Origin of the sequence: Streptomyces sp. NPDC085946 (assembly GCF_044540485.1) — a bacterium.
Classification (GTDB): Bacteria; Actinomycetota; Actinomycetes; order Streptomycetales; family Streptomycetaceae; genus Streptomyces.
This window is the reverse complement of sequence record NZ_JBITSF010000009.1, coordinates 1-223,702: the sequence shown is the minus strand read 5'-3', so window position 1 is coordinate 223,702 and position 223,702 is coordinate 1. Positions and strand designations below refer to the sequence as shown.

211 protein-coding genes and 1 pseudogene are annotated in these 223,702 nt (G+C 73.3%); 90 read left to right on the top strand and 122 right to left on the bottom strand.

What is annotated here, in order from left to right; all coding sequences use genetic code 11:
* Positions 1-38 precede the first annotated feature (38 nt).
* Positions 39-1,586 carry an alpha/beta hydrolase gene (locus ACIF8T_RS20115; protein WP_400036810.1) on the top strand — a complete coding sequence of 516 codons (1,548 nt, stop codon included), beginning with the start codon at positions 39-41 and terminating at the stop codon, positions 1,584-1,586.
* Positions 1,587-1,726: 140 nt separating this feature from the next.
* The gene (locus ACIF8T_RS20110; protein ID WP_400036808.1) at positions 1,727-3,223 is read left to right on the top strand and encodes an alpha/beta hydrolase; all 1,497 of its coding nucleotides are present in this window, start codon (positions 1,727-1,729) and stop codon (positions 3,221-3,223) included.
* A 116-nt stretch (positions 3,224-3,339) separates the two neighbouring features.
* On the opposite strand, the gene moeZ is transcribed toward ACIF8T_RS20110, so the two are convergent.
* The 7 genes from moeZ to ACIF8T_RS20075 form a co-directional block, all read right to left on the bottom strand.
* Positions 3,340-4,518, bottom strand: a complete 1,179-nt coding sequence (gene moeZ, locus ACIF8T_RS20105; RefSeq protein WP_400036806.1) for an adenylyltransferase/sulfurtransferase MoeZ — start codon at positions 4,516-4,518, stop codon at positions 3,340-3,342.
* A 63-nt stretch (positions 4,519-4,581) separates the two neighbouring features.
* On the bottom strand, positions 4,582-5,313 hold the full coding sequence (locus ACIF8T_RS20100) for a spherulation-specific family 4 protein (RefSeq protein ID WP_400036974.1): 732 nt from the start codon (positions 5,311-5,313) through the stop codon (positions 4,582-4,584).
* 56 nt (positions 5,314-5,369) lie between these two features.
* The gene (locus ACIF8T_RS20095) at positions 5,370-6,329 is read right to left on the bottom strand and encodes an NAD-dependent epimerase/dehydratase family protein (protein ID WP_400036804.1); all 960 of its coding nucleotides are present in this window, start codon (positions 6,327-6,329) and stop codon (positions 5,370-5,372) included.
* A 106-nt stretch (positions 6,330-6,435) separates the two neighbouring features.
* Positions 6,436-7,761, bottom strand: coding sequence for a hypothetical protein (locus ACIF8T_RS20090; protein WP_400036802.1), 1,326 nt, complete (start codon positions 7,759-7,761; stop codon positions 6,436-6,438).
* Entirely contained in the window at positions 7,758-9,578 is a 1,821-nt protein-coding gene (locus ACIF8T_RS20085; protein ID WP_400036800.1) for a DUF3492 domain-containing protein, read from the bottom strand. Before ACIF8T_RS20085 ends, ACIF8T_RS20090 begins: the two co-directional genes overlap by 4 nt.
* 221 nt (positions 9,579-9,799) lie before the next feature.
* Positions 9,800-11,083, bottom strand: coding sequence for a DUF3152 domain-containing protein (locus ACIF8T_RS20080; RefSeq protein WP_400036799.1), 1,284 nt, complete (start codon positions 11,081-11,083; stop codon positions 9,800-9,802).
* A gap of 554 nt (positions 11,084-11,637) precedes the next feature.
* The gene (locus ACIF8T_RS20075) at positions 11,638-12,777 is read right to left on the bottom strand and encodes an alpha/beta fold hydrolase (protein ID WP_400036797.1); all 1,140 of its coding nucleotides are present in this window, start codon (positions 12,775-12,777) and stop codon (positions 11,638-11,640) included.
* A 274-nt stretch (positions 12,778-13,051) separates the two neighbouring features.
* On the opposite strand from ACIF8T_RS20075, the gene ACIF8T_RS20070 reads away from it, so the two are divergent.
* The 4 genes from ACIF8T_RS20070 (at position 13,052) to ACIF8T_RS20055 (ending at position 14,973) form a co-directional block, all read left to right on the top strand.
* Positions 13,052-13,276, top strand: a complete 225-nt coding sequence (locus tag ACIF8T_RS20070; protein ID WP_400036795.1) for a hypothetical protein — start codon at positions 13,052-13,054, stop codon at positions 13,274-13,276.
* Between the two features lie 207 nt (positions 13,277-13,483).
* Positions 13,484-14,131, top strand: a complete 648-nt coding sequence (locus ACIF8T_RS20065; protein WP_400036794.1) for a TetR/AcrR family transcriptional regulator — start codon at positions 13,484-13,486, stop codon at positions 14,129-14,131.
* Between the two features lie 135 nt (positions 14,132-14,266).
* Positions 14,267-14,494 carry a DUF3107 domain-containing protein gene (locus tag ACIF8T_RS20060; RefSeq protein WP_030220063.1) on the top strand — a complete coding sequence of 76 codons (228 nt, stop codon included), beginning with the start codon at positions 14,267-14,269 and terminating at the stop codon, positions 14,492-14,494.
* Between the two features lie 206 nt (positions 14,495-14,700).
* Positions 14,701-14,973, top strand: coding sequence for a hypothetical protein (locus ACIF8T_RS20055; RefSeq protein WP_400036792.1), 273 nt, complete (start codon positions 14,701-14,703; stop codon positions 14,971-14,973).
* A gap of 208 nt (positions 14,974-15,181) precedes the next feature.
* On the opposite strand, the gene ACIF8T_RS20050 is transcribed toward ACIF8T_RS20055, so the two are convergent.
* The gene (locus tag ACIF8T_RS20050; protein ID WP_400036791.1) at positions 15,182-15,937 is read right to left on the bottom strand and encodes a ferritin-like fold-containing protein; all 756 of its coding nucleotides are present in this window, start codon (positions 15,935-15,937) and stop codon (positions 15,182-15,184) included.
* A gap of 487 nt (positions 15,938-16,424) precedes the next feature.
* On the opposite strand from ACIF8T_RS20050, the gene ACIF8T_RS20045 reads away from it, so the two are divergent.
* Both ACIF8T_RS20045 and ACIF8T_RS20040 read left to right on the top strand, forming a co-directional pair.
* On the top strand, positions 16,425-19,172 hold the full coding sequence (locus ACIF8T_RS20045; protein WP_400036789.1) for a DEAD/DEAH box helicase: 2,748 nt from the start codon (positions 16,425-16,427) through the stop codon (positions 19,170-19,172).
* 287 nt (positions 19,173-19,459) lie between these two features.
* Positions 19,460-20,329, top strand: a complete 870-nt coding sequence (locus ACIF8T_RS20040) for an alpha/beta fold hydrolase (protein ID WP_400036787.1) — start codon at positions 19,460-19,462, stop codon at positions 20,327-20,329.
* Between the two features lie 75 nt (positions 20,330-20,404).
* Here the strand turns inward: ACIF8T_RS20040 and ACIF8T_RS20035 are convergent, their stop codons facing one another.
* Positions 20,405-21,298, bottom strand: coding sequence for an NYN domain-containing protein (locus tag ACIF8T_RS20035; protein ID WP_400036785.1), 894 nt, complete (start codon positions 21,296-21,298; stop codon positions 20,405-20,407).
* A 236-nt stretch (positions 21,299-21,534) separates the two neighbouring features.
* Between ACIF8T_RS20035 and ACIF8T_RS20030 the strand changes: the two genes are divergently transcribed.
* A complete protein-coding gene (locus ACIF8T_RS20030; protein WP_189696394.1) occupies positions 21,535-21,687 on the top strand; it encodes a hypothetical protein in 153 nt (50 codons plus the stop codon).
* An 87-nt stretch (positions 21,688-21,774) separates the two neighbouring features.
* On the opposite strand, the gene ACIF8T_RS20025 is transcribed toward ACIF8T_RS20030, so the two are convergent.
* The 3 genes from ACIF8T_RS20025 to ACIF8T_RS20015 all read right to left on the bottom strand — a co-directional run bounded on the left by ACIF8T_RS20025 (position 21,775) and on the right by ACIF8T_RS20015 (position 24,156).
* Positions 21,775-22,383, bottom strand: a complete 609-nt coding sequence (locus ACIF8T_RS20025; RefSeq protein WP_400036972.1) for a MarC family protein — start codon at positions 22,381-22,383, stop codon at positions 21,775-21,777.
* Between the two features lie 147 nt (positions 22,384-22,530).
* A complete protein-coding gene (locus tag ACIF8T_RS20020) occupies positions 22,531-23,397 on the bottom strand; it encodes a PHP domain-containing protein (protein WP_400036783.1) in 867 nt (288 codons plus the stop codon).
* A gap of 117 nt (positions 23,398-23,514) precedes the next feature.
* Positions 23,515-24,156, bottom strand: coding sequence for a DUF6758 family protein (locus ACIF8T_RS20015; RefSeq protein WP_400036781.1), 642 nt, complete (start codon positions 24,154-24,156; stop codon positions 23,515-23,517).
* 191 nt (positions 24,157-24,347) lie between these two features.
* Between ACIF8T_RS20015 and ACIF8T_RS20010 the strand changes: the two genes are divergently transcribed.
* Entirely contained in the window at positions 24,348-25,571 is a 1,224-nt protein-coding gene (locus tag ACIF8T_RS20010) for an MFS transporter (protein WP_400036779.1), read from the top strand.
* Between the two features lie 41 nt (positions 25,572-25,612).
* On the opposite strand, the gene ACIF8T_RS20005 is transcribed toward ACIF8T_RS20010, so the two are convergent.
* Complete coding sequence (locus ACIF8T_RS20005; RefSeq protein ID WP_400036777.1) at positions 25,613-26,197, bottom strand: suppressor of fused domain protein; 585 nt, start codon at positions 26,195-26,197, stop codon at positions 25,613-25,615.
* A gap of 589 nt (positions 26,198-26,786) precedes the next feature.
* Between ACIF8T_RS20005 and ACIF8T_RS20000 the strand changes: the two genes are divergently transcribed.
* Positions 26,787-27,902, top strand: coding sequence for a magnesium and cobalt transport protein CorA (locus ACIF8T_RS20000; RefSeq protein ID WP_400036775.1), 1,116 nt, complete (start codon positions 26,787-26,789; stop codon positions 27,900-27,902).
* A gap of 34 nt (positions 27,903-27,936) precedes the next feature.
* A complete protein-coding gene (locus ACIF8T_RS19995) occupies positions 27,937-28,446 on the top strand; it encodes a hypothetical protein (RefSeq protein WP_400036773.1) in 510 nt (169 codons plus the stop codon).
* A gap of 17 nt (positions 28,447-28,463) precedes the next feature.
* Here the strand turns inward: ACIF8T_RS19995 and ACIF8T_RS19990 are convergent, their stop codons facing one another.
* Positions 28,464-29,171, bottom strand: a complete 708-nt coding sequence (locus ACIF8T_RS19990; protein ID WP_400036970.1) for a hypothetical protein — start codon at positions 29,169-29,171, stop codon at positions 28,464-28,466.
* Positions 29,172-29,432: 261 nt separating this feature from the next.
* Between ACIF8T_RS19990 and ACIF8T_RS19985 the strand changes: the two genes are divergently transcribed.
* From ACIF8T_RS19985 to ACIF8T_RS19975, 3 genes are read left to right on the top strand one after another with little or no spacing between them, the layout of a single operon-like run.
* Entirely contained in the window at positions 29,433-30,722 is a 1,290-nt protein-coding gene (locus tag ACIF8T_RS19985; RefSeq protein WP_400036771.1) for a magnesium transporter MgtE N-terminal domain-containing protein, read from the top strand.
* Positions 30,712-31,308 carry a DUF1003 domain-containing protein gene (locus ACIF8T_RS19980; protein ID WP_400036769.1) on the top strand — a complete coding sequence of 199 codons (597 nt, stop codon included), beginning with the start codon at positions 30,712-30,714 and terminating at the stop codon, positions 31,306-31,308. The genes ACIF8T_RS19985 and ACIF8T_RS19980 overlap by 11 nt, the downstream gene beginning before the upstream one ends.
* Positions 31,309-31,351: 43 nt before the next feature.
* Positions 31,352-32,485, top strand: coding sequence for an Mrp/NBP35 family ATP-binding protein (locus tag ACIF8T_RS19975; RefSeq protein WP_400036767.1), 1,134 nt, complete (start codon positions 31,352-31,354; stop codon positions 32,483-32,485).
* A gap of 127 nt (positions 32,486-32,612) precedes the next feature.
* Here the strand turns inward: ACIF8T_RS19975 and ACIF8T_RS19970 are convergent, their stop codons facing one another.
* From ACIF8T_RS19970 to sigE, 5 genes are all read right to left on the bottom strand, one after another.
* On the bottom strand, positions 32,613-33,284 hold the full coding sequence (locus tag ACIF8T_RS19970; protein WP_400036765.1) for a hypothetical protein: 672 nt from the start codon (positions 33,282-33,284) through the stop codon (positions 32,613-32,615).
* A gap of 258 nt (positions 33,285-33,542) precedes the next feature.
* Positions 33,543-33,971, bottom strand: a complete 429-nt coding sequence (locus tag ACIF8T_RS19965; RefSeq protein ID WP_400036763.1) for a sec-independent translocase — start codon at positions 33,969-33,971, stop codon at positions 33,543-33,545.
* 227 nt (positions 33,972-34,198) lie between these two features.
* The gene (locus ACIF8T_RS19960; protein ID WP_400036761.1) at positions 34,199-36,295 is read right to left on the bottom strand and encodes a trypsin-like peptidase domain-containing protein; all 2,097 of its coding nucleotides are present in this window, start codon (positions 36,293-36,295) and stop codon (positions 34,199-34,201) included.
* 197 nt (positions 36,296-36,492) lie between these two features.
* Positions 36,493-37,485, bottom strand: coding sequence for a zf-HC2 domain-containing protein (locus ACIF8T_RS19955; protein ID WP_400036759.1), 993 nt, complete (start codon positions 37,483-37,485; stop codon positions 36,493-36,495).
* Positions 37,482-38,255 (bottom strand): RNA polymerase sigma factor SigE, encoded by a 774-nt coding sequence (sigE, locus tag ACIF8T_RS19950; RefSeq protein WP_400036757.1) that lies wholly within the window; start codon positions 38,253-38,255, stop codon positions 37,482-37,484. The genes ACIF8T_RS19955 and sigE overlap by 4 nt, the downstream gene beginning before the upstream one ends.
* A gap of 165 nt (positions 38,256-38,420) precedes the next feature.
* Between sigE and ACIF8T_RS19945 the strand changes: the two genes are divergently transcribed.
* The gene (locus ACIF8T_RS19945) at positions 38,421-39,116 is read left to right on the top strand and encodes an O-methyltransferase (RefSeq protein ID WP_400036968.1); all 696 of its coding nucleotides are present in this window, start codon (positions 38,421-38,423) and stop codon (positions 39,114-39,116) included.
* A gap of 98 nt (positions 39,117-39,214) precedes the next feature.
* Here ACIF8T_RS19945 and ACIF8T_RS19940 read toward each other — a convergent pair whose 3' ends face one another.
* Positions 39,215-39,382, bottom strand: a complete 168-nt coding sequence (locus tag ACIF8T_RS19940; protein WP_003966491.1) for a DUF3117 domain-containing protein — start codon at positions 39,380-39,382, stop codon at positions 39,215-39,217.
* A 382-nt stretch (positions 39,383-39,764) separates the two neighbouring features.
* On the opposite strand from ACIF8T_RS19940, the gene ACIF8T_RS19935 reads away from it, so the two are divergent.
* Positions 39,765-40,568 (top strand): enoyl-CoA hydratase/isomerase family protein, encoded by an 804-nt coding sequence (locus ACIF8T_RS19935; RefSeq protein ID WP_400036755.1) that lies wholly within the window; start codon positions 39,765-39,767, stop codon positions 40,566-40,568.
* Positions 40,569-40,582: 14 nt separating this feature from the next.
* Here ACIF8T_RS19935 and ACIF8T_RS19930 read toward each other — a convergent pair whose 3' ends face one another.
* Both ACIF8T_RS19930 and ACIF8T_RS19925 read right to left on the bottom strand, forming a co-directional pair.
* Complete coding sequence (locus ACIF8T_RS19930) at positions 40,583-41,167, bottom strand: DNA-3-methyladenine glycosylase I (RefSeq protein WP_400036753.1); 585 nt, start codon at positions 41,165-41,167, stop codon at positions 40,583-40,585.
* Positions 41,164-41,520, bottom strand: coding sequence for a DivIVA domain-containing protein (locus ACIF8T_RS19925; RefSeq protein ID WP_400036751.1), 357 nt, complete (start codon positions 41,518-41,520; stop codon positions 41,164-41,166). Before ACIF8T_RS19925 ends, ACIF8T_RS19930 begins: the two co-directional genes overlap by 4 nt.
* Positions 41,521-41,655: 135 nt before the next feature.
* Here ACIF8T_RS19925 and folP point away from each other — a divergent pair, with 135 nt between their 5' ends.
* The gene (folP, locus tag ACIF8T_RS19920; RefSeq protein ID WP_400036966.1) at positions 41,656-42,516 is read left to right on the top strand and encodes a dihydropteroate synthase; all 861 of its coding nucleotides are present in this window, start codon (positions 41,656-41,658) and stop codon (positions 42,514-42,516) included.
* Between the two features lie 96 nt (positions 42,517-42,612).
* Here the strand turns inward: folP and ACIF8T_RS19915 are convergent, their stop codons facing one another.
* Both ACIF8T_RS19915 and dapE read right to left on the bottom strand, forming a co-directional pair.
* Positions 42,613-43,371 carry a TIGR00730 family Rossman fold protein gene (locus ACIF8T_RS19915; RefSeq protein ID WP_400036749.1) on the bottom strand — a complete coding sequence of 253 codons (759 nt, stop codon included), beginning with the start codon at positions 43,369-43,371 and terminating at the stop codon, positions 42,613-42,615.
* 142 nt (positions 43,372-43,513) lie between these two features.
* A complete protein-coding gene (gene dapE / locus ACIF8T_RS19910) occupies positions 43,514-44,617 on the bottom strand; it encodes a succinyl-diaminopimelate desuccinylase (protein WP_400036747.1) in 1,104 nt (367 codons plus the stop codon).
* An 83-nt stretch (positions 44,618-44,700) separates the two neighbouring features.
* Between dapE and ACIF8T_RS19905 the strand changes: the two genes are divergently transcribed.
* Both ACIF8T_RS19905 and ACIF8T_RS19900 read left to right on the top strand, forming a co-directional pair.
* Positions 44,701-45,663 (top strand): heavy metal transporter, encoded by a 963-nt coding sequence (locus ACIF8T_RS19905; RefSeq protein ID WP_400036745.1) that lies wholly within the window; start codon positions 44,701-44,703, stop codon positions 45,661-45,663.
* A gap of 351 nt (positions 45,664-46,014) precedes the next feature.
* Positions 46,015-46,431 (top strand): ATP-binding protein, encoded by a 417-nt coding sequence (locus ACIF8T_RS19900; protein ID WP_400036743.1) that lies wholly within the window; start codon positions 46,015-46,017, stop codon positions 46,429-46,431.
* An 89-nt stretch (positions 46,432-46,520) separates the two neighbouring features.
* Here ACIF8T_RS19900 and ACIF8T_RS19895 read toward each other — a convergent pair whose 3' ends face one another.
* Together ACIF8T_RS19895 and fdxA are read right to left on the bottom strand one after the other, a co-directional pair.
* Positions 46,521-47,618, bottom strand: coding sequence for a bifunctional succinyldiaminopimelate transaminase/glutamate-prephenate aminotransferase (locus tag ACIF8T_RS19895; RefSeq protein ID WP_400036741.1), 1,098 nt, complete (start codon positions 47,616-47,618; stop codon positions 46,521-46,523).
* 159 nt (positions 47,619-47,777) lie between these two features.
* The gene (gene fdxA / locus ACIF8T_RS19890) at positions 47,778-48,098 is read right to left on the bottom strand and encodes a ferredoxin (protein ID WP_014674796.1); all 321 of its coding nucleotides are present in this window, start codon (positions 48,096-48,098) and stop codon (positions 47,778-47,780) included.
* A 140-nt stretch (positions 48,099-48,238) separates the two neighbouring features.
* Between fdxA and ACIF8T_RS19885 the strand changes: the two genes are divergently transcribed.
* Together ACIF8T_RS19885 and ACIF8T_RS19880 are read left to right on the top strand one after the other, a co-directional pair.
* Complete coding sequence (locus ACIF8T_RS19885; protein ID WP_400036739.1) at positions 48,239-49,315, top strand: GNAT family N-acetyltransferase; 1,077 nt, start codon at positions 48,239-48,241, stop codon at positions 49,313-49,315.
* Between the two features lie 17 nt (positions 49,316-49,332).
* Positions 49,333-50,184, top strand: coding sequence for a tetratricopeptide repeat protein (locus ACIF8T_RS19880; protein ID WP_400036737.1), 852 nt, complete (start codon positions 49,333-49,335; stop codon positions 50,182-50,184).
* Between the two features lie 105 nt (positions 50,185-50,289).
* On the opposite strand, the gene ACIF8T_RS19875 is transcribed toward ACIF8T_RS19880, so the two are convergent.
* The 5 genes from ACIF8T_RS19875 to ACIF8T_RS19855 all read right to left on the bottom strand — a co-directional run bounded on the left by ACIF8T_RS19875 (position 50,290) and on the right by ACIF8T_RS19855 (position 55,657).
* The gene (locus ACIF8T_RS19875) at positions 50,290-52,566 is read right to left on the bottom strand and encodes a hypothetical protein (protein WP_400036735.1); all 2,277 of its coding nucleotides are present in this window, start codon (positions 52,564-52,566) and stop codon (positions 50,290-50,292) included.
* 185 nt (positions 52,567-52,751) lie between these two features.
* Positions 52,752-53,162, bottom strand: coding sequence for a DUF6113 family protein (locus ACIF8T_RS19870; protein WP_400036733.1), 411 nt, complete (start codon positions 53,160-53,162; stop codon positions 52,752-52,754).
* Positions 53,159-54,031 carry an N-acetyl-1-D-myo-inositol-2-amino-2-deoxy-alpha-D-glucopyranoside deacetylase gene (mshB, locus tag ACIF8T_RS19865; RefSeq protein ID WP_400036731.1) on the bottom strand — a complete coding sequence of 291 codons (873 nt, stop codon included), beginning with the start codon at positions 54,029-54,031 and terminating at the stop codon, positions 53,159-53,161. Before mshB ends, ACIF8T_RS19870 begins: the two co-directional genes overlap by 4 nt.
* A 50-nt stretch (positions 54,032-54,081) precedes the next feature.
* Complete coding sequence (locus tag ACIF8T_RS19860; RefSeq protein WP_400036730.1) at positions 54,082-54,684, bottom strand: Uma2 family endonuclease; 603 nt, start codon at positions 54,682-54,684, stop codon at positions 54,082-54,084.
* A gap of 52 nt (positions 54,685-54,736) precedes the next feature.
* The gene (locus ACIF8T_RS19855) at positions 54,737-55,657 is read right to left on the bottom strand and encodes a helix-turn-helix domain-containing protein (protein WP_400036728.1); all 921 of its coding nucleotides are present in this window, start codon (positions 55,655-55,657) and stop codon (positions 54,737-54,739) included.
* Between the two features lie 404 nt (positions 55,658-56,061).
* On the opposite strand from ACIF8T_RS19855, the gene ACIF8T_RS19850 reads away from it, so the two are divergent.
* The 4 genes from ACIF8T_RS19850 to ACIF8T_RS19835 are packed head-to-tail and all read left to right on the top strand — an operon-like array spanning position 56,062 to position 57,629.
* Complete coding sequence (locus ACIF8T_RS19850; protein ID WP_400036726.1) at positions 56,062-56,946, top strand: helix-turn-helix domain-containing protein; 885 nt, start codon at positions 56,062-56,064, stop codon at positions 56,944-56,946.
* Positions 56,943-57,152, top strand: coding sequence for a DUF397 domain-containing protein (locus ACIF8T_RS19845; RefSeq protein ID WP_400036724.1), 210 nt, complete (start codon positions 56,943-56,945; stop codon positions 57,150-57,152). Before ACIF8T_RS19850 ends, ACIF8T_RS19845 begins: the two co-directional genes overlap by 4 nt.
* A gap of 29 nt (positions 57,153-57,181) precedes the next feature.
* Positions 57,182-57,391 carry a DUF397 domain-containing protein gene (locus ACIF8T_RS19840; RefSeq protein WP_400036723.1) on the top strand — a complete coding sequence of 70 codons (210 nt, stop codon included), beginning with the start codon at positions 57,182-57,184 and terminating at the stop codon, positions 57,389-57,391.
* 28 nt (positions 57,392-57,419) lie between these two features.
* Positions 57,420-57,629, top strand: a complete 210-nt coding sequence (locus tag ACIF8T_RS19835) for a DUF397 domain-containing protein (protein WP_400036721.1) — start codon at positions 57,420-57,422, stop codon at positions 57,627-57,629.
* 129 nt (positions 57,630-57,758) lie between these two features.
* On the opposite strand, the gene ACIF8T_RS19830 is transcribed toward ACIF8T_RS19835, so the two are convergent.
* Positions 57,759-57,953, bottom strand: a complete 195-nt coding sequence (locus ACIF8T_RS19830) for a hypothetical protein (protein ID WP_400036719.1) — start codon at positions 57,951-57,953, stop codon at positions 57,759-57,761.
* A gap of 180 nt (positions 57,954-58,133) precedes the next feature.
* Between ACIF8T_RS19830 and ACIF8T_RS19825 the strand changes: the two genes are divergently transcribed.
* A complete protein-coding gene (locus ACIF8T_RS19825; RefSeq protein WP_400036717.1) occupies positions 58,134-60,263 on the top strand; it encodes a prolyl oligopeptidase family serine peptidase in 2,130 nt (709 codons plus the stop codon).
* 155 nt (positions 60,264-60,418) lie between these two features.
* Here the strand turns inward: ACIF8T_RS19825 and ACIF8T_RS19820 are convergent, their stop codons facing one another.
* The 13 genes from ACIF8T_RS19820 to ACIF8T_RS19760 all read right to left on the bottom strand — a co-directional run bounded on the left by ACIF8T_RS19820 (position 60,419) and on the right by ACIF8T_RS19760 (position 77,932).
* A complete protein-coding gene (locus ACIF8T_RS19820) occupies positions 60,419-61,462 on the bottom strand; it encodes an ABC transporter ATP-binding protein (RefSeq protein ID WP_400036715.1) in 1,044 nt (347 codons plus the stop codon).
* Positions 61,455-62,438, bottom strand: a complete 984-nt coding sequence (locus ACIF8T_RS19815; protein ID WP_400036713.1) for an ABC transporter ATP-binding protein — start codon at positions 62,436-62,438, stop codon at positions 61,455-61,457. The genes ACIF8T_RS19820 and ACIF8T_RS19815 overlap by 8 nt, the downstream gene beginning before the upstream one ends.
* A gap of 9 nt (positions 62,439-62,447) precedes the next feature.
* Positions 62,448-63,434 (bottom strand): ABC transporter permease, encoded by a 987-nt coding sequence (locus tag ACIF8T_RS19810; RefSeq protein WP_400036711.1) that lies wholly within the window; start codon positions 63,432-63,434, stop codon positions 62,448-62,450.
* Positions 63,427-64,350, bottom strand: a complete 924-nt coding sequence (locus ACIF8T_RS19805) for an ABC transporter permease (RefSeq protein ID WP_400036709.1) — start codon at positions 64,348-64,350, stop codon at positions 63,427-63,429. The genes ACIF8T_RS19810 and ACIF8T_RS19805 overlap by 8 nt, the downstream gene beginning before the upstream one ends.
* 10 nt (positions 64,351-64,360) lie before the next feature.
* Positions 64,361-65,989, bottom strand: a complete 1,629-nt coding sequence (locus tag ACIF8T_RS19800) for an ABC transporter substrate-binding protein (protein ID WP_400036707.1) — start codon at positions 65,987-65,989, stop codon at positions 64,361-64,363.
* 289 nt (positions 65,990-66,278) lie between these two features.
* Positions 66,279-67,427, bottom strand: a complete 1,149-nt coding sequence (locus ACIF8T_RS19795; protein ID WP_400036705.1) for an ABC transporter ATP-binding protein — start codon at positions 67,425-67,427, stop codon at positions 66,279-66,281.
* Positions 67,420-68,478, bottom strand: coding sequence for an ABC transporter ATP-binding protein (locus ACIF8T_RS19790; protein WP_400036703.1), 1,059 nt, complete (start codon positions 68,476-68,478; stop codon positions 67,420-67,422). Before ACIF8T_RS19790 ends, ACIF8T_RS19795 begins: the two co-directional genes overlap by 8 nt.
* Before the next feature lie 11 nt (positions 68,479-68,489).
* Positions 68,490-69,452 (bottom strand): ABC transporter permease, encoded by a 963-nt coding sequence (locus ACIF8T_RS19785; protein WP_400036701.1) that lies wholly within the window; start codon positions 69,450-69,452, stop codon positions 68,490-68,492.
* On the bottom strand, positions 69,445-70,374 hold the full coding sequence (locus tag ACIF8T_RS19780; RefSeq protein WP_400036699.1) for an ABC transporter permease: 930 nt from the start codon (positions 70,372-70,374) through the stop codon (positions 69,445-69,447). Before ACIF8T_RS19780 ends, ACIF8T_RS19785 begins: the two co-directional genes overlap by 8 nt.
* A 132-nt stretch (positions 70,375-70,506) precedes the next feature.
* The gene (locus tag ACIF8T_RS19775) at positions 70,507-72,123 is read right to left on the bottom strand and encodes an ABC transporter substrate-binding protein (RefSeq protein ID WP_400036697.1); all 1,617 of its coding nucleotides are present in this window, start codon (positions 72,121-72,123) and stop codon (positions 70,507-70,509) included.
* A gap of 628 nt (positions 72,124-72,751) precedes the next feature.
* Positions 72,752-74,659 carry a translational GTPase TypA gene (gene typA, locus ACIF8T_RS19770; RefSeq protein WP_400036695.1) on the bottom strand — a complete coding sequence of 636 codons (1,908 nt, stop codon included), beginning with the start codon at positions 74,657-74,659 and terminating at the stop codon, positions 72,752-72,754.
* Between the two features lie 143 nt (positions 74,660-74,802).
* Entirely contained in the window at positions 74,803-75,414 is a 612-nt protein-coding gene (locus ACIF8T_RS19765) for a hypothetical protein (RefSeq protein ID WP_400036693.1), read from the bottom strand.
* Positions 75,415-75,742: 328 nt separating this feature from the next.
* Positions 75,743-77,932 (bottom strand): ABC transporter family substrate-binding protein, encoded by a 2,190-nt coding sequence (locus ACIF8T_RS19760; protein ID WP_400036691.1) that lies wholly within the window; start codon positions 77,930-77,932, stop codon positions 75,743-75,745.
* A 288-nt stretch (positions 77,933-78,220) separates the two neighbouring features.
* On the opposite strand from ACIF8T_RS19760, the gene ACIF8T_RS19755 reads away from it, so the two are divergent.
* From ACIF8T_RS19755 to ACIF8T_RS19740, 4 genes are read left to right on the top strand one after another with little or no spacing between them, the layout of a single operon-like run.
* Complete coding sequence (locus ACIF8T_RS19755; RefSeq protein WP_400036689.1) at positions 78,221-78,511, top strand: hypothetical protein; 291 nt, start codon at positions 78,221-78,223, stop codon at positions 78,509-78,511.
* A gap of 53 nt (positions 78,512-78,564) precedes the next feature.
* Positions 78,565-79,401 (top strand): hypothetical protein, encoded by an 837-nt coding sequence (locus ACIF8T_RS19750; RefSeq protein WP_400036687.1) that lies wholly within the window; start codon positions 78,565-78,567, stop codon positions 79,399-79,401.
* A gap of 17 nt (positions 79,402-79,418) precedes the next feature.
* Positions 79,419-81,359: a fumarate reductase/succinate dehydrogenase flavoprotein subunit gene (locus tag ACIF8T_RS19745; RefSeq protein ID WP_400036685.1), complete on the top strand. Its 1,941-nt coding sequence runs from the start codon at positions 79,419-79,421 to the stop codon at positions 81,357-81,359.
* A complete protein-coding gene (locus ACIF8T_RS19740) occupies positions 81,356-82,132 on the top strand; it encodes a succinate dehydrogenase/fumarate reductase iron-sulfur subunit (protein WP_400036683.1) in 777 nt (258 codons plus the stop codon). The genes ACIF8T_RS19745 and ACIF8T_RS19740 overlap by 4 nt, the downstream gene beginning before the upstream one ends.
* A 12-nt stretch (positions 82,133-82,144) precedes the next feature.
* Here ACIF8T_RS19740 and ACIF8T_RS19735 read toward each other — a convergent pair whose 3' ends face one another.
* Positions 82,145-83,497, bottom strand: a complete 1,353-nt coding sequence (locus tag ACIF8T_RS19735; RefSeq protein ID WP_400036681.1) for a hypothetical protein — start codon at positions 83,495-83,497, stop codon at positions 82,145-82,147.
* A 606-nt stretch (positions 83,498-84,103) separates the two neighbouring features.
* Between ACIF8T_RS19735 and ACIF8T_RS19730 the strand changes: the two genes are divergently transcribed.
* Entirely contained in the window at positions 84,104-85,621 is a 1,518-nt protein-coding gene (locus ACIF8T_RS19730; protein ID WP_400036964.1) for a hypothetical protein, read from the top strand.
* 327 nt (positions 85,622-85,948) lie between these two features.
* On the opposite strand, the gene ACIF8T_RS19725 is transcribed toward ACIF8T_RS19730, so the two are convergent.
* The 6 genes from ACIF8T_RS19725 to ACIF8T_RS19700 form a co-directional block, all read right to left on the bottom strand.
* Positions 85,949-88,612: a SpoIIE family protein phosphatase gene (locus ACIF8T_RS19725; RefSeq protein ID WP_400036679.1), complete on the bottom strand. Its 2,664-nt coding sequence runs from the start codon at positions 88,610-88,612 to the stop codon at positions 85,949-85,951.
* A gap of 299 nt (positions 88,613-88,911) precedes the next feature.
* Positions 88,912-89,337: an ATP-binding protein gene (locus ACIF8T_RS19720; protein ID WP_400036677.1), complete on the bottom strand. Its 426-nt coding sequence runs from the start codon at positions 89,335-89,337 to the stop codon at positions 88,912-88,914.
* A 259-nt stretch (positions 89,338-89,596) separates the two neighbouring features.
* Positions 89,597-90,022 (bottom strand): (deoxy)nucleoside triphosphate pyrophosphohydrolase, encoded by a 426-nt coding sequence (locus ACIF8T_RS19715; protein ID WP_400036675.1) that lies wholly within the window; start codon positions 90,020-90,022, stop codon positions 89,597-89,599.
* A gap of 99 nt (positions 90,023-90,121) precedes the next feature.
* A complete protein-coding gene (locus tag ACIF8T_RS19710) occupies positions 90,122-90,313 on the bottom strand; it encodes an SPOR domain-containing protein (protein WP_400036673.1) in 192 nt (63 codons plus the stop codon).
* Positions 90,314-90,686: 373 nt separating this feature from the next.
* A complete protein-coding gene (locus ACIF8T_RS19705; protein WP_400036671.1) occupies positions 90,687-91,439 on the bottom strand; it encodes a GntR family transcriptional regulator in 753 nt (250 codons plus the stop codon).
* A 147-nt stretch (positions 91,440-91,586) separates the two neighbouring features.
* Positions 91,587-92,744: a DUF4190 domain-containing protein gene (locus ACIF8T_RS19700; protein WP_400036670.1), complete on the bottom strand. Its 1,158-nt coding sequence runs from the start codon at positions 92,742-92,744 to the stop codon at positions 91,587-91,589.
* Between the two features lie 87 nt (positions 92,745-92,831).
* Here ACIF8T_RS19700 and ACIF8T_RS19695 point away from each other — a divergent pair, with 87 nt between their 5' ends.
* Positions 92,832-94,025: a serpin family protein gene (locus ACIF8T_RS19695; protein WP_400036668.1), complete on the top strand. Its 1,194-nt coding sequence runs from the start codon at positions 92,832-92,834 to the stop codon at positions 94,023-94,025.
* Between the two features lie 35 nt (positions 94,026-94,060).
* On the opposite strand, the gene ACIF8T_RS19690 is transcribed toward ACIF8T_RS19695, so the two are convergent.
* Positions 94,061-95,650, bottom strand: coding sequence for a S8 family peptidase (locus ACIF8T_RS19690; protein WP_400036666.1), 1,590 nt, complete (start codon positions 95,648-95,650; stop codon positions 94,061-94,063).
* A 617-nt stretch (positions 95,651-96,267) separates the two neighbouring features.
* Complete coding sequence (gene ychF / locus ACIF8T_RS19685; protein WP_400036664.1) at positions 96,268-97,356, bottom strand: redox-regulated ATPase YchF; 1,089 nt, start codon at positions 97,354-97,356, stop codon at positions 96,268-96,270.
* Between the two features lie 724 nt (positions 97,357-98,080).
* Between ychF and ACIF8T_RS19680 the strand changes: the two genes are divergently transcribed.
* Positions 98,081-98,473 (top strand): DUF6542 domain-containing protein, encoded by a 393-nt coding sequence (locus tag ACIF8T_RS19680; RefSeq protein ID WP_400036662.1) that lies wholly within the window; start codon positions 98,081-98,083, stop codon positions 98,471-98,473.
* Positions 98,474-98,550: 77 nt separating this feature from the next.
* Here ACIF8T_RS19680 and ppgK read toward each other — a convergent pair whose 3' ends face one another.
* Complete coding sequence (ppgK, locus tag ACIF8T_RS19675; RefSeq protein ID WP_400036660.1) at positions 98,551-99,315, bottom strand: polyphosphate--glucose phosphotransferase; 765 nt, start codon at positions 99,313-99,315, stop codon at positions 98,551-98,553.
* A gap of 47 nt (positions 99,316-99,362) precedes the next feature.
* Positions 99,363-100,388 carry a 4-hydroxy-3-methylbut-2-enyl diphosphate reductase gene (locus ACIF8T_RS19670; RefSeq protein ID WP_400036658.1) on the bottom strand — a complete coding sequence of 342 codons (1,026 nt, stop codon included), beginning with the start codon at positions 100,386-100,388 and terminating at the stop codon, positions 99,363-99,365.
* A gap of 70 nt (positions 100,389-100,458) precedes the next feature.
* On the opposite strand from ACIF8T_RS19670, the gene xseA reads away from it, so the two are divergent.
* From xseA to ACIF8T_RS19655, 3 genes are all read left to right on the top strand, one after another.
* A complete protein-coding gene (xseA, locus tag ACIF8T_RS19665) occupies positions 100,459-101,667 on the top strand; it encodes an exodeoxyribonuclease VII large subunit (RefSeq protein ID WP_400036656.1) in 1,209 nt (402 codons plus the stop codon).
* Between the two features lie 9 nt (positions 101,668-101,676).
* Entirely contained in the window at positions 101,677-101,943 is a 267-nt protein-coding gene (locus ACIF8T_RS19660; protein WP_400036654.1) for an exodeoxyribonuclease VII small subunit, read from the top strand.
* A 172-nt stretch (positions 101,944-102,115) separates the two neighbouring features.
* Positions 102,116-102,706 (top strand): malonic semialdehyde reductase, encoded by a 591-nt coding sequence (locus ACIF8T_RS19655; RefSeq protein ID WP_400036652.1) that lies wholly within the window; start codon positions 102,116-102,118, stop codon positions 102,704-102,706.
* Between the two features lie 111 nt (positions 102,707-102,817).
* Here the strand turns inward: ACIF8T_RS19655 and ACIF8T_RS19650 are convergent, their stop codons facing one another.
* Positions 102,818-103,342, bottom strand: a complete 525-nt coding sequence (locus ACIF8T_RS19650; RefSeq protein WP_400036650.1) for a DUF4245 domain-containing protein — start codon at positions 103,340-103,342, stop codon at positions 102,818-102,820.
* 128 nt (positions 103,343-103,470) lie between these two features.
* Here ACIF8T_RS19650 and glpX point away from each other — a divergent pair, with 128 nt between their 5' ends.
* Positions 103,471-104,505, top strand: a complete 1,035-nt coding sequence (glpX, locus tag ACIF8T_RS19645; protein ID WP_400036648.1) for a class II fructose-bisphosphatase — start codon at positions 103,471-103,473, stop codon at positions 104,503-104,505.
* Between the two features lie 209 nt (positions 104,506-104,714).
* Here glpX and ACIF8T_RS19640 read toward each other — a convergent pair whose 3' ends face one another.
* A complete protein-coding gene (locus ACIF8T_RS19640; protein ID WP_400036646.1) occupies positions 104,715-105,092 on the bottom strand; it encodes a WhiB family transcriptional regulator in 378 nt (125 codons plus the stop codon).
* Positions 105,093-105,209: 117 nt separating this feature from the next.
* Positions 105,210-105,875, bottom strand: a complete 666-nt coding sequence (locus tag ACIF8T_RS19635; protein ID WP_400036644.1) for a DUF1707 domain-containing protein — start codon at positions 105,873-105,875, stop codon at positions 105,210-105,212.
* Positions 105,876-106,029: 154 nt separating this feature from the next.
* Here ACIF8T_RS19635 and ACIF8T_RS19630 point away from each other — a divergent pair, with 154 nt between their 5' ends.
* The 4 genes from ACIF8T_RS19630 (at position 106,030) to ACIF8T_RS19615 (ending at position 112,898) form a co-directional block, all read left to right on the top strand.
* Entirely contained in the window at positions 106,030-107,700 is a 1,671-nt protein-coding gene (locus ACIF8T_RS19630) for a fumarate hydratase (RefSeq protein WP_400036642.1), read from the top strand.
* A 497-nt stretch (positions 107,701-108,197) separates the two neighbouring features.
* Complete coding sequence (locus tag ACIF8T_RS19625) at positions 108,198-109,604, top strand: class II fumarate hydratase (RefSeq protein WP_400036640.1); 1,407 nt, start codon at positions 108,198-108,200, stop codon at positions 109,602-109,604.
* Between the two features lie 83 nt (positions 109,605-109,687).
* Positions 109,688-110,380 carry a DUF402 domain-containing protein gene (locus ACIF8T_RS19620; protein WP_400036638.1) on the top strand — a complete coding sequence of 231 codons (693 nt, stop codon included), beginning with the start codon at positions 109,688-109,690 and terminating at the stop codon, positions 110,378-110,380.
* A 343-nt stretch (positions 110,381-110,723) separates the two neighbouring features.
* Positions 110,724-112,898 (top strand): SpoIIE family protein phosphatase, encoded by a 2,175-nt coding sequence (locus ACIF8T_RS19615; RefSeq protein WP_400036636.1) that lies wholly within the window; start codon positions 110,724-110,726, stop codon positions 112,896-112,898.
* Positions 112,899-112,956: 58 nt separating this feature from the next.
* On the opposite strand, the gene ACIF8T_RS19610 is transcribed toward ACIF8T_RS19615, so the two are convergent.
* Positions 112,957-115,284, bottom strand: a complete 2,328-nt coding sequence (locus ACIF8T_RS19610; RefSeq protein WP_400036634.1) for a transglycosylase domain-containing protein — start codon at positions 115,282-115,284, stop codon at positions 112,957-112,959.
* Between the two features lie 271 nt (positions 115,285-115,555).
* Here ACIF8T_RS19610 and ACIF8T_RS19605 point away from each other — a divergent pair, with 271 nt between their 5' ends.
* From ACIF8T_RS19605 to ACIF8T_RS19585, 5 genes are all read left to right on the top strand, one after another.
* Positions 115,556-116,494, top strand: coding sequence for an SPFH domain-containing protein (locus ACIF8T_RS19605; RefSeq protein WP_400036632.1), 939 nt, complete (start codon positions 115,556-115,558; stop codon positions 116,492-116,494).
* Entirely contained in the window at positions 116,491-116,739 is a 249-nt protein-coding gene (locus tag ACIF8T_RS19600; RefSeq protein WP_400036630.1) for a hypothetical protein, read from the top strand. The genes ACIF8T_RS19605 and ACIF8T_RS19600 overlap by 4 nt, the downstream gene beginning before the upstream one ends.
* A gap of 137 nt (positions 116,740-116,876) precedes the next feature.
* Entirely contained in the window at positions 116,877-117,401 is a 525-nt protein-coding gene (locus ACIF8T_RS19595; RefSeq protein WP_400036628.1) for a PadR family transcriptional regulator, read from the top strand.
* Positions 117,398-118,084 carry an ABC transporter ATP-binding protein gene (locus ACIF8T_RS19590; protein ID WP_400036626.1) on the top strand — a complete coding sequence of 229 codons (687 nt, stop codon included), beginning with the start codon at positions 117,398-117,400 and terminating at the stop codon, positions 118,082-118,084. Before ACIF8T_RS19595 ends, ACIF8T_RS19590 begins: the two co-directional genes overlap by 4 nt.
* Positions 118,081-120,417, top strand: a complete 2,337-nt coding sequence (locus ACIF8T_RS19585; protein WP_400036624.1) for an FtsX-like permease family protein — start codon at positions 118,081-118,083, stop codon at positions 120,415-120,417. The genes ACIF8T_RS19590 and ACIF8T_RS19585 overlap by 4 nt, the downstream gene beginning before the upstream one ends.
* 55 nt (positions 120,418-120,472) lie before the next feature.
* Here ACIF8T_RS19585 and ACIF8T_RS19580 read toward each other — a convergent pair whose 3' ends face one another.
* On the bottom strand, positions 120,473-121,438 hold the full coding sequence (locus tag ACIF8T_RS19580) for a LysR substrate-binding domain-containing protein (RefSeq protein WP_400036622.1): 966 nt from the start codon (positions 121,436-121,438) through the stop codon (positions 120,473-120,475).
* A 140-nt stretch (positions 121,439-121,578) separates the two neighbouring features.
* Here ACIF8T_RS19580 and ACIF8T_RS19575 point away from each other — a divergent pair, with 140 nt between their 5' ends.
* Positions 121,579-122,133: a peroxiredoxin gene (locus tag ACIF8T_RS19575; protein ID WP_400036620.1), complete on the top strand. Its 555-nt coding sequence runs from the start codon at positions 121,579-121,581 to the stop codon at positions 122,131-122,133.
* Positions 122,134-122,136: 3 nt separating this feature from the next.
* On the top strand, positions 122,137-122,670 hold the full coding sequence (locus tag ACIF8T_RS19570) for an alkyl hydroperoxide reductase (protein ID WP_400036618.1): 534 nt from the start codon (positions 122,137-122,139) through the stop codon (positions 122,668-122,670).
* Between the two features lie 96 nt (positions 122,671-122,766).
* Here ACIF8T_RS19570 and ACIF8T_RS19565 read toward each other — a convergent pair whose 3' ends face one another.
* From ACIF8T_RS19565 to ACIF8T_RS19535, 7 genes are all read right to left on the bottom strand, one after another.
* Positions 122,767-124,107 carry an AI-2E family transporter gene (locus ACIF8T_RS19565; protein ID WP_400036616.1) on the bottom strand — a complete coding sequence of 447 codons (1,341 nt, stop codon included), beginning with the start codon at positions 124,105-124,107 and terminating at the stop codon, positions 122,767-122,769.
* Between the two features lie 154 nt (positions 124,108-124,261).
* Positions 124,262-124,984 (bottom strand): transglycosylase SLT domain-containing protein, encoded by a 723-nt coding sequence (locus ACIF8T_RS19560; protein ID WP_400036614.1) that lies wholly within the window; start codon positions 124,982-124,984, stop codon positions 124,262-124,264.
* Positions 124,985-125,384: 400 nt separating this feature from the next.
* On the bottom strand, positions 125,385-126,710 hold the full coding sequence (locus ACIF8T_RS19555; protein WP_400036612.1) for a PhoH family protein: 1,326 nt from the start codon (positions 126,708-126,710) through the stop codon (positions 125,385-125,387).
* Positions 126,711-127,092: 382 nt separating this feature from the next.
* Positions 127,093-127,866 carry an isoprenyl transferase gene (locus tag ACIF8T_RS19550; RefSeq protein WP_400036611.1) on the bottom strand — a complete coding sequence of 258 codons (774 nt, stop codon included), beginning with the start codon at positions 127,864-127,866 and terminating at the stop codon, positions 127,093-127,095.
* A 759-nt stretch (positions 127,867-128,625) separates the two neighbouring features.
* Entirely contained in the window at positions 128,626-129,423 is a 798-nt protein-coding gene (locus ACIF8T_RS19545; protein ID WP_400036609.1) for a class I SAM-dependent methyltransferase, read from the bottom strand.
* Between the two features lie 108 nt (positions 129,424-129,531).
* Positions 129,532-130,404, bottom strand: coding sequence for an LLM class flavin-dependent oxidoreductase (locus ACIF8T_RS19540; protein WP_400036607.1), 873 nt, complete (start codon positions 130,402-130,404; stop codon positions 129,532-129,534).
* A 68-nt stretch (positions 130,405-130,472) separates the two neighbouring features.
* Positions 130,473-131,210 carry a prepilin peptidase gene (locus ACIF8T_RS19535; protein ID WP_400036605.1) on the bottom strand — a complete coding sequence of 246 codons (738 nt, stop codon included), beginning with the start codon at positions 131,208-131,210 and terminating at the stop codon, positions 130,473-130,475.
* A 119-nt stretch (positions 131,211-131,329) separates the two neighbouring features.
* On the opposite strand from ACIF8T_RS19535, the gene ACIF8T_RS19530 reads away from it, so the two are divergent.
* Positions 131,330-131,719 carry a DUF192 domain-containing protein gene (locus ACIF8T_RS19530; RefSeq protein WP_400036603.1) on the top strand — a complete coding sequence of 130 codons (390 nt, stop codon included), beginning with the start codon at positions 131,330-131,332 and terminating at the stop codon, positions 131,717-131,719.
* On the opposite strand, the gene ACIF8T_RS19525 is transcribed toward ACIF8T_RS19530, so the two are convergent.
* From ACIF8T_RS19525 to ACIF8T_RS19475, 11 genes are all read right to left on the bottom strand, one after another.
* Positions 131,716-132,138, bottom strand: a complete 423-nt coding sequence (locus ACIF8T_RS19525) for a hypothetical protein (protein WP_400036601.1) — start codon at positions 132,136-132,138, stop codon at positions 131,716-131,718. The two genes, ACIF8T_RS19530 and ACIF8T_RS19525, sit on opposite strands and share 4 nt — an antisense overlap.
* A 44-nt stretch (positions 132,139-132,182) precedes the next feature.
* Complete coding sequence (locus tag ACIF8T_RS19520) at positions 132,183-132,914, bottom strand: hypothetical protein (protein WP_400036599.1); 732 nt, start codon at positions 132,912-132,914, stop codon at positions 132,183-132,185.
* Positions 132,915-132,931: 17 nt separating this feature from the next.
* On the bottom strand, positions 132,932-135,313 hold the full coding sequence (locus ACIF8T_RS19515) for a Tox-REase-5 domain-containing protein (protein WP_400036597.1): 2,382 nt from the start codon (positions 135,311-135,313) through the stop codon (positions 132,932-132,934).
* A 350-nt stretch (positions 135,314-135,663) separates the two neighbouring features.
* Positions 135,664-136,980: a hypothetical protein gene (locus ACIF8T_RS19510; protein ID WP_400036595.1), complete on the bottom strand. Its 1,317-nt coding sequence runs from the start codon at positions 136,978-136,980 to the stop codon at positions 135,664-135,666.
* Entirely contained in the window at positions 136,970-139,588 is a 2,619-nt protein-coding gene (locus tag ACIF8T_RS19505) for a hypothetical protein (protein WP_400036593.1), read from the bottom strand. The genes ACIF8T_RS19510 and ACIF8T_RS19505 overlap by 11 nt, the downstream gene beginning before the upstream one ends.
* Positions 139,589-139,716: 128 nt before the next feature.
* Entirely contained in the window at positions 139,717-140,364 is a 648-nt protein-coding gene (locus ACIF8T_RS19500; protein WP_400036962.1) for an OmpA family protein, read from the bottom strand.
* An 8-nt stretch (positions 140,365-140,372) separates the two neighbouring features.
* Positions 140,373-140,954, bottom strand: a complete 582-nt coding sequence (locus ACIF8T_RS19495; protein ID WP_400036591.1) for a hypothetical protein — start codon at positions 140,952-140,954, stop codon at positions 140,373-140,375.
* 31 nt (positions 140,955-140,985) lie between these two features.
* Entirely contained in the window at positions 140,986-141,585 is a 600-nt protein-coding gene (locus ACIF8T_RS19490; protein ID WP_400036589.1) for a pilus assembly protein TadG-related protein, read from the bottom strand.
* A complete protein-coding gene (locus ACIF8T_RS19485; RefSeq protein WP_400036587.1) occupies positions 141,585-141,818 on the bottom strand; it encodes a hypothetical protein in 234 nt (77 codons plus the stop codon). The genes ACIF8T_RS19490 and ACIF8T_RS19485 overlap by 1 nt, the downstream gene beginning before the upstream one ends.
* A gap of 135 nt (positions 141,819-141,953) precedes the next feature.
* Complete coding sequence (locus tag ACIF8T_RS19480; protein ID WP_400036585.1) at positions 141,954-142,853, bottom strand: response regulator; 900 nt, start codon at positions 142,851-142,853, stop codon at positions 141,954-141,956.
* Positions 142,854-142,956: 103 nt separating this feature from the next.
* On the bottom strand, positions 142,957-144,150 hold the full coding sequence (locus tag ACIF8T_RS19475; protein WP_400036583.1) for a sensor histidine kinase: 1,194 nt from the start codon (positions 144,148-144,150) through the stop codon (positions 142,957-142,959).
* 28 nt (positions 144,151-144,178) lie between these two features.
* Here ACIF8T_RS19475 and ACIF8T_RS19470 point away from each other — a divergent pair, with 28 nt between their 5' ends.
* Positions 144,179-144,688, top strand: a complete 510-nt coding sequence (locus ACIF8T_RS19470) for a hypothetical protein (protein WP_400036581.1) — start codon at positions 144,179-144,181, stop codon at positions 144,686-144,688.
* Positions 144,689-144,830: 142 nt separating this feature from the next.
* Here the strand turns inward: ACIF8T_RS19470 and ACIF8T_RS19465 are convergent, their stop codons facing one another.
* The 8 genes from ACIF8T_RS19465 to ACIF8T_RS19430 form a co-directional block, all read right to left on the bottom strand.
* Positions 144,831-145,718 carry a DUF5936 domain-containing protein gene (locus ACIF8T_RS19465; protein ID WP_400036579.1) on the bottom strand — a complete coding sequence of 296 codons (888 nt, stop codon included), beginning with the start codon at positions 145,716-145,718 and terminating at the stop codon, positions 144,831-144,833.
* A gap of 17 nt (positions 145,719-145,735) precedes the next feature.
* On the bottom strand, positions 145,736-146,680 hold the full coding sequence (locus ACIF8T_RS19460; protein ID WP_400036577.1) for a type II secretion system F family protein: 945 nt from the start codon (positions 146,678-146,680) through the stop codon (positions 145,736-145,738).
* Positions 146,681-146,698: 18 nt separating this feature from the next.
* On the bottom strand, positions 146,699-148,036 hold the full coding sequence (locus tag ACIF8T_RS19455) for a CpaF family protein (protein WP_400036575.1): 1,338 nt from the start codon (positions 148,034-148,036) through the stop codon (positions 146,699-146,701).
* Between the two features lie 88 nt (positions 148,037-148,124).
* A complete protein-coding gene (locus ACIF8T_RS19450; RefSeq protein WP_400036573.1) occupies positions 148,125-148,484 on the bottom strand; it encodes a TadE/TadG family type IV pilus assembly protein in 360 nt (119 codons plus the stop codon).
* A gap of 1 nt (position 148,485) precedes the next feature.
* On the bottom strand, positions 148,486-148,872 hold the full coding sequence (locus ACIF8T_RS19445) for a TadE/TadG family type IV pilus assembly protein (protein WP_400036571.1): 387 nt from the start codon (positions 148,870-148,872) through the stop codon (positions 148,486-148,488).
* A complete protein-coding gene (locus ACIF8T_RS19440) occupies positions 148,869-150,122 on the bottom strand; it encodes a CpaE family protein (RefSeq protein ID WP_400036569.1) in 1,254 nt (417 codons plus the stop codon). Before ACIF8T_RS19440 ends, ACIF8T_RS19445 begins: the two co-directional genes overlap by 4 nt.
* Before the next feature lie 9 nt (positions 150,123-150,131).
* A complete protein-coding gene (gene cpaB / locus ACIF8T_RS19435) occupies positions 150,132-150,839 on the bottom strand; it encodes a Flp pilus assembly protein CpaB (RefSeq protein ID WP_400036567.1) in 708 nt (235 codons plus the stop codon).
* 138 nt (positions 150,840-150,977) lie between these two features.
* The gene (locus ACIF8T_RS19430) at positions 150,978-151,853 is read right to left on the bottom strand and encodes a hypothetical protein (protein ID WP_400036565.1); all 876 of its coding nucleotides are present in this window, start codon (positions 151,851-151,853) and stop codon (positions 150,978-150,980) included.
* 355 nt (positions 151,854-152,208) lie between these two features.
* Between ACIF8T_RS19430 and ACIF8T_RS19425 the strand changes: the two genes are divergently transcribed.
* The 7 genes from ACIF8T_RS19425 (at position 152,209) to ACIF8T_RS19395 (ending at position 158,909) form a co-directional block, all read left to right on the top strand.
* Entirely contained in the window at positions 152,209-153,768 is a 1,560-nt protein-coding gene (locus tag ACIF8T_RS19425) for a hypothetical protein (RefSeq protein WP_400036563.1), read from the top strand.
* A 31-nt stretch (positions 153,769-153,799) separates the two neighbouring features.
* Positions 153,800-154,363 (top strand): hypothetical protein, encoded by a 564-nt coding sequence (locus ACIF8T_RS19420; protein ID WP_400036561.1) that lies wholly within the window; start codon positions 153,800-153,802, stop codon positions 154,361-154,363.
* Between the two features lie 2 nt (positions 154,364-154,365).
* The gene (locus ACIF8T_RS19415; RefSeq protein ID WP_400036559.1) at positions 154,366-154,800 is read left to right on the top strand and encodes a DUF3592 domain-containing protein; all 435 of its coding nucleotides are present in this window, start codon (positions 154,366-154,368) and stop codon (positions 154,798-154,800) included.
* Positions 154,797-155,186 carry a hypothetical protein gene (locus ACIF8T_RS19410; RefSeq protein ID WP_400036557.1) on the top strand — a complete coding sequence of 130 codons (390 nt, stop codon included), beginning with the start codon at positions 154,797-154,799 and terminating at the stop codon, positions 155,184-155,186. The genes ACIF8T_RS19415 and ACIF8T_RS19410 overlap by 4 nt, the downstream gene beginning before the upstream one ends.
* Before the next feature lie 79 nt (positions 155,187-155,265).
* Positions 155,266-156,957: a chitinase gene (locus tag ACIF8T_RS19405; RefSeq protein WP_400036556.1), complete on the top strand. Its 1,692-nt coding sequence runs from the start codon at positions 155,266-155,268 to the stop codon at positions 156,955-156,957.
* Between the two features lie 92 nt (positions 156,958-157,049).
* Positions 157,050-157,559: a SigE family RNA polymerase sigma factor gene (locus ACIF8T_RS19400; protein ID WP_400036554.1), complete on the top strand. Its 510-nt coding sequence runs from the start codon at positions 157,050-157,052 to the stop codon at positions 157,557-157,559.
* Positions 157,560-157,631: 72 nt separating this feature from the next.
* A complete protein-coding gene (locus ACIF8T_RS19395; RefSeq protein ID WP_400036552.1) occupies positions 157,632-158,909 on the top strand; it encodes a hypothetical protein in 1,278 nt (425 codons plus the stop codon).
* 3 nt (positions 158,910-158,912) lie between these two features.
* Here the strand turns inward: ACIF8T_RS19395 and ACIF8T_RS19390 are convergent, their stop codons facing one another.
* From ACIF8T_RS19390 to ACIF8T_RS19375, 4 genes are all read right to left on the bottom strand, one after another.
* Positions 158,913-160,229 (bottom strand): Nramp family divalent metal transporter, encoded by a 1,317-nt coding sequence (locus ACIF8T_RS19390; protein WP_400036551.1) that lies wholly within the window; start codon positions 160,227-160,229, stop codon positions 158,913-158,915.
* A gap of 103 nt (positions 160,230-160,332) precedes the next feature.
* Entirely contained in the window at positions 160,333-160,815 is a 483-nt protein-coding gene (locus ACIF8T_RS19385; protein WP_400036550.1) for an ATP-binding protein, read from the bottom strand.
* Between the two features lie 91 nt (positions 160,816-160,906).
* Complete coding sequence (locus ACIF8T_RS19380) at positions 160,907-161,818, bottom strand: anti-sigma factor RsbA family regulatory protein (RefSeq protein ID WP_400036548.1); 912 nt, start codon at positions 161,816-161,818, stop codon at positions 160,907-160,909.
* A 43-nt stretch (positions 161,819-161,861) separates the two neighbouring features.
* The gene (locus tag ACIF8T_RS19375; RefSeq protein WP_400036546.1) at positions 161,862-164,375 is read right to left on the bottom strand and encodes an ATP-binding protein; all 2,514 of its coding nucleotides are present in this window, start codon (positions 164,373-164,375) and stop codon (positions 161,862-161,864) included.
* A gap of 297 nt (positions 164,376-164,672) precedes the next feature.
* Between ACIF8T_RS19375 and ACIF8T_RS19370 the strand changes: the two genes are divergently transcribed.
* Positions 164,673-166,028 carry a M14 family metallopeptidase gene (locus ACIF8T_RS19370; RefSeq protein ID WP_400036544.1) on the top strand — a complete coding sequence of 452 codons (1,356 nt, stop codon included), beginning with the start codon at positions 164,673-164,675 and terminating at the stop codon, positions 166,026-166,028.
* Here ACIF8T_RS19370 and ACIF8T_RS19365 read toward each other — a convergent pair whose 3' ends face one another.
* The 5 genes from ACIF8T_RS19365 to ACIF8T_RS19345 form a co-directional block, all read right to left on the bottom strand.
* The gene (locus ACIF8T_RS19365) at positions 166,029-166,643 is read right to left on the bottom strand and encodes a hypothetical protein (protein ID WP_400036542.1); all 615 of its coding nucleotides are present in this window, start codon (positions 166,641-166,643) and stop codon (positions 166,029-166,031) included. It lies immediately after the preceding gene.
* Positions 166,644-166,697: 54 nt separating this feature from the next.
* Entirely contained in the window at positions 166,698-168,212 is a 1,515-nt protein-coding gene (locus tag ACIF8T_RS19360) for a GntP family permease (RefSeq protein ID WP_400036540.1), read from the bottom strand.
* A 115-nt stretch (positions 168,213-168,327) separates the two neighbouring features.
* The gene (locus ACIF8T_RS19355; protein ID WP_400036538.1) at positions 168,328-168,738 is read right to left on the bottom strand and encodes a RidA family protein; all 411 of its coding nucleotides are present in this window, start codon (positions 168,736-168,738) and stop codon (positions 168,328-168,330) included.
* Entirely contained in the window at positions 168,735-169,508 is a 774-nt protein-coding gene (locus ACIF8T_RS19350; protein WP_400036536.1) for an IclR family transcriptional regulator, read from the bottom strand. The genes ACIF8T_RS19355 and ACIF8T_RS19350 overlap by 4 nt, the downstream gene beginning before the upstream one ends.
* The gene (locus tag ACIF8T_RS19345) at positions 169,505-170,650 is read right to left on the bottom strand and encodes a sugar kinase (protein WP_400036534.1); all 1,146 of its coding nucleotides are present in this window, start codon (positions 170,648-170,650) and stop codon (positions 169,505-169,507) included. Before ACIF8T_RS19345 ends, ACIF8T_RS19350 begins: the two co-directional genes overlap by 4 nt.
* A 133-nt stretch (positions 170,651-170,783) precedes the next feature.
* Between ACIF8T_RS19345 and ACIF8T_RS19340 the strand changes: the two genes are divergently transcribed.
* On the top strand, positions 170,784-172,061 hold the full coding sequence (locus ACIF8T_RS19340) for an amino acid deaminase (RefSeq protein WP_400036532.1): 1,278 nt from the start codon (positions 170,784-170,786) through the stop codon (positions 172,059-172,061).
* 19 nt (positions 172,062-172,080) lie between these two features.
* The gene (locus ACIF8T_RS19335; protein WP_400036530.1) at positions 172,081-173,700 is read left to right on the top strand and encodes an amidohydrolase family protein; all 1,620 of its coding nucleotides are present in this window, start codon (positions 172,081-172,083) and stop codon (positions 173,698-173,700) included.
* A gap of 40 nt (positions 173,701-173,740) precedes the next feature.
* On the opposite strand, the gene ACIF8T_RS19330 is transcribed toward ACIF8T_RS19335, so the two are convergent.
* Positions 173,741-174,667, bottom strand: coding sequence for a trypsin-like serine peptidase (locus ACIF8T_RS19330; protein ID WP_400036528.1), 927 nt, complete (start codon positions 174,665-174,667; stop codon positions 173,741-173,743).
* Between the two features lie 167 nt (positions 174,668-174,834).
* On the bottom strand, positions 174,835-175,671 hold the full coding sequence (locus ACIF8T_RS19325) for a hypothetical protein (RefSeq protein WP_400036526.1): 837 nt from the start codon (positions 175,669-175,671) through the stop codon (positions 174,835-174,837).
* A gap of 126 nt (positions 175,672-175,797) precedes the next feature.
* On the opposite strand from ACIF8T_RS19325, the gene ACIF8T_RS19320 reads away from it, so the two are divergent.
* Entirely contained in the window at positions 175,798-177,009 is a 1,212-nt protein-coding gene (locus tag ACIF8T_RS19320) for a pyridoxal phosphate-dependent aminotransferase (protein WP_400036524.1), read from the top strand.
* A 108-nt stretch (positions 177,010-177,117) separates the two neighbouring features.
* Entirely contained in the window at positions 177,118-177,537 is a 420-nt protein-coding gene (locus ACIF8T_RS19315; RefSeq protein WP_400036522.1) for a hypothetical protein, read from the top strand.
* 178 nt (positions 177,538-177,715) lie between these two features.
* Here ACIF8T_RS19315 and ACIF8T_RS19310 read toward each other — a convergent pair whose 3' ends face one another.
* Positions 177,716-177,895: a hypothetical protein gene (locus tag ACIF8T_RS19310; protein WP_400036520.1), complete on the bottom strand. Its 180-nt coding sequence runs from the start codon at positions 177,893-177,895 to the stop codon at positions 177,716-177,718.
* Here ACIF8T_RS19310 and ACIF8T_RS19305 point away from each other — a divergent pair.
* From ACIF8T_RS19305 to ACIF8T_RS19295, 3 genes are read left to right on the top strand one after another with little or no spacing between them, the layout of a single operon-like run.
* Positions 177,878-178,291: a hypothetical protein gene (locus tag ACIF8T_RS19305; protein WP_400036518.1), complete on the top strand. Its 414-nt coding sequence runs from the start codon at positions 177,878-177,880 to the stop codon at positions 178,289-178,291. The two genes, ACIF8T_RS19310 and ACIF8T_RS19305, sit on opposite strands and share 18 nt — an antisense overlap.
* Positions 178,292-178,330: 39 nt before the next feature.
* Complete coding sequence (locus ACIF8T_RS19300; protein ID WP_400036516.1) at positions 178,331-178,954, top strand: amidase domain-containing protein; 624 nt, start codon at positions 178,331-178,333, stop codon at positions 178,952-178,954.
* Positions 178,954-179,439 (top strand): hypothetical protein, encoded by a 486-nt coding sequence (locus ACIF8T_RS19295; protein ID WP_400036514.1) that lies wholly within the window; start codon positions 178,954-178,956, stop codon positions 179,437-179,439. Before ACIF8T_RS19300 ends, ACIF8T_RS19295 begins: the two co-directional genes overlap by 1 nt.
* Positions 179,440-179,684: 245 nt before the next feature.
* Here ACIF8T_RS19295 and ACIF8T_RS19290 read toward each other — a convergent pair whose 3' ends face one another.
* On the bottom strand, positions 179,685-179,975 hold the full coding sequence (locus ACIF8T_RS19290) for a DUF397 domain-containing protein (protein WP_400036512.1): 291 nt from the start codon (positions 179,973-179,975) through the stop codon (positions 179,685-179,687).
* A complete protein-coding gene (locus tag ACIF8T_RS19285) occupies positions 179,956-180,810 on the bottom strand; it encodes a helix-turn-helix transcriptional regulator (RefSeq protein ID WP_400036510.1) in 855 nt (284 codons plus the stop codon). Before ACIF8T_RS19285 ends, ACIF8T_RS19290 begins: the two co-directional genes overlap by 20 nt.
* A gap of 158 nt (positions 180,811-180,968) precedes the next feature.
* Between ACIF8T_RS19285 and ACIF8T_RS19280 the strand changes: the two genes are divergently transcribed.
* Together ACIF8T_RS19280 and ACIF8T_RS19275 are read left to right on the top strand one after the other, a co-directional pair.
* Positions 180,969-181,172 carry a hypothetical protein gene (locus tag ACIF8T_RS19280; RefSeq protein WP_400036508.1) on the top strand — a complete coding sequence of 68 codons (204 nt, stop codon included), beginning with the start codon at positions 180,969-180,971 and terminating at the stop codon, positions 181,170-181,172.
* Positions 181,172-181,609 (top strand): ATP-binding protein, encoded by a 438-nt coding sequence (locus tag ACIF8T_RS19275; RefSeq protein ID WP_400036506.1) that lies wholly within the window; start codon positions 181,172-181,174, stop codon positions 181,607-181,609. Before ACIF8T_RS19280 ends, ACIF8T_RS19275 begins: the two co-directional genes overlap by 1 nt.
* 206 nt (positions 181,610-181,815) lie before the next feature.
* On the opposite strand, the gene ACIF8T_RS19270 is transcribed toward ACIF8T_RS19275, so the two are convergent.
* Positions 181,816-183,645: a phosphoenolpyruvate carboxykinase (GTP) gene (locus ACIF8T_RS19270; RefSeq protein ID WP_400036504.1), complete on the bottom strand. Its 1,830-nt coding sequence runs from the start codon at positions 183,643-183,645 to the stop codon at positions 181,816-181,818.
* Positions 183,646-183,970: 325 nt separating this feature from the next.
* Between ACIF8T_RS19270 and ACIF8T_RS19265 the strand changes: the two genes are divergently transcribed.
* The 4 genes and pseudogenes from ACIF8T_RS19265 to ACIF8T_RS19250 all read left to right on the top strand — a co-directional run bounded on the left by ACIF8T_RS19265 (position 183,971) and on the right by ACIF8T_RS19250 (position 186,130).
* Positions 183,971-184,675, top strand: coding sequence for a hemolysin III family protein (locus ACIF8T_RS19265; protein ID WP_400036502.1), 705 nt, complete (start codon positions 183,971-183,973; stop codon positions 184,673-184,675).
* Positions 184,676-184,780: 105 nt separating this feature from the next.
* A pseudogene (locus ACIF8T_RS19260) lies at positions 184,781-184,891 on the top strand (TetR family transcriptional regulator); the annotation flags it as partial.
* A 132-nt stretch (positions 184,892-185,023) separates the two neighbouring features.
* The gene (locus ACIF8T_RS19255) at positions 185,024-185,362 is read left to right on the top strand and encodes a hypothetical protein (RefSeq protein WP_400036500.1); all 339 of its coding nucleotides are present in this window, start codon (positions 185,024-185,026) and stop codon (positions 185,360-185,362) included.
* A gap of 33 nt (positions 185,363-185,395) precedes the next feature.
* Positions 185,396-186,130 carry a Mut7-C RNAse domain-containing protein gene (locus tag ACIF8T_RS19250; protein WP_400036498.1) on the top strand — a complete coding sequence of 245 codons (735 nt, stop codon included), beginning with the start codon at positions 185,396-185,398 and terminating at the stop codon, positions 186,128-186,130.
* Between the two features lie 201 nt (positions 186,131-186,331).
* Here ACIF8T_RS19250 and ACIF8T_RS19245 read toward each other — a convergent pair whose 3' ends face one another.
* The 3 genes from ACIF8T_RS19245 to mca all read right to left on the bottom strand — a co-directional run bounded on the left by ACIF8T_RS19245 (position 186,332) and on the right by mca (position 190,064).
* Entirely contained in the window at positions 186,332-188,365 is a 2,034-nt protein-coding gene (locus ACIF8T_RS19245) for a thioredoxin domain-containing protein (RefSeq protein WP_400036496.1), read from the bottom strand.
* 600 nt (positions 188,366-188,965) lie between these two features.
* The gene (locus ACIF8T_RS19240; protein WP_400036494.1) at positions 188,966-189,211 is read right to left on the bottom strand and encodes a hypothetical protein; all 246 of its coding nucleotides are present in this window, start codon (positions 189,209-189,211) and stop codon (positions 188,966-188,968) included.
* Positions 189,204-190,064, bottom strand: coding sequence for a mycothiol conjugate amidase Mca (gene mca, locus ACIF8T_RS19235; protein ID WP_400036960.1), 861 nt, complete (start codon positions 190,062-190,064; stop codon positions 189,204-189,206). The genes ACIF8T_RS19240 and mca overlap by 8 nt, the downstream gene beginning before the upstream one ends.
* A gap of 223 nt (positions 190,065-190,287) precedes the next feature.
* On the opposite strand from mca, the gene ACIF8T_RS19230 reads away from it, so the two are divergent.
* Both ACIF8T_RS19230 and greA read left to right on the top strand, forming a co-directional pair.
* Entirely contained in the window at positions 190,288-190,686 is a 399-nt protein-coding gene (locus ACIF8T_RS19230; RefSeq protein WP_400036492.1) for a DUF4307 domain-containing protein, read from the top strand.
* A 187-nt stretch (positions 190,687-190,873) separates the two neighbouring features.
* Positions 190,874-191,371, top strand: coding sequence for a transcription elongation factor GreA (gene greA / locus ACIF8T_RS19225; protein WP_400036490.1), 498 nt, complete (start codon positions 190,874-190,876; stop codon positions 191,369-191,371).
* Positions 191,372-191,522: 151 nt separating this feature from the next.
* Here greA and ilvA read toward each other — a convergent pair whose 3' ends face one another.
* Positions 191,523-192,752, bottom strand: coding sequence for a threonine ammonia-lyase (gene ilvA, locus ACIF8T_RS19220; protein ID WP_400036489.1), 1,230 nt, complete (start codon positions 192,750-192,752; stop codon positions 191,523-191,525).
* A 163-nt stretch (positions 192,753-192,915) separates the two neighbouring features.
* Between ilvA and ACIF8T_RS19215 the strand changes: the two genes are divergently transcribed.
* The 3 genes from ACIF8T_RS19215 to ACIF8T_RS19205 all read left to right on the top strand — a co-directional run bounded on the left by ACIF8T_RS19215 (position 192,916) and on the right by ACIF8T_RS19205 (position 194,392).
* The gene (locus tag ACIF8T_RS19215; protein WP_400036958.1) at positions 192,916-193,422 is read left to right on the top strand and encodes a MarR family winged helix-turn-helix transcriptional regulator; all 507 of its coding nucleotides are present in this window, start codon (positions 192,916-192,918) and stop codon (positions 193,420-193,422) included.
* Between the two features lie 147 nt (positions 193,423-193,569).
* A complete protein-coding gene (locus ACIF8T_RS19210) occupies positions 193,570-194,073 on the top strand; it encodes a sigma factor-like helix-turn-helix DNA-binding protein (protein ID WP_400036487.1) in 504 nt (167 codons plus the stop codon).
* 106 nt (positions 194,074-194,179) lie between these two features.
* A complete protein-coding gene (locus ACIF8T_RS19205) occupies positions 194,180-194,392 on the top strand; it encodes a hypothetical protein (RefSeq protein ID WP_400036485.1) in 213 nt (70 codons plus the stop codon).
* Between the two features lie 100 nt (positions 194,393-194,492).
* Here ACIF8T_RS19205 and ACIF8T_RS19200 read toward each other — a convergent pair whose 3' ends face one another.
* Positions 194,493-195,647, bottom strand: a complete 1,155-nt coding sequence (locus ACIF8T_RS19200; protein WP_400036483.1) for a cystathionine gamma-synthase — start codon at positions 195,645-195,647, stop codon at positions 194,493-194,495.
* A gap of 153 nt (positions 195,648-195,800) precedes the next feature.
* On the opposite strand from ACIF8T_RS19200, the gene ACIF8T_RS19195 reads away from it, so the two are divergent.
* Both ACIF8T_RS19195 and msrA read left to right on the top strand, forming a co-directional pair.
* Complete coding sequence (locus ACIF8T_RS19195) at positions 195,801-196,919, top strand: hypothetical protein (RefSeq protein ID WP_400036481.1); 1,119 nt, start codon at positions 195,801-195,803, stop codon at positions 196,917-196,919.
* 91 nt (positions 196,920-197,010) lie between these two features.
* Positions 197,011-197,691, top strand: coding sequence for a peptide-methionine (S)-S-oxide reductase MsrA (msrA, locus tag ACIF8T_RS19190; RefSeq protein WP_400036479.1), 681 nt, complete (start codon positions 197,011-197,013; stop codon positions 197,689-197,691).
* Positions 197,692-197,754: 63 nt separating this feature from the next.
* On the opposite strand, the gene ACIF8T_RS19185 is transcribed toward msrA, so the two are convergent.
* Positions 197,755-198,417, bottom strand: a complete 663-nt coding sequence (locus ACIF8T_RS19185) for a hypothetical protein (protein ID WP_400036477.1) — start codon at positions 198,415-198,417, stop codon at positions 197,755-197,757.
* Positions 198,418-198,503: 86 nt separating this feature from the next.
* Between ACIF8T_RS19185 and ACIF8T_RS19180 the strand changes: the two genes are divergently transcribed.
* Complete coding sequence (locus ACIF8T_RS19180) at positions 198,504-199,097, top strand: DUF4291 domain-containing protein (RefSeq protein WP_400036475.1); 594 nt, start codon at positions 198,504-198,506, stop codon at positions 199,095-199,097.
* 439 nt (positions 199,098-199,536) lie between these two features.
* Positions 199,537-199,803: a hypothetical protein gene (locus ACIF8T_RS19175; protein WP_400036473.1), complete on the top strand. Its 267-nt coding sequence runs from the start codon at positions 199,537-199,539 to the stop codon at positions 199,801-199,803.
* A gap of 100 nt (positions 199,804-199,903) precedes the next feature.
* Here the strand turns inward: ACIF8T_RS19175 and ACIF8T_RS19170 are convergent, their stop codons facing one another.
* Positions 199,904-200,287 (bottom strand): VOC family protein, encoded by a 384-nt coding sequence (locus tag ACIF8T_RS19170; protein ID WP_400036471.1) that lies wholly within the window; start codon positions 200,285-200,287, stop codon positions 199,904-199,906.
* A gap of 117 nt (positions 200,288-200,404) precedes the next feature.
* Positions 200,405-201,448, bottom strand: a complete 1,044-nt coding sequence (locus ACIF8T_RS19165) for an NAD(P)-dependent alcohol dehydrogenase (RefSeq protein ID WP_400036469.1) — start codon at positions 201,446-201,448, stop codon at positions 200,405-200,407.
* 166 nt (positions 201,449-201,614) lie between these two features.
* Here ACIF8T_RS19165 and ACIF8T_RS19160 point away from each other — a divergent pair, with 166 nt between their 5' ends.
* Complete coding sequence (locus ACIF8T_RS19160; RefSeq protein WP_400036467.1) at positions 201,615-202,547, top strand: helix-turn-helix domain-containing protein; 933 nt, start codon at positions 201,615-201,617, stop codon at positions 202,545-202,547.
* 87 nt (positions 202,548-202,634) lie between these two features.
* Here the strand turns inward: ACIF8T_RS19160 and ACIF8T_RS19155 are convergent, their stop codons facing one another.
* From ACIF8T_RS19155 to ACIF8T_RS19135, 5 genes are all read right to left on the bottom strand, one after another.
* Entirely contained in the window at positions 202,635-205,892 is a 3,258-nt protein-coding gene (locus ACIF8T_RS19155) for a S8 family peptidase (RefSeq protein WP_400036956.1), read from the bottom strand.
* Between the two features lie 268 nt (positions 205,893-206,160).
* The gene (locus tag ACIF8T_RS19150) at positions 206,161-206,844 is read right to left on the bottom strand and encodes an ABC transporter ATP-binding protein (protein ID WP_400036465.1); all 684 of its coding nucleotides are present in this window, start codon (positions 206,842-206,844) and stop codon (positions 206,161-206,163) included.
* 48 nt (positions 206,845-206,892) lie between these two features.
* Positions 206,893-208,359, bottom strand: a complete 1,467-nt coding sequence (locus tag ACIF8T_RS19145; protein WP_400036463.1) for an ABC transporter permease — start codon at positions 208,357-208,359, stop codon at positions 206,893-206,895.
* Between the two features lie 171 nt (positions 208,360-208,530).
* Positions 208,531-209,787, bottom strand: a complete 1,257-nt coding sequence (locus tag ACIF8T_RS19140) for an Ig-like domain-containing protein (protein WP_400036461.1) — start codon at positions 209,785-209,787, stop codon at positions 208,531-208,533.
* Between the two features lie 238 nt (positions 209,788-210,025).
* Positions 210,026-210,403: a hypothetical protein gene (locus ACIF8T_RS19135; RefSeq protein ID WP_400036460.1), complete on the bottom strand. Its 378-nt coding sequence runs from the start codon at positions 210,401-210,403 to the stop codon at positions 210,026-210,028.
* Between the two features lie 109 nt (positions 210,404-210,512).
* On the opposite strand from ACIF8T_RS19135, the gene ACIF8T_RS19130 reads away from it, so the two are divergent.
* Together ACIF8T_RS19130 and ACIF8T_RS19125 are read left to right on the top strand one after the other, a co-directional pair.
* On the top strand, positions 210,513-210,863 hold the full coding sequence (locus tag ACIF8T_RS19130; protein ID WP_400036458.1) for a hypothetical protein: 351 nt from the start codon (positions 210,513-210,515) through the stop codon (positions 210,861-210,863).
* A gap of 42 nt (positions 210,864-210,905) precedes the next feature.
* Positions 210,906-211,682, top strand: a complete 777-nt coding sequence (locus ACIF8T_RS19125; RefSeq protein ID WP_400036456.1) for a hypothetical protein — start codon at positions 210,906-210,908, stop codon at positions 211,680-211,682.
* Positions 211,683-211,739: 57 nt separating this feature from the next.
* Here ACIF8T_RS19125 and hutH read toward each other — a convergent pair whose 3' ends face one another.
* The 3 genes from hutH to ACIF8T_RS19110 all read right to left on the bottom strand — a co-directional run bounded on the left by hutH (position 211,740) and on the right by ACIF8T_RS19110 (position 215,435).
* Complete coding sequence (hutH, locus tag ACIF8T_RS19120; RefSeq protein WP_400036954.1) at positions 211,740-213,278, bottom strand: histidine ammonia-lyase; 1,539 nt, start codon at positions 213,276-213,278, stop codon at positions 211,740-211,742.
* Between the two features lie 79 nt (positions 213,279-213,357).
* Positions 213,358-214,509 (bottom strand): diguanylate cyclase domain-containing protein, encoded by a 1,152-nt coding sequence (locus ACIF8T_RS19115; protein ID WP_400036454.1) that lies wholly within the window; start codon positions 214,507-214,509, stop codon positions 213,358-213,360.
* Between the two features lie 125 nt (positions 214,510-214,634).
* Positions 214,635-215,435: an enoyl-CoA hydratase/isomerase family protein gene (locus ACIF8T_RS19110; protein WP_400036452.1), complete on the bottom strand. Its 801-nt coding sequence runs from the start codon at positions 215,433-215,435 to the stop codon at positions 214,635-214,637.
* Positions 215,436-215,753: 318 nt separating this feature from the next.
* On the opposite strand from ACIF8T_RS19110, the gene ACIF8T_RS19105 reads away from it, so the two are divergent.
* Positions 215,754-216,395: a hypothetical protein gene (locus ACIF8T_RS19105; protein ID WP_400036450.1), complete on the top strand. Its 642-nt coding sequence runs from the start codon at positions 215,754-215,756 to the stop codon at positions 216,393-216,395.
* A gap of 28 nt (positions 216,396-216,423) precedes the next feature.
* Here the strand turns inward: ACIF8T_RS19105 and ACIF8T_RS19100 are convergent, their stop codons facing one another.
* Positions 216,424-217,584, bottom strand: a complete 1,161-nt coding sequence (locus ACIF8T_RS19100) for an adenylate/guanylate cyclase domain-containing protein (protein ID WP_400036448.1) — start codon at positions 217,582-217,584, stop codon at positions 216,424-216,426.
* A 117-nt stretch (positions 217,585-217,701) separates the two neighbouring features.
* Positions 217,702-218,577 (bottom strand): biotin--[acetyl-CoA-carboxylase] ligase, encoded by an 876-nt coding sequence (locus ACIF8T_RS19095; protein ID WP_400036446.1) that lies wholly within the window; start codon positions 218,575-218,577, stop codon positions 217,702-217,704.
* A gap of 110 nt (positions 218,578-218,687) precedes the next feature.
* Between ACIF8T_RS19095 and ACIF8T_RS19090 the strand changes: the two genes are divergently transcribed.
* Together ACIF8T_RS19090 and ACIF8T_RS19085 are read left to right on the top strand one after the other, a co-directional pair.
* Positions 218,688-220,277 (top strand): acyl-CoA carboxylase subunit beta, encoded by a 1,590-nt coding sequence (locus ACIF8T_RS19090; protein ID WP_400036444.1) that lies wholly within the window; start codon positions 218,688-218,690, stop codon positions 220,275-220,277.
* A 15-nt stretch (positions 220,278-220,292) separates the two neighbouring features.
* Positions 220,293-220,505: an acyl-CoA carboxylase epsilon subunit gene (locus tag ACIF8T_RS19085; RefSeq protein WP_400036442.1), complete on the top strand. Its 213-nt coding sequence runs from the start codon at positions 220,293-220,295 to the stop codon at positions 220,503-220,505.
* Positions 220,506-220,512: 7 nt separating this feature from the next.
* On the opposite strand, the gene ACIF8T_RS19080 is transcribed toward ACIF8T_RS19085, so the two are convergent.
* On the bottom strand, positions 220,513-221,643 hold the full coding sequence (locus tag ACIF8T_RS19080) for an SGNH/GDSL hydrolase family protein (RefSeq protein ID WP_400036440.1): 1,131 nt from the start codon (positions 221,641-221,643) through the stop codon (positions 220,513-220,515).
* A 138-nt stretch (positions 221,644-221,781) separates the two neighbouring features.
* On the opposite strand from ACIF8T_RS19080, the gene mmpB reads away from it, so the two are divergent.
* Together mmpB and ACIF8T_RS19070 are read left to right on the top strand one after the other, a co-directional pair.
* Entirely contained in the window at positions 221,782-221,910 is a 129-nt protein-coding gene (mmpB, locus tag ACIF8T_RS19075) for a morphogenic membrane protein MmpB (protein ID WP_391790103.1), read from the top strand.
* Positions 221,911-221,942: 32 nt separating this feature from the next.
* Positions 221,943-222,563, top strand: coding sequence for a Maf family protein (locus ACIF8T_RS19070; RefSeq protein ID WP_400036438.1), 621 nt, complete (start codon positions 221,943-221,945; stop codon positions 222,561-222,563).
* Here the strand turns inward: ACIF8T_RS19070 and ACIF8T_RS19065 are convergent.
* Complete coding sequence (locus tag ACIF8T_RS19065; protein ID WP_400036436.1) at positions 222,532-223,011, bottom strand: hypothetical protein; 480 nt, start codon at positions 223,009-223,011, stop codon at positions 222,532-222,534. The genes ACIF8T_RS19070 and ACIF8T_RS19065 overlap by 32 nt on opposite strands.
* A 374-nt stretch (positions 223,012-223,385) precedes the next feature.
* Between ACIF8T_RS19065 and ACIF8T_RS19060 the strand changes: the two genes are divergently transcribed.
* On the top strand, positions 223,386-223,702 hold a 317-nt coding region (locus tag ACIF8T_RS19060; protein WP_400036434.1), incomplete at its 3' end, for a biotin carboxylase N-terminal domain-containing protein.

The following is a 223,702-nucleotide window of genomic DNA, read 5'->3' as shown; positions in this document are numbered from 1 at the left end:
CCCGCGCGCTCCGCCCCGCGGGGACGCAGGATGGGAACATGCCCGCCCCCTTCCGGCCGCGCGCCGCCGCCCTCGCCCTCACCGCCGTGCTGCTGTCCGCCCCGCTGGCCGGCTGCGGCGGGGACGAGGACAAGGACGAGGACCTGACGCAGCAGGAGCTGAGCTGGGAGGAGTGCCCGGACCCGTCCGAGGCGCAGGGCGGCGGCAACGCGCCCTCGCCGCTGCCGGACGACGGCGAGTGGCAGTGCGCGACCATGAAGGTTCCCCTGGACTGGGACGAACCCCGGGGAGACACGATCGAGCTGGCCCTGATCCGGGTGCGTACCACCGGCGAGCCGAACCGGCGGATCGGTTCGCTCGTCTTCAACTTCGGCGGCCCCGGCGGCTCGGGCGTCACGACCCTGCCCGCCTTCGGCGAGGACTACGCGAAACTGCGCACCCGCTACGACCTGGTCAGCTTCGACCCGCGCGGGGTCGGCCGCAGCGCCCCCGTGATCTGCGAGAACGACCAGCAGCTCGACGCGTACTTCCAGCAGGACGCGACCCCCGACGACGCCGCCGAGCGCACCGAGTACGTGGCGGGCACCGAGGAGTTCAACGAGGCCTGCGAGGAGCGCTCCCGGAAGATGCTGCCGCACGTGCGCACCACCGACGCGGCCCGCGACCTGGACCTGATGCGCCGGGTCCTCGGCGACGACAAGCTGCACTACTTCGGCGTCTCCTACGGCACCGAACTCGGCGGCGTCTACGCCCACCTGTTCCCCCGGAACGTGGGCCGGGCCGTCTTCGACGCGGTCGTCGACCCGACCCAGACCCCCGAACAGGGCTCGCTCGCCCAGGCGAAGGGCTTCCAGCTCGCGCTGGACAACTTCGCCGAGGACTGCGTCTCGCAGGCCGAGGACTGCCCCATCGGCGACAGCGCCCAGGACGTGAAGGACCGGATCGCGAGGCTGCTGGAGGAGCTCGAGGACAGGCCGCTCCCGGGCGTCTTCCCCCGCGAGCTCACCCAGACCGCGGCGACCGGCGGCATCGCGCAGGCCCTGTACTCGAAGGAGTTCTGGGCGTACCTCACCGACGGGCTCCAGCAGGCGTACGCCGGTGACGGCAGGACCCTGATGCTGCTGGCCGACTCGCTCAACGGGCGCAGCGAGAACGGCGAGTACAGCAACCTCGTCGCGGCCAACGTCGCCATCAACTGCGCCGACGACAGGCCGCGGTACGACGTCGCGTACGTCCAGCGCAGGCTGCCTGAGTTCCGGGCCGCCTCCGAGCTGTTCGGCGAGTTCCTCGCCTGGTCCATGCTCAGCTGCACCGGCTGGCCGGTGGCGGGCGCCGCCGACCATCCCGACGTGAGCGCCCCGGGCGCGCCGCCCATCCTGGTCATCGGCAACACCGGCGACCCGGCGACCCCGTACGAGGGCGCGCGGAAGATGGCGCGGGAGCTGGGCGAGGGGGTCGGTGTGGAGCTGACGTACCGGGGCCAGGGGCACGGTGCGTACGACAGCGGGAACACGTGCGTGCGGGACGCGGTGGACGGCTACCTGCTGGACGGGAAGGTGCCCGCGCCCGGAACCGTGTGCGAGTGACACGGCAGCCGACTCGGAACGACAAAAGGGCAGGTCAAAGCGTTATCCACAGGCTGTGACGGCCTAGGCGCGATCCGCCTACCATGGCGTGGACGGCTTCCGCGGCACGGTGCGGAGGACTCGCGAGGGGGGAAGGCCGCATGACGCGTTTCGTACGGTGGACGGCCCTGGCCGTCGCCGCCGCACTGCTGGCGGGGTGCAGCGGCGGTCCGGACACGGGAGACAGCGGCAAGGGCGGCGGGCCGCCGAGCGCGCAGAAACCGGACTGGGGGCGCTGCAAGGCCACCGAGGACGCCCCCGCGCCGGGCAGTGACTGGCAGTGCGCGACGCTGAGGGTGCCGCTGGACTGGTCGAAGCCGGACGGCGAGACGATCGGGCTCGCGCTGATCCGCGCCCGGGCCCGCGGCGACGACCGCATCGGCTCGCTGCTGTTCAACTTCGGCGGCCCCGGCGGCTCGGGGGTCGCCACGCTGCCCTCCTACGCCCCGGCGGTCTCCGCCCTGCGGGAGCGCTACGACCTGGTGAGCTGGGACCCGCGCGGAGTGGGCGCCAGCGAGGGCATCCGCTGCCGCGGCGACAAGGAGATCCAGGCCGCCGAGTCGACGGTGGACGCCACCCCCGACACCCCGGCCGAGGAGCGGGCCTTCCTCCAGGACGCGGCCGACTTCGGCACGGGCTGCCGGAAGTCCGCCGGGAAGCTGCTGGCCCACGTCTCGACCACCGACACCGCCCGCGACCTGGACCTGATGCGCCAGGTCCTCGGCGACGACGAGCTGCACTACTTCGGCATCTCCTACGGCACCGAACTGGGCGGCGTCTACGCCCACTTGTTCCCCCGGCGGGTGGGACGGATGATCCTCGACGCGGTCGTCGACCCCACCGCCGACACCCTGGGCCACGCCGAGAACCAGACCCGGGGGTTCCAGCGCGCGCTGGACGACTACCTGAAGTCGACCGGGCAGGACCCGCGGGAGGGTTCCCGGAGGATCGCCGACCTGCTGGAGCGCATCGACGCCCGGCCGTTGCCGACGTCCTCGCCCGGCCGGAAGCTGACCCAGACGCTCGCGCTCACCGGCATCGTCCTGCCGCTGTACAGCAAGGCCGGCTGGCCGGCGCTGACCGGCGCCCTGGAGGCCGCGGAGCGGGGGGACGGCTCGGAGCTGCTGGTGCTCGCCGACCGCTACAACGAACGCGACCCGTCGGGGCGTTACGGCACCGGGTCCCACGCGCAGCGGGTCATATCGTGCCTGGACGACAGGCAGCGGCCGTCGGTGGCGGAGGCGAGGAAGCTGCTGCCGAGGTTCGAGAGGATCTCGCCCGTGTTCGGCGCGTTCCTCGGCTGGGACACGGCCGGCTGGTGCCACGACTGGCCGGTGGCGGGGCAGTTCGAGAACCCCGAGGTGAGCGCTCCGGGAGCGGCTCCGATCCTGGTCGTCGGCAACACCGGCGACCCGGCCACGCCGTACGAGGGTGCCCGGAGGATGGCGGACGAACTGGGCCCGGGTGTCGGAGTGGTGCTCACCTGGCGGGGCGAGGGACACGGGGCGTACGGCAGCGGGAGCGACTGTGTCGACTCCACGGTCGACGGCTATCTGCTGAAGGGCACGCTGCCGAAGGACGGCGAGGTCTGCGCCTGACCGCCGGCCGGGCCCCGGCGAGCGCGGCCGCCGACGCGCCACGGCGAAGGCCCACGGCGTCCGGACGGATCGGAGCCGTGGGCCTCGGCGGCCGCCCGAGGCGGGCGGCCGATGGCTCAGTAGACCGGCTTGGCCGGCTCGATCTGGTTGACCCAGCCGATCACGCCGCCGCCGACGTGCACCGCGTCCGAGAAGCCCGCGGACTTCAGCACCGCGAGGACTTCAGCACTGCGGACACCCGTCTTGCAATGCAAGACGATCTTCTTGTCCTGCGGGAGGCCCTCCAGGGCGGTGCCCATGAGGAACTCGTTCTTCGGGATCAGGCGGGCGCCCGGGATGGAGACGATCTCGTACTCGTTCGGCTCGCGGACGTCGATGATGTCGATGTTCTCGCCGTCGTCGATCCACTCCTTGAGCTGCTTGGGAGTGATCGTGGAGTCGGCGGCCGCCGCCTGGGCCTCCTCGGAGACGACGCCGCAGAAGGCCTCGTAGTCGATGAGCTCGGTGACGGTCGGGTTCTCGCCGCAGACCGCGCAGTTCGGGTCCTTGCGGACCTTGACCTGGCGGTACTGCATCTCCAGGGCGTCGTAGATCATCAGGCGGCCGACCAGCGGGTCGCCCACGCCGGCCAGGACCTTGATCGCCTCGGTGACCTGGATCGACCCGATGGACGCGCACAGCACGCCGAGCACGCCGCCCTCGGCGCAGGAGGGGACCATGCCGGGGGGCGGGGGCTCCGGGTAGAGGCAGCGGTAGCAGGGACCGTACTCCGACCAGAAGACGGAGGCCTGACCGTCGAAGCGGTAGATCGAACCCCACACGTACGGCTTGTTCAGCAGCACGCAGGCGTCGTTGACCAGGTAGCGGGTCGCGAAGTTGTCCGTGCCGTCGACGATCAGGTCGTACTGGCTGAAGATGTCCATCACGTTGTCGGCCTCGAGCCGCTCCTCGTGAAGGATCACGTTCACGTACGGGTTGATGCCCTTGACGCTGTCACGGGCGGACTCGGCCTTGGAACGGCCGATGTCGGACTGGCTGTGGATGATCTGACGCTGCAGGTTCGACTCGTCGACCTCGTCGAACTCCACGATGCCGAGCGTGCCCACGCCCGCGGCGGCCAGGTACATCAGCGCCGGCGAGCCCAGGCCGCCGGCGCCCACACACAGCACCTTGGCGTTCTTCAGCCGCTTCTGCCCGTCCATCCCCACGTCGGGAATGATCAGGTGGCGGGAGTACCTGCGGACCTCGTCTACGGTGAGCTCGGGGGCCGGCTCGACCAGGGGTGGCAGCGACACGGGGACTCCGTTGGTCGGTCAATCACTACAGTTGTTCTCCCCGTAACACTGCCACGGCCTTTTTCATTCCGAGACACCCGTTCCGACACGCGAGACGATGTCGTCCCAGTAGCCGGGCAGGCTCGCCCAGGGGTCGACGCGGCCGCCGCGGTCCGTGCGGTCGGTGAAGTAGACCGTCGCGGCGCCCTGCCAGCGGGCGACGCGCAGCGCCTCCTCCAGGTGGGAGCGCGGCACGCCGTGGACGAAATGGCAGAACCGCTCGGGCGGATGGTCGGCGGTCCACTGCGCGGCCTGCGACCAGCGGTAGGCGCTCCAGGGACCGGAGAAGGTGACCAGCTGGTCGGCGACCTCCGCGTAGCCGGGGTCCGGGTGGACGCCGTGCCCGAGGACGATGTGGGCATCGTCACGCAGCGTGCGGAGCGCGGCGAGCGTGCGGCGGACCTCGGGCAGGGCGGCGCCTTCGGCGGGACAGCGGTCCAGGAGGAAGCCGTCGACCCGGTACCACTCCAGGTACCGGTGCGCGTCGGTGACCACTTCCGCCACGGTGCGGGAGCCGGGGGCGGCGAGGCGGCCGAGGACCCGGACCCCCGCGTTGCGCACGTGGCCGGCCGCCTCCAGGCAGTGCGGATCGGGCAGGACCCCGGGCCCGTCGGCGACGTCGAGGGTGACCCAGTGCAGGGGCGTGCCCGGGCGGGTGAGACCGGCCCATTCGGCGCGGGCGAGGAGGGGGTGCGCGTAGCCGGGGATGCCGAGCGCGGTGCGGGTCCTGGCGGTCCCGGTACCGCGGTGGTGCACGGCGGGCCGGGCGGGACGGTGCGGACGGACGGCCGTACGGCGGGAGGGCGTTCTCGTCAGATGCGACACGCCGCCTCCATCCAGATGTCGGCGAGGGACTCCTCGAGGTTGATGCGGGGGCGCCAGCCGAGCCGGTCGCGCGCGGTGCGCACGTCGGCCTGCTGCCAGCTGCCGCACCCGTCCGGGTACGGGTACGCGACCGGGGCGGCGTGGTCGGGGTCCGGACGGGGGTGGCCGATGGCGGGGCGCAGGGGACCGGGAGGGGCGTCGAGTTCGTGGAGGGCCCCGCCGTATCCGGCCACGCGGGCGAGGATCGCGGCGGCGTCGCGCAGGCGCACGGCGCGGCCCGAGCCGATGTTGATCACGCCCTGCGCGGCGGAGAGCGAGGCCGCGTGGACGGCGCGGGCCACGTCGCGGACGTCGATGAAGTCGCGCTGCGCCCCGAGGCCGCCGAGCTTGAGTTCGGCGTCGCCGGACTGCATGGCGCGGCGCAGGGCCTCGGCGAGACGGCCGAGCGGGGAGCCGGCGGGGGTCCCGGGCCCGACGGGCGAGAACACCCGCAGGACGACGGCGTCGAGGCCGGAGCCGAGGACGAGTTCGGTGGCGGCGAGCTTGCTGACGCCGTACGGGCCTCCGGGACGCGGGACGGCGTCCTCGGCCGTGGAGGAGCCCGGCTGGCTGGGGCCGTACTCCGAGCTGCACCCGATCTGCACGAGGCGGGCGCCGCAGCCGCTGCGGCGCAGGGCCTCGCAGACGGTGGCGACGGCGACGGTGTTGTGGCGGGTGAGTTCGCGGGCGCCGCCCCGCGTGGCGCCCGCGCAGTTGACGACGACGCCGGGGTGGACCGCGTCGAGGAAGCGGGTCAGGGCGCCCGGGCTGCCCGTCGCGAGGTCGAAGCGGACGTCGGCGTCGTCGCCGCGGCCGAGGGCGGTGAGCTGGACCGCGGGGTCGGCGAGCAGGCGGTCGGCGACGAAGCGCCCGAGGTAGCCGTTGGCTCCGATCAGCAGGACTCTCATCGGGCCGCTCCCGGAGTGGGGGTGCCTGGGCGGGTGGTCATGCGGAGTTCTCCTTCACGCGGGGAGGGGTGGGGGTGTGGGGGGTGGAGCTGGGGTGACCCGGTCGTCAGCGCGGCGGCTCCGCCGGGGCGTGGGCCGAGGCCCGGGTCAGCTTGCGGGTGGCGTGGACCAGCAGGCCGAGGGCCGCTGCGCCGCAGGTGAGCGCCGGGACACCGCCGGGTCCGCAGAGGGCGACGAGGGTGTCCACGGGGACGGCCAGGGCGGCGCAGCCGGGGAGGCGGGCCGCGAAGACGGACGCCAGTGCCGCCGCCTGGGCCGCGACCGTGGCGGCGAGCAGCACGGCCGGGGCGTGGGCGAAACGGTGGGCGGTCAGGAGCCGGGCCAGGAACAGGAGGGCGCCGAGGGCCAGGGTCCCGGGGTGGACGGCGGGCTCGTCGAGGACCGCGCCGCAGAGGGCGAGCAGGGCCGTCAGGGCGGTGAGGAACAGGGCGAACACACCGAGCAGCAGCGGTCGGACGGTGCCGGCGAACTCCTCCAGGCCCCGGCTCGCGGCGAGCCTGCGGCGGGCGCGCACGGCGAAGAGGCGGGCCGTCCAGGCCGCCGGCGCACAGGCCAGGGTGAGGGCCAGCACCGGGGCGACGGTGACGGGCCAGGGGCTGTCCGCACCGCCCCCGGGCGGGCCGTCGGGGCCGCCCGCGAGGGCCGTCGAGAGCAGGCCGTCGCCCAGGAGCGCGTAACCGACGAGCCAGTACGTCCAGGCGGGGGACGCGCCGGGTGCCGTGCGGTCGGCGGTGCCGAGGGGTCCTCGGCGCAGGGCCGCCCGGAGGGCCAGGGCCACCGCGAGGATGCCGACGGCGACGGCGGTGAGGCGGGTCCGGCCGTCGGTGAGGTGCACGGCGGCCACCGTCGCGGCGCACAGCGCGCCGGGCAGCAGGGTGAGGAGGACCCAGTCCGCACGGGCCCGCGCGGCCGGGACGGGCGCGGGGCGCGGGGGCACGTCCGCGTCCCGGGGGACACGCGCGTACATCTCCTCCGCGAGGGAGAAGACGTCCCGGTGACGGAAGCGGGCGGCGGTGCGGTCCGTGACGCCGTGGGCCTCCAGGCCGGCCGCGATGTCGAGGGGGTCGACGGCGCGCTCGCACAGCTCCCGGTGCCGGTGCATCAGCGCCTTCACGGGGTCGGCGGCGCCTCGGCGGACGGCGGGGGCCTTGTGGCCGCTTGTGGTCCGGTGGCCGGTTCCGCTCTGATGGCCGGTTCCGGTCCGTCGATCGGTGGCGGTCCGTTGATCGGTGGTGGTCGGGGCGAAGCCGGTCCCGTCGCCGCGCGCGGCGCCCGCCGCGGGTTCGTCGGCCGGCCCCCGCTCCGGCCGCGCGTCCCACGCCCCGGGGCTGCCCGGGGTCACGGGGCGGTCCGGTCCGCCCGGGCCGCTCATCGCGCTCCCTCCGCGGCGGCCAGCGGAGCGGAGCCCCGAGCGCCGGACTGGGCATCGGCCTGGGCAGGTGTCCGCGCCGGCACGGGCGCCGGCACGGGCGTGTCCGCCGCCACGGGCACAGGTGCAGGCATGTCGACCGACACCGGCGGCGCGGACACGGGCGTGTGCGCGGGCCCGCGCGCCGCCCACTGCGGAACCCCGCGGGGGGTGGGGCCGGCCCACGGGCCCGCGACGTGGGACTCGGCCGGAGCGGCGAACGGCAGGGGCTCCCCGGCCTCGCCGAGGACGACGCGGTGCACGGGATGACCGGAGACGATCTCCAGGTAAATGCCGCGAAATGCCTCGACGTTCTGCTCGACGGTGAACAGTTCGAGGGCGCGGGCGCGCGCGGCGGCCCCCAGGCGCTCACAGCGCTTCGGGTCGCGCAGCAGCGACACGCACGCCTCGGCGAGCGCCCGCGGATTGCGGGGCGGGACGACGAGTCCCGTGCCCCCGACGACCTCCACGACCGCGCCCACGTCGGTGGAGACGGTGGCGCGGGCGCAGAGCATCGCCTCGACGAGCTGGGCCGGGAAGCCCTCGACGACGCTCGACAGGACGGTCACGGGGCCGGAGGCGTACGCGTCGGCGGCCGTCGGGAGGTCGGGGCCGCCGATCTCGTCGAAGGACACCGGGTTGTCGCCGACGGCGTGCGGCCCCTCGGCCTCGTCGGGGAAGAGCTGGGCGGCCAGCGCCTTGCAGTGGCCGAGGTAGGCCGCCCCCTCGGGACCGGCGGGCGCCCCCACGATCCGCAGGCGGGTCCCGGGTTCCTCTTTGCGGATCTCCGCGAAGGCGTGCAGCAGGGAGACCAGGTCCTTCGCGGGTTCGACGCGGCCGGCCCAGACGAGGGTGGCCGGGTCCGCGCACCGCGCCGACTCGCCGACCTCCGCGAAGGGCGCGGCGTTCATGCCCGGGTAGACCGTGCGCAGCTTGGCCCGGTCGGCGCCGCAGCGCTCCTGCCAGCGGCGGGCGTGCGTGTTGCCGGGCGTGACGAGCGCGGCCCGCCGGTAGGTCTCGGCGGCCAGCCTGCCGTGGAAGGCGGCGAGCAGGGACCGGACCGCCGGGGAGGAGTCCGCGCTGGCCAGGTACTGCGTCCGGAGCTGCACCCCGTACTCGGTCACCAGCAGGGGGACGCCGCAGAAGTGCCGGGCGAGCAGGCCCGGCAGGGCGGCCAGGCCGTTGGACGCGGCGTGGCACAGGTCGACCGCGCCGAGCCCGGCGTCCTCGTACCAGTCGAGCGAGAGGGGGCGCAGGGCGCGTTCCAGGTGCGCGGCGACGGTGAGCAGCTCCGGCACGCGCGCCTCGCGGGCGGTACGCAGGGCGCCGGGCGCGCGGCAGGTGCGCTCCAGGAGGCGTACGGCGGTCTCGGAGCGGAGCGCTCCCGCCAGGCCGCCGGCGTCGCGGGCGAGGTCGGCGAGGCCGTACAGCGCGTTGGCGAAACGGTCCGCCTCCAGGGCCGGGTCGCCCCGCGAGGTGTCCGCCGGGCTCCCGGCGCACAGGGCGGCCGCCAGTTCGCCGTAGCACTCCTCGAAGCGCCGGCGCGCGCGGCGCCCGTACGCGGCCCCGTCCTCCTCGGTCGCCCACAGCGCGGCGGTGCGCACCCGGCCGACCTGGGGCGGCAGCGGGACCCAGCCCTCGTCCTCCTGGCGCTCACTGCGGCTGAGCGCGTAGACGTCGAACTCGTGCTGCTCCAGCCCGCGCACGAGCCGGTCGCACCAGAGTGTGGCGTCACCGCCGACGTACGGATAGCCACCCTCCGTAAGCAGTCCGATGCGCACGTGTGCACCCCCGATCTCCCGTATGGGGAGCCGCCGTTGCCCCGGCGGCTCGCAGCGGGACGAACGTACGCGGGCGGGGCGGTGGCGCGACGGACGGTTGTCCGTCGCGCCACCGGAAGGGGTGAACGGTCGTAACTTTCCCGCGCGGGTCGCGTTCGGTGGCGCTAGGAGATCACGCGGGCACGCGCCGTCACGCTACGCTCCTCCTGCCGGACGGTCCCTCAACTCCCGGGATACGGCCAGGGGTTGGGACGGCAGCGGATGCCGTCGTGGTCGAGGAACTTGGTCTGCTGCTGCATGACCGGGGCGAGGTCGCCGTTCTTGTCGCAGGTCACGTGGCTGTAGCCCAGACGGTGGCCGATCTCGTGGTTGATCAGCATCTGCCGGTAGGCGTGGATCCGGGCGCCGTACGTCCGGGAGCCCTGCGCCCACCGGTAGGCGTTGATCATCACGCGTTCGGTGGCCGCGGAGTCGCAGGAGACGTTGTCCACGGTGGTGTCCAGGCCCGACTTGGCGCACCACTCCGCGGTGGTACCGGGACTGGCCAGGGTGATGACGAAGTCGGGCTTGCCGGAGTGGACGCGCTCGAAGGTGCGCGCGCCGTTGTGCGCCCAGCTGCGGTCGTCGTTCAGCGTCCTGTGCACGGCCTCGGCGAACAGCTCGCCGTCCAGCCCGAGCCCCTGCTCCACGTCGACGCGGTAGGTGAACTTCTGCCCCGAGCCGGGCGCCTTGGCGATGCCGGGGATCGCGTCGAACCGTCCCGACCCCGCGAGTTCGGCGCCGAGCGGGTACTTCTTGTCCATCTTCTGCTCGTACGTGAGGGTCTCGACGCCGGCCGCCGCGGACGGCGCCGCCCGCCCGTCGCTCCGCGAGGCGGGGTCCCGGACGTCGCGGGCCTGATCGGCGGAGTGCGCCTGCACGGCGGCCCCGTCGTGGTCCTCGGTCACCTGCCCGGCGACGATGACCGCCAGCACGGTGGTGACGGCGGCGGCCGCGATCCCGGTGAACGTCCGGCCCTTGCCCCCCTTGGCGGGCGCGGACGCCGGACCGGCACCGCTGCCGCCCCCGTCGGCGCCGGAGTTCCGGTCGGCGACGTGTGCGTAGGGGCCGGCGGGCTGCGCCTCCCCCGTCATGCGGGCCGGGTGACCGGTCGCACGGCGGGGCACGAAGAGGTCGCCGTCCTCGGAGAAGGCGTCGAGGTACTCCGGCCGCGGCCCGCCCGGCGGGGCCTGCCGCTGCCGCGGTATGGGAGCGGCGGGTCCCGGAGCGGCGCCCGGCCCGTTGCCGGCCCGGCCGTGCAACGGGCCCCAGCCGCCCCCGGGTTCCCGCTGCTCGGGGTGTTCCCCGCGGACCTGCGGGCCTCCGCGTGCGCCGTGCCCGGGGGCACCGCCGGTCACCCGCGGCACCCCGTGCGCGGGGGTGCCGTCGGGAAGCCTCGGCACACCACGAGCCGGCGTGCCGTCCGCCAGCCTCGGCACACCGTGCGCGGGCGTGCCGTCGGGCATCCTCGGAACGCCGTGCGCCGGCGTGCCGTCAGGGAATCCCCGCCCGCCCTGCGGGGCGCCACCGGACACCGACGGCACACCGTGCGCCGGTGTGCCGTCGGAAAGACTGGGCACCCCCCGCGCGGGCGTGCCGTCGGGAAATCTCGGCACACCACGAGCCGGCGTGCCGTCCGCCAGCCTCGGCACACCGTGCGCGGGCGTGCCGTCGGGCATCCTCGGAACGCCGTGCGCGGGCGTGCCGTCGGGCAGGCGAGGTACTCCCCGGGCGGGCGTCCCGTCCGGCACCCAGCCGTCCGGCAGACGCGGCGCCCCGTAGCCGGGCGCGGGACCGCCCTGGGGCGCGGGCCGCTGTCCCTGCCACGCGCCGGGGGCCCCGGCGGGACCGGGCCCCGGCGGTGGCCCGCCCTCCTGACGGCTTCCCGGGACCGCGGCCGGGGCCGTCCGGCCGTCGTGCGCCGCGTCCCGTCCCGAACGGCCGTCCCGTACTGCGGTCGTGTCCGCGGCATCGCCCTTGGGGGCGGGCCCGCGGCGGCTGTGGCGTCCCACTTCGCGCCTCAGCCTCCCACGTTCTCGGTGGCGGCGGCGCCGCCGGCGTCCTCACCGGCGAGCGTCCGGGCATCACGCACCCCGGAAGCCCGCGCACCGCTCGTGCCCCTCGGCTGCACCGTGTCCCTCGCCCCCGTCGACTCCACCGGACCTGCCCCCGAACCCGGCTCCGGGCCGGACGGTCCCCTCGCTTCCGCACCCGCCTCCGCGAGGAGCTCGCGGAAGGCCATGGCCACCGTCTCGGGGTACTCCATCATCGCCACGTGGCCCGCGTCCGGCAGGGTCACCAGGCGGGAGCGGCGGAAGGCGCGGGCCGCCTTCTGGGCCATGCGGAAGCCGACGAGCTGGTCCCGGCCGCCGTAGACGAGCAGGGTCGGCGCGAGGACGCGCTCGGCCTGGCGCCACAGCCCCTGCTGGCCGCCGAGCGTGTACGCGTTGACCAGGCCGCGCGCGGAGCGGGCCATCGCGTCCCAGAAGTACGGCAGCCGCAGCCGCCGCTCCATCTCCTGCACCGCGTGCCGGAAGCCTTCCGGCGACACCCGCGCGGGATCTCCGTAACACAGGCTCATCACGCCCTTGACGCGCTGCTCCGCCGTCCACTCCCGGGTCATCCGGGTGAAGAGGAGGGCGACCCCGGGCACCGCCAGCAGCCCCGTCGGCATGGCGGAGCGCTGCACGCGGATCTCGGGGAGGGCGGGCGACACGAGCGTGAGCGTACGCACGAGGTCGGGACGGACCGCGGCGACGCGCGTGGCGACCGCACCGCCCAGCGAGTTCCCGAACAGGTGCACGGGGCCGCGTCCGGCGGCGTCGAGGTGACGGATCACCGCGCGCGCGTGCCCCGTGATCGAGTAGTCGCCGTCGTCCGGCGGCGGGGAGTCGCCGAAGCCCGGCAGGTCGACGGCCTCGCTGTCGACGACGTCGTCCAGCAGCGGCATCAGCGCCGACCAGTTCTGCGAGGAACCGCCGAGTCCGTGGACGTACAGGGCGGGGGGCAGGCCCTCGCGCGCGGGGGGCCGCGACCGCACCGTCAGCGTGACGCCGGGCAGCTGCACCGACCTGAGCCGCTCGCCCTCCGCGACCCTGACAGCCGCCACCTTGGGGAGCACGTTTGCGGGCGGCACGGATGGCAGCTCGGTCGAAGACATGCGGCAATGTTACGAGACGATCACGTACCGGTTCACGTGTTCGCCGTCACAGGTACCTGTCAACTCGCAGGGCAACACGTGGAGAAGCACGGCGTCCCCCGCGGCCGGGGCGCTCCCGCACGCGGCGGGAGGCCGACGGCGGGGCGGGCCGCCGGCGGGATCCGCGGGAACGGAACGCATAGCGTCCCGATCGGGTGTCTCCTAGGCTCGTACAGAGGGCACCCGCGTGTGGCCCCTGCATGTTTCAGGGACGTTCGTAGGAAGGGAGCCCAGCATGGCCTTTGACCCCACCGATCCCGAGACGTTCGAGGACGAGGAGGCGCAGGAGGTCCTGGAGTTCGACGTGGAGGCCCCCGAGGTCGACGCGGCCGAGCAGCACGCGGCCATCACGCCGGACCGCGACATCCCGCTGACCGAACTGAGCCCGGACCGGGCCAGCGAGGCCGACCTGGCGGAGCAGGCCCGCATCGTCGAGCTCGACGAGGACGACTACCGGTGACGGACCGCGGAGGGAGGCGGCGGAGGGCGCCGCTGAGCAGGAGAGAGGCCGCATGGTGCCCACTGTGATCTCGCTTGAAACCTTCTGTGCCGCTTTGTCCACCGTCCGGTCCGTGAAATTGTGCCCGCGCACCGCGCACACCACGGTTACCGAAAAGTACGATGGCGACGCGGCCCGGACCGCACGTGGACGACTATGGGAGGCGGCGTGACAGCCATCGAGCAGACAGAGGCGGTACGCCCGCGGGGCACACGCCTGCCACGCCGAGCCCGACGGAACCAGCTGCTGGGCGCCGCCCAGCAGGTCTTCGTGGCCCAGGGCTACCACGCGGCCGCGATGGACGACATCGCCGAGCGCGCCGGCGTCAGCAAGCCGGTGCTCTACCAGCACTTCCCGGGCAAGCTCGACCTCTACCTCGCGCTGCTGGACCAGCACTGCGAGTCCCTGATCCAGTCCGTACGGCACGCGCTCGCGTCGACGACCGACAACAAGCAGCGCGTACGGGCGACGATGGACGCCTACTTCGCGTACGTCGAGGACGACGGCGGCGCCTTCCGCCTGGTCTTCGAGTCGGACCTGACCAACGAGCCCGCCGTGCGCGAGCGCGTGGACAAGGTCACCACCGAGTGCGCCGAGGCGATCTGCGACGTCATCGCCGAGGACACCGGCCTGTCGCGGGCGGAGTCGATGCTGCTCGCCTCCGGCCTGGGCGGCCTCGCCCAGGTGGTGGCGCGGTCCTGGCTGCACAGCGACCGCAGCGTGCCGCGCGACCAGGCGGTGCAGCTGCTGGCGTCCCTGGCGTGGCGGGGCATCGCGGGCTTCCCGCTGCACGGGAACGAGCAGCAGCACCACTGACGATCGGTTTGTTCCCGGTCGTTGTTCGCTCGTGGCGTTCTCGGGCGCGCGGTACAGGTCCCCTCACCGGGCTAATGTGTGCTGGGTACGGCGCGGAAGGCCGCGCACATCACTGACCGTCGGAGGGACATAGCCGTGGAGGTCAAGATCGGCGTGCAGCACGCGCCCCGCGAGATCGTTCTGGAGAGCGGTCAGAGTGCCGAGGAGGTCGAGCGCGTGGTCGCCGAGGCCCTGGCCGGAAAGTCGCAGCTGCTGAGCCTCGTGGACGAGCACGGCCGCAAGATCCTGGTCCCGGCCGACCGCCTCGCGTACATCGAGATCGGCGAGCCCGCCCCCCGCAAGGTGGGCTTCGGCGCGCTGTAGGCACGCGCAGCGGCAAGCACGGCGAAGGGGCCCGGCGGTCATGTCGACCGCCGGGCCCCTTCGCCGTGCCGTGCCCGCGCACATCCTTTCGACGTCCACGGACGGAGCACAGGTCCTCCACAGGGGAGGATTGGATTTCGCAGGTCAGGGGTAGGACCGGCTACGACCGTTTGTGGGCAGGCCGGCCATGTGGGAGGGACCCCGACATGCTCCTGGAAGCGCTGAGTTCCGCGATCCTCGGCCTCACCCTGGCGTGGGCGGCCGCGCACCGCCTGCCGCACCGCCTGCCGGCCCGCCCGCTGGTGCTGTCGACGGGTGTCGCCGGATCCCTCTTCGGCGCTTTCGTCATGCACAGCGCGCTGGACGCCGGAAGCCTGCCGGTGATCCTGCTCGGCGCGGTGATCGTCTCCGTGGCCTCGCTGTCGCTGCTGCTGCGCCCGTCGGGAAGACTCCGCCGCCACTCGGCCACGACCGCCTGAGCCGCCGCCGGCGCGGGGCCCGGCACAGTCGCTGAGCCGGGGGCGGCCGGAGCACCGGAGCCCTGGACCGCACGCCGGTGGACGACCGGGACGCCGGAACACGCGACAGCGGAACGACCGGACCGGCGGCGTGCGCGGCAGCGGAACCGCCGGGCCGGCCGGAGGACACAGCCGCGGAACCCGCCGGCCCGGCCGGCTCACCGGCCGGTCAGGCCGCCAGCCCCAGCGCCGCCATCCGCTTGGTGTGCGCCTCGGTGATCCGGGAGAACATCCGCCCCACCTCGGCCAGGTCGAAGCCGTCCGCGACCCCGCCCACCAGCATCGTCGACAGCGCGTCCCGCTCGGCGACCACCCGCTGGGACTGCGACAGTGCCTCGCCCATCAGGCGCCGCGCCCACAGCGCGAGCCGCCCGCCCACCCGCGGGTCCGCATCGATGGCCGAGCGCACCCGGTCGACGGCGAAGCCGGCGTGCCCGGTGTCGTCGAGCACGGACAGCACCAGATCGCGGCTGTCGGAGTCCAGGCGCGCCGCGACCTCGCGGTAGAAGTCGCTGGCGATCGAGTCGCCGACGTAGGCCTTGACGAGCCCTTCCAGCCAGTCGGAGGGGGCCGTCTGCTTGTGGAAACCGTCGTACGCGGCGACGAACGGCTCCATCGCCCGTGTCGGCTCCTCGCCGATCTCGGCGAGCCGGTCGCGCAGCCGCTCGAAGTGGTGGAACTCGGCCGAGGCCATCTTGGCCAGCTCCGCCTTGTCCTCCAGCGTCGGCGCCAGCTTGGCGTCCTCCGCCAGCCGCTCGAACGCCGCCAGCTCCCCGTACGCGAGCGCGCCGAGCAGGTCCACGACCGCGGCGCGGTACTGCGGGTCGGCGGAGGCCGTCGCCCAGTCCCGGGCGGCGACTCCGGTGTGCTCGGCGGGGGCGGCGGGACCGTCTGCGACGTGGTCAGGCTTGTCAGAGCTCGTCATGAAGCGCACAATAGCCCGCTCCCCGCCGCACGGAAGTCCCTGGTCATCCAGTGTGATGACGACTACGTGACCAAATCGGCCATCACATGTGCGCGAATCCGGGGTATGGTGGTAATGCGCCTGCTGGTACTTCGACGTACCTCGACAGGCCGCATGCATGAGGATGCCCGGTCGGTGGCCCGATCGGCTCCGACCCGACAGCCCTCCTCGCCCGTGCGGACAGTGCGTACGGAACCCGAGAGGGACACCCTCAGCGGTACGAGCGCTAGAGCGTCGGCAGTGGTCCCGTGCCACACGGCCCGCCCCGCGTGGGCGTGGCCGACGTCCCCCGGCACGGTCACGCGACACGACCCCCGCGCTCGCCTCGCGCCGCGCACACAGAAGAGGCAGCACCCTGACTACGACGTTTCGAGACCTTGGGATCCTCCCCGAGACGGCCGAGGCCCTGGAGGCCGTCGGCATCACCACTCCCTTCCCCATCCAGGAGATGACCCTTCCCGTGGCCCTGTCGGGCACGGACGTCATCGGCCAGGCCAAGACCGGCACCGGCAAGACGCTGGGCTTCGGCCTGCCGCTCCTGGAGCGCGTGACTGTTCCCGCCGACGTGGAGGCCGGACGCGCCCGGCCCGAGGACCTCACCGAAGCGCCGCAGGCGCTCGTCGTCGTCCCCACCCGCGAGCTGTGCACCCAGGTCACCAACGACCTGCTCACCGCCGGCAAGGTACGCAACGTGCGCGTCCTCGCCATCTACGGCGGCCGGGCCTACGAGCCGCAGGTCGAGGCCCTGAAGAAGGGCGTCGACGTGGTCGTCGGCACCCCGGGCCGCCTGCTGGACCTCGCGGGCCAGAAGAAGCTGAACCTGAAGCACATCAAGTCGCTCGTCCTCGACGAGGCCGACGAGATGCTCGACCTGGGCTTCCTGCCCGACGTCGAGAAGATCATCAACATGCTTCCGGCGCGCCGCCAGACCATGCTGTTCTCGGCCACCATGCCGGGCGCGGTCATCGGTCTCGCCCGCCGCTACATGTCGCAGCCCACGCACATCCGCGCCACCGCGCCGGACGACGAGGGCGCGACGGTCGCGAACATCAAGCAGTTCGTGTACCGGGCGCACAACATGGACAAGCCGGAGATGGTCGCCCGGATCCTGCAGGCCGAGGGCCGCGGGCTGGCGATGATCTTCTGCCGCACCAAGCGCACGGCCGCCGACATCGCCGAGCAGCTCCAGCGCCGCGGCTTCGCCTCCGGCGCGGTCCACGGCGACCTCGGCCAGGGCGCCCGCGAGCAGGCGCTGCGCGCCTTCCGCAACGGCAAGGTGGACGTCCTGGTCTGCACCGACGTCGCCGCGCGCGGCATCGACGTCGAGGGCGTGACCCACGTCATCAACTACCAGACGCCCGAGGACGAGAAGACGTACTTGCACCGCGTCGGCCGCACCGGCCGCGCGGGCGCCAAGGGCACGGCGATCACGCTGGTCGACTGGGACGACATCCCGCGCTGGCAGCTGATCAACAAGGCGCTGGTGCTGGACTTCGCCGACCCGCCGGAGACGTATTCCACCTCCCCGCACCTCTTCTCCGACCTCGGTATCCCCGAGGGCACGAAGGGCGTGCTGCCCCGCTCGGAGCGCACGCGCGCCGGGCTGGACGCGGAGGAGCTGGAGGACCTGGGCGAGCCGGGCGGCCGGGGGCCGCGCGGACGCGGTGGCCGGGGCGGCCGCGACGACCGGGACGAGTCCCGGTCCGCCGGCCGCGAGCGCTCCGACCGCACGCCGCGCCGTCGCCGCCGGATGCGCGGCGGTGCGCCGGTGGACGGTGCGCCGGAGACCTCCGGGACCGCCGCCGCTCGGACCGTGGACACCGAGGCCGCAGGGGCGGAGGCCGCCACGGCCACCCGCACCCCGCGCCGCCGTCGCCGCATGCGCGGTGGCGTGCCGGCGGAGACCGCGCCGGCCACGGCGGTCGGTTCCCCCGCACCCGAGGCGGCCGCCGCCGTCGCGACGGCGGAGGGCACGGCCCCGGACGCCGACGCTCCGGCCACGCCGCGCCGCCGCCGCACCCGCCGGTCGGCGGAGACGGCCGTGGAGACCCCCGCGGTCACCCGGCCGGCCGAGGACACCTCGGTGAGCACGGAGGCCGCGCGGGTCGCCGACGCCACTCCGGTCGCCGACGCCGCTCCGATCGCGCGGACCGCGCCGGTGGCGGAGGCCCCGGCGGTCGCGGAGACCGCAGAGGTCGCGGAAGCCGAGGCTCCGGCCGCCAAGCCGCGCCGCCGCACCCGCAAGGCCGCGTCCGCCGCCGAGACGGCGGTCGACACGGCCGAGGGGACCGCCGGGTCCGCCCAGGAGCAGCCGGAGTCCAAGCCGCGCCGCACCCGCAAGGCCGCGGTGAAGGCGGAGGCTCCCGCCGAGCAGGCCGAGCAGCCCCAGCAGACGGAGCAGGCCGAGGTCGCGGAGGCCGCGCCGCGTCGTACGCGGAAGGCCGCGGCGAAGGCCGAGGAGTCCGTGGACACGGCCGAGGCCGCCCAGGCCACGCCGCGCCGCCGCACCCGCAAGGCCGCCGAGCCCTCCGTCACCGCGGAGACGCCGGAGGCCGCGCAGGCCGAGGCCGCCGAGGTCAAGCCGCGCCGCACCCGCAAGGCCGCGGCGAAGGCGGAAGAAGCCGTCGACACGGCCGAGGCCGCCCAGGCCACGCCGCGCCGCCGCACCCGCAAGGCCGCCGAGCCGACCGGTGCCGCCGAGTCCGCTCAGCTCGCCGCGGGCGTCGCCGGGATCCCCGCGCAGGCCGCGCAGGAGCCGGAGACCGCCGAGGCCAAGCCGCGCCGGACCCGCAAGGCCACGGCCGCGGCGACGGCCGATGCGGCCGGTGACACGGCGGAGGCGACCGAGGCGAAGCCGCGGCGTACGCGCAAGGCGACCGCCGCCGTCGCGGAGCCGGAGAGCGCCGAGGCCAAGCCCCGGCGGACCCGGAAGACCGCCGCCCCGGCGGAGACCGCCGTCGACACGGCCGAGGCCGCCGAGGCCACGCCGCGCCGCCGTACCCGCAAGGTCACCGAGCCGGCCGCCATCCCGGCGCAGGCCGCGCAGGAGCCGGAGACCGCCGAGGCCAAGCCGCGCCGCACCCGCAAGGCCACGGCCGCGGCGACGGCCGATGCGGCCGGTGACGCCGTCGAGGCGAAGCCCCGGGCCCGCCGCACCCGCAAGGCCACGGCCGCCGCGGAGTCGACGGAGGGCTGAGACCCGCCCGACGGCCCGGTCCCACCACGGTGGGGCCGGGCCGTCGCCGTGTCCTCACGCACTCGCCTCCGCCGGCCCCGGCACCCCACGCGACCGGCTCCACCACACGGGCGCCCGGTCCCGAGCAGCCGCACACCGGCGCTTCGGCGAGCCCGCTCCGCCGAGCCCCTCCCCCGACCGGGCCCGACGACCGGCCCCCTCGCCCCTCGCCCCTCACCCCTCGTCCCGACCGGCCGCACCCCCCTCCCCCGCCGTCGGCCGGTATCCCCGCCCGCTACCCTCCCCCCGTGACCCTGCACCCCGCTCCCGCCCCGTCCCCGGACGCCCGCGCCTACTTCCTCTCCACCTCCCGCGGGGACTTCGCCGTCGTCGACGCGCCCCCGGCCGCGGGGACGGAGCCGCGGGGGACCGCGCTGCTGCTGCCCGGGTTCACCGGCAGCAAGGAGGACTTCACGCTGCTGCACGGGCCGCTCGCGGCGCGCGGGTACCGCAGCGTCGCCGTGGATGGGCGGGGGCAGCACGAGTCGGACGGACCCGAGCACGACGAGACCGCCTACGCGCAGCGGGAACTGGCACGGGACGTGCTCGCGCAGGCCGGGGCCCTCGGCACCCCCGTGCACCTGGTCGGGCATTCCCTCGGCGGGCAGATCGCCCGGGCCGCGGTCCTGCTGGACCACACCCCGTTCCGTTCGCTCACCCTCATGGCGTCGGGCCCGGCGGAGATCTCCGTCTCCCAGCGGCAGCGCGTGAAACTGCTGCGGGACGCGCTCGCCGTGATGTCCATGGCGGACGTCTGGGAGGCCATCGAGGCGATGGGGCCGCCCGAGGAGGTCGGCGGCCCGGCGCGCGGCATCGGCGGTCCGGAGCTGCTGCGCCGCCGCTGGATGGGCACCAAGCCCGCCCAGCTCCTGGCCACGGGGCTCCAGCTGTGCACGGAACCGGACCGCGTCGCCGAGCTCGCCGCCGTCCCGCTGCCGTTCCACGTGCTGTCCGGCGCCCGCGACGACACCTGGCCGCTGCCGGTCCTGGACGACATGGCCCTGCGTCTGGGCGCGCACCGCACGGTGGTCGAGGGGGCCGAGCACTCCCCCAACAGGGACCGGCCGGAGCCGACCGCCCGGGCCCTCGCGGACTTCTGGGACGGATCCGGCGGCTGATCAGGACGACAGGGCCGGCGGCTGATCAGGACGACAGGGCCGGCGGCTGATCGGTACGACGGGTCCGGCGGCTGATCAGTACTGGGTCTGCAGGTGCTCCCAGAAGCCGTCCCGCAGCGCCCGCCGCAGGTCGGCCTGCCCGCGCAGCGAGTACTGCAGCAGGCCCTCCGCCTCCACCAGGAGGTCCTGGTCGACCGAGCCGGGCAGGTAGGGGTGGCCGGGGAGCAGTTCCACGAGCGAGTCGCGGCCCCGGGCCGCCAGCCACTTCGCCGCGATCTGGGCGCCGACGAAGCGGACGTCGTCGCGGGTGGGCCGGCCCGCCGCCGGCTCGAAGGCGGCGGCGGTGCGCCGGGAGACGTAGGGCTTGAAGAAGTCGAGGTCGAGGGTGCGCTGGCTGTCGACCTCCCAGAGCAGCGGTTCGGCCTGGTTGCGGCCCTCGGGCGCCTCGATGCCCCACAGGTGCACCCGCGCGCCGTACCCCTGGGCCGCCTCCACCGCCGACACCAGGTCCTCGTCCCCGCCGAGCAGGGCGGCGTCGCTGATGGCGCGGTGCCGGGCCAGCGACTCCAGGTCGCTGCGGATCAGGGAGTCGACGCCCTTCTGCTGGTTGTTGGCGTTGAGGTTGCCGAGCCGGACCTTGACGTCCGGGAGCTCGGCGATGCACTGCTGTTCGGCCGTGTGGATGCGGCGCCGGGCGCCGTCGTACCAGTAGACCCGCAGCAGGCGGCTGTCGGCGAAGATCGTGCGGGCCCGGTCGATGAGCGCGTCGATCAGCCCCTCGGCGTCGAGGTCGAAGGCCCGCCGGTCCTCCGTCCCGGCCACCAGCCGCCCGGCCGCCGCGTACAGGTAGCCCGCGTCGACGAAGATCGCGTGGGTGGAGGGCGTCTTCGCCACCTCGGCGAGCATGCGCTGCAGCAGCTCGTTGGTGCGGTCGATGCGGGCACTGAGAGCCGCGAGGTCGTCGTTCATCACCATCATTGTCCCGGCGGTCACACTGCGATCACAACCGGTCCCGATCGGTCCCGGTCGATCCACGACCAGACACTTACCGGTCAGTAATTAGACGTTCGAAAAATTTCTTTAGCGTAGGGAATGTTTGTAACACGCAGCCCGTTGAATACGAACGGAACCCGGGGCACAGCCGCCCCGCGGGCCACCCACCAGTAGTTCTCCTCCAGGAGGATGACCAGACGAAGGGAGAAGCCATGCGCTTCGAAATCATGCGACTCGACGACGTCGACGGCACGCCCGTGGACACCACCGTCGTGGACGCCGCCTCCGTCAACCGTATCGTTCAGCAGGCCGCCGCGATCGGGCAGCGGCTGTGGATCCGTCCCGCCGAAACCCCGGCGTCGTAACCCGCGGATTCCTCTACATACGCTTGAGAGCCCCTGTACGGACGATCCGTACAGGGGCTCTGTGGTACCCGGAGGGCGGTCGCCCGGTCAGCCGTGGCCCTGGATCACCTGGGTGACCCCGTTGATGATCTGCTGCACGGCGATCGCGGAGAGCATCATGCCCGCGAGCCGCGTCACCAGCACCACGCCGCCGTCCTTGATGACCCGGATGATCAGCAGCGAGTACCGCATCACCAGCCACAGCACGACGTGGATGGCGAGGATCGCCGACCACACCGACACCTGCGTCACGGCGCTGTCCGCCTTCTGCACGGCGAGGATGACCGACACGATCGCGCCGGGCCCGGCCAGCAGCGGCATGCCCAGCGGCACCAGGGCGACGTTCACGTCCTTGGTCTGCTTCGGTTCGTCCGTCTTGCCGGTGAGCAGGTCGAGCGCGATGAGCAGGAGCAGCAGTCCGCCCGCGATCATCAGCGCGGGCACGGAGACGTGCAGGTAGTTCAGGATCTGGTGCCCGAGCAGCCCGAACACGGTGATCACACCGCCGGCCACGCAGACCGCCTGGAAGGCCATCCGCTTCTGCACCTTGCCGGGGCGGCCGGCGGTCAGGGCGAGGAAGATCGGGGTGATCCCGGGGGGATCCATGATGACGAAGAGGGTGAGGAACAGGGAGCCGAAGACGGCGAGGTCGAACATGGTCACGGGCCTTGCGAGGTGAGGGAGGAACACGCGGCGGGCAGCGTCGTGCCACGGCCGCTGCGGGCAGGCGTCCGGCAGGGCGAGGGGGCACCACCGTGCGCGGACGAAGTGAAGAACGCGGGCACGGCCGGGTGCCCGGAAGACCTACCGCCGGCGGTCCCCGCCGGCGCCCGGCACCGGGAACGCCCCGAAGGCCCGCCGCGTGATCTCGCCGTAGACCTCGGGGTCCGTCGTGTACTCGCCGAGCACGCAGGTCTTCCGGCTGCCGTGGTAGTCGCTGGACCCGGTCACCAGCAGTCCCAGTTCCTTGGCGAGCCCGCGCAGCCGCGCCCGGGTGTCGGGGTCGTGGTCCATATGGTCGACCTCGATGCCGTCGAGCCCCGCGGCCGCCATCTCGGCGATCACGGACTCCGGGGCCGTACGGCCCCGCTTGCTCGCGGCCGGGTGCGCGAACACCGCGACCCCGCCGGCCGCCTTGATCAGGCGGATCGCCTCGAAGGGGTCGGTCTCGTGCTTCTCCACGAAGGCCCGGCCGCCGTCGGCCAGCCAGTCCTGGGTGAACGCGTCGCCCACGGTCGGGACGACGCCCAGCTCGACGAGCGCGGTCGCCACGTGCGGACGCCCCACGGACCCGTCACCGGCGATCCGCGCCACCTGCTCCCAGGTGACGGGCACGCCCAGGTCCTGCAGCTTGGCGACCATGCCCCGGGCGCGCGGCACCCGGTCGTCGCGGACCAGCTCGCGCTCGGCGAGCAGCGCGGGCTCCTCGGGGTCGAAGAGGTAGGCCAGCATGTGCATGCTGACGCCGTCGACGCGGCAGGAGAGCTCGGCGCCGGTCACCAGCGTCAGCCCCTCGGGCAGCGCGGCGATCGCCTCGGCGTGCCCGCGGGTGGTGTCGTGGTCGGTCAGCGCGATGACGTCCAGGCCCGCCGCGGCGGCGTTGCGCACCAGCTCGGCGGGGGTGTCCGTGCCGTCGGACGCGGTGGAGTGGGTGTGCAGGTCGATGCGCACGACGCGGACTCCAGGCGGTGACGGGCGGACGGGGACGCTCAAGGATAACCGGATTTTCGGCCACCGCTGTCACACCCGCAGCCGCCTTGCGCCCCCTACGCGCGTCCTGTGCTCCGGCTATGGCCGCAGCAGTCGCGGCGACAGCGCCCCGCACGGCACCAGTTCGATCTCGGCCCCGGCCTCCCTCAGGTCGGTGAGGACCAGCTCGTCGTACAGCAGCAGGCCGGACTGCTCGGGCCACACCACCGCCCACAGCCACATGCCGAGCGCCTCGCCCGCGAAGACGGCGCGATCGCCGGGGGTGCCGGAGACCAGCCACAGCGGGGTGGGGCGGCCGGCGGCCAGCACCTTGGTCTGGGCCGGTTTGTCGACGTCGAGGTAGGGCCCGGGGTCCGGGCCGGCCATGCCCGCGTACCGCGCGCCGAGGCCCACGCCGAGTTCCTCCGCGACCAGGATCAGTTCCCCCACGCCGCCGAGCGGGCCGGGGCCCGAGCAGGCCACGGCCGTGGCACGGCCGCCGCTGCGGTCGTCCCCCGCGCAGGCCACGCCCGTGAACAGCCAGCCGACCGGCAGCGGCCACGGCATCCACACCGGCACCCGGGTGCGGTGCACGACGACGTTCAGGGCGTCGACACTCGGCGGGATCACGGGCTGCACCGGGTGCACGGTGCCGTGCACATCGCACTGCCACGCATCGGAGAAGAGGCCGGGAGCCCTGACCCGGCCACCACACTTCGGGCAACTGGGTTCGCCCCTCATAGGGCCCCACGGTCCTACCCCCGCTCCGCCACGTCAAGGACGATCACCCGTCCGGACGGAACCGCCATGGTCCGCCACGGCGGGACGGCCCCTGACGGACCGTCCGGAACTAGATGCATGTTGCATTAATTAGCAAAGCTAACTAAGTATGTGTACACGCCCATCATCATCTCGTCCGGAACGGAGCACCCGTGGAGCCCTTCGACACGGGGGCGGGCGGCCTTCTGAAGCAGCCGAGGGCCGTGTGGGCGACGGCCGGCGCGTCCGTCGTCGCCTTCATGGGCATCGGACTCGTCGACCCGATCCTGCCCTCCATCGCGCAGGGCCTGCACGCCACGGCCGGCCAGGTCTCCCTGCTGTTCACCTCGTACTTCCTCATCACCGCCGTCGCGATGCCGGTGACCGGCTTCGTCTCCAGCCGGATCGGCGGGCGCAGGACCCTGCTGCTCGGCCTCGCCCTCGTCGTGGTCTTCGCGGGGCTCGCCGGCACCTCCGGCTCGGTCGGCGAGCTGGTCGGCTTCCGGGCCGGCTGGGGGCTCGGCAACGCGCTGTCCGTCTCCACCGCCCTCGCGGTGATCGTCGGCGCGGCGGCGGGCGGCAGCGCGGCGGCCGTCCTGCTGTACGAGTCCGCCCTCGGCCTCGGCATGGCGTGCGGCCCGCTGCTGGGCGCGCTGCTCGGCGACGCCGACTGGCGCTATCCGTTCTTCGGCACCGCGTTCCTGATGGCCGTCGGCTTCCTGTGCATCGCGGCGTTCCTGAAGGAGCAGCCGAAGCCCGCCCGCAGGACCTCGCCGCTCGACCCGCTCAGGGCGCTCGGCCACGGCGGCCTGGCCTCCGCCGCCGCCTCGGCGTTCTTCTACAACTACACGTTCTTCACCGTGCTGGCCTTCACGCCGTTCGTGCTCGACATGACCCCGTACAGGTCGGGGGCGGTGTTCTTCGCCTGGGGCGCGCTGCTCGCCGTCTTCTCGGTGCTCGTGGCGCCGCGGCTGCAGAGGCGGTTCGGCTCGCCGGCGGTCCTCGTCGGCTCACTGGTGCTGCTGGCGGCCGACGTCCTCGCGCTCGGGTACGGCGACCGCACCACGGCGATCGTCTGCACGGTCCTGTCCGGCGCCTTCATCGGGGTGAACAACACCGTCTGCACGGAGCTGGCGCTCGGCGTGTCGGACGCCCCGCGGCCGGTGGCGAGCGCGGGCTACAACTTCGTGCGCTGGTTCGCGGCGGCCGCCGCGCCCTGCCTCGCCCCGAAGATCGAGGAGTGGAGCGACGTCCACCTCCCCTTCGCGGTGGCCGCGGCCACCGCGGTCCTGGGCGCGCTCGTGGTCGTCGTACGGCGCGCGGCCCTCACGCGCGGGGCGGCGGAGTCCGCGGCCGGGCACGCCGCCGAGGACGGGGTCGCGGTCTTCGCCAACTGACGCCCTCGAAACAGGTGTTGGTGAGATCGGTCACCCCGGTCTCAGTCCAGCGGGACGGACCTGCGGGCGGGATCGCGCAGGTCCGTCCCGTGCGTCAGCCAGCGTTCCTGCAGCGCCTGGGCGCCGTGCACGCGCTTCCACGCGGCCTCGTTGGCGGTCATGGGCAGCAGCGGCAGGAACCGCACGGGCTCCAGGGGCCCGTCGAGCTCCAGGTCCTCCACCAGACCGCCCGGCTCGGCGACCAGGACCGAGCCGAACGGGGCGCCGGGCCACAGCGGCTCACCCACGTCGAGGGAGGCGCCGGGCGCCACGACCACACCCTCGACCTGCGGGGACGCGGCGAGCACGGCCAGCGGACGGAGCACCTTGTCGGTGTCGGCGATCCCGGCGCGGACGGAGAGGACCAGCTCGGCGCGCGGGCCCCGGACCGGGTCGGCGATCATCGCCGTGGGGTCCGCCATGGGGTGCGCGGACATGCCGAGGGTGGCGTAGCGGACGACGTCCCCCTCCCTGAAGCGCAGCACCTCGATGCGGTCCGTGCCGAGGAAGGTGACCGCGGCGCGCGCGTCCGGTTCGCCCAGCGCGGTACGCAACCGGGCCTCGACCAGAGGAAGAACATCAGCCATGCGGCGAGCATAGAACTCGTCAGTACGAGGCAAAGCAACGCACTTGACAGTGCGGGCGGCTGCTACTCTTGCCCGGTGGTTCGGGGCAGCACGCAGTTGGGTTTCCCGCCCGGCCGTTGAGCACCGGGACGTCGCGATCCGGCCCCGCCGCTGATGAGAACTCTCCCTACGGGGAACCCCTGCAAGGGGTATGGAACGTCCCTCACGAGGGACCGGCCGGAGGAGGTGAGGCTGTCATGGATCGAAGTCGACCGTGCAGTACCACCCGCTCTTCCGACCGCTGATGTAGCTGCTTTCGCTCCTGTCGGCTGCCACCTCTCGCATTCGCGCCTTCATACGGAAGAGCACTTCGTTTCGCTTTGCCTGATCCGGCCGGCCTGCACCGGCCCGTCGGATCTGCCTGATCTGCCCCAGTAGCTGAATCAGTGACGAAGCTCGCCACCGCGACGGTGCGGTGCTCCCCGCTTTGTGGACGCGCCAAACATCCTTCCTCTGTTCCCCGGGCGGAAGCCTTCGAAGGACGTCCCCATTCCGGGCAGTTCCACCCGTCGTCGGCGCCTTTCGTTGCCCGTTGCGAAGGAGCCCGCTCATGTCGATGATCCGCGACCTGCGCGCCGTGGTCCGTCCGTCCCGCGTGTCGCTGCGCAAGGACAGCGGCCCGTACGACACCACCCGCGACCCCGCGACGACCTCCGCCGTCGTCGACTGCGCCGTCTACCGCGACGGCCGGCGCCTGGCCACCGACACCCCGCTGAACCCGCAGGAGGCGATGCGGCTGGTGCGCCGCGACGGCGGCTTCGTGTGGATCGGGCTGCACGAGCCGACCGAGGGCGAGTTCGCGGGCATCGCACGGGAGTTCGGGCTGCACCCGCTGGCCGTCGAGGACGCCGTGCAGGCCCACCAGCGCCCCAAGCTGGAGCGCTACGACGACTCCCTGTTCACCGTCTTCAAGACCATCCACTACCTCGACCACGACCGGCTCACCTCCACCAGCGAGGTCGTCGAGACCGGCGAGGTGATGTGCTTCACCGGCCGGGACTTCTTCATCACCGTCCGGCACGGCGGGCAGGGCTCGCTGCGGGGCCTCAGGCACCGGCTGCAGGACGACCCGGAGCTGCTGGCCAAGGGCCCGTCGGCCGTGCTGCACGCCATCGCCGACCACGTCGTCGACGGGTACATCGCGGTCGCCGACGCGGTGCAGGACGACATCGACGAGGTCGAGACCGAGGTGTTCTCGCCGGGCCGCAAGGGCACCCCGCGCGGCACCGACGCCGGCCGGATCTACCAACTCAAGCGCGAGGTACTGGAGTTCAAGCGGGCGGTCTCCCCGCTGCTGCGCCCCATGCAGCTGCTCAGCGAGCGGCCGATGCGGCTGATCGACCCGGACATCCAGAAGTACTTCCGGGACGTCGCCGACCACCTGGCCCGGGTGCAGGAGCAGGTCGTCGGCTTCGACGAACTGCTGAACTCCATCCTCCAGGCCAACCTCGCCCAGGCCTCCGTCGCGCAGAACGAGGACATGCGCAAGATCACCTCCTGGGCCGCGATCATCGCCGTGCCGACGATGGTGTGCGGGGTCTACGGCATGAACTTCGACCACATGCCCGAGCTGCACTGGCGCTACGGCTACCCCGTGATCATGGGCATCACGGTGACCATCTGCATCGGCATCCACCGCACCCTCAAGCGCAACGGCTGGCTGTGAGGGCGCCCGGAGCCCGCCTGACTAGGCTGGGCGCATGACAAGCGAGCTGCTCGACCGGGCCCTCATCGAGGAGGCCACGAAGAAGTCCGGTCTGATCTGGGTCAAGGGGCCGAGGGCCTCGGCGCGTGCGCTGTGGCACGTCTGGCACGACGGCGCGGCGTGCGTGGTCGGCGACGGTCCGGGCGAGCAGCCGCTGTCCGGGCTGGCCGACGGGGCCGAGGCCGAGGTGACGGTCCGCAGCAAGGACAAGGGCGGCCGGCTGGTCTCCTGGACCGCGCGCGTCACGGCCCTGGAGCCGGGCTCCGAGGCGTGGGACGCGGCGGTCGCCGAGCTGAAGGGCAAGCGGCTCAACGCCCCGGACGGCGAGGCCGTGCCCGCGCGGTGGGCGCGCGAGTGCCGGGTGCTCCGCCTGGAGCCGACGGGGGCGACGGCGCCGCTGCCGGACGGCTCCCTGGCCGAGGCGCCGCTGCCGACCCCGGCGACGACCCGCGAGCCGGTCCCGGCCGGGCTGCCGCGCCTGCTGAGGAGACGCCGGCGCGGGTAGCGCCCGCGGCACCGGGCCTACGACGTCGGCAGCTCCCGGCCGTAGTCCACCGTCTCGTCCTTCGCCGGCTCCTTCAGCGCGAAGTCGGTGCCCCACGCGGAGAAGCGCAGGGTGCCCGCCTTGCCGCCGCGCACCAGGCGCAGCGGGTACGGCGTGCCCTCCAGGGAGACGTCCAGGGTGCCGCCGGAGCCCTTGTCGCCGGAGATGCGGATGGTGCGGACGCCCGCCTGCTCGTGGTGGCCGTCCTTCGCCAGCGTGCCGTGCAGCGTCAGCAGACCGTCGAGGAGGACGTCCTTGTCCGTGAAACCGCTGAACTTCTGGTACGAGGGGTCGCCCTGCGGCACCTTGACGTACTTGCCGTCGAGCTTGCCGGCCGCCGCCGCGTCCGCCTCGCCGTCCTCGCCCTGGTCGTCGCCGTGACTCCAGAACTCCGCACCGGCCTTCAGGTACAGCTGCTCGCCGATCCGCAGCAGCTGGAAGGTGGCGTCCTTGGCCGTGACCGACCCGGTGGCGCCGTCGTCCTTCAGCCGCATGTCGAGCGTGTAGGCGCGCCCGCCGCTGACCACCGTGCCGTGCAGCCGGACCGCGTCGGCGGCCTCGGCGGCGGTACGGGCCCGGTTCTGGATCTTCCCGGCGGACAGCCTGCCGACGCCGTTGGTGCCCTCGTCGGGGTCCTCGCCGGCGCACCCGGCCAGCCCGGTCCCCGCCACGACCAGCGCGCACATCGCGCGCACCAGCGCGGCCCTGCGGTGACGGCCCTGGGCAAACGCAGACACAGGTGGGGCTGCCTCTCTGACGACGGTCCTCAACGGCGTACCGCAGAGTACCGGGGCCGCGGGGGCCGGACGGAGCCAGACCGTCCGGACCCCTCGCAGGCGCACGCCCGATCGGGACGGGCTAGCCTGAAGCCCTCCCGAGCGGGCAATTCGGAACAGAGACACAGCAAGCCCCACCGCACGAACCCCGCACGTAAAGGAAGCAGAGCCATGGCAGCGGGCGCCCCCCGGATCTTCGTCTCGCACCTCTCCGGCGTCGCCGTCTTCGACCCGGCCGGCGACCAGGTGGGGCGGGTACGCGATCTGGTCGTCATGCTGCGGGTCGGCCGCAAACCCCCGCGACTGCTCGGCCTGGTCGTCGAACTCGCCACCCGGCGCCGCATCTTCCTGCCCATGACCCGGGTGACCGCCATCCAGTCCGGCCAGGTCATCACGACCGGTGTGCTCAACGTCCGGCGCTTCGAGCAGCGGCCCACCGAGCGGCTCGTGTTCGGGGAGCTCCTGGACCGGCGCGTGACGCTGGTGGAGACCGGCGAGGAGGTCACCGTCCTGGACCTGTCGGTGCATCAGCTGCCGGCCCGCCGGGAGTGGGAGATCGACCGGGTCTTCGTGCGCAAGGGCAAGAAGGGGGGCGCGTTCCGCCGCAGCAAGGGCGAGGCGCTGACCGTCGAGTGGTCCGCGGTCACCGGGTTCTCCCTGGAGGAGCACGGGCAGGGCGCGGAGAACCTGCTCGCCACCTTCGAGCAGCTGCGCCCCGCCGACCTGGCCAACGTCCTGCACCACCTGTCCCCCAAGCGCCGCGCCGAGGTCGCCGCCGCCCTGGACGACGAGCGGCTCGCCGACGTGCTGGAGGAGCTGCCCGAGGACGACCAGATCGAGATCCTCGGCAAGCTGAAGGAGGAGCGCGCCGCCGACGTCCTGGAGGCCATGGACCCCGACGACGCGGCCGACCTGCTGGGCGAGCTCCCCGAGGCGGACAAGGAGCGGCTGCTGAGCCTGATGGAGCCCGCCGACGCGGCCGACATGCGGCGCCTGATGTCGTACGAGGACCGCACGGCCGGCGGGCTGATGACGACCGAGCCGATCGTGCTGCGGCCCGACTCCACGGTCGCCGAGGCCCTCGCCCGCGTCCGCAACCCCGACCTCTCCCCGGCCCTGGCCGCCCAGATCTACGTCTGCCGGCCGCCCGACGAGACACCGACCGGCAAGTACCTGGGCACGGTCCACTTCCAGCGCCTGCTGCGCGAGCCGCCGTACGCCCTGGTCAGCTCGATCGTCGACACCGACCTGCAGCCCCTGGACCCCGAAGCGGCGCTGCCCGCCGTCGCCGGGTTCTTCGCCACGTACGACATGGTGGCGGCGCCCGTGGTGGACGAGGCCGGCTCGCTGCTGGGCGCGGTGACCGTGGACGACGTCCTGGACCACATGCTGCCGGAGGACTGGCGGGAGACGGAGTTCAGCGCGGTGGAGGACGAGGAGGTGGCGGCCGATGGTGCCTGAGCGCGAGACCTCCCGCGAGCGCGTCCCGGCCGGGGCCACGGCCGCGACCCGCCACCGCCCCCGGCTCGACCAGCCGCGCCCGCGGCGGCTGAGGCTGCTGCCCGAGTACGACCCGGAGGCCTTCGGGCGGCTGTCGGAGCGGGTCGCCCGCTTCATCGGCACCGGGCGGTTCCTGGTCTGGATGACGGTGATCGTCATCACCTGGATCGGCTGGAACATCCTCGCCCCCCGGCACCTGCGGTTCGACGAGTACCCGTTCATCTTCCTGACGCTGGCCCTGTCCCTGCAGGCCTCCTACGCGGCCCCGCTGATCCTGCTCGCGCAGAACCGGCAGGACGACCGGGACCGGGTCAACCTGGAGCAGGACCGCAAGCAGAACGAGCGGTCGATCGCGGACACCGAGTACCTGACCCGCGAGATCGCCGCGCTGCGCATCGGCCTCGGCGAGGTCGCCACCCGCGACTGGATCCGCTCCGAGCTCCAGGACGTGGTCAAGGAACTGGAGGAGCGGCAGAACGGCCACCACGACCGGCCCGTCGTATTCCCGGCGGACCGGTCACGGGGACGTGACGCAGACGACCGCTGACGGGCTTTCCCAGGCCGCTGTGCGGCGCCGTACCATCGTCACCATGGCTACGGAAGACGCGGTGCGCGAGGCACTGGCGACGGTGAACGACCCCGAGATCAACCGGCCCATCACGGAACTCGGGATGGTCAAGTCGGTGGAGATCGGCGCGGACGGGGCGGTCGCGGTCACCGTGTACCTGACGGTCTCCGGCTGCCCCATGCGCGACACCATCACGCAGCGCGTGACCGACGCCGTCTCGCGGGTCGAGGGCGTCACCCGCGTCGACGTGACGCTCGACGTCATGAGCGACGAGCAGCGCAAGGAGCTGGCGACCGCGCTGCGCGGCGGCCAGACCGAGCGCGAGGTCCCCTTCGCCAAGCCCGGCAGCCTCACCCGGGTCTACGCGGTCGCCTCCGGCAAGGGCGGCGTCGGCAAGTCCTCGGTGACGGTCAACCTGGCCGCGGCGATGGCCGCCGACGGCCTGAAGGTCGGTGTCGTCGACGCCGACATCTACGGCCACTCCGTGCCCCGCATGCTGGGCGCCGACGGCCGTCCCACCCAGGTCGAGAACATGATCATGCCGCCGTCCGCGAACGGCGTGAAGGTCATCTCCATCGGCATGTTCACCCCGGGCAACGCGCCGGTCGTGTGGCGCGGCCCGATGCTGCACCGCGCGCTCCAGCAGTTCCTGGCCGACGTGTACTGGGGCGACCTGGACGTCCTGCTCCTGGACCTGCCGCCCGGCACCGGCGACATCGCCATCTCGGTGGCCCAGCTGGTGCCCAACGCCGAGATCCTGGTCGTGACGACCCCGCAGCAGGCCGCCGCCGAGGTGGCCGAGCGGGCCGGCTCCATCGCCGTCCAGACCCACCAGAAGATCGTCGGCGTGGTCGAGAACATGTCCGGCCTGCCCTGCCCGCACTGCGGCGAGATGGTCGACGTCTTCGGCACGGGCGGCGGCCAGACCGTCGCGGACGGCCTGACCCGGACGACGGGCACCTCCGTCCCCGTCCTCGGCAGCATCCCCATCGACGTCCGCCTGCGCGAGGGCGGCGACGAGGGCAGGCCGGTCGTCCTGACCGACCCCGGTTCCCCGGCGGGCTCGGCGCTGCGCGCGATCGCGGGCAAGCTGGGCGGCCGGCAGCGGGGCCTGTCGGGCATGTCGCTGGGCATCACGCCGCGCAACAAGTTCTGAGACGCCTTCCAGGGGCCCGGGGAGCCGCGCGGCCGGCCGCGGACGCGCCGCGGCCGCCCGGGCACGCCCACCGTACGGCGAGAGGGCGCCGCTCACCGGCGGCGCCCCTTCCGTCCGGCCCCGTCGGCTAGGCGTACGCGGCGATGTCCTTGACCACGGAGAAGCCGAGCCCGTACGCGCTCATGCCCCGGCCGTACGCCCCCAGGTGCACCCCCGCCGGCGTGGACCCGGCGAGCACCCACCCGAACTCGGACTCCCGGTAGTGGAACGCCGTGGGCACCCCGTCCACCGGCAGCGACAGCGTCGACCAGTCGTCACCGGCGAGGTCGTCCGCCAGCACCCACGCCGTCTCCGTCTGCTGCTCCAGCCAGTCGTCGCGCAGGGAGTGGTCCATCTGGCCGGGCCAGGTGAAGGACAGCAGCCCCACGCCGGCCAGCCAGGCCGCGGAGGAGACCGAGGTGGCCTCCAGCACGCCCGTGCCGTCCGGGCTGCGGCGCACCGGGTTGGCCGCCACCGTCACGACGACGGCGAACTTCTCCTTGGCGTCCTGGTCGCCTCCGGCCGCGTACTCGTTGCGCACCGACGGCTCGTCGCCGTGACCGATCGACCCGTGTTCCACGGTCCCGTCGGCCGCCGCCCCGACCTGCATCAGCCAGCGCGGCCCCGTGAAGGCCTCGTCGAGGCCGTACCACGGGAAGGGCGCACGCAGGTAGCCGTCGACCGTACGCCGGGCGGAGGGAGCCTGCTGCTCGCCCTCCGCGGCCGGCGCTTGCGCGACTGCCCGACTCGTCGTCTCCATGTGCCCGGACGCCTCCTCGCTCTGTCGAACCGGAGCGGCCCGCCCCCCTTCGGGCGGCGTTGCTCGTTCAAGTACGGTCCGCACAACAACTTGGCAGCATAGCCACCCAGCTCCGGGCGGCAGGGAAAGCGCCCGGCGCGCGGGGCGCCCGGACGTCGTCTTCAGGCCGTGCGCACCCCGGGCGGAGTATGAGACGCGTCACGCGCAGCCGGGCCGCACGCCCGCGGACCTGCGGGCGAGGGGCCTTCGCCGGTCGCGTCAGGTGGCGTCCGCGTCGTAGGGCGGACGCTCGTCGCGGCCCGGTGTGTCGGGCTTCTTGGACATGTCGACGCGGCCGGTGGAGGACCCCGTCGACGGCTCCGGGTCGCGGCCGTGGACGGCGTCGGTGACCTCGGCCATCTCCTTCTTCAGATCGAAGCCGTTGCGGATCTCCTTCAGCCCCAGGTCCTCGTTGTCCAGCTGCTTGCGGATGAACGTCTTGGGGTTGAGGTCCTCGAACTCGAAGTCCTTGAACTCCGGGCCGAGTTCCTGCCGGATGTCCTGCTTGGCGTTCTCCGAGAACTCACGGATCTTCCGGATCGTGCGCGTCACGTCCTGGATGACCTTCGGGAGCTTGTCCGGACCGAAGACGAGCACGGCGAGGACGATGAGCGTCACCAGCTCGAGCGGTCCTATGTCATTGAACACCTGAAGCTCCTTGCGATGTCCTCGGTCCTCGGCCCTCGGTGGTCGTGCGGGTCTTGCCGTGGTCCGGGCCGGCTCCACGGTACCCGGCGATCCTGTACGACCGGTACTGTCCGGTGACCTCCGCGTGTGCGGAGGGCGGCGCCTTCCCCGCCGTCCGCCGTCCCGGCCCCTGGTCAGCGGGGGTGCCAGGCGGCGGCCCGGAGCCGGCTGTGAGATCCCCGTGCGTCTCAGCCGCCATCGGAGGAACCGAGCCGCAACGAGACCTTCCGCTCCGCGCCGCCGCGCCGCAGGGTCAGCTCCAGGCGGTCGCCGGGGCGGTGGGCGCGGGTCTTGACGATGAGTTCCTCCCCGGAGTGCACCCGCCGGCCGTCGACCTCGGTGATGACGTCACCCGCCCGGATCCCGGCCTCGGCGCCGGGCCCGCCCGGGGTGACCGGGGGTCCGCCGTCGCTGCCCTCGGTGCCGACGCGGGCGCCGTCGCCGGTGTAGTCCATGTCGAGGGTGATGCCGATCACGGGATGCGTCGCCCGGCCCGTGTTGATGAGCTCCTCGGCGACGCGCTTGCCCTGGTTGATCGGTATGGCGAACCCGAGCCCTATCGAACCGGACCGGCCGTCGTCCGGCTCGGCGCCGCTGGCGGCGGAGCGGATGGCGGAGTTGATGCCGACGACCCGGGCCCGGGAGTCCAGCAGGGGGCCGCCGGAGTTGCCGGGGTTGATGGGCGCGTCGGTCTGCAGCGCGTCGACGTAGGACACCTCGCCGCCGTCGCCCTTCCCGCCGCCGGCCGTGATGGGGCGCTGCTTGGCGCTGATGATGCCGGAGGTGACGGTGCCCGCCAGGTCGAAGGGCGCGCCGATGGCGACGACGGGGTCGCCGACCCGCACGTTGTCGGAGTTGCCGAGCGGCAGGGGCGTGAGCCCGCGCACGCCCTTGACCTCGACCACGGCGAGGTCGTACCCGCTGTCCCGGCCGACGACGGTGGCCTCGGCGGTGTCCCCGCTGTGGAACGTCACCGTAATCTCGCCGTCGGCGCCGGCGGGCTCCACGACGTGGTCGTTGGTGAGGATGTGGCCCCGGGTGTCGAGCACGAAGCCGGTCCCGGTGCCCTGCTCCCCGGCGCCGCTCACGTGCAGCGTGACCACACTGGGCAGGGCCCGGGCGGCGATGCCCGCCACGCTGTCCGCGGCGCGCCCCGTGGGCTCTTTCCCGGCCTGCGGGAGCTCGATGGTCCCCACACCGCCGTTGCGCTCCATGTACGCCCCTACGAGGCCGCCCACGCCCCCGGAGACCAGCGCGAGCAGCACGGCGCAGCCGGCGAGCGTCTTCCTGGCCCGCCTGCGCCGCTGTTCCGCGGTGGTCACGGCCGCCCCGCTCTGCTGCAACGCCCCCGCCCCGCCGGCGGAGGCCGCCCAGGGGTCGTAACGCCGCCAGGGGTCGGCCGAAGGTGTTTCGGGGGCGGTCGCGGGGGCCGGGGCGTCGGCGACGGGAGGTGCGGGGGCGGCCGGGGGGACGGGGGGTGCCTGCGCGGGAACGGCGGCCGGGAACGGGGCATCGGGGTACGGGGGTGTGACCGGCGGGGCTGCCGGGGCCGCCTGCCCGGGGACGGTCGTCGACAGGGGCGGGACCGGCGCTCCGTGTCCCGGCGCGGGGGTCGGCACGCCCGTGTCCGGTGCCGGCGTCCCGGCTGCCGGGTGCTGGACGGGCGGCGCGGGCGCCCAGGGGCCCGGCTGCCCGTACGGCGGGGTGCTGTAGGGGTCGGGGTCGTGCAGGGGCGTCACCGGCCCGGCGGGGAGACCGACGGCCGCCACGGGCTCGTCGGCCGAGGAAGGAGCGACGGGAACGGCGGGAGCAGTGGGAGCGGCGGAACCGGCGGGTTCCACGGGTGCGGATGCGGCGGGTCCCACAGGTGCGGCGGGTCCCACAGGCGCGGCAGGTCCCACGGGTGCAGCGGGTGCAGCGGGTGCAGCGGGTTCGGCGGGCGCGCCAGGGCCCGCCGACACGTCGGCACCCGCGGTCCCGCCCCAAAGGTCTCCCGGGCCGCCCCCGGCCGCCCCGGCGGCCCTGGGCGCCGGCAACTCGTAGTCACCGTCACGGTCGCCCTCACCGGCGGTTTCCCGCACCGCGGGCCGGGCCAGCTCGAAGTCGCCCCCGTCGTCGCCGCGGTCGGGGACCGCTCCGGGCCGCTCCCGTGCGGGGTCCCCGCCGGCACCTGCCGGGCGGGCCGCCTCGACGGACGCCGGAGGCGTCGCCTGCGGCCCGTCCGGGGAGCCCTGCGCCCGGGGGCGGCTCCACCACTTCGCCTTCGGGGGCTTCCCCTCGTCCATGTTCTCCCCACACCTGGCCGCGGCACGGCTCGCCGGCGGTGGCCGCGGTCGTCGACTCCCTGATGTCCGGTCGCCCGGGGCGCCCGGCCCGACGCGAGGACCGGCGCACCCCTGCGGCTCCGCGCCCGCACCGCCTGCCCGGCCGTGGGCGCGTTCCCGGATTCAATCAGGTATCCGGGCCGGTGCGCAGGGGCCGGTCAGGGAGCGGGCCGGGTGGAGGCGGAGGGAGCGGGGGACGCGGCCGGGTCGGGGACGGGCGCGCCGAGCAGGTCGGGGCCCGTGATCCCGGCGGCCGTGGACCACGCGGACAGCGTGAGGGGCTGCGGCGCGGTCAGCGGACGTATCAGCGGGGACACGGCGGCGGCGCCCGCCATCACCGGGGCCGTCAGGGCGTGGAGGGTGCCCTGGTGCCCGGCGGCCGGGGACGGTGCCCCGGACAGCAGCGGCGCGGAGACCTCGGTGGGGGCGACCGGGGTGTCGCCCAGGCCGCCCTGGCCCTGCGCCTGCCCGAGCAGCGGCCCGGCCGCGCGGCGCCGCTGCGACTCGGGTGCCGTCGCGGCGCCCGTGCCCTGCGTGCGCGCCGGCGTGACGTTGGTCCCGCTGCCGGAACCGCCGCGGGCCTCCGTGTCGGCCGGCGTCCCGACGGTGACCCCGCCGAGCGCGATCGCGGCCAGGGAGACCGCCCCCGCGGCCACGAACGCGAAGCGCAGGCGCGAGGACGACCGGTCGGTCTCGTGACGGCCGACGTCGTGGATGCGGAAGCCGCGGCCGGCCGGCGGGGCGGCCGGCAGCACGGGGGCGTGCCGGCGCACGGGGGCGTAGTCGAACTCGAACCGCTCGCCGCGCCGCACGCCGAAGGCCCCGGACTGCCCGAACCGTCCGGACAGTCCGCCCGGCAGCCCTCCCCCGCCCGGCGCCGTACCGCCGCCGTCCGGGTCACCCCCCGCGGGAAGGCCCTGGAGGCGGGCCAGGAAGCTCTCGGAGGGGGGCGGCGGGGCCGCCTCCGCGAAAACGTTCTTCAGGCGGCGCTGGGCGTCCACCTCCGCCTTGCACTTGGCGCAGGTGGCGACGTGCGCCAGCACGCGCTCCCGCGCGTCATGACCGAGCTCCCCGTCCACCAGGGCGGAGAGTCGGTCTCCCAGGTGCTGCTCCGCGAGGTGCCCCTCGGAGTCGGGCCGTGATCCGCTCACGCGCTCGCGCCCCCTCCTCCCAGGGCGGGGACACGGGACACGAAGGAGCGGCGCTCGGCGCGCGCCTTGGGCGAGCGGTGCGCGAGGGCCTTGCGGAGCTGGGAGCGGCCCCGGTGGATCCGCGAGCGGACCGTGCCGAGCTTCACGCCGAGGGTCGCGGCGATCTCCTCGTAGGACAGTCCCTCGATGTCGCACAGCACGACGGCGGCGCGGAACTCGGGGGCCAGGGTGTCGAGGGCCTGCTGGACGTCCGCGTCGAAGTGGGCGTCGTTGAAGACCTGCTGCGGGGTGGGCTCCTTGCTGGCCAGCCGCTCGGCCGCGTCCTCGCCGAGCGCGTCGAAGCGGATGCGCTGCTTGCGGCGGACCATGTCCAGGAACAGGTTGGTGGTGATGCGGTGCAGCCAGCCCTCGAAGGTCCCCGGCGTGTACGTCGACAGGGAGCGGAAGACGCGCACGAAAACCTCCTGGGTGAGGTCCTCGGCGTCGTGCTGGTTGCCGGTGAGGCGGTAGGCGAGCCGGTAGACCCGGCCGCTGTGCATGCTGACGATCTCCTCCCAGGTGGGCGGAGTCCACGCCTGCCCGTCCGCGTCGGTGGAGAAGGTCGCGGTCTGGGCCGGGCCGGCGGCGGGGCCGTGGTCAGCAGCGGTGTCGTTCACGGATGTCGGCCTGCCCGCCGATCCGAGGAAGCGCCGTAGCACTCCACCCCGGTCCCCGGGCGCGGCCGCACCTCCCCTGTCAGCTCTGGTGGTGTCCAGTGGAGCCCCTACCATAGCCACCTCGCCCGTTAGCACCGGATAAGCGGTTTTACGAGAATTTGATCTGGGCTGGCACGGCTCGTACGGCTGCGTCAGCACTTGCTCGGCGCCCTCGTCCATCCCCTGCCCCCCGTCACGGCCCGCGCCTGTTGCTCTTCCCCTTTAAACGACCGGTCCCATCTGCGGGTTCCCGGCGCCAACGGATACAGTCACGCCCAGGCAACCAGGGGACAGGAGAGGGTCATTACCGGCAACCGGCAGACGAGCTGGGCGTTCGCCGACGCCTATGTCGCCGAGGACGAAGCGCTGCAGTGGGCACGCGACCGGGCCCTCGAGGCAGGGCTGCGTTCGGTGTCGCCCGGCACGGGCGCCGCGCTGCGTCTGCTGGCCGCCTCCGTGGACGCCAAGGCGGTCGCCGAGATCGGCACCGGCTGCGGGGTCTCCGGGATCCACCTGCTGCACGGCATGCGCCCGGACGGGGTGCTCACCACCGTCGACACGGAGCCGGAGCACCAGCAGTTCGCCCGCCAGGCGTTCCGCGCCGGCGGCTTCGCCAGCAACCGGGCCCGTTTCATCCCGGGCCGCGCCCTGGAGGTCCTGCCCCGGCTCGCGGACGCCGGGTACGACCTCGTCTTCTGCGACGGCGACCGCCAGGAGTACATCGACTACCTCGCCGAATCGCTGCGGCTCCTGCGCCCCGGCGGGCTGGTCGTCTTCGAGGGCGTCTTCGCGCACGGCCGCACGGTGGACTCCGGACCGCAGCCCACGGAGGTGCTCCGGCTGCGGGAGCTGCTGCGCGCGGTGCGCGAGAGCCAGGAGCTGGTGCCGTCGCTGCTGCCGGTGGGCGACGGCCTGCTGTGCGCGGTGAAGCGGTGAGCCGCCCCGGCGGCGCGTGCCCCGAGGCCCCGTAAAACAGCCGCCCCGGCATCGTGCGTGGATGCCGGGGCAGCTGTGAGGATGTAGTCGCTTGCGCGTCAGCCGACGACCTTCTTGAGAGCGTCGCCCAGGGCGTCGGCCTCGTCCGGGGTCAGCTCTACGACGAGCCGACCGCCGCCTTCGAGCGGAACGCGCATGACGATGCCCCGCCCCTCCTTGGTCACCTCGAGCGGGCCGTCGCCCGTCCGCGGCTTCATGGCCGCCATGCTCGTTCCCCTTCCTGAAACCCAGCTCACCGTCACAGCCGACGGCCCACTGAAGGGCGCGCGCGGTCCCGTGAGCAGGACACGCGTCACCGGCGTCGAACACATTGCTTCCAGGCCATTATCCCGCATCGCACGACCCGATGACCAACATCGGTCGGCATCGCTTGGGCAACGCGCGCGAGCAAAACCACTCAATTCGGCGATGGGACTGCGATACTGCACCGCCGCACACCGGTCCGCCGGACGCGGGCGGACCGGAATTCTTTGACGCAGGTCACACGTCCCCTCCGGTCCGCCGCCGGTGATCTCCGTCATGCTGTCCTGCAGACCCGGGACGTACCCACCGGTACGTCCCCGAGCCGCTACACGGAGGGGATACGCCATGGCCGACACCGTGCTCTACGAGGTGAGCGACGGACTGGCGACGATCACGCTGAACCGCCCGGAGGCGATGAACGCGCTGGACGTCGCCACCAAGGTCGCCCTGCGGGACGCGGCCAGGGCCGCCGCGGACGACACCGCCGTCCGGGCCGTCCTGCTCACCGCCGCCGGTGACCGGGCGTTCTGCGTGGGGCAGGACCTCAAGGAGCACATCGGGCTGCTGATCTCGGACCGGGAGACCGGTTCGGCGCACACCATGAGCACCGTGCGGGAGCACTACAACCCGATCGTGCGGGCGCTGACCGAGGCGGCGAAGCCGGTCGTCGCCGCGGTGAACGGGGTCGCGGCCGGGGCGGGCTTCGGCTTCGCGCTGGCGGCGGACTACCGGATCGTGGCGGACACGGCGTCCTTCAACACCTCGTTCGCCGGGGTGGCGCTGACCGCCGACTCGGGCATCTCCTGGACGCTGCCGCGGGTGGTCGGCCCCGGCCGGGCCGCCGACCTGCTGCTCTTCCCGCGCAGCATCGGCGCGCAGGAGGCGTACGAGCTGGGCATCGCCAACCGGGTGGTGCCGGGCGCGGAGCTGCGCGCGGAGGCCGGGAAGGTGGCGCGGGCGCTGGCCGAGGGGCCGACGGTGGCGTACGCGGCGCTGAAGGAGGCCATGGCGTACGGCCTGACGCACTCGCTGGAGGAGACCCTGGAGAAGGAGGACGAGCTGCAGACGCGGGCCGGCTCCTCCGAGGACCACGCGATCGCGGTGCGGGCCTTCGTCGACAAGGAGAAGCCGAAGTACCTGGGGCGCTGACGGGGCCGCCGGCCTCAGGCGCGGCGGGCGACGCAGGCCTGGAGGTGGTCGTCGACCAGGCCGCAGGCCTGCATCAGCGCGTAGGCCGTCGTGGGGCCGACGAAGCGCAGGCCGCGCTTCTTGAGCGCCTTGGCCAGGGCCGTGGACTCCGGGGTGACCGCGGGCACGTCGGCGAGGGTCCGCGGGGCCGGGCGCGCGGCCGGGTCGGGCGCGTGGGACCAGATCAGCCCGTCCAGCTCGCCCGGCTCCCACTCCGTGAGCACGCGCGCGTTGGCGAGGGTCGCGTCGATCTTGGCGCGATTGCGGATGATGCCGGCGTCGGCGAGCAGGCGCTCGCGGTCCTCGTCGGTGAAGGCGGCCACGGCGGCGATCTCGAAGCCGGCGAAGGCGGCGCGGAAGCCCGCGCGGCGGCGCAGGATGGTGATCCAGGACAGGCCCGACTGGAAGGCCTCCAGGCTGAGGCGTTCGAAGAGGGCGTCGTCGCCGCGGACGGGCCGCCCCCACTCCTCGTCGTGGTAGGCGACGTACTCGGCGGCGGACAGGGCCCAGGGGCAGCGCGGGGCGCCGTCCGGGCCGGCCACGGGGGCTCCGTCGCTCACGGCCGGTCCCCCCGCGGGTCCGTCTTCTCCACGGCGACGCGGGCCGCGGCGGCGCGGGCGCCGGCCAGGGCGGACTCCAGGTCGGCGATGCGCGCGTCCCGCTCGGCGAGCTCGGCGCCCAGCCGGCCGAGGGCGTCGTCGACGTCCGCCATGCGGTAGCCGCGGGCGACGAGGGGGAAGCGCAGCCCCTCCACGTCCGCGCGGTCCACCGGACGGTCCGGCGGCAGGGGGTCGCTCAGCCGCTCGGGGGCGGCCTCGGTGAGCGGGCCGTTCTCGCCGCCGCCCACCACGGCGAGGGTCACCGCGGCGACCACGACGGCGAGCGCGACGACCAGGAACAAGAACATAACCATCGCTGAGGTCCCCACGGTCGGATCGGTTGATCGGATGTGCCAGGCTCCGATCGTGCCATGCGAGTCTGGCAGTTAGGGTCGCAGGCGGTCGAGGACCGGGACGTTCCCGGCACGCACGAGGAGAGGTCACAGGGGATGCTCAGGCTGGGCAGGCGGGAATTCGGACCGCACGAGCCGGTGATCATGGCGATCGTGAACCGGACCCCTGACTCCTTCTACGACCGGGGCGCCACCTTCCGCGACGAGCCCGCGCTCGCCCGCGTGGAGCAGGCCGTGGCCGAAGGGGCCGCGATCGTCGACATCGGCGGGGTCAAGGCCGGGCCGGGCGACGAGGTGACGGCCGAGGAGGAGGCGCGGCGCACGGTCGGTTTCGTCGCGGAGGTGCGGCGGCGGTTCCCGGACGTCGTGATCAGCGTGGACACCTGGCGTGCGGAGGTCGGCGAGGCGGTCTGCGAGGCGGGGGCGGACCTGCTGAACGACGCGTGGGGCGGGGTCGACCCGCGGCTGGCGGAGGTCGCCGCGCGGTACGGCGCGGGACTGGTGTGCACGCACGCGGGCGGCGCCGAGCCGCGGACCCGGCCGCACCGGGTGGAGTACGGCGACGTCATGGCCGACATCCTGGAGGTGACGGTCGGGCTGGCCGAGCGGGCGGAGGCGCTGGGCGTGCCGAGGGAGTCGATCCTCATCGACCCCGGGCACGACTTCGGCAAGAACACCCGGCACAGCCTGGAGGCGACGCGGCGGCTGGACGAGATGGTCGCCACGGGGTGGCCGGTGCTGGTGTCGCTGTCCAACAAGGACTTCGTCGGGGAGACCCTGGACCGGCCCGTGAAGGAGCGGCTGGTGGGCACGCTGGCGACGACCGCGGTGTCGGCGTGGCTCGGGGCGCAGGTCTACCGGGTGCACGAGGTCGCCGAGACGCGTCAGGTGCTGGACATGGTGGCGTCGATCGCGGGGCACCGGCCGCCGGCGGTGGCGCGGCGGGGGCTGGCGTAGCGCCGCCCCCGCCGTGCGCCGGACCGGGAGGCCGGAAGGCCGGCGAACCGGGAGGCCGGGAGACGGAGGGCCGGGAGACGGGGAGCCGGGCGGGTCCTAGCGGCCCGCCTCCTTCGACACCAGGGCCACCGCCTCGTCCACGTCGTCCGTGACGTGGAACAGCAGCAGGTCCTGTTCGGCGGCCTTGCCCTGGGCGATCACCGTGTGGCGCAGCCAGTCCACCAGGCCGCCCCAGTAGGCGGTGCCGAACAGGACGATGGGGAAGCGGGTGACCTTCTGGGTCTGGACCAGGGTCAGGGCCTCGAAGAGCTCGTCGAGGGTGCCGAGGCCGCCGGGCAGGACGACGAAGCCCTGCGCGTACTTGACGAACATCATCTTCCGCACGAAGAAGTAGCGGAAGTTGAGGCCGATGTCGACGTGCGGGTTGAGCCCCTGCTCGAAGGGCAGCTCGATGCCGAGGCCCACCGAGATGCCGTTCGCCTCCCGGGCCCCCTTGTTCGCGGCCTCCATGGCCCCGGGGCCGCCGCCCGTGATCACCGCGAAGCCGGCCTCGACCAGCGCCCTGCCGATCCTGACGCCGGCGTCGTACTCCGGGGAGTCCACGGGCGTCCGGGCCGAGCCGAAGACGCTGATGGCCGAGGGCAGTTCGGCCAGGGTGCCGAAGCCCTCGATGAACTCCGACTGGATGCGCAGCACCCGCCAGGGGTCGGTGTGCACCCAGTCGGACGGCGCCCGCTCGTCCAGCAGCCGCTGGTCGGTGGTGCTGGCCTGGACCTGTCCCCGCCGCCGGAGGACCGGCCCCAGGCGCTGCTCCTCCGGCGGCTGCTTCTTCCCCTCGGGGTTGCCGGTAGCCATGTGCGCTCCCTCCGTGTCGGGGTCTCCCCTGCTCACGCGGACCCGGGAGCTCGGGGAGGGGTTGTTCCGCCTCAGCGTAGATCTACGCGGGTTACGTGCGGGGGACCTCAGCATGTCCGCCACGAAGCGCCGTAAACACGGGTCACGCCGTCAGCCAGGACCTCAGGCGCTCCTCCCCCGCCAGGATCTTCGCGACCTCCACGCGCTCGTCCCGCTTGTGCGCCAGGTGCGGGTTGCCGGGTCCGTAGTTGACCGCCGGGACGCCGAGCGCCGAGAAGCGCGAGACGTCCGTCCAGCCGTACTTGGGCTGCGGGGTGCCGCCCACGGCCTCGATGAAGGCGGCGGCCGCCGGGTGGGACAGGCCCGGCAGGGCGGCGCCGCTGTGGTCGTCCACCACGAACTCCGCCACCCCGCAGTCCGCGAAGACCTCGCGGACGTGGGCCACGGCCTCCTCCGGGGTGCGGTCCGGGGCGTAGCGGAAGTTCACGGTGACCACGCACTCGTCGGGGATGACGTTGCCCGCCACCCCGCCCGTGATGCCGACCGCGTTCAGGCCCTCCCGGTACTCCAGGCCGTCGATCACCGGGTTGCGCGGCTCGTAGGCGGCCAGGCGGGCGAGGATCGGGGCCGCCGCGTGGATCGCGTTGGAGCCCATCCAGCCGCGTGCCGAGTGGGCCCGCTCGCCCGTGGTCTTCAGCAGGACCCGCAGGGTGCCCTGGCAGCCGCCCTCCACCTGGCCGTCCGACGGCTCCAGCAGCACCGCGAAGTCGCCCCGGAGCCACTCCGGGTGCGCCTCGGCGATGTGCTTGAGGCCGTTGAGGTCGGCGGCGACCTCCTCGTTGTCGTAGAAGACGAAGGTCAGGTCCCGGTTGGGCGCGGGGACGGTGGCCGCGATGCGCAGCTGCACCGCCACGCCCGCCTTCATGTCGCAGGTGCCGCACCCCCACAGCACGCCGTCCTCGTCCAGCCGCGAGGGGACGTTGCCGGCGATCGGGACCGTGTCGATGTGGCCGGCCAGGATCACGCGCTCCGCCCGGCCCAGGTCGGTGCGGGCCACGACGTTGTTGCCGTACCGGTCCACCGTCAGGTGCGGCAGCGCGCGCAGCGCGGTCTCGATCGCGTCCGCGAGCGGCTTCTCGGTGCCGCTGACGGAGGGCAGGTCCACGAGCTGCGCGGTCAGGCGCGCGGCGTCCAGCGTGAGGTCGAGCGGGGTGTCCGGCGTGAGGTCAAGCGGGGTGTCGGCCATGCCGCCGACCCTAGCGCGCCGGGCCTCGCGCACGGCCCCCACCCGGCTCCGGGACCCTCGTACTCTCCAGTACCTTGTAGGGCGTGCCAGAGCCGTCCCCCACTCCCCAGCGTCGCGGCCGCCTCTTCCGTCTCGGAGCGGCCCTCGTGGTCCTGCTCGCGGTCGCCGGCTACCTCGCCGTGCAGTACGTCACCGGAGGCACGGGCGCACCCGGGTGCAAGGTCGTCTCCGGCAAGGGCGACGGAGCGACGTACGCATTCACGCCCGAGCAGGCGGTCAACGCGGCGACGATCACCGCCGTGGGCACCGCGCGCGGGCTGCCCGAGCGCGCCGTGACGATCGCGCTGGCGACCGCCCTGCAGGAGTCGGGCCTGCGCAACATCGACTACGGCGACCGGGACTCGCTGGGCCTGTTCCAGCAGCGGCCCTCGCAGGGCTGGGGCACCCCGAAGCAGATCATGGACCCGGCCTACGCGGCGGAGAAGTTCTACGAGCACCTGGCCGAGGTGCCCGGCTACACCCGGCTGCCCCTCACCGTGGCCGCGCAGCGCGTGCAGCGCAGCGGCTACCCGCAGGCCTACGCCAAGCACGAGCCGGACGCGACGCTGCTCGCCGCCGCCCTCACCGGGCGTTCGGCGGCCACGCTGACCTGCGAGGGCCGTCCGGCCGCGACCCGGGCGTCGGGGCCGGACGCGGTGCGCGCCGCGTTCGTGCGGGACTTCGGGCGCGACGCGGTGGAGCCGGCCGGCGCGGAGGTGAGCGGCGCGGCGGCCACGCCGTCGCCCTCCCCGGAGGCGGACGGCCGGACCGTGACGCTGCCGGTCACCTCCGACGGCGGACCGGTCACCGCGGCCGGGCCGCGGCAGCGCGGCTGGCAGCTGGCGCACTGGGCCGTGGCCAACGCCTCCGAGTTGCACATCGCGCGGGTCTCGTACGGGGGCCGGGTGTGGACCGCCGGGAACACCGACAGCCGGTGGCGTCCGGGCGACGGCGCCGCGGGGGCGGAGCGGGACGCGGGCGCGGTCCGTATCGTCACCGCGCAGTAGTGCGGGGACTCACCCGCGCGAGGTAGCCGGGCCGCCTTCCGGCGACGGCGTGCGCAGGTTTTCGCGTCGTCACCCCCGGCGCGGGCGAGACCCTTGGGAACACGGGGCTGTAAGGATTCCGCGGGCTTCCCCGCCCGGCCCGGTCTGCCCGCTTTCGTCCGCAGCCGATAATGCGACGCATTGCCAACTCTTTACGTCGGCCCGCCGCAACCTTCGAGGGCTTCGAGCGGTAGTCACTGCGTCCGAGCCCGGACGACCAACCGCCCCGGGCCGGCCGCCGGCCGACCGTCCGGCGGACCAACTACCGGGCCCGGTCGGACACTTCACCGTTCTCTCCGTCGAAGGAGCACCATGTCCCTCCCCCTGACCCGCCGGATCGCCCGTGCCGCGCTGCTCGTCGCTGCGGGAGCGGCCGCCGGGGTCGGTGCGGCCGGCTCGGCCGGCGCGGCTCCCGAGCTGCCGGCCGCCCCGAACCTCGGCGGGCTGACCGCCCTGGACGGGGCGAACGCGGCCGACACGGTCGACGGCGCGGCGCGGAACGTCACCGAGGCCGCGGGTGACACCGGTGGCAAGGCCGTCAAGAAGGCGGTGCCCGCCGCGGGCAAGACCGGCGGCAAGGCGGTCAAGAAGGCCGCCCCGGTCGCGCAGAAGGCGGCCGGCGACGCGGCCGGTTCCGCCGGCGAGATCCTCGGCGACACCGCCGGTACCGCGACCAAGGGCGGGCTGCCGACGCAGCAGCTGCCGGTCAAGGGCCTGCCGCTCGGCTGACACCGGCCTCCAGCGACCCGCACGGCGACGGGGTCCGGGGATTTCCCCGGACCCCGTCGGCGTGTGCGCGGCCGGAGCGGCGGCGGGTGTCAGCCGGCCAGCCGGGCCACCGCCGCCCGGACCCGTTCGTCCGTCGCCGTCAGCGCCACGCGGACGAAGCGCTCGCCCGCCGGGCCGTAGAAGTCGCCGGGGGCGACGAGGATGCCGCGTTCGGCGAGGTGGGCGACGGTCGACCAGCAGGACTCGTCGCGGGTGGCCCACAGGTAGAGGCTGGCCTCGCTGTGCTCGATGCGGAAACCGTGGGACAGCAGCGCCTCGCGCAGCAGCGCGCGGCGGGCCGCGTACCGCTCGCGCTGCTCGCGCACGTGGGCGTCGTCGCCGAGGGCCGCCGCGACCGCCGCTTGGGTCGGCGCCGGGGTCATCATGCCGCCGTGCTTGCGGATCTCCAGCAGGGGGCCGAGGACCGCCGGGTCGCCGGCCAGGAAGGCCGCCCGGTAGCCCGCCAGGTTGGAGCGCTTGGACAGCGAGTGGACGGCCACCAGGCCGTCGTACGAGCCGCCGTTGACGTCCGGGTGCAGGACGGAGACCGGGTCGGCCTCCCAGCCCAGCTCGATGTAGCACTCGTCGGAGAAGACCAGCACGCCGTGCTCCCGGGCCCACGCGACGATCCGGGTCAGCTCCTGCTTCGACAGGACCCGGCCGGTCGGGTTCGACGGGGAGTTCAGCCACAGGAGCCTGAGGTTGGCCGGGTCCAGCTCGGTCGGGTCGTCGTAGACCTCGTGCTCCGCGCGGGCCAGGCGGGCGCCGACCTCGTACGTCGGGTAGGCGAGCCGCGGGTGGGCGACCTTGTCGCCGGGGCCGAGGCCGAGCTGGGTGGGGAGCCAGGCCACCAGTTCCTTGGAGCCGACGACCGGCAGGACGTGGCGGTGGGTGACGTCCCGGGCGCCGAGGCGGCGCCGGACCCAGCCGGTGAGCGCGTCGCGCAGCTCCGGGGTGCCCCAGACCGTCGGATAGCCCGGGGAGTCGGCCGCGGCGACCAGGGCTTTCTGGATCAGCTCGGGGACCGGGTCGACGGGCGTGCCGACGGACAGGTCGACGATGCCGTCCGGGTGCGCGGCGGCCGTCTTCTTGTAGGGCTCCAGCCTGTCCCAGGGGAAGGTGGGCAGCCGGTCGGAGACTGCGGACACGGGTACTCGCTCACTTTCTGATACGGCAAACGCCTCGGCCCCGCACGGCGATCAGGGCGATCGTGACGATCCGACCGTGATCAGGCCGTACGGGACCGAGGCGGCGGCGGTACCGCCCGGTCCGTACCGCGACCGGGGCGGTGCGGGCCGCTTACGGCATTACTCGCCCTGCGGCGGGAGCGCGGCGACGAACGGGTGGTCGCGCTCGATCAGCCCCAGCTTGCTGGCGCCGCCGGGCGAGCCCAGCTCGTCGAAGAACTCGACGTTGGCCTTGTAGTAGTCCTTCCACTCCTCCGGGACGTCGTCCTCGTAGAAGATGGCCTCGACCGGGCAGACCGGCTCGCAGGCCCCGCAGTCGACGCATTCGTCCGGGTGGATGTACAAGGACCGCTGGCCCTCGTAGATGCAGTCGACCGGGCACTCCTCGATGCACGCCTTGTCCTTGACGTCGACACAAGGCTGCGCGATGACGTAGGTCACGCTGTCGTTCCTCCTCGATAGGGCGCTGGCGGGCCTCCTCAGGCTCCGCCGCCTGGCGCGCGGGAGCGCGGCGTCGTCGATGCCCGCCCCTAGTATCTCCGTTCTTGGGCATGATCCGAACAGGAGGGGTGAACTGACCTGTGGAAATCTCTGCCGCCGGGCGCCTCGAGGTCCGTATCACCACTGCTGACGTGGGCAAACGGGTCTCGGTACGGAGCTTGATCGAACATGGTCCCCCGGGTGAGAAGTTCACCGATACGGTCGGAGTTCTCACATCATGGGACAACGGTGTGCTGCTGATCACACGCAGGGGCGGCGAGTCCGTCCGCATCGCTGAATCGGCACTGGTCGCGGGCAAGGTGGTGCCGTCCGCGCCGGCGCGCCGGCGGGGTCCCGCCGCCTCGTACCGGGAGCTGGCCCGGGTCGCCGCGCGGGCGTGGCCGCCGGTGGAGAGCGAGCGGCTGGGGGAATGGGAGCTGCGGGCCGCGGTCGAGGCGGTGCCGCGCGCGGCGCGTCCGCCGGGGGCGGTGACCGGGCGGCGGGCGGGCTTCACGCGGCGCGCCAACTCCGTCCTGCCGCTGGGGGATCCCGGGCGGCCGCTCGACGAGGCGCTGGACGCCGTGCGGCGCTGGTACGGCGAGCGCGGGCTGCCCGCCTACGTGCAGACCGCGACCGGCGCCGAGGGCACGCAGGAACTGCTCTGCGCGGAGCTGGAGCGGCGCGGCTGGGTGCGCGAGGTGACCGCCGAGCTGTGGGTGGGGGCGCTGGCGCCGCTCGCCGACCGGGGCGATCCGGACGCGGTCGTGCTGTCCCGGACGGCGGACGAGGCGTGGCTGGCGCGGTACCGGCGCAAGGGCGTGAGCGAGGTGGCGCTGCGGGTGCTGGGCGGCGGGCCGTCGGTCTGGTTCGCGACCGTGCCCGGCGAGGGCGTGCCGGCCGCGATCGGGCGGTGCGTCGTGGACGGGCGGTGGGCCGGGTTCGCCGCCGTCGAGGTGGATCCGGCGCTGCGGCGGCGGGGGCTGGGCACGGCCGTGATGGCGGCGCTGGCCCGGCAGGCCCTCGACGAGGGCGCCTCGGCCGCGTGGCTCCAGGTCGAGTCGGACAACGCGGCGGCGCGCGGGCTGTACGCGGGGATGGGCTTCGCGGCGCACCACGCGTACCACCACTACCGGGCGCCGGCGGACGGCGGGACCGGCCCGTCGCACGGGCCGGCGTGAGAGGGGGCGGGTCTGCCGTGCGTCCCCCCTTCCCCCCGCCGTCCGGGCGCTCCGCCGAGCTGCGGCGGCGGTTCGCCGAGGAGGCCCGGGCCGAACGGCCCGACCTGTCGACGCTGTGCCTGCTGGTGGGCGCCCAGGCGGACGGGACGCTGGACGACGACGGCCTGGACGGCGCGCAGGCCGAGCTGGACCGGCTGGCCGGGCTGCTGCCGTACCGGCCGGGCGGGCCGCGCGCCTGGGCGGTGGCGCTGCGCGAGCTGCTGGGCGAGCGGTACGGCTTCCACGGCACCCCGGGCGACTACCGGCGCCTGGAGTCGTCGCTGCTGCACCACGTCCTGCGGCGGCGGCGCGGTCTGCCGATCCTGCTGTCGGTGGTGTGGATGGAGGTGGCGCGCCGGGCCGGGGCGCCGGTGTACGGCGTGGCGCTGCCGGGGCACTTCGTGGTCGGGTTCGGGACGGCCGGGGAGCAGGTCCTGGCCGATCCGTTCGACGGCGGACGGGTGCTGACCGGGGCCGACGCGGAGCTGCTGGTCGTCGGGGCCACCGGCGCGCCCCTGGACCCCGCCCTGCTGACCCCGGCCGATCCGCTGGACGTGGTGCTGCGGATCCTGAACAACGTCCGGGCGTGGGCGGCGGCGCGCCCGGAGCGGTCCGACGTGTCGCTGTGGGCGGTCGAGCTGTCGCTGCTGCTGCCCTCGCACCCGGCGCGGCTGCGCTACGAGCGGGCGCAGCTGCTGGTGCAGCGCGGCGACTTCACGGCCGGGGCGGCGGAGCTGGAGGCGTACGCCGAGATCGTCGCCGTGGTGGACGAGCCGGCGGCCGAGCGGATGCGGGGGCAGGCCCGGGCGGCCCGGGCGATGCTGAACTGAGGACGGGCCCGGCCGAGCCGGACGCGTGCCGCCCGGGAAGGCCGGGAAGGCCGGGAAGGCCCGTCCCCTCGGGGACGGGCCTTCCGGTGCGCGTGGGGCCGGGGGTCAGTTCGGGCTGGTGTCGATGACTCCGACGCGCTCCGCCGCGGTCTTGCCGCGCAGCGCCGTGCGCAGCGCGGCCACGACGTCCTGCGGCAGCACGCCGCGCTTGCCGGTGGCGGTCTCGACCCGCACGTCGTCGAAGGTGCTGCCGTACGCCTCCTTGAGCGCCTCCAGGTCGTACGTCTCCACCAGCTTGCCGTCCACGGCCTTGACGCCGAGGATCTTCGGCAGGGACACCGGGCCGAACGGGATGCTGTGCGCCGCGTCGGTCCGGATGGTGACGAGACCGGACATCGCGGGCTGGGCGAACTCCTTCATCATCCGGTCGACCTCGGAGTTCGGCACCGTCGGCTGCCGGGTGGTCGTCGGGACCGCCACGGGCGTGGACGCGCCCGTCTCGACCTGGTTGCGGTAGGCCTCCTCGACCGCCTCGGTGGAGGAGTCGACGTCGATGCCCTTGCCCGCCTTGCCGTAGACGGCGACGGCCTTGCCCTGCTGGAACTTGATGGTGCCCTCGACGACGGAGCCGGAGCCGCCGGCCGCGTCCTGCAGGGCGGCGTGCAGCTTCTCCTCGTCGACGGGGATGACCGGCTCGACCACGCGGTGGTTGCCGAACAGCGAACCGATCACGGAGACCGGGTTGTAGTCGCTCTTGGCGGCGGCGCCGACCGTGGACTGCATGTCGAACTGGAGGCCCGCCTGGTCCGGCTCCAGCGTGACCGTCCGGCCGCCCACCGACAGCTTCAGCGGCTTGTTCACCCGCTCGTCGAAGGCGTCGTTGAGCTTCTTCACGGCCTCGTCGCGGGTGCCGCCGCCGATCTCGACGCCGAGCACGGTGGTGCCCTTGGGCACGTCGGAGTGGTTCATCAGCAGGCCGGCGCCGTAGGCGACACCGGCGAGGACGACCAGTCCGCCGCCGAGCAGGACGAGCTTGTTGCGCCCCTTCTTCTTCGGCGGCTTGGCGGAGCCGGCCGCCGGCCGCGGGGCCGGGTCGGGCAGCTTGGGGGGCGTGTGCGTCAGCGGGCCGTCGGCGGGCGCGCCCGGGCCGAACGGCGCGTCCAGGCCGGGCGGCACGACGGGGATGCCGCTGGTGACGGTGTCCCCGGAGACGTTGTCGTGGCGGACGCCGTAGCCGGGGCCGTCCGGTTCGGGAGCGGGCTTCTGCGGGGTGAGGATCGCGGTGTCGTCGCTCATCCCGCCGCCCGGGCCGTGACCGGCGGCACCGGGGCCCGCACCGGGCGCGCCGGGGCCGTCGAAGCCACCGGGAGCGCCGGGGCCGGCGGGCCCGCGGTAGCCGTCAGGGGCGCCCTGGCCGGTGTAACCGCCGGGGGTGCCCTGCCCGGTGCGGTTGCCGGGGCCGCCGTTCACCGGAGGCAGTGCCGGGCCGTCCCCGGTGACCGGTCCGGTCGTCGGGCCGGCCGGACCCTGCGGGCCGCCGCCCTGCCCGTCCTCCGGGAAGTACGCCAGGTCGTCGGGGCGCGGCTCGGCGCCGCCCCGGTCCGGACGCGGGCCGTTGCCCAGCGGGCCGGCCGTCAGCGCCTCGGTCACGTCGAAGGAGCCGGTGCCGCCGCCGTGCCCGGGGGCCACGGGACCGCCGGTCGCGCCGGAGAGCCCGGCGCCGTTCGCGCCGCCGGGGCGCGGGCCGCCGACGGGCCCCGTTCCGTTCGCCCCACCGGGCCGGGAGCCGCCCGGCGCGCCCATGGAGCCGACCACGCCTCCGGGGCGCCCGGCGCCCGGCCGGGGGCCACCGGCCGCACCGGCGCCGGTGCCTGACGCACCCGCACCGGGGCCGGCAGCGGCGGCACCGGATCCGGCCGCGCCCGAACCGCCGGGGCGGCCCGTGCCGTTGGCGGGGCCGGTGGCCGGTCCGCCCTTGGCCGGCGCGGACTTGCGGGGCGCGAACCAGTCGCTGGTCCCCTTCTCCTCGCCGGTCGGGGCGGAGGGGGCGGGCTCGGCGGCCGCGGGAGCCTCGGCGGTGCCCGCGGACGCGGCGGGGCCGGGCGCCGGCGTCTCCGCCGTGGTGTCGGCGGCGCTCTCGGCCTCCGCGACGGGCTTGCGCACGACGACCGGCGGAATCGGCCGCGATCCGGGGATGTTGATGCGGATCCGCGTCGTCAGCGTGGTCTCGGTCTTGCGGTCCTCCGGCCGCGCGCCCGCACGGCCCGCGTCCGTACCGTCGCCGGGAGCCGTCGGCGTCCCGTAGGGCGGGGTGCCCGACGGGTAGGCGGCTCCGCCGCGCCCGTCGGGCCCGGAGGACGGGGTGTCAGTTTCACGACTCAAGGCAGGTTCTCCCGGTTGGCTCCGCCGCCCGTCACGACCTCTCGCTGGGGGTCCCCCCTGCTCGGAGAGCTCGGGGGAAGCTCGGCGGCGCGCACCACCATACTGGCCACTTCTCGCCCGTATCCCACGACCGCCGTGGAAACCCACACCGGACCCGCACGCGCGCCTCGTGGCGAAGTGGTACGTCATTTGCCAAGTCGGCCCGCCCCGTCGTCCGGTTGCCGCCCCGGCGCGAGCGTGGCGCAGATCACAGCGACGGCCATGCCGCCGAGCAGGAAGAGGTACGATCCGCCGCCCGCGGCGAAGACGAAGTCCCCTTCGGGACGGGTGGTGGTGAGCAGGATGACGGCGAGCATCCAGCCGGCGGCGGAGGCGACGGCCCCGATCCGGCCGCGCAGGGCGCGGGCCGCCCCGAGGCAGAGTCCGGCCTCGCCGGCGAGGGCGAGCAGCAGTCCGCCCGGGAACCAGGCGGGCTGCACCAGCGCGCCGGCCGCCCCGGTCACCGCGCCGAGCACGAACAGTCCGAGGCAGGCGGCGGCCCGCCCGGCGGAGGGCGGTCGCAGCGGCTGGGCCAGCGCCGGCGTCCGGTCGCTCACGACTCCTCCCCGAGGGGGAGGCCGAGACCGGCGAAGAGGTCGGTCTCGCGCACGCCCGAGCCGCGTTCGCCGCGCACCAACTCGTAGTACTCGGTGGCGAAGAGCGGCTGCGCCAGTTCGTTGGAGAGGACGAAGTAGGGCTCCGCGACAGTGATTTGGGTGGCGTGGGCGCGCATCGCGGCGGCCTTGGCGGCGACGTGGGCGGTGCCGTCGATCTCGGCGGTGATCCGCTCGTCGCCGACGACGCCCGGTACGTCGTCGAGGGCCGCCGCCTCGGTGAAGGGGAGGCCGGGCAGGTCGTCCCGGAGCCGGGCGAAGGACTCCTCGGCGACGGAGCGCGGGACGCGGTTCCAGTAGATCTTGGCGATGCCGCAGCCCGCCTCGTCGGCGAGCTCGGCGGCGCGCATGGCGACGCGGTGGGCCTGGATGTGGTCGGGGTGGCCGTAGCCGCCCCGCTCGTCGTAGGTGACCAGGACCTGGGGGCGCACCTCGCGGACGACCTCCAGGAGGCGGGCGGCGGCCTCGTCGACGTCGGCCTGCCAGAAGCAGGCGGGGTCGTCGTTGTCGGGCAGGCCCATCATCCCGGAGTCCGCGTAGCGGCCGGCGCCGCCGAGCAGCCGGTGGTCGGTGACGCCGAGCGCGCGCATGGCGGCGGTGAGCTCGCCCAGGCGGTGCTGTCCGAGGGCGGCGCCGGTCAGGTGGGCGAGTTCGGGCGGGATGACCTCGCCGCGTTCGCCGAGGGTGCAGGTGACCAGTGTCACATGGGCACCCTCGGCCGCGTACCGGGCCATGGTCGCGCCGTTGTTGATCGACTCGTCGTCCGGGTGCGCGTGCACCAGCAGCAGACGCCGGGCGGGCAGTTCCGTCATGGGGACCACCCTATGAGGCGCCGGGCCGCTGTTCGCCGTGCCCCGGCCCGTCAGCCCTCGTCGTCCCCGTAACGCGGCAGGCCGCTCGTCGCGATGGTCCACTCCCCGATGGTGACGTCCTCGCCGTAGACGAAGTCCTTGCGGGTGGCGTACCGGGGGCCGTCCGGGGTGGGGTGGATGTCCGTGAACACGGCGCCGGTGCCGGTACGGGGGTCGAAGACCGCGTAGACGGGGATGCCGAGCAGCGGGTAGTCGCGCATCTTGCCGACCCAGTCGTTGTCCGGGTTGGAGCGGGAGACGACCTCGATGGCGGCGATGACGGCACGGGGGTCGACGGAGCCCTCGACGTCCAGGTCGGCCCAGGCGATCACCAGCACGTCCGGGTGCCGCATGACGCCCTCGGGCACGTCCTCCACGTCAGGTGTGCCGTTGTGGGCCAGCAGCCCGTCCCGCATGACCCTCTCCAGACGGCGGCTGACGCGTGCGGCCGTGACCTCGTGGGGTCCACCGGCCGACACCATGTCGTGGACGATCCCTTCCTTCGTGATCTCGAACTTGCCGGGCAGCGTGTCGTCCACGGACCGCACGAAGTCGCGCATGGCCCGGTACAGGTGGGAGGCGCCCTGCCGCGCGTCGTCGGGTGCGACGGTCATGGCGCTCGCTCCTCGTCGTCTGTGCCCAGGGGCAAGGATCGTCGCTTTCACGCTAGGCGGCCCCCTGGTGGCCGGTCCGGCAGTCGCGGCAGCGGGTGCCGGGTTCGGGTGAGCGGAAGGCCCGGTCGCAGCCGTCGCAGTTCCGCATCGGGTACCGGGAGGGCCGGGGAGCGGCCGGTGCCCGGAACGGGGGCGGGGGCGGGAGCCGGTCGGCCAGGCGGTGGGCCAGGAGGGCGGCGGGACGGCGTACGCCCTCGGGGGGCAGGTCGGCGGTCAGGGCACGGCGTACGGCGTCGGGGGTGACGTCCCGCTCCAGCCAGGCGGCGACGCCGGGGGCCAGGTGGGCCGTGTCGCGGGCGGAGAGGAGCAGGCGGGGGTCGTGGCGGTGGAGGTCCGCGAGGAGATCGGTGGCGGCCTGGAGGAGCGCGGGGGCGGGGTACGCGGGGCCCGGCACGGCCGGGAGCGGCCTGCGGGGCGCTCGCTGCCCGCGCGCCGCGCGCGCCGCGCCGTCCTCGCACGTCTCGTGACGCCGCGGTTCCGCCTCCGGGCGGCCGGGGGTGCCGGTGCGGTGGCGGGCCGCCGCCGGCTGGTTGCAGGAGACCGTGCGGGTGACGATGCGGCCGGTGGGCGTGCGCACGCGTTCGCGGCGCAGGTAGCCGTGGGCTTCCAGTTCGCGCAGGGCGGCGGCGATGCGGGTGGCTCCCTCGGGGAACCGGGCGGCGAGGGTCTTGATGTCGGCCGGGGCGCCCTGGGGCAGCGACTGGAGGTGCACGCCGAGCCCGATGGCGAGGAGCGAGAGCTCCCGATGCTGGGCCAGGTGGTTGCCGACCACCGTGAAGCGGGTGGTGTGGCGGGTGTTGTCGTGCAGGAGCCCGCCGGTGCGGCGGGCCGCGCCGGGCCGCCGGTTCGGGTGCTTGTCGCCCGCAAGGCGGGCCTGGGCGTGCGGGGGCACGCTAGGGTTCTGAGTACCCATCGGGAAGCTTCCTCTTCCTCGGTGGTCAGGCCCTCGCACTGGGATGCCCGTCCCGGCGGGGGCCGTCTCATGTCTGCGGTTGTGGTGGTGCGTTGCGCCGAGCGTCGGGCCTCGCGGGCCGCGAAAGCCAGCCGGTCCGGCGATGTTCACCCGCCCGAGTGAGCGCGGGCCGCGGGCGGGAGGGGTGGGGCTCGGCAGGGTGCTTTCCCCCGTCGTTCTTTGTCTTCTGGCCGCCGACGGCACCGGAGCCCGCGGGGTCGGGTGCCGGTGGTGTGCGGCCCGGTGAGTTCCTCGTTCATGTGACTCGGGACGGCCGACCGGACGTACCGTGACGGTGATCGAGTCGTCGCGCAGAGTGACTTCTGGCGCGGGACGGTACGGAGCGGCACGACGGAGGGGCGCGCATGTCGGTGGACGGCGAGGCGGTGCGGGTCAGGACCGAGGCGGAGCGGGCGGACGAGCCGGGCTGGGAGGTGGACCCGGACGACGACTGGGCGCTGGCCGTGGTGGCCACCGTGGGACGGCAGTTGAGGCTCCGCCGGGAAGCGGCGGGCCTGCGGGCCGGCGAGTTCGCGGTGGCGGTCGGGTACGGCGAGGACCTCGTCTACAAGATCGAGGGCGGCAAGCGCATCCCGCGTCCCGAGTACCTGGACACGGCGGACCGGGTACTGGGCGCCGGGGGCCTCGTCGCGGCGATGAAGGAGGACGTGAGGAGGGTCCGGTACCCGAAGAAGGTGCGGGACCTGGCCCAGATGGAGGCACGGGCGGTGGAGCTCCAGCTCTACGATCCGCTGAACATCCACGGCCTGTTGCAGACGCCCGACTATGCGCGCGGCCTGCTCCTCATGAGGCGCCCCGCTTACTCTCCCGAGGAGGTGGAGCGGTTCATCGCTGCTCGCGTGGCCCGTAAGGCCGTCTTCGAGCGGGATCCGGCACCTGAACTGAGCTTCGTCCTGGAGGAATGGACGCTCCGGCGCCCGCTGGGCGGGCGGAGCAGGCTGCGCCACCAGTTGGAGCATCTGCTCGAAGTGGGGCGACTGCGTAACGTCGAGCTCCAGGTCATGCCCATGGACCGCGAGGAGCACGCCGGCCTGGCCGGCGGCATCGAGGTGCTGAAGTTCGAGGACGGCTCGATGGTGGGGCGCTCGCAGGCAGTCGCCAACGGCCGACCGGTTTCCGAACCCAGGCAGCTCCGTATCCTGGAACTCCGGTATGGCATCATCCGGGCGCAGGCCCTCACGCCGCGTGAGTCGGCCTCATTCATCGAGCAACTGCTGGGGGAGACATGAGCCGCAAGCCCCTGTCCGGAGACGCCTCCGAACTGGCGTGGTTCAAGAGCAGCTACAGCAGCAGCAGCGAGGGCGACTCCTGCGTCGAGGTCGCCGCCGGACCCGCCACCGTCCACGTCCGTGACTCCAAGAACGCCGAAGGCCCCCGTCTCGCCTTCACCCCCGCCGCGTGGGCCGACTTCGTGCCGTACGCGGTCGAGGACTGACCCGGATCGAGAGAACCGCTGGGGGAGACATGAGCCGCAAGACGTCGTCCGGGGACGCCTCCGAGCCGGTCTGGTTCAAGAGCAGCTACAGCAGCGGCAGCGAGGGCGACTCCTGCGTCGAGGTCGCCGCCGGACCCGCCACCGTCCACGTCCGCGACTCCAAGAACGCCGAAGGCCCCCGACTGGCCTTCACCCCCGCCGCGTGGGACGGCTTCCTGCCGTACGCGGTCGAGAGCTGACTCCGATCGAACAACCCCTGGGGGAGACTTGAGCCGCATCACCCCGTACGAGGGCACTTCCGAACTGACGTGGTTCAAGAGCAGTCACAGCAGCGGCGCGGAGACCGACTCCTGCGTCGAGGTCGCCGCCGGACCCGCCACCGTCCACGTCCGCGACTCCAAGAACGCCGAAGGCCCCCGTCTCGCCTTCACCCCCGCCGCGTGGGCCGACTTCGTGCCGTACGCGGTCGAGGACTGACCCGGCGGCTTCCGATCGGCCCCGACTGGAAAGCCGGATGCGGGGAAGCAGGAAGACAGGGCAGATGAGGCGCGGCTTCGGCCGGGTCCTCGGGTGGTCACCCGGGGGCCCGGCCGCAGGACGCGCTGTTCAGAAGTTGATACTGCCGAGCATGCCCGCGATGTTGGTCGTCAGCTCATTGATCGTCGGGGCCACCGTCGACGAGGCCAGGTAGAAGCCGAGCAGCATGCACACCACCGCATGCCCGGCCTTCAGTCCTGACTTCTTGATGAGCAGGAAGACGATGATCGCCAGCAGCACCACCGCCGAAATCGAGAGTGCCACGGCGGCTCACCTCCAAAGGTCCCAGGGGCGCGGGGGGGGGGTCGGACGCAAGGGGCAGTAAATCCGTACAGCAGCCAGCAGGGTGATACCCACTGTGCGCTATTGATCATAACTATCCGTACGCGCGCATCGATCGGCGCACAGCCGCACAAGGGGGCGCATGGCCAATATGGTCGGGGCATGACGACCGAGACCGACTCCTTCCCCCGACGGCACGCCCGCACCCAGCGCTTCACGCTCGGCGCGCCGCGTTCGTTCACCGTGGCGCCCGACGGTGCGCGTGTCGTGTTCCTGCGCTCCGGTTCCGGTACGGACCGGGCGAGTTCGCTGTGGGTGCTGGACACGCAGGAGGGCGGGGAACGCGTCGCGGCGGACCCGCGCGCCCTCCTCGGCGGCGCCTCGGAGCGCCTCTCGCCCGAGGAGCGGGCGCGCCGCGAACGCAGCCGCGAGGGCGGTGCCGGGATCGTCGGCTACGCCACCGACGCGGCCGTGGAACTGGCGTCTTTCACCTTGTCAGGGCGGCTTTTCACGGCCGAGCTGCGGGCCAGCACGGCACGTGAACTGCCGGTCCCCGGACCGGTGATCGACCCGCGGCCGTCCCCCGACGGCCGGTACGTGGCGTACGTCGCCCGGGGTGCGCTGCGGGTGGTCGGCGCCGAGGGCGACGGCGACCGGGCCCTCGCCGAGCCGGAGCCGGCGGCGGGCGACGGGGAGGTCACGTACGGGCTGGCGGAGTTCGTCGCGGCCGAGGAGATGGGGCGTTCGCGGGGGTTCTGGTGGGCGCCGGAGTCGGACCGGCTGCTCGTGGCGCGGGTGGACGACACGCCGGTGCGCCGGTGGTGGATCTCCGATCCGGCGCACCCGGACCGCGCCCCGCAGCGGGTGGCGTATCCGGCGGCGGGCACGGACAACGCGGACGTCCGGCTGTTCGTGATCGGTCTGGACGGGGTGCGCACGGAGGTCGTCTGGGACCGGGTCCGCTACCCCTATCTGGCACATGTGCACTGGTCAGCGGCGGGTGCGCCGCTGCTGCTCGTCCAGGCGCGCGACCAGCGCAGCCAGCTCTTCCTGGCCGTGGACCCGGACTCGGGGACGACCCGGATGGTGCACGCCGATGAAGATCGAGATTGGCTTGATCTTTTCGCCGGGGTGCCGCGCTGGAGCCCCTCCGGACAGCTGGTGCGCGTGGTGGACGAGGGCGGCGCGCGGGTGCTGGCGGTCGGGGAACGCCCGCTGACCGGTGCGCAGCTGCACCTGCGGGCGGTGCTGGACGTCTCGGACGACGACGTGCTGGTCTCGGCGTCCGCCGGCGCCGAGGCGGCCGAGCCGGAGACCGGCCAGGTGCACGTGTACCGGGTGAACGAGCTCGGCGTGGAGCGCGTGTCGCAGGAGCCCGGTGTGCACACGGCGGTGCGCGCCGGGGGCGTGACCGTCCTGGTCTCCGCCACGCTGGACCGGCCCGGGGCGCGGGTGCAGGTGCTGCGCGACGGGAAGCGGATCGCGACCGTCCCCTCGTACGCCGAAGATCCTGGTATGTCCCCGCGCGTGACGCTCGTCGAGGGGGGCGCACGGCGAATCCCGTGCGCCGTGCTTATGCCTCGGGACTACGCCGGTGACACCCCCCTGCCGGTCCTCATGGACCCCTACGGCGGTCCGCACGGGCCGCGCGTGCTGGCCGCGCACAACGCGCACCTGACCTCGCAGTGGTTCGCCGACCAGGGCTTCGCGGTGGTCGTCGCCGACGGCCGCGGCACCCCGGGCCGCTCCCCCGCCTGGGAGAAGGCCGTCCACCACGACTTCACCGTCTCCCTCGACGACCAGGTCGAGGCGCTCCGGGCCCTCGCCGGGAGCCACCCGCTGGACCTGTCCCGGGTCGCGATCCGCGGCTGGTCCTACGGCGGCTGGCTGGCCGCCCTCGCGGTGCTGCGCCGCCCGGACGTCTTCCACGCGGGCATCGCGGGCGCCCCGGTCACCGACTGGCGGCTGTACGACACCCACTACACGGAGCGGTACCTCGGCGACCCGGCCCGGCAGGCGGCGGCGTACGCGAAGAGCTCGCTGGTGACGGACGACGGGCTGTCCTCCCCCGCCGAACCGCACCGGCCGCTGATGATCGTGCACGGCCTGGCCGACGACAACGTGGTGGTCGCGCACGCCCTGCGGCTGTCCTCCGCCCTGCTGGCCGCCGGCCGCCCGCACGAGGTGCTGCCGCTGTCGGGCGTCACCCACATCACCCCGCAGGAGCAGGTCGCGGAGAACCTGCTGCTGCTCCAGGTGGACTTCCTGAAGCGGTCGCTGGGGATGGCGTAGGGCCCGGGGACGGCAACGGGCCGGGGCGCCATGGCACCCCGGCCCGTTTACGGCACCCGCACGGCCGTACGCTGTTCAGCCTGACGCGTCCGTATATCGGAATCGGGTCGGCCGAGTTGCCTGTGTGTTAACGCGGTTGATGCGCGTATGTGCGGCTATGCGACCGCCTCCGGCGGCACCACCCGCTTCTCCTCGGCGAAGTGGCAGGCGGAGTCGTGCGCGGCCGGGCCGCCCGCCGCCCGGAACGCCGCGGGCACCGCGAGCGCCGGCACCTCCCGCGCGCAGCGCTCCCGCGCCTTCCAGCAGCGGGTGCGGAAGCGGCACCCGGAGGGGACGTCCGCCGGGGACGGCACGTCACCGGAGAGGATGATCCGCTCCCGGCGCTCGCGCGCGGCGGGGTCCGGCACGGGCACGGCGGACAGCAGCGCCTGGGTGTACGGGTGGGTCGGGTGGTCGTAGATCTCGGTGTCCGTGCCGGTCTCCACGATCCGCCCGAGGTACATCACCCCGATCCGGTCGGAGAGGTGCCGCACCACCGACAGGTCGTGGGCGATGAAGACGTAGGAGAGGCCGAACTCGGACTGGAGCCGGTCCATCAGGTTGACGACCTGTGCCTGCACGGAGACGTCCAGCGCGGAGACCGGCTCGTCGGCGACGATCACCTCCGGGCGCAGCGCCAGGCCGCGGGCGATGCCGATGCGCTGGCGCTGGCCGCCGGAGAACTGGTGCGGGTAGCGGTTGACGTGCTCCGGGTTGAGGCCGACGACGTCCAGGAGCTCCTGGACGCGCCGGCGCCGGTCGCCCTTCGGGGCCACCTCGGGGTGGATCTCGAAGGGCTCGCCGACGATGTCGCCCACCGTCATGCGGGGGTTGAGGGAGGTGTACGGGTCCTGGAAGACCATCTGGATGTTGCGGCGGACCGCCTTCAGGGCCCGGCCCGAGAGCCGGGTGATGTCCTCGCCCTTGAAGCGGATCGCCCCGGCCGTCGGCCTCTCCAGGTGGCACAGCAGCTTCGCGACCGTCGACTTGCCGCAGCCGGACTCGCCGACGATGCCCAGCGTCTCGCCCCGGCGCAGCTCGAAGTCCACGCCGTCGACGGCCCGGACGGCGCCGACCTGCTGCTTGAACAGCACGCCCCGGGTCAGCGGGTAGTGCTTGACCAGGCCGCTGACCTGGAGGATCGGTTCGGTCTCAGCCATGCAGGCACTCCCCGGAGAAGTGGCAGGCGCTGCCGCGGTCCGCGTCCGTGCCGGTCACCGCGTACAGCGGGGGCACGTCGGTGCGGCACACGTCCCGGGCCATCGGGCAGCGGGGGTGGAAGGCGCAGCCGGACGGGACGTCCAGGAGGCTGGGCGGCAGGCCCTTGACGGCGTGGAGCTCGCGGCCCTTGCGGTCCAGGCGCGGGACCGAGTCCAGCAGGCCGCGGGTGTAGGGGTGGGCGGGCGCCTTGTAGAGGTCGTGCACGGGCGCGGACTCGACGATCCGGCCCGCGTACATGACGGCGATCCGGTCCGCCACGTCGGCGACCACGCCGAGGTCGTGGGTGATGAGGATCAGCCCCATCCGGTACTCCCGCCGGAGCTCCGCGAGCAGCTCCATGACCTGGGCCTGGACCGTCACGTCGAGGGCCGTGGTGGGCTCGTCGGCGATGATCAGGTCCGGCTCCAGCGCCAGCGCCATGGCGATCATGATGCGCTGGCGCATGCCGCCGGAGAACTGGTGCGGGTACTGCCGCACCCGTTCCTTCGCCGCCGGGATGCGCACCCGGTCCATCAGCTCGACGGCCCTGGCCCGCGCGTCCTTCCGGGACAGGCCGCGGTGCACGACGAACATCTCGCCGAGCTGGTCGCCCACGGACATCACCGGGTTCAGCGCGGACAGCGCGTCCTGGAAGATCATCGCCATGCCCGAGCCGCGGACCGCGCGCCGCTCCTCCTCCCTCAGCCCCAGCAGGTCCCGGCCCCGGAAGAGGATCTCGCCGCCGGTGATCCGCCCGGGCGGCGTGTCGAGGATGCCCATGACCGCCTGGGCGGTGACCGACTTGCCGGAGCCGGACTCCCCGAGCACGGCGAGCGTCTCGCCGGCGTCCACGTGGCAGGTGACGCCGTTGACGGCCCGGGCGACGCCCTCCCGGGTGCGGAACTCCACGTGCAGGTCGCGCACTTGAAGCAGCATGACGGCGGCTCACCTCAGCTTCGGGTCGAGGGCGTCGCGCACCGCGTCGCCGAGCATGATGAACGCGAGCACGGTGACCGCCAGGGCCCCGGAGGGCCACAGCAGGGCGTGCGGGGCGTTGCGGATGTAGGGCGAGGCGGCGGAGATGTCGATCCCCCAGGACACGCTGGGCGGTTTCAGTCCGACGCCGAGGTACGACAGGGTCGCCTCCAGCGCGATGTACGTCCCGAGGGCGATGGTCGCCACGACGATGACCGGCGCGACCGCGTTGGGCGCGATGTGCCGCAGCAGCAGCCGGGCGTCGGAGGCGCCGAGGGCGCGGGCGGCCTGGACGTAGTCCTGCTGCCGGGCGGTGATGACCGCGCCGCGGGCGATGCGGGAGATCTGCGGCCAGCCCAGCAGCACCATGAACCCGATGACCGGCCACACGGTGTCGCCGGTGACGACGGACAGCAGGACCAGGCCGCCCAGGACGACCGGGATCGCGAAGAAGACGTCGGTGATCCGGGACAGGACCGCGTCCCACCCGCCGCCGAAGAACCCGGCGAGGCCGCCCAGCACGCCGCCGAGGACCGCGACGCCGAGCGTGGCCAGGACGCCGACGGTGACGGAGGTGCGGGCGCCGTGCACCGTGCGCGTGTAGACGTTGCAGCCCTGGCCGTCGTACCCGAAGGGGGCGCCGGGCCGGGGGCCCTCCTGCGCCCTGGCCAGGTCGCACGCGAGCGGGCTGCCGGAGGCGATCAGGGACGGCCGGACGGAGATCACGACCAGGAAGAGGATCACCAGCGCGGAGACGAGGAAGACCGGGTCGCGGCGCAGGTCGTGCCAGGCGTCGGACCACAGCGAGCGGGGCTTCCCGGACGGCGCGGTGTTCCCGGGGCCGCTCGGGGCGGGGGGTTCCGCCAGGGTCACCGCCTCGCCGGCCGCGAGGTCCGTCCGGCCGCCCGCGCCGGTCCCGGCGAGGGCGGGCTCGGGTTCGTACGGCATCTCAGGCATAGCGGATCCTCGGGTCGAGTACGGCGTACAGGAGGTCGACGAGGAGGTTGGCGACCAGGAACACCAGGACCAGGACGGTCACGAAGCCGACCACGGTCTGGGTGTTCTGGCGGAGGATGCCCTGGTAGAGCTGGTAGCCGACGCCGTGGATGTTGAAGATCCGCTCGGTGACGATCGCGCCGCCCATCAGGGCCCCCACGTCCGTGCCGATGAAGGTGACGACGGGGATGAGGGAGTTGCGCAGCAGGTGCCGGGTGACGACGCGGCGGCGCGGCAGGCCCTTGGCGACGGCGGTGCGGACGTAGTCGGCGCGCCGGTTCTCGGCGACGGAGGTGCGGGTCAGCCGGGTGACGTAGGCGAGGGAGACGGAGGCCAGCACCAGGCCGGGCAGGATCAGCTCCTCCAGCGGGGCCGCGGAGGAGACCGAGGGCCTGATCCAGCCCCACTCCACCCCGAGCAGCAGCTGGAGGAGCAGGCCGGTGACGAAGGTGGGGACGGAGATGACGACCAGGGTGACCAGCAGCACCGAGGTGTCGACGGGGCGGCCGCGGCGCAGGCCCGTGACGACGCCGAGGGTGATGCCGACGACGACCTCGAAGACGATCGCGACGAGGGTCAGCCGCAGGGTGACGGGGAAGGCGGTGCCCATCAGCTCGGTGACCGGCCGGCCGTCGAAGGCGGTGCCGAAGTCGCCGGTGAGGACGTTCCCCATGTAGGTCAGGTATTGCTGCCGGACCGGCTTGTCGAGGCCGAACTCCCGTCTGAGCCGGGCCGCCGTCGCCGGGTCGCACCGCCGGTCGCCGCACAGGCCCGCGACAGGGTCGCCCATCACGTTCACCATCAGGAAGATCAGCAGCGTGGCCCCGACGAACACCGGGATCATCTGGAGCAGCCGCCGGACGACGTACCGTCCCATGGCGGGCGCCTCAGCCGACCTTGATCTGGTCGTAGACGGGGACGCTGAACGGGTTGAGCCGCACGTCGGACAGGCGTTCCGACCAGCCGGCGCTGCCGTTCTGGTACCACAGCGGGATGGCCGCCATGGTGTCGCGGACCACCTCCTCGGCCTGCTGGAACAGCTTGACGGACCGCGCGGCGTCGGTCTCCCGGTTGGCCCGGTCCACCAGGTCGTCGAAGGCCCGGTCGGACCACTTGCCGTCGTTGGAGGAGGCGTTGGTGTAGTACAGCGGCTGCAGGAAGTTCTGGATCAGCGGGTAGTCCATCTGCCAGCCGGCGCGGAACGGGCCGCTCATCTTCCGGTCGGTGATCCGGTTGCGGTAGTCGGCGAAGGTGCCGACCGGGTTGCCGACGCAGGCCCGCTCGTCGCCGAGCGCCTTGTTGACGCTGTTGCAGACGGCGTCGACCCACTGCTTGTGGGAGCCGGTGTCCGCGTTGTACGTGATCTTCAGCCGGCCGCCGGGCAGGCCGCCGCCCTCCTCGATGAGCCGCCTGGCCTCCTCGGGCCGGTAGTCGCAGGCCTCCCCGCACAGGCCGGCCCGGTAGCCGCCGTCCTCGTCGAGGACCGGGGAGGTCCAGTCGGTGGCGGGGGTGCGGGTGCCGGCGAAGATGGTGCCGGTGATCCGGTCTCGGTCGATCGCCATGGACAGGCCCTTGCGGACCTTCTCCATGCCGGGCTTGTTCCACGCGGGGTCGTAGAACGGGAAGGCGAGGGTCTGGATGATGCCGGCGGGGGTGCTGAGGTAGCGGTCGCCGAGGTCGGTCTTCACGTTCTTCAGCTGGGCGGCGGGGATGTCGTCGGCCAGGTCGAGGTTGCCGGCCATGAGGTCGGTGTAGGCGGTGTTGCTGTCGGTGTAGACCTTGAGGTCGACGCCGCCGTTCCGCGCCTTGTCGGGGCCGGGGTAGTCCTGCCACGTCCGCAGCGACATCTGGGAGCCCTTGACGTACGAGTCGACCCGGTACGGGCCGTTGCCGACCGGCTTGGCGATCCAGGCGTCGTGGTCCTCGAAGAAGCTGCGCGGCAGCGGGACGAAGGCGTTGTAGCCGAGGGTGTCGGGGAAGCCGGAGAACTTCTGGCTGAGCCGGACGGTGAAGGTCCGGTCGTCGACGACCTTCAGGCCGGACATCGTCTCGGCGGACTGCTTGCCGCCGTCCTCCGGGTGGACCTCGTCGTAGCCGTCGACGTAGCTGAAGAAGTAGGCATTGCGCTGGTTGTTCCTCAGGCTCGCGCCGTAGTTCCAGGCGTCGACGAAGGACCGGGCGGTGACCTTCTCGCCGTTGCTGAACGTCCAGCCGTCCTTGAGGGTGATGGTGTAGTTCTGCGAGTCGGGGGTCTCGATCGACTCGGCGAGCATGTCCTGCGCGGCGCCGGTCTCCGGGTCGTAGCGCTTGAGCCCCCGGAAGATCATGTCGAGGACCTTGCCGCCCTGCACCTCGTTGGTGTCGGACGGCTCCAGCGGGTTCTGCGGGTCGCCCCAGGAGGCGCTGAGCACCGTGCCGGCGTCCCCCGCGCCGCCGCCCCCGCCCCCGCACGCCGTCATCACGAGCGCCCCTGCCGCCGCGCACCCGATCCACGTGGCATGCGTGGCTCCGCGCATGAACTGCCTCCTTGTGACCGCGCCGTGCACCAGCGCCGGAGCGCTGATCCTTTACGGGCCAATATCGGGGCAGAAGGTGCATGACGCACACGTTGCGGGGCTGTACGGGCGGGACGCCAGCCGGATGTACGTACGCCGGGCCGCGTGCCGGGCGGGCGGGGCGTCCCCGCCGGCGTCCCGCGGGCCGGCCGGGCCCGGCGCCCCGCGGCGCCGGACGGCCGCGCGAACGCCGGTTCCCGGCACCCCAGGGAGACGGGTGCCGGGAACCGGGGACGTGCCGGACGGAGCGTCAGGCCGCGTGGACCACGTCCTTCTCCTCCGCGAAGTGGCAGGCCGACTCGTGGGCGGCCGGGGAGTCCGACCCCTGGAAGCGCTCGGGGATCGCCAGCAGCGGGACCTCCTCGGCGCACTTGTCCTGGGCCTTCCAGCAGCGGGTGCGGAAGCGGCAGCCCGACGGCGGGTTGGCCGGGGACGGGACGTCGCCGGTGAGGATGATGCGCTCGCGGTGGGCGCGGGCCTCCGGGTCCGGGACCGGGACCGCCGACAGCAGCGCCTGGGTGTAGGGGTGCGTCGGGTGGTCGTAGATCTGCTCGTCCGTGCCGATCTCGGCGATCTTGCCGAGGTACATCACGCCGACCCGGTCCGAGATGTGCCGGACGATCGACAGGTCGTGGGCGATGAAGACGTAGGACAGGTTGAACTCGTCCTGCAGTCGCTCCATCAGGTTGATGACCTGCGCCTGGACGGACACGTCCAGGGCGGAGACCGGCTCGTCGCAGATGATGATCTCGGGGTTCAGGGCCAGGCCGCGGGCGATGCCGATGCGCTGGCGCTGACCGCCGGAGAACTGGTGCGGGTAGCGGTTGATGTACTCCGGGTTGAGGCCGACGACGTCCAGCAGTTCCTGGACGCGCTTGCGCCGGTCGCCCTTCGGGGCCACCTCGGGGTGGATGTCGAAGGGCTCGCCGATGATGTCGCCCACCGTCATACGGGGGTTCAGGGACGTGTACGGGTCCTGGAACACCATCTGGATGTTGCGGCGCACGGCCTTCAGGGCACGCCCGGACAGCCGGGTGATGTCCTGCCCCTTGTAGAAGATCTCGCCGGCCGTCGCCCGCTCCAGGTTCATCAGGAGCTTGGCGACGGTGGACTTGCCGCAGCCGGACTCGCCCACGATGCCGAGCGTCTCGCCCTGGTACAGGTCGAAGGAGACGCCGTCGACGGCCTTGACCGCGCCGACCTGCTTCTTGAACAGGATGCCCTGGGTGAGCGGGAAGTGCTTCACCAGGTTGCGGACCTGGAGGATGGGCTCCCCGCGCTCCACGGGCGCCTCGATCGCGGCGACCGCCTCCGTCTCGGACGCGGCGGCCACGACCTCCACCTCGGAGACGTTCGGCGTGGCGGCCTGCGGCTCGTCGTTCTTGCTGAGCTCAGCCATGGAGCGTCTCCTTCCAGAAGTGGCAGGCCGAGGCGCGGCCGACCAGCTCCGTGCCGTCCTTCTCGGTCACCGGGTGCAGGGGCGGCACATCCGTGCGGCAGACGTCCTGGGCCATCGGGCAGCGCGGGTTGAAGGCGCAGCCGGACGGGATCCGCAGCAGGTTGGGCGGCAGGCCCTTGATCGCGTACAGCTCCTGGCCCTTCTGGTCCAGGCGCGGGATCGAGTCCAGCAGGCCCTTGGTGTAGGGGTGCGCCGGCCGCTTGTACAGCTCGTGGACCGGGGCGCGCTCCACGATCCGGCCCGCGTACATCACCGCGATCTTGTCCGCGACGTCGGCGACGACGCCGAGGTCGTGGGTGATCAGGATGAGGCCCATGTGGTACTCGCGCTGGAGCTCCGCGAGCAGGTCCATGACCTGGGCCTGGACCGTCACGTCGAGGGCCGTGGTGGGCTCGTCGGCGATGATCAGGTCCGGCTCCAGCGCCAGCGCCATGGCGATCATGATGCGCTGGCGCATGCCGCCCGAGAACTGGTGCGGGTAGTCGTTGACCCGGTCGGCGGCGGCCGGGATCTTCACCCGGTCCATCAGCTCGATCGCCTTGGCCTTGGCCTCCTTCTTGGAGAGGCCCTGGTGGACGCGGAACATCTCGCCGAGCTGGTAGCCGACGGAGAGCACCGGGTTGAGCGAGGAGAGCGCGTCCTGGAAGATCATGGCGATCTTGCGGCCGCGGATCCTCCGGCGCTCCTCGCCCGACATCTTGAGCATGTCCTGGCCGCGGAAGAGGATCTCTCCCTTGGGGATGCGGCCGGGCGGCATGTCGAGGATGCCCATGATGGCCTGGGCGGTGACGGACTTGCCGGAGCCGGACTCGCCGAGCACGGCGAGGGTCTCGCCCGCGGAGACGGAGTAGTTCACGCCGTTGACGGCCTTGGCGACGCCGTCACGGGTGTGGAACTCCACGTGCAGGTCGCGGACTTCGAGCAGCGGGCCGTCGTCCGCCCCGCCCTCGCGCGGCGAGGGCGCGGCGGAAACTTTGTCGATGGTGGTCACGTACGCCTCCCTCAGCGCATCTTCGGGTCGAGGGCGTTGCGGACCGCATCGCCGAACATGAGGAACGAGAGCACCGTGATCGACACCATCACCGACGGGACGATCAGGGTGTGGGGGGCGATACGGAGCTGCTCGCGTCCTCGCGCCACGTCGCCGCCCCAGGACACGGCCGTGTCACCGAGGCCCACGCCCAGGAAGGACAGGGTGGCTTCGGCCGCGATGTACCCGCCGAGCGCGATGGTCGCCACGACGATGATGGGCGCGAGCGCGTTGGGCAGGATGTGCCGGAACAGGATCCGGGAGGTCGAGGCGCCGAGCGCCTTGGCGGCTACCACGTAGTCCGACTGCTTGATGGTGATCACGGCACCGCGGGCGACACGGGCGATCTGGGTCCAGCCGAGGAAGGCGAGGGCCATGATGACGACCCAGACGGTGCGGTTCTCGAAGGAGTTGAGCACCACCAGGGCGCCGAGCAGGAACGGGATGCCGAGGAAGATGTCGGTCAGCCGCGAGAGCAGGGTGTCGGTCCAGCCGCCGAAGTAGCCGGCGATCATGCCGATGACCGTGCCGAGCAGGGTGACGGCGATGGTGACGCCCACACCGACGGTGATCGAGGCGCGGGCACCGTAGACGACACGCGCGTAGATCGAACGGCCCTGGACGTCGTAGCCGAGCCAGTCCGGGGCGAAGACGTGGCTCCAGTTCGGCTTCCCCAGGTAGTGCTTGGCCAGGTCGGCGTCGCGCGGCGAGGCGCTGGTGAACAGCCCCGGCCAGACCGACATCACCAGCAGGAACACGATCAGGGCGGCCGACACCAGGAACAGCGGGTTGCGCCGCAGGTCGTGCCAGGCGTCGGACCAGAGGCTGCGCGGCTTGTCGGGAGCCGGGCCGGCGTCCGCCACGACGACGCCCGCGGTGCTCACGGTGTCGCCGGGAAGGGCTTCGACCTTCTTTTCGACGGTCTTGTCAGGCATACCGGATCCTCGGGTCCAGGACCGCGTAGAGCAGGTCCACGATCAAGCTGGCGGCGAGGTAGATGAGCACCATCAGCGAGGCGATCCCCACGACCGTGGCACCCTCACGCCGGCTGAGCGCCTCGTAGATCTCGATACCGATGCCCCGCACGTTGAAGATGCCCTCGGTCACGATGGCTCCGGTCATCAGGCTGCCGACCTCGATGCCGAGGAAGGTGACGACGGGGATGAGCGAGTTGCGCATCAGGTGGACACCGACGACACGGCGGCGCGGCAACCCCTTGGCCACGGCGGTGCGCATGTAGTCGGACCGCAGGTTCTCCGCGATCGACGTGCGGGTCAGCCGGGCGACGTAGGCGAGGGAGAGCGACGCCAGCACGGTGGCGGGGAGCGCGAGCTGGGCGAAGTCCGTCGAGTCGGTCACCGTGGGTGTGGTGACGGACCACTTGAAGGCGAGCAGGTACTGCAGCAGGAAGCCCAGCACGAAGGACGGCATCGAGACGAGGACCAGCGTCAGCGTCAGCAGTCCGCGGTCCCGCAGCGTGTCGGGGCGCAGGCCGGCGACGACACCGAGGCCGATGCCCACGAGCGTGACGAAGGAGAAGGCGAAGATCGTCAGCCTGATCGTCACCGGGAACGCGTCGAGGATGATGTCCTTGATGGGTCGCTGGCTGGCGATCTGGGTGCCGAAGTCGCCCTGCAGCAGCCCGGTCATGTAGTTCACGTACTGCTGGATGAGCGGCTGATCGAGGCCGAGTTCCTTCTTGATGCTCGCGACCACCGCCGGGTCGTACGCCTGATCCCCCATCATCGCCCGGACGGGGTCGCCGGGCAGGGCGTACATCATGCAAAAGATGATCAAGGTTGACCCGATGAACACCGGGATCATCTGGAGCAGTCGTCGTGCGACATAGCGCCCCATAGGTGCCTCCGTGAGGGGTTAACGCAGGTGCGGGGGCCGTCTCCTGGTGGCGAGACGGCCCCCCGCACCTCCCGCCGCCACCTGGGCGGCGGCGGGCTTACGGCCGAGTGGGAAGAGCCCGAAGGGCTCCTCTTACTTGGTGGTGACGGCCCACACTTCGAGGTCACCGTGGAAGTCGACGTTGACGTTGTCGACGTTCTTTCCGTGGCCGCCGTTGATGCGGTAGTACCAGAGCGGGATGGCCGGCATGTGCTCGACCAGCTTCTTCTCGACCTCCTGGAAGGCCTTCACCGAGTCCTCGAGGGACTTGGCCTTGTCCGCCTTGTTCATCAGCGAGTCGATCTCCTTGTTGGAGAAGCGACCGTTGTTGGCCTCGGCGGTGGTGTGGTACAGCTCCTTCATGAAGTTGGCGTTGACCGGGTAGTCGGCGACCCAGCCACCGCGGTACATGCCCTTCACCTGGTCGTTGTCACGGGCCTCGAGGTCCGTGGCGAAGTCCGGCTTCGGGTCGCCGACGCAGTCGACACCGGTGGCCTTGCGGATGGACTCGCAGACCGCGGTCACCCACTCCTTGTGCCCACCGTCGGTGTTGTACTGGACGGTGAACTTGTTGCCCGGAACGCCACCGCCCTCCTTGATGAGCTGCTTGGCCTTCGTCGGGTTGTACGTGAACACGTCGGTGTCCAGGTTCTGGTAGCCCTTGACACCGGGCGGCGTGAAGCCCTTGGCCGGCGTACGGGTGTTGTTCAGAACCGTCTTGGTGATCGTCTCGCGGTCGATCGCCATCGACAGACCCTGCAGGACCTTCGGGTCGATGTCCTTGAAGGTCTTGGAGTAGAACGCCGGGGTCAGCGTCTGGATGGCCGCGTACGGCTGCTCGATGGCGCCGTCGCCCAGGTCCTGCTTGTACTTCGGCAGGTCCGTCGGGCCGACCTGGCGGATCATGTCCAGGTTGCCGGAGACGACGTCCTTGTAGGCGGCCTCGAGCGTCGTGTAGGCCTTGAACTGGACGCCCTTGTTCTTCGCCTTGTTCGGGCCCTTGTACTCGTCCCAGGCCTTGACCTGGATGAGCTTCTTGTGGTCCCACTTCTCGAAGGTGTACGGACCGTTGCCGACCGGCTTCTGGCCGAAGGCCTTCGGGTCGTCGTAGAAGACCTTGGGCAGCGGGGCCCACGTGGTGTAACCGAGCTTGTAGTTGAAGTACGGCATCGTGTACTTCAGCTCGATGGTGAAGGTGTGGTCGTCGACCGCCTTCAGACCGGACATGGTCTCGGCCTTCGGGTCACCCTTCTCCGGGTGGACGTCGTCGTAACCCTTGATGTCCTGGAACCAGAAGGAGTTCTGCTGGTTGTTCTTGATGTTGGCGTACCAGTTCCAGGCGTCGATGTACGACTTGGAGGTGACGTCTTCGCCGTTGTGGAACTTCCAGCCCTTCTTGAGCTTGACCGTCCACGTCTTGGAGTCCTCGGTGGTGACCGACTCCGCGTTCGTGTAGACGATGTCGCCCTTGGCGTCGAAGTCCAGCAGCTGGGTGAACAGGGACTGGATGACGTACGAGCCGTTGCTCTCGTTGGTGTCGGCCGGGATGAGCGGCTTCTGCGGCTCGCCGACGTCGATCGAGACGTAGCCCGCGGGCCCGGAACCCTTCTTCTCCGCCCCGCTGTCACCGTCACCGCCGCCGCAGGCGGTGGCAGCCAGAGCAACGGTTATCGCACCCGCGACCCACTTGGCGCTCTTGGCACCACGCATGGGTTCCTCCTCATGAGTCCACTTGTTCACTGCAAGAAGGGCCTACGTAACCCGGCCGACACCGTCGCCGGTCCAGGATGGTTCGCCCCAGTGTGCTCGTGAGTCGGCGCTCCCCGTCGCGCGTGACTCATTCACCCGAGCTCTACGCGCCTAACTATCTGCCATGGGCAAGCGCTCGACCACAGTCATCAGGTCTCGGTTCGATCACACCTGGCGCATAGTTCTTCCAAAATCCGGACAAAGCGTTTGGTGAAAGATCCCTGCGAAACGGACTTGTTACACATCTATCGGTGGCAGCCGTCCGTATTCCGGACACATGGGTGAGATAAATCGCTTGCGGGGAGCGCAGCCCCGGGGCACAGTCCCCTCGGGCCCCGTGCGCTGCCAACACGCAGGGAAGGCACGGCAGTTCGGCGCATCGAGCGCCGGGCCGGTGCTCGCCGGCCGACGGACCGTCATCGGCCACCGCCACGAGCCACTTCCGGGAGCAGGGTAGTGGGACCAGGGCGTTCGCGACGGCCCGCCCGGCCAGATCGAGGGTTTTCCCTACCCTCTTTCTTCGCTTCCCCCCGCACACGGTGACGCCGGGCATCCCCGCGGGATGCCCGGCGTCACCGGCCGGCCGGCGTCAGCCGTGCTTGGCGCGGCTCGCGGCGCGGGCGCGCTCGCGGGCGTCCAGGTTCACCTTGCGGATGCGCACGGCCTCCGGGGTGACCTCGACGCACTCGTCGTCGCGGCAGAACTCCAGGGACTGCTCCAGCGACAGCTTGCGCGGCGGGACGATCGACTCGGTCACGTCGGCCGTGGACGACCGCATGTTGGTGAGCTTCTTCTCCTTGGTGATGTTGACGTCCATGTCGTCGGAGCGGGAGTTCTCACCGACGATCATGCCCTCGTACACCTCGGTGCCCGGCTCGACGAACAGCACGCCGCGCTCCTGGAGGTTGGTCATCGCGAAGGCGGTGACGGCACCGGAGCGGTCGGCGACGAGGGAGCCGTTGTTGCGGGTCTGCAGCGTGCCGAACCAGGGCTCGAAGCCCTCGTGGATGGAGTGGGCGATGCCCGTGCCGCGGGTCTGCGTCAGGAACTCGGTCCGGAAGCCGATCAGGCCGCGGGAGGGCACCACGAACTCCATGCGCACCCAGCCGGAGCCGTGGTTGGACATGTTGTCCATGCGGCCCTTGCGCACGCCCATGAGCTGCGTGACCGCGCCCATGTGCTCCTCGGGCACGTCGATGGTCATGCGCTCGACGGGCTCGTACGTCTTGCCGTCGATCTCCCGGGTGACCACCTGGGGCTTGCCGACGGTCAGCTCGTAGCCCTCGCGGCGCATCTGCTCGACCAGGATGGCCAGCGCCAGCTCGCCGCGGCCCTGCACCTCCCAGGCGTCCGGGCGGTCGGTCTCCAGGACGCGCAGCGAGACGTTGCCGATCAGCTCGCGGTCCAGGCGGTCCTTGACCTGGCGGGCGGTGACCTTGCGGTCCTTGACGGCCGCCTTGTTGTCCGCGCCCTTGCCGGTGGCGCCGCGTCCGACCAGCGGGGAGGTGTTGGTGCCGATGGTCATCGAGATGGCGGGCTCGTCGACCGTGATCAGCGGCAGCGGGACCGGGTTCTCGGTGTCCGCGAGGGTCTCGCCGATCATGATGTCCGGGATGCCGGCGACCGCGCAGATGTCACCGGGGCCGGCCTTCTCGGCGGGCTTGCGGGTGAGCGCCTCGGTCATCATCAGCTCGGAGATGCGCACGTTGGCGACCGAGCCGTCGCGCTTCATCCACGCGACGGTCTGGCCCTTCTTCAGCTCGCCCTGGTGGACGCGCAGCAGCGCGATGCGGCCGAGGAAGTTGTCCGCGTCGAGGTTGGTGACGTGGGCCTGGAGCGGGGCGCCCTCGTCGTAGGTGGGAGCCGGGATGTGCTCCAGGATCGTGGAGAAGAACGGCTCCAGCGAGTCGGAGTCGGCCGGGACCGTGCCGTCCTCCGGCTTGGTCAGCGAGGCGACGCCGTCCCGGCCGCAGGCGTAGACGATCGGGAACTCGATCTGTTCCTCGTCGGCGTCCAGGTCGAGGAAGAGGTCGTAGGTCTCGTTGACGACCTCGTCGATCCGGGCGTCCGGCCGGTCCGTCTTGTTGATGCAGAGGATGATCGGCAGCCGCTGGTGGAGCGCCTTGCGCAGCACGAAGCGGGTCTGCGGCAGCGGGCCCTCGGACGCGTCCACGAGCAGCACGACGCCGTCGACCATCGACAGACCGCGCTCGACCTCGCCGCCGAAGTCGGCGTGGCCGGGGGTGTCGATGATGTTGATGGTGATCGGGTCCCCGCCGTCCTTCGGGTGGTACTTGACCGCCGTGTTCTTGGCGAGGATCGTGATGCCCTTCTCACGCTCCAGGTCGTTCGAGTCCATCATGCGGTCGTCGACCGAGTCGAGCTGGTGGGCGGCGAAGGCACCGGCCTGCTTCAGCATGCCGTCGACGATGGTGGTCTTGCCGTGGTCGACGTGGGCGACGATGGCGACGTTGCGGATGTCGTGGCGCGTGGCCATAAGCTGGCGTACTCCCGGAGTGTGAGGATTGCCCTGCGCGTACGTCGGTGGTGCGCGGGCCCTGCCGGGCTGAACATGCCACGGCCTCACCCCATGGTACGGGTGCGACGCCGGTGGGCGGGCCCCGGATGTGTCGGTGCAGCTCAGACCGCGTCTTCGGCCGCGACGGAGCCCGCCGGGCACCTCCGGAGGGCGGCGGCGCGGCCGGCGGGCTCGCCGGACGGCTCGGAGCACGACAGGAAGCCGCTGCCGGTGTGCTCCCAGGTCCGCACGTGCCCCCGGGCGGGTTCCGCGCCCGGGCAGGTGTAGGTGAAGGCGGCCTCGACCAGGTCGATCGAGCCCCACCCGTAGTACGCGCCCTCCAGGTCGCCGGTGGCCACCTCGAAGTAGTGGTCGTCCTCGGGACGGTCCGTCTCGCCGGGCCCGGCGAGCGGCACCTCGGCCCGCACGCGCCGGCCGAGCGCCTCGATCACGGCGGCGGCGCCCACGCCCCGGGGCGCCCCGGTGACCCGCGGCCGGTGCACCGTGTCGCCGAAGGGCTTCAGGGCGGCCGAGTAGGAGTCGGTCCTCGTCTCGAAGACGAGGGGATCCGTCAGCGCGGTCAGCTGCTGCGTGCGCCGGACACCCGACCAGGCGTACGTGCCGTCCGTGCAGGCGGCGGCGTCGCCCGCCTCCCCCGTGCACCCGCTCAGCCCCGCCAGCAGGACCGCCGTGAGCAGTCCGGCCGTACCGGACCTCCGTACCGTGCCGCGCATGCGCCGGCTCCCGTCCCCCGTGCGCGGCCGCCCGGCGGCCGCACCCTGACCTCTGCCGAGATCGTCGATCCCTGCCGGGATCATCGTGGGGACCGCCGGGCGGCGGGGGCAAGCAGTTTGAGGTTTTCCTGCGCTACGGGACCAGGGGCTGTCGTCCGGATCAGGTCGCGGGGAATCGACTGTAGGTCGTCGGCGCCGGTGAGCGGGGCCCGGTGCGTGTAGCCGCAAGGCGGAGGAGGGCGGCGATGCGGAGCATCGGCGACCGACGACAACGCCGCGGACGCGCGTGCCGGACCCCGCGTCCGCGGCGTGATCCGAACGACAGCCCCTAGCGCCCGCCCTTCTTCAGGAAGCCCATGTCCTCGTAGACCGGGGTGGCGAAGCCGAAGGCGCCGGCGTTCGCGAGGGTCGTGCGGGCGGCCACCAGCTGCGGGCGCTGGTAGAGCGGGACGGAGCCGGCCGCCGCCCAGATGCGGGAGTCGGCCTTGCGCAGCAGGGACCGCGCCTCGTCCTCGTCGAGGGTGGTCAGGGCCTGGTCGAAGAGCTGGTCGACCTGGTCGGTGCCGACCCGGGTGTAGTTCTGCTCGATGTTCAGCGAGCCGTCGGCGGCCGGCACCGGCTTGGCGTAGACGGGGCGGGCGTCGGTGGCGGGGAAGGCCGTCGCGGGCCAGGAGTACAGGGCGAGGTCGTACTGGCCGGCGGCGATGTGGTCCTTGAAGTAGGACTCGTCGGAGACCCGGGAGACGGTCGTGCGGATGCCGACCCGCTTCAGCATGCGGGAGATGCGGCCGGCGACCGTGCGCAGGGACTCGGTGCCGGTCCCCGAGGGGATCACGAAGCGCAGGGTGAGCGCCTTGCCGTTCTTGGCGAGCGGGGCGGGCGCGGCGCCCGCCGGGGCGGCGGTGCCCTCGGGGGCGTACGCGCCGGGGGCGCTGTTCTGCCTCAGGTTCTGCCGCCCGTCCTGTGCCAGCCGGTCCTGCCGCTGGTCGGCCTCGCGGTGCACCTTGCCGTCGCTGCCGCCGTCCCCGCCGTCCTGCGCGCTCTCGCCGTCCTCGCCGACGATGTACGCGCCCTCGTCACCGCCCTCGGACGCGTCCTGCGCGTCGCGCTCGGCGCCGGCGGCCTTCTCGCCCTTCTTCTCCTTCTCCTTCTCCTTCTCCTTCTCCTCGACCGGGCCGCCCGGCACCCAGCCGGCCTCCGCGAGCAGGGCCTGCGCCTCCTCGGTGCTCCGGCCGCCCAGGGCGCCGCTGCCGTCGGCGTAGACGGCCTGGCCGGCCAGGGCGAGGTGGCTGCCGAGGGGCTCGGCGGGCAGTCCCAGCGGTTTCAGGACGGCCGCGGCCAGGGCCTCGCGGTCCAGGCTGCGGGCCACCGCGCGGCGCACCCGTTCGTCGGCGAGGGGGCCGTCGGCGCCGTTGAGGGCCAGTTGCGTGTAGGCGGGTTCCAGGGACTTGCGCACCTCGTACCCGCGCAGGGCCCGCTGCCGGCGCGCGTGCGCGGCGGCGGCCTCGCGCAGCTCCTCGCGGGCGCCGGCCTCCTCCTCGGCGGCCTCCTCGTCGGAGCCGTTGGCCACCGCCCAGGAGTGCAGCGCCTCCGCCGGGGTGCGGTCCGGGCCCATGAGCGGGGTGTCGCTGCTGCGGGGCCGGGCCGCGGCGGTGATGCCGCGGGCGGCGGCCGGGTCGATCTCGGCCAGGTCGACCCGGCCGGCGGTCAGCGCGGCGGTGCGCTCCTCGCGGGGCACGGCCCGCAGCACGATCGTGGAGAGCTTGGCGGGCTCGCCCCACCAGCGCGGGTTGCGCACGAGGGTGATCTCGTCCCGCCCGCGGTCGATCCGGGCCACCGCGAAGGGGCCCGCGGTGGTCCTCAGCCTGGTGCGGGCCCCGTCGTTGAAGGAGTCCGGGGTGCCCATGACGTCCTTGGGGTACAGCGGGGTGAACAGCGACTTCCAGTCGGCGTAGGGGCGGCTGAAGACGACCTTGACCTCCAGGTCGTTCCTGCCGCGCTCGATCTTCTCGATGCGGTCGTAGCCGGCGTTGCGGGCGGTCCAGTACGCGGTGTCCTTGCCGGACAGGGCCCGCCACTGGGCGGCGAAGTCGGCGGCGCCGATCTCGCGGCCGTCGCTCCAGACGGCCTGCTGGTTGAGCTTGTACAGCACGACCTGCTTGGGCTCGGTGTCGACGACCTCGGCGGACTCCAGGTAGGCGGGGTTGCGCTGCGGGCGGCCGGTGGCGTCCATCCGGTACAGGGACGGCAGGACGGCCTGCGCGACGCGGGTGGTGGTCGCGTCGGCGTCCGACTGGAAGGTGTTCAGGGTCTCGGGCACGGAGTCCACCGCCCAGCGCAGGGTGCCGCCGTCGGCGATCCGGGCCCGGGCGGCGGAGGCGATGTCCTGCCCGGCCAGCGGCTTGCCGGCCGGATCCGCGGAGCCGCAGCCGGCGAGCGCGGGCACCAGGACCGCTCCCGCGGTGAGGAAAGCGACCGAGCGCAGGACCGCGCGCGGTGCGACGCCGTCGTGGGACATCTCTGGGTACCTCCGGGAGGCCGCGGGAGTTATGATCACGTTTGGTGGTATTTGGGGCTCATCAGATGGATGCGGCCACTGAAGAGGAAAGGGTTCGGAAACACAGGGCGACACGACGACCACGGAAGGCAACGCCACTCGCGCGGCGCAACGCACCGCAGAGTGCACCCACGCGCCTCGGCCAATCGGTGCACGTCCCTTCACAGCGCGTGGTGTGACGCGCAACACTCGCAGGCGCATGAACGTTGCCGCCTCGGTCCTCGACGGACCCGGAAGTGAGGGCAAGTCATGTCCGTGCACGACGACCTGACGACAGTCCAGCGCTGCCTCGACGACCTGTACCGGTCGGTCGGGCGCCTGGAGAAGCAGCTCGGCAGCGGCGGCCTGGAGATGCGCCGCGTCCTGGTCGACGCCGATCACCTGCGGGAGAGCGTGGCCCTGCTGCGCGAGGCGGTCACCACACCGCCCGCCCCGGCGCGGCCGGACCTCGTCTCCATCCCGGACACGCCGTACGACCCGTCCCTGTGGATCGACTCCGACGACGAGGGTCTCGGCGCCCGCGACCGGCGCGCGCCCTGACCCGGCCGGCACGGAGCGACCGGCACCTCCCCCGAACCCGACCGGAGTCGCAAGTGGCCACTGGTACGGAACCTCCCGCCACGGAACCCCGCCCCCCGGGCGGCGGCGTGCGCGCCGCCACGCGCGCCGCGATCGGGGCCCGGCACCTGCGGACCGACCGCTGGTGGCTGGCCCCGGCCGCCACGGTCGCCGGTCTGCTGGCGTTCGTCGTCTACTCGACCTGGCGGGCCTTCGCCAACGCCGACTACTACGCGGCCCCGTACGTCTCGCCGTTCTACTCGCCCTGCCTGGCGGAGAACTGCGAGCCGATGAAGGGCGGGCCGAACTGGGAGGTCTTCGGGAGCTGGTGGGGCATCTCCCCCGCGATCATCATCCTGATCTTCCCGCTCGGCTTCCGCCTGACCTGCTACTACTACCGCAAGGCCTACTACCGGGGCTTCTGGGCGTCCCCGCCGGCCTGCGCGGTGGCCGAACCGCACGCGACGTACACCGGCGAGACCCGTTTCCCGCTGGTCCTGCAGAACATCCACCGGTACTTCTTCTACGCGGCGGTCCCGGTCGCGGCGATCCTGACGTACGACACCGTGCTGGCCTTCCGCGACGAGACCTACGCCTGGGGCCACATGGGCCTGGGCACCCTGGTGTTCCTGGTCAACATCGTGCTGATCTGGGCCTACACCCTGTCCTGCCACTCCTGCCGGCACATCGTCGGCGGCAAGCTCAAGCACTTCTCGAAGCACCCCGTGCGCTACCGGATGTGGCGGTTCGTGGGGCGGCTCAACGCCCGCCACATGCAGCTGGCGTGGGCGTCGCTGCTGAGCGTGGCCCTCGCCGACCTGTACGTCTACCTCGTGGCGTCCGGCGCCTTCGACGATCCGCGCTTCTTCTAGATGGGTGGGGCCTACTGATGTCCGTGGTCGACCGGCAGGAATGGGACGTCGTCGTGGTCGGGGCGGGCGGCGCCGGACTGCGCGCCGCCATCGAGGCCCGGGAGCGCGGCGCCCGCACCGCCGTCATCTGCAAGTCGCTGTTCGGCAAGGCCCACACGGTGATGGCCGAGGGCGGCATCGCGGCCGCGATGGGCAACGTCAACGCGGGCGACAACTGGCAGGTGCACTTCCGCGACACCCTGCGCGGCGGGAAGTTCCTCAACCAGTGGCGGATGGCCGAGCTGCACGCCCAGGAGGCCCCGGACCGGGTGTGGGAGCTGGAGACCTGGGGCGCGCTGTTCGACCGGACGAAGGACGGCCGGATCTCGCAGCGCAACTTCGGCGGCCACGAGTACCCGCGCCTGGCCCATGTCGGCGACCGCACCGGCCTGGAGCTGATCCGCACCCTCCAGCAGAAGGTCGTCGCCCTCCAGCAGGAGGACTTCCGGGAGACCGGCGACCACGAGGCCCGGCTGAAGGTCTTCCAGGAGTGCACGGTCACCCGGGTGCTGAAGGACGGCGGCCGGGTCGGCGGGGTCTTCGGCTACGCGCGCGAGTCCGGCCGCTTCTTCGTGCTGGAGGCGCCGGCCGTGGTGATCGCCACCGGCGGCATCGGCAAGTCGTTCAAGGTGACGTCCAACTCCTGGGAGTACACCGGCGACGGGCACGCGCTGGCGCTGCTGGCCGGGGCGCCCCTGCTGAACATGGAGTTCGTGCAGTTCCACCCGACGGGCATGGTCTGGCCGCCGTCGGTCAAGGGCATCCTCGTCACCGAGTCGGTGCGCGGCGACGGCGGGGTGCTGCGCAACTCCGACGGCGAGCGGTTCATGTTCGGCTACGTCCCCGACGTCTTCAAGGACAAGTACGCCGAGACGGAGGAGGAGGCCGACCGCTGGTACGACGACCCGGACCACCACCGGCGTCCGCCCGAGCTGCTCCCCCGCGACGAGGTGGCCCGCGCCATCAACACCGAGGTGAAGGAGGGCCGCGGCTCCCCGCACGGGGGCGTCTTCCTCGACGTGTCGACCCGGATGCCCGCCGAGGTGATCAAGCGGCGGCTGCCCTCGATGTACCACCAGTTCAAGGAGCTGGCCGACGTCGACATCACGGCGGAGGCGATGGAGGTGGGGCCGACCTGCCACTACGTGATGGGCGGGGTCGCGGTCGACTCCGACACGGCGGCGGCGCGCGGGGTGCCGGGGCTGTACGCGGCCGGCGAGGTCGCGGGCGGCATGCACGGCTCCAACCGGCTCGGCGGGAACTCGCTCTCCGACCTGCTGGTCTTCGGGCGCCGGGCAGGGCTGCACGCCGCCGCCTACGCGGCCGGCCTGGCCGGGGAGCGGCCCCGGGTGGACGACGGGCAGGTCGACGCGGCGGCGGCCGAGGCGCTGCGCCCGTTCTCCGCGGAGGCGGAGACCGAGGAGCCGGCCGGCGGCCCGCCGGAGAACCCGTACACCCTCCACCAGGAGCTCCAGCAGACGATGAACGACCTGGTCGGCATCATCCGGCGCGACGCGGAGATGCGGCAGGCACTGGAGAAGCTGGCCGGGCTGCGGTCGCGGGCGCGCCGGGCCGGGGTGGAGGGGCACCGGCAGTTCAACCCGGGCTGGCACCTCGCCCTGGACCTCAGGAACATGCTGCTGGTCAGCGAGTGCGTGGCGCGGTCCGCGCTGGAGCGCACCGAGTCGCGCGGCGGGCACACCCGTGAGGACCACCCCGGCATGGACCGCGCGTGGCGGCGGGTCAACCTGCTGTGCCGGCTCACCGACCCGACGGGCGGCCTCGCGGCCACCGACCAGGTGCGCGGCCAGATCACCCTGGAGCGCGAGACCACCGACCCCATCCGCCCGGACCTGCTCGCCCTGTTCGACAAGGAGGAGCTGGTCAAGTACCTCGCCGAAGAGGAGCTGTACGAGTGAGCGGCTACGAGGCCCGTTTCAAGGTGTGGCGGGGGGACGTGTCCGGCGGCGGCCTGGAGGACTTCCGGGTCGAGGTCAACGAGGGCGAGGTGGTGCTCGACATCATCCACCGCCTCCAGGCCACCCAGGTCCCCGACCTCGCCGTGCGCTGGAACTGCAAGGCCGGCAAGTGCGGTTCCTGCTCGGCGGAGGTCAACGGCCGGCCCCGCCTGATGTGCATGACCCGGATGTCGGTCTTCGACCGGGACGAGACCGTCACGGTGACCCCGCTGCGGGCGTTCCCGGTGATCCGCGACCTCGTCACGGACGTCGGCTTCAACTACGCCAAGGCCCGGCAGGTCCCGGCGTTCGTGCCGCCGCCCGGGCTGGGACCCGGCGAGTACCGCATGTTCCAGGAGGACGTGGACCGGCCGCAGGAGTTCCGCAAGTGCATCGAGTGCTTCCTGTGCCAGGACACCTGCCACGTGGTCCGCGACCACGAGGAGAACAAGCCGGCCTTCGCGGGCCCGCGCTTCCTGATGCGGGTGGCGGAGCTGGACATGCACCCGCTGGACGCGGCGGCCGAGTCCGGACTGGACCGCAAGGCCACCGCCCAGGACGAGCACGGCCTCGGCTACTGCAACATCACCAAGTGCTGCACCGAGGTCTGCCCCGAGGGCATCAAGATCACGGACAACGCGCTGATCCCCCTGAAGGAACGGGCGATCGACCGCAAGTACGACCCGCTGGTGTGGCTCGGCAACAAGATCCGGCGGCGGCCGGCCTCCTCCTGACCGGGGCGGCGGTCACCGCACCCAGCCCTCCCGGTACGCCCTCCAGTCCGCCTCGGTCGCCGCGAAGTCCACGTAGAGGGCGACCCCGAACCGGCTCCGGCCGGGGTCCGTGCGGGACAGGCCGAGGCGGACGCCCCGGACGGCGGCGGGGACGGTCTCGGCGTGGTTCCAGTGGCCGAAGCGGTTCTCGTGGAAGAACGGCAGGCCCATCAGCAGGTCGGTGGCGGGCGGGGTGACCTCCAGGGCGAGGGAGGTCTGCTGGGCCACGTAGCCGCCGTACGTGCTCCGCAGCGGCTGCATGGTGTCGTACGACATCATCGCGATCTGGTCGACGCGGCGCGCGACCTGGCCGAAGAACTCCTGCGACCACCACTTGGGGTGGCCGGTGAGGGTGCCCCACAGGGAGTGGAAGCCCGGCAGCGGGTCGATCTGGTGGGCGGCGACGGAGAGCGGGACCCCGCGGGCGCGGGTCTCGCGGTGCAGGGCGTCCAGGAGCGCGAGGTAGTGCCGGTCGCCGGAGTGCAGGGGTTCGAGGTCGAGGTGGACGCCCTGGTAGCCGGTGTCCAGGACCTGCCGGGCGGAGCGCAGCACGGCGGCCCGGGTCCGCGGGTCCTCCAGACGCATGCCCTCCGGGCCCTCGGTCGCCAGGACGTCGCCGAGGAAGGCCTGGACGCGGACGCCGGGCAGTTCCCGGCGCACGGCGTCGAGGAACCAGCGCGCTCTCGGATGGGCGGACCCGGGCAGCGTGCCGTCGTGCTCCAGCGGGCCCGAGTGCACGTACAGGTCGCGGACACCGGTGCCGCGCAGCCGGCGCGCCAGGGCGGAGACGTCGGCGTCCTCCTTCCGCCCGTCGACCCAGGCGTGCCCCAGCCAGAGGGCGTCGCGGTTCCGGGTGAACGTGCCGGGGGCGGGGTCGCCGGCGTAGTTCACCCGCAGGGCGGCTTCGGCGGCGAGCAGGGGGAGGAGGAGGGCGAGGACGACGGCCAGGAGAGCGCGGCGCGCCCGACGGGAGCGGCGGGGGCCCGGGGGTAAAGCCGCGGGGGTACCGGTCTCGGCCGGGGAGGGGCCGGGTGGGGTGTCGTCGTCGGCGGTCGGCGCACTGCCGCCCGAGGGCGAAAGGCCGGAGGCGGCCTCTGCGCCGTCCCCGGCGGGAGTGCCGCCGGGGACGACGGCCGAGGCGTCCCCAGCGCCGGGCGCCGGACCCTCGCCGACCGGGGCGACTCCTCCGGCGGGGGCCGTGGACGTCCCGCCGGGCGCCGAACCGCCGACGACCTGGGCGACTCCTCCGGCGGGGGCCGTGGGCGTCCCGCCGGACGCCGGACCCTCGCCGACCGGGGCGACCTCCCCGGCGGGGGCCGTGGACATCCCACCGGACGCCGAACCCTCGCCGACCGGAGCGACTCCTCCGGCAGGCGCCGTGGGCGTCCCGCCGGACGCCGGACCCTCGCCGACCGGGGCGACCTCCCCGGCGGGGGCCGTGGGCATCCTGCCGGGCGCCGAACCGTCGCCGGCCGCGGTGGCCTCCCCCGAGGGCACCATGGGCCTCCCGCCGGGTGCCGGACCCTCGCCAACCGCGGTGGACTCTCCGGTGAGCGCCGTAGACGTCCCGCCGGACGCCGGACCCTCACCGACCGGGACGGCCTCTCCGGCGGGCCCCGTGAGTGTCCCGCCGGACGACGTGCGGGCGTCGTCCGGCGTCGTCCGCTCGTCTCCGTGCCGTGGTCCGCCGGGGTGCTGTCCCGTGTGCCGCGTCGCTGCCACGTGCGTCTCCCTCGCGTGTCGGCCGGCCGTGCGGACCCCGCCGCGGGCGCACCCCGCTCGCGCGGGCGCATTCCTGCTCCTACGCTCCGGAATGTGACGTCTTCCTCCGCCCGGAGCCGCCCGCGCCGCGCCACGTCGCACCTGCCCGTGCGGGTGGCGCACGCCGTGCTGGGCGGTGCGGTCGGGGTCGTGTGGCTGGTGTTGCCGGGGATGACGACGTCCGGCGCCGTCCCGGTTGCGGCCACCACGGACCGTCCGGCCGTGAGCGCGCCCGCGCAGGACGTGAAGGACGGGACCTCCACCGGCGATCTGGTGCTGCCGCTCGTCGCGGCGGGCGCGGCGGCCGTGCTGGCGGGCTACGGCTACGTACGGCGCACCCGGCGCACCCGGCGCACCCGGACCCGTACGACTCCCGGTGGCTCCCCGGCCCGGCCGGCACCGGGTGTGCCGCCTGCCGAACTGGAGGAGCGGGCCTGGGCGTTGCTGACCGAGGCGGACGACTGCGTGCGCACCAGCCGGGAGGAGCTCGGTTTCGCGCGGGCGCGGTCGGACGCCGCGGAGACCGCCCCCTTCGTCCGCGCCCTGCGGGAGGCGGAGGCCGAACTGGCGACGGCGTTCGGCCTGCGGCAGCGGTACGACGCGGGGGCGCCGGGAGACGACGAGGCCCGGCGGCAGGTGCTCGCGGGGATCGTGGGGCGGTGTCAGGAGGCGGGGCGGCGGCTCGACGCGGAGGCCGCCGGCTTCGACCGGCTGCGGGGGCTGGAACGGGACCTGGCGGCGGCCCTGGCGGTCGCGGAGGAACGGTTCCGGGAGCTGGCCGCCCGGACGGGGACCGCGGAGGCGGTGGCGGCGGACCTGCGGCGGCACCGGCCGGCGTCCGCGGCGGCGGAGGTCACCGGCCATGTGGAACAGGCCAAGGACCGGCTGCTGTTCGCCACCTCCCGGCTCAACCGGGCCCGCCAGTGCGCCGACCGGGGCGAGTCCGCGCGGGCGATCGGTCACCTGCGGGCCGCCGAGGGCGCCATCGCGCAGGCCGGGGTGTTCGTGACCGGCGTCGACCGCCGCGCCGCCGACCTGGCGGCGGCCGAGCGGCTGCTCCCGGCGGCGCTGACCGGGGCGGAGGCGGAGATCGCCGGTGCCCGTGAGCGGCACCCCGGCATCCCGGACGGACCGGACAGGCAGGACGGGCATGACGGGCAGACCCGGGACGGGCCCGCCGCGGAACCGCGGGCGCGGGTGCGGCACGCCGACGCCGTGCTGGCCGCCGTACGGGAGGAGACGACGAGCGGGCCGTACGACCCGGTCGACGCGCTGCGGCGGATCGTGCGGGCGGCGGGGCCGCTCGCCGACGGGCGGGCCGGGGTGCTGACCGCCGCCGCCCGGCTCCTGGCGCGCGGCGCCGTCGCCGCGGCGGACGACTACGTCACGACGCACCGCGGTGCCGTGGGCGGCGCGGCCCGCAGCCGGCTGGCCGGGGCGCAGCAACTGCTCGGTGACGGTCTGGACGCCCTGCTGGAGGCCGAGGAGCTGGCCCGGCAGGCGCGCGAGCTCGCCGAGCGGGACGTGCGCGCGTACGGCACGCCGCTCGCCGGTGCGGCCGGGCACGAGAGCGGGGTGGGCGGGGCCGTCCTCGGCGGGATCCTGCTGGGCGGCACTCCGGCCGGGGGCCCGCCCGCCGGCTTCGGCGGCCCGCGCACCCGCGACCGGCACGGGGTGGCCGCCGCCTGAGGTGCCGCGGGCCCGGTGGACGGGGTCGGCGGGACACCACCGGCCGGCCCGGTCCCGCCGCCCGGCGAGGACGGAGTGACACGGCCTCGGGGAACCCGGCGGGCCCCGTCACAAGCCCGGCAGCACCTCAGCCGGACCGGTCACCCCAGGGCCGCCGCCCGGCAGGAACAAGCCGACGGCCGCCGCCCGGAGAACCCGGCGGACCCAAGGCGGGCCTCAGAACAGGCTCAACAGCACCTCAGCCGGACCGGTCAGACCGGTGTCGCCGCCCGGCAGGAACAACCCAGCGACCGCCGCCCGGACAACCCGCCGGACCCAGGGCGAGCCTCAGAACAGGCTCAGCAGCGCCTCAGCCGGGTCGGTCAGACCGGTGTCGCCGCCCGGCAGGGGCAGTTCGAACCAGACCGTCTTGCCGCGCGGCGTGCGGCGCGAGCCCCACGCGGCGCTGAGCAGGCCGACGAGCTGGAGTCCGCGCCCGCCCTCGTCGGTGTCGCGGGCCCGGCGGCGGCGCGGCTGGACCAGCCCGGAGTCCCAGACCTCGCAGACCAGGGTGCGGTCGAGCAGGAGCCGGAGCCGGATCTCGCCCTCGCCGTACCGCAGCGCGTTGGTGACCAGTTCGCTCACCAGCAGCTCGGTGGTGTCGACCAGCGGCTCCAGGTCCCAGGAGAGCAGCTGGGCGCGGGCGTACTCGCGGGCCCGGCCCACGCTGCGCGGTTCGCGCGGCAGCGTCCAGTCGCCGACGGACTCGGCGGGCAGCCCCTGGACACGTGCCATCAGCAACGCGATGTCGTCCTCGCCGTGGTGCGTGTCGAGGGTGGCGAGGACGTGGTCGCAGACGTCCTCCAGGTACTGCGAGGAGTCGGGCGCCGCCTCCGCCCCGCCGGGCCGGCGGCCGGGTGACGGGCGGCCCGGGTCGGACAGGGCGGTGACGAAGGCCTGGAGCCCCTCGTCCAGCGGGTGGTCGCGGGACTCGACCAGTCCATCCGTGTAGAGCGCGAGCAGCGCGCCCTCGGGGAGCTCGACCTCGACCTCCTCGAAGGGCTCGCCGCCGACGCCGAGCGGCATGCCCGGCGGCACGTCGAGCATCAGCGCGGACTCGCCCGGCTCGACCAGGACGGGCGGCAGGTGGCCCGCGTTGGCGAACGTACATCGCCGGGTGACGGAGTCGTAGACGGCGTACACGCAGGTCGCCAGGTACACCTCGGAGAGGTCCGCCTCGCGGGGGCGGCGGGCGGCGCGGGTGGCCTGCTGGACGCCGCCGGGGGCGCCGAGGCCGCGCGCGATTTCGTCCAACTGGGAGAGCACCTCGGCCGGTTCGAGGTCGAGCTGGGCGAGGGTGCGCACGGCGGTGCGGAGTTCGCCCATGGCGACGGCGGCGCGCAGGCCGCGGCCCATCACGTCGCCGACGACCAGCGCGGTGCGGTGGCCGGGCAGTTCGATGACGTCGAACCAGTCGCCGCCGACCTCGCTGGGCCGGCCGGTGGCCGCGTTGCCGGGCAGGTAGCGGCAGGCGATGTCCAGGCCGGAGGCCTCCGGGTCGCCGGGCGGGAGCAGGGACCGCTGCAGTATCAACGCGCGTTCGTGCTCGCGCCGGTAGAGGCGGGCGTTGTCGATGCAGACGGCGGCCCGCGCGGCCAGTTCGACGGCGAGGTCGCGGTCCCGTTCGCCGAACGGCTCGCTGCCCTTGGTGCGCGCGAACTGCGCCAGCCCGACGACCGTGTCGTGGGCGACCATCGGCACGGCGAGCGTGGACTGCACGAGGCCGCCCTCCTCGCCGGGGACGGTCCGCGGCCGGGCGGTGCGCAGGGCGTCCGCGCAGGGCGAGTTGAAGGGGTAGTGGTGCACGGCGCCGACCGCGACGGGATCGCCGATGCCGCTGAACGGCGCCTCGGAGACGGCGCTGGCGAAGGCGACGCGGCGCAGTTCGCCGCTGCCGTCGGCGAGTCCGGGCGGGGTCTCGTCGCCCATCAGCAGCCCCTGGTACAGGTCGACCGTGGCCAGGTCGCAGAAGCCGGGCACCACGACGTCGAGGAGTTCGCGGGCGGTCGTCTCCAGGTCGAGGGAGTTGCCGATGCGGGCGCCGGCCTCGTTGAGGAGGGCGAGATTGCGCCGCGCGGCGGCGGCCTCGCGGGCGGCGGCGCGGCGGGCGGTGATGTCGGTTCCCAGCCACGCGATGCCGATGGGGCGGCCGGAACCGCTGTGCACGCGGTAGAGGTTGACGGACCAGTGGCGGCGCTCGTCGGATCCCGGCAGGAAGCCGGTGATGTGCATGTCGGTGATGGAGTCGCCGGTCTCCAGCACCCGGCGCAGGGTCGCAGCGACCCGCTCGGCCTCGCCGCGCGGCAGGTAGTCGTGGACGCCCCGGCCCCGGTGGTCGTCGGGTGTGCCGCCGAACGTGGACGCGAAGCGCTGGTTGGCCCGGCGGACCCGCAGGTCGGCGTCGATCAGCAGGAAACCGAACGGAGATTGGCCGAATATGGCCTGCGAGGCGGCGAGGTCGGTCTCGATGCTGCGCAGCGTGCGGACGTCGACGACGATGCAGACGGCGGCCTTCTCGCCGTCCTCGGTGCGCGTCGGCATCACGTAGACCTCGGCGAGGCCGTGCCTGCCCCGCCCGTTGCCGGGCCCGTCCGGCAGCCGGAAGGGGACGACGCCGGTCCACTCCCGCCCGTCGAGGATCTCGGCCATCTTGCGCTGGCCCTGCTCGCGCTGGTCGGGATCGATGAAGGCCGCGATGGGGTCCATGCCCACCGCGCGGTCGGCCGGGATGCCGAAGATCTGCTCGGCGCGCAGGCTCCACTGGTCCACGAGACCGTCGGGGCCGATGGAGAAGGACGCGACCTTGATGTAGTCGTAGATGGAGCCGGGCGGACTGCTCTGCCACATGGCGTCCCCGACCGGCCTGTCGCCGGACGGGCCCTGCGCGCCCCTGGTCCTCGCGCCGTCCGACGGGTCCTCGGACTCCGTGGCCTTCGCTGGTATCTCGCTCACGCGAACCGTCCCCTCCAGCTCACCGCGTCCGGCACCGGTCACCGATGGCGGCTGCCCGCAGTATCCAGCACTACGGCGCCGCACGACACGGTGTTCACGATCACAGCACGGTTCCGGCGGTTTTCGGACCCGACCGTGAGAACACTTCCAGTCTTCTAACCAGGGAACACGTCGCCGAATCCCTTACGCCGGCAACCGCTACCGGCCGGATCCGCCCGCTCGACAGGGCGGGTGCGGACGTACAGCGGCGGAGCCCCGCGCGGCGGCCCGGTGCGGCGGGGCAGGACGGCCCCAGCGCATCAGGCGACCGCCAGCTCGAACCAGACCGTCTTCCCCACGTCTCCGGGCCGGGTGCCCCAGCGGCGGGCGGTCGACGCCACCAGTTGCAGACCTCTGCCGCTCTCGTCCTCGGCCCGGGCCGCGCGGGCGCGGGGCGGGTCGGGCAGCGGGTCGGAGACCTCCACCAGCAGGACGCCGTCCAGGGCGGCGGGCCGTACCAGGCGGACACCGATCGGGCCGGTGGCGTGCCGCAGGGCGTTGGTGACGAGTTCGCTCACCAGCAGGGCCGTGAGGTCGGCGACCCCGTCGAGGCCCCAGGTGCGCAGCCGGTCGCGGACGGCGGAGCGGGCGGTGCGCACGGCGCCCGGGTCCGCGGGAAAGGTCCACTCGGCGCAGTCGCCTCCGGTGTCGATCACGCCGATCACTTCCCCGGCAAGCCCACCCATGTCCGGTTTCGTGGGGTTGATGGGTACATACCCGTTATTCAGGGCCGAGTACCGTCCGGCAGGACACACTGGGCGTCCGGCAGGACGCACTGGGGCACCCGCGGCACCCCGGGTGCCCGGCCGACGGCCTCCCGCGCAGGCCCGCCGCACCCCGCACACCCCGGGGGCGCCTCCCGCGCAGGCCCGCCGTACCCCGCACACCTCCGGGGCGCCTCCCGCGCGGGCCCGCCGCGCCCGGCGCGCTCCGGGGCGCGACCCGTCATCCGCCCCGCACGGGCCCCGCGGCGAGGCCGAGGTGGGCGAGGGCCGCGCGGACGGCCGGCACGTCCTGGTCGAGCCAGTCGACGGCCCAGATCTCGTCGGGGGTGAGCCAGCGCAGTGCGTCGTGGTCCTGGAGCGGCGCGGGGGCGGCGGAGCCGGGGCGCAGCCGCGCGGTCCACACGTGCAGGGTGTACGGGGGTCTGAGCGGCCACTCCCCCGGGACGCGCTCGCCGGGTTCGGCCTCGACGCCGAGTTCCTCGCGCAGTTCGCGCACCAGGGCCGCGTCGGCCGTCTCGCCCGGTTCGACCTTGCCGCCGGGCAGTTCCCAGCGGCCCGCCAGGTCGGCGGGCGCACTGCGGCGCGCGGCGAGCAGCCGCTCGCCGTCGGTCAGGGCGGCGCCGACGACCACGATCCGTTCCGTCATGCGCGGGAGCCTACGGGGCCCCGCACCCGGGACGGACCGGCGGCCCGCCGGTCACGCCGCCCGCGGCGGCCGGCACGGGCCGGGCCCGCCGTCGCGGCGTCAGTCGTCCGCCGCCGGGCCGCCCTGGGCGATCCTCTCGACCCAGTAGAGCTGCTTGTGTCCGCGGCCGTCGAGGCTGTCCGCGATCTTCTGGGCCTCCGCCCGGGTCGCGTACCGGCCCACGCGGTAGCGGTTGCCGTTGTCGTCCTGCCGGATCACGAGCCAGGGGAGAGTGACCGTGCCGTCGTTCATCGCGCCCCTCCACGTCCCGCTCGCGGCCTGTACCGCGCCCCACCCACTAAGGAAACCGCACTGCGCATATGCCTGAGCCTACGCCCAACCTTCACGGAGCGAATACGGCTTTTCACCAAGAGGTACGCAACCGGCCAGTACGCAGGGGGCGCACGACGTCGAACGCGCCGTGCGCCGGCCTCGACGCGTCCGGTCAGCGGCATACCGCGCACCCGCGCACACCGCTGGGGCGACCTGCGAGAACGGCCAGATTGCGACGGCCCGGGACCGGACACCGGCGGACCGGGTCCGCGGCGCACTCCTGGGAGGGACGGCGCACAAGGGGCGTGCGGGAGGCGTGCGACAGCGTGCCCGGGCGGGAGTCAGCGGCCGGTCACTTGACCGGGAGGTGGTAGGAGACCCGGTAGCGGTCGGCCGGGATCACCACGTCGGCCGTCTCGACCGCCCGGCCGGAGGCGTAGAAGGTGCGCTGGACGACCAGGACGACGTGTCCGGGGACGCCGCCGAGGACGAGCAGCTCCTCCGCGAGGCCCGGACGCGCGCCGACCTCCTCGGTGACGTTGTCGACGATGACGTCGATGGCGCGCATGCGCTCGACGACGCCCATGCCGCCGAGCGGTCCCTCCTCCGGCAGCATCACCGGCGTCCGGCCGGTGACGGCGAGCGGCTCCCAGGAGGTGGAGAGCATCATCGGCTCACCGGCCTCCCGGAACAGGTACTTGGTGCGCATCACGCGGTCGCCGGGCTCGATCCCCAGCCGCTCGGCGACCGCGGCGCTCGCCTCGGTCCGCTCGCTGCTGGACTCCCAGGTGCCGCGCGCCCCGGCGTCGGCCTGCTCCTGGCGGAACGGCGTCGCCCCGCCGCCCGGGCGGTAGCCGGAGCGGGCGATCCGCCGCGGCACGGGCCGCTCCCGGACGTACGTCCCCGAGCCGGAGCGGCCCTCGACCAGCCCTTCGGCCATGAGCACCTTGCGGGCCTCCAGGGCGACGGTGTCCGAGACGCCGTACTCCTCGCGGATCCTGGCCTGGGACGGCAGCCGGGTGTGCGGGGGAAGCAGGCCGTCGACGATCTTCTGGCGGAGATCACCCGCGACGCGCAGGTACGCCGGCTGCTCACCGAATGTCACTGGCCGCTCCCATCAGGTTGTACAGACAGCAACAGCGTGGCAACCGTAGGTTGTGCCAGGCAAGCAAAGGCCAGAGAATCACTCGATGTGATGACATGGGGTGGCCGGGGGCTTTACGCAGGCACTTTCTCCCCGCTATAGCGGTCGTCACACCTCGATGCCGGCCTCGCCTCCCGCGTCGCCGCCGTCGTCCTCGTAGGAGGGCGGCGTGGTGGCCAGGCCCAGGGCCTTGCGCGCGGTGACGGTCGTCGGGCCGTCGACGTACGCGTACCCCTCGTCGTAGTGCGCGTAGTACGTGTCGGCGTCCCCGGCCCCGGCCGCCTTCCCCCAGGCCGCGCGGGCCTCCTCCATGTCCTTCACCAGGCCGGCGACGGGCCGCTCGGCGCCGGCCGGCCAGTCGTGGCCGCGCAGCGCCTCGATCTGCGCGGCGAGCACGCCCTCGACCTCGCCGGCCCAGGCGCGGTGCCCCGCCAGGCCGTCCTCGGGGGCGGCCTCGGGCTCCTCGTACAGCACGTCGTCGACGGCCCGGGTCGCCGTCAGCAGGGCGAGCTGGTCCGCGTCGAGCGTGGTGGCGTCGCTGCGCAGCGAGCCGGTCAGGCCGTCCCCGCCCTCCGTGCCGAACAGGCAGGTGATCTCGCGGTCGCCGAAGCGCCAGCTCTCCCGGGACGGCACCAGGTAGTAGACGTCCACGTCCTCCGGGACGGCCCACGCGTCCATGGCGTACCGGTCGGCGAGCGTGGAGCACTCCCCGTCGGCCCGGTCCGTCAGCCGGTCGTCCCCGGGGTAGTCGCCGCTCGGCAGCTCGACGACGGCGAAGACCTCCCCGTCGTGCCGGCCGGCGCAGGGCACCTCCTCGACGTCGTAGGTCTCGCCCTCCAGGGCGCCGGTCGGCGAGTCGAAGCAGTCGCCCCGGGCGAGCGCGTAGGCGGTGCCCTCGCCGGCCGCGGCGCCCTTGAAGCCCTCCCAGAAGTCGCTCGCGGCACCCGTGGAGAGCGTCACCGCCCACAGGACCAGCCCCACCGACGACAGCACCGACCCGGCCACCGCCATGCCCCTGCCGCGCTCCCCCCTGCGCTTGATCTGCCGCAGCGCGACGAGCCCCAGCACGAGCCCCACGGCGGGCAGGAAGCACAGGACGCCGAGCACGAGCGCGGCGATGGCCAGGCCGTTGAGGGCCGGCGGGGCGCCGTACGGGCCGGGGGGCGGCGGGTACGGGCCCTGCGCCTGACCCCAGGGGTACGGGTACGGGTACGGCCCGTGCGGCGGCGGGGGCTGGTGGGGTCCGGGAGCGGGGGGTATCGACACGGGTAGCGTGCTCCTGACACGGGCGTGGTGCGGCTGACGTAGGGCTGGGCGCATCGTAGGCACGGGGTGGGCGGGGAGCGTGACGGGATGAGGAACGCGACGATCCGGGCGGTCAACGGCCTGACGGCGCGGTGGGCGGCGGACGTCGGGCGGGGCACGGTCTTCTCGGCGGCGGGGGTGTGGCCGCTGCTGGCGTTCCTGGCGGACGGGGCGGGGGGCGCGGCGCGGCGGGAACTCGCCGAGGCGGTCGGGCTGCCCGCGGACGCGGCGGCCGCCGCCGCGCGGGAGGTGCTCGCCGCGACGGGCGCGCTGCGCGGCCTGGACGCGGCCCTGGGCCTGTGGACGCGACGCACCCTGGAACCGCGGGAGGCGTGGCGGGCCGGTCTGCCGGCCGGGACCCACGGGGTGCTCACCGGGGACGCCGAGGCCGACCGCGCGGCGCTGGACGCCTGGGCGGCGCGGCGCACGGGCGGGCTGGTCGAGCGGATGCCCGTGCGGGTGGGGCCGGACGCGGAGCTGGTGCTGGCGAGCGCGCTGGCGCTGCGGACGCGCTGGCTGCGCCCCTTCGAGGAGGTGCCGTGGGAGCCGTACGGCGGGCCGTGGCACGCGCGCACGCTGCTGACGCTGCGGCGCACGAGCGTGCTGCTGGACCGGGTCGGCGTCGCCGACACCCCGCACGGGCACGTCACCGAGCTGAAGGTGCTCGGCGACAACGCCCTCGACGTCCACCTGCTGCTCGGCGAGGAGGGCATGGCGCCCGGCCGGGTGCTGGCGGCCGGGGTGGACCTGCTGGCCCGCCGGCACCCGGTGGTGTCCGGTCCGCGCCTGCCCCACGGGGACGCGGGTCCCGGTCTGCGGGTGGTCAGGGAGCGGGACACGAGGCCCGCGCCGCCCACCCTGGAGGTGACGGCCGTGGCGTTCGGCGTCACGGCGGAGCACGACCTGCTGGACCGGCACGAGCTGTTCGGGCTCACCACGGCGGTGCGGGAGGATCCCGCCGGCCACTTCCCCGGCGTCAGCGCCTTCCCGCTGCGCGTCGGCTCGGCCCGGCAGTCGGCCGTGGCGAGGTTCGGCGCCCGCGGCTTCGAGGCGGCGGCGGTGACGGCGGTCTGCGCGGTCGGCGGCGCGGCCCCGCCGCCGCTGCGCTACCTGACCACCGTCGTGGAGGCCGTCTTCGACCGCCCCTTCGGCTTCCTGGCCCTGCACCGCCACACGCGCCTCGTCCTCGCGGCGGGCTGGGTCACCGACCCGGAGCCCTTCCGCGAGGACGAGGACGACTGACGTCCGGTCACGGACGTCCCCTCACCGAGGGAGCGTCAGAACTGCAGGGCCCAGGCGTCGATGCGGCCCGTGTCCAGGCTGGCGTTGTCGCTGACCCGCAGCTTCCACGTACCGTCGGCGGTCTCCGAGGAGGCGTTCACGGTGTACGTGGTGTCGATGTTGTCCGCGCTGCCGCCGGTGCCGTAGGCCTTCAGCGTGTACGCCGTGCCGTCGGGGGCGATCAGCTGGACCTGGAGGTCACCGATGTAGGTGTGGACGATGTGCACCTCGACGGCGAGGGCCGAGGGCGCGTTGCCGGAGACGCCGGAGACGGTCACCGGGGACTCGGCGGTGGCGTTGTCGTTGACCGCGTAGTCGGCGGTGTTCTCGAAGCGCGGGCCGGGCGGGGTGGTCGTGCCGCCGCCGACGTACAGCAGCCGGTTGGGCGAGCCGGTGCCCGGGTTGGTGACGACGCCGCTGGTGGCGGCGGTGGTCAGCGCGGTGGAGACCTGGGCGGGGGTGGCCGTGGGGTTGTCGGCCAGGTACAGCGCGGCGGCTCCCGCGACGTGCGGGGAGGCCATGGAGGTGCCGGAGATGGTGTTGGTCGCCGTGTCGCCGGTGCTCCACGCCGAGGTGATGGACGAGCCCGGCGCGAACAGGTCCAGCACCGAGCCGTAGTTGGAGTAGCTGGCGCGGGCGTCGCCCGACGTGGTGGCGCCGACCGTGATGGCCTCGGCGACCCGGGCCGGGGACTTGGTCGAGGCGTTGGTGGACTCGTTGCCGGCCGCGACGGCGAAGGTGACGCCGGTGGCGACGGCGTTGCGCACGGCCGTGTCGATGGCGGTGTCGGCGCCGCCGCCGAGGGACATGTTGGCGACGGCCGGCTTGACGGCGTTGCGGGCCACCCAGTCGATGCCGGCGACGACCTGGGCGGTGGTGCCGGAGCCGGAGTTGTTCAGCACGCGGACGCCGACGACCTTGGCCTTCTTGGCCACGCCGTAGGAGCCGCCGGCGACGGTGCCGGCGACGTGCGTGCCGTGGCCGTGGCCGTCCTGGGCGGTGTTGTCGTTGTCGACGGCGTCGTAGCCGTAGGAGGCCCGGCCGCCGAAGTCGGTGTGCGTGATGCGGACGCCGGTGTCGATGACGTACGCCGTCACGCCCTGGCCGGCCGAGTCCGGGTAGGTGTACGAGCTGTTCAGCGGCAGGCTGCGCTGGTCGATGCGGTCCAGGCCCCAGGAGGGCGGGCTGGGCTGGGTCGCGGAGATGCGGAAGGTGCGGTCCTGGACGACCGAGGCGACGGCCGGGTCGGCGGCGAGGCGTTTCGCCTCGGCCTCGGAGGCCTCGACGGCCCAGCCGTTCAGGGCCTTGGTGTACGTCCGCTCGATGTCGGCGCCGTACTTCTGCGCCAGGGCGCGGCCCGCGGCGGAACCGGCCGGTGTCTCCTTGAGGGTGACGATGTAGCTGTCGGCGACCGCGTTCGCGGCGTCCTCGTACTGGATGCGGCCTTCGGGAGCGGCCGGGGCGGCCGTCGCGGGCAGGGCGGCGACGAGTCCCGCGGTGCAGGCCGCGGTGACCGCCGCGCCGAGGGCGGCCAGTCTTCGCCGGGTGCTCCGGGTGGTGCTGTGGGGAGTACGCATCACGGCCATCTGAGGGGTCCTCCTCGATCGGTGGTGCGCTGTGTGGGGTGGTGCGCGCCCGCCAGGAACCACCGGAAAGACATGGTCATGTCAATCACGGGACCGTTCCTGTGCGTCAGCCGAAAGATTGAGGCCTCCACAGGAATTGCACAAGGGCCCTGCACGGACCGGGAGATGCGGAGGGTCAACGGCCGTGACGGTGTGTCAGGAGGGAGGCTGATGGGGCGACAGGAGGCCGTCGCAGGTGGCGGGGGGCTGGGGCCAGGGTTCGGGAGCGTCGGTCCGGGGGTCGAGGCTCACTCGACGGCGAGGACGGGGACCAGGGCCGGCGGGCCGTCCGGCACCCGCCCGTCACGGTGAAGGCCGGAGGGCCGGCTGGAGATCCGAGGAGCCGGCCCTCACCGGTGTCCCGCGGACCCTCGAAGGAACGGCATCGACGGCGCCGGCCGTGGTGAGGCGCTCGAGGGCCGGACCGCGGGCCCGACAACGGTCCTACGGCCGCGGGTACCGGGCGAGGCCCTCACGCACGGCATCCGGTCTTCGGGCGAAGGGGCCGGGCCCACGAGAGGGCCCGGCCCCGGACCCGCACGTCGAACGCATCGCTCCGGCGCACGGCTGCCGACCGGTCACACGTTGAAGCGGAACTCCACCACGTCCCCGTCCTGCATCACGTAGTCCTTGCCCTCCATGCGCGCCTTGCCCTTGGCGCGGGCCTCCGCCACCGACCCCGTCTCGACCAGGTCGTCGAAGGAGATGACCTCGGCCTTGATGAAGCCCTTCTGGAAGTCGGTGTGGATCACGCCGGCGGCCTCGGGGGCGGTGGCGCCCTTCTTGATGGTCCAGGCGCGGGACTCCTTGGGGCCGGCCGTCAGGTAGGTCTGCAGGCCGAGGGTGTCGAAGCCGACCCGGGCCAGGGTGGCGAGGCCGGGCTCGGTCGCGCCGACCGACTCCAGCAGCTCCATGGCGTCCGCCTCGTCGAGCTCGGCGAGGTCCGCCTCCAGCTTGGCGTTGAGGAAGATCGCCTCGGCGGGGGCGACCAGGGCGCGCTGCTCGTTCTTGAAGTCCTCGTCGACCAGCTCGTCCTCGTCGACGTTGAAGACGTACAGGAACGGCTTGGTGGTCAGCAGGTGCAGGTCGTGCAGGAGCTCGGCGCGCTCGCCGCCCTGGACGATGCCGTGGGCGAAGAGCGTGTCGCCCTTCTCCAGGATCTCCTTGGCCTCCTCGACGGCCTTGACCTTCGGCGCCACGTCCTTCTTGATCCGCGACTCCTTCTGGAGCCGGGGCAGGACCTTCTCGATGGTCTGCAGGTCCGCGAGGATCAGCTCGGTGTTGATCGTCTCGATGTCGTCCTTGGGCGAGACCTTGCCGTCGACGTGGACGACGTTCTCGTCCTTGAAGGCGCGGATGACCTGGCAGATCGCGTCGGACTCGCGGATGTTCGCCAGGAACTTGTTGCCCAGGCCCTCGCCCTCGGAGGCGCCTCGCACGATGCCCGCGATGTCGACGAAGTCGACGGTCGCCGGCAGGACCCGCTCCGACTTGAAGATCTCGGCCAGCTTGGCGAGCCGGGGGTCGGGCACGCCGACGACGCCGACGTTGGGCTCGATGGTGGCGAACGGGTAGTTGGCCGCCAGCACGTCGTTCTTGGTCAGGGCGTTGAACAGGGTCGACTTGCCGACATTCGGCAGACCGACGATTCCGATCGTGAGCGACACGTTGCGACTTCCCGTACGTGAGGATGAGGACTGGGGAGGAGACCTGGCCGACTGGGCCGCGCGGCCGATCCACCAGTCTACGGCGTGCCCGGCCCCGGCCCGGCGACGTATCGAACGCCTGGCCAAGCTCTGGCCTACGGCGTGTCGGCCGGGCTATTCGGCACATAAACCGACCTAAGTTGGTCCGGTGGAGCAACACAGGACGCGACCTGGGCAGAACGGCTCGCGACGGGACGGGCCGAGGCCGCCCCTGCCCCCGCAGCCGGGGCGGACGGCCACGGGCGCCGGCGGCGGGCGGGAGAACCCTGCCGCGGGCCGGGAGGCCGCTGCTCCCGGGCGGGAGGTCCGTGGCGCTCGGCGGAAGCCACCGGGCACGGGGCGGGAGGCCCCCGCGGCGGAGCGGGGTCCCGCGGCCGGCGAGGGGCGCCGGGCGGGCCCCGCCGGCAAGCGCATGAACGGCTCCCCCGGGGGGCGGGAAACGCCCTCGGCCGGCCGGCGGGAAACGGCCTCCGCCGGTGGACGGCAGGCGGCGGGCGCCTCCGGCGACCGGACCGCCGCCCCGGCCCGCGGACGGGTGACCGGCTCCTCCGCCGCCCGCGGGGCGCCCTCTCCCGGTGGCGGACGAGCCGCCCGTCCCGCCCCGCCCCGCGGAGGCGTACGCCGCCCTCCTGTCCGGCGGCGCCCGGGTCCCCCGGCGGGGCCGTCCGCGCCGGGGGTGCGGCGGATGCCGAACCCGCGGCTGACCGGGCTGGGCGGGGGCCTGTTCTGCGGGGCCGTGATGCTCCTGCTCGGGGGCCTCGACGCGGTGCTGTTCGGGGCGTCCCCGACGGCGTACGGCGTGCTGTTCCTGCCGGTGTGCGTGCTGACCGCGCTGTGGGTGCGCAAGGGAGACCTGCTGACCGCGCCCGTCGTCCTGCCGATCGCCTTCGCCGTGGGGCTGATCCCGGTGGCCGGCGGCGGGAGCGAGTCCGCCGGGGGGCTGATGGGCTTCGTCACGGCGCTGGCCACCCAGGCCGGCTGGCTGTACGGGGGCACCCTCGTCGCGGCCGTGATCGTGCTGGTCCGCAGGATCCGTCCGGGCGTCCGGCGGACGCCGTCCGGCCGGCCCGTCCGCTGACGGCGGGACGGGCCGCGGGACGCGTCGGGTCCCGTACCGGAGCCGGCGGGTCAGCGGAACTTACCGGACCCGGCGGGTCAGCGGGCGGCCGCTCCCGGTCCCTCCGTCGCCGCCCGCATCGCCGCCCCGACGATCCCCGCGTTGTTCTGCAGCTGCGCCGGGACGATCTCCGCCTTGATGCCCTGGAGGTGCGGCAGGAACTTGTGGGCCTTGCGGCTGACGCCGCCGCCGATGATGAACAGCTCCGGCGAGAAGAGCATCTCCACGTGGGCGAGGTACTTCTGCACGCGCTGCGCCCACTGCTCCCACGACAGGTCGTGGTCCTCCTTGGCCTTGCTGGAGGCGCGCTTCTCCGCGTCGTGCCCGTCCAGCTCCAGGTGGCCCAGCTCGCTGTTGGGGACCAGCACGCCGTCGGCGAACACCGCGCTGCCGATGCCCGTGCCGAAGGTCAGCAGGATGACGGTCCCGCGCCGGCCGCGGCCGGCGCCGAACGCCATCTCGGCGACGCCCGCCGCGTCCGCGTCGTTGACCACCGTCACCGGCAGGCCGCCCAGCCGGTCGCCGAGCAGCACGCGCGCGTCGGTGTCGATCCAGCCCTTGTCGACGTTGGCCGCCGTACGGATCATGGCGCCGCCGGTGACGACGCCCGGGAACGTGATGCCCACCGGCCCCGTCCAGCCGAAGTGCCCGACGACCTCCCGGACGCCGTCGGCGACCGCGTCCGGGGTCGCGGGGTGCGGGGTGAGGATCTTGTGGCGCTCCTGCGCCAGGTCGCCCCTGTCCAGGTCCACGGGTGCGCCCTTGATCCCGGATCCGCCGATGTCCACGCCGAAGATCTGCATGGCCCTACGTTACGGCGTGGGACGGACGGTCACGGCCCCCGGGACGGTCACTTCCCGGAATCCTCACCGGTTCCGGCGCCGCCGCGCGCGGCCACCAGCGCCGCCGCCTCCTCGCGCAGGTCGCGGCGCAGCTCCTTGGGCAGGGAGAAGGTGATGGACTCCTCGGCCGCCTTGACGATCTCCACGTCCTCGAAGCCGCGCTGCGCGAGCCACTCCAGGACCTGCTCGACGAGCACCTCGGGAACGGAGGCGCCGGAGGTGACGCCGACCGTGGAGACGCCCTCCAGCCAGGCCTCGTCGATCTCGTCGGCGAAGTCCACCAGGTAGGCGGCCCGCGCGCCCGCCAGCTTGGCGACCTCGACCAGGCGCTTGGAGTTGGAGGAGTTGCGGGAGCCGACCACGATCACCAGGTCCGCCTCGGCACCCATCTGCTTCACGGCCAGCTGGCGGTTCTGCGTGGCGTAGCAGATGTCGTCGCTGGGCGGGGAGATCAGCTGCGGGAACTTCTCCTTCAGCGCGTCGACGGTCTCCATGGTCTCGTCGACGGAGAGGGTGGTCTGGGACAGCCAGACGACCTTCGAGGGGTCGCGGACCTCGACCTTGGCCACGTCGCCGGGGCCGTCGACGAGCTGGATGTGGTCGGGGGCCTCGCCGGAGGTGCCGATGACCTCCTCGTGGCCCTCGTGCCCGATCAGGAGGATGTCGTAGTCCTCGTTGGCGAACCGGACCGCCTCCTTGTGCACCTTGGTGACCAGGGGGCAGGTGGCGTCGATGGTGGCGAGCCGGCCGCGCCGGGCCTCCTCGTGGACGACGGGGGCCACGCCGTGCGCCGAGAACATGACGATGTTGCCCGGCGGCACCTCCTCCGTGCGCTCGACGAAGACGGCGCCCTTCTTCTCCAGGGTCTGCACGACGTACTTGTTGTGGACGATCTCGTGCCGGACGTAGACGGGGGCCCCGTACTGCTCCAGGGCCTTCTCGACGGCGATCACGGCGCGGTCCACACCGGCGCAGTAGCCCCGGGGGGCGGCGAGCAGGACACGGCGGCCAGGCGAAGCGGTCATGGACCCCATCGTAAGGCCGCGTCCGGACGCCCCCGCTCACCGCTGGGGCGATGTCGGCGGTGCCGACTACCCTCGCGGCATGGCTGTGAACACGACTCCCGAAGCACCCCTGCCCGTCGGCGAGGTGTCCCGGCTCATCGGCGGGTGGATCGACCGGCTCGGGGCGGTGTGGGTCGAGGGGCAGATCACGCAGTTGTCGCGGCGGCCCGGCGCCGGGGTCGTGTTCCTCACCCTGCGGGACCCGTCGCACGACGTCTCCGTGAGCGTCACCTGCTACCGGCAGGTGTTCGACGCCGTCGCCGACGTGGTCGGGGAGGGCGCCCGGGTCGTCGTCCTGGCGAAGCCCGAGTGGTACGCGCCGCGCGGGCAGCTCTCCCTGCGGGCCGCCGAGATCCGGCCCGTGGGCGTCGGCGAGCTGCTCGCCCGGCTGGAGCAGCTGAAGAAGGCCCTCGCGCGGGAGGGGCTGTTCGCGCCGGAGCGCAAGAAGCCGCTGCCGTTCCTCCCCCGGCTCGTCGGGCTGGTCTGCGGGCGCGCCTCGGCCGCGGAGCGGGACGTGCTGGAGAACGCCCGGCACCGCTGGCCCGCCGTCCGCTTCGAGGTGCGCAACGTGCCCGTGCAGGGCGTGCACGCCGTGCCGCAGGTCGTGCAGGCCGTGAAGGAGCTCGACGCGCACGACGACGTGGACGTGATCATCGTGGCGCGGGGCGGCGGCAGCGTGGAGGACCTGCTGCCGTTCTCCGACGAGCAGCTCGTCCGCACGGTCGCGGCCTGCCGTACGCCCGTGGTGTCCGCCATCGGGCACGAACCCGACAACCCGCTGCTGGACCACGTGGCCGACCTGCGCGCCTCCACGCCGACGGACGCGGCGAAGAAGGTCGTCCCGGACGTGGGCGAGGAGTACGAGCGGGTGCGGCTGCTGCGGGACCGGGCGCGGCGGTGCGTCCGGGCGCTGGTGGAGCGGGAGGAGCGCGGGCTCGCCCACGCGCTCGCCCGGCCGTCGGTGGAGGACCCGCACCGGATGGTCGACGCGCGGGCCGGCGAGGTGACGGCCCTGCTGGAGCGGGGCCGGCGCAGCCTGCGGCACCAGCTGGACCGGGCCGACTCCGAGCTGACGCACACGCACGCGCGCGTGGTGGCCCTCTCCCCCGCCGCGACCCTGCAGCGCGGGTACGCCGTCCTGCAGCGGTCCGACGGGCAGGCCGTGCGCGCCCCGGACGAGGTGGCGGCCGGGGAGGCGCTGCGCGCGCGGGTCTCCGGGGGCGAGTTCACCGTACGAGTCGACGCATAGGGTGGATGGATGACCAGCAACGTGCAGGAGAGCGCGCAGACCGCGGACCGGGGCGAGGCGCTCGGCTACGAGCAGGCCCGGGACGAGCTGATCGAGGTCGTGCGGCGGCTGGAGGCCGGCGGGACGACGCTCGAGGAGTCCCTGGCGCTGTGGGAGCGGGGCGAGGAGCTGGCCAGGATCTGCCGGCGCCGGCTGGACGGGGCGCGGGCCCGGCTGGACGCGGTCCTGGCCGAGGAGGCCGCGGCGGAGGCGGACGGGGCGGAGGACGCCGGGTAGCGGTCCGGTCCGCCGGAGGCCCGGCGGCCGGGGGCGCCGGGCCCGGATGATCACCGAATGCCTGTGAAGCGGATCACGACGCCCCCGATTTGGTTGAACATTGAACTTCTATGGCGTAGCGTCGGTGCCGTCAGCCGGTCTTCCGGAACCGACGTCGCGAGAAAGTTCACCCATGTCCCTCGTTCTTGACCCCGCCGCCCAGGACCTGCTGTTCCGCGAGGCCCGCACCGCGAACACCTTCACCGACGAGCCGGTGACCGACGAGCAGGTGCAGGCCATCTACGACCTGGTCAAGTACGGGCCGACCGCCTTCAACCAGTCCCCGCTGCGCATCACGCTGGTCCGCTCCCCCGAGGCCCGCGAGCGCCTGGTGAAGCACCTGGCCGAGGGCAACCGGGCCAAGACGGCCGCCGCCCCGCTGGTCGCGATCCTCTCCGCGGACAACGAGTTCCACGAGGAGCTGCCGGAGCTGTTCCCGCACTTCCCGCAGGCCAAGGACGCCTTCTTCGCCGAGCGCCCGGTACGCGAGAACGCCGCCGCGCTGAACGCCGCCCTGCAGGCCGCGTACTTCATCATCGGCGTCCGCGCCGCGGGCCTGGCCGCCGGCCCGATGACCGGCCTCGACTTCGAGGGCGTCCGCAAGGAGTTCCTGGACGACGACCACACCCCGCTGATGGTCGTCAACATCGGCCGTCCCGGCCCGGACGCCTGGCACCCGCGCTCGCCGCGCCTGGCGTACGAGCAGGTCGTCACCACCGTCTGAGCACGGTCCCCGAGCGGGCGCGTCCGTCCCGCGTACGCGCAGCGAGAAGGCCCCCGGCACACCGCCGGGGGCCTTTCGCCGTCCTCGCGCACGTCCTGGCCGGACCGGACGTCACTCCATCCGCAGCGCCCCGGCCATCGCCGTCAGCTCCGCGAACGACGCCGAGCCCGTCACCACCGTGGTCGAGCCCTCGGTGCCCTGGAGCACCAGCGCGTCGTACCGCTCGCCCTCGTAGCGCTTCCACGTGCGGCCGTCGATCCGCTGGGTGGCGTCGGTCTCCCGCGCGCCCTGGGTCGCCTCGTCGACGAAGACGGCGGGCTTCGCGGTGGACTGCTCGACGCCGACGTACTGGCCCTTCGGGCTGTGGAAGCCCAGGTGCCAGGCGTCGAAGTCGTCGCCCCGGAAGCGCACGGAGGTCGCCTTCCAGCTCTGCGGCAGGCCCTCGGGGGCGGCCACCGGGTAGGAGGCGGCGCGGCGGGCGGTGAGCAGTTCGACGCGGTAGTCGACCCGCTTGAGCTCGGGTTCGCTGTCGTCGTGCGGGATGAAGAGGTACATCACTCCCGCCGCGAGCATGATGACGGCCAGGGAGAGGATCATGTCCCGCGCCGACTTCTGGATGCCGTTCTTACCTGCCACGCCCCCTATCGTCGCAGGTCCCCCGTGCGCTCATCCGTGGGGGCCCCTGCTCATTTTGTCTGCCTAACGATAGAGTCGGGCAACAACAACCCTCATCCGGCCGTCGTCGTACAGAAAGGTGCGCTCCGATGACCGAGCATCATCATTTGCCGTCCGAACTGGATGTGCCCTCCGAGGCCCCCGACCGCAACCTCGCGCTGGAGCTGGTGCGGGTGACCGAGGCGGCGGCCATGGCCGCGGGCCGCTGGGTGGGGCGCGGCGACAAGAACGGCGCCGACGGCGCCGCGGTGCGCGCCATGCGGACCCTCGTCTCGACCGTCTCGATGAACGGCGTGGTCGTCATCGGGGAGGGCGAGAAGGACGAGGCCCCGATGCTCTTCAACGGGGAGCGCGTCGGCGACGGGACCGGGCCCGAGGTCGACATCGCCGTCGACCCCATCGACGGCACCACGCTGACCGCCAAGGGCATGCCCAACGCGATCGCCGTCCTCGCGGCCACCGAGCGCGGGGCGATGTTCGACCCGTCCGCCGTCTTCTACATGGACAAGCTGGTCACCGGCCCGGAGGCCGCGGACTTCGTCGACATCGACGCGCCGGTCTCCGTGAACATCCGCCGGGTCGCCAAGGCCAAGCGCTCCACCCCCGAGGACGTCACGGTCGTCATCCTGGACCGGTCGCGCCACGAGGGCATCATCAAGGAGGTCCGCGAGACCGGCGCGCGCATCAAGCTGATCTCCGACGGCGACGTGGCCGGCTCGATCCTGGCGCTGCGCGAGGGCACCGGCATCGACCTGCTGCTCGGCATCGGCGGCACCCCCGAGGGCATCATCTCGGCCTGCGCCGTGAAGTGCCTGGGCGGCATCATCCAGGGCAAGCTGTGGCCAAAGGACGACGCGGAGCGGCAGCGGGCCGTCGACGCCGGGCACGACCTCGACCGGGTGCTCACCACCGACGACCTGGTCTCCGGCGACAACGTCTTCTTCACCGCGACCGGCATCACCGACGGTGAGCTGCTGCGCGGGGTGCGGTACCGGTCCGAGACGGCCACCACCTCGTCGATCGTGATGCGGTCGAAGTCGGGCACGGTGCGGCGGATCGACTCCGAGCACCGGCTGAGCAAGCTGCGGGCGTACAGCGCGATCGACTTCGACCGGGCGAAGTGACTCCGCCGGTCCGGCCGGGGTGACCGGCCGGACCGGGTGCCGCGTCCGCCTGCCGGACGGCGGGCGCGGGTCGTGCGGGACCGTTCGCGCGGCTCGCCGCGCCCCTCGGGGCGTCGGCCCCGGTGGCGTCGGCCCCGGTGGGTGCCGCGCTCGCGGCACGGGAAAAGGGCGTCCCCTGTGCGGAGGGGGCGCCCTTTTCCCGATCGCTCTCAGCCGGCCGCCGCTATGCGGCCGGCGGCCCGGGCCGCCTTCTTCAGCTCCACGTCGCGGCGCCGCCGCCGGGCCAGGACCACGCGGCGCTCGGCGGCGGTCAGGCCGCCCCAGACGCCGTACGGCTCGGGCTGGAGCAGCGCGTGCTCGCGGCACTCGACCATCACCGGACAGCGGGCACAGACGCGCTTGGCCGCCTCCTCGCGGGAGAGCCGGGCGGCGGTGGGTTCCTTGGACGGCGCGAAGAACAGGCCGGCCTCGTCGCGTCGGCACACCGCCTCGGTGTGCCAGGGAGCCTCTTGGTCCCTGTCCCGCGATGGCACCCGCTGGGCCGGAACGGCAGCTACCTGCAGGGACGAATGCGGCGGTTGCAGCACGGTCTACTCCTGACGACGGCTTCGCGAGCGAGAGACGATGCAGCAAGGCTTACCCGCTGTGCGTGTGCCTATGCACTGAGTCCCCGACCGTCGACCGCCCCGGCCGCCTCCCCCGCGTCAGCGGTCCAGGGGTCCGCGCGCGCTCCGGCCGGCCCCGCGCCGCACGCGGTCCAGGATGTCCGCCACGATCCTGCCGCGCCTGGGCCGCGCCTCGACGCTGCCCAGCACCGCCCACCCGTCCACGTAGACCACGGGGGCCTCGGGGTCGGCGGCGTCCAGCAGGTCCACCTCGAAGCTGCCGAGGACGCCGCCGCCCATGCCGCGCAGCGAGACGTTCTCCGGGACGCGGACCTCGACGCTGCCGAAGACCGCGAACGCCTTGATCACCACCTGCTGGTGGTCGAAGAGCGCCTCGCTGAGGTCGATCTCGACGCTGCCGAAGACCGCGTAGGCGTGGATGCGGCGGCCGGTGCGCCAGCGGCCCTTGCGGACGGCCGCGCTGAAGACCGCGACCACGTTGTCGTCGGGGTCGACGGGGATCGCGCCGGCCGTGGGCCGGTACGGGGCCGGCGACGGGGCGGTCCGGGCCCGGTGGGCGGCGGGCAGGTCCCGTATGAAGACCTCCAGTTCGCCGGTCGTCCTGGCGCTCAGCACCCCCTCGACCCGCTCGGCGTGCTCGTCGGCGGTGAGGCGGCCCTCGGCCAGGGCCTCGCGCAGGATGTCGGCGACACGGTCCCGGTCGGCGTCCGAGGCACGCAGGTCGGTGTGCTTGTGAAGGTCCACGGCAGCAGCGTACCGAAACGCGATAGATCGCGACTACCCCTCACTCGGGACAACTGAGGACAACCTCACAGAGGAGCCGTCCGGGGCAGGTCCTACGCTGGTGGGCGCTGCCAATGGAGGCCAGCGGCCGTCTGTCGAGTGAGGAATGGGCGAGATGCCTGAGTTCGCGTACACCGATCTGCTTCCCCTGGGGGAGGACACCACCCCCTACCGGCTGGTGACCTCGGAGGGTGTCTCCACGGTCGAGGGGCCGGACGGGCGGACGTTCCTGAAGGTGGAGCCGGAGGCGCTGCGCAAGCTCGCCGAGGAGGCCGTCCACGACATCCAGCACTACCTGCGGCCCGCGCACCTGGCGCAGCTGCGCCGGATCATCGACGACCCGGAGGCGAGCTCCAACGACAAGTTCGTCGCCCTGGACCTGCTGAAGAACGCGAACATCGCGGCGGCGGGCGTGCTCCCGATGTGCCAGGACACCGGCACGGCGATCGTCATGGGCAAGCGCGGGCAGAACGTGCTGACCGAGGGCCGGGACGAGGAGGCCCTGTCCCGCGGCATCTACGACGCCTACACCCGGCTCAACCTGCGCTACTCGCAGATGGCTCCGCTCACCATGTGGGAGGAGAAGAACACCGGCTCCAACCTCCCCGCCCAGATCGAGCTGTACGCGACCGACGGCGGCGCGTACAAGTTCCTGTTCATGGCGAAGGGCGGCGGCTCGGCCAACAAGTCGTTCCTGTACCAGGAGACCAAGGCCGTCCTGAACGAGGCCTCCATGATGAAGTTCCTGGAGGAGAAGATCCGTTCGCTGGGCACGGCCGCCTGCCCGCCGTACCACCTGGCGATCGTGGTCGGCGGCACGTCCGCGGAGTACGCGCTGAAGACCGCGAAGTACGCCTCCGCGCACTACCTGGACGAGCTCCCCGCCGAGGGGTCGCCGCTCGGCCACGGCTTCCGGGACAAGGAGCTTGAGGAGAAGGTCTTCGAGCTGACGCAGAGGATCGGCATCGGCGCGCAGTTCGGCGGCAAGTACTTCTGCCACGACGTCCGCGTGGTCCGCCTGCCCCGCCACGGCGCCTCCTGCCCGGTGGCCATCGCGGTCTCCTGCTCGGCCGACCGCCAGGCCGTCGCGAAGATCACCGCCGAGGGCGTCTTCCTGGAGCAGCTGGAGACGGACCCGGCGCGGTTCCTCCCCGACACGACGGACGAGCAGCTGGACGAGTCCTCCGACGTCGTGAAGATCGACCTGAACCAGCCGATGGACGCCGTCCTGGCCGAGCTGACGAAGTACCCGGTCAAGACCCGGCTGTCGCTCACCGGCCCGCTCGTCGTCGCCCGCGACATCGCGCACGCCAAGATCAAGGAGCGGCTGGACGCGGGCGAGGAGATGCCGCAGTACCTCAAGGACCACCCGGTGTACTACGCCGGTCCCGCCAAGACCCCCGAGGGCTACGCGTCCGGCTCCTTCGGCCCGACCACGGCCGGCCGCATGGACTCCTACGTCGAGCAGTTCCAGGCGGCGGGCGGCTCGAAGGTGATGCTCGCCAAGGGCAACCGCAGCAAGCAGGTCACCGACGCCTGCGCGGCCCACGGCGGCTTCTACCTCGGCTCCATCGGCGGCCCGGCCGCGCGCCTCGCCCAGGACTGCATCAAGAAGGTCGAGGTCCTGGAGTACGAGGAGCTCGGCATGGAGGCCGTCTGGAAGATCGAGGTCGAGGACTTCCCGGCGTTCATCGTCGTCGACGACAAGGGCAACGACTTCTTCCAGGACCCCGCCCCGGCCCCGACGTTCACCTCGATTCCGGTACGGGGCCCGGGCCTGGCGTAACGCCTCCGGCGTGCGGCGGGGACGGGTCTCGCCCCCGCCGCCCCTACCCGTCCCATCCCCAGGGGCCGCCGCCCCTTCGACCCCGCCCAGGGGGCTCCGCCCCCTGGACCCCCAATCGGCCCGAAGGGCCTCGTCCTCAAACGCCGGACCGGCTGAGTGGTGCCGTCGGACGAACAAGTCGAACGACTTCTTCCAGGCCCCCCCGGCGCCCACGTTCACCAGCATCCCGGTGCGCGGCCCCGGCCTGGGGTAGTGCCTCGGGTGCGGCGGGGACGGGTCCCGTCCCCGCCGCCCCTGCCCGCCCCCTCCCCCCGGGGGCCGCGCGTGCCGCCGGACGGACAGGCCGTACGGCTTCTTCCGGGACCCGGCGCCCGCGCCGGCCGCCACGTCCGTTCCGGTGTGCGGTCCGGGGCCCGCGCGGCCGGGCGGTGACGGGTCACCTCCACGGGGAACAGGGGTCGCGTCGCGGACGCTGTCAGACGTGGAGGTGATCGTCGATGACCGACGAGCAGGACAAGGCGACCGAGTACCGGATCGAGCACGACTCCATGGGCGAGGTGCGCGTCCCGGCGCACGCCAAGTGGCGGGCCCAGACCCAGCGGGCGGTGGAGAACTTCCCCGTCTCCGGGCAGCGCATCGAGCGGGCGCACATCGAGGCGCTGGCCCTGATCAAGGGCGCGGCGGCCAAGGTCAACGCCGAGCTGGGGGTGCTCGACGAGGAGGTCGCCGGCGCGATCCAGGAGGCGGCCCGCGAGGTCGCCTCCGGGATGTGGGACGAGCACTTCCCCGTCGACGTGTTCCAGACCGGGTCCGGCACCTCGTCCAACATGAACACCAACGAGGTCGTCGCCACGCTCGCGAGCGAGCGGCTGGGGCGGGACGTCCACCCCAACGACCACGTCAACGCCTCGCAGTCGTCCAACGACGTCTTCCCCTCGTCGATCCACATCGCGGCCACCGCCGCCGTCACCCGCGACCTGATCCCGGCCCTGGAGCACCTCGCGGCCGCGCTGGAGCGCAAGGCCGGGGAATTCGCCGACGTCGTGAAGTCGGGGCGCACGCACCTGATGGACGCCACGCCCGTGACGCTGGGCCAGGAGTTCGGCGGGTACGCCGCCCAGGTGCGCTACGGCGTCGAGCGGCTGAGGTCCTCGCTGCCCCGGCTCGCCGAGCTGCCCCTGGGCGGCACCGCGGTCGGCACCGGCATCAACACCCCGCCCGGCTTCTCGGCGGCCGTCATCCAGGAGGTCGCCCGCGTCACCGGGCTGCCGCTGACCGAGGCGCGCGACCACTTCGAGGCGCAGGGCGCCCGGGACGGCATCGTCGAGACCAGCGGCCAGCTGCGGACCGTCGCCGTGGGGCTGACGAAGATCGCCAACGACCTGCGGTGGATGTCCTCCGGGCCCCGCACCGGCCTCGCGGAGATCGCGCTCCCCGACCTCCAGCCCGGCTCGTCCATCATGCCCGGCAAGGTCAACCCGGTGATCCCGGAGGCCGTGCTCATGGTCTGCGCGCAGGTCGTCGGCAACGACGCCACCGTGGCCACCGCCGGAGCCGCCGGCAACTTCGAGCTCAACGTCATGCTGCCGGTCATCGCCAAGAACGTGCTGGAGTCGGTCCGGCTGCTGGCGAACGTCTCCCGGCTGCTGGCCGACCGCGCCGTCGACGGCATCACCGCCGACCGCGAACGGGCCCGGGAGTACGCCGAGTCCTCGCCGTCCGTCGTCACCCCGCTCAACAAGTACCTCGGGTACGAGGAGGCCGCGAAGGTCGCCAAGAAGGCGCTGGCCGAGCGGAAGACGATCCGTCAGGTCGTGGTGGAGAACGGCTACGTCGAGCGGGGCGACCTCACCGAGGAGCAGCTCGACGAGGCGCTGGACGTCCTGCGGATGACACGCCCGTGACGGGCGGCGGCGCCGACCCGCCCGGCGCGTGAACCGTGACGCGTGCCGCAGCGTCGTATGTCTGGGACACCTAATATCTGTGCATGGCAGACGGCGGAGCGGTGAGACGCGTGGCGACGGGCGGTGCGGCGGGCTTCTGGGCGCCCGGGACACGGATCCTGTGGCGGTACCGGGAGAACGGCGGAGCGCGCTTCCACATCGCGCGTCCCGTCACCGTCGTCCGGGACGACGCGGACCTGCTCGCCGTGTGGCTGGCGCCCGGCACCGAGTGCGTCAAGCCGGTGCTGGCCGACGGCACGCCCGTGCACCTGGAGCCGCTGGCGACGCGCTACACCAAGCCGCGCGCCGTGCAGCGCGACCGGTGGTTCGGCACGGGCGTGCTGAAGCTGGCCCGGCCCGGCGAGCCGTGGTCGGTGTGGCTGTTCTGGGAGCCGGGCTGGCGGTTCAAGAACTGGTACGTGAACCTGGAGGAGCCGCTGGCCCGCTGGGAGGGCGGCGTCGACTCCGAGGACCACTTCCTGGACATCTCCGTCCACCCGGACCGCAGTTGGCACTGGCGGGACGAGGACGAGTTCGCGCAGGCCCTGCGGGACGGGCTGATGGACGACCGGCAGGCGGAGCGGGTGCGGGCGGCGGGGCGGGCCGCGGTGGAGGTGATCCGCGCCTGGGGACCGCCGTTCTCGCAGGGCTGGCAGCACTGGCGCCCGGACCCGTCCTGGGCGGTACCGTCACTGCCGGAGGACTGGGACCGTACGCCCGCGCGCGTGTCCTCATGAGACTCTTGATGCGCCCCCGGGCGAGAAACGTAGGATCGTCCTCCGCAAGGGCGCGCGGCGGCAACTACCGGAGCACGCACGAGGCTTGACCGATCGTCACCGAGGGGCGGCAGGACGTGAGCGAGGGGTACGAGGGGAACGCCGGAGGGGCCCGCGGGGCGCGTCCCGCCGCCCGGCGCGGAGCGGTCGCGCCGTCCGCCGCGGGGCCCCGGCGCCGCGGCCGGTGCGCCGGCGGCACGGCGACGACCTCCGGCCACGCGGGAATTCCGTTCCCGGGGCACGTATTGCGGGTATCGGAGTCTCGGCGGGACGTACTGCGCGCACGGCGCGCGGCCCCGGACGGATGGATGCGACACGCGTGACGGAGCAGCCGACCTCCTTCGAACGCCCCCAGCCGGGCGTCGACCCCGCGGAGTCCCGCGGGGCGCTCGTGCGTACCCCGGCGCCGGTGCACGCGCCCGGCGCGGCCGCCTTACCCGCACAGTCCCGCTCCGGCGGTGAGACGACCGGCCCGGGCACGACGACGTCTCCGGGTACGACCAGGCAGGGCCCGGCGGCAGGCGCGGTCGCGACGGGCGCCCCCACCCCCTGCGGCAAGGGCATGGACGGTATGAATCCCGCGAGCAACCCCGCCTCCGAGCACTCCCAGCCGGGTGCCGAGCAGACCGCCGAGCCCGATGCCCACCGGCCGCGGCCGGTGCCCGAGGGCATCCCGGCGCAGCCGGCCGGCGACCAGGACCGGCCGGAGCCGGGCCCGGACGGGACGGACCGGCGGACCGGGCAGACCCCGCCGCCCGGCCGGCCCACGCCCATGCGGCGCGACGGCGACCGGCTGAGGTTCGTGGGCGCCGCGACCCGGCGGATCGCCCGCGGCATCGACCTGGACGAGATCGTGATGGGGCTGTGCCGGGCCACCGTGCCCACCTTCTCCGACGCGATCCTCGTCTACCTGCGCGATCCGCTGCCGGTCGGCGACGAGCGGCCCACCGGGCCGCTGGTGCTGCGGCTGCGCCGCACCGACCGGATCCCGGCCGAGCGCGACACCGAGAACGGCTTCATGCCGGCCGTCCAGCCGGAGCCGTCCGAGCTGGACGCGGTCGGCAGCGAGCTGTGCGAGGTGCGGTCCGGCAGCGCGCTCGCGGAGGTGCTGCGGGGGGTGCGCCCGGTGTTCACGGACGCCCCCGCGGCGCGTGCCGCGCTGCCCGAACTGCTGGGCGACGGCGGTGCGTTCGCCGTGCCCGGCGGGCAGCGCGCGATCCTCGCCCCGCTGCGCGGCCGGCGCCGGGTGATCGGCGCCGCGCTGTTCCTGCGCCGCCCGGAGCGCGCCGCGTTCGAGGCCGACGACCTGCTGGTCGCCGCACAGCTCGCCACCCACAGCGCGCTCGGCATCGACAAGGCCGTGCTGTACGGCCGTGAGGCCTACATCGCCGACGAGCTCCAGCGCACCATGCTGCCCGAGACCCTGCCCCGTCCCACGGGCGTGCGGCTGGCCTCGCGCTACCTGCCGGCCGCGGAGACCGCGCGGGTGGGCGGCGACTGGTACGACGCCATCCCGCTGCCCGGCAGCCGGGTCGCCCTGGTCGTCGGCGACGTGATGGGGCACTCCATGACGTCGGCCGCCATCATGGGCCAGCTGCGCACCACCGCCCAGACCCTGGCCGGGCTCGACCTGCCGCCGCAGGAGGTCCTGCACCACCTCGACGAGCAGGCCCAGCGGCTCGGCGTGGACCGCATGGCGACCTGCCTCTACGCGGTCTACGACCCGGTCGCGCACCGCATCACCATCGCCAACGCGGGCCATCCGCCGCCCGTCCTGCTGCACCTGGGCGGCCGGGCCGAGGTGCTGCGGGTGCCGGCGGGCGCCCCCATCGGCGTCGGCGGGGTCGACTTCGAGGCCGTGGAGCTGGACGCGCCCGCCGGGGCGACGCTGCTGCTCTACACCGACGGCCTGGTCGAGTCGCGGCTGCGGGACGTGTGGACCGGCATAGAGCAGCTGCGCGAGAAACTCGCCGCGACCGCGCAGCTCACCGGCCCCGACCACCCGCCGCCCCTGGAAGCGCTGTGCGACGAGGTGCTCGACATGCTCGGCCCGGGCGACCGGGACGACGACATCGCGCTGCTCGCCGCCCGCTTCGACGGGATCGCCCCGAGCGACGTGGCGTACTGGTTCCTGGAGCCGGAGGACGCCGCTCCCGGCCGGGCCCGCCGGCTGGCCCGCCGGGCGCTGGCCCGCTGGGGCCTGGAGGAGCTCAGCGACTCCGTCGAGCTGCTGGTCAGCGAGGTGGTCACCAACGCCGTGCGGTACGCGACCCGGCCGGTCACCCTGCGGCTGCTGCGCACCGACGTGCTGCGCTGCGAGGTCGGCGACGACGTGCCGCAGCTGCCCCGGCTGCGGCAGGCGCGCGCCACGGACGAGGGCGGCCGCGGGCTGTACCTGGTGAACCGGCTGGCCCGGCGGTGGGGCGCGACCCGGCTGAGCACGGGCAAGGTGGTGTGGTTCGAGCTGAACCACACCTGACACCCGGCTCGGGGAAACGCGCGGGGGCGCCCGGTGTGCACCGGGCGCCCCCGCGCGTCTACTCCTCCTCGTCCGGCTCCGGCGGCTCCTCCGGGATGCCGAACGTCGGCGATGCCGTCGTCGGCGTCGTCGAGGGACGCGTCGTCGGTGTCTGCGACGGGGTCTGCGTCGTCGGGCTCTGCGACGGGGTCGTCGGCGGCGGCTCGGACGTGGGGGCCTCGGTCGTGGGCTCCTCGGTCGGCTCCTCGGTCGTCGGCTCCTCGGTGACCGTCGGCGTCCACGTCGGCTCGACGGCCGCGCCCTGCTTGGTGTCCAGGTCGAACTCGCTGATGTCGTCCAGGACGCCGAAGGTGTACGCCGCCCAGATCTTCGCCGGGAAGCCGCCGCCGTTGATGCGGGGCTCGCCGGCCGCCTTGTACATCGGGACCTGGGCGTGGGTCTTGGCGTCCTCGCCGAACAGGCCCACGGACGTGACCAGATCGGGCGTGTAGCCGGTGAACCAGGCCGACTTGTTGTTGTCGGACGTACCCGTCTTGCCCGCCACCTGCTGGCCGTCGCGCAGCGGGTTGTCGCGCACGGAGGTCCGGGCCGTGCCGTCGTCGACCACGCCGGTGAGCACCGACGTCACCGTGTCGGCGGCCTCGCGGCTGATCACCTGCTCGCCGATCGGGTCGGGCATCGTCACCGTGCGGCTCAGGTGCTCGGCCGACTTCACGAGGGTCGGGGTGACCTTCTTGCCGTGGTTGTCGAGGGTCGCGTAGACGCCGGCCATCTCCAGCGGGCTGGCGCCCATGGAGCCCAGGGTCTGCGCGGGCACCGCCTCCATGCCCTCGGTCTCCATGCCGAGCTTGCCGGCGACGTCGACCACCTCGGTCATGCCGACGTCCACGCCCATCTGCGCGAAGACGGAGTTGACGGACTTGTTCATCGCCGTCTGGACGGTGATGTCCCCGTAGGAGCGGTCGTCCTCGTTCTCGGGGGCGAAGCCGACCTCGCGGCCGTTGTCCACGACCGGGCGCTCGCTGGTGCCGTCGTAGACCGTGTCCGCGGTGATCGGGTCGCCGTCCTGGGTGGTGGCGTCCGCCTCCACCGCCGCGGCGAGGATCACCGGCTTGAAGGTGGAGGCGGGCTGGTAGTCGTCTCGGGTGGCGTTGTTCGTCCAGTGCTCCAGGTAGTTCACGCCGCCGTACATCGCCAGGACCCGGCCGGTTCTGGGGTCGACGGAGACCGCGCCGGCCTGCACGTCGGCGTCGACGTCGCGCTTGTCGGGGTCCAGCTTGCTGGTGAGCTGGGTCCGGACGGCCTTCTCCAGCGCCGTCTGCTTCTTCTTGTCGACGTTGAGCGTGATGGTCCAGCCGCCGGCCTTGACCATCCCCTCGGCCTCCTTGGCGTCGGCCGCGGCGCCCTCGGCGATCAGCTGCCGTTCCAGCGCGGCGTTGGCGGCCTCCACCAGGTAGCCCTTCTGGCCCTCCAGGCCGGGGTCGCCCTTGGGCTCCTCGGGCACCGGGAACTTCATGTCCCGGCGCTCGGCCGCGTCCAGCCAGCCCTCCTCGACCATGTTGTCCAGGACGTAGTTCCAGCGGTCCGTCACCAGGGCCCTGCCGGTCCTGGAGGCGACCGCCCAGTCGTACTGGCTCGGGGCCTGGAGCAGCGCGGCGAGGTAGGCGCCCTGCGCGACCGTGAGGTTCTCGGCGTCGGTGCGGTAGTAGGCCTGGGCGGCGGCCTGGATGCCGTAGGCGTTGCGGCCGTAGTAGCTGGTGTTGATGTAGCCGGCGAGGATGTAGTCCTTGGACTTCTCCCGGTCCAGCTTCAGCGAGATGACCAGTTCCTTCAGCTTGCGCGTGACGGTCTGTTCCTGGGTCAGGTAGTAGTTCTTGACGTACTGCTGGGTGATGGTCGAACCGCCCTGCGCGCCGCGGCCCGCGAGCGTGTTGAGCACGCCGCGGGCGGTGCCCTTGAGGTCGACGCCGGCGTCCTTGTAGAAGGTCTTGTTCTCGGCGGCGACGAAGGTGTACCGGACGGCCTTGGGGACCTTGGACAGGTCCACGACCTCGCGGTTGACCTCGCCGTCGCGGGCCATCATCGTGCCGTCGGCGTACTTGTAGATGTTGCTCTGGCGCTTGGCGTCGGCGTTCCCCTCGGGGATGTCGATCACCATGTACAGCACGACGAAGGCGCCCATGCCCAGCAGGCACAGCCCGAAGAACGTGCCGAGGACCTTCTTCCAGGTGAACAGCCCGCGTATGCCGCTCCTCCCGCCGCGCCGGGACGCCCGGCGGGCCGCGGCCCGGCCTCCGGCACCGGCCGACGGCGTCCCGGACGAGCGCCTGGGCGCCGCGCGGCGGCCGGCGCTCTGTCGCGCGCGTCTCTCTTCCGCTCGTCCCATGGGTCCGATCCGCTCCGCTTCGCTCGCTCGTGCGCACCTGTCACACAGGTTCGCCGCTCAGGTCAGCTCAGAAAGCTAACACCGGAAGATATGACAAAGGGCTGCCGATCCGGCCTTTTACGGACGTGACAATCAGCACCCGCCCCCAAGGAACCGACGCCCGGGAGGTGCGCAAGGTTGTCAGGAACCGTTAAAGTGATATCACTTAGCTAGATGGACGCTATGCCGTACGCCCTCGCGCACGGGTGTCCACGAGAACGGGGGGACCTCCATGTCCACACACGACTCCCAGCTCACGGCCGACGTGCCCGAGATGCCGGCCCCGCGCGTGCGGGAGTACCCGGCGCACAGCATCGGCGGCGGGCTGGCGCTGCTGCTCGGCCTGGCGGGGCTGCTGGCCGGGGCGGGCACGGTGGTGGCGGCCGCCGCGGCGGTCTCCGCGACCGGCGCCAAGGCCGCGCTGATCGCCGCCGGCGTGCTGGTCGCGCTCGCCGCCTTCCTCGCCATGTGCGGGCTGAACATGGTGGCGCCGGGCGAGGCCCGCGTCGTCCAGCTCTTCGGCCGGTACCGGGGCACGATCCGGCAGGACGGCCTGCGCTGGGTCAATCCGTTCACCTCGCGCACCAAAATCTCGACGCGCGTGCGCAACCACGAGACCGCCGTCCTGAAGGTCAACGACGCCTACGGCAACCCCATCGAGCTCGCCGCGGTCGTGGTGTGGCGGGTCGAGGACACCGCCCAGGCCACCTTCGAGGTCGACGACTACGTCGAGTTCGTCAGCACCCAGACCGAGGCGGCCGTGCGGCACATCGCCATCGAGTACCCGTACGACGCCCACGAGGAGGACGGCCTGTCGCTGCGCGGCAACGCCGAGGAGATCACCGAGAAGCTCGCCGCCGAGCTGCACGCGCGCGTCGAGGCGGCGGGCGTGCAGATCATCGAGTCGCGCTTCACGCACCTGGCGTACGCTCCCGAGATCGCCTCGGCGATGCTCCAGCGGCAGCAGGCCGGGGCGGTCGTCGCGGCGCGGCGGCAGATCGTCGAGGGCGCCGTGGGCATGGTGGAGCTGGCGCTCGCCCGGATCGCCGAGCAGGACATCGTGGAACTGGACTCCGAGCGGAAGGCGGCGATGGTGTCGAACCTGATGGTGGTGCTGTGCGGGGACCGCGCGGCCCAGCCCGTCCTCAACACCGGGACCCTCTACCAGTGACGGCCCCTTCCGAGGGCCCGTCCCCTCAGCGCCGGCCGCAGCAGCGCAAGCAGGTGCTGCTGCGGCTCGACCCGTCGGTGTACGAGGCGCTCGCCCGGTGGGCGTCGGACGACCTGCGGTCGGCCAACGCGCAGATCGAGTTCCTGCTGCGGCGCGCCCTGGCGGAGGCGGGCCGGCTGCCGCGCGAGGCCGGACCGATCCCGCGGCGCGGACGGCCGCCCGCGCCCCCTCCCGAGCAGCCGTGACGGTCACCGCCGGCCGTCCCGGGCGGCGGTGACAGAACCGTGACAATCGGCCCCCACCTGCGGGGCCGCACCCACCGCCACGCCCTGCGCACGCGACGTATACATGGCGCGTATACACAGTGTGTACAGTGCTCCGCATGTCCATCGGTCACACTCTCCTGGGACTCCTGGAGTCCGGTCCGCGCCACGGTTACGACCTCAAGCGGGCCTTCGACGCGAAGTTCGGTCACGACCGGCCGCTGCACTACGGCCAGGTCTACTCGACGATGTCCCGCCTGCTGAAGAACGGCCTCGTCGAGGTCGACGCCATCGAGGCCGGCGACGGCCCCGAGCGCAAGCGCTACGCCATCACCGAGGCCGGCGTCACCGACGTCGAGCGCTGGCTCGCCACGCCGGAGAAGCCCGAGCCCTACCTCCAGTCGACCCTGTACACCAAGGTCGTCCTGGCCCTGCTCACCCACCGGGACGCCGCCGACATCCTCGACACCCAGCGCTCCGAGCACCTGCGCAGCATGCGCGTCCTCACCGACCGCAAGCGCAAGGGCGACCTGGCCGACCAGCTCATCTGCGACCACGCCCTGTTCCACCTGGAGGCGGACCTGCGGTGGCTGGAACTGACCGCCGCGCGCCTCGACAAGCTCCGTGCGGCGGTGACCGCATGACGCCCGCCGGCTCCCTGCTCGCGGCCCGGGGGTTGCGCAAGACCTACGGTCCGACCACGGCGCTGGACGGCGCCGACTTCTCCATCCACCCCGGCGAGGTCGTCGCCGTGATGGGGCCCTCCGGGTCGGGCAAGTCGACCCTGCTGCACTGCCTCGCCGGGATCGTCACGCCCGACGAGGGCACGATCACCTACGCCGGGCGCGAGCTGTCCGCCATGAGCGACGCCGAGCGCAGCGCGCTGCGCCGCTCGGAGTTCGGGTTCGTGTTCCAGTTCGGGCAGCTCGTGCCCGAACTGACCTGCGTGGAGAACGTGGCCCTGCCGCTGCGGCTGAACGGCCGCCCCCGCAAGGAGGCCGAGCGGGCCGCCCTGGCCTGGATGGAGCGGCTGGAGGTCGGCGACGTGGGCGGCAAGCGGCCCGGGGAGGTCTCCGGCGGCCAGGGGCAGCGGGTCGCGGTCGCCCGCGCGCTGGTCACCGGTCCGCGGGTGCTGTTCGCCGACGAGCCGACCGGCGCGCTCGACTCGCTCAACGGCGAGCGCGTGATGGAACTGCTCACCGACGCCGCCCGGTCCACCAACGCCGCCGTCGTCCTCGTCACGCACGAGGCGCGGGTGGCCGCCTACTCCGACCGCGAGATCGTCGTGCGCGACGGCAGGTCCCGGGACATGGAGCGCGCGATATGAGCACCGGCGCGCCGCGCGGCACCTCCTGGGTGCAGGACCTCGTGATGGGTGCCCGGTTCTCCGTCACGGGCGGCCGGGAGGGCTGGGTCCGCACGGTCCTGACCGCCGTCGGCGTGGGGCTGGGCGTCGCGCTGCTGCTGTTCACCACCGCCGTGCCGGGCGCGATCGAGGCCCGCGGGGACCGCGAGGACGCCCGCAGCACCTACGTGACCGCCGAGCGGGCCACGGACTCCACCCTGCTCGTCTCGCAGACCGACAGCACCTACCGCGAGAAGAACGTCTACGGCCGGCTGGTGCGTCCCGAGGGGTCCCGGCCACCGGTTCCGCCCGGGCTGTCCGAACTCCCCGCGCCCGGCGAGATGGTGGTCTCCCCCGCGCTCGCCGCCCTGCTCGACACGGCCGAGGGCAAGCGGCTGCTCCAGCCCCGCCTGCCGTACGAACGGGTCGGCACTATCGCCGACGCGGGACTGCTCGGCCCCGACGAGCTGGCCTACTGGGCCGGTTACGACGGACTCCGGGCGGGCCAGGACTTCGTGACGCGGATCGAGGGCTTCGGCCACCCGCAGCCCGCCGAGCCGTGGGACCCGGTCCTGCTGCTGCTCGTCATGGTCGTCTTCGTGGTCCTGCTGCTGCCGGTGGTCGTGTTCATCGCCGCGGCCGTCCGCTTCGGCGGCGAGCGCCGCGACCGGCGGCTGGCCGCCCTGCGGCTGGTCGGCGCGGACACCGCGACGACCCGGAGGGTCGCGGCCGGCGAAGCGCTCGGCGGCGCGCTGCTCGGCATCCTGGTCGGCCTGGCGCTGTTCCTCGGGGGGCGGCCCGTCGCCGCCGACTTCCCGATGATGGAGACGCGCATGTTCCCGGCCGACATCGCGCTCAGCCCGCTGCTGGCCCTCCTGGTCGTGGTCGCGGTGCCGCTGGCGTCGGTCGCGGTGACCCTGCTCGCCATGCGCGCGGTGGTGGTCGAGCCGCTGGGGGTGGTCCGTGCGGCGAAGCCGGCGCGGCGCAGGCTGTGGTGGCGTCTGGTGATGCCGCTGGCGGGCCTCGGCCTGCTGGCCCCGCTGACCGGGCGGGGCGACGGCGAACAGTTCGACCAGTGGCAGGTGACCGGTGGCGTGGTGCTGCTGCTGGTCGGTGTCACGGCGCTGCTGCCCTGGCTGGTGGAGGTCGTGGTGACCCGCCTCGGCGGGGGGCCGGTGGCCTGGCAGCTGGCCGTGCGGCGGCTCCAGCTCGGCAGCGGCACCGCGGTGCGCCCGGTCAACGGGATCGCGGTGGCCGTGGCGGGCGCCATCGCCCTGCAGTCGCTGTTCAGCAGTGTCGAGGACGGCTACACCCGGCAGACCGGAGCCGACCTCGACCGCGCGCAGATGCAGGTGCTGGCCCCGTCCCAGGTGCCGTACGCGGACATGCCCGCCATCACCGGGACCATCGCCTCGGCGAAGGGCGTGGAGCGGGCGACCACGCTGGGCAGCACCTCGCTCGGCGACCGCGCCCGGAACGCCGAGGTCACCTACTCGGTGACGATCGGCGACTGCGCCTCCCTGCGCGAGGTCGCCGAGCTCGGCACGTGCGCCGACGGGGACGCCTTCCTGCTCCCGCCCAGCGCCGAGTACCCGGACAAGGCCCCGGAGCCGGGCCAGAAGGTCTACGTCGATCCGCCCAGCGACGGCGACGAGGACACCACCGCGGCGGTCGCCTGGACGCTCCCCTCGCGGATCGAACGGGTCGGCTCCCGTCCGGACCCCACCGGGGCGCGGCTCAGCGGCCTGATCGTCACCCCGGGAGCCCTGCCCGGCGGAGCGCTGCGCAGCGTCCGCTCCACCACCTTCGTCACGCTCGACCCGGCCGTGCCGGACGCCCGCGAGTACGCGCGCAACGCGGCGGCCCGGGGCCACGTGATGCTGGTGCCGATGTCCCTGACGGCGTTCCAGGTCAACGACCGGTTCGCGGCGGTCGAACGGGGGCTGGTGATCGGCTCGGCGGCCGTGCTGCTGCTGATCGGGGCGAGCCTGTTCGTCTCCCAGATGGAGCAGCTGCGCGAGCGCAGGAAGCTGCTGTCGGCGCTGGTCGCCTTCGGCACCCGGCGGCGCACCCTCAGCCTGTCGGTGCTGTGGCAGACCGCCGTGCCGATCGGGCTCGGACTCTCCCTGGCCTGCGTCACCGGTCTGGCCCTGGGGGCGGTCCTGCAGCAGATGGTCGGCCGCCCGGTCGACTTCGACTGGACGGCGGTGGCGTCCATGACCGGCATCGGCACGGCCGTGATCCTGCTGGTCACCCTGCTCAGCCTGCCGCCGCTGTGGCGCATGATGCGCCCGGAGGGACTGCGCGGCGAATGACCCGCGCGGCCGGGCGAGGGCCCGGGCCACAGCGGTCCCCGGGGCCCGGGCGGCTTCAGTCCGTGCCGTTCACCACCCGTACGGGCAGCGGCCGCAGCGCCTGGCGCAGCGCGGCCGCCAGCTCCTCGTACTCCCCGCCGCGCGCGGCCCCCGTCCGCATCGCCAGGGCGACCCGGCGGGTGGGGGCCGGGTCGGCGAAGGAGCCGGTGAGGAGCTGACTGCTGCGGGACGTCTCCAGCCGCAGCGCGGTGCGCGGCAGCAGGGTGCAGCCCAGGCCGCCGGCGACCAGCTGCACGAGCGTGGAGAGCCCCGCGGCGGTCGTGGTGACGGGCGCGTCCTCCCGCCCGGCCTCCCGGCAGATGTCGAGGGCCTGGTCGCGCAGGCAGTGCCCCTCGTCGAGCAGCAGCAGGTGCAGCTCCTTCAGCGCCTCCCGCGGTATCCCCTCCCGCCCGCCGAGCGGATGGCCGAGCGGCGTGACGAGGACGAAGTCCTCGTCGAACAGGGGCAGTTCGGCCACGCCCGGCACCCCGAGCGGCACGGCGAGCAGCAGCAGGTCGAGCCGTCCGCTGGTGAGCCCCTCGACGAGCGAGGCGGTCTGCTCCTCGTGGACCTGGAGGTCGAGCAGCGGATAGCGGTCGTGCACCAGCCGCAGGACGGTCGGCAGCAGATAGGGCGCGACGGTCGGGATCACCCCGAGCCGCAGCGCCCCGGTGAACGGCGCCCGGACGGCCTCCGCCTCCTCCATCAGCGCCCCGACCTCCGCCAGCACCGCCTGGGCCCGGACGGCGAGCCGCTCGCCGGCGGGCGAGAGCAGCACCTTGCGGGTCGTGCGCTCCAGCAGCGTGACCCCGAGCGTCTCCTCCAGCGCGGAGACGGCCCCCGAGAGCGCGGGCTGGCTCATACCGATCGCCGCGGCGGCGTCCCGGAAGTGCAGGCACTCGGCGACGGCGGCGAAGGCGCGCAACTGGGCGAGACTGGGCTGGCGGCGCTTGCCGACATGAGCCACGTTACCGACAGTCACTAATAACCACCTCCAATCAACCCGACCGAGTGTAGCTATTTCCCTGATCAATGCGGGCTGTGTCACGATCATGCTCGTCCAACCCATGGGAAACACCCGCCAAAAGCGGGTGTTTCTTCGCTGCGCTGCAAGGAGAGCTAGTGCTCACTGTCGGTGACAAGTTCCCCGAATTCGAACTGACCGCCTGTGTCTCGCTGGAGAAGGGCAAGGAGTTCGAGACGATCAACCACAAGACCTACGAGGGCAAGTGGAAGATCGTCTTCGCATGGCCGAAGGACTTCACCTTCGTCTGCCCGACCGAGATCGCGGCCTTCGGCAAGCTGAACGAGGAGTTCGCCGACCGCGACGCCCAGATCCTCGGCTTCTCCGGTGACTCCGAGTTCGTCCACCACGCCTGGCGCAAGGACCACGACGACCTGCGCGACCTGCCGTTCCCGATGATGGCGGACTCCAAGCACGAGCTCATGCGGGCGCTGGGCATCGAGGACGAGGAGGGCTTCGCCAAGCGCGCGGTCTTCATCGTGGACCAGAACAACGAGATCCAGTTCACGATGGTGACCGCGGGCTCCGTGGGCCGCAACCCCAAGGAGGTCCTCCGGGTCCTGGACGCGCTCCAGACGGACGAGCTCTGCCCGTGCAACTGGTCCAAGGGCGACGAGACCCTCGACCCGGTCAAGCTGCTGGCGGGTGAGTGAGACATGTCCCTCGACTCCCTCAAGTCCCGCATACCGGACTACGCCAAGGACCTGAAGCTCAACCTGGGCTCGGTCATCGGCAACTCCGACCTCCCGGCCCAGCAGCTGTGGGGCACGGTCCTGGCGACGGCCATCGCGTCGCGCTCCCCGATCGTGCTGCGTGAGCTGGAGCCGGAGGCGAAGGCGAACCTCTCGCCGGAGGCGTACACGGCGGCCAAGTCCGCCGCGGCCGTCATGGCGATGAACAACGTCTTCTACCGCACCCGGCACCTGCTGTCGGACCACGAGTACGGCACCCTGCGCGCGGGCCTGCGGATGAACGTCATCGGCAACCCGGGCGTCGACAAGGTCGACTTCGAGCTGTGGTCCTTCGCCGTCTCCGCCATCAACGGCTGCGGCATGTGCCTCGACTCCCACGAGCAGGTCCTGCGCAAGGCCGGCGTCGAGCGGGAGACCATCCAGGAGTCCTTCAAGATCGCGTCCGTCGTCCAGGCGGTCGCCGTCACCCTGGACGCGGAGGCGGTCCTGGCGGAGTAACCCGCCGCCACGTCTCCTTCGCACGGCCGAGGGCCCGCCCACCGCTTCGGTGGGCGGGCCCTTCGGCGTGTGCGGCGGGGTCCGGGCGGGGGCGCCTCAGCCGGCCGCGTCGGGCGCGGGGGCGGGGGCGGGCGGCGCCTCGCCGGCGCTCACCGCCGCGTCCGACGCCGTGGACCCCCGCGGCTTCGGCGCGTGCCGCACCGCCGCCTCCTGCGAGTACGCCCGCAGGTACCCGGCGACCGTGTTCGTCACCGCGACCAGCGGCACCGCGACCACCGCCCCGCCGATCCCGGCGACCATCCCGCCCGCCGCGACGGACAGCACGACCGCGAGCGGATGCACCCGTACCGCCCGGCCCAGGATGAACGGCTGGAGGATGTGCCCCTCGATCTGCTGGACCGCCAGCACGACCACCAGCGTCATGACGGCCGTGAACACGCCCTGCGTCACCAGCGCCACCACGACGGCCAGCGCCCCGGACACCACCGCGCCCACCAGCGGGATGAAGGCGAACAGGAAGATGAACACCGCCAGCGGCACGGCCATCGGCACGTCGAGGAAGTAGATCCCGAGCCCGATGAAGATGGCGTCGATCAGCGCCACGATCACCGTGCCGCGCACGTACGCCGTCAGCGTCCGCCACGCCCGCGGCCCGGCGCCGGCCACCCCGGGCCGTGCCGCCGCCGGCACCAGCCTCAGCGTCCACTCCCAGATGCGCCGGCCGTCGTAGAGCAGGAACAGCGTCGAGAAGACGGTCAGCAGGATGCCCGTCAGGGCCTCCACCACGACCGTCACGCCCTCCAGGCCCGCGGAGGTGATCTGGTCGGTGTTCGCGCCGACCGCCTCGCGCAGGTTCTTGGCGATCTCGTTGATCTGCTTGTCCGTGACGTGGAACGGGCTGTTCAGCAGCCAGTTGCGCAGCTCGTCGATGCCGTCCTGGATCTGGCCGGAGAGGTTGTCGATGTTCTCCATGACCTGCCAGGTCACGAACCAGCCCATCAGCCCGATGACGACGAACCCGAGGATCGCCGTCAGCGCGGTGGCCGGCCCCCGGGGCACCCCGTGCCGCCGCAGCCGCGCCACGGTCGGCTGGAGCAGCGCGGTGATCAGCAGCGCCGCCGCGAACGCCAGCACCAGCAGCTGCACGGCGCTGATGACCCGCATCAGCACCCAGAGCGTGCCCGCCAGCACCAGCAGCCGCCAGCCGGCCTCGGCCGCGACCCGCATCCCCCACGGCACGGCCAGCGCGGGATCGGGCCGGGGCGAGACGGCGGGCGCGTAGTCGGGGGGCGGCGGCACCCGGTCGACGGACGGGTCGGGGGACGCGTCGGACTCGGCGCGCTCCCGCTCCACCTCGGCGCGCCGCTCGTCCAACCGCTCGCTCATCTCGGTCAGTCGGGACCCGACCCGGCCGAGCCACCCTGGCACTCGCGACATGATCCGTCCTCTTCCCCCGTCTCTCCGCACCACTCCCCCCTGGAGCCGTCCGTCCGACCGTACATGGCGAAAGCCCCTCGCCGTGGGACGGAGAGGGGCTGCGCCGAGGTCGTGCGGGGTGGGGGCCCGACGGCCCCCGGAGCTCAGGACGGGCTCAGTACCAGTGGTTGGCCTGCCAGAACGACCAGGCGCCGCACGGGCTGCCGTAGCGCTCGTTCATGTAGTTCAGGCCCCACTTGATCTGCGTGAGCGGGTTCGTCTGCCAGTCGGCGCCGACGGACGACATCTTGGAGCCCGGCAGGGCCTGGAAGAGGCCGTAGGCACCCGAAGAGGGGTTGACGGCGCGGTAGTTCCAGTCGGACTCGTGGTCCACGATGTTGCTGAAGCACTGCCACTGGCCGGACGGCACCAGCTGACGGGCCATCGCCTGGATCTCGGCGATGCTGTAGGAGCCCTTGACCGCGACGTTGAGCTCCTCGCGGGCCGCCTCACGGCTGGCCGCGGCCTTGGCCTCGGCGCGCTCCTTGGCTTCCTTCGCCGCCTGCTCCGCCTTCTCGGCGGCCGCCTTCTTGGCGATGGCCGTCTCGGCGGCGGCCTTGCGGGCGGCCTCCTCGGCGTCCTTCTTGGCGCTCGCGTCCGCGGCGATGGCCTGGGCGTCGGCCTGCTGCGTCAGGGACGCGGTCTGCACCTGCGCCTGCTGTCCGGCGGGAATGTCCGCGAGCAGCGTGGTGCCCGTTGCCGTCGCTTCGGCGTCGTTGTTCTGCGCGGTGCTGCCCGAGGCAACGCCGACGACGCTTCCGACAGCGGTGACCGCCGTGGCCGAGGCCACTGCGAATCCCCGGACCGAGATCCGGCTCACACGGTTTCCTTCCAGCATCGCCCGCTTCGGTGACCCTGGCGGACGCAATCGTGCCCCTGGCACTGGCCTCCCCAACTACGGGGTCACGGGAGGCGCGGGCCCGGTGGGAACTCCCGCGAGGGGAGCGCCGCGTGGTGACTCGGGCGGCATACGACAGCGCTATGGAGTTGGTGTGTTCCTGTGGTGCCGTACCGCGCTGGGGGTACAGGTGTGTCGTATGCGGGGCCTGACAGGAGTGAGACTCTGCCGCACCGGGACGCCGCAAGGCAATCTCATGTTGCGTGTGAAAGCTCACACCCCGTTTGGCCCCCGTGAATTCAGGAAACCGGCAGACGCGAAAGCGCCGCCCGGCTAGGCTCTACGCCTTTTCGGACGGCGCCAACTTTCGCGTGCCGGCTCCGCATTCGGAGGAGTTCGGTCAGACCTGACCGTCTTCGAGCATTTCGGTCACAAGGGCCGCGATCTGGGACCTCTCGGACCGGGTCAGGGTCACGTGTGCGAAGAGCGGATGCCCCTTCAGTTTCTCCACCACGGCGACGACGCCGTCGTAGCGCCCGACGCGCAGGTTGTCCCGCTGTGCCACGTCGTGGGTGAGGACGACCCGGGAGTTCGCCCCGATCCTCGACAGCACGGTGAGGAGGACGTTGCGCTCCAGGGACTGGGCCTCGTCCACGATGACGAACGCGTCGTGCAGGGAGCGGCCGCGGATGTGCGTGAGCGGGAGGACCTCCAGCATCCCGCGCGCGGTGACCTCCTCGATGACCTCGCGGCTGGTGACCGCCGACAGCGTGTCGAAGACCGCCTGCGCCCAGGGGCTCATCTTCTCGGCCTCGCTGCCGGGCAGGTAGCCGAGCTCCTGCCCGCCCACCGCGTACAGCGGCCGGAAGACCATGATCTTCTCGTGCTGACGGCGCTCCAGGACCGCCTCCAGACCCGCGCACAGCGCCAGCGCCGACTTGCCGGTGCCGGCCCGGCCGCCCATCGACACGATGCCGATGTCGGGGTCGAGCAGCAGGTCGAGCGCGATCCGCTGCTCGGCGCTGCGCCCCTTGACGCCGAACGCCTCCCGGTCGCCGCGCACCAGGCGGACGCTGCCGTCCGGCGTGACCCGGCCGAGCGCCTTGCCGCGCTCGGACTGGATGGTCAGACCGGTGTGCACGGGCAGGCCGGCGGCCTCGGGCACGTGGATGCGCCCTTCCTCGAAGAGGATGTCCACCTGCTCGCCGGACAGGGTCAGTTCGGACATCCCGGTCCAGCCGGAGGCGTCCGTGATGGCGAGTTCGGCGCGGTACTCCTCGGCGAGGAGCCCCACGGAGGACGCCTTGATCCTGAGCGGCAGGTCCTTCGACACGACGGTGACGTCGAACCCCTCGGCCTGCAGGTTGCGGGCGACCGCGAGGATGCGGGAGTCGTTGTCCCCCAGGCGGTACCCGCTGGGCAGCACGCTGGGGTCCGAGTGGTTGAGCTCGACACGCACGGTTCCGCCGAGGTCCCCGGTCGGAATGGGGGCGTCCAGCCGGCCGTACCGCACCCGGAGGTCGTCGAGCAGGCGCAGGGCCTGCCGGGCGAAGTAGCCGAGTTCGGGATGGTGCCGCTTGGCCTCCAGTTCCGTCACCACGACGATGGGGAGCACGACCTCGTGCTCGTCGAAGCGGCTCAGGGCGTTCGGGTCGGCCAGCAGGACGCTGGTGTCGAGGACATAGGTGCGCCGGTCTGGCTTGTGGCGCTTTGTGCTGGTCACCACGGAAGGACGTACCCCCTCGGATGAGGTCGGGGAGCGACGGAGTGGAATGCCGGGCAGGGCTGGGCGGGAGAAATCCCGACCGGTCGACGGCCCCGATGCGCGGGCCGAGAACCGGCCCTCCGCCGTGTCTCCCGCGCGGTCACCGCACGGTCGGGCTGGTGCAAAGGGCCTCCCGGGCGGACGGCCCCGAGCCGTCCGCTGAGATCCGACACCCGTGGTTCGGGTGTCGACCTGTCTGGGTTATGCCCTCGAACGAGCGCCGCCATGCCACGGCATATGACGGCGCCCCGGTGAACTCCGTGTGACGTCCCGGCCCGAGGGACGCGCGCGCCCCGTGCCGCCCGGGCCGGCCGCGGGGCCGGCCGGGGGCCGAAACGCCGGGTCAGCCGCCGTAACGGCGGTGGCGGGCGGCGTAGTCGCGCAGCGCGCGCAGGAAGTCGACCTTGCGGAAGGCGGGCCAGAAGACGTCGCAGAAGTAGTACTCGGAGTGCGCGGTCTGCCAGAGCATGAATCCGGACAGTCGCTGCTCGCCGCTGGTGCGGATCACCAGGTCGGGGTCGGGCTGGTCGCCGGTGTAGAGGTGACGTCCGATCATGTCGATGTCGACGGCCTCGGCGAGCGCCTCCGTCGTCAGGCCCTTGTCGTGGGCGTCGAGCAGCATGGAGCGGACGGCGTCGACGATCTCCTGGCGGCCGCCGTAGCCGATGGCCACGTTGACCGTTATGCCGTCGACGTGCGCGGTGGCCTCCTCGGCCTCCTTCAGGGTGCGCTGCATCCCGGCCGGCAGCAGGTCGAGGGTGCCGACGTGGTGCACGCGCCAGCGGCCGTCCGCGGCCAGGGTGCGCACGACGTCCTCGATGATGCCGAGCAGCGGGACGAGCTCCTCCTGCGGCCGGTCGAAGTTGTCCGTCGACAGCAGCCAGAGGGTGACGACCTGGACGTCCGTCTCGGTGCACCAGCCGAGGAACTCCTCGATCTTGTGCGCACCGGCCCGGTGGCCCTGGGCGGTGGTGGAACCGGCGGCCTTCGCCCAGCGCCGGTTGCCGTCCATGATGACGCCGATGTGCTTGGGCACCTGAGCGTGGTCCAGGTGGCCTTCCACCCGGCGTGCGTACAGCCTGACCAGCAGGCCGCGCAGCTTGTCGCGCAGGTTCACGTGATTGAGCCCCTCCGTACGGATCGGACAGGCCGCGGCGTGCGGCCCGGATGCGGCCGCGGGCGGTCCCTGTCCGTATGGCAGTCCCCGGGGGCGAAGCCTACCCCCGCCGCCCCGGGGGACGGCCAGCCGGTGCGGCGTACGGCCGACGCGGGGGGCGGGGCCGGGCGGCGGCACGCGGCCGCGGGGAGCCAGGGGGGACGCGGGAGGGTCCTGCGCCCCGGCGCGGACCCGTCCCGGACCCGACGCGGGGGCGGAAAGAAAACGGGCCGGTCCGTGGGGGGGAGACGGACCGGCCCGAGGGGGGGCTTCCACCATAACCCTTCGTAAGTGATGCTGCGTGCATCAGCGCCGGAAAATTACTCTCCGGAGCCGCCCGGCGACGCCGCGATATGTGCGGAAGGATCGGTTCCGGGCACGTTCCTGGCGGAATCATGGCCGGATCACGGCGGAATCCCAGGGCGACGGGGCGATTCGGGCCGGAAACCGGAGGCCGCGGCGCCCCGCGCGGAGCGCGCGGCCGGAGGGCCGGGCATCCCTCCGACGGGTGAACCGGACCGCGTACGCCCCCTTGACCCCGCGGCACCGCCCCGTGCCCCCGCAGGAGGCCGGGTGCCGCGCGGCCCCGCTCCACCGCGCGGCGCCCCCGGGCGGCTTTGCTCACGCGCATCGCCCCGCCCCGGACGTGCCCCGGGAGCGGGGTCGCGGGCGGGCCGCCCTCCGGATGACGACGCGGCGACCGGGCCGCCGCCCGCCCGCTCAGGCCCGGGCCCGGCGGGCCTCCACGAGGTGCCGGGTGCTGTGGGCGACGAAGGGGCCGTCGGCCTCGATCCGCTCGTGGAGGGCGCGCAGCCGCGGTTCCCAGGCCTCGACGGTGAAGCCGGGGACGATCCAGACCACCTTGCGCAGGAAGTGGACGACGGCGGCGATGTCGTGGAACTCCATGCGCAGCCGTTCGGCCCGCAGGTCGACGATCTCCAGGCCGGCGGCCTCGGCACCGGCACGTTCGCGGTCGGGACTGCGGGCTTCGCGCGCCTCGTCCGGCTGGGGGCCGAGGAAGTGCTCGACGAGTTCGAAGACGCTGCCCGGTCCGACGTGCTGGGCGAAGTAGGTGCCGCCGGGCCGCAGCACGCGGACGATCTCGTTCCACCGGGGGCGGACGGGGTGCCGGCTGACGACGAGGTCGAAGGCGCCGTCGGCGAAGGGCAGCGGGGCGTCCTCCGGCGAGGCGACGACCGTGACGCCGCGCGGGCGGAGCAGGGCGGTCGCCTTGGCGAGGTTCGGGGGCCAGCCCTCCGTGGCGGCGGTGAGCAGGGGCCGCCCGGGCGCCGCCCGGGCGAGCGCGAAGTCCAGCACCTCGCCCCCGCCGGTCTGGATGTCGAGCGCGGCCTCCGCGCGGGCCAGCCGCCCGGCCGCGGAGACCGCGTACCCCCAGGACGGGCGCGCCTCCGTGGCCCGGCCCTCGAACCAGGAGAAGTCCCAGCCCTCGGTGGGGACGGAGAGGCCTTCGGCCACGAGGTCCTCGAAGGTGCGGTGCGGCTGTCGCTGCTCGGCCATGGAGGCATCATGGCAGGGGCGGGGAACGGCCGCCGCCGCATTTCCGCCCGGCCCGTCCCCGCCCGGCCCGTGCCGGTCACCGGGTGCCCGGCGGGGCCGTGACGGGCCTCACGGCACCAGCGGCCGCACCTCTTCGGCGGCGAACCGTACGAACCCCTCCGGGTCGGGTTCGTCGCCCGTCGGCTCCAGGACCACCCGGTCCGCCCCGGCCTCGGCGACCCGCCGTACGGCCTCGGCGACGGCGGCGGCGTCCCCGGCGACGCCGAGGCCGGGGACGTCGGCGAGGCCCTTGGCGGCGAGTTCGGCGCGCAGCCGGGCGGCGGCGCCGGGCCCGGTGGCGGTGAGGAGGTAGGCGACGACCGTGTGGGGGCCGGTGCGGCCGGCCGCCCGGCGGCCCTCGTCGATGAGCCGGCGTGCCTCGCGGACCCCTTCGGGCGGGGTGACCTCGCTGAGGATCGTGCCGTCGGCGACCTCGCCGGACAGCCGCACGGTGCGCGGGCCCACGGCGCCGACCAGCACCTCGGCACCGCCCCGCGGCGGCCAGCCGAGCGCGACGTCGTCGAGCCTGACGTACCGCCCGCCGGTCGTGACCCGCTCCCCGTCGAGCAGGGCGCGCAGCGCGGTGACGTACTCGCGCAGCAGCGTCACGGGCGACCCGGCGCGCGCCCCGACCTGCCCCATCCAGTCCTGCACGCCGTGCCCCACGCCGACGGACGCCCGGCCGGGGAACATGCGGTGGAGCGTGGCGGTCTCCATCGCGGTGACGGCGACGTTGCGCAGCGGCACGGGCAGCAGCCCGACGCCGACGCGGATCCGTTCGGTCCAGGCGAGCGCGGCGGCGGCCGAGGAGATGCCGCCTTCGAGGAAGCAGTCCTCCCACAGCCACAGCTCGTCGAGTCCGGTGCCGTCCGCGAGCCGGGCCAGGGAACGGAAGCGCTCGGGGGGCAGCTGGGGGCGGAGGATGGCGCCGAGTGCGGTCATGCCGGTCTTCCTATCCCGCGCGGCGGCACCGCACAACCGCTTTCGTCACGGGCCGGGTCCTCCGTGGCTCAGGCCGCCGCGAAGGCCCCCGCCGCCACCGCGGTGAACGCCCCGCCCAGCATGAACGGCCCCAGCGGGATCGCCGACTTGCGGTCCGCGCGGCGCAGCAGGAGGAGGGTGACGCCGTAGAGGGCGCCGTAGACGAGGCCGGCGCACGCGCCGGTCAGCAGGACCGGCCAGCCGTACCAGCCCAGGGGCAGCCCCAGGGCCAGGGCCAGTTTGACGTCGCCGAAGCCCATCCCGGAGGGGTTGAGGAGGAAGAGGAGCAGGTAGCCGGCGCCCAGGGCGAGGGCGCCCAGCAGGGACCGGGGCCAGGAGCCCGCCGCGCCGGGCAGCAGGGACGCCAGGCCCAGCAGGGCGGCGGTCCCGGCGGCGAGCGGCAGGGTCAGGACGTCGGGGAGCCGGTGCACCCGCAGGTCGACCAGGGCGAGGAGGACCGCGACCGGCGCGGTGAGGAGCCAGACGGCCAGTTCGGGGCGGGGGCCCGTCGCGGCGGCCAGGGCGGCGCACGCCAGGGCCGTCACCAGGGCGACGGCGGGCGTGCTCGGGCCGTACGGGCCGCAGCCCGCCCGGCAGCGCGGCCGGCCCAGCCAGCCGCCGAACGCCCCGGTGATCGCGTGGCCGGCCGGGCAGCGGTCGCTCCACGGCCGTCCGGCGTCGACCGAGAGGCGGTGGGCGGCACGGGGCAGCAGCAGACCGGCACCCGCGCCCCACAGGGCGGCCGTCACGAGCAGGAGTACGCGCACGCCGGGACCGTACGGCCCGCGCACCGGTCCCCGCATGGGTCCCTGGGCCCATGCGGGGCCCACTTCCCCGCGGATAGGTTCGGCCGGGAACGGCGGTGCGAGGACGGAGGCGGCTGGACATGGGCAAGCGGTGGCGCGACGGGCGGGGCACGCTGGTCGTGCGCGGAGACGGCGCGGCACCCGTCGGCGTCCCCCTGGAGATCGCGACCTCCTACCGCGCCCGCACCAAGGGGCTGCTCGGCCGGGACGCGGTCGACGGGGCGATCCTGCTCTCCCCCGCGAACAGCGTGCACACCTTCCGCATGCGCATCCCCATCGACGTCGCCTACCTGGACCGCGACCTGCGCGTCATCACCGTACGCACCATGCCCCCGGGCCGCCTCGGCCTGCCCCGCCTCCGCGCCCGGCACGTGCTGGAGGCGGAGGCGGGGGCGATGGCGCAGTGGGGGGTGCGGCCCGGCGGACGGGTGGAGGTCGTGGCCGCGTCTTCCGGGTGTCGGGGTTCCTAGCCGGGGAAGCCCTCCGCGGAGCCGGTCACTGCCGCGAACAGGACGACCGGCTCCTCCTTGTCCTCGTGCCCCACGCTCACCGCGACGAGACGCCCGCCGGCCCGCCAGTACCGGAGGTCGCCGAAGTACCCGCGCGCGCACAGGTCGCGGAAGAAGGGCGGGAGCCCGTCGTCGTCCGGGTCCATGAGGGAGTAGTCCTCCATGGACAGGACCGCGTGCGGGCCCCACCGGGCGTCCAGGGCGGCCGCCAGTTCCCTCAGCTCCCCCTCGAACTCCTCGCCGGTCCGCAGGAGCTCGTCCCGGTCGTCGTGCGGCGGGGCGAAGTCCCGGCTCCGGCGCAGAATCACGAGGTGGTGGTCCTCGTCGCCGCTCAGGGGACGGGCGAGGAGCGCGTCGATCCGGTCGAGGTACGGCCGCACTCCCGTCGCGGTCCCTCCCCCTTCACCGTTCCCCGGTCCGCGGCTCACAGCTTCGCGCCGGTGGCGGGGGTCGGCAGCGGCTCCAGCGCACCGCTCCCGGCGAGCGCCTTGTGCGCGGCGAGCACCGTCTGCGGGGACGACGGTCCGCCGGAGCGGTCGGCGAGGTCGAGGACGACTCCGCCGTGCCGGGTGGGCAGGCGCCGGCGCGCGGGGAGGTCGTCCGGGACGCGCGCGGCACGGTGCTCCGACAGGAACACCGCCCACCCCGCACGGGGGTGTGAGGCTCGCAGGCCGTAGGCCGACCTGAGGTCGTCGAACAGCGGCCGGTCGTACGTCAGGCCGTGGTCCGCGTCCCACGCGTCCGCCAGCAGGGCGAGGGCCTCGGCGTGCCGGCCCGCCAGGGGGACGGCCGCCGACCCGGACGCGGGGAACAGGTTCAGCACCGCCGTGAACGGGGAGTACTCGTTCGAACCTCCCGCGATGACCCTGGCCTTCGCGTACGCGCCGTCCGGCCGGGTGGCCACGACCTGGGCGGTGTAACCGAGGATGTCCAGGTCGTCCTTCACGTTGGACGCCTCCAGTGCCGCCGCGAAAGCCTCGGTACCGGAGGGCACGGGATCGCCGGGGCCGGCGTCCTCGCTCCAGCGCCACCCGGCCCACGCACCCTCCGACAGCTCCGTCAGCTCGGACAGGAGCTCCAGCCAGCGCTGAGCCAGTTGCAGAGGGGCCTCGGGCCTGGGTCCCCAGGACACCTTGACGACCGTTTCGCTCGACATACGTGTTCCTCTGTCTCCTACTTCTCCACCGGGGTGTACTTGACCACCACGTCCACGTCGGCGTCGTCGAACGCCTTCTGCGCCGCCTCGGCCACCTTCTTGTTGGAGAAGTTCCATTCGACGGGCTTCCCGTTCGCGGCCCGCAGCTGGCGCTGCGCCTGCTCGATGAACTTGTCCGCTTGGGCCTTCTGGAGGTTCCCGTCCTTGTCGACCTTCTTGCCGTATCCGAACTTCGCCTCGATGTAGGTCTGCCGCGACGAGTCCCAGCCGTCGAAGTCGACGTCCCTGCCGGTCCTCGGGTCCTTGACAGCGTATTCCTTGCCGCGCTTCACCTGGGTGACCTGCTCCTGGTAGCGCATCCAGCGCTCCATGCTCGGCCAGTACGCCACCGACTTCTTGGCCTTCCACTGGCCGTCGCCGCCGTCCTTGGAGCCCTTCCGCGGGTTCTTCAGGTCGTTGTACCAGGACGGCTTCTTCCACTGGGCGACCTTCTTGCGGCTCTCCTCCTTCTTCGCCTCCTTCTCGGCCTTCTCCGCCTCCTCGGCCTGTCGGCGGGCCTCCTCCGCCTGCTTCTTCGCCTCCTCGTCGCAGCCGCCCTCGGCCAGGACGACGTACGGGGAGCGGGACCCGCCGGCGGCCAGGACCGTGGTGCCGCTGCCGGCGGATCCGGTCAGGCCCGGGGCGCCGCCGTACGGGACACGGCGGCCGGGAGCGGAGGTGAAGGTGCAGCCGGACTTCCTGGCCTGTTCCTCGGCCTCGTCCGCGGCCTCGTCGGCCTCCTTCGCCGCCTTCTCGGCGGCGTCGACGTCGCCGGCCTTGGCCGCGTTCTTGGCGTCCTCCGCCGCCTTCGTCGCCTTCTCGGTGACCTTGCCGAGCTTGCCGAGCTTGCCCAGCTTCTGGACGACCTTGGCTTCGCCGTAGCCCGGGATGAACAGCGAGCCGACGTTCCAGACGACGTTGGTGACCGCACGGGTCTTCTCGCCGTTGTTCCACTGGTCGCGGACGTCGTCGCCCACGAACATGTCGTCCAGGACCGTGACGCCCGTGTTCAGCGACGCGCCGCCCCAGTCGGTGAGGGCGTCGAGGTAGTCGCCGTTCTCCCACTTCTCGCCGGCGTCCTTGCTGTCCTCGGACCACTGGTCGCCCAGCGAGCTGCCGTAGTCCTTCAGGCCCTCCCAGGCCTCGCCCGGGTTGGTGACGGTGTCCCAGATGCCGGTGACGTCACCCCAGATGCCGTCGACGAAGAGGCCCTGTCCCACCTGCTTGAACTGGTCCCCCACGCAGCCGAAGAAGGCCCCGACGCCGGAGGTGCAGCCCTCGTCGCCGCCTTCGTCACCGCCGTCCTCGGCGGCTTGCTCGTCCTCTTCCCATCCGGGCTCGTCCTCGGCTGCTTCGTTCTTCTCCTCGTCGGTTTCCTCGGTGTACGAGGCGCTGGTGTCCTCGCCGGCAGTGCCGCCCGGCTCCTCGTCGCCGCGCTGCGAGACGGAACCGTCCCCGCCGCGGTCGCCGGTGTCCCGACCGTCCGGGCCGGTACCGCCGGTGTCCTGGCCTCCGGAGCCGGTGCCGCCGGTGTCACCCGTTCCGGTGCCGCCGGTCTCACCCGTTCCGGTGCCGCCGCCTCCGGTGCCCGCGCCCCCGGTGCCGTCACCGCCTGTACCGCCGTCGGTTCCGCCGTCCTCATCGCCCTGGCCCGCGTCACCGTCCGGGCCGGCCGTGCCGTCCCCGGCCCGGACCTCCTCGCCGCCGTTCCCCGTCCCCGCCGGGCACGCGGTGCCGGTGACCCGGCACACCGCCGACTGGATGCCGGTGAAGATCTGCGTACCCAACCCGCTGACCAGCAGCGCGGCGACGATCGCCGTGACCACGGCCACCAGGCCGGCGTACTCGACCGCCGTCTGGCCCTCGTCCCGGCGCCAGCGGATCATCCGGGCCAGCGAGAACGGGCGGCGTTCGGCGCGCTCCGCGTCCGGCAGCCGGAACCACTGCCGGCTCTCCCGGCGGGTCAGGAAGACGATGATCAGCACGGGCAGGAAGAGCTGGGTGAAGCCCCTCCCCGAGCCGTCCGCGACGTTGCCCAGCGCGCCGGCGATCAGCCATGCCTGCAGGGCGACCAGGCCCCACCACACCCGGGCGCCGCCCGTCCACGACCGGCGCGCGAGCACCCACCCGGCCGTGCCCGGCGCCGCCGCGAACGCCACCTGGGCCAGCAGCCGGGCGTCCACCGCGTCCAGCGACGCCGCCGTCAGCAGCAGACCGAGTCCGCCCAGCACCGTGAACGCGAACAGCGCGTGCACGAGCACCAGCGCGGCCGACAGCGGCACCGGCAGTCCCCGGCGCCCGCTCCCCGTCGACGACCATCCGCCGCCCCCGGCCACCGGGACGCCCCCGAACGCAGACATGGCTCTCCTCAGCTCGCCCGTCAGGACGACGAGTCGGAGGAGGAGACGCCCGCACGGACGCGGTGCTCCGGGGCGCGGCGCGGGACTGCTGCGGCCGCGGCCGGGGCGGGCCGTTCATGCGCCTCGTGCCGGAACGCCGGCCTTCCGGCGCCCGCGCCGCGGCGTTCCCCGGGCTCCGCGGCTCCGTCCAGGAGCCGTACGCACCGCCCGCGTCCACGCGCGTGCCCGGAAGTCCTCGGTCCCCCCTCGTCGTTCCGAGCCCGGACAGTAACGTTTCCCCACCACGGACGGCATGGGCCCACGGTCCCAACCCGAGGCCCATTCCCGCCGCGCGCGGGTGCCCGCCCCGGCTACTGCCCCAGCCCGCCCCTCGCCAGCTCCCTGAGGTCATCGGGCAGGGAGTCGTCGGCGGCGAGGCGGGTGAGGGCCTCGCGGCTGCGGGGGTCGGTGTGCCACCAGCGGAGCATGGACACGGCCTGCTCGGCGGCCACGCCGTTGCGGGCGTAGCGCTCGGCGAGGTCCATCGCCCACGGGGTGAGGGCGGTCCCGTCGTCGACGTACATGCCGAGCCAGGTGAAGACCTCGCCCGCGATCCAGCCGCCGATCCAGGTGACCCAGGTGCCGATGAAGCGTTCCGCCGCCTCGCCGTCCGGGTCCCGCGGGACGCCGGGGACGCCGAGCAGGGCGCACTCCCGCATCGCCTCGGTCAGGCGCTCCCGGGTGACCAGCCGGGCGCAGGGCATCAGGTCGCGCATGACCCGGCGGACGTCGAGCCAGACGGGCGGCTCCTCGTCCCCGGAGCCCTGCCAGGAGGGAGCGGGGACGGGTTCGGCGACGGGGCCGGCCGGTGCGCAGGCTTCGAGGACGGCGCGGGCGCGGGCGAAGTTCTCCTGGGTCTCCGGCAGTTCCTGCGGCCACTGGAAGCCCGCGCTCCACGCGTACGGCAGGTCCCGCGCGGGTGGGGGCAGGAGGGGCTCCTCGCCGTCGGCCGGTTCCTGGGCGCGGGCCCGGTAGCGGGGCCGGCGCAGGTCCAGCAGGTGGTCGCGGGCCCGCTGCCGGTCGTCCTCGCGCACGGCCGGGCTCCGGACCAGGCGCAGGAGCGCGGCCTCGCCGCGGGGGGCGCCGAGGGCGTGCAGGAGGCCGAGGGCGGAGGGCGAGGACAGGCCGTGCTCGGCGCAGCGCTCGGCGACGGCGGCGACGGCCTCCTCGTCGTGCGGCGCCCTCTCCAGCCACCGCAGCACGTCGTGCGCCCAGTCCGCGAGCGCCTGCGCGGCCCACTCCGCGGCCACCCGGTCCGCGTGCTCCCGCGGCCACCACTGCGGCACCGGCGGCCGCGCCGTACGCGCCCACTCCGTCAGGACCCCTTCGACGGCCTCGCGGGTGAGCCGGGCGGTCGTCGGCACGGCCTCCGCCAGGCGCGGGGCGGCCTCCCGGCGGAACCGGTCGTGGAGCTCCTCGGACTCGTCGCTCCAGGCGCCGCCGCCGGGGCGGGGCGGGGGACCGGACAGGGCGGCCGCCAGGGCGTCGAGGGCGGACCGCTCGTTCGCCTCCGTGCGCGGCAGGTCCTCCAGCCGCTCCGTCCGCCGCCGCGTCAGGTCGTTCCACGGCGGCGGCAGTTCGCGCAGGGCTGCGGGCAGGAGCGGGTCACGGTGTGCGTCAGGAAACACCCAGGTACTCCATGGCGGTCTTGGGGTCCTTCATCTTGCCCGAGTCCCGTGCCGCCTGCTGCTCGGCCGGTGTCTTCCTGCTCCACGCGTCGTTCATCGCCCTGAGCTGCTGGGGCGAGACGTCCTGCCCGGCGACGCGCAGGACGAGGCCCTGGTCGGCGAGCGTCTGCGCGGGGCTGCCCGCCGGGGACTGCCCGGTCTTCTTGTCCTTCTGGAACCCGTCGAAGACCTTGTCCCAGCCGTCCTGCGTCTCGATCTCGTAGCGTGCCGCGCGGCCCGGCTCCGCCTTCTGCCAGTCGGCCAGCCTCTTGGCCTGCGCGGGCATGGACGCCTGGGTGGCGGCCTGGCCCGTGTTCTTGACCTCGACGACGTGGATGTTGCCGTCCTTGCCCTTGTAGACGACGTCGGCGTCGTCGATGGCGCGGACGTCGGCGATCGTGCCGTCGCCCAGGTCGACCTGGTCACGGCCCTTCTTCGCGCCGATGCCGGCGTACACCTTGGTGCCGTCCGCGGCTTCGCCGTCCGCCGCCCGCTTGGCCGCCCGGACCTCGGCCATCGCCTCCGCGAGCTGGTGCCGGTTGGTGGCCTTCAGCACCGGGCCGCCGAGCGCGCCGCGGCTCTGGTTGTCGATGTTCGTCGTCTTCAGCATGTCCGACAGGTCCTTGAGGGAACCGGCCAGCTCCTCCTTGCCGATCTCGCCCTTCGCGCGGTCCGGGTCGTCCTTGGCGCGGGCCACCAGCTGGTCGATCTTCGCCTCGTCGAGCTGGAACCGGTCGCTCTTGGGCGTCTTCTGCTTGTCCTTGGCGTCCGCGATCGTCTTCTTGGCGTCCTGCGCCGCCTGGTCCAGCTCCACGCCGTCGGCGGCCTTGTCCGCCTCGTCGGCCTGCCGGCGGGCGTCCCGGGCCTGCTGCTCGGCCTCCTTGTCGCAGCCGTCCTCGGCGAGGACGACGTACGGGGAGCCGCTGCCGGCCGCCAGGACCGTCGTGCCGGTGCCGGAGGAGCCGGTGAGACCGGGGGCCGTGCCGCCGGGACCGCCGCCGTACGGGACGCGCGGGCGGGGCGCGGAGAGGGTGCAGCCGGACTCCCGGGCCTCCTTCTCGGCGTCGTCCGCGGCCTTGTCCGCGTCGTCCGCCGCCTTGCGGGCGGCGTCCGCGTCGCCCTTCTCGGCCGCCTTGCGCGCCCGGTCCGCCGCGTCGGCCGCCTTCTCGGTGAACTTCGTGGCCTTGTTCAGCTTGTTGAGCTTGTTCAGCTTGTTGAGCCAGCGCACCTCGCCGACGCCCGGGATGAACATCGAGCCGATGTTCCACCCGGTGTTGCCGATGCCCGCGCCCCAGTCGCCGTTCTCGAAGGACTCCTTGTCGACGAAGGAGTCGATGAGGAAGTCGGCGACGAAGTCCTCCGGGGCGGAGACCCACTTCACCGGGACGGTGAGGTAGTTCCAGCCGCCCTTGTCCCACTCCTTGCCGAGCTCGTCGGACCGCTTCGACCACCAGTCACCGGTGTACGTGGACACCCCGTCCCAGATCTGCTTCGCCGAGTCGACGGGGTGCAGGATCATGTTGCCGGTGTCCTTGACGTCGTTCCACGCCGACTTGAAGGGCGAGGTGACCATGTCGCCGAGCTGGTCGAGGACACCCTTGTCGTCGCCGCCGTCGTCCCCTCCACCGCCGCCGCCTCCGCTGTCGCCGCCTCCGCCGTCCTCGTTCTGCGGGGCGTCCTGGGCCTCCACGTCCGAGGAGTCGGTGTCGCCGGAGGAGTCGGTGTCGCCGGTACCTCCGGTGGTGGTGCCGCCGGTGGTGGTACCTCCGGTGGTGCCGCCGGTGGTGCCTCCTGACGCGGTGTCCGTTCCGCCGCTGCCCGCGGTCGTCCCCGCGGCGCCGCCGCCCTGACCGCCGGCGTCCTGGCCTCCGTCGCCCTGGCCACCGTCGGCCCGGCCCTCGTCGGCCACGACGGAGGTGTCGCCGTCCCCGTCCGGGGCGGGGCATCCGCCGCCCGTCACCGAGCACACCGCCGCCTGGATGCCGCCGGCGATCTGCCCGCCCCAGCCGGTCACCAGCAGGGCCACGATGATCGCGGCCACCACGGCCACCAGCCCGACGTACTCGGTCGCCGTCTGGCCCTCGTCGCTGTGCCGCCACCGCAGCATCCGTGCCGGGCTGAAGCCGGGGTTCTCCGCACGCTCCAGCTCCGGCAGCAGGAACCACTCGCGGACCGGCCGCCGCGACAGCAGCACGATCACGACGACCGGGATGACCATCTGCACCGGCCCGCGCGGGTCACCGCGCCCGACCGAGCCCAGCGCCTGGAGGACGAGGACGCCCTGCACCGCGAGCAGCGACCACCGCACGAGCCGGCCGCCGGTCCACGCCCGCAGCGCCAGGACCAGGCCGGCCACGCCCGGGGCGGCCGCGTACAGCAGCAGCCCGATGATCTCGCCGGTCAGCTCGGGGAGCGCCACGACGGCGCCGAGGGCGCCGATGACCGTGAAGCCGAAGAGGGCGAAGAGGAGGAGGCGCGCCGCCACGAGGGAGCGGGGCATCCGGGCCCGCCCCGCGCCGTAGGAGGGGTGGGGGGCGAAAGCTGCTCCGGAGCCGTGGGATGCCGACATGGTCGACGACCATAGGAAGAACGGACCGGTTCGGGATGGGTCCCGGGGCCCAACTCAGGTCCCAAGGGACCCGCCGACGCCTGCGGTGGGGGCAGGCGTCGGCGGGGCGGCCCTCCGGCCGGCGCCGGTCAGTTCTCCGTGCGCGGGAAGGAGACCTCGACCCGGCGGTTCTTCTTGCGGCCGGACTCCGTGGAGTTGTCGGCGATGGGGTACTGCTCGCCGTAGCCGCGGACCTCGTACGTGATGCCGCTGTCGTCGAGCTCCTTGCTCAGGACGTTGTGCACGGCGTCGGCGCGCTGCTTGGACAGGACGTCGCCGTGCGCGGAGGAACCGAGGTTGTCGGTGAAGCCGAAGACGCGGACCTTGCTGGCGTTCTGGGCCTTGATCTCCTCGGCGATCACCGCGATGCGGGCCGTCGCCTGCGCGCTGAGCCTGGCGCTGTCCTTGCCGAACAGCACCTCGGCCTGCAGGGCGAACTTGACGTCGGCGTTGGTGTCCTCCCGACGCTCGTCCCCGCTCTGGTCCTCGACGACCTGCTTGATGTCGAGGACCTTGGCTTCGGCGAGGGTGGCGCCTTCGGGGAGCTTGAGGTCGGGGTCGTTGGGGTCGACTTCCACGGGGGCGGAGGCGGAGGCCTCGGTGCCCGGGGGGACGCTGGGGCCGTCGTCCGCGTGAGCGGTCACGACGCCGTAGAGGTTGGTGGTGACCATGACCGTGGCGGCGGTGAGCGCCAGGGCGAGGCGTGGGGCTGCCGCTCGGGTGCGGGTACGGGTCATCGCGAGCCTCACCCGGAGATCTTGATCGTGCCGCTGGAGAAGGTCGGTACCTGCAGGTCGACCTCGCTCGTGCTCGCCGGCGGAGCGGGGAACTGCATGAACACCGGAAGGGTCTGTCCAGCCTCAAGGTTCCCAAGACCGGTCGTCGTCAGTGGTCGCCCCTCCGTGTCCCGCAGGGTGTAATAGCGCTTCTTCCCCTTCGCGTCCACGAGGGTGGCACCGCCCAGCGAAGGCCCGTGAGCGATGACCTCTGTCTCGTCGCCACTCGTCTGCGGGGGAACGACCACGGACTTCGCACCGTCGTTCTTCACGATGCCGTTGACCGTGAGGAATCCTCCGGCGTCCCTTTTCGCAGAGGTGATCTGGAGAAGCAGACCGTCCGTGCCTTTGAGCTCGGCCAGTGGGGTTTCCGACTCGCCTTCCTGAGCACTCGGCTTCGACCCACTGCTCTTGGAGGCGGAAGCCGGTGTGTCCGGCTTCTTGTCGTCGCCGCCACTGCCTCCGCAACCGGCCACGCCAAGGGTCAGTCCGGCCGCAATGGTCAATGCGACCATCCCCGTGCGGGCCTTCGCAGTGAACCGAACGCTCATCTCTCTGTTTCCTTCATCACTCGTCGTTCGCTTATTGGTCGGCCAGATGGACGTCGAACAGGTCCTCGGGATCCGGCAGATCGGTGAGATCATCCGGCTTCAGGTCCCAGTGCTGTCCCTTGCAGGTGAGCCGCGGCAGTACGTCCTCTGCGGCGTCTTCGGCCGGCAACTTGAATTCGCACCTCGAGTCGACCACGGCGATGGCCGTCGCATCCGCGTGCCGCTGCCCGGTGCCGGGAACGATGGAGTCGCCGACGGGCTTGTTGGTCTCGACCTCGACCTTCCAGCCCAGCAGCCCCCACGGATCGCAACCATCCAACGCCGCGTCGTTCTGCTCAGCCAGTTGCGCGGCACGCGAGCACGCCGTCGGCGCGGCAGGCAGCTTGCCGTCGAAGATGTCCCGCCACTTGGTCGGGTCGAGCACGTTGTCCAACCACTGGCCCGCCAGTTGCTCACGGGTCTCCTGGGCCGCCGCCAAGGCCGCCGCGTCGGCCGCCGTCTGAGCTCCGTTCCGGTTCACCGCGGCCTGACCGACCGCAAAGTACGCGAACGCGAGAAAGAGCAGGCCCCCCACCACCGTGATGTAGATGGGGAAGGCCTGCCCAGTGTCGCCGTACCGGCGAGGTGGCATCAAGGAGCGACCTTGGCGATCTGCGCCTGGATCTTTCCGAGGATCGTCTGACCGAGGTTCGTACCCGTGATCGCCAGCACGATGGCCACGACCACCGCGATGATGCCCAGGTACTCGACCGCGGTCTGCCCCTTGTCCGCGGAACGGCGCTGCATGGCCTCGACCGTGGTGTTCTTCCAGCCGTTCACGCGGACCTTGGTCGCGACGGCGGTCTTCAGCATCAGGTCGCTCATGGTGTTCCCCTCCGGGTTCGGCGGTGCCGCTTTCGACACCGGAAACGTACGGCGGAACACCCCGCCCGCCAGAGGGTCCCTGGGCCCATTCCCGGGCCCAAAGGGAGGCCCAGGTGCCGGGCTGCCGCCGGGGGCTCATCGCAGCCCTCCGGGGGAGCCGGGGGCCGTGCCCAGCCACTTGGCGGCGGCCTCGGAGCGGCTGGTGCTGTGGAGCTTGGCGAAGATGCGGTTGATGTGGTTCTTGACGGTCTTCTCGCTGATGAAGCAGGTGGCGGCGATCTGCTGGTTGTTCATGCCGGACGCGATGAGGTCCATGATCTCCGCCTCCCTCGTGCTCAGTTGGAACCGCGACCTGTCGTGAGCGGCCGGGCGGCCGCCCGTCCATCCTGACGGAGACTGTCTCACATTCGGTTGCAGTTGCGAAAGATTTTGCGTAGAAACAGTCGGCGGAGGCGGGGTTGAGGTGGAGTGAACGTGTGCAGTCGCATCCGCTCGGCCCAGGCCCTCGGGGAGCGGCGGGCCGGCCGGGGCCTGCCCCTGGCGGAACTGGGCCAGGAGCGCGCCCGCCGCCGTGGGCGTGAAGTGGGCCCTGCCCTCCTTGATGTCCCGCACGGCGGAGACGAGCTGGTCGGCGGTGAACTCGCCGTGCACGAGGTAGCCGCCCGCCCCCCTGCGCAGGGCCTCCTGGACGATCTCCGACTCCCTGCTGTACGTCAGCATCACCACCGGCGCGATCGGCACCAGGTACGGGAGCGCCGAGATGCCGTCGACGCCCGGCATGCGGACGTCCAGGAGGACGACGTCGGGGCGGTGCCGGTGGGCCGCCTCGTAGGCCTCGCGGCCGTCCGCGGCCTCCGCCACGACCGCGATGTCCGCGCGGCCGGAGAGCAGGGCGGTCAGACCGGCCCGGACGACCGGGTTGTCGTCGGCGACCACGACCCGGAGAGGGGGTGCGGCGGGGAGCGCCTCGAAGGGGTCGGGTGGCTCCGGCTGCCGGCCGACGGGGTGGGCTGCCGGTGTCGTCTGCTCTGGCACGGGGCGGCCTCCTCTCGTGTCGTGGGGGACGAGTGCGGCGTACTGCTTCACGGGGTCAGGGGTCAAGGGCCAAGGGTTCACTGGTTCGTCGGGGGTCACGGGTTCAGTGGTGCGGGGTCGTCAGGGCGGCCAGGGGGAGTTCCAGGCGGACCTCGGTGCCCTTGGGGTGGCCGCCGCGGCCGATGCGGATGCGGGCGCCCACCGAGGCGGCCCGCTCGACCATCCCCACCAGGCCGAAGTGCCCGGCGCGGCGCAGTTGTTCGAGGCTCGTGCCGGGGGCCAGGCCGCGGCCGTCGTCGTAGACGCTGATGCGGAGCAGGTCGCCGTGGACGCCCGCGCTGACGTCGACGCGGGAGGGGGCCGCGTGCCGGTGGGCGTTCTCCATGGCCTCCGAGGCGATGGTCAGGAGCTGGCGGGCCACCGCGGGCGGCACCGGCGGGACCGCGTGCTCGCCGGTGGGGCGGTAGTGCGCGGGCAGGCCGGTGCGCTGGGCGAAGTCGCGGGTGCGGGCGGCCAGTTCGACCAGGACGTCGGTGCCCTGGTCGGGGTCGGACTCGCGTCGCAGGTCGGCCAGCAGTTCGCGGGACTCGGCCGCGGCGCGGCGGGCCGAACGGGCGACCAGTTCGGCCTGCTGCTTCACCAGGGCCGGGTCCATCCGGTCGGCGCCCGCCGAGCCGGCCAGGCCGTCGGCGGCGAGCGCGACGCCGTGCAGGGTCTTGGCGACGGAGTCGTGCATCTCGCGGGCCAGGCGGGCGCGCTCGGCGCTGACCGCCTCCGTGACGGCGAGGCGGGCCTGGACGGTGGTCAGGGCCTGGGTGGCCGCGCCGAAGCGGAGCATGAGGTTGCGCAGGCTGGAGCCGACCGCCCCGGCGATGACGCACAGGCCGGGCAGGAGCGAGGCCTCCGCGATGCTCGTTCCGACGGTCTCCCCGGCGGCGTAGACCAGCAGCAGGATCACGGCCTGCAGGGAGGCGAAGCAGGCCGCGCCCCGCCAGCCGTAGACGATGCCGGCCAGCAGCGGCGTGCAGACGCTGACGTAGGCGAGGGTCGAGTCGGGGCCCGCCGAGATCAGGAGCAGGGAGCCGAAGAGGGTGTCCACCGCGAGGAGGGTGGGGTGGCGCAGGAGGAGCGGGCCGAAGCGTTCCCAGTCCCGGAAGAGGACGTAGGACACCATGAAGGTGACGACCACGGCGATGCCCACCAGGCGGGTGGGCAGGCCCGGCCCCGCGTTGAGGAGGGCGACGGGGGCGGCCAGGGCGAGCATGGCCAGGCGGAAGCCGAAGACCTGGCGGCACATGGCCTGCAGGGCGTTGACCTGGATGGGGATGGTGGGGTCCCCGGGCCGGTGCCCGGGCGGCACCGGCCCGCGCGCGTCGGCGCTCTCGCCGGCCGCGTCCTCCCACCGTGCCCGTGCCGGGCCGTCCTTCGAAGCGGCCGGCGGAGCGGTCGGTGGAACGGCCGGCGGTCCTCCGGCCTCCGCCCCGCCCGCCGCCGGAGCACCGGCCTCCGCCCCGCCCGCCGCGGGCCTCCCGGCCGCCGGCCCGCCCGCCGACGACGACGAGGCGCTCGTCGACCGCGAAGCACTCGTCGACGGCGAGGCGCTCGTCGACGGCGAGGCACCGGCCGCCGACGGCCCCCCGGCCGCCCCCGGCCCCACCGCCGCCGCCGACGGCCCCCCGGCCGCCCCGGACCCCACCGTCGCCGACACCCCCGCCGGCCCCGCCACCCTCGGCTGCAATACGCCCGCCAGTCCCGCGCCCGCGGGCTCCCACCCGGGCGGCAGCGCCGGCGTCACCGAGGTCACCGGGATGTCCGGGGCGCCGGTGCGCACGTAGTCGGGCAGCACCGTTCCGGCCGGCGGGGTCGTGATCTCCGGCGCCGCGGGGCGGCGGCGCAGCAGCCCGGTCCGCTCGCGCGCCGTCTTCGCCTTCGCCGTCGCCGTCGGTTTCGTCGTCGACATGGCCGTCACCCGCCCCTCTATTCGCCCGCGATCGAGCCGAAGTCGGTGCCGGAGCCGAGGATGAGGCCGGCGCCGAGGAGGATCATGGTGGCCGGGACCATGAACGTGGTGATCATCATGGTGGCCTTGGGGACCGCGCGGGCGGCCTTGCGGCGGGCGTTCTGCGCGTCCGTACGGCGCATGTCCTTGGCGAGCGCCACCAGCGTGTCGACGATGGGGGCGCCGAGTTCCTCGCCCTGCTGCAGCGCCGTCACGAACATGGCGACCTGCTCGGAGTCGTTGCGGCGGCGCAGTTCGGCGAAGGCCTGGCGGCGGCTCATGCCGAGGTCCATCTGGCGCAGGGTGATGCGCAGTTCGTCCGCCCAGGGGCCCTCGTACTTCGACGCCACCCGGTCCAGGGCCTGGCGGAAGCCCAGGCCCGCGCTGACCACGACGGCCAGCACGTCCAGGAAGTCCGGCAGGGTCCGTTCGATGACGTCCTTGCGGACCCGGATCGCCGACCAGATGCCGACCTCCGTCCAGAACGCGCCGAAGGCGAGCAGCAGCAGCGCCACGAAGAGCTGGCCTCGCATCAGGAAGACCAGGAAGCCGACGCCGCCCAGGGCGCCGTAGACCGCGCGGCGGGCGGCGTAGCGGTCGATGGTGAGGCCGCCGGGGTTGCCGGCGAGGTCGATCTTGCGGCGGTACTTGGCGACCTGCTTGGGCCCCATCAGCCGCAGGACGGCGGGCGCGTACCGCATGCCCATGCGGTCGATGAGCGAGTCCACCGCGCCGGTGCGGGTGGAGCCGACCTCCAGGGCGAGGGCCAGGTCGCCGGGGAGTTTCGCCTCGGCGCGGTACATGCGGACGCCGGCGAAGACGCCCCAGACGCTGAGGGCCATGACCAGTGCGAGCAGAAGTCCCATGAGATGTCTCCCCGGCCTCAGACGTCGATCTTCGACATGCGGCGGATGAGGACGAAGCCGACCGCGTACAGCCCGAACGCGATGATCACGGCCGCCTGGCCGAACGGGGAGCCCGTCATCCGCTCCAGCGCGCCGTCCTTCACGCCGTTCATCAGGAACAGCGAGCCGACGCCCAGCACCGGCACCGCGTACGACGTCATGCTCACCTGGGAGAGCTGGGTGCGGACCTCGCGCCGGGTCTCCTTGCGCTCCTCCAGCGTCTCGGTCAGGTTCCGCAGCGCGCTGACCACCTGGCCGCCCGCCCGGTTGGACAGCACCAGCGTGGTGACGAGGACGACGAGTTCGCGGGAGGGCAGGCGGTCGGCGAGTTCGCCGAGGGCGTCGTCCATGGACGCGCCGACCGCCAGCTGGGCGGCGACCTTGCCGAGTTCCTCGCCGGCCGGGGCCTCCAGCTCCTCCGCGGCCATGCCGATGGCCGTGCGCAGGGCGAGACCGGCCTGGGTGGCGTTGGCCAGGATGCGGGCGAGTTCGGGGAGCTGGTTGATGAACCTCTCGATGCGCTTCTGGCGCTGCCAGTTGAGGAACTGCACCGCGACCCAGATGCCCAGCAGACCCGCGATCGGGCCGAAGAACGGGGCGAGGGCGGCCTGGCCGACCAGCCACAGGCCGACGACGGTGGCGAGCATGTAGACGAAGAACTCGCCGGGGGTGATGTCCAGGCCCGTCGCCGCCAGCCGCAGCTCCAGCTTCTTGCCCAGCGGGGTGCGGCGCAGGCGGCGGTCCAGGGTGCGGAAGTGGCGGCGGCGGCCGACGACCGGGATCTGGCCGGTGGCGGACAGCCGGTCCACCAGGGCCTGGCGCTGGGCCCTGCCGCTGGCGTACGAGTGCACGCCGACGACCGCGAGGACGCAGGTCAGCAGCGCGATGCCGGTGGTGAGCGTGATGAGCGATTGCAGTTCCATGGGGACGGCTCTCTTCTCCTACCTGGCTTCTCTCGTGGCCAGCTGGTCCGCGGACTGGGCGACGCCGAAGGCCTGGGGGATGGGCTGGCTCGCCATGTAGAGGCGGTCGGCGGTGCGGCGCGGGAGCGGGTAGTACTCGAACGCCCCGTAGATGCGGCCGTCGGAGGCCATCGGCCGGGCGTTGAAGCGGGCGACGCTCACCAGCCGGTACGGCTCGCTGCCGTGGCTGTCGAGCAGGGCGACCTCGGTGATGCGGCGGGCGCCGTCGGCGAAGCGGGTGAGCTGGACGATGACGTCGAGCGCGCTGTTGATCTGGTCGTGCAGGGCCACGAACGGGATCTCCACGTCCGACATGGAGGCGAGGGTCTGCAGGCGCATCAGGGCGTCCTCCGCGCTGTTGGCGTGGACGGTCGCCAGCGAGCCGTCGTGGCCCGTCGACATCGCCTGGAGCATGTCGAGCGACTCGCCGCCGCGGACCTCACCGACGACGATGCGGTCGGGCCGCATGCGCAGGGAGTTGCGGACCAGGTCGCGGATGGTCACCTGGCCCTTGCCCTCGACGTTCGGGGGGCGGGACTCCAGGCGGATGACGTGCGGCTGCTGGAGCTGGAGCTCCGCCGAGTCCTCGATGGTGATGATGCGCTCGCCCTCGGGGATCAGGCCGGACAGGGCGTTGAGCAGGGTGGTCTTGCCGGTGCCCGTGGCGCCGGAGACGATGATGTTGAACTTGGCCTGCACCAGGCCCGCCAGCAGGTACAGCATCTGCTCGTCGAGCGAGCCGAGGCCGATGAGCTCCTGGAGGGTGAAGGAGCGCGGGAAGCGGCGGATGGTCAGGGTGGCGCCGGTCAGGGACAGCGGCGGGATGATGACGTTGACGCGCTCGCCGGAGGGCAGGCGGGCGTCGACCATCGGGTTGGACTCGTCGACCCGGCGGTTGACCGTCGAGACGATCCGCTCGATGGTCTGCATCAGCTGGTCGTTGGAGGCGAAGCGCAGGGGCAGCTGCTCCACCCGGCCGCCGCGCTCCACGAAGATCGCGTCCGGGCCGTTCACCATGATCTCGGTGATCGACGCGTCCTCCAGCAGCGGTTCCAGGATGCCGAGGCCGAGGGCCTCGTCGACGACCCGGCGGATCAGCTGCGAGCGCTCCACCGTCGACAGGACCGGGCCCTCGCGGCTGATGATGTGCCCGAGCACCCGCTCCAGCCGGGCCCTGCGCTCGGCCGTGGCCAGCGAACTCATCTCCGCGAGGTCGATCTCCTCCAGGAGCTTGGCCCGGTAGGAGGCGACCATGTGGCCGTCCTCGCCCCGGTTGCCTTTCTCCTCGGGGGAGTTGATGCGTGCCCGCAGACTCATGGGTCCGGTGCTCCTCGTTCGTTCTTTCCGTGCCTCAGGGTCGTGCCCCGGCGGCCGGGCCTCGGTGGCCGGGCCTCGGGGCCGGGCCTCAGCGGTCGAGCGGCATCGTGGCCGTCTTGCGCGCCGGGTCGAAATCCCAGCCGGGGACGATCGACGGGATGCCCACCGTGGCGGTGACCGTCACCTCGTCCCCTCCGTACGCCGGGTCGCAGTCGGTGCCGTCGGCGAGCCAGTCGCTGACCGCCCTGGAGCACGCCTCCTGGGCGTCCTGCTGCAGCGACGCGTTGCGCGCCCCGGCCCGCGCCGCGGTGCCCGCCTGCTGCGCGGTGTACGCGATCAGTCCGAGCTGGACCGCCGCCATGGCGACGAGCAGCAGGACCGGCAGGAACCCGAGGTACTCGATGGCCACCTGGCCGCGGTCGCGGCGTCGCGTGCGGTCGTACGGCATCTCAGTTCGCCTCCTCTACGGCGCCGGCGTGGCCCCTGACCGGGATCGGCACGGAGACGGTGCCCGGGAAGAGGAGCGGGACGTCCAGCGTGACGTCGGAGGTCACGTAGCCGTCCTCGGTGGCGCACTCCACCCGGGCGCCGGCCCGCCAGGCGTCCGACAGCTTGGACAGCCCGGCCTCCCGGCACTTGCCGCCGCGGTCGTACTCCGCCGCCGTCGCGGCCCGCACCGCCTCGTCCGCGGCGTTGCCCGCGAGCGTGTAGGTGTAGCCGACCAGGACGAGCTGCCACAGCACGACCAGCGTCACGATGATCGTCGGGGTCATGCCGAGGAACTCGATCGTGACCTGGCCCCGGTCACGGTCCCGTGCAAGGACGCGCCCGCTCATCCCCCACCGTCCTTCCGCCGCCGGAAATTGACCGAGCCCCGGTCGCCCCGGAGCCGGCTCGCCTTCTGGGCGCCCTCGGGGACCTTGACCAGTCCCAGCTCGCCCGCCAGGCCCCACAGGGCCTGCTTGACCGCGCTCTTGCTCTCCAGTTCGTGGATGCGGCCCGCGTCCACGACGCTCTGGAGTTCCTTGAAGTTCGCGGGGACCGTGGTCGCCGCGACGGAGGTGCCGGTGATCTTCTGGATCAGGGGCGGCTGGATCTCCGTGCCGCGCGAGTGGCGGTTGACGACGATGGTGGTCTCCTCCGCCTTGCGGATCTGCAGCCGGTCCCACATCCGCACCGCCCGCTTGGCGCCCCGCACCGCGACCACGTCCGGCGTGGTGACCAGCAGGGCGGTGTCGGCCATCTCGACGGCGGCGGCCCCGGCCCCGTTCAGCTGCGCGCCGCAGTCGATGACGACGACCTCGTAGCGGGAGCGCAGGGCGCTGACGATCTGGCGGGCGGCGCGGTCGGTGACGTCCTCGCCGCGTTCGCCCTCGCCCGGGGCGAGCAGCAGGGCCAGGCCGGTGTCGTGGCGGAACACGGCGTCGGCGAGGACCCGGGGCGAGATGTCGGTGATGGCCGCGAGGTCGACCACCGAGCGCCGGAACTGCACGTCCAGGTAGGAGGCGACGTCCCCGGTCTGGAGGTCCATGTCCACCAGGGCGGTGGAGCGGCCCGACGCCTGGGCGGCCAGGGCCAGCTGGATCGCCGTGAGGGTGGCGCCGGCGCCGCCCTTGGCGCCGCTGACCGTGACGACCCGGCCGCCGACGCCGGTGAAGACGTCGCCGCCGGAGCCCAGGTGCCGCCGTACGCCGACCGACCACTGGGCGACGGCCTGCACGCGGCTGGCCAGCTCCTCGTAGCTCAGGGGCAGGGCGACCAGGCCGCGGGCGCCGTAGTCCATGGCGGCCTGGAACAGGCCCGGGCTCGCGTCCGAGGTGACGAGGATGACCCCGACGGCCGGGAAGCGCAGGGCGACTTCGCGGATCAGCTCCAGTGCGGGGACCGGGCCGATCCGCTCGTGCACCACCACGACCTCGGGCAGCTCGTCGACCGACTCGGCGGCCAGGCGCGCGAGGGTGTCGATGAGCTGGGTCGAGTCGGCCACCGGGGCCACCGGCTCGGCGTCCGGGAGCTGGCTGAGGAGGGTGGTGATGGACCGGACCGCGTCCGCGTCACCGACGGCCGGGAGGATCCTCGTGGGCATGCGGGCCTCTCACTTGTCCTTCGCGAGTTCGTACGTCCGCTCCCGCTCGGGGACGGTGGTGTCGCTGCCCGGGGCGACCAGCGCGAGCCGGACCCGCTGGGCGAACGACTCGGCGTAGGTGATGCGCTGGGCGTCGATGGTGGACAGCGCGAAGGTGATCGGGACGCCGTCGGTGGGCTGCCGGGAGTCGCTGCTGTCGTCGGGCTCCAGCGCGGTGATCCGGCCGACGTCGATGACCTTGGCGTTCGTCACGATGATCTTGGACTGGGCGGGGTCGCCCTCGCGCTCCCCCTCGAAGGTGGCGTACACGTTGACCGTGGCGCCGGGCGTGATCTTGCCCGCCACGCCGGTCGCCGCGTCGATCATGATGGCGACCTCCTGCTGCCCGGGCTGCAGGGCCGGCTGGTTCACGATCATGTCGCTCTGCAGCAGGGAGCCCTTCCGCAGCGTGGTCACGGCGATCTTGCCCTCGATCTCGGAGAGGTCGGTGACCGCGGTGTCCGACAGCCACCGCTCGGGCATCTTGACCTTCTCGAACTGGCCGGTCCTGAGCGGTGTGTAGGGGGCCACCTCGGCGGTCAGCCGGTACGCGGTGACCTCGGGGCCGACTTTCGACTTCACGTCACTGATGACGGAGAGCACGCCGGCGAAGGCGCCCAGGGCGCACAGGACCGACAGGAGCAGGAGTATCACGCCGCGGCGCTGACGGGAGTTCATGAACCGTACAACCTCGTTGGGGATATCGGTCGAGCGGAATCTGAGCGGATGCGGATCCGGCGGGCGGGCGGTGTCCCGGGCGGGCCGTGGCCGGATCCGTGGGACGCGGGTCCCGGGGCGCGCCCTGTGGTTCAGGACTCACCCGACGGCTGTTCGGTTCTCGCGAGGCCGGTCCTGGGCGTCACGGAGGCCGTCGTGGGCGGGTGGTGTGGCCGAGCAGAACACGCACCGGTCGCCGATGACGTCGATGCCGCACCAGTGGCAGCTGCCGCGCCGTACCGACGTGACCAGCTGGTAGAGGACGGACAGGTCGGGCAGGTAGGTGCAGAACTCGATCAGCCGGCCGGTCCCCCACCAGCCCGGGGAGTCGGCGGGCAGCGCGGTCTCGCGCAGCCCGAGCACGTTCCAGGCCGGGGCGAGGGTGGCGGTGACCCAGTCGGACTGGAGCTGCCCCTTGGCGACCAGCATCCAGGTGCCGAACTCCGGCCCGGTCAGCATCGCCTCGGGGCCGATCCGTACGAGCTGCGGTTCGGGGTGGGCGAGCACGGCGAACTGGCTGCCGGGCATCCAGGACTTGGCGTGCGACTTCAGGCCGACCGGGACCCGGTCGAGGCGGGCCACGGAGTTGAGCAGGGCCCCGGAGTGGATGTAGTGGACCAGCAGCCGGCCGGCCGAGGCGAGCACGCCGGGGCTGAGGTCGCAGGAGGCGAGCTGGCGCAGCTGGCGGGCCAGCACGGCGAGTCCGAGCGGCGGCAGGTCCGGGCTGAACAGCGCGATCCGGTCGCTCTCCAGCAGCGCCCGGACGGTCTGCAGCCGCCGCCGCACGGCGAGGGGCGCGGCCCGTGAGCACACCACGATGACGTGCCCGTGCTGTTCGACGAGCGTCTGCATCTCGGCCAGCGCCTGGTCCAGCGGCCGCTGGTCGACGTCCCGCAGTACGACGGCGGGCAGGGTTCGTTCGTCCTGCGGCGACAGCGCCAGGTCGGCGCTGGTCACGGCAATGGCTGTTGGCACGCGCAGCTCCCCGTTTTCCCATGCCCGTCGGTCCCCCGGGCGTTCCTCCGGTCCGCCCCGGCGACTTCACTGCGTGACTACCTCAGCACTGTATCCACGGCTCTGTGACCGGAGAACAGCGTTTCTGTAGCTGTGGAGCAACTGTCGTTGCACAAGGTGCGTCAAAACGGGGCAGGTTGAGCATCCCGCCGGTCGTCCCGACACGGTGGACCGTACCGGCCGGGTACCCGGGCGGGCCCAGGATTGACGCTGGGCCCGGGTTTTGGGTCCTCGGGCCCACGCCGGGCGGCCGCTCCCGCTCCTACGCTCGCCGTCGTTGACACGGATGGGGCCACTGGGCGAGGAGGGGTGCCGTATGGCCGACGGGGGTGGCATACGGACGGACGGACGCCGCAGGGTGTACGGCGACCGCGGCGCGACCGGCACCGAGTACCTCGGCATGGTCGTCGTCAGCGCCGCCGTCGTGCTCGGCGTCTCGGCCACGGGGGTCGGCCAGCTGATCGCCGACAAGGTCGCCGCCCAGATCTGCAGGGTGACGGGCGGCGGCGACTGCGGCGGGGGCGGCACCGACCCGGGCAGGCCGCTCACCGACGCCGACTTCGAGCCGGCGCTGTGCCAGGTCTCCTCCGTCACCGACAAGGCGGGCTCCAAGGCGAAGGTCTTCTTCTGGGAGATCGGCAAGGAGTACGGCTTCCAGGAGCAGCATCTGAAGGCGAAGACGGACGTCAACGGCGACGGCAAGGTCGACGACAAGGACCAGATGGTCTACCTGACCTTCACCGACGCCGCGTCGGTCGCCGCGAAGAAGGACTTCAAGCCGGGCATGAAGGTCGGCAAGTTCGGCGCGGACAAGGTGGAGCTCGGCCTCGGCATCAAGGTCACCAACGGCGACACCTGGGTGTTCGAGAGCCCGGAGGAGGCCCAGCGGTTCCGGGACGACGTCGAGAAGCTCCAGATGTACGAGATGCGCCGCACCATGCCGGGCGGCGCGGAGGCCAGCCTCGGCGACAGCATCCTCTACCTCTTCGGGACGGGCCCGCTGAAGGACGAGGAGGACACCCAGAACCGCATCAAGGAACACCTCGGCGACAACCGGAAGATCACCTACGGCAAGGTGGGCCTGGAGGCCTCGGCGGCGGCCGGCATGAAGATCTCGGCGGGCGACGAGAAGAAGCTGAGCGCCGCGCTCGGCGGGAACTTCAAGTTCTCCCCGGAGGTCACCTGGACGGACAACGCCTACAAGAACACCAAGTCGTACACGTACTCCTCGCAGATCGAGTACGGCAGCAAGGTGGGTTACGAGGCGGGCCCGATCAGCGGCGAGTACACGGCGAACACCACCCAGACCGGCACCATCACCGTCACCTACGACAAGGCGACCGGCAAGCTGGTCCGCATCGACACGACCCGCACGGTCGAGGAGGGCGGCCAGAGGGACGGCGCCAAGGCGGGCGGCGACAACGGCAAGAAGGACGACGACAAGCGGGGCGGCAACGCCGGCGTGAAGGGCACCGACTCGCAGACCGGCATCGAGATCGTCAGCAACACGGTCACCTTCGACCCCGGTCCGGCCGGCGACGCGGACCGGCGGATCGCCGAGCAGTGGCTGGACGGCAGCAACGAGCAGCTCGGCCAGCCGTTCCAGTACATGTTCGACGGCCACGCGCCGACGGCCCGCCCGGGCGCGGACGACCCCTTCGGGCAGCTGATGTTCGACAAGGGCAAGTCCAGCCGGATGACGTACACGGGCGAGGTGAACGCGGCCGAGTACGGCTTCGAGCTGAACCTCGGGCTGAGCCTGGGGATGTCCGTCAGCACCGAGAGGAAGTCGGAGACGCTGACCGACGCCGAGTTCCTGGGCGCCCCCGAGGGGAACAGCCGCGGCTACGTCCCCTACAGCTACTGTGCGAACTGACCGGGCCGTTCGGGAAAGGGAGCCCACACCGATGAAGACCCGTCGTACGTACGCGGCCGCCGGCCTGCTGGCCGCCGCCGTCCTGGTCCTGGCCGGCTGCGGGGAGGGCGGTTCCGACTCCGCCGCCGTGCCGGACGGCTGGGGGACGCTGGAGACCGAGGGCGTCTCCGTGTCGTACCCGAAGAGGTACGAGGAGCAGAGCGCCGCGGAGCGCAGCAAGTACAACGCCGCCGCCGCGGTCCGCACGGAGGGCGGCCGGACGGTGTCCACCCTGACCGTGCAACTCGGCTTCACCGAGGCCGACTCGGCGGAGCGGGCCGCCATCGCCGCCGAGGCGGGCATCCAGATGGGGGCCGACGTCAAGGGCACCGAGGACGTCGAACTGGCCGGCACCGACGAGGCCAGGCGGATCGACTTCGCCTTCGAGGCCACCGGCGAGGACGGCGGGCCGCCCAAGGGCACGCCGGTCGAGGGCGTCATCCTGACCGGCCTGGACTCCACCGGCTCGGCCTTCGCGGTCCGGATCGACGCCCAGCGGGGCGTCCTGCCCGACGGGGACCTGGAGAAGATCGTCGACTCGGTCGAGGTGCACTAGCCGTGGAGGTGCCGGGTGCCGGGTACGTCGTCCTCACGCTGCTGGTGGCGCTGTTCGGGGCGCTGGCGCTGAGGTACGCGCGGCGGCTGGTGACGGTCGCGCGCGTGCTGCGCCGGGGCGTGCGCGCCGACGGCACGTGCGTGCGCGTGGAGACGGAGCCGTACGCCCGCTCCGACGCGCGGCGGCACTTCTTCGCGTTCCGCACGGCCGACGGCACCCAGGTCGAGTTCGAGGACCTGGCGGGCGGGTCGACGACCAGGGGCACCCCGGTCACCGTCACCTACGACCCGCGCGACCCGCGGGGGACGGCGACCGTGGCCGGCCGGGGCAGCTGGTCCCCGGTGCTCCAGGCCCTGGCGCTGACGGCGGGCTGCGGGACGGCCGCGCTGGGGTTCGCGGTCCTGCTGTTCTTCGAGATCACCGGAGGCGGTCGATGACGCTCGTACGGTCCTGGGCCGTGGGCATCGTGGTGCTCGTGGTCACCGAGTACGTCCAGATGACGCTGGTGCACGACACCCTGGTCGGCCCGGACGGCGTCGGCTCGTTCGGCGCGGCGCTGGCCCTGGTCCACCTGCCGAACCTGCTGTGCGTGGTCCTCGCGACCTGGGCGGCGGCGCGGGTGCACCCGGAGCCGTGGCGGGAGGTGCCGGCGCGGCACGTGGCGGCGGCGTGCGCGGTGCCGGCGGCGGCCCAGGTGCTGACGCTGTCGCTGCGCTGGGAGGCGATGAGCCCGGCGGGGACGGCGCTGTGGATGTCGACGGGCGTGCTGCTGGCGGGGTGCGCGGCGGGCCTGCTGCTGGACAAGTTGGTCTGGACCTCTTGACAGCCGGATTGGTCTGGACCACCTTTGTCCTCCAGCGGTGGCCGCCGTCCTCATCCCCACTCCCCCACCGGAGGCCCCAGTGGACCGCGCACGCAGACGGATACGGATCTGGTCGTCCGCCGTCACCGCTGCCCTAGCCCTCTCCCTCGCCACCGCGCACCAGGCGTCGGCCGCGGACGTCAACAACGCCCGGAACGCCGGGTTCGAGTCCGGTCTGGCGAACTGGACCTGTTCCGCCGGGAGCGGCACGACCGTCTCCTCGCCCGTGCACGGCGGCTCCGCCGCGCTGAAGGCCACCCCGTCCGGGCAGGACAACGCCCGGTGCAGCCAGACCGTCGCGGTCAAGCCCAACGCGACGTACACGCTGAGCGCGTGGGTGCAGGGCGGCTACGCCTACCTCGGGGTGTCCGGCACCGGCACCACGGACGTGTCGGCCTGGACCCCGGACTCGGCGAGCTGGAAGCAGCTGACGACCAGCTTCACCACCGGCGCCTCGACGACCTCCGTGACGGTGTACACGCACGGCTGGTACGGCCAGGCGGCCTACTACGCCGACGACCTGTCGGTGTACGGCCCCGACGGGGGCGGCGGCACCGACCCGGCCCCGACGGTCCCGGCCGCCCCGGGCGGGCTGCGGGTCTCCGGCACGACGTCCTCGTCGGTGTCGCTGGCGTGGAACGCGGTGTCCGGCGCGACCGGCTACACCGTCTACCGCGACGGCACCAAGGTGACGGCGGTGTCGGGCACCTCCGCGACCGTGACGGGCCTCGCGGCCGCGACCTCGTACTCCTTCCAGGTCACGGCGGGCAACGCGGCCGGCGAATCGGCCAGGTCGGCGGCGGTCACCGGCCGGACCGCGGCCTCGGACGGCGGCGGCGGCACCGGCCTGCCCAAGCACGTGGTGACCGGCTACTGGCAGAACTTCAACAACGGGGCGACGGTCCAGAAGCTGTCCGACGTGCCGTCCCAGTACGACATCATCGCGGTGGCCTTCGCCGACGCGACCCCGACGCCGGGCGCGGTCACCTTCACCCTGGACTCGGCGGGCCTCGGCGGCTACACCGTCGACCAGTTCAAGGCCGACATCAGGGCCAAGCAGGCGGCCGGCAAGAAGGTCATCATCTCGGTCGGCGGCGAGCTCGGCGCGGTCCGGGTCAACGACGCCGCCTCGGCGGCGAACTTCGCCGACAGCGTGTACTCCCTGATGCGGACGTACGGCTTCGACGGCGTCGACATCGACCTGGAGAACGGCCTGGACGCCACCTACATGACGCAGGCGCTGCGGGCGCTGTCCGCGAAGGCCGGCCCGTCGATGATCCTCACCATGGCGCCGCAGACCATCGACATGCAGTCGACGTCGAACTCCTACTTCAGGACCGCGCTGAACGTGAAGGACATCCTCACCGTCGTCAACATGCAGTACTACAACAGCGGTTCCATGCTGGGCTGCGACGGCAAGGTCTACAGCCAGGGCTCGGTGGACTTCCTGACCGCCCTGGCCTGCATCCAGCTGGAGGGCGGCCTCGCCCCGTCCCAGGTCGGCCTCGGCCTGCCCGCCTCCACCCGCGGCGCCGGCAGCGGCTACGTCTCCCCGTCCGTGGTGAACAACGCCCTGGACTGCCTGACGAAGGGCACGGGCTGCGGCACCTTCAAGCCGTCCCGCACCTACCCCGACCTGCGGGGCGCCATGACCTGGTCGACCAACTGGGACGCCACGGCCGGCAACGCCTGGTCCAACGCGGTGGGCCCGCACGTGCACACGCTGCCGTAGCGGGGCGGTGGCTGTCCGCCTCCTGTGAAACATTCCCCCGGGCCCACCGCATCAATGAGGTGAGGGCGGCGGGACGGACACGGGGGGAACGCATGGGGCAGGGCCGCGAGAGCGGGTACGAGGAGTTCGCGGCCGCGCGGGCCGGTCATCTGTACCGGTCCGCGTGCCTGCTCACCGCCGGTGACACGCACCTGGCGCAGGACCTCGTCCAGGAGACCCTGGGGCGGCTGTACGTCCGCTGGGCACGGCTCTCCCGGGTCGGCAACCCCGCCGCGTACGCGCAGACCGTGCTCACCCGGACGTTCCTCGCCCATCGGCGGCGGCGCAGCAGCACCGAACGGTCGACGGACGTGTTCCCCGACCTGCCCGGCACCGCCGACGGGGACGTGCCGCTGCGGCTCACCCTGCTCCAGGCGCTGGGCCGGCTGCCGGCCAAGGACCGGGCCGTGCTCGTGCTGCGGTACTGGGAGGACCGCTCCGTCGAGGAGACCGCCGACGCGCTGGACACCAGCTCGGCGGCGGTGCGCACCCGGTGCTCGCGGGCCCTGGCCCGGCTGCGGGAACTGCTCGGCGAGGACCTCGCCGAGTACGCCGGGTCCTGACGGCGCCCTCCCCGCGCCCCTCCCCCGCCCTCCTGCCCGTTCACTTCGGACCTCGCGAAACGGTGGTGTGCCATGCCCGTCGACCAGCACAGTGATCCCTTCGAGGAGCGGTTCGCCACCGCCTTGCGGGAGGCGGGGGACGGCTTCGACGCCGACCGCGCCGCCCTGGCGGCGGCGGGCCGGACCCGGGGCCGGCGGATCCGGCTGCGGCGCCGGGCGGCCGTCCTGTCCGGCGCGGCCGGCATCGCGCTGGTCGGGGTGGGCGGCACGCTGCTCACGCCGGGCGGCGGCGACCGCTCCCCGGCGGACGACCGGAGGTCGGTGGCCGCGGGGTCCGGGGCCGCGCCGGCCGTGTCCCGCTCGCCCGGGGCCGTCCCGGGCGACGCGCTCCTCGCCACGCTCAAGAAGCTGCTGCCGGACGGCGAGTTCAGCCAGGAGCGGGCCGGCGGCACCGACGACGGGCCCCCGCCGTACGCCCGTCTCGTGTACGACGACGGGAAGGGCCCCGCCCTGATCTCCGTCAGCCTCGACCGGGTCGAGCCGGGCGGCATGCAGGCCCGGGTGGCCACCGAATGCCCGGACCGGGCCGTCGCCTCGCACGACAGCTGCACCACGAGGACCCTGCCCGACGGGTCCTCGCTGATGCTGCTCAAGGGGTACGAGTACCCGGACCGCCGGGCGGACACCAAGTGGTGGCACGCCGCACTGGTCACCCCCGAGGGGCACCAGGTCGGGGTGAGCGAGTGGAACGCCCCGGCGGAGAAGGACGCGCCCGTCAGCCGTCCCGAGCCGCCGCTGCCGGCGGACCGGCTCCGGGAGATCGCGACGGCACCCCAGTGGCGGGCCGCCGTCGACGCCCTGCCCGCGGACCTCCGGCAGCCCCGGCGGCCGGCGTCCTCGGGCACGTCGCCGAGCGCGCCCCCGGCGGCCGACGGCCGGGCGGTCGGCGACACCCTCGCCGCGCTGCTCCCCGACGGGCTCGACGTCGTCTCGCGGGGCGGCCAGGACACCGAGTACGCCTGGGTCGTCGTCGACGACGGCGAGGGCGCGAGCCTCGTCCAGATCAACGTGCAGCCCGACATGCGGGACGTCGCCGGCCAGCTGTACGGCGACGCCGAGACCCTGCCCGACGGCACGCTGGTCACCGTCCGGCAGGGCCCCGGCGAGAAGGGCGGCGAGAACGTGGTGATGTGGACCGTCGACACCATGCGGACCGACGGGAGACGGGTCGTGGTCAGCGCGTTCAACACGGGCGCGCAGCACGAGGACGCGACCCGCGCCGCGCCCGCCCTCACCCTGGAGCAGCTCCGGGAGATCGCCCTCAGCCCGAAGTGGCTCGCCCCGGCGTGACCGTCAGAAGAACTCCCCCCACGGCTGGTCCAGGATCTGCTTGACGCACAGCACCAGGAAGAGCAGTCCCGCGAGGGCGAGCATGGTGTTGCTCACCGGGCCGTTGCGCCACTCGCGGGGCGTGCGCGAGGAGTTCAGGAGCCACAGCAGGGTGCCGGCGAGGAAGGGCAGGAAGGCCGCGCCCAGCACGCCGTAGAGGATGATCAGGCGGAAGGGCTGGCCCTCGAAGAGCAGGATCATCGGGGGGAAGGTCAGCCAGAGCAGGTAGGCGCGGAACGGCCGGGAGCGCTCGCGCTCGCCCGAGGCGACCTCCTCGGCCCTGGCCTCCCCCCGGCCCCACTGCCGGGCCACGAAGTCGGCGAACATCAGGCTCACCCCGTGCCAGACGCCGATGAGCGAGGTGAAGGACGTGGCGAAGAAGCCGATCAGGAAGAACTTCGCCGTGGCCGTGCCGTACTCGCGCTCCAGGATGTCGCTCAGCTGGACCAGGCCCTTGTCGCCGCTCGCGAGGGCGACGTTCGCCGAGTGGAGCAGTTCCGCGCCGACGAAGAGCATCGCCACGACGAAGACGCCCGTGGTGGCGTAGGCGACGCGGTTGTCCAGGCGCATGACCTTCATCCAGCCCGTGTCCGTCCAGCCCTTGGCGTTGACCCAGTAGCCGTACGCGGCGAGCGTGATGGTGCCGCCGACGCCGCCGATCAGGCCGAGGGTGTTGAGGACCGAGTCCTCCTCGTCGGGCAGGACGGGCAGCAGGCCCGCGAGGGCGTCCGGGAGGTTCGGGGTGACGCGGACCGCGAGGTAGACCGTCACCACGAACATGACGCCCACCAAGGCGGTCATGACCTTCTCGAAGACCGCGTACTTGTTGAACCACACGAAGACCAGGCCGACCAGGCCGCAGGCGATGCCCCACCACTTGAGGTCCATCACCTGCGGGAACAGCGCCTGGAGCGGCAGCGCGCTCGACGACATCGCCGCGGCGCCGTAGACGAAGCCCCAGACCACGGCGTAGACGGCGAAGAAGTACGTGGTCCAGCGGCCCATGCTGGCCCAGCCGTCGAACAGGGTACGGCCGGTGGACAGGTGCCAGCGGCCCGCCGCCTCGGCGAGGGAGATCTTGATCAGGCAGCCGACGACCGCCGCCCACAGGAGGGTGTAGCCGAAGTTGCTGCCCGCGATGAGCGTGGCGACCAGGTCGCCGGCGCCCACGCCGGTCGCGGCGACGACGATGCCCGGCCCGATGTGGCGCCAACCGGCCTTGCGGGGCCGGTGGTCGTGCGGTGTCTCGGTGCCCTTGGTGTTTCCCGTGGTGTCCGCCATGCAGGTCAAGAAACCCGAAAGGGGCCGGGCCGACAAGAGGGCGTGGGCCGTCCGGGAACGGACCCCGTCGGCCGGCCGCCCCGGGACCCGGTCCGGCGGAGCGTCACGGCCGCCGCCGGCCGCAGCCGTCCGACCCGCACGTGCCGAGCTCGAACCAGACGGTCTTGCCCGGCCCGTCCCGGTGGCAGCCCCAGCGCTCGGCGAGCGAGTGCACCAGGAACATCCCGCGGCCGTTCTCCCCGGTGCCGGCCTCGCACACCCTAGGGACGCGGCGGTCCGCGTCGGCGACCTCGCAGCGCAGCACGCCGTGCGCGGCGAACAGGGTGAGCCGGAAGCGGCTCGCGGCGTGCAGCACGGCGTTGGTGACCAGTTCGCCGACGAGGAGTTCGGCGACGTCGGCCACCTCGCCGCGCTCCGCCAGCCCCCACCCCTCCAACTGCCGGCGGACCTCCGCGCGGGCCTCGCGGACCGCGCAGGGGCGGGGGTCGTACACGACGCTCAGGTGGCCCGCGCCCAGCGGCGGCTGGGGGAACGGACCGTACCGGGCCTCGGGGTCCGGGAAATGTCCCCCGGAGAGTTGCAGCATGCCCCCAGGGTGGCCCGCGGGGACGGGCGCGGCAGGGGGAGGACTACCCGTATCCGTACCTGTCTCCGCGTACGGACGGGGATGGGCGCGGCTAGGCGTACTGGAGGCGGACCGTGGTGCCCTCGCCGTCCTCGCGGAGGTCGACGTACGCGCAGACCTGCCGGGCGTACCACAGTCCCTGGCCGGGTGCCGGCCGGGTGCCGGGCGGGGGGACGAAACCGGCGAGGGGGTCGCCGACGCGGCGGGCCGAGCGCAGTTCGCAGACGCAGGCGGGCGGTTCGCCCCACAGCAGGGCGGTGCCGGTGAGCGGGCCGAGCGCCGCGGCGGTCTCGGCGACGGCCGTCGCGAACAGCTCCGCCTCCGCCTCCGGCAGCCCCCGGGCGACGGCCCAGGCGTGCACGGCGTCCGCGTGCGGCGCGGCGAGCGGCCGCGCGCCGGGCGGGGGCGGCGCGAGCGGCACGGCGTCGAGTTCGGCCGCGAGGCGCGCCGGGTCGGTGTAGACGTCGGTGTCCGGGTGGGCGCGGCGGGCCGCGGCGACGACGGCGTCCCCGGCGGTGCGGGTGTCGTAGGCGCACAGGGCCGTCGTCGCCATCGGCGCGAACAGCAGGTTGGCCAGGGCCTCGTAGCGGATCCATTCGGCGGTCTCGCGCACCGAGCGGCCGGCGCGGCCGTTCCAGACGGGTTCCATCAGCAGGTGCATGCGGCCGCCGGGGCCGGCGTGCCCGGCGAGGTAGCCGGCGGCCTGCGCGACGGCGTTGGCGGCGGAGCCGGTGTACCAGTCGGTGTGCGGGATGCAGGTGACGTCCTCGGCGTCGTCGCCGAGCGCGTCGCGCAGCAGGTCCAGGCGGGCGGGGGCGGCGATGGCCACGGGCGGGGGCGCGCCCTCGGCCGCGCGTCCTTCGGCGAGGAACGGCAGGGCGGCGGCCAGGAACTCGTCGTCGCTGCCGAAGACGGCCATGCGGTGGTCGAACGGACTGCGGACGGAGCTGGATCGGGTGGTCACGGGGGTTCCCCTCGGTCGACGTGGTGGGCGCGGGGCGGGTGGGTCAGCGCTGTGCCGACATCCAGGCGGCGATCTGGCTGCGGTTGCTGAAGCCGAGCTTGCTGAGGATGCGTTCCACATGGCCTTCGGCGGTGCGGCGGGCGATCACGAGGCGGTCGGCGATCTGCTGGTTGGCCAGCCCCTCGGCGACGAGCCGGGCGACCTCGGTCTCGCGCCGGGTGAGGCGGACCCCGCTCCCGGCGGTGCCGGGGCCGCTCGCGGCGGGGGGCGGCTCGGGGCGCGCGCGGCCGGGCTCCTCCAGCGCGTAGCCGACCGTCCGGGCGAGGTCGAGGGCGTCGCCCTGCCGGTACGCCCGCTCGAAGCCGTCGTGCCCGAGGGCCCCGCGCACCCGCTCCTCGCTGTCCCGGCGGGCCGAGTTCAGGGTGTGCGCGCCCCAGCGGCCGGCGTCGATGTCGGCCCAGACGCGGTCGGCGCCGCCCAGCAGCACGGCCGCGCGCTCGTGGCCGCCGCGCTGCGCGGCGACCGCCGCCAGCAGGTCCAGGGTGAGGGCGATGCCGGTGACGTCGTGCAGCGCGGCCTTCACGCGCAGCGCCTCGCGGGCGTACCGCTCGGCGCGCGGCCAGTCCGCGCGCACGCTGTGGGCGAGCGCCAGCATCCGCAGGACGTACGAGCGCACCCACTGCTCGTCGTGCTCCTCGCACAGCCGCAGCGCCTCCTCGCACACCGCGACGGCCCGCTCCGTCTGCCCCAGGAAGCTCAGCGCGCAGGCGAGTTCGACCCGGTCGAGGCCGACGATGCTCAGGTGCTGGCCGGGCAGGCGGCCGCGGGCCACGCTCGCCTCGAAGTGCTCCAGCGCGCCGGGCAGGTCGTCGCCGAACAGCCGGATGACCCCGACGGCGTACGCGGCGTGGGCGCTCTCGGCCGCGTCCCCGAGGCGGCGGGCCAGGGCGCGGGCCTCCTCGGCGCGGCGGCGGCCCCGGGCGAGGTCCTGCGTGACGGCCTTGAGCAGCCCGGAGACCCACAGGCCGCGGGCCCGCTCGGGGGTCGGCGCGGGATTGGCGTCCAGGGCCCGGTCCAGCCAGTACAGGCCCTCGCGGGGTGCTCCGCAGGCGTGCCAGTAGAACCACAGGGTGCCCGCGAGCCGCAGCCCGGTGAGCGCCTCGCCGGGGGTGGTGAGGCTGTGGTCCAGGGCGGCCCGCAGGTTGTCCTGGTCGGCCCGCAGCCGGGCGACGGTCTCGGGCTGGCCGGGCCCGAACCAGGCGCGTTCGCAGGCCGTGGCCCGGCGCAGCATCCAGTCGCGCTGGCGCCGCCGGGCGGCGGCCTCCTCCCCGGGGAGGCGGCGCAGCCGGTCGAGTCCGTAGTGCCGCAGCGTGTCGAGCAGCCGGAAGCGCACCCCGTCGGGGCCCGCCTCCCGGGACAGCACGGACTTGTCGACGAGACCGGCGACGGCTTCGAGGACGTCGTGCGGGTGGATGCGGGGGGCGCCGCCCAGGGGGGCGGGGGCGTCCGGGCCGGCGGGGCGGTCCGGGGCACCGGCCGTGTCCGGGGCGCCGCGCGTGCCGTCCGCGGTGCCGTCGTGGGTGCGGGCCGCGGTGCCGTGGTCCGTGCCGTCCGGGGGTGTGCCGCCGGGGCCGGCCCCGGCCGGCCCGTCGTCGCCCGCGACGCACACCGCCTCCGCCGCCTCCAGGTCGAAGCCGCCGGCCAGCACGGACAGCCGTGCCCATACCAGCCGTTCCTGCGGTGTGCACAGGTCGTGGCTCCAGTCGACGGCGGCGCGCAGGGTCTGGTGGCGGGGCAGGACCGCGGGGCTGCCGGAGGTCAGCAGGCGGTAGCGGTCGTCGAGGCGGTCCAGGAGCTGCTCGACGCCGAGGACGCGCATGCGGACGGCGGCGAGTTCGATGGCGAGCGGCAGGCCGTCGAGGCGCCGGCACAGGCGGGCGACGGCGGCCCGGTTGGCGGGGGTGAGCCGGAAGCCGGGGACGACGGCGGCGGCGCGGTCGGCGAACAGGGTGAGCGCGGGGTACCCCTCGGCGGCGGAGAGGTCGCCGTCCGGGTCGGGCACCGGCAACGGCCGTACCTCCATGAGGTGTTCCTCGGTGAGGCCGAGGCGGTGCCGGCTGGTGGCGAGGACGCGCACGCCGGTCGTGCCGTGCAGCAGGGCCGCCGCCAGCCGCGCGCAGGCGTCCAGCAGGTGTTCGCAGTTGTCGACGACGAGCAGCAGCCTGCGGTCGCGTACGTGCTCCACCAGCACGTCCAGCGGCGGCTGGGTCGAGTGGTCGTGCAGGCCGAGCGCGTCGGCGGCGGCGAGCGGGACGAGGGCCGGGTCGCGCAGGCCGGAGAGGTGCACGAAGCGCACCCCGTCCGGGAAGGCGCGCGCCACCCGGGCCGCGATGTGCGCGGCGAGCCGGGTCTTGCCGACACCGCCCGGACCGGTGAGCGTCACCAGGCGGGCGCGGGCCAGCAGTTCGCGTGCCTCGGTCAGTTCGCCACGCCGGTCGACGAAGCTGGTCGTCTCGACCGGCAGGTGATGGTCCCGTCGTGGCGCTGATCCGCCCATGATCAGCCAGTCCTCTGGGGGTGTGTGGACCCGGAAAACCCGGCTCCCCTTGCGCGGACCCTTACTCTTCCCCGGGTTGTGCATATGCGCACGCGGGAGTCACACCCACGGGTGGACTTCCTCCGGGTCCGCACCGCCGGTCCCGTCCCCGCGTACACTGCGCGGCCGTTTTGCGACGGTCGGGGACTCCCGTTTCGCCCCGCGCTATTGACCTGCTCATGCCATGGCAGAACGATGAGCGCCACACCCGCACCAGCACGTCGCACGGAACAACCCCACCTCCCACAAGGAGCTTTCATGCGACTTCGCATCCGGGGCACGGGCGCCCGCGGCGGCAGACGCACCGCCGCCCTGGCAGCCCTGCTCGCCCTCGCCCTCGCCGCCCCCCTCTCCGGGACGGCGGCCGACGCCACCGCCGACAGCGCCCGCGAGGCCGCCCCGTCGGCCGACGACGTCCGCCAGTACGAGATCCACCTGCACTCGACCGCCGAGGACCGCACGGCACTGCAGCGGGCCGGCGTGACCGTGGACGAGGTGCACGGTCACGGCGTCGTCGTCTCCGGCCGCGCCGACCAGGCCAGGACGCTGCGCCGACTCGGCTACGACGTCACGCCGTTGGGCGCGGTGCCCGACCGGTCGGGCCCGGCGGACGACGTACGGCTCTACGACTTCCCGTCGGCCGACTCCCGCTACCACAACTACGCCGAGATGAACACGGAGATCAATCAGCGTCTCCAGGCGTACCCGTCCCTCATGAGCAAGCGCGTGATCGGCAAGTCCTACCAGGGCCGGGACATCATCGCCGTCAAGATCAGCGACAACGTGGCGGCCGACGAGAACGAGCCCGAGGTGCTGTTCACCCACCACCAGCACGCCCGCGAGCACCTGACGGTGGAGATGGCGCTGTACCTGATCCGCGAGCTCGGCGCCGGGTACGGCAGCGACTCCCGGATCACGAACCTGGTGAACAACCGCGAGATCTGGATCGTCCCGGACATCAACCCGGACGGCGGCGAGTACGACATCGCCTCCGGTTCGTACCGCTCGTGGCGCAAGAACCGCCAGCCCAACTCCGGCTCCTCGTACGTCGGTACGGACCTGAACCGGAACTGGAACTACCGGTGGGGCTGCTGCGGCGGCTCCTCGGGCTCGACGTCGTCGGAGACCTACCGGGGCTCCGCCCCCGAGTCCGCGCCCGAGGTCAAGGTGGTCGCCGACTTCGTGCGCAGCCGGGTCGTCGGCGGGGTGCAGCAGATCAAGGCCGGCATCGACTTCCACACCTACAGCGAGCTGGTGCTGTGGCCGTTCGGGTACACCTCCGCGGACACGACGACCGGGATGACCGCGGACGACAACGCCGCGTTCAAGGCGGTCGGGCAGAAGATGGCCGCGAGCAACGGCTACACGCCCGAGCAGTCCAGCGACCTGTACATCACGGACGGGTCGATCGACGACTACCTGTGGGGCACGCACCGGATCTTCGGGTACACCTTCGAGATGTACCCGGCCTCCAGCGCCGGCGGCGGCTTCTACCCGCCCGACGAGGTCATCGAGCGGGAGACGTCGCGCAACCGGGACGCGGTGCTGCAACTCCTGGAGAACGCCGACTGCATGTACCGGTCCATCGGCAAGGAGGCCCAGTACTGCCGCTAGTCACTCGTCGTCGGACCGCTCCTCGTCCGACCGTTCCTCGCCGGACCGCTCGCCGCCGGACTGCTCGCCGTCCTCGAAGTAGGCGTCCAGGACGGCGTCGAGCCGGGCGTCCCACTCCGCGAAGCGGCTCCTGGACGGCGCCTCGATCTCGATCGGGTACCAGCGCCGGTCGGGCGTGTGGACGGTGACCGTGTACCGCTTGCCGAAGCGGGCGGTCTCCGTCTCCACGGCGCCGATCTCGTCCCAGCGGAACTCGCACTCCTGGTCGTCCAGGGCGAGCCGTACGCCGCGGTGGTCGGCGACGATCCGCGCGCGGCGGTCGGACGCCTCGAAGACGGGGCCGTCGGGGGCGGTCTCCTCCTCGGAGGGGGCCGCTTCGGCCGTTCCGGAGGCGGGTGCCGGTGCCTCCTCGGCCCCGGCGTCGTCCCCGGCGTCGTCCGCCACGGCGTCCGCGGGCCGCTCGGCACCCGGCCGGGCGTCCTCGGCACCGGCCTTCGCGGACACGGGGGAGGTGAGCCCGGGGACGAAGGCCGGGTCGAATCCGGCGCCCTCGACGAGGGGCTTCAGGGGCTCGCCCGGAAGGGGCTGGCTGCTCGAACCTATGCGCTGCTCCACAGCGGAGCAGTATGGTCCACGAAGCTGTGCCGGACACAGCCAGCCCCCGCATCGTTACACGAAGATGCTCAACGCGGCGGCCACCGCGAAGCCCGCCACCGACAGCACCGACTCCAGCACGGTCCAGGTCCTGAGCGTGTCCCGCTCGCTGATGCCGAAGTACTTGGCGACCATCCAGAAGCCGCCGTCGTTGACGTGCGAGGCGAAGATGGAGCCCGCCGAGATGGCCATGATGACCAGGGCGGTGAACGCCTGGGAGTGGCCACCCCCGGCGAGCAGCGGGGCGACGATGCCCGCCGTCGTGACGATGGCGACGGTCGCCGAGCCCTGGGCGACCCGCAGCACCAGGGAGATCAGGTAGGAGAGGGCGATCACCGGCAGGCCGACGCCGTCGAAGGTGTCCGACAGGGCCTGGGCGACACCGCTCGCCTTGAGGACCGCGCCGAAGACGCCGCCCGCGCCGACGACGAGCAGGATGTTGCCGACCGGCTTGAGCGAGGAGGTGGAGACCGTCTCCAGGGACCTGCGGGACCAGCCGCGCCGGATGCCGAGCAGGTAGTAGGCGAGGAACAGGGCGATCGTCAGGGCCACGAAGGGGTGGCCGAAGAACTCGACGACCGAGCGGAGGGTGGACGGGTCCAGGGCGACGGAGGAGAAGGTGGCGGCGAGGATGAGGACCAGCGGGGTGCCGATGATGCCGAGGACCGTGCCGAGGCCCACCGGCTCCTCGCGCGGCTCCGCCCCGTCCCCCGGGCCCCCGCCCCCGCCCGGGCGGGGGGCGCCCCCACCGCGCTGTTCCTCGGCGACCGCCTGCCGCGCCTCCTCGGCCGCCTCCACCATGTCCTGCGGCACGGCGACGAAGATGCGCCGGCCGATCCAGGCCGCGTACGCCCAGGCCGCCGCCACGGCGGGCAGGCCGCAGACGACGCCCATGAGGATGACCCAGCCGAGGTCGACCCCGAGCAGGCCGGCGGCGGCGACCGGGCCGGGGTGCGGGGGCAGGAAGGCGTGGGTGACCGACAGGCCCGCGAGCAGCGGCAGGCAGTACAGCAGGATCGACTTGCCGGAGCGCTTGGCGGCGGCGTACACGATCGGCGCGAGGACGAAGATGCCGACGTCGAAGAAGACCGGGACGCCGAAGATCAGGCCGGTCAGGCCCATGGCGAGCGGGGCGCGCCGCTCGCCGAACAGGCCCAGCAGCCGGGTCGCCAGCACCTGGGCGCCGCCGCTGACCTCGAGGATCGCGCCGAGCATGGTGCCCAGGCCGATGATGATCGCGACGTGGCCGAGGATGCCGCCCATGCCGGACTCGATGGTCGACACGGCGTCCGAGCGCTGGACCGTGCCGAAGAGCTCGGTGACCGACAGGCCGGCGGCGAGGCCGACGGCTATGGAGACCGCGAGCAGCGCGACGAACGGCTGGAGCCGCACCTTGATGATCAGCAGGAGGAGGAGCGCGATGCCGAGGGCGGCGACGGTCAGCAGGCCGGCCGTGCCGTCGATCAGCAGGAGCAGGCCGCCGGTGTGCGGTGGGGCCTCGGGGGCGGAGGCGGCGAGCGGAAGGGGCATGAGGGGGCCTCTTACGTAAGTGCATACGGCTTTCGGGCAGGGGGGAGCGCGGCGCGGCGCACGAGCGGCGCCGCGCCCTACGGCGTGCGGGAGGTGAGGGGGTGCCGGCCGGCGGTCAGCCGAGCACGGCGAGCGCGTCGATCTCGACGAGGAGCCCGGCGGGGAGGCCGACGTAGACCGTCGTGCGCGCGGCGGGCGGCCCGGTGAGGCCCTGCTCCTCGAAGTACGCGTCGTAGATCTCGTTCATCTCGGCGAAGTGGTCCACGTCGGTGAGGTAGACGCGGATCATCATCACGTCGTCCCAGCCGGCGCCGCCCTCTTCGAGGATCGCCTTGACGTTGGCGAGGGTCTGGAGGGTCTGCTCGCGCAGGGTGGGGCCGGCGGGCGTGGGCGGCTTGCCCTCCTCGGCGGGCAGGAACCCGACCTGACCGGCGACCTGGAGGATGTTGCCCTTCCGCACGCCGTGGGAGAACGTGGCCGGCGGGGTGGTGTGGGTCGTGGGGGTGAGCGCGGTCTTCTCGGTCATGCGGTGTCCTTGTCGGGGTGGGGCACGGGGGTCCTGCCGGAGTACTCGCCGCTGATGGCGTCCGCGGTGCGGCGCACCAGCGGCAGGAGGGTGAGGAGTTCGTCGGCGGTGACGACGACGTTCGGCGCGGAGACCGACATCGCGGCGACCACCCGGCCGTCGGCGCCGCGGATGGGGGCGGCGACGCAGTTGATGGACTCCTCGTGGCCGCCGAGGTCGGTGGCCCAGCCCTGTTCGCGCACCTTGGCCAGTTCCTTGAGGAACGCCTCGGCGTTCGGTGTCGAACGGGGCGTGTACATGGGGTAGTCGAGCTTCTCCGCGAGGGCGCGGCGCTCGGGCTCGGGCAGGTCGGCCAGGAGCAGCTTGGCGACGGCGGCCACCGTGAGGGCGACGGGCTTGCCGATCCGCGAGTACATCCGCACCGGGTAGCGGCTCTCCACCTTGTCGATGTAGAGCACCTCGTTCTCCTCGTGCACGGCGAGGTGCACGGTGTGGCCGCAGCGCTCGTTGAGGCGGGCGAGGTGGGGGTGGGCGATCTCGCGGACGTCGAGGTTCTCCATCGCCTCCTGGGCGAGGGCGAAGAGGCGGGCGCCGAGCCGGTAGCGCTGGTCGGACTGGCGGTAGACCAGCCCGTGCTCGTGCAGGGTGCGCAGCAGCCGCAGCGCGGTGGACTTGTGCACGCCGAGGCGGTCGGCGACCCGCCCGAGGTCGGCGGGGCCCTCGGCGAGCAGCGGCAGGATGCTCAGCGCGCGGTCGACGGTCTGGCTCATGGCGTACGTACCTCCTCCTCGGCCCCCTCCACGGCGTCGGTCCACCCGGGGCCGAGTCGAAGTCTCCCCCACGCGGCGTCGTCGAGGGCGGCGAGCCGGTCGGCGTGGGCGCGGGCGGGGGGCGCGGCGAGGTCGCCCGGGGCGGTGAGCGCGGCGGCGGCCATGAGATGCCCGTGCCGCAGCCGCTCGCGCACGGGCAGCCCGCGCAGGGTGCCGGAGAGGAACCCGGCGGCGAAGGCGTCCCCGGCCCCGACCGGGGCGACGACGTCGACGTCGAGGGCGGGGACGAAGGTGACGGAATCGGGGGGCGTGGGGCGGTGGGTGCCGTCCGGGGGTGCCGCGTCGCCGGGCGCGGCGCCCCGCGCCGGCGCGGGCGGGCGGAGCGGCTCGCCGGGGGTGCGGACGAACGCCGTCGCGCCCCGCGCGCCCTCCTTCACCACCAGGACGGACGGTTCCGGCAGGGCCGCGCGGACGGCCCGCGGGCCGCCGGTGACGCCCCAGGCCGCCTCGGCCTCGTCGGTGCCGACGAAGACCAGGTCGCAGGCGCGGGCCAGGTCGAGCAGGACGCGGCCGGCCCGGGCCGGGTCGGGCCAGAGGCCGGCGCGGTGGTTGACGTCGAAGGAGACCGGCGGGCGGCCGGGGCGGGGTGCCGTCAGGTCCCGCAGCAGGCCGAGGCAGTCCTCGGACAGGGCCGCGGTGATGCCCGACAGGTGCAGGATCCGGCCCGCGCGCACCGCGTCCAGGTCGACCGTGCCGGTGCTCATCGCGGACGCCGCCGACCCGGCCCGGTAGTACGCGACCTCGTGCGCGTCCGTCCCCCGGTCCCCGGCGGTGCGGAAGTAGACGCCGGTCGGCCGGGCCGGGTCGCGCCGCACGGAGGCGGTGTCGACGCCGTACGCCCCGACGGTCTCCACCAGGTGGTCGCCGAACCCGTCGGCGCCCACCCGGCTCACCCAGCGCACGGCGTGCCCGGCGGCGGCCAGTGTGCAGACCACGTTGGACTCCGCGCCGCCGATGGCCCGCGCGAAGGAGGGGACGTCGGCGAGGCGGCCCGGCCGGGAGGGCAGGAAGGCGACCATGGACTCGCCGAGCGCGACGACGTCCACGACGTCGGGGGCGTTGCAGGGTCCGCCGGCGGTCACGATCCTCGTAGCTCCTTCACGGCCGGGCGGGATGCGGCTCCGTTGACCCCGCGTGGCCGAGATGTTAGACAGCGTTGAGCGATATACGCAACGGATGTTGCAGATAGTGCAACAGACCTGATCAGGAGGCTCCATGGCCCTCGACCCCGGCACCGAAGCGCTGGCCCGCCTCGCCGAGGAACGCGTCGACCACCGCTTCAAGGGCCTCCCGCCGGACGCCGACGGCCTGACCGTCGGCGACCTGGCCGCCCAGCGCCGCAACCTCTTCACGGGCGGCTTCACCACGCCCGTGCTCGCGCTGTCCGCCGAGCGCCTGGCGCACAACCTGACGCTCATGGAGACGTACGCGAAACGCCACGGCCTCGCCTTCGCCCCGCACGGCAAGACCTCCATGGCCCCGCAGCTGTTCGCCCGCCAGATCGAGCACGGCGCCTGGGGCGTCACACTGGCGGTGCCGCACCAGGTGCGGGTGGCGCGGGCGTTCGGCGTCCGGCGCGTCTTCCTCGCCAACGAGCTCGTCGACCCGGCGGCCCTGCGCTGGATCGCCGCCGAGCTCGACGCCGACCCGGAGTTCCGGTTCGTCTGCTACGTCGACTCGGTGCGCGGGGTGGAGCTGATGGACGCGGCGCTGCGCGGCGCCGGCCGCCCCCTGGACGTGGTGGTCGAACTCGCCGCCGGGGAGGGCGCCCGCACCGGGGTGCGGACGGAGGCGGAGTGCTCGGCCGTCGCCGAGGCGGTGGTGGGCACCCGCACCCTGCGCCTGGTGGGCGTCGCGGGCTACGAGGGCGAGGTGCCGCGGGCCGACCCGGAGCGGGTGCGGGCGTGGCTGGGCCGGCTGGTCGCGCTGGCCGCGGACCTGGACGCGGCGGGGCACCTGTCCGCCGCGGACGAGATCGTCGTCAGCGCGGGCGGCAGCGCCTGGTTCGACGCGGTGGCCGACGTGTTCGCCGGCCTCCCCGGCCTCTCCCGCCCCGTCCTGAAGCTGCTGCGCTCCGGCGCGTACGTCTCGCACGACGACGGCCACTACCGCAGGCTGACCCCCTTCAACCGGGTGCCGGAGGAGGGCGCCCTGGAGCCGGCGTTCCGCCTGTGGACGCAGGTGGTGTCGCGGCCCTCCGCCGAGCAGGCCTTCCTGAACGCGGGCAAGCGGGACGCGGCCCACGACCTCGACCTGCCCTGCGCCCAGGTCGTCCGCCGGGACGGCGCGGAGCGCCCGGCCGCCGGGATCGAGGTGACCGCCCTGTCCGACCAGCACGCCTGGCTGCGCACCGGGCCCGGGGCGGACCTGGCGGTCGGCGACTGGGTGGGCCTCGGCCTCTCCCACCCGTGCACGTCCTTCGACAAGTGGCAGCTCATCCCGCTCGCCGAGGCGGACGGCACGGTCGTCGACTACATCCGCACGTTCTTCTAGAAGCGCTGGAGGCTCTCCCGTGGAAGACCTCGTCATCCGGGACGCGGACGTCGTGGACGGCTCCGGCGCCCCCTCGTACCGCGCCGACGTCGTCGTGGACGGCGGCCGGATCGTCTCGATCGTCAAGGAGGCAGCGGCGGCGGGCTGCCAGCGCCCGCGCGCCACGCGCGAGCTGGACGCGGAGGGCCTCGTCCTCTCCCCCGGCTTCATCGACATGCACGCCCACAGCGACCTGGCGCTGCTGCGCGACCCCGACCACAGCGCCAAGGCCGCGCAGGGCGTCACCCTGGAGGTCCTCGGCCAGGACGGCCTGTCGTACGCCCCGGTCGACGACCGCACGCTGGCCGGGGTGCGCCGGGCGATCGCCGGGTGGAACGGGTACGGCGACGACGTCGACTTCGACTGGCGCTCGGTCGGCGAGTACCTGGACCGCCTGGACCGGGGCGTCGCCGTGAACGCGGCCTACCTCGTCCCCCAGGGCACGGTCCGCGCGCTCGCCGTGGGCTGGGAGGACCGGGAGGCGACCGGGGCGGAACTGGACCGGATGCGGCGGCTGGTCGCCGAGGGCCTGGAGCAGGGCGCCGTCGGCCTGTCGTCCGGGCTGACGTACACGCCCGGCATGTACGCCCCGGACGCCGAACTCACCGAACTGTGCCGGGTGGTGGCCCGGTACGGCGGCTACTACTGCCCCCACCACCGCTCCTACGGGGCCGGGGCCCTGCGGGCGTACGAGGAGATGGTCCGGCTGGCCCGTGCGGCGGGCTGCGCCCTGCACCTGGCCCACGCGACCATGAACTTCGGCGTGAACAGGGGCCGGGCGCCCGAGCTGCTGGCCCTGCTGGACGAGGCGCTGGCCAGCGGGGCCGACATCAGCCTGGACACCTACCCCTACACGCCCGGCTGCACCACGCTCGTGGCGCTGCTGCCGAGCTGGGCGAGCGAGGGCGGGCCGGAGGAGATCCTGCGGCGGCTGGCCGACGAGGGGACCGCCGAGCGGATCCGCCGGCACCTGGAGGTCACCGGGTCGGACGGCTGCCACGGCGTGCCCGTCGAGTGGGACACCGTCGAGATCTCGGGCGTCGGCGACCCGGCGCTCGCGGCGTACGTGGGCCGCACCGTCCGGGAGTCGGCGGACCTGCGCGGCGAGAGTCCCTGGACGACCGCCCGCCGGCTGCTGCTGGCGGACCGGCTGGCGCCGACGATCCTCCAGCACGTCGGCCACGAGGAGAACGTCCGCGCCATCATGCGCCACCGGGTCCACACCGGCGGCTCGGACGGCATCCTCCAGGGCGCCAAGCCCCACCCGCGCGCCTACGGCACCTTCCCGCACTACCTCGGCCACTACGTGCGGGAGCTGGGCGTGCTGTCGCTGGAGGAGTGCGTCGCGCACCTGACCTCCCGCCCGGCGGCCCGGCTGCGGCTGCCGGACCGCGGGCTGGTGCGCGAGGGGTACAAGGCGGACCTGGTGCTCTTCGACCCGGCGACGGTGGCCGCGGGCTCCACCTTCGCCGAGCCGCGCGTCCTGCCGACGGGCATCCCCCACGTCCTGGTCGACGGGCGGTTCGTGATCGAGGACGGGCGGCGGACGGACGTCCTGGCGGGCCGGTCGGTGCGCCGCACGCCCGTGGGCACCGGATGACCGTCCGCCGCCGCCCCGCCCCGGCCCGGCCCGGCCCGGCCTACGGCTTGGGCAGGGTGCACCCGGCCGCGCTCAGCTCCAGCTTGCTGTCGGCGCCGAAGCAGGCCGCCAACGGGTAGGTCTGCTGGGCGTAGTTGATGCCCTGACGGACCGTCACAGTGCCGTTCGGGTCGATCTCGCAGGGGTTGTTCACCGTGCAGCGCCCGCCGTCCTCGTTGCCGGTGTTGTTCACGGCGACGACCCGGCCGGTGGCGGTGTCGACGACGGGCGAGCCGGAGGTGCCGCCGACGGTGTCGCAGGCGGAGGTGTAGCGGACCGAGTCCTTCCAGGTCCAGTCGCCCTCCTGCAGGCGGTGCACGAACCCGTCGACGGAGCAGGTGTAGATCCGCTTCCAGTAGCCGGAGACGACGCTGACGGAGGTGCCGGCGGCCGGGCGGGTGTCCTGGAGGGTGAGGGCGCCGATGCCGTAGGCGCTCCTGATCTGCCCGTAGGTGCGGGTGAGCCGGTACACGGCCGCGTCCGTGTCGGTCATCGTCGCGTACGCGAGCCTGCTCGCGCGCAGGGTCGCCACCCGGGTGCCGGCGGAGTCGAGCAGGCCGAAGGAGCGGGTGGAGGCCCGGTCGACGAGGACCTCGCCGGGCGCGGGGAACCCGGACTCCAGGCAGTGGCCGTTGGTGAGCACGAGCGCCGGGTCGTCGTCCTCGGCGTCGGGCATGCGCACGACGGAGCCGGAGCAGTTGCTGAGGGAGACGGTGCCGGCGAAGTCCGCCGCCCGGGCCGAGGGGGTGGTGACCCGGGCCAGGCCGGCCGTGGCGGAGGTGACCGCGTCGTGGACGACCGAGGTGACCGTGTCCAGGTCCACGCCGGTGCCCGTGTCCGCGGCGGCGGGCCCGGCCGCGGCCGCGGGGGCCGCGCCCGCCCCGGACACCACCAGGGCGAGCAGTGCGGCGGCGAGAGGTTTTCTCATGTGGGGGTCCCCTCCGAGGACGAGGGCGGCCGGGAACTCCCGGCCGCCCGCTCACTTGTCATGTGCATTGTGATCGGAGGGGCAGGGGGGCACAAGGAGTCCTCACCGGCCGCGACGTGGCCGGTGCAATACGCCTACGCCCCCTTCACCGGGGGCCCTTGGTTCCTTTACCGGGGCCCTTTGGTGCCGCCCTGGCCGTGCCCGGGCCTGCCGTTGCCGTTCCCCGGAGCGGACGCGGTCGAGGTCGGGGCCGGAGCGGGCGCGGAGGTCGCCGTCGGACCGGCGGTGGGGGTCGCCGCGGAGGAGGGGCCCTCGGCGGCCCCCGTGGAGGAGCCCGCCGTCGCCCCCGGGCCGGCGGAGGAACCGGCGGGGGAACCGCCCCCGGAGACCGGCGAGCCCGGCGACGCCGTCCCGGCCGCCTCCCCGCCGCCCCCCGGCGGCCGGCCGGCCGCGGAACCCGGGGACGAGGCCGGCTCCGGGCCGGCGGAGGACACCGGGTCCCCGGCCGTCGGGCCCGTGCGGTCCCCCGTGCCCTGCCCGCCGGACGGCGACTCCGAGAACGCGAACCCGGCGATCAGCGCGGCGGCCGACACGGCGCCCAGCGCCCCCGCGGCGACCGCCACCCGGCGCGACCGCCAGGCGGCGGGCTTGCGCCGGGAGCCGCGCCCGGAGGCACGGCGGCGGTGGTCCGGACCGGGACCGCCGTCGTCGTCGGGGTCGCCGTCGGACGCGCCGGGACCGGGCCCGTAAGCACCGGGCGGGCCGTCCGCCGCCACGGGCAGTTCGGCCGTCTCGTCGAAGGCGTTCTGCCAGCCGTGGGCGGCCGCCGGGTCCGCGTACTCCTCGTACGCCGGGGGCGGGACGGCCTGCGGGTGGTACACGTTCGGCGGCACCCCGTGCACGCCGCCCGCCGGGTGCGCATCCCGGAGGTCGTACGCGCCGGGCACACCGTTCGCGGCGTGCGCGCCGTACGCCCCGTCGTCGTACTGAGCTGGCCTGGACATGGCGGCGCATTGTAGAGACGGGAGGGGTCGATGGGACAGCCCTCGGCGATATCCACCCAAACCGCCGCGTCCCACGTGGTGGAGAACACGACCCGCGGAGCGTTACCGGGCCGTAAGCTGCCAGGCATGCAGGTGATCCAGTCGACCAAGCTCGCCAACGTCTGTTACGAGATCCGGGGACCGGTGCTCGAGGAGGCGATGCGGCTGGAAGCTGCCGGTCACCGCATCCTCAAGCTGAACACCGGCAACCCGGCGGCGTTCGGCTTCGAGTGTCCGCCCGAGATCCTGGAGGACATCCTCCGCAACGTCTCCTCGGCCCACGGCTACGGCGACGCCAAGGGCCTGCTGGCCGCGCGCCGGGCGGTCGTGATGCACAACCAGACCATCGGCATCGAGACCGACGTCGAGCACGTCTTCATCGGCAACGGCGTCTCCGAGCTGATCGTGATGGCGATGCAGGGCCTGCTGGACGACGGCGACGAGGTCCTCGTACCGGCCCCCGACTACCCGCTGTGGACGGCGGCCGTCTCCCTGTCCGGCGGCACGGCGGTGCACTACCGCTGCGACGAGCAGTCGGACTGGATGCCGGACCTGGCCGACGTGGAACGCAAGATCACCGACCGCACCAAGGCGCTGGTGATCATCAACCCGAACAACCCGACGGGCGCGGTCTACGACAAGGCCGTGCTCAAGGGCCTGACGGACCTCGCCCGCCGCCACAACCTGCTGGTCTGCTCGGACGAGATCTACGACAAGATCCTCTACGACGGCGCCACGCACACCCCGACCGCGGCGGTCGCCCCCGACCTGCTCACGCTGACCTTCAACGGCATGTCGAAGGCCTACCGGGTGGCCGGCTACCGGGTCGGCTGGATGTCGATCTCCGGCCCCCGCGCCCACGCCGACTCCTACATCGAGGGCCTGACGATCCTGGCGAACATGCGCCTGTGCGCGAACATGCCGGGCCAGCACGGCGTGGTGGCGGCGCTCAGCGGCCGGCAGACGATCAACGACCTGGTGCTGCCGGGCGGCCGGCTGCGCGAGCAGCGGGACACGGCCTACGAACTGCTGACCCAGATCCCCGGGGTGAGCTGCGTGAAGCCGAGGGGGGCGCTGTACCTCTTCCCGCGCCTGGACCCCAAGGTCTTCAAGATCAGGGACGACCGGCGGATGGTGCTGGACCTGCTGCGCCGCGAGAAGATCATGGTCGTCCAGGGCACCGGGTTCAACTGGCCGGAGCCGGACCACTTCCGGGTGGTGACCCTGCCGAGCGTGGCCGACCTGCGGGACGCGGTGGGCCGGATCGGCCGCTTCCTGGACGGCTACGGCCAGCCCTGAGCACGGATCGCCACCGCCCGCGCACAAGGCGTCCGATCTTGTGAACGGCTCAACTTTAGACGGAATCCAATGTAGGATGGCTTCCTGTAAGCACTCAGGAGGCCGTCCATGTACGAACCGATCCGCAGCAAGTCGGTCCACAGCACGGTGGCCGGCAAGCCCTCCGACTTCCCTCACCGTTCGCGTGAGGAAGAGCTGGACATCCAGCTCGCGGGCCACCTCGCCGCGCTGCTCGCGGTCACCGACGAGCTGCGGGCGCTGCAGCCGTCGGCCGACCTGGAGGCCGCGGCCGAACGGCTGGCCGAACAGGTGGCACGGCTGCGGGGCGGCCGGGCGCCGGCCCGCGCGGCGGGCCACACCCGGCGCGAGCCGGACGCCCCGGCGCTGCACCGACGGGCGCACACCCTGGCGGGCCGCGCACTGGTCGTCGCCGCCTCCCGCGCCGACACGGCGGCCGCGATCCTGGCCGCCGAACGCATGGACGCGCACACGGCGGCCCTGGAGCCGCGCGCCCTCGCGTCCCACTGAGCCCTCGCCGGGCTCCCTCGGACGGCCCCGGTCCGCGTGCACCCGCAGCGACGCGCGGACCGGGCGCCACACGATCCACCACGCGGCCGCCCCTCCGGGGACGGCCCCGCGCATGCCCGCGGTCGCACGCCGCCAGGACCGGCCGGAACGCCCACAGCGCTGACGACGTGCCGGAAGATCACGCGGTCTCCGCCTCCGCCTCGGCCCGCACCGGAGCGCTCGTCTCCGGATCGGCGGTGAAGCCGCACGTCAGACCCTCGTCCGGAGCCCAGGCACTGAACGGGAAGGTGCGCAGCGGACGGACGCCGGCCCGGACGGAGGCCGCCGACACGACCGTGACGTGTGCCAGACGGGACACGATCCGCGCCGGTACACCGCGGCGCTCAACGAGTACCTCGAGGCCGTCGCCGCTCTGACCACGGGTGCGCACAGCACAGCCGGTGCCGCGACGCAGGGCAAGCCGCATGCCTCGAAGTACTCCTGGCTGCTGAAGGCCGAGGAGTTCTGGCTGCTCGACAATCGGAAGTCCCTGAAGGCGGACGGCCTCGACTACACGGCCATGACATCGACCCTGTCGGATGTCCTGGTCATGCCCTCCTCCGACGGATCGGTGGCCGTCCGGGCCACCGTGAATGAGCAGCGGACGCTCGCCGACAGCCCCGAGGAACCGGAGACCAACGAAACGACGCTCCTCTATACCTTCTCCGGACAGGACACGCCCGTACTGCGCAGCAAGCTCAGCGCGCAGCAGTAAGAACAGCGTCTGTCCAAGGGCGACGACGCCTTGGGAACCGTGACGTACGGCAGCGTGGAGAGCGACATCTCGCCCACCGCGCTCACACGACAGGTCCCCGACAGCCCCGCCGCACTCGGCCTGGGAACGGCGCAGTACGAAGCCTTCGGCAGCATCAGCCGCAGCGGCACGTCCAAGTGGGCGAAGAAGCACTGGAACGACCGGCACGAGTACAGCCAGGACTGCACCAACTTCGTGTCCAAGGCGCTGTACCACGGCGGCGGCATGCGCATGAAGGGCGTGGGCAAGGACAAGAAGAGCACCAACTACTGGTGGCGTACCAAGCACTCGTCGCCACCGCACTCCGGCGGGGGGTTCTACTATCTGTGGTCCCACACGTGGACCGTCGCCGACAAGATGGAGACCTTCCTCTCCAAGCACAGCGCCGGCATCGTGAACACCGAGTCGAAGCAGAAAGAGGCCAAGGTCGGTGACGTGGTCTTCTTCAACTGGGGCGGCAAGGGCGGCTGGGACCACGCGGGCGTCATCACCAAGATGAAGAACGGCAAGGCCTACGTGAGCGCCCACAACAACAACCGTCTGAACCAGCGTCTCGACACCTACATCAACAGCCAGAGGGGAACGTGGGCGAACATCCACCGAGTCATTCCGGAGTGGTACTGATGCCCCGGACCGCGAAAGCGCGATGGCTCATCGCCGTGGTCGTCGCCCTCTGCGTGGCCGTGGGCGCCCTGGTCTGGTGGTCGAAGCGCGATGCGGCACCGTACGCCTTGCGGGACACCCCTGAGGTGCACGTGACGGTCCGAGCCGCCACGTCGACCTATCCCGAGGCCGAGGAGGTCGCACGCGAGGCCGAACTGCTTCTCGAGGTCTACGTCCAGCGCCTTCGGGACGGTGACGCCGAGGACCTGGCCGACATCGGTGCTCCGTGGTACACGGGCAGGGAGGCGGCCGCGCGGGACCTGATCTCCAAGTTCGGCGCCCAGGCCGGTCATCCGGTTCAGGCCGTGGTCGCGGACCCCGTCACACCGGGTCTAGCCAGTGTCGAACTCCGCTACGGAAGCGAAAGCCGCCAGACCCTCGACCTCACCCGCGACGACGGAGTGTGGTGGCTGGCCATCGGGAACGGCGACCCGGTGAAACCGTAGCCGCCGCACGCCCGTGTTCCCGCCATCAGGCGGGTTCGCAGGGACCGTCACCACAAGCGCAGGCCGGGGTACTCCCGGCCTGCGCTCTTCACTCGCAATCGCCTGTCTCAGCGCGTGCGTGCTGCTCGTCTCGCGTTACATGGTGGGCGATAGCAGGGTGCCTTCGAACATCTGGCGCTGGAGAGCCGGCTCCGGACCAGGTGGAGAGACGCGGTGATGCGCGCCGCCCCTGGGAAGGTGGCAGCTCAGGCCGAGGGTGCCGACTTGAGGGACGTGACGAAGGACGTCCAGGCCGGGGCCGTGATGGTGAGGACCGGGCCGTGAGGGACCTTGGAGTCCCGGACGGGGACGACGGCGGTGTGGGCGTCGCAGACCTCGACGCAGTTGCCGCCGTCGCCGTTGCTGTAGGTGCTCTTGCGCCAGCGTGCCGCGCCGGGGAACGCTTCGGCTACCTCTACGCAGTCGCCGCCACTTCCGTTGCTGTACGTGCTCTTGCGCCAGACGGCTGTGCTCAAGTCAATCCCGTTGCTTGCCATTTCCGTCATCCTCAGCCGCTTGCTCGATCAGGGCGAGGGACGCCTCTGGGGGCAGTGCGGCGGCCCTGAGCCGATCGTATGCCTTGCGGTACTGCTTCACGAGGGCCGGATCGTCGATGGTGTCCCCGCTGTACTGCGCCTCCGTGTAAACCAGGGGCGGGGCGTCCGGGAAGGTCATGACCATGGCCGAGCCCAGCATCAGTGGATGCGCGCCGCAGTTCCACGGAAGGATCTGGGGAACGATCCGGCGGCATCGCGCGAGTTCCGCGATGCGCTCCCACTGTTCGGCGCTCCGCTCCGGCGGCAGGATCGGCTGACGCAGCAACGACTCGGGCAGGATCACCCAGTACTCGGGGGTCTTGTGGTCGTCCTCGAACAGCCGGGACCGCGCCAGCCTGGCAGTCACCTTCTCCTCCACCTCCTCGTCCGGAGCCAGAGGGTGGGCAGAGCGAGTGACCGCCCGCGCATACGCCTCCGTCTGCAACAACCCCGGCACCAGCGTCGGGCACCACTCCTCGATGGTCTCCGCGTGCTGCTCCGCCTCCAGCACCCGCTCGAAGTAGCTCGCGTGCCCCCGCCGCTTCGCCCGCCGCACGTCCTCACACCGCCGCCTGAAGAAGCCGTCCGTGCCCAGCACCCTGTCCACGTGCTCGGCGAGTTCCGCCGGCATCCGGCGCGTGCCCCGCTCGATCTCGCTGAGGTGGCTCGGGCCGTAGAAGCTGCCCTCGACGAGTTGCTGGAGGGTCAGGCCCGCCTCCTCCCGCTTCCAGCGCAACTCACTGCCGTAGAAGGTCGGGACGCCCGTCGAACCGTCGATGTCCTTGCGCTGACCCATCGTTCACCGTCCTTGCTGTGCCGTTACCGCGCGCTGCCTCACCCGGCACCGTGTCCGCGCGGATCAGGCGCGGGATGCCGAAGGGCTGTCACGGTACGGCGGCCGGCGCCACAGTGTGAGGAGTCCGTCACTCAGCGCACTGGAAGGTGTGAACCCCCATGCACAGCCCCGCCGAAGCCGACGCCTGCGTCGAGGAGTTGCGAGCCGCACTCGCCGCACACGGCATCACCCTGCCGTCCCTCGGCCTCGATCTCCCGGCCTTCGCCGCCCGCTGCCCCACCCGGCCGCTGATCGCGCTCGGCAACTGCAATCTCCTCACCGCCAAGGCCCTGGCCGCCGCCCTGCGCAAGGGTGCGGCGTGATGCGGCCGGTGGTGACGCTCGAACTGCTCGCGACCCCCGTCGAGGTGTCCGGCGTGCGGCGGGCCCTGCGCTCGTACGGGATCGACGTGCAGCTCTGCGCGAGCGAGCTCGTCACGAACGTCATCCGGCACGTCGGGGAGGGCGTCCCCGTGACGGTACGGGTCTGGCGGGAGGAGGGCGGACGCGTCCGGCTCGGGGTCACCGATCCCGACCCGCGGGCCCTGCCCGTCCTGGTCGGAGCAGTCGGCGCCGAGGACGAGTCGGGCCGCGGACCGGCGCTGCTCGACGCGCTGGCCGTGCGGTGGGGCGTGGAGCAGGAGGCCGGCCGCAAGACGGTGTGGTGCGAGGTGCTCGTCAGCGTTCCGGAAACGCCCGAGCGCCCCGGTCGACACAGGGCGTCGGCCGGAGCGCTCGGTTCTTCGTCGGCACGTTCGTGAGCCCGCGGAGCGGGCCGCGCCGAAGCGGGCGGGAGTGGGCCTGTCGCCGCCGGGTTCCGTCGAGGCGAACGGAGGGCGGCGACGGGCCCGGAAACCCCGCACGCCGTTGTGCGGGCCCCGCCAGTCGGTTCCGCGGCCGGCCGTGACGATGTTGCTGGTCAGGGCACTGTCGGTTCCAGCCGGCCGCGGAGTTCAGGGGGTGGGGCTCAGCCCAGGCGCTCCACCAGGGCGCGGTACTCGTCCCACAGCTCCTTCGGCGTGTGGTCGCCGAAGGTGTTCAGGTGGTCGGGGACCAGGGCGGCCTCCTCGCGCCAGACCTCCTTGTCGACCGTGAGCAGGAGCTCCAGGTCGGAGTCGGCCAGTTCCAGGCCGTTCGTGTCGAGGGCCTCCTTGGTCGGCAGGATGCCGATGGGGGTCTCGACGCCCTCGGCCTTGCCCTCCAGGCGCTCCACGATCCACTTCAGGACGCGGGAGTTCTCGCCGAAGCCGGGCCAGACGAACCGGCCCTCGTCGTCCTTGCGGAACCAGTTGACGTAGTAGATCTTCGGCAGCTTGGACTGGTCCTTGTCCTTGGCCACGTCGATCCAGTGGGCCATGTAGTCGCCCATGTTGTAGCCGCAGAACGGCAGCATCGCGAACGGGTCGCGGCGCAGCTCGCCGACCTTGCCCTCGGCGGCGGCGGTCTTCTCGCTGGCCACGTTGGCGCCGAGGAAGACGCCGTGGTTCCAGTCGAAGGACTCGGTCACCAGCGGGACGGCGCTGGCCCGGCGTCCGCCGAAGAGGATCGCCGAGATCGGCACGCCCTTGGGGTCCTCCCACTCCGGCGCGATGATCGGGCACTGGGAGGCCGGGACGGTGAAGCGGGCGTTGGGGTGGGCGGCCGGGGTGCCGGACTGCGGGGTCCAGTCGTTGCCCTTCCAGTCCGTGAGGTGGGCCGGGGGCTCCTCGGTCATGCCCTCCCACCAGACGTCGCCGTCGTCCGTCAGCGCCACGTTGGTGAAGACGGAGTTGCCCCACAGCGTCTTCATCGCGTTGGCGTTGGTGTGCTCGCCGGTGCCGGGCGCGACGCCGAAGAAACCGGCCTCGGGGTTGATGGCGTACAGGCGGCCGTCCTCGCCGAAGCGCATCCAGGCGATGTCGTCGCCGATGGTCTCGACCGTCCAGCCGGGGATGGTCGGCTCCAGCATGGCGAGGTTGGTCTTGCCGCAGGCGCTCGGGAAGGCGGCGGCGACGTACTTGGACTCGCCGCGCGGCGGGGTGAGCTTGAGGATGAGCATGTGCTCGGCCAGCCAGCCCTCGTCGCGGGCCATGACGGAGGCGATGCGCAGGGCGTAGCACTTCTTGCCGAGCAGGGCGTTGCCGCCGTAGCCGGAGCCGTAGGACCAGATCTCGCGGTCCTCGGGGAAGTGGGAGATGTACTTGGTCTGGTTGCAGGGCCAGGGGACGTCCTCCTGGCCGGGCTCCAGCGGGGCGCCCAGGGTGTGGACGGCCTTCACGAAGAAGCCCTCGGAGCCGAGCTCGTCGAGGACCGCCTGCCCCATGCGGGTCATGGTGCGCATGGCGACGGCGACGTACGCGGAGTCCGTGATCTCCACGCCGAGCGCGGACAGCGGCGAGCCGAGCGGGCCCATGCAGAACGGCACGACGTACATGGTCCGGCCGCGCATCGAGCCGCGGAACAGGCCGCCCTCGCCGCCGGAGCCCTGGAAGATCTCCCGCATCTCGGCGGGGGCCTTCCAGTGGTTGGTCGGGCCGGCGTCCTCCTCCTTCTCGGAGCAGATGAAGGTCCGGTCCTCGACGCGGGCGACGTCGGTGGGGTCGGAGGCGGCGTAGTAGGAGTGGGGGCGCTTGATCGGGTCGAGTTTCCGGAAGGTGCCCTTCTGGACCAGTTCCTCACACAGTCGCTCGTACTCGGCTTCGGATCCGTCACACCAGACCACGTTGTCCGGCTGCGTCAGTTCTGCGATCTCGTTGACCCACGAAATCAGTCCCTGGTGGGTGGTGGGGACGGTGGGAGCCGCGATGTCGCGCGCCACGATTGCTCCTAAATGGGGGATTTTTGTTGTGGAGGCCCCGTGGGGGCTGCGACCCGGATGCTTCCCGAACGGATCTTCGGCGCTCATCCGGTGCCGACCGCACTCATTTGATCATCCGACGAGAGTGCCCATCTGTCCAGAGGGCCGCACAGGTGAGCGACGTGACGATGACCACGGTTTCCCTGCGGCTTTACGTGCACGTTGGGTTCATCTGACCGTTTCTTTGCGTCAGGGCGGCACCGGCGGTGTGAGACGCCCGCCACTCCTGGGCGGCCGACCCGGTGCGCTGATCCACGACCTACGGTCGCGTAGCTACCATCGGCTTATGACTGCGTTCGCCCCCGACGGGCCCACGGACTCGCCGGCCGACGGCCGCGGTCCGGTGGAGCTCCACCTGCCGCATCCGGTCAAGCCGAAGCTCCGCGGCTGGCTGCACCTGGGCATGTTCCCGGCAGCCGTCGTCGCGGGTCTCGTCCTCACCGCCCTCGCCGAGACACCCCGCGGGCGCATCGCCTGCGGGATCTACGCCCTGACGGCCTGCCTGCTGTTCGGCGTCAGCGCCCTGTACCACCGGGGCGACTGGAGTCCGCGCATGGACGGCATCCTGCGCCGCCTGGACCACTCCAACATCTTCCTGATCATCGCGGGCACCTACACGCCGCTCACCATCCTGCTCCTGCCCGACGCCAAGGGCCGGTGGCTGCTGTGGGGCATCTGGGCCGCCGCCGCGGCCGGCATCCTCTTCCGCGTCTTCTGGGTCGGCGCCCCGCGCTGGCTCTACACGCCCTGCTACATCGCCATGGGCTGGGCGGCCGTCTTCTTCCTCCCCGACTTCATGCGCGCCGGCGGCGTCGCCGTCCTCGTCCTGGTGATCGTCGGCGGCCTCCTCTACAGCGCGGGCGGCGTGATCTACGGGCTCAAGCGCCCCAACCCGTCACCGCGCTGGTTCGGCTTCCACGAGGTCTTCCACTCCCTGACCCTGGCCGCGTTCATCGCGCACTACGTCGGCATCTCCCTGGTGGCGTACTAGGCGGCGGGGGCCGCCCCGGTCTTGGCCGCGGCCGGGGCGGATGGCCGACAATGACCCCCATGACGGCCCCCCGCACCTCCCCCGCCGACCGCCCCCCCGCCGGGGCTGCGCGAACGGAAGAAGACCAAGACCCGCCAGGCGATCCGCACCGCCGCCTACGCGCTGGTCGAGGAGCAGGGGTACGAGGCCACGACGGTCGAGCAGATCGCCGACCGGGCCGAGGTCTCGCCGTCCACCGTCTTCCGGTACTTCCCGACCAAGGAGGACATCGTCCTCACGGACGCGTACGGCCCGGTCGTCGCGGAGGCGCTGCGGGCCCGGCCCGCCGACGAGCCGTGGCTGGACTCCGTGCGGCACCTGCTGCGCCGGGCCGTCACGGCCGGGACGGCCGAGGAGGCCGAGGTGACCCGGCTGCGGACCCGGCTGGTGGCCGAGGTCCCGGCGGTGCGCTCACGGATGCTGGAGAGCATGTCGGGCACCGGCCGGATGCTCGCCCGGTCCCTCGGGGAGCGCACCGGCCTCGACCCGGAGAGCCTGGAGGTGCGGGTCCTCACGACGTCCCTCGTGGGCGGGCTGATGGAGGTCTCGCGGTACTGGGCCGAGCACGGCCACCGGGACGACCTCGCCGACCTGGTCGACCGCGCCCTGGACGTCTTCGAGCACGGGCTGCCCGCCGCGGGACCCTGAAGCCGCGCCGCTGTCCCGTGACATCCTGACCGGGTGAACAACGGTCCCGAGATCCACATCGAGTTCGCCCCCGAACTGCACCTGTTCGTCCCCCAGGCCCGCCCCTCGGGCGCCCTGCGGACCGCCACCGACGGCGTCTCCAGCCTCGGCCACGTCGTCGAGTCCCTCGGCGTCCCGCTGACGGAGGTCGGCACGCTGGTCGTGGACGGCCGCGAGGTGCCCGCCTCGCACGTGCCGGCGGAGGGCGAGTCGGTGCGCGTACGGACCGTCACGCGCCCCCAGCGGGTGCCCGGCGCCCCCCTGCGGTTCCTGCTCGACGTGCACCTGGGCACCCTGGCCCGCCGGCTGCGCCTGCTCGGCGTGGACACGGCGTACGAGTCGACGGACATCGGCGACCCGGCGCTGGCCGCCCGCTCGGCGGCCGAACAGCGGGTCATGCTCAGCCGCGACCGGGGCCTGCTGCGCCGCCGCGAGCTGTGGGCGGGCGCGTTCGTCTACAGCACCCGGCCCGAGGAGCAGCTCCAGGAGGTCCTCGACCGGTTCCGGCCCGACCTGAGGCCCTGGACGCGCTGCACCGCCTGCAACGGGCTGCTGCGGCAGGCCACCAAGGACGAGGTCGCCGACCAGCTCAAGCACGGCACGCACCGCACGTACGACGTCTTCGCCCAGTGCCGGGACTGCGGGCGCGCCTACTGGAAGGGCGCGCACCACGAGCAGTTGGAGGCCATCGTGGAGCAGGCGGTGAGCAGGAGCGCGCAGCACGGCTGAGCCCCGGGCCGGCGCCGTCGCGTCCGGGCGGCCCGGGTCCCCGCGGGAGCCGCCCGGCGTCCCCCTTCCCGCAGGTCACGCCGTCCCCGTCGCGGCCCGGGGCGAGCGGGTCGCCGCCGCCGTCGGCAGCCGCCCCGCTCCCGGCCCGCGGGCCGGGCCCGCCGCCGCCCGCCGCCGCCCGCCGCCGCGTCAGCCGCCGCGTCAGCCGCCGAGGGCCGCGCGCAGCCGGTCCGGGTCGGTCGTCGGGGCGTCGCACGTGAAGTTGCGGCAGACGTACGCGGCCGGTTCGCCGTGCACCAGCGGCCGGTCGGCGAGCAGCGGGAACTCGTCGCTCTCGGGGATGCCGACCGCGACGACCGTGCCGGGCGCGGTGCCGAGCAGCGCCGTGCGGTGCAGCATCCGCGTGCCCTCGTGGCCGAGGGACGGGCCCACCACCGCGACCTCCCGGGGCCCGTCGAGCAGGGCCTCGGCGACCGCCAGCCCCCAGCCGACGAAGCGGGGGACGCGCGGCCCGAGCGCCTTGACGACGCCGAGGGCCTTCTCGGCGGCGGCGCGGTGCGGGGCGGAGCCGGTGTGGGCCGCGTAGGCCAGCAGGGCTCCGGCGGCGGCGCTCCAGCCGGACGGGGTCGCGTTGTCGGTCGGGTCCTGCGGGCGGCGGATCAGCCGCTCGGCGTCGGCGGCGGTGTCGTACAGCGAGCCGGACTCCGGGTCGGTGAACCGGGCGAGGACGTGGTCGAGCAGCAGCCCGGCCAGGTCCAGCCAGACGCCCTCGCCGGTGACGGACGCCAGCGCCAGGAAGCCCTCGGCGACGTCGGCGTAGTCCTCCAGCACCCCGGCGTTGGCGCCGACGTGGCCGTCCTTGCTGGTGCGGGCCAGGCGGGCGTGGTCGTCGAAGTGCAGCCGCACGAGGAGGTCGGCGGCGGCGAGGGCGGCCTCGACGAGGTCGGGCCGGTCGAAGTAGGCGCCGGTCTCGGCGAGCGCGGCGATCGCGAGGCCGTTCCAGGCGGCGACGACCTTGTCGTCCCGGCCGGGGGCGGGGCGGCGGGACCGGGCCTCGGCCAGGCGGGCCCTGACCGACTCGACCTTCGCCGCGTCGGCCAGTCCGTCGTGCTGCGGGAGCTGCAGCACCGACTGGCCATGCTCGAAGGTTCCCTCCTCGGTGACGCCGAAGTGGCGGGCGGCGAGCTCGGCGTCCTCCTCGCCGAGCACCTCGCGCAGCTGCTGCGGCGTCCAGACGTAGTAGGCGCCCTCGACGTGCCGGCCCGTGCCGTCGTCGCTGTCGGCGTCCAGCGCGGAGGCGAACCCGCCCTCGGCGGTGCGCAGTTCGCGCACCATGAAGTCGGCGGTCTCCAGCGCGACCCGGCGGGCGAGCTCGGAGCCGGTGGCCCGCCACAGGTGGGCGTAGACCCGGCACAGCAGGGCGTTGTCGTACAGCATCTTCTCGAAGTGCGGGACGGTCCAGTCCCGGTCGACGGAGTACCGCGCGAAGCCGCCGCCGAGCTGGTCGTAGATCCCGCCGCGCGCCATGCGCTCGCAGGTGTCCACCGCCATCTGCAGGGCGCCCTCGGAGCCGGTGCGGGCGTGGTGGCGCAGCAGGAACTCCAGCACCATGGACGGCGGGAACTTCGGCGCTCCGCCGAACCCGCCGCGCTGCGCGTCGTACTCCCGGGTCAGCCCGAGCAGCGCCTGCGCGATCTCCTGCTCGCCGGGGACCTCGCTGCCGCCGTAGGAGATCTCCCGGCCCGACAGGTCGCGCACGATCTTGCCCGCGACCTCGGTGACCTCGTCGTGCCGCTCCTCCCACGCCTGGCGCACGCCCTGGAGCACCTGGAGGAAGGACGGCATGCCGTGCCGGGGCTCGGGCGGGAAGTACGTGCCGAAGTAGAACGGCTCGGCGGCCGGGGTGAGGAAGACGGTCATGGGCCAGCCGCCGTGGCCGGTCGCCGCCTGCACGGCCTCCATGTAGACGGCGTCGACGTCGGGGCGTTCCTCGCGGTCGACCTTCACGCTGACGAAGTGCGCGTTGAGGTAGTCGGCGGTGGCCCGGTCCTCGAAGGACTCGTGCGCCATCACGTGGCACCAGTGGCAGCTGCTGTAGCCGACGCTCAGCAGCACGGGGACGTTCCGCTCGCGCGCCTCCTCGAAGGCCTCGGGGGACCAGGGCCACCAGTCGACGGGGTTGTCGGCGTGCTGGAGGAGGTACGGGGACGTCTCGTGCGCCAGTCGGTTCGGCATGGAGTCCATCCTGCCGCAGTACCCCTCCCGTCACGCGTCAGGCGTCTGCCGGGCGGCGATCCTCCGCACGTCCTCCCGGCCCGCCGCGCCCGTGGCCGAGGACGGGACGGGGCAGGCCCGTTCCCGCCGGGGACGGCCGTGCCGTGCGGGACGGTCGTCGCGCGGACGCCGAGCGGCCGCCGAAGAGTGAAGAGTTACGACGCCCGCGCCCGGGCCCTCGCGGCGTACGGGCCGGACCGTCTCCCCGCGCGGCCCGGGCTCCGCCCGCCGGTTCCCCGTCGGCGCCCGCGCCGGTTCCCCGGCGCACCGGCGTCGTCCACGGCGAGGCGTGGACGTGCCCGGAGCCGGCGGTCGCCGGCCCGGACGCGGCCCGGCGGGACCGGCACCCCGGCGTGATCCCGGACCGGCGTGCGCGGGAGGTCATGAGGCGGCGGCGGAGGCCGAGGCGTGGGCGGCCGGGCCCGTCGGCCCCCGCGCCGTCGGCGGACACCGGGCCGGGTCACGTGCGGACCCCGGCCGAGGGGCGGACGGAGCGGGCGGCGTCGCACCCCCGCCGGCCCCCGCCGGGGCCGGGCGGGCGGCGTCACATCCGCCGGGGGGTCAGCCCTGCCGCTGCTTGCCTCCGCCGGAGGCCTCCGGCTCCGCCCCGGGGTCCGGGGTCTCCGTGAAGTCGACCTTGCCCATGTGCCGGTTCATGGACTTCATCAGGCCCCACACGGCCAGGGCCATCACCGCGAAGACGATGAAGCCGAGGACGCCGGGGGTGACCTTGTCCTTGTCGATCTCCTCGGCGAGGGTGACGAGGTGTGTCATTGCCAGGCTCGCGCTTGCGCTCATGTCAGGCATTGTCGCGGATGCCCGCAAAGAGGTCGTCCTCGGGGAGGGAGGTGTCCACGAGGGACTTCGCCAGCTCGTACTCCTCCGTCGGCCAGACCTCCCGCTGGATCTCCATCGGCACCCGGAACCAGCCCCCGTCGGGGTCGATCTGCGTCCGGTGCGCGATCAGCGCCTTGTCGCGGATCTCGAAGAAGTCGGCGCACGGGACGTGCGTGGTCAGCGTGCGGTCCTTGTGCCCCGACTCGTCCCAGCGCTTGAGCCACTCCCCGTACGGCGACTCCAGGCCTCGCTCCAGCATCGCCCGGTGCAGCGCCTCGGTGCGGGGCCGGTTGAAGCCCTGGTTGTAGTAGAGCTTCAGCGGCTGGTACGCCGGGCCGTACTCCGCCTCGGGGTACTTCTCGGTGTCCGCCGCGCCCTCGAAGGCCACCATCGAGATCTTGTGGGTCATGATGTGGTCGGGGTGCGGGTAGCCGCCGTTCTCGTCGTAGGTGGTGATCACCTGGGGACGGAACGAGCGGATCTTCCTCACCAGCTCGCCGGCCGCCTTGTCGACGTCCTCCAGGGCGAAGCAGCCCTCGGGCAGCGGCGGCAGCGGGTCGCCCTCGGGCAGGCCGGAGTCCACGAACCCGAGCCACTCCTGCTTCACGCCGAGGATCTCGCGGGCCTCCGCCATCTCCTTGCGGCGGACCTCGTGGATGTTCTCCTCGATGTACGGGTCGCCCTGCAGCTTCGGATTGAGGATGGAGCCGCGCTCGCCGCCCGTGCAGGTCACGACCAGCACGTCCACCCCCTCGGACACGTACTTCGCCATGGTGGCCGCGCCCTTGCTCGACTCGTCGTCGGGGTGGGCGTGCACGGCCATCAGTCGCAGCTGGTCAGTCAAGACTCGATCCTCGGTAAGTCGGCGCCCTGTGCGTCGGCGCGGTCCAGTAAGTGTCGTCCCCGTCGAGGACGGCGTTGAGGGGTGGCGGTCGGGAAGCGGGCGGGGGCTTCTATAGTGACCGAATCGGGATGCGGATAATTCCGGGATCAGACAGCGGGGGCCCTTTCGGGACACCCGTCCCGCCCCGGCCGGGAGGACGAGCATGAGTACGGCGAGCACGCGACTGCCCGAGGGCCGCTACGGCCGCTCCTCGGACGAGCGCGCCGACCGCACCCTCCGGGTCGTCGGCGCGGTCCTGGCGGTGGTCCTGCTGGGACTGCTCGGCTGGTTCGGCTACCACTACGTCGGCAAGAACGAGATCAGCGCCGAGGTGATCAGCTTCGACCTGGGCGAGGAGTCGGTGAAGGTGCACCTGGAGGTCCGCAAGGACGCCGGCGCCTCCGGCTACTGCACCCTGCGCTCCCAGGCCGAGAACGGCGCCGAGGTGGGCCGCGCGGACTTCCGCTTCGACGGCGGCGCCACGCGCGTCGACGAGGTCGTCACGCTCCGCACCACGTCCCCGGGGACGACGGCCGAGCTGCTCGGCTGCCACGCGGACTGACCCGTCCGGCGCATCCGGACATCACCGGGAATACGTACCCGCTGACCTGCGTTGACGTGATTCTCGTGACATATGTCCTCCCCCTTCGGCCCTTGAATTGTTAGGCTCGTGGTTTCGCCCATCCATGAAGGAACATGCTTCTGGGTAGGGCGATGCTTTGTCTTCCCAGTACCTACGAGGAGCACCTGTGACCCAGACCAGCGAGAACGTCACCTGGCTGACCCAGGAGGCGTACAACAAGCTCAAGGACGAGCTTGAGTACCTTACTGGTCCCGCGCGCTCGGAGATCGCCGCCAAGATCGCCGCTGCGCGCGAGGAGGGCGACCTGCGTGAGAACGGCGGGTACCACGCGGCCAAGGAGGAGCAGGGCAAGCAGGAGCTCCGCGTGCGCCAGCTCACCCAGCTCCTCGAGAACGCCAAGGTCGGCGAGCCTCCGGCGGCCGACGGCGCCGTGGCGCCCGGCATGGTCGTGACGATCGCCTTCGACGGCGACGAGGACGACACCCTGACCTTCCTGCTCGCCTCGCGCGAGTACGCGAGCGCCGACATCGAGACGTACTCCCCCCAGTCCCCGCTGGGCACCGGCGTGATCGGCCACAAGGTCGGCGAGGACGCGGAGTACGAGCTGCCCAACGGCAAGAAGGCCTCGGTGCGCATCCTCAAGGCCGAGCCCTACAACGGCTGACCCGGCTCCGACGGCCCCCGGCGCCCCGCGGCGCCGGGGGCTTCGTCGTGCGGCGGTCGAAACCGGGAAGCAGCAGGGGTGAGGACGCGACGGGCGCCTCGCCGGTCAGGCGGCCGGTGGGACGCCGTCCCCCCGTTCCGCGGCGCCGGTGTCAGACGATGACCGTGTAGCCCGCCTCGCGCAGGGCCCGGCCGACCTCGGCGCAGTGCGCCGGGCCCTTCGTCTCCAGGTGCAGCTCGACCTCCGCCTCCGTGAGCCCGAGCCGCGGATCGGTCCGTACGTGGCTCACGTCCAGGACGTTGGCGTCGACCGCCGACAGCACGCCGAGCAGCGTGGCCAGTGCGCCCGGCCGGTCCGTCAGCCGCAGCCGGACGGCCAGGTAGCGGCCCTGCGCGGCCATGCCGTGCCGCAGCACCCGCTGCATCAGCACCGGGTCGACGTTGCCGCCGGACAGCACCGCGACGACCGGCCCCTCGAAGGAGCCGGGCCGGCTCAGCAGCGCCGCGACGGGGCTGGCCCCGGCCGGCTCGACGACCAGCTTGGCCCGCTCCAGGCAGAGCAGCAGCGCGGCGGACAGCTCGTCCTCGGTGACCGTGCGGACCTCGTCCACGAGATCGCCGACGATCCCGAACGGCACGTCACCGGGCCGCCCGACCCTGATGCCGTCGGCCATCGTCGCCGGGTCGGCCAGCGACACCGGCCGCCCGGCCGCCAGCGACGGCGGGTACGCCGCCGCGCCCTCCGCCTGCACGCCCACGATCCGCAGGTCCGGCCGCAGCGCCTTCACCGCGACCGCGATCCCGGCCGCCAGCCCGCCCCCGCCGATCCCGACGACGATCGTGCGCGCCTCGGGGCACTGCTCCAGGATCTCCAGGCCGACCGTGCCCTGGCCCGCGATGACGTCGGGGTGGTCGAAGGGGTGGATGAACACCGCGCCCGTCTCGGCCGCGTACTCCTGCGCCGCGGCCAGCGTCTCGTCGACCACCTGCCCGTGCAGGCGCACCTCGGCGCCGTACTCCCTCGTCGCACTGATCTTCGGCAGCGGGGCGCCCCTGGGCATGAAGACCGTGGAGCCCACGCCGAGCAGCGAGGACGCCAGCGCGACGCCCTGCGCGTGGTTGCCCGCGCTGGCGGCGACGACCCCGGCGGCGCGCTCCTCGGGCAGCAGCCCGGCGATGCGGACGTACGCGCCGCGCAGCTTGAACGACCCCGTCCGCTGGAGGTTCTCGCACTTGAGGTGCACCGGCGAGCCCACCAGCTGGGACAGGTGCCTGCTGCCCTCCATCGCGGTCACCCGGGCCACGCCCGAGAGCATCTTCTGGGCGCCGCGCACGTCGTCGAGGGTGACGGGTGGCAAGGAGTCAGCCGTGCGGTAGCTCATGACACCCAGCATCGCAGTTCACAGGCCGCAAGGACGGTTGTGACCAACCTGCGGGACCGGCTTTGCGCAGCGCCGGTACGGCCCGCCCCCGGGCCGCGTACCCTGTCCCCCAATTAGCAGCCCTCCACGAAGTGAGCCCCCGGCCATGCCCACAACACCCGACATGTCGATGGACATGACGACCGTCGGTGACACCGGTCTTCTCGACACGTTGCAGCACGAGGTGGCGCTGTTCGCCCGCCGCGCCGAACAGACGCGGCTCGGCGGGGTCGGGCAGGTGCGCAACTCGATGGACCGCGCCGCCTACCTGCTGCTCAACCGCCTCGACAAGGAAGGTCCGATGGGCGTCAAGGCGCTCGCCGCGAGCATGGGGATCGACTCGTCGACCGTCACGCGGCAGGTGGCCCCGCTCGTCGACACCGGCCTGGTCAAGCGCACCTCGCACCCCGAGGACGGCCGGGCGGTGGTGCTCCAGCTGTCCCCGCGCGGGCAGGCCCGGCTGGAGGAAGTGCGCTCCTCGCGGCGTCAGTTGATGGCCGAGCTGACCCACGACTGGGCGCCGGAGGAGCGCGAGGCGTTCTGCGCCCTCCTGACGCGCTTCAACGGCGCGCTGTCCGCCCGCATGTCCGCCCAGGGCGTCCCCGGCCCGGAGGCCCCGGCGTCCTCCTGACCCGCGCACCCCGCGCGCGTACGCCCCGGCTCTTGACCCGCGGCCCCTCACTGGCCTCATATGAGACCGGGCCCTCCCGGCGTACGCGGCGACCGCGCACCGCCCGGCCGGGTCCGCACGGTCAGGCTCGCCCCCAGGGGAGGCGCGGTGCGACGACGGCATGCCTCCCGGGGCGCCCTCCGGGACCGCCAGTTCGAGGCGTTCGTGGCGGGCGCGGGCGGCCGCCTGCTGCACACCGCCACCCTGCTCACCGCCGAGTCCCCCGGCGACAACCCCCGCGCGCGGCGCCTGCTCACCCGGGCGCTGGCCCACACGTACGCGGGCTGGGACCGGCTGCACGGGGAGGACCCCTACGACCGCGCCCGCCAGTACCTCGCCACCCGCTTCGCGCGCGGCTCCTGGCACCGCCGGGGCGCCTTCGGCCGGGGCCGTCCCGACCCGGCGGCTCCCCTGGCGCGGCTCTCCGCGCAGGAGCGCCTGGTCCTCGTCCTGCGGCTCCACGAAGGGGTCGCCGAGGAGCAGGCCGCGGCCCTGCTCGGCCTGTCACCGGACCGCGTCCGTGCCGTCTGCCACCGGGCCACGTCCAGGCTGCTGCACCCGCCGCGCGGCTCCGCCCCGGTGGTCCGGGGCGCCGGGGCGGTGGCGTCGTGACGCGGCGGCACGCGTGCGCGTGCCCCGCGGCGGCGGCCGTCCGGGGGCGGCCCGGCGCGGGGGGCCCGCGGTGACCGGGCCCGACCGGGACGCGAGGGTGCGGCGGATGCTGGAGCAGGCGCCGCCGCCGGTGCCGCCCGGGCTGTACGCCGACGCGGTGCGCCGCGGCGGCCGCCTCCTGCGGCGCCGGGCCCTCGCCCTCCGCCTGTTCTGGCTGCTGGCGGGCGCGGCGACGGTGGCGCTCACCGTGTGGGCGCTGACGACGCGCCCCTGGGCGGAGCCGCCGTCCGTCACGACCCCGCCCCTGACCGGCTGGTGACGCCCCGCGCGGCCCGCCGGGCCGTGCCGTCCGGATCACCCCGGCCGGGCCGGCCGGGAGGAGCCACGCCGCACGGCGGGCCCGATCCGGAGGACAGTGCCTAGCCGAGCGCCTGCTGCAGGTCCTCCAGCAGGTCGTCGACGTTCTCGATGCCCACGGACAGGCGCACCAGGTCGGCGGGGACCTCCAGGGCCGAACCGGCCGTGGAGGCGTGCGTCATGCGGCCCGGGTGCTCGATCAGCGACTCGACGCCGCCCAGGGACTCGCCGAGCGTGAACACCTTGGCGCGGTTGCAGACCTCGACGGCCGCCTCCTCGCCGCCCGCGACCCGGAAGGAGATCATGCCGCCGAACGCCTTCATCTGCTTGGCGGCGACCTCGTGGCCGGGGTGCTCGGGCAGCCCCGGGTACAGCACGCTCGTCACGCGCGCGTGCCGGGTGAGCATGTCGGCGACCTTCTCGGCGTTCTCGCTGTGCCGGTCCATGCGCACCGCGAGGGTCTTGGTGCCGCGCAGCACCAGCCAGGAGTCGAAGGGCCCGGCGACCGCGCCCATCGCGTTCTGGTGGAAGGCCAGCTCCTCGCCCAGCTCCGGGTCGCTGGTGACGAGCGCGCCGCCGACGACGTCGGAGTGGCCGCCCATGTACTTGGTCAGCGAGTGCACGACGACGTCCGCGCCGAGCGAGAGCGGCTGCTGGAGGTACGGCGTGGCGAAGGTGTTGTCGACGACGAGACGGGCGCCCGCGTCCCGGGCGACCTGGGCGACGGCGGCGATGTCGGTGATGCCGAGCAGCGGGTTGGAGGGGGTCTCCACCCACACGGCCTTGGTCTTCGGGGTGAGGGCGGCCCGGACGGCGGCGGGGTCGCCGGTGTCGGCGACCGACCACTCCACGCCCCACCGGGTGGCGACCTTGGCGAACAGGCGGAACGTGCCGCCGTAGGCGTCGTTCGGGATCACCACGTGGTCGCCGGGGCTGAGCAGCGCGCGCAACAGACAGTCCTCGGCCGCCAGCCCGGACGCGAAGGCGAGGCCGCGCCGGCCGCCCTCCAGCGCGGCGAGGTTCTCCTCCAGTGCGGTACGGGTCGGGTTGGCGCTGCGGCTGTACTCGTAGCCGCCGCGCAGGCCCCCGACGCCGTCCTGCTTGTAGGTCGACACCTGGTAGATGGGCGGGACGACCGCGCCGGTCAGGGGGTCGGCGGTGTTGCCCGCGTGGATCGCGAGGGTCTCGAAGTGCTGACTGATCTGCCTGTCGCTCATGCGCCCGAGGGTAGTGCGCCGACGGCCCGGGTGACGGACGGCGGTCCCGTGCGGGCCGTGTCCGGGCCCCCGGGCCGCGGTCCGGCCCGGAGTTTTCCACAGGACCGGTGCCCAGGTTGGCCAAGTGTCGGCGCGGTCTGGTTCGCTGGTGGCATGGAGATTCTCTGGGTCCTGATGGCGCTGGTCATGCTCGGCTTCGTGCTGCTGCCGTTCCTGCGGCGCAGGCGCGGCACGATCGAGCAGGTTCCGCCCGGCCACCCGGACGCCGCGGACCCGGCGACCTACGGTTTCGTGCGCGAGGAGGAGCTGGACATCCGCATGCCCGGCCCCGACCAGGACCTGCTGGACGTCCTGGACGTGGTGCAGCGCACGCAGGACCACCGCGCGGCGCAGCAGCTCCTCGCCGGCACCGAGGCGCGGGGCGAGCTGCGCTGGCAGCGCGTGCAGGCGTTCGCCGGGGCCGCCTCCCTGGAGCTGCGGCAGCGGCCCGGCGGGGCCGCCGAGGCGCCCGGCGGGCAGTGGCTGCGGGTGTGGCGCATGGAGGCGCCCAAGGACGCGGGCGGCGCGGCGGTGCACGCCGAGTTCCTGGTGCAGCAGGCGTGGCGGACGGCGACCCCGGGGACGGACGAGTTCCGGATCATCATGGAGGAGGCCAGGACGGCGTGCGGCGAGGCGGCGCTGCTGGCCCCCGGTGATCCGGTCCCGTACATCGTCGAGCTGTCGGTGGCCCGCGGGCTGGCGTACTCCCAGAAGGAGTTCGAGCAGCTCTGGCTGAAGATCCTGGACCGCGACCCCGACCACCTGGGGGCGCACCTGGCCGCGCTGCACTACTGGTGCGCGAAGTGGCACGGCTCGCGCGAGCTGGCGTACGCGTTCGCGGAGGCCGCCGCGGCCCGCGCGCCGCGGGGTTCGCTGCTGGCCGCGCTGCCGCTGTTCGCGGTCTTCGAGCACCTCCCCGAGGTGAACCTGGTCAGCGGCTTCTACCGCAGCGAGGTCGTCACGAAGGCGATCCACGGCGCGCTGCACGCGGTGCACGCGGCCCGCCCCGACGACCCGATGCTGGCGCACGTGCGGCACATGCTGGTCTTCTTCCTGGTGCGCGCGGAGCGCTGGGCGGAGGCCATGCACCAGCTGGTCCACATCGACGGCCACGTCGGCGCCCTGCCGTGGACGCTGTCCGCCGACCCGGCCGGGGAGTTCGCGGTCTACCGTGCGCTGGCGGTGGCGGGCTTCGAGGCGAACGGCGGCAGCCCGGCGAGCCTGCCGCACTGAGGCGGCCCGGGGTCCCGCGGAATGCCGGGTGGTCCCCGCACGTTGGACAGGGCGTCGCCCCGCGGTGGGCGTCGCCCCGATTGGAGACCGCATGTTCCTGTACAGCCGTACGCCCCAGCTGCCGACCCCCGAGCAGGCGCTGCCCGGCCGCCCGGAGCCGGCGTTCACGGTCCCCGACCGCCACACCGTCCTGGGCAACCCGCTGCTCGGCCCGTACCCCGAGGGCCTGGAGACGGCCGACTTCGGCCTGGGCTGCTTCTGGGGCGCCGAGCGCAAGTTCTGGCAGCTCCCGGCCGGCGTCTGGACGACCCTGGTGGGCTACCAGGGCGGCTACACCGAGCACCCCACCTACGAGGAGGTCTGCTCGGGCCTGACCGGCCACACGGAGGTGGTCCGCGTGGTCTACGACCCCGAGGTCGTCTCCTACGACCGGCTGCTGAAGACGTTCTGGGAGTCCCACGACCCGACCCAGGGCTTCCGCCAGGGCAACGACGTGGGCACGCAGTACCGCTCGGCGGTCTACACCCACACCCCCGAGCAGGCCGCCACGGCCGAGGCCTCCCGCGCGGCCTACCAGAAGGTCCTCACGTCCTCCGGCTACGGCTCGATCACCACGGAGATCCTCCCGGCGCAGGACCGCCCGTTCTACCCGGCGGAGGACTACCACCAGCAGTACCTCGACAAGAACCCGGCGGGGTACTGCGGGCTGGGCGGGACCGGGGTGTCCTGCCCGATCGGCGTCGCGCCGGCGCCGGAGGCAACCGACAGGTAGCCGGTGGCGCGAGCCCCGGCCCTCGATGACGGGGCGAGCCGGGGCACAGCGTTCCGTCCCGTGCTACGGCTCGACTCCCCCGCGCAGCCCCCACTCGTCCAGGCCCGAGTAGACGAGCGCTGTGCGGCCCCGGGGAAAGGAGAAGCACTCGGCTTCCCCTGAGTAAATCGCCACCAGCGAGTCGGTCCCCCGCCACCAGGTGTCCGCCAGCCCTCTCACCTCGCGCACCGGCTCGCAGGCGTCCAGGGCGATCCGGTCGACGTCGTCACCGGTGACCTTGGTGACCCGCTCCGCCCACATGGCCGCGTGGTGGGCCAGTGCGAGCGACTCCACCCAGCCCTCGACGGTCGCGTGAAGGGGCACCCACCGGTCCGCGTGGATGCCGAACTCACCGCCCGGTCCGATCATGAACGAGTAGGGGACGGCGGTCCGCTGCGTGCCCGCTTCGAACCACCATCCTTCGGACGCCGAGCCTTCGGGCGAGTCGGGCTCGAAGTACTTGGGGCCTCCGTCGTACTCCGGGGCGGGCGGCAGGAGCAGTCCGCCCCACCGCTCGCCGAAGGCCGCCATCCGGTCGATCACCGCAGGGGGGACGTCCCGGTCGAGCCACCACTGCCGGTGGTCCGCGACCGGCCGGACGTCGACCCTGATGCCGTGCACACCGACGAAGCCCCGGGCTCTTCGCGTCAGCCCGTCGGGCACGTCGCCGAGGAGGTCGAGGTTCACCCGGGAGACGCTACCGGCCGTCCCGTCGCCCGCGCATGCGAAAAAATCGGTGGCCGCCCGCACCGGCCGGCCCGACGCTGTACGCCATGGAACGACCGCAGCATGAGATCCGCGCGGCCTACGGGGCCTCCACGATCACCGTCTACCAGGCGTACTCTCCGGAGCTCGGCCTGCCCGCCGTCCGGGAGGGGAGGTTTCCCGCCGCGTGGAAGCGGAGCCGGATGACGTGGATCAAGCCGTCGTTCCTGTGGATGATGTACCGCTGCGGCTGGGGCACGAAGCCGGGACAGGAGACGGTCCTCGCCGTCGAGATCACTCGCGACGGCTTCGAGTGGGCGCTGCGCAACGCGTGCCTGTCGAGTTACGTCCGCGGGCTGCACCCCGACCACAGCACCTGGCAGCACCGGCTGAAGCGCTCACCGGCCCGCGTCCAGTGGGACCCCGAACGTGATCTGCGCCTGCGGCCCCTGCCCCACCGCTCGCTGCAGCTCGGTCTCTCCGGGGAGGCCGTGGAGCGTTACGCGGACGAATGGACGGTCTCCTTCCGCGACGTGACTCCGCTCGCCCACGAGATCCACGCACGCGTCGCCGGCGGCGACCTGGACGCGGCGGCCCGACTGCTGCCCGAGGAGCGGCCCTACCCGGCCGAGGACGGACTGCTGGCCCACCTGCGCCCGTGACCGCGCACGCCCGTCCGGAAGCGGACCACCGGCACGGGTCACATGGCAGCGCAGGCCCGCCGGGACCGGGGTGTCCTGCCCGACCGGCGGGGCACCGGCCGGGAACCGACCGCTCCGGGCGGGCTCCGGCTGCGCTTCGCCGGTCTCTCACGTATGCCGGTCCCTCGCGTGCACCGGTCCCTCGCGTGCACCGGTCCCTCGCGTACGCCGGTCCCTCGCGTACGCCGTGGAGGCCTCGTCGGGCCGTCGGGCACGGGCACCGGCGGCACCCCGGCAGGACGTCCGCCGTGGCCGCGCGCGCCGCTCCCGGCGTGCGCCGCTCCCCGCTCGGGACCGGTCAACTCCCTTGTGCAGGTTGCCGGATCGCGGAGCCCGGGCGTGCCGGGGAGCCGGCCGGGTACTCGGTGGGCGACGGACACGCAACGGGAGGGAGCGCGTCGTGACACGTTCGAGTGCGGCAGACCCGTCCGGGCTCGGTGATCTCGAACCCGGCACCAGGCAGCGCGCGCAGCTGCGGGTGCGGTGGGCCGACACCGTGTGGACCGCGCTGTGTCTCGTCCTGGCGCTGTGGGCGGTGTGGAGCGCCGTCGGGATCGCCCGGGGCGTGACGGCGTGGGCGCATGCCGTCGTGGCGTGGGTGCTGCTGGCCGTGGGGCTGTCGCTGCGCGCGGCGGCGGCGCGGCGCAGGACCCGGCTGAAGGCGTAGCCCGTCCGGCGTCCCGCACCGGCCAGGACCTGACCGAAGGTGTGGCCCGTCCGGCGTCCCGCGCCGGGCGGGACCCGTTCGCCCGGCCCTTGTGCCCGCCTCACGCCCCGCTGCCGTACGGCCGGGTCAAGATCTCCAGGCGGTGCCCGTCGGGGTCGTCGAAGTACGTGCCCCGGCCGCCGTCGTTGTGGTTGATCTCGCCGGGGCGGGTGTGGAACGGGTCGGCCCAGTGGGTGAGGCCCGCCGCCCGGATGCGGGCGAGGATCTCGTCGAACTCGGCCTCGGAGACCAGGAACGCGTAGTGCTGGGGCGCGATGGCGCCGTCCGTGTCCAGGTAGTCGAGGGTCACGCCGTTGGGGATCTGGACCGGGACGAACGGGCCGTAGGGCGGACTCACCTCCAGTCCCAGGATGCCGGCGAGGAACCGGGCCGAGGCCCGTTTGTCGTGCGCGTGGACGATGGTGTGGTTCAGCTGCACGGTCACGGCGGCCTCCCGTCCTCCCGGCCCCTCCCGACCACCGTACGTCGGGGCCCGCCCCGAATCCGAGGGCCCCGGGAGAGTGCTCCCGGGGCCCTCGGCACGGTGCCGGTACGGGGGGGATCAGATGGTGGCGGTGTCGATCACGAAGCGGTAGCGCACGTCGCTGGCGACCACCCGCTCGTACGCCTCGTTGATCTGGTCGGCGCGGATCAGCTCGATCTCGGCGCCGATGCCGTGCTCGGCGCAGAAGTCCAGCATCTCCTGCGTCTCGGCGATGCCGCCGATCATGGATCCGGCGAGCGACTTGCCGCCGCCGATCAGCGCGAACAGGTTGAGGGAGATCGGCTCCTCGGGGGCGCCCACGTTCGCCAGGGTGCCCTCGGTCTTCAGCAGCGACAGGTACGCGCCGAAGTCGAGCGGGGCGGAGACGGTGGAGACGATCAGGTCGAAGCTGCCGGCGAGCTTCTCGAAGGTGGCCGGGTCGCCGGTGGCGTAGTAGTGGTCGGCGCCCAGCTTCAGGCCGTCGTCTTTCTTGCGCAGGGACTGCGACAGCACGGTCACCTCGGCGCCCAGCGCGTGGGCGATCTTCACGCCCATGTGGCCGAGGCCGCCGAGGCCGACGACGGCGACGTTCTTGCCGGGGCCGGCGCCGAACCGCTTGAGCGGGGAGTACAGGGTGATGCCCGCGCACAGCAGCGGCGCGGCGACGTCCAGGGGCAGGCTGTCGGGGATGCGGACGACGTAGTTCTCGTCGACGACGATGGCCTGCGCGTAGCCGCCGTAGGTGGGCTTGCCGTCCTTGCCGACGGCGTTGTAGGTGCCCACCATGCCGCTGCCGGTGCAGTACTGCTCCCGGCCGGCCCTGCAGTTGTCGCACGCGCGGCAGGAGTCGACCATGCAGCCGACGCCCACCCGGTCGCCGGCCTTGAACTTCGTCACGCCCGGGCCGATCTCGGAGACCACGCCGGCGATCTCGTGGCCGGGGACCATCGGGAAGATCGCCTCGCCCCAGCCCTCGCGGGCCTGGTGGATGTCGGAGTGGCAGATGCCCGCGAACTTGATGTCGATCAGGACGTCGAACTCGCCGACCGGCCGCCGCTCGATGGTCGTGCGCTCCAGCGGAGCCTTGGCGGCGGGGGCGGCGTACGCGGCAACAGTGGTCATGCGGAGTCTCTCCTCAGGGTCCGTGCCCGGCCGCCTTCTGACCGGGCACGGCTTCCAGCCTGCCCCAGGCGCGAGCGTTCACCCAGGTCACGGCTTTGCGTACGCTCGCTGTGCCTACTACTGGCGGGGACAGGCTGGCGTGCGTACGACCAGGCACACTGGAGGCATGGACGAACGGACCGGAACCGTGCGGGAGCCCGCCGCGGACCCCGCCGGGGGTCTGGACCGGCGCACCGAGCTCAGCGAGTTCCTGCGCACCCGGCGCGCCCGGCTGAAGCCGGAGGACGTCGGGCTGCCGGACTTCGGGCGGCACCGCCGGGTGCCGGGGCTGCGCCGCGAGGAGCTGGCGCAGCTGGCCGGGGTGTCGGTGGCGTACTACACGCGGCTGGAGCAGGGCAACGGGCGCAACGTGTCGGCGGAGGTGCTCGACTCGATCGCGCGGGCCCTGCGGCTGACCGACGCCGAGCACGCCCACCTCGTGCACCTGGCCAAGCCCAAGCAGCACAAGAAGAAGCCGGCGGCGCGGACCCAGCAGGTGCGGGTCGCGCTCCAGCAGCTGCTGGACTCCGTCGACGGTGTCCCGGCGTACGTCGTGGGCCGGCGCTCGGACATCCTGGCGTGGAACCGGATGGCGGCGGCCCTCTTCGGCGACTGGGCCGGGCTGCCGGCGCAGGAGCGGAACTGGGCGCGGCTGGTGTTCCTGGACCCGTCCCACCGCGAGCTGTTCGTGGACTGGGACCAGAAGGCGTCCGACATCGTCGCCTTCCTGCGCATGGACGCCGGCTGCCACCCGGACGACCCGCGGCTGTCGTCCCTGGTCGGCGAACTCTCCGTCAAGAGCGAGGAGTTCCGCCGCCTGTGGGCCACGCACGACGTCAAGGAGAAGAGCTTCGGCGTCAAGCGCCTGCGGCATCCGCTGGTCGGCGACCTGACCCTGTCGTTCGAGACGTTCCGCCTGATCGACGACGGCGAGCAGTCCCTGATCACGTACCACGCGGAACCGGGCTCCCCGTCGGCGGAGGCCCTGCGCCTGCTGGCGAGCTGGGGGGCGGACGCGACACGGGCGGGGAGCGGGGCTTCGGCGACGCCGCCCGCCTGACGGCGGCGGGCGCACGCGCGTCGGCGCGGGCAACGGAACGGCCCGCCGGGAGCATCGCTCCCGGCGGGCCGCCGCCTGCTCAACGGCTCACTTGCCGTAGTACGCGTTGTAGATCGAGACCGTCGACTTGTTGCCCTTCTTGTCGGCGATCTTGGCGTGGAAGGAGATGGCCTTCCCCTTCGCCGGGTTCTTCACGCTGATCTTGCCGTCCTTGACGGTGACCTTCTTCCAGGTCTGGCCGTAGTCGTAGGACACGTACACGTGGAGCGACTTGAGGTTGGAGCCCTTGGCCGCGCCCTCGACGGTGACCGGGACGCTGGCCGTCTTGCCGGCCTCGACGCGGCTGTCCAGGCCGGTCTTGGCGTGGAAGCGGGCCGTCGAGGCGGGCAGCCGCGTGAGGTCGGCGGTCTTCTTGGAGCGGAACGTCCAGCTGGCGTCGACGCGGGTGGTGGCCGCGGCGATCTTGACGGTGCGCTTGACCGACGTCGTCAGCTTGTACTCGGCGTCGCCGGCCGGGACCTTGAACGCCTTCTCGCCGAACAGCGGGTCGTCGTGGGAGCCGACCTTGGTGCCGTTGCGGTAGAGGGTCGTGTTCACCGAGGTGAACAGCGAAGCGCCCGGGTTGCCCTTGCCGTCCGCGAGCAGCGGGACGACACCGGAGATCTCGTTGCCGTCGCGGCTGAGGCCGTACTCCGCCGTCAGGGACGGGCCGAAGACCGCCGTGTTCACGGTCCGCGTGTAGGTCTTGCCGCCCTTGAAGGCGGTCCCGTGGTCGAGGTCGTAGGCCGCCTCGGTGATCGGCCAGCCCTCCGCGTCGACCCCGCCCACCTGCTCGAAGCCGACGTCCCACGTCACACCGCTGACGGTGGACAGGTGCAGGGTCCGGGTGCCCGGCAGGGTCTGCGGGATGCCGATCGAGCCGGCGCTGCTGCTCGCAGGCAGCCAGCCGACGGCGTTGACCACGCCCTTCTTGCCCGCGGCCGCCGCGCCCATGGCGACCTTCAGCGTGGCCAGGTCGCCCGCCTTGTAGTGCCTGGTGTAGCCGGTGGCGAGCTGCTTGACCGTGCCGCCGGTGACGGTGGAGTACTGCTCCTTGCCGCCCTTGGACCAGTGGGCGTCCCACTGCTGGGTGAGCGAACCGTCGGTGATCTGCGGACCGAGGTGGGCGGAGCGGAAGTTCTCGTACGAGTCCAGCCACCAGCCGAAGCCGTGGAAGCCGTCGGCGGTCTCCACGGTGAAGTCGGCCGAGGCGAACTCCGGCTTGACGCCCGCGGCCGGGACCGTGATGTCCACCGGCTTGGCCTTGCGCGCGTCCAGCGTGATCGTCGTGTTCTTGGTGACGTTCAGCTTGGGCTGGGCGAGCCAGTCGGCGCCTTCGTACGTCTCGGGGTCATTGCCCACGTACACACCCGAGGTGAGCACGTAGCCGCCCTTGGGCACCCGGACGGTGACGGTGCCGTCGGCGTCGTACGGCGAGAAGCCCTTGTCCGCGGCCAGGCCGGTCACGCCGTACAGGCCGATGTCGTAGTTCTCGGCGGGGTTGCCGGCCCGGTCGAGGACCTTGAGGGTGACGTCGTAGGACTCCACCTCCCGCTGCACCGCCGCCGCCGTGCGGACGCTCTGGCCGCCGCCGGTGGCCGTCACGTACGCCGAGTACGCGCCGTCGAGCGTGCCGCCCAGCTTGGTGTCGACGGTGAGGTCGACGGAGGCGCTGCCCTTCGCCGGGACGGTGACCTTGGTGGCGCCGAGGGTGAAGAAGCCCGCGGGGGCCGTCCGGCCCTTGGGGTCGGTGGCGGTGGCGGACAGGGTGAGGGTGACGTCCTCGGTGCCGAGGTTGCGGTACGTCAGCTTCTCGGTGACCGGCTTGTCGTCGGTGTGCGGCCACTGCTGCACGCCGAAGCCCACCGACACCGGGTCGGCGATCACGGTCTGCTTGACGGCCTTGTCGACCTGGACGCGGCCCGCGCCCTGCTGGAACGGCGTGTACGTGCCGCCCTTGGCGGACGCCGTGAGGGCGCCCTTGAGCTCGGCGTACGTCCAGTCGGGGTGCTGCTGCTTGAGGAGGGCGGCGGCGCCCGCGACGTGCGGGGTGGCCATCGACGTGCCCGAGATCGACATGTAGCCGGCCGGCTTCTCGCCGACCTCCTTGGCGATGTCGTTGCCCTGGGCGGAGGCCGCCGTGATGTCCACGCCGGGCGCGGTCACGTCGGGCTTGAGGGCACCGTCGAGGCCGGGACCCCGGCTGGAGAAGTCCGCGAGCCGGTCGCTGTCGTCGACCGCGCCGACGGTCAGGGCGGCGGCCGCGCTGCCCGGGGAGCCGACGGTCTGCTCGCCCCACTCGCCCTCGTTGCCGGCGGCGACGGCGAACAGGATGCCCTTCTCCGCCGAGAGCTTGTTGACCGCTGCCTCCAGCGGGTCGATCGCGGGCGTGTCACCGCCGCCCAGGCTCATGTTGACGATGTCGGCGCCCTGTTCGGCGGCCCACTCGATGCCGGCGAGGATCTCGGAGTCGCTGCCGAAGCCCTCGTCGCTGAGCACCTTGCCGTTGAGCACCTTCGCGCCGGGCGCGACGCCCTTGTACTTCCCGCCGGACTTGGCGCCGGTGCCGGCCGCGATGGACGCCACGTGCGTGCCGTGGCCGACCTTGTCGCCGGCGCCCGGGGACGTGCTGAAGTTCTTCTCGGCGACGACCTGGCCCTTGAGGTCCGGGTGGGTGGCGTCGACGCCGCTGTCCAGGACGGCGATCTTGACGCCCTTGCCGTCGTAGCCGGCGGCCCAGGCCTTCGGGGCGCCGATCTGCGCGACGGACTTGTCGAGGCTGGCCTTGCGGACGCCGTCGAGCCAGACGTGCGCGATGCCGGAGGCGGTCCGGTCGCCGTCGGTGACGGCGTCCCAGAGCTCGGACGCGTCCTCGTGCGGGGTCTGCACCGCGTCGGCGTTGACGGTCTTCAGGGTCCGGCGGAGCTTGCCCGCGTCCCGGACGTCGGCCTTCGCGCCCGCCGCGGCGCCCCGGTAGCCGACGATGACCTTCAGGCCCTGCTTCTGGGCCTTGCGGGTGGCGGCCTTGTTGAGTTCGGTGACGTCGAACAGCCGCTGGTCGAGCTTGCCGGTCGCGATGAGGCGGGCGACGTCCGCCGGTATCACCAGGGTGTGCCCGTCGACCTTGCGGATCTGGACGGGTATGCCCTCACGGCCCTCGGCCCGGTCCAGTCCGACGACCCGGCCCTTGGCGTCGAGCGCGACCCGGTCGCCGGTGATCAGCGTGAGGTGCTGCCGGGACGCCGAGGACGGCGACGCCGGGGCACCGGCCGCCGGCTCCCCCTTCGCCGACGCGGGGCTGGTCATGCCGGCCGCGAGGGCCACGGTGGCGGCCGTGGCGACCGTGGCCGCGCCCACTCTCTTCACTTGTCTGCGCAAGTTTCCCCCTTGCAGAAGAACCGGGCGAATTCCCCGTTCACCCGGCCGGGGGTGGTCTCGTACACGCGCGCGCACGCCCCCCGGAACCCGCAGTATGCCGGGGGGGTGATCAGACGCTCAACACCGAAGGGAAAGGTGGCGCATTCGACGGGCGACTGTAACGGGACCGCCGGAACACCGTTACACGGCCGCGGGGTTACGCCCCGGCCCGCTCCGTGACGGTGATCCGCCCCTTGCGGATCGTCGCCAGCCGCGGGGCCTGCTTCGCGATCGCCGAGTCGTGGGTGACCATGACGAAGGTCAACCCGAGCTCCTTCCACATGCGTTCGAGCACGTCCATGATCTCGTCGCGCGTCGACTCGTCGAGGTTTCCGGTGGGTTCGTCGGCGAGCAGCACCTTCGGCTGCTTGACCAGCGCCCGGGCGATGGCCACGCGCTGCTGCTGGCCGCCGGACATCTCGCCCGGCAGGTGCCCGAGCCGTTCGCCGAGCCCGACCGACGCCAGCGCCTCGGCGGCCCGCTCCCGCCGCTCCCCGGCCTTCACGCCGAGCGGGACGAGCGCGGTCTCGACGTTCTCCTGCGCGCTGAGCGTCGGGATGAGGTTGAAGGACTGGAAGACGAAGCCGATGTTCTCGCTGCGCACCCGGGTGAGCCGGGCCTCGGGCAGCGTGGCCAGGTCGGTGCCGTCGAGCACGACCTCGCCGGAGGTGGGCCGGTCCAGTCCGCCCAGCATCTGCAGCAGCGTGGACTTGCCGCCGCCGGTGGGCCCCTGGATGACGAGCCGGTCGCCGTCCGGGATGGTCAGGTCGACGCCGTCCAGGGCGTGGACGGTGTCCTTGCCCCGGGTGTAGCGCTTGGTGACGTTCCTGAGTTCGTACATGGTGGGTGCAACTCCTGGGAGGTAGAGGGGGCTTGGCGGCCGGAGCGGCTATTCGACGCGGCGCAGCGCGTCCGCCGGCCGCAGCCGCGACGCCCGCCACCCGCCGAACGCCCCGGCGATCAGCCCGCCCGCCACGGCCAGCGCCACCGCGACGGCGATGGTGGTGACGCTGACGGGCGCGGTGAGGGCCACCTCCAGCGTCTTCGCGGCCTGCCGGCCGGGCCCGGCCATGCCGCCGCCGAACCCGCCCCCGCCCCCGGGGCCGCCGGACGCGGACGCGGTCGAGCCGAGCTGCGCCTGCAGCGTCGGGCTGACCGCGGTGACGGCGTACGCCCCCGCCAGGCCCAGCGCGATGCCGAGCGCGCCGCCGACCAGGCCGTGCACGACGGCCTCGCCGACGACCTGCCGGGTCACCCGGCCGGACTGCCACCCGAGGGCCTTGAGCGTGCCGAACTCGCGCACCCGGCGGGACACCGCCGAGGAGGTGAGCAGCCCGGCGACCAGGAACGCGGCGACGAGCACCACGACGGACAGCCACGTGCCGACGCTGGTGGCGAGGGAGGAGGCCGTGGACAGCGAGCCGGAGACGGTGTCCGCGAGGTCGGCGGAGGTGGTGACCGTGGTGCCCGAGACGTTCTTCTGGATCGCGGACTTGACGCTGTCGATCTGCTGCGAGTCGGTGGCCTTGACGTAGATCGTGGTGACCTTGTTCTTCGCGTCGGCCAGGGTCTGCGCCCGCTTCAGCGGGACGTACACGTCGGCCGCCGCGTCACCGCTGTCGGCGGTCGCGATGCCGACGATCTCGAACTTCGTGCCCTTGACGGTGACCGTGCCGCCGGTCTCGAGCTTCTTCTCCTTGGCGTACGCCGAGTCCACGACGGCGACCTTCGCGTCGGTCTCCGACGTCTTGAAGGTGCGGCCGCTGGTGATCTTGGAGGAGGTCAGCGGGCCGAGGGCGGGCTCGGTGACGTCCGTGCCGTAGACGGAGTAGCTGTTGACGTCGAAGTCGGCGCCGCCGCCCTCGACCCGGCCCTGCGCGGACGGCGCGGCCCCCGGACCGCCCCCCTGCCCGGCCCCGCCGCCGCCCTCCTGCTGGAACTGACCGCGCGTGAACTGGCCGCTGACCTTGACGACCTGGAGGCTCAGCCCGCCGACCGCGTCGGCGACGCCGTTCTGCTCGCCGACCTCGCCGACGGTCGAGCTCGCCAGCGTCTGGAAGCCCTGGACCATGACGCGGTCGCTGCTCTGCTCCTCGTCGGAGCCGTCCTCCTGGGCGTCGAACCGGAAGCGGGGCCGCTCGGAGCTGCTCGCCGTCGGCGCCGCTGCCTTGGTGACCGTCATGTCGGTGCCCAGCCCGTACAGCGACTGCAGGACCTTGTCCTGGGCCTTGCCCATGCCGGACGACACGGAGGTGACCACGATGACCAGCGCGATGCCCAGCGCGAGGCCGGAGGCGACGACGAGGGCCGCCTTTCTGCGGCGGCGCAGTTCGCGCCTCAGGTAGGTGAAGAACATGGCCGCAAGCTAGGGACGGTCCGTGATGAAGCGATAAGCCCCGCATAAGAGGGCGATGAGAAGCGGCCGTCAGGGGGATGTGCGGGAGCCGGCGGCGGGCGGGAAAGGCGGTGCCGCCGCCCGTCCCGGCGGGGACGGACGGCGGCACCGGATGTCGTGACCGCGGGGGCGTCAGACCGCCGAACCCGCCTTCCACTGCGCCCAGTCCATGTTCCAGCCGTTGAGGCCGTTGTCCGGGGCGACGGTCTTGTCGCCGGTGTTCTGGACGACGACCACGTCACCGATGAGGGAGTTGTCGTAGAACCAGGCGCCGGGCATGTTCGGGTCGCCGGCGCCCTTCTTGTCCTGCAGGCCGACGCAGCCGTGGCTGGTGTTGACGTTGCCGAAGACGGACGGGTCGCCCCAGTAGTTGCCGTGGATGAAGGTGCCGGAGGTGGTCAGGCGCATGGCGTGCGGCACGTCCTTGATGTCGTACTCGCCCTTGCCGTCGTCGTCGGTGAAGCCGACCGTGGCGCCGTTCATCCGGGTCTCCTTGAACTTCTCGGAGATCACCATCTGGCCCTCGTACGTCTTGTTCTCGGGGGCGCCGGCGGAGATCGGGATGGTGCGGACGGTCTTGCCGTCCTGCGTGACCTTCATCTGCTTGGTCTTGGCGTCGACGTAGGTGACCTGGTTGCGGCCGATCTTGAAGGTGACCGTCTTCTGCTGGACGCCGTAGACGCCCTCGGCCCCCTCGACGCCGTCCAGCGCCAGCTTCAGCGTGACGGTGGAGTCCTCCTGCCAGTACTCCTCGGGCCGGCAGTCCATGCGGTTGGCGTTGAACCAGTGGCAGGCGACCTCCTGCCCGCTGGTGGTGCTGACCGTGATGCCCTTCTGGACGGCGGCCTTGTTGGTGATGGCCTTGTCGAAGTTGATCGACACCGGCATGCCCACGCCCACCGTGGTGCCGTCGTCCGGGGTGAAGTTGCCGATGAAGCTGTTGGACGGGGAGACCGTGGTGAACGAGGCGTTCTCGTGGGCGGCGCGGCCCTCGGAGTCCTCGGCGGTCGCCGTCAGCCGGTAGGTGGTGGCCCGCTCCAGCTGGACGCTGGGCTGCCAGCTCGTCTTGTCGGCGGATATCTCGCCCGCGACGGCGGTGCCGTCGGAGGTGGTCATCTTCACGTTCGTGAGTGTGCCCTTGGTCACCTTCACGGTCGCGGAGTTGTTGATGGAGGCGTTGTTCGAGCCGTCCTTCGGCGTGATCGCGATCTGGGCCTCGGACGTCTTCTCCGCCGCCGCCTCGTCGACCTTGGCCTGCGTGGTGTCGTTGTTCCCGCCGTCGCCCCCGGAGGCGTCGTCGCCGCCGCCGGAACAGGCCGAGAGCACCAGCACTCCGCCGAGCAGTGCGGACGCGACCGTCAGGCCCCTGCGCCGCTTACCGTCCGTCATCACACGCTTCTCCATCGTTGCCGAATTCCCCGAACCACGGGAGTCCCCCGTCACGACCCGAGAGTCCCCCGAGAACTTTCAACGCTACGACCGGTACGTCCCGTTCCACATCGTCCGCGTGTGTGGGGATCACCACGTCCGCGTCACGGACGGGGCGGCTGTCGGCCGGCGCCTCGTCTGAGACGCCGTGACACCGGGCGGCGGTTGCCGCCCGGGGTCACGATTCGCTCAAGGCGCCTCAGCCGGCGCGCCCTTCGCCGTCGTCCGTCCCGTCCGTGCCGTCGTCGGTGGTCCAGTCCTCGTCGTCATCATCCTCGTCGAGATCCCAGCCGGGCGCGTCGGGGTCGTACCCGATCCGCTCGCTGCTCCAGGACGCCTGCTGGAGTTCCACGCCGGGCACCTCGCCGACCAGGCCGACCGGGTCGATCAGGTGGGCGAGGGCTTCCGCGGGATCCTCCGTCACCGCCCCTTCGGCGTGTACCCGCTCCGCGTCGGGCATGCCCCCGTCGTCGGCGATGCGGCGCAACGCCGCCTTGGTCAGCGCCTCCGCGTCGTGGACCTCGACGACGAGGTCCACGCGAAGCCGGACAAACCGTGATGTCTCTGGAGTAGTCATGTCCGGAGCGTACGGCCCTGCGTTCCTGTGACTTTCCCGTGACCCGCGCCTTTCACTAACATCGCCCCACACGGCCAATTCGCCAGTACCACAAGGGGATCGATATTCCGTGTCATCCGCTCGCCGTCCGTTGCTGACCGCCACCGCCGCGGGCACCCTCCTGGGCGCCCTGTGGTTCGTCCCGTCCGCGAACGCGACGGCCGAGAGCCCGGTGGGAACGGCCACCTCGGCACACCCGTCTCCGCAGGTCACGGAGCAGGCCAGGGTCAGCTCGGCCACCGCCTCGACCATCACGTCGACCACCGCGTCGACGGCCGCGCACGGCTCCGTCACCGACGCCCGTCTCGCCGACACCGGCAGCTTCGACAGCACGCCGTACGTCCTGGGCGGCACCGCCTTCCTGACGCTGGGCGCGGGATTCGTCGCGTACGCGGTTCGCCGGGAACGTCTCGGTTTTTAACTCCGCTTGACGATTCGTCGGCCCGGGCTTCATAGTCCGCCCATGAAGAGATCATCGGGCGCGCGACTGGGCGCCACGGCTGCCGTGAGCGTGCTGTCGCTCGCCCTCATCACGGGCTGCTCCGACTCCGGGTCGGACGACGCCGAGAACACCGAGGGCTCCGGCTCCTCGTCCTCCTCCTCGGCTCCCGCCGCCAAGGCGGCCACCTCGGCCGAGCTGGAGAAGCTGCTCCTCGCGCAGGGCGACGTCAAGGGCTACAAGGTCGCCTCCGGCGACGACACCCTGCCGAAGTCCAAGAGCGCGGTGAAGACCGACAAGGCCGAGTGCAACGCGCTGGCGTGGGCCACGGCCGGCCTCGCCCCGGGCGACACGGACGCGAACGCCAGCAACTCCGTCGCGGAGGACAAGGCGGCGACCGCCACCGCGCAGCCGGAGGACATCGCGGACGCCTTCGACATCAACATGACGTACGTGGGCCTGTCCTCGTACGACGGCGACGGCGCCGAGAAGGCCCTGAAGGCCGTCTCCGACGGCGTGTCGGCCTGCTCCGGCGGCTACGGCCTCGCCGCGGGCGGCGAGAACTCGAAGGTCACCAAGGTCGCCGCGGGCCAGGGCTCCGGGCAGGGCGACGAGTCCGTCGCGTTCTCCCAGGGCGTCGACATGGACGGCGAGGGCACGGCCACCTTCCAGACCGAGGTCGTGCGCAAGGGCAACACCGTCGCCACCTTCTACACGGTGAACTTCGCGTCGCTCGGCTCCGGCAAGGCGGCCGAGGTGCCGGCGGCCGTGGTCGAGGCGCAGATCGCCAAGCTCAAGTAAGCCGTCGGGCCCCGCCGTACGCGTACGGCGGGGCCCCGGCGCGTTTGCCGCCCGCCGTTACAGCAGCGGTCCGGTGACCGTCTCCACGGCCGCGACCAGCCGCCCCTCGCGGACGAACGCCTCCGCAGCGGCCAGGTCCGGCGCCAGGAACCGGTCCGGCCCGGGACCGGCGACACCGGCCTTCCGCACGGCGTCGATGACGGCCCGGGTGGCGGGCGCCGGTGTCAGCCCCTCGCGCAGCTCGACGGCGCGCGTGGCGGCGTACAGCTCGATGGCGATGATCCGGGTCAGGTCGTCCACCGCCGTGCGCAGCTTGCGCGCCGCCGACCAGCCCATCGAGACGTGATCTTCCTGCATCGCGGAGGACGGGATCGAGTCCGCCGAGGCCGGGACGGCCAGCCGCTTCATCTCGCTGACCAGCGCGGCCTGCGTGTACTGGGCGATCATCAGGCCGGAGTCCACCCCGGCGTCGTCGGCGAGGAACGGCGGCAGCCCGTGGCTGCGGTTCTTGTCCAGCAGCCGGTCGGTGCGGCGCTCGGCGATGGAGCCGAGGTCGGCGGCGGCGACAGCCAGGAAGTCCAGCACGTAGGCGACCGGGGCGCCGTGGAAGTTGCCGTTGGACTCGACCCTCCCGTCGGGCAGGACCACCGGGTTGTCCACGGCGGAGGCCAGCTCGCGGTCGGCGACCAGGCGGGCGTGGGCCACGGTGTCCCGGCCGGCGCCCGCGACCTGCGGGGCGCAGCGCACGGAGTAGGCGTCCTGGACGCGCGGGGCGTCGTCCTGGTGGTGCCCGGTCAGGCCCGAGCCCTTGAGCACGGCCAGCATGTTGGCGGCGCTGGCCGCCTGCCCCGGGTGCGGGCGGATGGCGTGCAGCTCGGGGGCGAGCACCTTGTCGGTGCCGAGCAGCGCCTCCAGGCTGAGGGCGGCCGTGACGTCGGCGGACCTGTAGAGGGTGTCCAGGTCGGCGAGGGCCATGATCAGCATGCCGAGCATGCCGTCGGTGCCGTTGAGGAGGGCGAGCCCTTCCTTCTCGCGCAGTTCGACGGGGCGGATGCCGTGCTCGGCGAGGAGTTCGCCGGCCGGCCGCACGACGCCGTCGGGGCCCTCCGCGTCCCCCTCCCCCATCAGCGCGAGGGCGCAGTGGGACAGCGGGGCGAGGTCGCCGGAGCAGCCGAGGGAGCCGTACTCGTGCACGACCGGGGTGATCCCGGCGTTGAGGAGGTCGGCCATGGTCTGCGCGACCTCGGGGCGGACGCCGGTGTGTCCCGAGCAGACGGTCTTCAGCCGCAGGAACATCAGGGCGCGCACGACCTCGCGCTCCACGCGCGGTCCCATGCCGGCGGCGTGCGAGCGGACGATGTTGCGCTGCAGCCGGCCGCGCAGTTCCGGGCTGATGTGCCGGGTCGCCAGGGCGCCGAAGCCGGTGCTGACGCCGTAGACCGGGTCCGGCTTGGCGGCCAGCGCGTCGACGATCTCGCGGGCCGCGGCCAGGGCCGCCACCGCCTCCTGGGAGAGCTCGACCCGGGCACCGTCGCGCGCCACGGCGAGCACGTCGGACGCGGTCGTCCCGGACGTCCCCACCACCACAGTGTGCATATCCATATTCAGGAGCGTACGCAGTGAATTCCGCAATGTCACCACCGGGTCCGGGCCCCGCCCCTTACGGCTCCCGGCGCTACGGCGAATGCCGCCCGCGGAACCGGCGGCGCTCCCCGTCCGCCTCCACCGACGGCTCGTCCGCCAGCCGCACCACCGGGTCGTCGGGCCCCTCCCGGCCCGCGACGACCGGATGGACGGCCCGCTCGGCCTTGGCCCTGTACTGGGCGGCGTCGGCGAGCCGGAAGAGCCGGCGGGCCGAGCGGACCGGCCCGATGGGGTCGTCGGTGGAGGCGACCCCGCAGGCCACGCCGTCGCCGATCTCCCACTCGGCGGCCCGGCGGCAGACCTCGTCGGCCGCCTTGACGACCTGGTCGGCGGAGAGCCCGACCGCGAGCAGGCAGAACTCGTCCCCGCCGAGCCGGGCCGCCAGCGCCCCCGGCAGCATCGCCCCGCAGACCGACAGCAGCGTCCCGAAGCGCTCCAGGAGCCGGTCGCCGACGGCGTGCCCGTGGGTGTCGTTGACCCGCTTGAGCCCGTTCAGGTCGCAGACGACGAGGCTGACGACGACCCCGTCCGCGCGGTGCCGTTCGATCGCCTTCTCCAGGCGTATGTCGACGGCCCGCCGGTTGGCTAGCCCGGTGAGCGCGTCGGTGAACGCCAGCCGCCGGGCCTCCTCCAGCCGCTCCGTCTGGGCGATCCCGGCGGCGACCACGGCGGCGAGGACGGTGGCGAACTCGGCGTCCGCCCGCGCGAAGACGGGCGCCCCGGCCGGGCGGGCCACGTACAGCTCGCCCCAGGCGCGGCCGTGCAGCACGATCGGCGCGACCACGCAGCAGCCGCGGCCCCGGCGGCGCAGGGCGGCGACCCGCTGGTGGCAGTAGCCGGGGCGCCGCCCGGCCGCCGGCCCCTCGGCGGTCTCGACCCAGGCGCCGGGCCGGCCGCCGCCGGCCCACTGCTCGTGCAGGAACTCGGTGATCTCCGCGAACTGGTGCACCGGGTAGGCCTCGTCGTCCGGGAACTCCTCCTCGCCCTCGGCGCGTTCGCCGACGTTCACCAGGACCCTGAGCCGCCCGAGCTCGCGCTCCCACACCGACAGCGCGGCGAAGCTCCCGCCGAGCGCCCGGCACGCCCCGGTGGCCGCCGCGCGCCACGCCTCCCGCGAGCCGTGCGCGGCCGCCATGCCCTGAGCCAACGCGACCACGGCCGCGAGCCGCCTGTCCTCACCCATCACCCCAGGCTAGGGATGTTCAGGGTGAAGAGGGGAGTTTTCGGGGCGAACGGGGCGAGAACGGAAGGCGCCGGGGGCGCACCGGCCGGCCTCGCGCCCGGCCGGCCGCCCGCGAGCCCCGTCCGCTACTCCCCCGGCCACTGGGGCCTGCGCTTCTCGTTGAACGCCGCGACCCCTTCCGCCCGGTCCCCGGAGAACGCCACCGACCGCCAGGCCGCGTCCTCGACCTCCAGCCCGGCCCGCAGGTCGAGGCCGTGGCCGAGCCGCAGCGCCCGCTTCGCCGCCCGCAGCCCGACCGGGGAGTTCGCCGCCATCCGGGCCGCCAGGGCCAGCGCCTCCTCCCGGTCGCGCCCCTCGTCCACCAGCTGGTCGACCAGGCCCAGCTCCCGCGCCTCGGCGGCCTCCACCCGCCGCGCCGTGAAGATCAGCTCGGCCGCCCGGGCCGCCCCGACCCGCCGCGGCAGCAGCTGCGTGCCCCCGCCGCCGGGGATCACCCCCACGGACACCTCCGGCAGCCCCACCACCGCCGTGCCGTCGGCCACGATCACGTCGCAGGCCAGCGCCAGTTCGAACCCGCCCCCCAGCGCGAACCCGTGCACGGCCGCGACCGTCGGCACGGGCAGCTCCAGCACCCCGGTGTACGCGCCGCGCGCCACCGGCCGCTGCCGCACCAGCTCCGCGTCGCTGAAGGAGTTGCGCTCCTTCAGGTCGGCCCCGACGCAGAACGCCCGCTCGTGCGTGGAGGTCAGCACGACCACCCGCACCGCGCGGTCCTCGCCCAGCGCCGCGCACGCCCCGGCGATGGACCGGGCCATCTCGGTGGACACGGCGTTCATGGCCTTGGGCCGGTCGAGGGCGAGCTCCGCGACATGCCCGTCCTCGTGCCGCCGCACCAGCACGTACTCCCCGAACCGTTCCTCACTCATGACACCCTCCGGTTAACGCGGGTTAACACCGTCGGACCCGATCATGGCAGCCGGGCCCCGCCGGGAAAAGGGCGGAGCGGCAGCCGCGGAGCGCGGCGGGCGAGCCGCCGCCCCCGGGACAGGACACCGTCCGCCGCCCCCGGGACAGGACACCGTCCGCCGCGCCGGGACGCGCGGCCGGCCCGGCTCCCGAAGGCCCGCCCCACCCCGCCCGTTCGAGTGACATCCCGGCGACTGCGGCCCCACCGCCCGGGGGAGCGCATAGCGTGCGCACCGCCACGGCGCATCGGGGGCGCGTGCGCACCGGGAGGGATCGCGATGACGACGGACACGCCACCGCACGGCGGGGAGAGCGCACCGCACGGGCCGGCCGGCCCGGACGCCCTCACCGGCACGGGCCCCTTCCCGTCCCGCGCACGCGGCCGGCACCGCAAGCCCCGTCCGCGGGGGATGCCGCTCGCCATCGGCGGTCTCGCGCTGGCCGCGGCCGTGCTGGGTCTGGTCCGCCTGGCGTCCGATCCGGTTCCGCGGGCCGGCAGCGTCGACGCCGCCGAGGTCCTGCCCGGCCCGGACCGGGCCGCCGGCACGCACCGCGCGGCCCGCGCCGCGGGGACCACCGCGGCGCCCGGGGCGCGCCCGCCGGCCTCCACGGCCCCGGGCGCGGCACCGGCCCCGTCGGGCCGCGCCGCCGCCCCCGCCCGGACCGGCGCCCCGGCGCCCGCACCCGGCGCCACGACCCTCCCGGAGGCGGCGGACCCGGCACCGCACCGTCCGGCACCGCACCGTCCGGCGGCGAGCCGGACGCCCGAGCCGTCCGCGCCCCCGACCCGCTCCACCCCCGCCCCGGCACCCCGGCCCGACCAGCCGCGGCAGTCCGTCCGGCCCACCCCGGCCGACCGGCCCGGCCTGTGCATACCGGTCGTCGGCCTGTGCCTGGACGGGCCGGGACAACGGAGCTGAGCGCGGGACGCGGCAGGTCCGGCGGGGCCTACGACACCCCGTTGCGCCGGGTGAGCAGCCAGGGCTCCACGACGCCCAGTCCGCGCACGGGGCGCTGCCACATGGGCTGGAGCGCGAACCGGTAGACCGGCGGCTCCTCGCCCTCCTTCTCCGCGGCCGCGGCCTCCTCGGCCGCCACCGCCTCGGAGGCCGGGGCGTCCTGCGTGCGGATCAGCTCCTCGGCGAAGGCGGTGTCGACCAGGACGGCGTCCTTCGGCGCTATCGAGGTGAGCCGGGAGGCCAGGTTGACCGTCGTGCCGAAGACATCGCCCATCCGGGTGGTCACCGTGCCGAACGCCATGCCGACGCGCAGCTCCGGCATCGTCTCGTCGTGCGCCATGGTCTCGATCAGCCGCAGCGCGATTTCGGCGGCGGTGCCCGCGTCGTCGGCGGCGTACAGCACCTCGTCGCCGAGGGTCTTGACCAGCCGTCCGCCGTGCGCGGCGATCAGGTCGGCGGCGGTGGTCTCGAAGGCCTCGACGAGCTCGCCGAGCTCCTCCTCCTCCATCCGGCGGGTCAGGCGCGTGAACCCGACGAGGTCGGCGAAGCCGACGGCGAGCCGCCGGTCGACCATCTCCTCGTCGTCGGCGGCCTGCACCACCCGGCCCGCCGAGGCGGCGAGCTGCCGCCGCCAGACGTAGACGAGGAACTCCTCCAGCTCGGGCAGGAGCAGCTCGATGATCGGGTACGTCACCTCGGTGCGGGTCATGCCGGGCTCGGGCGGCTCGGTCAGCCCTTCCAGGAAGGAGTCGATCTGCCACTCGGCGAGCCGTGCGGTGGTCTGCCCGGTGGACCGGGCCACCTGCACCGCCATGGCCTCGCTCAGCAGCCCCGCCTCGACGAGACCGGCGAGGCGGCGCAGGGCCAGGACGTCCGCCTCGGTCAGCGCCTTGGCCTGCCCGATGTCGGCGAAGCCCATGGCCCGCCAGAAGCGGGAGGCCAGCTCCATGGAGACGCCGGCGCTGCGGGCCGCCTGGAAGGGCGTGTAGCGGCGCTCCGCGCCCAGGATGAGCTGCTCGAGGCGCAGGGCGAGGGGGTCCTCGCCGGGGTCGGCGGCAGGGGGGTCCCCCCGGTCGAGCGAAGCCGGGAGTGGGGGAGGATCCCCCCGGCCCTGCGCGTCCGTGCCGGCACCCGAGTCGTCGACGGTCACGCCTGCTGCCCTTCCGATCTGTCACGGTCATGTATCGACCGGCCTCAACTGTACGGCAGGTGTGCGCCAGCTCACTCCGTCCGACGGAAGCGGGACGTGCGGCGGGAAGCGGTCCGCTCAGGCGGGCCGCAGGTGGACGATGTCCCCCGCTCCCACGGGCTCCTGCACCCCTTCCCCGGTGGCCAGGACCAGCCGGCCGTCGCCGTCCACCGCCACCGCCTCGCCCACCAGCGACCGGTCCCCGGGCAGCTCCGCGCGCACCGTCCGCCCCAGCGTGGCGCAGCCCGCCGCGTACGTCTCCTGGAGCCGGCAGGCCACCGGGTCGCCCCCGGCGGCCCGCCACCGCCCGTACCAGTCCTCCAGCGCCCGCAGCATCCCGCGCAGCAGCGGGTCCCGGTCCGTGCTCACGGCGCCGGCGAGCGCGAGGGAGCCCGCCGTCGGCACCGGCAGCTCCGCCGTGCGCAGGGTGACGTTGACGCCGACCCCGATCACCACGCCGTCGTCGCCGGCCCGCTCGGCGAGGATCCCGCCGGCCTTGCGCTCCTCGCCGCCGACGGTCACCAGGAGGTCGTTGGGCCACTTGAGCGCCGTGTCGACGCCCGCCGCCCGCGACAGCCCCGTCGCGACCGCGACCCCGGTGAGCAGCGGCAGCCAGCCCCACCGGGCCACCGGCACCTCGGCCGGCCGCAGCAGGACGGAGAAGAACAGCCCGGAGCGCGCCGGCGCCGTCCACTGCCGGTCCAGGCGCCCGCGCCCGGCGGTCTGCTCCTCGGCGACGAGGACCGCCCCCTCGGTCGCCGTGCCCGCGGCGGCCCGGGCCACCAGGTCGGAGTTGGTGGAGCCGGTGCGCTGCACCACCTCCACCTGCGACCACAGTCCTCCCTCGCGCACCAGCCCCCGGCGCAGGGCGGTGACGTTGAGCGGCGGACGGTCCAGGTCCGCCCAGCGGCTGCGGTTTCCCTCGGGTCCCTCTGATGCATCTCGCGGCGTCATGCAAGCCACCCTAGGTGTGGTAAACGCCGCACTGCCGACCCGCGGGCCCCCCACTACGCTACGGATGAGTAACCGTCCCCCCTTTTGAGCAGGCAGGGAGCCGCATCCCGATGTCCGAGCCGGAAGAGCAGCAGCCTGACATCCACACGACCGCGGGCAAGCTCGCGGACCTGAGGCGCCGTATCCACGAAGCGACGCACGCCGGCTCGGAACGCGCCGTCGAGAAGCAGCACGCCAAGGGCAAGTTGACGGCCCGTGAGCGGATCGAGCTGCTGCTCGACGAGGACTCGTTCGTCGAGCTCGACGAGTTCGCCCGGCACCGTTCCACCAACTTCGGCCTCGACGCCAACCGCCCCTACGGGGACGGTGTCGTGACCGGGTACGGGACCGTCGACGGCCGTCCCGTCGCGGTGTTCTCGCAGGACTTCACCGTTTTCGGCGGCGCCCTGGGCGAGGTCTACGGGCAGAAGATCGTCAAGGTCATGGACTTCGCCCTGAAGACCGGCTGCCCGGTCATCGGGATCAACGACTCCGGCGGCGCCCGCATCCAGGAGGGCGTGGCCTCGCTCGGCGCGTACGGCGAGATCTTCCGCCGCAACACCCACGCCTCCGGCGTGATCCCGCAGATCAGCCTGATCGTCGGGCCCTGCGCGGGCGGCGCGGTCTACTCGCCCGCGATCACCGACTTCACGGTCATGGTCGACCAGACCTCGCACATGTTCATCACCGGCCCGGACGTCATCAAGACGGTCACCGGCGAGGACGTCGGCTTCGAGGAGCTGGGCGGCGCCCGCACCCACAACACGACCTCGGGCGTGGCGCACCACATGGCGGGCGACGAGAAGGACGCGATCGAGTACGTCAAGCAGCTGCTGTCGTACCTGCCGTCCAACAACCTCTCCGAGCCGCCGGCGTTCCCGGAGGAGGCGGACCTCGCCGTCACCGACGAGGACCTGGAACTGGACACCATCGTCCCGGACAGCGCGAACCAGCCGTACGACATGCACACGGTGATCGAGCACGTCCTGGACGACGGCGAGTTCTTCGAGACGCAGCCGCTGTTCGCGCCGAACATCCTCACCGGCTTCGGGCGGGTCGAGGGCCGTCCGGTGGGCGTGGTCGCCAACCAGCCGATGCAGTTCGCGGGCTGCCTCGACATCCAGGCCAGCGAGAAGGCGGCCCGTTTCGTGCGGACCTGCGACGCCTTCAACATCCCGGTGCTGACCTTCGTGGACGTCCCGGGCTTCCTGCCCGGCGTCGGCCAGGAGCACGACGGCATCATCCGGCGCGGCGCCAAGCTGATCTACGCGTACGCCGAGGCGACCGTCCCGCTGATCACGGTCATCACCCGCAAGGCGTTCGGCGGGGCGTACGACGTGATGGGCTCCAAGCACCTGGGCGCCGACCTCAACCTCGCCTGGCCCACCGCCCAGATCGCCGTGATGGGCGCGCAGGGCGCCGTCAACATCCTGCACCGCCGCACCATCGCCGAGGCGGAGGACCCGGAGGCGGCCCGCGCCCGGCTGATGCAGGAGTACGAGGACGCCCTCCTCAACCCGTACGTCGCGGCCGAGCGCGGTTACGTCGACGCGGTGATCATGCCGTCCGACACCCGCGGGCACGTGGTGCGCGGCCTGCGTCAGCTGCGCACCAAGCGGGAATCCCTCCCTCCGAAGAAGCACGGCAACATCCCCCTCTAGCCCTCAGGAGTGGCTGTGACGATCAAGGTCGTACGGGGCAACCCGACCCCGGAGGAGCTGGCCGCCGCACTGGCGGTGGTCAGGGCGCGCGCCGCGGCGGCGGCCGCCCTGCCGTCCGGCGCGCCCGGCCCCCGCGACTCCTGGTCCGACCCGTCCCGCATCGCCGGCCGGCACCTGCCCCTTCCGGGGCAGGCGTCGTGGGCGCGGACGTACTGGCCGGGCGCGTAGGCAGGAGTCAGAGCACCGCCGCGACGGCTCCGGCCATCACCGCGTAGCCCGCGTCGTTCGGGTGCAGGTGGTCGCCGGAGTCGTACGACGGGTGCAGCCGGTCCGGGTCCGCCGGATCGGCCAGGGCGCGGTGCAGGTCGGCGACCGCGTCGTACTCCCCCGCGCACCGGATCCACTCGTTGAGCTCGTGGCTCGTCCTGGCCGCGCGCTCGCCCCAGTGGTCCGAGCCGGCCAGCGGCAGCAGGGTCGCGCCGATCACCCGCAGGCCCCGCGCGCGGGCCTGCCGGATCAGCTCCCGGTGGCCGTCGACGAGTTCGGCGGTCTCCACCACCGGCGCGGGGTGGTAGGTGGGCTGCCGGTCCGTCTCGCTGAAGCCGATGTCGTTCAGGCCGAGCAGCACCACCAGCGTGTCCACGCCCGGGTGGGCGAGGACGTCCCGGCCGAGCCGGTGCACCGCCTTCTCGCCGTACCAGGACGAGTCGTTGAGCAGCAGGTTCCCGCCGATGCCCGCGTTGAGGACGGGCCGGCCGGTGCGCTCGGCGAGGGCGTCGGACCAGCGGCGGTCCGCGCCGGGCGTGGAGCCGAAGCCGTCGGTGACCGAGTCGCCGAACAGCGCGATGCCGTCCCGGCGGCCGGCGTCGGTCTCGACGGCCGACAGGAAGTACCAGGACTCGCTGACCGCGTCGAAGCCGTCCCCGCCGGACTGCGCGAGAAGGTCGCCCGGACCCCGGTAGCCGGTCGTGAAGGCCTGCGCGTGGAAGGTGGCCGGGCCGGTGGCTGCGTCGAAGTACAGGGTGACGGTGATGCGTTCCAGCGCGGCCGTGGCGAGCTCCACCGGGTCGCTGAGCAGCTCCCCGCGCGCCGGTATCGCGGCGTCGTACGCGCCGCCGAAGGTCAGCCGCCGCAGCGAGCCCGGCTCGACGGCCGCCCCCCGGGCCGTGCGGCCGACCGTGGCGCCCGCGAGGCGGACCGCGGAGGTCCCGTACGCGTGGGAGAGCCGGACGCGGAGCCGCTCGCCGCCGGCCGTGAGACGGACGACCTGGCGCAGCGACTGGCGCCAGAAGCCCTCGCGGGACCAGTTCGGAGTGAAGCCCTCGCCGGGGAGCTGGGGTGACGCGGTCCAGGCAACGGTGAACATGACACGCCCCTTCCAAAGGGAACCAGAGTTCCTTTAGCTAATGGAACTGTAGTCCCTTTTGATGGTCCTGGCGAGCCGGGGCAAGTTGAGTACGCGTACTCAGGCGCCGTGCCGGGCACCCGCCGGACGATGGAAGGCATGCTCTGGTCCGACCCCGAGAACGAACCGCCCGAGGAACTGCGGAACACGCAGGACATGCTGCGGCGGCTGGGGGTCCTCGTGGCGCTGGCCATGGTGCTGGCGATGCTCGTGATCGGCGTGAGGTGAGGGCGCCGGGCCCGCGCCGATACCCTGAGGGCATGACAGACCAGCCGCGCCGCCGACTCGTCCTCGCCTCCCAGTCCCCCGCCCGGCTCGGACTGCTGCGCCAGGCCGGACTCGACCCCGAGGTGATCGTGAGCGGCGTCGACGAGGACGCCGTCACCGCCCCCACCCCCGCCGAGCTGGCCCTCGCCCTCGCCGAGGCCAAGGCCTCCGTGGTGGCCGCGAAGCCCGACGTCAAGGGCGCGCTGGTGATCGGCTGCGACTCGGTGCTCGACCTGGACGGCCGGGCCCTCGGCAAGCCCGCGGACGCCGAGGAGGCCACCGCCCGCTGGAAGGCGATGCGCGGGCGCGCCGGGACCCTCCAGACGGGCCACTGCGTCTACGACACGCTCAGCGGCCGCTACGCCTCCGCGACCGCCTCCACGGTCGTCCGCTTCGGCGAGCCGACCGACGAGGAGATCGCCGCGTACGTGGCCTCCGGGGAGCCGCTGCACGTCGCGGGCGCCTTCACCCTCGACGGCCGCTCCGCCCCCTTCATCGACGGCATCGACGGCGACCACGGCAACGTCATCGGCATCAGCCTGCCGCTGGTGCGCCGCCTGCTGGCGGAGCTGGGGGTCGGCATCACGGAGCTGTGGGCGCCGCGGGAGGCGTGACCGGGGAGCCGTCGCCGCCCCCCGCGCCCGCCCCGGGCGCGGCACCGGCGGGCTCCGCCGGGCTGTCGTACGTCATCAGCAGCAGCACGATCAGCCCGAGCACCACCACCATGAACAGGAACGCCGGCCAGCCCGCCAGCCCCCAGGCGAAGGCGCCGAGCAGACCGTGCACCACGGCGGCGCCGATCAGCACGACACGCCCGAACCCCGCAGGCGGCCGGTCGCGCAGCGCGACCAGCAGCGCGACCAGGCCGCACAGCGCGAAGCCGAGGCCGAAGACGACGCCGCCGGCCTTCGAGGACACCGCCATCACGTCCGGGTCAAGACCGGCCAAGGACATGTCCTGCCGGTCGACGACGACCCCCAGGAACCAGTTCAGCGCGGCCACGCCGACCCCCTCGGCGAAGAGCACCACCGCCACCACCCACGCCACCGGCCTGCGCACCACCGGCCCCACCCTCTTCCGAGCACGTGTTCGCCCGGCGTTCGGTTACCCCGGGTACGACTCCGACCCCGCGAACGCTACTCACCGGTAAACCTCGGGACAAGGGTCCTGCGAACGGCAAAGAATCATTGGGCCATTCGTAGGGACTCCACAAAGAAACCGAGTGGCCCGCAGCACGTGGTGACAGAGACCTTGACCACAGGGGACGGCTAGGGTTTGCCGGAGGAGTCCTGGGCATCGCGCCGCGACAAGGGATTTCGTGGGTCGAGCAAGCCTCGCATCACGCTCCGTGTGGGCAAGCTCACCATTGGGGACGGGTCGAAGTGCCGTGTCGGCAGTCCCTAAACTCGGCTTGTTTCAAGGAGGGAGCCTCAATCGTGCGCAAGGTGCTCATCGCCAACCGTGGCGAAATCGCTGTCCGCGTGGCCCGGGCCTGCCGGGACGCCGGGATCGCGAGCGTGGCCGTCTACGCCGACCCGGACCGGGACGCTCTGCATGTCCGCGCCGCGGATGAGGCGTTCGCCCTGGGCGGTGACACTCCCGCCACCAGCTACCTCGACATCGAGAAGGTGCTGAAGGCGGCGCGTGAGTCGGGCGCGGACGCGGTCCATCCCGGGTACGGCTTCCTGTCGGAGAACGCCGACTTCGCGCAGGCCGTGCTGGACGCGGGCCTGATCTGGATCGGCCCGCCGCC

What these genes read in the sequence shown, in the direction of transcription:
- ACIF8T_RS19545 (WP_400036609.1), bottom strand. Translation starts at nt 129,423, where the DNA reads ATGGCCGAGCAGCGACAGCCGCACCGCACCTTCGAGGACCTCGTGGCC.
- ACIF8T_RS19845 (WP_400036724.1), top strand. Translation starts at nt 56,943, where the DNA reads ATGAGCCGCAAGCCCCTGTCCGGAGACGCCTCCGAACTGGCGTGGTTC.
- ACIF8T_RS19400 (WP_400036554.1), top strand. Translation starts at nt 157,050, where the DNA reads ATGGGGCAGGGCCGCGAGAGCGGGTACGAGGAGTTCGCGGCCGCGCGG.
- ACIF8T_RS19745 (WP_400036685.1), top strand. Translation starts at nt 79,419, where the DNA reads ATGTCCGTGGTCGACCGGCAGGAATGGGACGTCGTCGTGGTCGGGGCG.
- ACIF8T_RS19595 (WP_400036628.1), top strand. Translation starts at nt 116,877, where the DNA reads ATGTCCATCGGTCACACTCTCCTGGGACTCCTGGAGTCCGGTCCGCGC.
- ACIF8T_RS19540 (WP_400036607.1), bottom strand. Translation starts at nt 130,404, where the DNA reads ATGACCGCACTCGGCGCCATCCTCCGCCCCCAGCTGCCCCCCGAGCGC.
- ACIF8T_RS19070 (WP_400036438.1), top strand. Translation starts at nt 221,943, where the DNA reads ATGACAGACCAGCCGCGCCGCCGACTCGTCCTCGCCTCCCAGTCCCCC.
- ACIF8T_RS19205 (WP_400036485.1), top strand. Translation starts at nt 194,180, where the DNA reads ATGCTGGAGCAGGCGCCGCCGCCGGTGCCGCCCGGGCTGTACGCCGAC.
- ACIF8T_RS19490 (WP_400036589.1), bottom strand. Translation starts at nt 141,585, where the DNA reads ATGCCACCTCGCCGGTACGGCGACACTGGGCAGGCCTTCCCCATCTAC.
- ACIF8T_RS19785 (WP_400036701.1), bottom strand. Translation starts at nt 69,452, where the DNA reads ATGCCTGACAAGACCGTCGAAAAGAAGGTCGAAGCCCTTCCCGGCGAC.
- ACIF8T_RS19805 (WP_400036709.1), bottom strand. Translation starts at nt 64,350, where the DNA reads ATGGGACGGTACGTCGTCCGGCGGCTGCTCCAGATGATCCCGGTGTTC.
- ACIF8T_RS19500 (WP_400036962.1), bottom strand. Translation starts at nt 140,364, where the DNA reads ATGACCCGTACCCGCACCCGAGCGGCAGCCCCACGCCTCGCCCTGGCG.
- ACIF8T_RS19370 (WP_400036544.1), top strand. Translation starts at nt 164,673, where the DNA reads ATGCGACTTCGCATCCGGGGCACGGGCGCCCGCGGCGGCAGACGCACC.
- ACIF8T_RS19080 (WP_400036440.1), bottom strand. Translation starts at nt 221,643, where the DNA reads ATGTTCACCGTTGCCTGGACCGCGTCACCCCAGCTCCCCGGCGAGGGC.
- ACIF8T_RS19090 (WP_400036444.1), top strand. Translation starts at nt 218,688, where the DNA reads ATGTCCGAGCCGGAAGAGCAGCAGCCTGACATCCACACGACCGCGGGC.
- ACIF8T_RS19820 (WP_400036715.1), bottom strand. Translation starts at nt 61,462, where the DNA reads ATGGCTGAGACCGAACCGATCCTCCAGGTCAGCGGCCTGGTCAAGCAC.
- ACIF8T_RS19975 (WP_400036767.1), top strand. Translation starts at nt 31,352, where the DNA reads ATGGCTACGGAAGACGCGGTGCGCGAGGCACTGGCGACGGTGAACGAC.
- ACIF8T_RS19840 (WP_400036723.1), top strand. Translation starts at nt 57,182, where the DNA reads ATGAGCCGCAAGACGTCGTCCGGGGACGCCTCCGAGCCGGTCTGGTTC.
- ACIF8T_RS19515 (WP_400036597.1), bottom strand. Translation starts at nt 135,313, where the DNA reads ATGTCTGCGTTCGGGGGCGTCCCGGTGGCCGGGGGCGGCGGATGGTCG.
- folP (WP_400036966.1), top strand. Translation starts at nt 41,656, where the DNA reads ATGCTCAGGCTGGGCAGGCGGGAATTCGGACCGCACGAGCCGGTGATC.
- ACIF8T_RS19265 (WP_400036502.1), top strand. Translation starts at nt 183,971, where the DNA reads ATGACTGCGTTCGCCCCCGACGGGCCCACGGACTCGCCGGCCGACGGC.
- ACIF8T_RS19695 (WP_400036668.1), top strand. Translation starts at nt 92,832, where the DNA reads ATGAGGAACGCGACGATCCGGGCGGTCAACGGCCTGACGGCGCGGTGG.
- ilvA (WP_400036489.1), bottom strand. Translation starts at nt 192,752, where the DNA reads ATGAGCTACCGCACGGCTGACTCCTTGCCACCCGTCACCCTCGACGAC.
- ACIF8T_RS19795 (WP_400036705.1), bottom strand. Translation starts at nt 67,427, where the DNA reads ATGGCTGAGCTCAGCAAGAACGACGAGCCGCAGGCCGCCACGCCGAAC.
- ACIF8T_RS20050 (WP_400036791.1), bottom strand. Translation starts at nt 15,937, where the DNA reads ATGACGAGCTCTGACAAGCCTGACCACGTCGCAGACGGTCCCGCCGCC.
- ACIF8T_RS20090 (WP_400036802.1), bottom strand. Translation starts at nt 7,761, where the DNA reads ATGAGCGGCCCGGGCGGACCGGACCGCCCCGTGACCCCGGGCAGCCCC.
- ACIF8T_RS19475 (WP_400036583.1), bottom strand. Translation starts at nt 144,150, where the DNA reads ATGTGCCGCCAGGTCTTCGGCTTCCGCCTGGCCATGCTCGCCCTGGCC.
- ACIF8T_RS19565 (WP_400036616.1), bottom strand. Translation starts at nt 124,107, where the DNA reads ATGTCGCGAGTGCCAGGGTGGCTCGGCCGGGTCGGGTCCCGACTGACC.
- ACIF8T_RS19330 (WP_400036528.1), bottom strand. Translation starts at nt 174,667, where the DNA reads ATGAGAAAACCTCTCGCCGCCGCACTGCTCGCCCTGGTGGTGTCCGGG.
- ACIF8T_RS20055 (WP_400036792.1), top strand. Translation starts at nt 14,701, where the DNA reads ATGCTCCTGGAAGCGCTGAGTTCCGCGATCCTCGGCCTCACCCTGGCG.
- ACIF8T_RS19485 (WP_400036587.1), bottom strand. Translation starts at nt 141,818, where the DNA reads ATGAGCGACCTGATGCTGAAGACCGCCGTCGCGACCAAGGTCCGCGTG.
- ACIF8T_RS19690 (WP_400036666.1), bottom strand. Translation starts at nt 95,650, where the DNA reads ATGGCCGTGATGCGTACTCCCCACAGCACCACCCGGAGCACCCGGCGA.
- ACIF8T_RS19215 (WP_400036958.1), top strand. Translation starts at nt 192,916, where the DNA reads ATGTCGATGGACATGACGACCGTCGGTGACACCGGTCTTCTCGACACG.
- mca (WP_400036960.1), bottom strand. Translation starts at nt 190,064, where the DNA reads ATGGCCGTGCACGCCCACCCCGACGACGAGTCGAGCAAGGGCGCGGCC.
- ACIF8T_RS19420 (WP_400036561.1), top strand. Translation starts at nt 153,800, where the DNA reads ATGAAGACCCGTCGTACGTACGCGGCCGCCGGCCTGCTGGCCGCCGCC.
- ACIF8T_RS19680 (WP_400036662.1), top strand. Translation starts at nt 98,081, where the DNA reads ATGCCGAACCCGCGGCTGACCGGGCTGGGCGGGGGCCTGTTCTGCGGG.
- ACIF8T_RS19350 (WP_400036536.1), bottom strand. Translation starts at nt 169,508, where the DNA reads ATGAGCCAGACCGTCGACCGCGCGCTGAGCATCCTGCCGCTGCTCGCC.
- ACIF8T_RS19825 (WP_400036717.1), top strand. Translation starts at nt 58,134, where the DNA reads ATGACGACCGAGACCGACTCCTTCCCCCGACGGCACGCCCGCACCCAG.
- ACIF8T_RS19560 (WP_400036614.1), bottom strand. Translation starts at nt 124,984, where the DNA reads ATGCTGGAAGGAAACCGTGTGAGCCGGATCTCGGTCCGGGGATTCGCA.
- ACIF8T_RS19660 (WP_400036654.1), top strand. Translation starts at nt 101,677, where the DNA reads ATGACCAGCAACGTGCAGGAGAGCGCGCAGACCGCGGACCGGGGCGAG.
- ACIF8T_RS19135 (WP_400036460.1), bottom strand. Translation starts at nt 210,403, where the DNA reads ATGACTACTCCAGAGACATCACGGTTTGTCCGGCTTCGCGTGGACCTC.
- ACIF8T_RS19180 (WP_400036475.1), top strand. Translation starts at nt 198,504, where the DNA reads ATGGAACGACCGCAGCATGAGATCCGCGCGGCCTACGGGGCCTCCACG.
- ACIF8T_RS19995 (WP_400036773.1), top strand. Translation starts at nt 27,937, where the DNA reads ATGACAAGCGAGCTGCTCGACCGGGCCCTCATCGAGGAGGCCACGAAG.
- ACIF8T_RS20025 (WP_400036972.1), bottom strand. Translation starts at nt 22,383, where the DNA reads ATGTTCGACCTCGCCGTCTTCGGCTCCCTGTTCCTCACCCTCTTCGTC.
- ACIF8T_RS20000 (WP_400036775.1), top strand. Translation starts at nt 26,787, where the DNA reads ATGTCGATGATCCGCGACCTGCGCGCCGTGGTCCGTCCGTCCCGCGTG.
- ACIF8T_RS19465 (WP_400036579.1), bottom strand. Translation starts at nt 145,718, where the DNA reads ATGGGACTTCTGCTCGCACTGGTCATGGCCCTCAGCGTCTGGGGCGTC.
- ACIF8T_RS19410 (WP_400036557.1), top strand. Translation starts at nt 154,797, where the DNA reads ATGACGCTCGTACGGTCCTGGGCCGTGGGCATCGTGGTGCTCGTGGTC.
- ACIF8T_RS19970 (WP_400036765.1), bottom strand. Translation starts at nt 33,284, where the DNA reads ATGGAGACGACGAGTCGGGCAGTCGCGCAAGCGCCGGCCGCGGAGGGC.
- ACIF8T_RS19670 (WP_400036658.1), bottom strand. Translation starts at nt 100,388, where the DNA reads ATGGGGTCCATGACCGCTTCGCCTGGCCGCCGTGTCCTGCTCGCCGCC.
- ACIF8T_RS19935 (WP_400036755.1), top strand. Translation starts at nt 39,765, where the DNA reads ATGGCCGACACCGTGCTCTACGAGGTGAGCGACGGACTGGCGACGATC.
- ACIF8T_RS19150 (WP_400036465.1), bottom strand. Translation starts at nt 206,844, where the DNA reads ATGTACGAACTCAGGAACGTCACCAAGCGCTACACCCGGGGCAAGGAC.
- ACIF8T_RS19245 (WP_400036496.1), bottom strand. Translation starts at nt 188,365, where the DNA reads ATGCCGAACCGACTGGCGCACGAGACGTCCCCGTACCTCCTCCAGCAC.
- typA (WP_400036695.1), bottom strand. Translation starts at nt 74,659, where the DNA reads ATGGCCACGCGCCACGACATCCGCAACGTCGCCATCGTCGCCCACGTC.
- ACIF8T_RS19775 (WP_400036697.1), bottom strand. Translation starts at nt 72,123, where the DNA reads ATGCGTGGTGCCAAGAGCGCCAAGTGGGTCGCGGGTGCGATAACCGTT.
- ACIF8T_RS19655 (WP_400036652.1), top strand. Translation starts at nt 102,116, where the DNA reads ATGTCCCTCGTTCTTGACCCCGCCGCCCAGGACCTGCTGTTCCGCGAG.
- ACIF8T_RS19505 (WP_400036593.1), bottom strand. Translation starts at nt 139,588, where the DNA reads ATGTCGGCATCCCACGGCTCCGGAGCAGCTTTCGCCCCCCACCCCTCC.
- ACIF8T_RS19395 (WP_400036552.1), top strand. Translation starts at nt 157,632, where the DNA reads ATGCCCGTCGACCAGCACAGTGATCCCTTCGAGGAGCGGTTCGCCACC.
- ppgK (WP_400036660.1), bottom strand. Translation starts at nt 99,315, where the DNA reads ATGCAGATCTTCGGCGTGGACATCGGCGGATCCGGGATCAAGGGCGCA.
- ACIF8T_RS19780 (WP_400036699.1), bottom strand. Translation starts at nt 70,374, where the DNA reads ATGGGGCGCTATGTCGCACGACGACTGCTCCAGATGATCCCGGTGTTC.
- ACIF8T_RS19800 (WP_400036707.1), bottom strand. Translation starts at nt 65,989, where the DNA reads ATGCGCGGAGCCACGCATGCCACGTGGATCGGGTGCGCGGCGGCAGGG.
- ACIF8T_RS19815 (WP_400036713.1), bottom strand. Translation starts at nt 62,438, where the DNA reads ATGCTGCTTCAAGTGCGCGACCTGCACGTGGAGTTCCGCACCCGGGAG.
- ACIF8T_RS19615 (WP_400036636.1), top strand. Translation starts at nt 110,724, where the DNA reads ATGGATGCGACACGCGTGACGGAGCAGCCGACCTCCTTCGAACGCCCC.
- msrA (WP_400036479.1), top strand. Translation starts at nt 197,011, where the DNA reads ATGTTCCTGTACAGCCGTACGCCCCAGCTGCCGACCCCCGAGCAGGCG.
- ACIF8T_RS20015 (WP_400036781.1), bottom strand. Translation starts at nt 24,156, where the DNA reads ATGAGGGGCGAACCCAGTTGCCCGAAGTGTGGTGGCCGGGTCAGGGCT.
- ACIF8T_RS19280 (WP_400036508.1), top strand. Translation starts at nt 180,969, where the DNA reads ATGCACAGCCCCGCCGAAGCCGACGCCTGCGTCGAGGAGTTGCGAGCC.
- ACIF8T_RS19960 (WP_400036761.1), bottom strand. Translation starts at nt 36,295, where the DNA reads ATGGACGAGGGGAAGCCCCCGAAGGCGAAGTGGTGGAGCCGCCCCCGG.
- ACIF8T_RS19360 (WP_400036540.1), bottom strand. Translation starts at nt 168,212, where the DNA reads ATGCCCCTTCCGCTCGCCGCCTCCGCCCCCGAGGCCCCACCGCACACC.
- ACIF8T_RS19470 (WP_400036581.1), top strand. Translation starts at nt 144,179, where the DNA reads ATGGTGGGGTCCCCGGGCCGGTGCCCGGGCGGCACCGGCCCGCGCGCG.
- ACIF8T_RS19590 (WP_400036626.1), top strand. Translation starts at nt 117,398, where the DNA reads ATGACGCCCGCCGGCTCCCTGCTCGCGGCCCGGGGGTTGCGCAAGACC.
- ACIF8T_RS19850 (WP_400036726.1), top strand. Translation starts at nt 56,062, where the DNA reads ATGTCGGTGGACGGCGAGGCGGTGCGGGTCAGGACCGAGGCGGAGCGG.
- ACIF8T_RS19980 (WP_400036769.1), top strand. Translation starts at nt 30,712, where the DNA reads ATGGTGCCTGAGCGCGAGACCTCCCGCGAGCGCGTCCCGGCCGGGGCC.
- ACIF8T_RS19730 (WP_400036964.1), top strand. Translation starts at nt 84,104, where the DNA reads ATGACGACGTCCGGCGCCGTCCCGGTTGCGGCCACCACGGACCGTCCG.
- dapE (WP_400036747.1), bottom strand. Translation starts at nt 44,617, where the DNA reads ATGGCCGACACCCCGCTTGACCTCACGCCGGACACCCCGCTCGACCTC.
- cpaB (WP_400036567.1), bottom strand. Translation starts at nt 150,839, where the DNA reads ATGAACTCCCGTCAGCGCCGCGGCGTGATACTCCTGCTCCTGTCGGTC.
- ACIF8T_RS19605 (WP_400036632.1), top strand. Translation starts at nt 115,556, where the DNA reads ATGTCCACACACGACTCCCAGCTCACGGCCGACGTGCCCGAGATGCCG.
- ACIF8T_RS20030 (WP_189696394.1), top strand. Translation starts at nt 21,535, where the DNA reads ATGCGCTTCGAAATCATGCGACTCGACGACGTCGACGGCACGCCCGTG.
- ACIF8T_RS19315 (WP_400036522.1), top strand. Translation starts at nt 177,118, where the DNA reads ATGTACGAACCGATCCGCAGCAAGTCGGTCCACAGCACGGTGGCCGGC.
- ACIF8T_RS19160 (WP_400036467.1), top strand. Translation starts at nt 201,615, where the DNA reads ATGGACGAACGGACCGGAACCGTGCGGGAGCCCGCCGCGGACCCCGCC.
- sigE (WP_400036757.1), bottom strand. Translation starts at nt 38,255, where the DNA reads ATGGTAGGGGCTCCACTGGACACCACCAGAGCTGACAGGGGAGGTGCG.
- ACIF8T_RS19240 (WP_400036494.1), bottom strand. Translation starts at nt 189,211, where the DNA reads ATGCCTGACATGAGCGCAAGCGCGAGCCTGGCAATGACACACCTCGTC.
- ACIF8T_RS19755 (WP_400036689.1), top strand. Translation starts at nt 78,221, where the DNA reads ATGTCCGTGCACGACGACCTGACGACAGTCCAGCGCTGCCTCGACGAC.
- ACIF8T_RS20035 (WP_400036785.1), bottom strand. Translation starts at nt 21,298, where the DNA reads ATGAACGACGACCTCGCGGCTCTCAGTGCCCGCATCGACCGCACCAAC.
- ACIF8T_RS19340 (WP_400036532.1), top strand. Translation starts at nt 170,784, where the DNA reads ATGGCCCTCGACCCCGGCACCGAAGCGCTGGCCCGCCTCGCCGAGGAA.
- ACIF8T_RS19140 (WP_400036461.1), bottom strand. Translation starts at nt 209,787, where the DNA reads ATGACGGACGGTAAGCGGCGCAGGGGCCTGACGGTCGCGTCCGCACTG.
- ACIF8T_RS19630 (WP_400036642.1), top strand. Translation starts at nt 106,030, where the DNA reads ATGCCTGAGTTCGCGTACACCGATCTGCTTCCCCTGGGGGAGGACACC.
- ACIF8T_RS19115 (WP_400036454.1), bottom strand. Translation starts at nt 214,509, where the DNA reads ATGGGTGAGGACAGGCGGCTCGCGGCCGTGGTCGCGTTGGCTCAGGGC.
- ACIF8T_RS19320 (WP_400036524.1), top strand. Translation starts at nt 175,798, where the DNA reads ATGCAGGTGATCCAGTCGACCAAGCTCGCCAACGTCTGTTACGAGATC.
- ACIF8T_RS19450 (WP_400036573.1), bottom strand. Translation starts at nt 148,484, where the DNA reads ATGCCGTACGACCGCACGCGACGCCGCGACCGCGGCCAGGTGGCCATC.
- ACIF8T_RS19925 (WP_400036751.1), bottom strand. Translation starts at nt 41,520, where the DNA reads ATGGTTATGTTCTTGTTCCTGGTCGTCGCGCTCGCCGTCGTGGTCGCC.
- hutH (WP_400036954.1), bottom strand. Translation starts at nt 213,278, where the DNA reads ATGCACACTGTGGTGGTGGGGACGTCCGGGACGACCGCGTCCGACGTG.
- ACIF8T_RS20045 (WP_400036789.1), top strand. Translation starts at nt 16,425, where the DNA reads ATGACCCTTCCCGTGGCCCTGTCGGGCACGGACGTCATCGGCCAGGCC.
- ACIF8T_RS19275 (WP_400036506.1), top strand. Translation starts at nt 181,172, where the DNA reads ATGCGGCCGGTGGTGACGCTCGAACTGCTCGCGACCCCCGTCGAGGTG.
- ACIF8T_RS20095 (WP_400036804.1), bottom strand. Translation starts at nt 6,329, where the DNA reads ATGAGAGTCCTGCTGATCGGAGCCAACGGCTACCTCGGGCGCTTCGTC.
- ACIF8T_RS19810 (WP_400036711.1), bottom strand. Translation starts at nt 63,434, where the DNA reads ATGCCTGAGATGCCGTACGAACCCGAGCCCGCCCTCGCCGGGACCGGC.
- ACIF8T_RS19900 (WP_400036743.1), top strand. Translation starts at nt 46,015, where the DNA reads ATGTCCCTCCCCCTGACCCGCCGGATCGCCCGTGCCGCGCTGCTCGTC.
- ACIF8T_RS20070 (WP_400036795.1), top strand. Translation starts at nt 13,052, where the DNA reads ATGGCCTTTGACCCCACCGATCCCGAGACGTTCGAGGACGAGGAGGCG.
- ACIF8T_RS19445 (WP_400036571.1), bottom strand. Translation starts at nt 148,872, where the DNA reads ATGAGCGGGCGCGTCCTTGCACGGGACCGTGACCGGGGCCAGGTCACG.
- ACIF8T_RS19520 (WP_400036599.1), bottom strand. Translation starts at nt 132,914, where the DNA reads ATGTCGAGCGAAACGGTCGTCAAGGTGTCCTGGGGACCCAGGCCCGAG.
- glpX (WP_400036648.1), top strand. Translation starts at nt 103,471, where the DNA reads ATGACCGAGCATCATCATTTGCCGTCCGAACTGGATGTGCCCTCCGAG.
- ACIF8T_RS19230 (WP_400036492.1), top strand. Translation starts at nt 190,288, where the DNA reads ATGAGTACGGCGAGCACGCGACTGCCCGAGGGCCGCTACGGCCGCTCC.
- ACIF8T_RS20110 (WP_400036808.1), top strand. Translation starts at nt 1,727, where the DNA reads ATGACGCGTTTCGTACGGTGGACGGCCCTGGCCGTCGCCGCCGCACTG.
- ACIF8T_RS19290 (WP_400036512.1), bottom strand. Translation starts at nt 179,975, where the DNA reads ATGGCAAGCAACGGGATTGACTTGAGCACAGCCGTCTGGCGCAAGAGC.
- ACIF8T_RS19125 (WP_400036456.1), top strand. Translation starts at nt 210,906, where the DNA reads ATGAAGAGATCATCGGGCGCGCGACTGGGCGCCACGGCTGCCGTGAGC.
- ACIF8T_RS19110 (WP_400036452.1), bottom strand. Translation starts at nt 215,435, where the DNA reads ATGAGTGAGGAACGGTTCGGGGAGTACGTGCTGGTGCGGCGGCACGAG.
- ACIF8T_RS19155 (WP_400036956.1), bottom strand. Translation starts at nt 205,892, where the DNA reads ATGACCAGCCCCGCGTCGGCGAAGGGGGAGCCGGCGGCCGGTGCCCCG.
- ACIF8T_RS19425 (WP_400036563.1), top strand. Translation starts at nt 152,209, where the DNA reads ATGGCCGACGGGGGTGGCATACGGACGGACGGACGCCGCAGGGTGTAC.
- xseA (WP_400036656.1), top strand. Translation starts at nt 100,459, where the DNA reads ATGGCTGTGAACACGACTCCCGAAGCACCCCTGCCCGTCGGCGAGGTG.
- ACIF8T_RS19990 (WP_400036970.1), bottom strand. Translation starts at nt 29,171, where the DNA reads ATGTGCGCGCTGGTCGTGGCGGGGACCGGGCTGGCCGGGTGCGCCGGC.
- ACIF8T_RS19735 (WP_400036681.1), bottom strand. Translation starts at nt 83,497, where the DNA reads ATGTCCACGGCCCCCGCCGGGGAGGTCGCCCCGGTCGGCGAGGGTCCG.
- ACIF8T_RS19860 (WP_400036730.1), bottom strand. Translation starts at nt 54,684, where the DNA reads ATGACCGTCGCACCCGACGACGCGCGGCAGGGCGCCTCCCACCTGTAC.
- ACIF8T_RS19440 (WP_400036569.1), bottom strand. Translation starts at nt 150,122, where the DNA reads ATGCCCACGAGGATCCTCCCGGCCGTCGGTGACGCGGACGCGGTCCGG.
- ACIF8T_RS19295 (WP_400036514.1), top strand. Translation starts at nt 178,954, where the DNA reads ATGCCCCGGACCGCGAAAGCGCGATGGCTCATCGCCGTGGTCGTCGCC.
- ACIF8T_RS19625 (WP_400036640.1), top strand. Translation starts at nt 108,198, where the DNA reads ATGACCGACGAGCAGGACAAGGCGACCGAGTACCGGATCGAGCACGAC.
- ACIF8T_RS19385 (WP_400036550.1), bottom strand. Translation starts at nt 160,815, where the DNA reads ATGCTGCAACTCTCCGGGGGACATTTCCCGGACCCCGAGGCCCGGTAC.
- ACIF8T_RS19620 (WP_400036638.1), top strand. Translation starts at nt 109,688, where the DNA reads ATGGCAGACGGCGGAGCGGTGAGACGCGTGGCGACGGGCGGTGCGGCG.
- ACIF8T_RS19610 (WP_400036634.1), bottom strand. Translation starts at nt 115,284, where the DNA reads ATGGGACGAGCGGAAGAGAGACGCGCGCGACAGAGCGCCGGCCGCCGC.
- ACIF8T_RS19760 (WP_400036691.1), bottom strand. Translation starts at nt 77,932, where the DNA reads ATGTCCCACGACGGCGTCGCACCGCGCGCGGTCCTGCGCTCGGTCGCT.
- ACIF8T_RS19710 (WP_400036673.1), bottom strand. Translation starts at nt 90,313, where the DNA reads ATGAACGACGGCACGGTCACTCTCCCCTGGCTCGTGATCCGGCAGGAC.
- mmpB (WP_391790103.1), top strand. Translation starts at nt 221,782, where the DNA reads ATGCTCTGGTCCGACCCCGAGAACGAACCGCCCGAGGAACTGCGGAAC.
- ACIF8T_RS19495 (WP_400036591.1), bottom strand. Translation starts at nt 140,954, where the DNA reads ATGAGCGTTCGGTTCACTGCGAAGGCCCGCACGGGGATGGTCGCATTG.
- ACIF8T_RS19105 (WP_400036450.1), top strand. Translation starts at nt 215,754, where the DNA reads ATGACGACGGACACGCCACCGCACGGCGGGGAGAGCGCACCGCACGGG.
- mshB (WP_400036731.1), bottom strand. Translation starts at nt 54,031, where the DNA reads ATGACGGAACTGCCCGCCCGGCGTCTGCTGCTGGTGCACGCGCACCCG.
- ACIF8T_RS19720 (WP_400036677.1), bottom strand. Translation starts at nt 89,337, where the DNA reads ATGGGTGGGCTTGCCGGGGAAGTGATCGGCGTGATCGACACCGGAGGC.
- ACIF8T_RS19715 (WP_400036675.1), bottom strand. Translation starts at nt 90,022, where the DNA reads ATGACGGAACGGATCGTGGTCGTCGGCGCCGCCCTGACCGACGGCGAG.
- ACIF8T_RS19375 (WP_400036546.1), bottom strand. Translation starts at nt 164,375, where the DNA reads ATGGGCGGATCAGCGCCACGACGGGACCATCACCTGCCGGTCGAGACG.
- ACIF8T_RS20005 (WP_400036777.1), bottom strand. Translation starts at nt 26,197, where the DNA reads ATGGCTGATGTTCTTCCTCTGGTCGAGGCCCGGTTGCGTACCGCGCTG.
- ACIF8T_RS19530 (WP_400036603.1), top strand. Translation starts at nt 131,330, where the DNA reads ATGGGCAAGCGGTGGCGCGACGGGCGGGGCACGCTGGTCGTGCGCGGA.
- ACIF8T_RS19455 (WP_400036575.1), bottom strand. Translation starts at nt 148,036, where the DNA reads ATGAGTCTGCGGGCACGCATCAACTCCCCCGAGGAGAAAGGCAACCGG.
- ACIF8T_RS19195 (WP_400036481.1), top strand. Translation starts at nt 195,801, where the DNA reads ATGGAGATTCTCTGGGTCCTGATGGCGCTGGTCATGCTCGGCTTCGTG.
- ACIF8T_RS19390 (WP_400036551.1), bottom strand. Translation starts at nt 160,229, where the DNA reads ATGGCGGACACCACGGGAAACACCAAGGGCACCGAGACACCGCACGAC.
- ACIF8T_RS20080 (WP_400036799.1), bottom strand. Translation starts at nt 11,083, where the DNA reads ATGCCCGACGGCACGCCCGCGCACGGTGTGCCGAGGCTGGCGGACGGC.
- ACIF8T_RS19095 (WP_400036446.1), bottom strand. Translation starts at nt 218,577, where the DNA reads ATGACGCCGCGAGATGCATCAGAGGGACCCGAGGGAAACCGCAGCCGC.
- ACIF8T_RS20115 (WP_400036810.1), top strand. Translation starts at nt 39, where the DNA reads ATGCCCGCCCCCTTCCGGCCGCGCGCCGCCGCCCTCGCCCTCACCGCC.
- ACIF8T_RS19855 (WP_400036728.1), bottom strand. Translation starts at nt 55,657, where the DNA reads ATGGGTACTCAGAACCCTAGCGTGCCCCCGCACGCCCAGGCCCGCCTT.
- ACIF8T_RS20075 (WP_400036797.1), bottom strand. Translation starts at nt 12,777, where the DNA reads ATGTCTTCGACCGAGCTGCCATCCGTGCCGCCCGCAAACGTGCTCCCC.
- ACIF8T_RS19585 (WP_400036624.1), top strand. Translation starts at nt 118,081, where the DNA reads ATGAGCACCGGCGCGCCGCGCGGCACCTCCTGGGTGCAGGACCTCGTG.
- ACIF8T_RS19165 (WP_400036469.1), bottom strand. Translation starts at nt 201,448, where the DNA reads ATGACCACTGTTGCCGCGTACGCCGCCCCCGCCGCCAAGGCTCCGCTG.
- ACIF8T_RS19765 (WP_400036693.1), bottom strand. Translation starts at nt 75,414, where the DNA reads ATGCGCGGCACGGTACGGAGGTCCGGTACGGCCGGACTGCTCACGGCG.
- ACIF8T_RS19985 (WP_400036771.1), top strand. Translation starts at nt 29,433, where the DNA reads ATGGCAGCGGGCGCCCCCCGGATCTTCGTCTCGCACCTCTCCGGCGTC.
- ACIF8T_RS19915 (WP_400036749.1), bottom strand. Translation starts at nt 43,371, where the DNA reads ATGGCTACCGGCAACCCCGAGGGGAAGAAGCAGCCGCCGGAGGAGCAG.
- ACIF8T_RS19145 (WP_400036463.1), bottom strand. Translation starts at nt 208,359, where the DNA reads ATGTTCTTCACCTACCTGAGGCGCGAACTGCGCCGCCGCAGAAAGGCG.
- ACIF8T_RS19285 (WP_400036510.1), bottom strand. Translation starts at nt 180,810, where the DNA reads ATGGGTCAGCGCAAGGACATCGACGGTTCGACGGGCGTCCCGACCTTC.
- ACIF8T_RS19355 (WP_400036538.1), bottom strand. Translation starts at nt 168,738, where the DNA reads ATGACCGAGAAGACCGCGCTCACCCCCACGACCCACACCACCCCGCCG.
- ACIF8T_RS19460 (WP_400036577.1), bottom strand. Translation starts at nt 146,680, where the DNA reads ATGGAACTGCAATCGCTCATCACGCTCACCACCGGCATCGCGCTGCTG.
- ACIF8T_RS19570 (WP_400036618.1), top strand. Translation starts at nt 122,137, where the DNA reads ATGTCCCTCGACTCCCTCAAGTCCCGCATACCGGACTACGCCAAGGAC.
- ACIF8T_RS19940 (WP_003966491.1), bottom strand. Translation starts at nt 39,382, where the DNA reads ATGGCGGCCATGAAGCCGCGGACGGGCGACGGCCCGCTCGAGGTGACC.
- ACIF8T_RS19200 (WP_400036483.1), bottom strand. Translation starts at nt 195,647, where the DNA reads ATGAGCGACAGGCAGATCAGTCAGCACTTCGAGACCCTCGCGATCCAC.
- ACIF8T_RS19325 (WP_400036526.1), bottom strand. Translation starts at nt 175,671, where the DNA reads ATGTCCAGGCCAGCTCAGTACGACGACGGGGCGTACGGCGCGCACGCC.